The sequence below is a fragment of the Nocardia gamkensis NBRC 108242 genome, from assembly GCF_001612985.1.
Lineage (GTDB): Bacteria > Actinomycetota > Actinomycetes > Mycobacteriales > Mycobacteriaceae > Nocardia > Nocardia gamkensis.
In genome coordinates, this window is record NZ_BDBM01000004.1 from 1 (window position 1) to 222,331 (window position 222,331).

At 69.2% G+C, this 222,331-nt stretch carries 230 protein-coding genes, 1 pseudogene and 1 riboswitch (1 of these 232 cut by a window edge); of the genes and pseudogenes, 123 read left to right on the plus strand and 108 right to left on the minus strand.

The window, feature by feature from the left end; all coding sequences use genetic code 11:
- From NG1_RS37335 to NG1_RS03095, 6 genes are all read left to right on the plus strand, one after another.
- The coding region (locus tag NG1_RS37335) for a DUF5666 domain-containing protein (protein ID WP_245659777.1) at window positions 1-528 on the plus strand (528 nt) is incomplete at its 5' end.
- 131 nt (window positions 529-659) lie between these two features.
- Window positions 660-1,628, plus strand: coding sequence for a TtfA family protein (locus NG1_RS03075; RefSeq protein ID WP_373686098.1), 969 nt, complete (start codon window positions 660-662; stop codon window positions 1,626-1,628).
- Between the two features lie 16 nt (window positions 1,629-1,644).
- A complete protein-coding gene (locus NG1_RS03080) occupies window positions 1,645-2,454 on the plus strand; it encodes an SDR family NAD(P)-dependent oxidoreductase (protein ID WP_062967800.1) in 810 nt (269 codons plus the stop codon).
- Between the two features lies 1 nt (window position 2,455).
- The gene (gene pyrE, locus NG1_RS03085) at window positions 2,456-3,004 is read left to right on the plus strand and encodes an orotate phosphoribosyltransferase (RefSeq protein WP_040870748.1); all 549 of its coding nucleotides are present in this window, start codon (window positions 2,456-2,458) and stop codon (window positions 3,002-3,004) included.
- A gap of 50 nt (window positions 3,005-3,054) precedes the next feature.
- Window positions 3,055-4,113 carry a beta-ketoacyl-ACP synthase 3 gene (locus tag NG1_RS03090; RefSeq protein ID WP_062967802.1) on the plus strand — a complete coding sequence of 353 codons (1,059 nt, stop codon included), beginning with the start codon at window positions 3,055-3,057 and terminating at the stop codon, window positions 4,111-4,113.
- 2 nt (window positions 4,114-4,115) lie between these two features.
- A complete protein-coding gene (locus NG1_RS03095; protein ID WP_062967804.1) occupies window positions 4,116-4,823 on the plus strand; it encodes a lysoplasmalogenase family protein in 708 nt (235 codons plus the stop codon).
- Here the strand turns inward: NG1_RS03095 and NG1_RS03100 are convergent.
- From NG1_RS03100 to NG1_RS38065, 3 genes are all read right to left on the minus strand, one after another.
- A complete protein-coding gene (locus NG1_RS03100) occupies window positions 4,807-5,253 on the minus strand; it encodes a DUF3592 domain-containing protein (protein ID WP_040870742.1) in 447 nt (148 codons plus the stop codon). The genes NG1_RS03095 and NG1_RS03100 overlap by 17 nt on opposite strands.
- A gap of 61 nt (window positions 5,254-5,314) precedes the next feature.
- Window positions 5,315-5,893, minus strand: coding sequence for a Uma2 family endonuclease (locus NG1_RS03105; RefSeq protein WP_040870741.1), 579 nt, complete (start codon window positions 5,891-5,893; stop codon window positions 5,315-5,317).
- Between the two features lie 74 nt (window positions 5,894-5,967).
- Window positions 5,968-6,150 (minus strand): hypothetical protein, encoded by a 183-nt coding sequence (locus tag NG1_RS38065; protein ID WP_062967806.1) that lies wholly within the window; start codon window positions 6,148-6,150, stop codon window positions 5,968-5,970.
- A 19-nt stretch (window positions 6,151-6,169) separates the two neighbouring features.
- Here NG1_RS38065 and NG1_RS03115 point away from each other — a divergent pair, with 19 nt between their 5' ends.
- The 3 genes from NG1_RS03115 to NG1_RS03125 all read left to right on the plus strand — a co-directional run bounded on the left by NG1_RS03115 (window position 6,170) and on the right by NG1_RS03125 (window position 8,600).
- Window positions 6,170-6,502: a DUF4190 domain-containing protein gene (locus NG1_RS03115; RefSeq protein ID WP_040870739.1), complete on the plus strand. Its 333-nt coding sequence runs from the start codon at window positions 6,170-6,172 to the stop codon at window positions 6,500-6,502.
- Window positions 6,503-6,556: 54 nt separating this feature from the next.
- On the plus strand, window positions 6,557-7,243 hold the full coding sequence (locus NG1_RS03120) for a TrmH family RNA methyltransferase (protein ID WP_062967807.1): 687 nt from the start codon (window positions 6,557-6,559) through the stop codon (window positions 7,241-7,243).
- 271 nt (window positions 7,244-7,514) lie between these two features.
- Window positions 7,515-8,600 carry a glycoside hydrolase family 76 protein gene (locus NG1_RS03125; RefSeq protein ID WP_062968306.1) on the plus strand — a complete coding sequence of 362 codons (1,086 nt, stop codon included), beginning with the start codon at window positions 7,515-7,517 and terminating at the stop codon, window positions 8,598-8,600.
- Between the two features lie 7 nt (window positions 8,601-8,607).
- Here the strand turns inward: NG1_RS03125 and NG1_RS03130 are convergent, their stop codons facing one another.
- A complete protein-coding gene (locus tag NG1_RS03130) occupies window positions 8,608-9,306 on the minus strand; it encodes a DedA family protein (protein WP_062967809.1) in 699 nt (232 codons plus the stop codon).
- 5 nt (window positions 9,307-9,311) lie between these two features.
- Window positions 9,312-10,064, minus strand: a complete 753-nt coding sequence (locus NG1_RS03135; protein ID WP_083864094.1) for a DedA family protein — start codon at window positions 10,062-10,064, stop codon at window positions 9,312-9,314.
- 199 nt (window positions 10,065-10,263) lie between these two features.
- Between NG1_RS03135 and fbaA the strand changes: the two genes are divergently transcribed.
- Together fbaA and NG1_RS03145 are read left to right on the plus strand one after the other, a co-directional pair.
- Window positions 10,264-11,298 (plus strand): class II fructose-bisphosphate aldolase, encoded by a 1,035-nt coding sequence (fbaA, locus tag NG1_RS03140; protein WP_062967811.1) that lies wholly within the window; start codon window positions 10,264-10,266, stop codon window positions 11,296-11,298.
- A 31-nt stretch (window positions 11,299-11,329) separates the two neighbouring features.
- Complete coding sequence (locus NG1_RS03145; protein ID WP_062968308.1) at window positions 11,330-12,448, plus strand: BTAD domain-containing putative transcriptional regulator; 1,119 nt, start codon at window positions 11,330-11,332, stop codon at window positions 12,446-12,448.
- Here the strand turns inward: NG1_RS03145 and NG1_RS03150 are convergent.
- Both NG1_RS03150 and NG1_RS03155 read right to left on the minus strand, forming a co-directional pair.
- The gene (locus NG1_RS03150; RefSeq protein ID WP_245659778.1) at window positions 12,445-12,771 is read right to left on the minus strand and encodes an excalibur calcium-binding domain-containing protein; all 327 of its coding nucleotides are present in this window, start codon (window positions 12,769-12,771) and stop codon (window positions 12,445-12,447) included. The two genes, NG1_RS03145 and NG1_RS03150, sit on opposite strands and share 4 nt — an antisense overlap.
- A 43-nt stretch (window positions 12,772-12,814) precedes the next feature.
- Complete coding sequence (locus NG1_RS03155) at window positions 12,815-13,183, minus strand: excalibur calcium-binding domain-containing protein (RefSeq protein WP_062967815.1); 369 nt, start codon at window positions 13,181-13,183, stop codon at window positions 12,815-12,817.
- 284 nt (window positions 13,184-13,467) lie between these two features.
- Between NG1_RS03155 and NG1_RS03160 the strand changes: the two genes are divergently transcribed.
- Entirely contained in the window at window positions 13,468-14,934 is a 1,467-nt protein-coding gene (locus NG1_RS03160; protein ID WP_062967817.1) for a glycoside hydrolase family 183 protein, read from the plus strand.
- 6 nt (window positions 14,935-14,940) lie between these two features.
- On the opposite strand, the gene NG1_RS03165 is transcribed toward NG1_RS03160, so the two are convergent.
- Both NG1_RS03165 and NG1_RS03170 read right to left on the minus strand, forming a co-directional pair.
- Complete coding sequence (locus NG1_RS03165; protein ID WP_062968310.1) at window positions 14,941-15,999, minus strand: fused (3R)-hydroxyacyl-ACP dehydratase subunits HadA/HadB; 1,059 nt, start codon at window positions 15,997-15,999, stop codon at window positions 14,941-14,943.
- A 98-nt stretch (window positions 16,000-16,097) separates the two neighbouring features.
- Window positions 16,098-17,324 carry an Rv0361 family membrane protein gene (locus NG1_RS03170; protein ID WP_245659779.1) on the minus strand — a complete coding sequence of 409 codons (1,227 nt, stop codon included), beginning with the start codon at window positions 17,322-17,324 and terminating at the stop codon, window positions 16,098-16,100.
- A 220-nt stretch (window positions 17,325-17,544) separates the two neighbouring features.
- Between NG1_RS03170 and NG1_RS36345 the strand changes: the two genes are divergently transcribed.
- The 3 genes from NG1_RS36345 to NG1_RS03185 all read left to right on the plus strand — a co-directional run bounded on the left by NG1_RS36345 (window position 17,545) and on the right by NG1_RS03185 (window position 20,901).
- The gene (locus NG1_RS36345) at window positions 17,545-19,089 is read left to right on the plus strand and encodes a hypothetical protein (RefSeq protein ID WP_174315365.1); all 1,545 of its coding nucleotides are present in this window, start codon (window positions 17,545-17,547) and stop codon (window positions 19,087-19,089) included.
- Between the two features lie 159 nt (window positions 19,090-19,248).
- Window positions 19,249-19,692, plus strand: a complete 444-nt coding sequence (locus NG1_RS03180) for a DUF3151 domain-containing protein (RefSeq protein WP_062968314.1) — start codon at window positions 19,249-19,251, stop codon at window positions 19,690-19,692.
- A gap of 72 nt (window positions 19,693-19,764) precedes the next feature.
- On the plus strand, window positions 19,765-20,901 hold the full coding sequence (locus NG1_RS03185) for an FUSC family protein (protein ID WP_174315364.1): 1,137 nt from the start codon (window positions 19,765-19,767) through the stop codon (window positions 20,899-20,901).
- A gap of 321 nt (window positions 20,902-21,222) precedes the next feature.
- On the opposite strand, the gene NG1_RS03190 is transcribed toward NG1_RS03185, so the two are convergent.
- Window positions 21,223-22,005 carry a site-2 protease family protein gene (locus NG1_RS03190; RefSeq protein WP_062967822.1) on the minus strand — a complete coding sequence of 261 codons (783 nt, stop codon included), beginning with the start codon at window positions 22,003-22,005 and terminating at the stop codon, window positions 21,223-21,225.
- On the minus strand, window positions 22,002-22,661 hold the full coding sequence (locus NG1_RS03195; RefSeq protein WP_210750310.1) for a hypothetical protein: 660 nt from the start codon (window positions 22,659-22,661) through the stop codon (window positions 22,002-22,004). Before NG1_RS03195 ends, NG1_RS03190 begins: the two co-directional genes overlap by 4 nt.
- Window positions 22,662-22,941: 280 nt before the next feature.
- Here NG1_RS03195 and NG1_RS03200 point away from each other — a divergent pair, with 280 nt between their 5' ends.
- The 3 genes and pseudogenes from NG1_RS03200 (at window position 22,942) to NG1_RS03210 (ending at window position 27,233) form a co-directional block, all read left to right on the plus strand.
- A complete protein-coding gene (locus tag NG1_RS03200; protein ID WP_040870727.1) occupies window positions 22,942-24,231 on the plus strand; it encodes an adenylosuccinate synthase in 1,290 nt (429 codons plus the stop codon).
- Window positions 24,232-24,347: 116 nt separating this feature from the next.
- Window positions 24,348-26,952: pseudogene (locus tag NG1_RS03205) on the plus strand (helix-turn-helix transcriptional regulator).
- Window positions 26,949-27,233 (plus strand): hypothetical protein, encoded by a 285-nt coding sequence (locus tag NG1_RS03210; RefSeq protein ID WP_062967831.1) that lies wholly within the window; start codon window positions 26,949-26,951, stop codon window positions 27,231-27,233. The pseudogene NG1_RS03205 and the gene NG1_RS03210 overlap by 4 nt, the downstream one beginning before the upstream one ends.
- A gap of 229 nt (window positions 27,234-27,462) precedes the next feature.
- Here the strand turns inward: NG1_RS03210 and NG1_RS03215 are convergent, their stop codons facing one another.
- Together NG1_RS03215 and NG1_RS03220 are read right to left on the minus strand one after the other, a co-directional pair.
- Window positions 27,463-28,101, minus strand: coding sequence for a methylated-DNA--[protein]-cysteine S-methyltransferase (locus NG1_RS03215; protein ID WP_084498673.1), 639 nt, complete (start codon window positions 28,099-28,101; stop codon window positions 27,463-27,465).
- A gap of 173 nt (window positions 28,102-28,274) precedes the next feature.
- Complete coding sequence (locus NG1_RS03220) at window positions 28,275-28,535, minus strand: hypothetical protein (RefSeq protein ID WP_157113842.1); 261 nt, start codon at window positions 28,533-28,535, stop codon at window positions 28,275-28,277.
- Between the two features lie 30 nt (window positions 28,536-28,565).
- On the opposite strand from NG1_RS03220, the gene yczR reads away from it, so the two are divergent.
- Window positions 28,566-30,071, plus strand: a complete 1,506-nt coding sequence (gene yczR, locus NG1_RS03225; protein ID WP_062967835.1) for a MocR-like transcription factor YczR — start codon at window positions 28,566-28,568, stop codon at window positions 30,069-30,071.
- Window positions 30,072-30,412: 341 nt separating this feature from the next.
- On the opposite strand, the gene NG1_RS03230 is transcribed toward yczR, so the two are convergent.
- Window positions 30,413-31,510: a CaiB/BaiF CoA transferase family protein gene (locus tag NG1_RS03230; protein WP_062967837.1), complete on the minus strand. Its 1,098-nt coding sequence runs from the start codon at window positions 31,508-31,510 to the stop codon at window positions 30,413-30,415.
- 146 nt (window positions 31,511-31,656) lie between these two features.
- Here NG1_RS03230 and NG1_RS03235 point away from each other — a divergent pair, with 146 nt between their 5' ends.
- The gene (locus tag NG1_RS03235) at window positions 31,657-32,154 is read left to right on the plus strand and encodes a DUF456 domain-containing protein (protein WP_245659780.1); all 498 of its coding nucleotides are present in this window, start codon (window positions 31,657-31,659) and stop codon (window positions 32,152-32,154) included.
- 3 nt (window positions 32,155-32,157) lie between these two features.
- Here NG1_RS03235 and NG1_RS03240 read toward each other — a convergent pair whose 3' ends face one another.
- Together NG1_RS03240 and NG1_RS03245 are read right to left on the minus strand one after the other, a co-directional pair.
- Window positions 32,158-33,033 carry an amidohydrolase family protein gene (locus NG1_RS03240; RefSeq protein ID WP_062967839.1) on the minus strand — a complete coding sequence of 292 codons (876 nt, stop codon included), beginning with the start codon at window positions 33,031-33,033 and terminating at the stop codon, window positions 32,158-32,160.
- 87 nt (window positions 33,034-33,120) lie between these two features.
- A complete protein-coding gene (locus tag NG1_RS03245; RefSeq protein ID WP_210750309.1) occupies window positions 33,121-34,584 on the minus strand; it encodes an FAD-dependent oxidoreductase in 1,464 nt (487 codons plus the stop codon).
- A 375-nt stretch (window positions 34,585-34,959) separates the two neighbouring features.
- Here NG1_RS03245 and NG1_RS03250 point away from each other — a divergent pair, with 375 nt between their 5' ends.
- The 3 genes from NG1_RS03250 (at window position 34,960) to NG1_RS03260 (ending at window position 37,231) form a co-directional block, all read left to right on the plus strand.
- On the plus strand, window positions 34,960-35,409 hold the full coding sequence (locus NG1_RS03250) for an Rv0361 family membrane protein (RefSeq protein ID WP_062967841.1): 450 nt from the start codon (window positions 34,960-34,962) through the stop codon (window positions 35,407-35,409).
- Between the two features lie 63 nt (window positions 35,410-35,472).
- Window positions 35,473-35,589: riboswitch (SAM riboswitch) on the plus strand.
- 14 nt (window positions 35,590-35,603) lie between these two features.
- Entirely contained in the window at window positions 35,604-36,020 is a 417-nt protein-coding gene (locus NG1_RS03255; RefSeq protein WP_062968324.1) for a rhodanese-like domain-containing protein, read from the plus strand.
- Window positions 36,017-37,231, plus strand: a complete 1,215-nt coding sequence (locus NG1_RS03260; RefSeq protein ID WP_040870715.1) for an O-succinylhomoserine sulfhydrylase — start codon at window positions 36,017-36,019, stop codon at window positions 37,229-37,231. Before NG1_RS03255 ends, NG1_RS03260 begins: the two co-directional genes overlap by 4 nt.
- Before the next feature lie 97 nt (window positions 37,232-37,328).
- Here NG1_RS03260 and NG1_RS03265 read toward each other — a convergent pair whose 3' ends face one another.
- Window positions 37,329-37,781 carry an RpiB/LacA/LacB family sugar-phosphate isomerase gene (locus NG1_RS03265; protein WP_062967843.1) on the minus strand — a complete coding sequence of 151 codons (453 nt, stop codon included), beginning with the start codon at window positions 37,779-37,781 and terminating at the stop codon, window positions 37,329-37,331.
- 88 nt (window positions 37,782-37,869) lie between these two features.
- On the opposite strand from NG1_RS03265, the gene NG1_RS03270 reads away from it, so the two are divergent.
- Both NG1_RS03270 and NG1_RS03275 read left to right on the plus strand, forming a co-directional pair.
- Window positions 37,870-38,493 carry a type 1 glutamine amidotransferase family protein gene (locus NG1_RS03270; RefSeq protein WP_062967845.1) on the plus strand — a complete coding sequence of 208 codons (624 nt, stop codon included), beginning with the start codon at window positions 37,870-37,872 and terminating at the stop codon, window positions 38,491-38,493.
- A gap of 50 nt (window positions 38,494-38,543) precedes the next feature.
- Window positions 38,544-38,993 (plus strand): MarR family winged helix-turn-helix transcriptional regulator, encoded by a 450-nt coding sequence (locus NG1_RS03275; protein ID WP_062967846.1) that lies wholly within the window; start codon window positions 38,544-38,546, stop codon window positions 38,991-38,993.
- Window positions 38,994-39,115: 122 nt separating this feature from the next.
- Here NG1_RS03275 and NG1_RS03280 read toward each other — a convergent pair whose 3' ends face one another.
- Window positions 39,116-39,874, minus strand: a complete 759-nt coding sequence (locus NG1_RS03280; protein ID WP_245659788.1) for an HAD-IIA family hydrolase — start codon at window positions 39,872-39,874, stop codon at window positions 39,116-39,118.
- Window positions 39,875-40,071: 197 nt separating this feature from the next.
- On the opposite strand from NG1_RS03280, the gene fgd reads away from it, so the two are divergent.
- A complete protein-coding gene (fgd, locus tag NG1_RS03285) occupies window positions 40,072-41,082 on the plus strand; it encodes a glucose-6-phosphate dehydrogenase (coenzyme-F420) (protein ID WP_040870708.1) in 1,011 nt (336 codons plus the stop codon).
- Window positions 41,083-41,151: 69 nt separating this feature from the next.
- On the opposite strand, the gene NG1_RS03290 is transcribed toward fgd, so the two are convergent.
- Entirely contained in the window at window positions 41,152-41,658 is a 507-nt protein-coding gene (locus tag NG1_RS03290) for a nitroreductase/quinone reductase family protein (RefSeq protein ID WP_062967849.1), read from the minus strand.
- A 287-nt stretch (window positions 41,659-41,945) separates the two neighbouring features.
- Between NG1_RS03290 and pta the strand changes: the two genes are divergently transcribed.
- Window positions 41,946-44,018, plus strand: coding sequence for a phosphate acetyltransferase (pta, locus tag NG1_RS03295; protein WP_062967851.1), 2,073 nt, complete (start codon window positions 41,946-41,948; stop codon window positions 44,016-44,018).
- 28 nt (window positions 44,019-44,046) lie between these two features.
- Window positions 44,047-45,258, plus strand: a complete 1,212-nt coding sequence (locus NG1_RS03300) for an acetate kinase (protein WP_062967853.1) — start codon at window positions 44,047-44,049, stop codon at window positions 45,256-45,258.
- Here the strand turns inward: NG1_RS03300 and NG1_RS03305 are convergent.
- From NG1_RS03305 to NG1_RS03315, 3 genes are all read right to left on the minus strand, one after another.
- Window positions 45,255-47,546, minus strand: coding sequence for a serine/threonine-protein kinase (locus NG1_RS03305; protein ID WP_245659789.1), 2,292 nt, complete (start codon window positions 47,544-47,546; stop codon window positions 45,255-45,257). The genes NG1_RS03300 and NG1_RS03305 overlap by 4 nt on opposite strands.
- A 400-nt stretch (window positions 47,547-47,946) precedes the next feature.
- On the minus strand, window positions 47,947-48,930 hold the full coding sequence (locus NG1_RS03310; RefSeq protein ID WP_062967855.1) for a glutamate ABC transporter substrate-binding protein: 984 nt from the start codon (window positions 48,928-48,930) through the stop codon (window positions 47,947-47,949).
- Window positions 48,927-50,306: a GlnX family signal transduction membrane protein gene (locus tag NG1_RS03315; protein ID WP_062968326.1), complete on the minus strand. Its 1,380-nt coding sequence runs from the start codon at window positions 50,304-50,306 to the stop codon at window positions 48,927-48,929. The genes NG1_RS03310 and NG1_RS03315 overlap by 4 nt, the downstream gene beginning before the upstream one ends.
- 184 nt (window positions 50,307-50,490) lie before the next feature.
- Here NG1_RS03315 and NG1_RS03320 point away from each other — a divergent pair, with 184 nt between their 5' ends.
- Entirely contained in the window at window positions 50,491-51,183 is a 693-nt protein-coding gene (locus tag NG1_RS03320; protein ID WP_062967857.1) for an NUDIX hydrolase, read from the plus strand.
- A 9-nt stretch (window positions 51,184-51,192) separates the two neighbouring features.
- Here the strand turns inward: NG1_RS03320 and thiE are convergent, their stop codons facing one another.
- Window positions 51,193-51,891 carry a thiamine phosphate synthase gene (thiE, locus tag NG1_RS03325; RefSeq protein WP_062967859.1) on the minus strand — a complete coding sequence of 233 codons (699 nt, stop codon included), beginning with the start codon at window positions 51,889-51,891 and terminating at the stop codon, window positions 51,193-51,195.
- 58 nt (window positions 51,892-51,949) lie between these two features.
- Between thiE and thiO the strand changes: the two genes are divergently transcribed.
- From thiO to NG1_RS03340, 3 genes are read left to right on the plus strand one after another with little or no spacing between them, the layout of a single operon-like run.
- On the plus strand, window positions 51,950-53,023 hold the full coding sequence (thiO, locus tag NG1_RS03330; protein WP_062967861.1) for a glycine oxidase ThiO: 1,074 nt from the start codon (window positions 51,950-51,952) through the stop codon (window positions 53,021-53,023).
- Window positions 53,020-53,238, plus strand: a complete 219-nt coding sequence (thiS, locus tag NG1_RS03335) for a sulfur carrier protein ThiS (protein WP_062967863.1) — start codon at window positions 53,020-53,022, stop codon at window positions 53,236-53,238. Before thiO ends, thiS begins: the two co-directional genes overlap by 4 nt.
- Window positions 53,231-54,016 carry a thiazole synthase gene (locus NG1_RS03340; RefSeq protein WP_062967865.1) on the plus strand — a complete coding sequence of 262 codons (786 nt, stop codon included), beginning with the start codon at window positions 53,231-53,233 and terminating at the stop codon, window positions 54,014-54,016. The genes thiS and NG1_RS03340 overlap by 8 nt, the downstream gene beginning before the upstream one ends.
- Window positions 54,017-54,073: 57 nt before the next feature.
- On the opposite strand, the gene NG1_RS03345 is transcribed toward NG1_RS03340, so the two are convergent.
- Together NG1_RS03345 and NG1_RS03350 are read right to left on the minus strand one after the other, a co-directional pair.
- Complete coding sequence (locus NG1_RS03345) at window positions 54,074-55,060, minus strand: aldo/keto reductase (RefSeq protein WP_062967867.1); 987 nt, start codon at window positions 55,058-55,060, stop codon at window positions 54,074-54,076.
- 146 nt (window positions 55,061-55,206) lie between these two features.
- Complete coding sequence (locus tag NG1_RS03350) at window positions 55,207-55,665, minus strand: DUF6194 family protein (protein WP_062967869.1); 459 nt, start codon at window positions 55,663-55,665, stop codon at window positions 55,207-55,209.
- A 63-nt stretch (window positions 55,666-55,728) separates the two neighbouring features.
- Here NG1_RS03350 and NG1_RS03355 point away from each other — a divergent pair, with 63 nt between their 5' ends.
- Window positions 55,729-56,454 carry a MerR family transcriptional regulator gene (locus tag NG1_RS03355; protein ID WP_063910251.1) on the plus strand — a complete coding sequence of 242 codons (726 nt, stop codon included), beginning with the start codon at window positions 55,729-55,731 and terminating at the stop codon, window positions 56,452-56,454.
- A 168-nt stretch (window positions 56,455-56,622) separates the two neighbouring features.
- On the opposite strand, the gene NG1_RS36350 is transcribed toward NG1_RS03355, so the two are convergent.
- A complete protein-coding gene (locus tag NG1_RS36350; RefSeq protein ID WP_157113843.1) occupies window positions 56,623-56,787 on the minus strand; it encodes a hypothetical protein in 165 nt (54 codons plus the stop codon).
- 142 nt (window positions 56,788-56,929) lie between these two features.
- Between NG1_RS36350 and NG1_RS03360 the strand changes: the two genes are divergently transcribed.
- The 4 genes from NG1_RS03360 to NG1_RS03375 all read left to right on the plus strand — a co-directional run bounded on the left by NG1_RS03360 (window position 56,930) and on the right by NG1_RS03375 (window position 61,312).
- Window positions 56,930-58,117, plus strand: a complete 1,188-nt coding sequence (locus tag NG1_RS03360; protein ID WP_062967876.1) for a helix-turn-helix domain-containing protein — start codon at window positions 56,930-56,932, stop codon at window positions 58,115-58,117.
- Between the two features lie 156 nt (window positions 58,118-58,273).
- Window positions 58,274-59,269, plus strand: a complete 996-nt coding sequence (locus tag NG1_RS03365) for an ABC transporter ATP-binding protein (protein ID WP_062967878.1) — start codon at window positions 58,274-58,276, stop codon at window positions 59,267-59,269.
- A complete protein-coding gene (locus NG1_RS03370) occupies window positions 59,269-60,030 on the plus strand; it encodes an ABC transporter permease (RefSeq protein WP_062967880.1) in 762 nt (253 codons plus the stop codon). Before NG1_RS03365 ends, NG1_RS03370 begins: the two co-directional genes overlap by 1 nt.
- A 361-nt stretch (window positions 60,031-60,391) precedes the next feature.
- Window positions 60,392-61,312: an adenylate/guanylate cyclase domain-containing protein gene (locus NG1_RS03375; protein WP_157113844.1), complete on the plus strand. Its 921-nt coding sequence runs from the start codon at window positions 60,392-60,394 to the stop codon at window positions 61,310-61,312.
- Here NG1_RS03375 and NG1_RS37340 read toward each other — a convergent pair.
- Complete coding sequence (locus tag NG1_RS37340; protein ID WP_210750308.1) at window positions 61,309-61,476, minus strand: CG2302 family histidine operon protein; 168 nt, start codon at window positions 61,474-61,476, stop codon at window positions 61,309-61,311. The genes NG1_RS03375 and NG1_RS37340 overlap by 4 nt on opposite strands.
- 177 nt (window positions 61,477-61,653) lie before the next feature.
- On the opposite strand from NG1_RS37340, the gene NG1_RS03380 reads away from it, so the two are divergent.
- The 8 genes from NG1_RS03380 (at window position 61,654) to NG1_RS03415 (ending at window position 71,413) form a co-directional block, all read left to right on the plus strand.
- A complete protein-coding gene (locus tag NG1_RS03380) occupies window positions 61,654-63,369 on the plus strand; it encodes an acyclic terpene utilization AtuA family protein (RefSeq protein WP_062967882.1) in 1,716 nt (571 codons plus the stop codon).
- Entirely contained in the window at window positions 63,366-64,517 is a 1,152-nt protein-coding gene (locus NG1_RS03385; RefSeq protein WP_062967884.1) for an acyl-CoA dehydrogenase family protein, read from the plus strand. Before NG1_RS03380 ends, NG1_RS03385 begins: the two co-directional genes overlap by 4 nt.
- Window positions 64,514-66,112 carry an acyl-CoA carboxylase subunit beta gene (locus tag NG1_RS03390; protein WP_062967886.1) on the plus strand — a complete coding sequence of 533 codons (1,599 nt, stop codon included), beginning with the start codon at window positions 64,514-64,516 and terminating at the stop codon, window positions 66,110-66,112. Before NG1_RS03385 ends, NG1_RS03390 begins: the two co-directional genes overlap by 4 nt.
- 8 nt (window positions 66,113-66,120) lie before the next feature.
- Entirely contained in the window at window positions 66,121-68,151 is a 2,031-nt protein-coding gene (locus NG1_RS03395) for an ATP-binding protein (protein WP_062967887.1), read from the plus strand.
- Window positions 68,152-68,218: 67 nt separating this feature from the next.
- Window positions 68,219-69,379 carry an acyl-CoA dehydrogenase family protein gene (locus NG1_RS03400; RefSeq protein ID WP_062967889.1) on the plus strand — a complete coding sequence of 387 codons (1,161 nt, stop codon included), beginning with the start codon at window positions 68,219-68,221 and terminating at the stop codon, window positions 69,377-69,379.
- A gap of 11 nt (window positions 69,380-69,390) precedes the next feature.
- The gene (locus NG1_RS03405) at window positions 69,391-70,167 is read left to right on the plus strand and encodes an enoyl-CoA hydratase family protein (protein ID WP_062967891.1); all 777 of its coding nucleotides are present in this window, start codon (window positions 69,391-69,393) and stop codon (window positions 70,165-70,167) included.
- Between the two features lie 5 nt (window positions 70,168-70,172).
- Entirely contained in the window at window positions 70,173-70,787 is a 615-nt protein-coding gene (locus tag NG1_RS03410) for a TetR/AcrR family transcriptional regulator (protein ID WP_062968330.1), read from the plus strand.
- 68 nt (window positions 70,788-70,855) lie between these two features.
- Window positions 70,856-71,413 (plus strand): TetR/AcrR family transcriptional regulator, encoded by a 558-nt coding sequence (locus tag NG1_RS03415; protein ID WP_062967893.1) that lies wholly within the window; start codon window positions 70,856-70,858, stop codon window positions 71,411-71,413.
- 55 nt (window positions 71,414-71,468) lie between these two features.
- Here NG1_RS03415 and NG1_RS03420 read toward each other — a convergent pair whose 3' ends face one another.
- The 3 genes from NG1_RS03420 to NG1_RS03430 all read right to left on the minus strand — a co-directional run bounded on the left by NG1_RS03420 (window position 71,469) and on the right by NG1_RS03430 (window position 75,679).
- A complete protein-coding gene (locus NG1_RS03420) occupies window positions 71,469-71,834 on the minus strand; it encodes a hypothetical protein (RefSeq protein WP_040870678.1) in 366 nt (121 codons plus the stop codon).
- 345 nt (window positions 71,835-72,179) lie between these two features.
- Window positions 72,180-74,402: a glycosyltransferase family 39 protein gene (locus NG1_RS03425; RefSeq protein ID WP_062967896.1), complete on the minus strand. Its 2,223-nt coding sequence runs from the start codon at window positions 74,400-74,402 to the stop codon at window positions 72,180-72,182.
- Entirely contained in the window at window positions 74,402-75,679 is a 1,278-nt protein-coding gene (locus NG1_RS03430) for a bifunctional glycosyltransferase family 2/GtrA family protein (RefSeq protein WP_062967898.1), read from the minus strand. The genes NG1_RS03425 and NG1_RS03430 overlap by 1 nt, the downstream gene beginning before the upstream one ends.
- A gap of 156 nt (window positions 75,680-75,835) precedes the next feature.
- Between NG1_RS03430 and NG1_RS38745 the strand changes: the two genes are divergently transcribed.
- Both NG1_RS38745 and NG1_RS03435 read left to right on the plus strand, forming a co-directional pair.
- Complete coding sequence (locus tag NG1_RS38745) at window positions 75,836-75,958, plus strand: hypothetical protein (protein ID WP_281218060.1); 123 nt, start codon at window positions 75,836-75,838, stop codon at window positions 75,956-75,958.
- 70 nt (window positions 75,959-76,028) lie between these two features.
- Window positions 76,029-76,751 carry a TetR/AcrR family transcriptional regulator gene (locus NG1_RS03435; RefSeq protein WP_062967900.1) on the plus strand — a complete coding sequence of 241 codons (723 nt, stop codon included), beginning with the start codon at window positions 76,029-76,031 and terminating at the stop codon, window positions 76,749-76,751.
- A 160-nt stretch (window positions 76,752-76,911) separates the two neighbouring features.
- On the opposite strand, the gene thiD is transcribed toward NG1_RS03435, so the two are convergent.
- A complete protein-coding gene (gene thiD / locus NG1_RS03440) occupies window positions 76,912-77,757 on the minus strand; it encodes a bifunctional hydroxymethylpyrimidine kinase/phosphomethylpyrimidine kinase (protein ID WP_062967901.1) in 846 nt (281 codons plus the stop codon).
- Between the two features lie 83 nt (window positions 77,758-77,840).
- On the opposite strand from thiD, the gene NG1_RS03445 reads away from it, so the two are divergent.
- Window positions 77,841-78,977 (plus strand): GTP-binding protein, encoded by a 1,137-nt coding sequence (locus NG1_RS03445; protein WP_062967903.1) that lies wholly within the window; start codon window positions 77,841-77,843, stop codon window positions 78,975-78,977.
- A 63-nt stretch (window positions 78,978-79,040) separates the two neighbouring features.
- On the opposite strand, the gene NG1_RS03450 is transcribed toward NG1_RS03445, so the two are convergent.
- On the minus strand, window positions 79,041-79,664 hold the full coding sequence (locus NG1_RS03450; protein WP_062967905.1) for an NAD(P)-dependent oxidoreductase: 624 nt from the start codon (window positions 79,662-79,664) through the stop codon (window positions 79,041-79,043).
- A gap of 107 nt (window positions 79,665-79,771) precedes the next feature.
- Window positions 79,772-80,854 carry an epoxide hydrolase family protein gene (locus NG1_RS03455; RefSeq protein ID WP_062967907.1) on the minus strand — a complete coding sequence of 361 codons (1,083 nt, stop codon included), beginning with the start codon at window positions 80,852-80,854 and terminating at the stop codon, window positions 79,772-79,774.
- Between the two features lie 85 nt (window positions 80,855-80,939).
- Between NG1_RS03455 and NG1_RS03460 the strand changes: the two genes are divergently transcribed.
- On the plus strand, window positions 80,940-81,584 hold the full coding sequence (locus tag NG1_RS03460) for a TetR/AcrR family transcriptional regulator (RefSeq protein ID WP_062967909.1): 645 nt from the start codon (window positions 80,940-80,942) through the stop codon (window positions 81,582-81,584).
- A 64-nt stretch (window positions 81,585-81,648) separates the two neighbouring features.
- A complete protein-coding gene (locus NG1_RS03465; RefSeq protein ID WP_062967911.1) occupies window positions 81,649-82,056 on the plus strand; it encodes a glyoxalase superfamily protein in 408 nt (135 codons plus the stop codon).
- Between the two features lie 28 nt (window positions 82,057-82,084).
- On the opposite strand, the gene NG1_RS03470 is transcribed toward NG1_RS03465, so the two are convergent.
- The 3 genes from NG1_RS03470 to NG1_RS03480 all read right to left on the minus strand — a co-directional run bounded on the left by NG1_RS03470 (window position 82,085) and on the right by NG1_RS03480 (window position 85,180).
- Window positions 82,085-82,885 carry an inositol monophosphatase family protein gene (locus tag NG1_RS03470; protein WP_062967913.1) on the minus strand — a complete coding sequence of 267 codons (801 nt, stop codon included), beginning with the start codon at window positions 82,883-82,885 and terminating at the stop codon, window positions 82,085-82,087.
- Between the two features lie 74 nt (window positions 82,886-82,959).
- The gene (locus tag NG1_RS03475; RefSeq protein ID WP_062967915.1) at window positions 82,960-83,754 is read right to left on the minus strand and encodes a thioesterase family protein; all 795 of its coding nucleotides are present in this window, start codon (window positions 83,752-83,754) and stop codon (window positions 82,960-82,962) included.
- A 181-nt stretch (window positions 83,755-83,935) separates the two neighbouring features.
- Complete coding sequence (locus NG1_RS03480; RefSeq protein ID WP_062967918.1) at window positions 83,936-85,180, minus strand: KasA/KasB family beta-ketoacyl-ACP synthase; 1,245 nt, start codon at window positions 85,178-85,180, stop codon at window positions 83,936-83,938.
- Window positions 85,181-85,219: 39 nt separating this feature from the next.
- Here NG1_RS03480 and NG1_RS03485 point away from each other — a divergent pair, with 39 nt between their 5' ends.
- Window positions 85,220-85,777, plus strand: coding sequence for a TetR/AcrR family transcriptional regulator (locus NG1_RS03485; RefSeq protein ID WP_062967920.1), 558 nt, complete (start codon window positions 85,220-85,222; stop codon window positions 85,775-85,777).
- A 260-nt stretch (window positions 85,778-86,037) separates the two neighbouring features.
- Here the strand turns inward: NG1_RS03485 and NG1_RS03490 are convergent, their stop codons facing one another.
- The 3 genes from NG1_RS03490 to NG1_RS03500 form a co-directional block, all read right to left on the minus strand.
- The gene (locus NG1_RS03490) at window positions 86,038-86,493 is read right to left on the minus strand and encodes a hypothetical protein (protein WP_062967922.1); all 456 of its coding nucleotides are present in this window, start codon (window positions 86,491-86,493) and stop codon (window positions 86,038-86,040) included.
- 14 nt (window positions 86,494-86,507) lie between these two features.
- Entirely contained in the window at window positions 86,508-86,870 is a 363-nt protein-coding gene (locus NG1_RS03495) for a hypothetical protein (protein ID WP_062967924.1), read from the minus strand.
- Window positions 86,871-87,072: 202 nt separating this feature from the next.
- Window positions 87,073-87,438: a hypothetical protein gene (locus NG1_RS03500; RefSeq protein ID WP_062967926.1), complete on the minus strand. Its 366-nt coding sequence runs from the start codon at window positions 87,436-87,438 to the stop codon at window positions 87,073-87,075.
- 196 nt (window positions 87,439-87,634) lie between these two features.
- Here NG1_RS03500 and NG1_RS03505 point away from each other — a divergent pair, with 196 nt between their 5' ends.
- The 3 genes from NG1_RS03505 (at window position 87,635) to NG1_RS03515 (ending at window position 89,754) form a co-directional block, all read left to right on the plus strand.
- Window positions 87,635-88,864 (plus strand): helix-turn-helix domain-containing protein, encoded by a 1,230-nt coding sequence (locus NG1_RS03505; RefSeq protein ID WP_062967928.1) that lies wholly within the window; start codon window positions 87,635-87,637, stop codon window positions 88,862-88,864.
- Between the two features lie 192 nt (window positions 88,865-89,056).
- On the plus strand, window positions 89,057-89,536 hold the full coding sequence (locus NG1_RS03510; RefSeq protein WP_062967930.1) for a hypothetical protein: 480 nt from the start codon (window positions 89,057-89,059) through the stop codon (window positions 89,534-89,536).
- Entirely contained in the window at window positions 89,533-89,754 is a 222-nt protein-coding gene (locus NG1_RS03515; RefSeq protein WP_063049565.1) for a hypothetical protein, read from the plus strand. The genes NG1_RS03510 and NG1_RS03515 overlap by 4 nt, the downstream gene beginning before the upstream one ends.
- Before the next feature lie 224 nt (window positions 89,755-89,978).
- Here the strand turns inward: NG1_RS03515 and NG1_RS03520 are convergent, their stop codons facing one another.
- On the minus strand, window positions 89,979-90,368 hold the full coding sequence (locus NG1_RS03520) for a hypothetical protein (RefSeq protein WP_157113845.1): 390 nt from the start codon (window positions 90,366-90,368) through the stop codon (window positions 89,979-89,981).
- A 32-nt stretch (window positions 90,369-90,400) separates the two neighbouring features.
- On the opposite strand from NG1_RS03520, the gene NG1_RS03525 reads away from it, so the two are divergent.
- On the plus strand, window positions 90,401-90,619 hold the full coding sequence (locus tag NG1_RS03525) for a hypothetical protein (RefSeq protein ID WP_062967935.1): 219 nt from the start codon (window positions 90,401-90,403) through the stop codon (window positions 90,617-90,619).
- Here NG1_RS03525 and thiC read toward each other — a convergent pair.
- The 8 genes from thiC to NG1_RS03565 all read right to left on the minus strand — a co-directional run bounded on the left by thiC (window position 90,598) and on the right by NG1_RS03565 (window position 98,726).
- Window positions 90,598-92,250, minus strand: coding sequence for a phosphomethylpyrimidine synthase ThiC (gene thiC / locus NG1_RS03530; RefSeq protein ID WP_062967937.1), 1,653 nt, complete (start codon window positions 92,248-92,250; stop codon window positions 90,598-90,600). The two genes, NG1_RS03525 and thiC, sit on opposite strands and share 22 nt — an antisense overlap.
- A gap of 240 nt (window positions 92,251-92,490) precedes the next feature.
- Window positions 92,491-92,928, minus strand: coding sequence for a hypothetical protein (locus NG1_RS03535; protein WP_062967939.1), 438 nt, complete (start codon window positions 92,926-92,928; stop codon window positions 92,491-92,493).
- A 198-nt stretch (window positions 92,929-93,126) separates the two neighbouring features.
- A complete protein-coding gene (gene fahA / locus NG1_RS03540; RefSeq protein WP_062968332.1) occupies window positions 93,127-94,326 on the minus strand; it encodes a fumarylacetoacetase in 1,200 nt (399 codons plus the stop codon).
- Entirely contained in the window at window positions 94,323-95,519 is a 1,197-nt protein-coding gene (locus tag NG1_RS03545) for a homogentisate 1,2-dioxygenase (protein ID WP_062967941.1), read from the minus strand. Before NG1_RS03545 ends, fahA begins: the two co-directional genes overlap by 4 nt.
- Window positions 95,520-95,584: 65 nt before the next feature.
- Complete coding sequence (locus NG1_RS03550) at window positions 95,585-96,193, minus strand: TetR/AcrR family transcriptional regulator (RefSeq protein ID WP_174315369.1); 609 nt, start codon at window positions 96,191-96,193, stop codon at window positions 95,585-95,587.
- 86 nt (window positions 96,194-96,279) lie between these two features.
- Complete coding sequence (locus NG1_RS03555) at window positions 96,280-97,110, minus strand: exodeoxyribonuclease III (RefSeq protein WP_062967943.1); 831 nt, start codon at window positions 97,108-97,110, stop codon at window positions 96,280-96,282.
- Window positions 97,111-97,144: 34 nt separating this feature from the next.
- A complete protein-coding gene (locus NG1_RS03560) occupies window positions 97,145-98,146 on the minus strand; it encodes an N-acetylglutamate synthase, CG3035 family (protein ID WP_062967945.1) in 1,002 nt (333 codons plus the stop codon).
- Window positions 98,136-98,726 carry a peptide deformylase gene (locus NG1_RS03565; RefSeq protein ID WP_062967947.1) on the minus strand — a complete coding sequence of 197 codons (591 nt, stop codon included), beginning with the start codon at window positions 98,724-98,726 and terminating at the stop codon, window positions 98,136-98,138. The genes NG1_RS03560 and NG1_RS03565 overlap by 11 nt, the downstream gene beginning before the upstream one ends.
- Before the next feature lie 170 nt (window positions 98,727-98,896).
- On the opposite strand from NG1_RS03565, the gene napA reads away from it, so the two are divergent.
- From napA to NG1_RS03590, 5 genes are all read left to right on the plus strand, one after another.
- Window positions 98,897-99,250 carry a nucleoid-associated protein NapA gene (gene napA, locus NG1_RS03570; RefSeq protein WP_040870643.1) on the plus strand — a complete coding sequence of 118 codons (354 nt, stop codon included), beginning with the start codon at window positions 98,897-98,899 and terminating at the stop codon, window positions 99,248-99,250.
- Window positions 99,251-99,298: 48 nt separating this feature from the next.
- The gene (locus tag NG1_RS03575; protein WP_062967949.1) at window positions 99,299-99,868 is read left to right on the plus strand and encodes a LytR C-terminal domain-containing protein; all 570 of its coding nucleotides are present in this window, start codon (window positions 99,299-99,301) and stop codon (window positions 99,866-99,868) included.
- A gap of 161 nt (window positions 99,869-100,029) precedes the next feature.
- Window positions 100,030-100,713 (plus strand): superoxide dismutase[Cu-Zn], encoded by a 684-nt coding sequence (sodC, locus tag NG1_RS03580; protein WP_062967951.1) that lies wholly within the window; start codon window positions 100,030-100,032, stop codon window positions 100,711-100,713.
- An 11-nt stretch (window positions 100,714-100,724) separates the two neighbouring features.
- Window positions 100,725-101,870, plus strand: coding sequence for a glutamate--cysteine ligase (locus NG1_RS03585; RefSeq protein ID WP_062967953.1), 1,146 nt, complete (start codon window positions 100,725-100,727; stop codon window positions 101,868-101,870).
- A 76-nt stretch (window positions 101,871-101,946) separates the two neighbouring features.
- Window positions 101,947-103,305, plus strand: coding sequence for a phosphatase PAP2 family protein (locus tag NG1_RS03590; protein WP_062967955.1), 1,359 nt, complete (start codon window positions 101,947-101,949; stop codon window positions 103,303-103,305).
- Between the two features lie 176 nt (window positions 103,306-103,481).
- Here the strand turns inward: NG1_RS03590 and mnhG are convergent, their stop codons facing one another.
- The 13 genes from mnhG to NG1_RS36355 all read right to left on the minus strand — a co-directional run bounded on the left by mnhG (window position 103,482) and on the right by NG1_RS36355 (window position 117,668).
- On the minus strand, window positions 103,482-103,817 hold the full coding sequence (gene mnhG / locus NG1_RS03595) for a monovalent cation/H(+) antiporter subunit G (protein ID WP_062967957.1): 336 nt from the start codon (window positions 103,815-103,817) through the stop codon (window positions 103,482-103,484).
- On the minus strand, window positions 103,814-104,074 hold the full coding sequence (locus NG1_RS03600) for a monovalent cation/H+ antiporter complex subunit F (protein ID WP_040870872.1): 261 nt from the start codon (window positions 104,072-104,074) through the stop codon (window positions 103,814-103,816). The genes mnhG and NG1_RS03600 overlap by 4 nt, the downstream gene beginning before the upstream one ends.
- Window positions 104,071-104,646 carry a Na+/H+ antiporter subunit E gene (locus NG1_RS03605; RefSeq protein WP_062967959.1) on the minus strand — a complete coding sequence of 192 codons (576 nt, stop codon included), beginning with the start codon at window positions 104,644-104,646 and terminating at the stop codon, window positions 104,071-104,073. Before NG1_RS03605 ends, NG1_RS03600 begins: the two co-directional genes overlap by 4 nt.
- Window positions 104,643-106,256 carry a Na+/H+ antiporter subunit D gene (locus tag NG1_RS03610; RefSeq protein ID WP_062967961.1) on the minus strand — a complete coding sequence of 538 codons (1,614 nt, stop codon included), beginning with the start codon at window positions 106,254-106,256 and terminating at the stop codon, window positions 104,643-104,645. Before NG1_RS03610 ends, NG1_RS03605 begins: the two co-directional genes overlap by 4 nt.
- Window positions 106,253-106,630: a Na(+)/H(+) antiporter subunit C gene (locus tag NG1_RS03615; protein ID WP_040870636.1), complete on the minus strand. Its 378-nt coding sequence runs from the start codon at window positions 106,628-106,630 to the stop codon at window positions 106,253-106,255. The genes NG1_RS03610 and NG1_RS03615 overlap by 4 nt, the downstream gene beginning before the upstream one ends.
- Complete coding sequence (locus tag NG1_RS03620; RefSeq protein ID WP_062967963.1) at window positions 106,627-109,521, minus strand: Na+/H+ antiporter subunit A; 2,895 nt, start codon at window positions 109,519-109,521, stop codon at window positions 106,627-106,629. Before NG1_RS03620 ends, NG1_RS03615 begins: the two co-directional genes overlap by 4 nt.
- A 110-nt stretch (window positions 109,522-109,631) precedes the next feature.
- On the minus strand, window positions 109,632-110,933 hold the full coding sequence (locus NG1_RS03625) for a hypothetical protein (RefSeq protein WP_062967966.1): 1,302 nt from the start codon (window positions 110,931-110,933) through the stop codon (window positions 109,632-109,634).
- A gap of 135 nt (window positions 110,934-111,068) precedes the next feature.
- Complete coding sequence (locus tag NG1_RS03630) at window positions 111,069-113,315, minus strand: AAA family ATPase (protein WP_062967968.1); 2,247 nt, start codon at window positions 113,313-113,315, stop codon at window positions 111,069-111,071.
- 63 nt (window positions 113,316-113,378) lie between these two features.
- Window positions 113,379-113,819 (minus strand): hypothetical protein, encoded by a 441-nt coding sequence (locus NG1_RS03635; RefSeq protein ID WP_062967970.1) that lies wholly within the window; start codon window positions 113,817-113,819, stop codon window positions 113,379-113,381.
- A gap of 72 nt (window positions 113,820-113,891) precedes the next feature.
- Window positions 113,892-114,245, minus strand: coding sequence for a UBP-type zinc finger domain-containing protein (locus tag NG1_RS03640; RefSeq protein WP_062967972.1), 354 nt, complete (start codon window positions 114,243-114,245; stop codon window positions 113,892-113,894).
- Complete coding sequence (locus NG1_RS03645) at window positions 114,242-115,735, minus strand: ATP-binding protein (RefSeq protein ID WP_062967974.1); 1,494 nt, start codon at window positions 115,733-115,735, stop codon at window positions 114,242-114,244. The genes NG1_RS03640 and NG1_RS03645 overlap by 4 nt, the downstream gene beginning before the upstream one ends.
- A gap of 14 nt (window positions 115,736-115,749) precedes the next feature.
- Window positions 115,750-117,417, minus strand: coding sequence for an NAD(P)/FAD-dependent oxidoreductase (locus tag NG1_RS03650; RefSeq protein ID WP_062967976.1), 1,668 nt, complete (start codon window positions 117,415-117,417; stop codon window positions 115,750-115,752).
- 53 nt (window positions 117,418-117,470) lie between these two features.
- Complete coding sequence (locus NG1_RS36355; protein ID WP_157113846.1) at window positions 117,471-117,668, minus strand: hypothetical protein; 198 nt, start codon at window positions 117,666-117,668, stop codon at window positions 117,471-117,473.
- A 210-nt stretch (window positions 117,669-117,878) separates the two neighbouring features.
- Between NG1_RS36355 and NG1_RS03655 the strand changes: the two genes are divergently transcribed.
- Entirely contained in the window at window positions 117,879-118,334 is a 456-nt protein-coding gene (locus NG1_RS03655) for an SRPBCC family protein (RefSeq protein WP_157113861.1), read from the plus strand.
- Window positions 118,335-118,417: 83 nt separating this feature from the next.
- Here NG1_RS03655 and NG1_RS03660 read toward each other — a convergent pair whose 3' ends face one another.
- Window positions 118,418-119,446 (minus strand): beta-ketoacyl-ACP synthase III, encoded by a 1,029-nt coding sequence (locus NG1_RS03660; protein WP_040870624.1) that lies wholly within the window; start codon window positions 119,444-119,446, stop codon window positions 118,418-118,420.
- Between the two features lie 221 nt (window positions 119,447-119,667).
- Between NG1_RS03660 and NG1_RS03665 the strand changes: the two genes are divergently transcribed.
- The 7 genes from NG1_RS03665 to NG1_RS03695 all read left to right on the plus strand — a co-directional run bounded on the left by NG1_RS03665 (window position 119,668) and on the right by NG1_RS03695 (window position 124,942).
- Window positions 119,668-119,940, plus strand: coding sequence for a GlsB/YeaQ/YmgE family stress response membrane protein (locus tag NG1_RS03665; RefSeq protein WP_062967980.1), 273 nt, complete (start codon window positions 119,668-119,670; stop codon window positions 119,938-119,940).
- A gap of 102 nt (window positions 119,941-120,042) precedes the next feature.
- Window positions 120,043-120,771, plus strand: coding sequence for a phosphatidylserine decarboxylase (locus tag NG1_RS03670; RefSeq protein WP_062967982.1), 729 nt, complete (start codon window positions 120,043-120,045; stop codon window positions 120,769-120,771).
- Complete coding sequence (locus tag NG1_RS03675; protein ID WP_062967984.1) at window positions 120,771-121,697, plus strand: CDP-alcohol phosphatidyltransferase family protein; 927 nt, start codon at window positions 120,771-120,773, stop codon at window positions 121,695-121,697. The genes NG1_RS03670 and NG1_RS03675 overlap by 1 nt, the downstream gene beginning before the upstream one ends.
- A 143-nt stretch (window positions 121,698-121,840) precedes the next feature.
- Window positions 121,841-122,752, plus strand: coding sequence for an RNA polymerase sigma-70 factor (locus NG1_RS03680; protein WP_062967986.1), 912 nt, complete (start codon window positions 121,841-121,843; stop codon window positions 122,750-122,752).
- A gap of 81 nt (window positions 122,753-122,833) precedes the next feature.
- The gene (locus NG1_RS03685; protein ID WP_062967989.1) at window positions 122,834-123,922 is read left to right on the plus strand and encodes an NAD(P)/FAD-dependent oxidoreductase; all 1,089 of its coding nucleotides are present in this window, start codon (window positions 122,834-122,836) and stop codon (window positions 123,920-123,922) included.
- Window positions 123,923-123,977: 55 nt separating this feature from the next.
- Complete coding sequence (locus NG1_RS03690) at window positions 123,978-124,703, plus strand: Clp protease N-terminal domain-containing protein (protein ID WP_062967991.1); 726 nt, start codon at window positions 123,978-123,980, stop codon at window positions 124,701-124,703.
- A 5-nt stretch (window positions 124,704-124,708) separates the two neighbouring features.
- A complete protein-coding gene (locus NG1_RS03695) occupies window positions 124,709-124,942 on the plus strand; it encodes a hypothetical protein (RefSeq protein ID WP_062967993.1) in 234 nt (77 codons plus the stop codon).
- Here NG1_RS03695 and NG1_RS03700 read toward each other — a convergent pair whose 3' ends face one another.
- Both NG1_RS03700 and NG1_RS03705 read right to left on the minus strand, forming a co-directional pair.
- Complete coding sequence (locus tag NG1_RS03700) at window positions 124,943-125,617, minus strand: suppressor of fused domain protein (protein ID WP_084498677.1); 675 nt, start codon at window positions 125,615-125,617, stop codon at window positions 124,943-124,945.
- Between the two features lie 59 nt (window positions 125,618-125,676).
- On the minus strand, window positions 125,677-127,734 hold the full coding sequence (locus tag NG1_RS03705) for an NAD(+) synthase (RefSeq protein WP_084498678.1): 2,058 nt from the start codon (window positions 127,732-127,734) through the stop codon (window positions 125,677-125,679).
- Between the two features lie 189 nt (window positions 127,735-127,923).
- On the opposite strand from NG1_RS03705, the gene NG1_RS03710 reads away from it, so the two are divergent.
- The gene (locus NG1_RS03710) at window positions 127,924-128,217 is read left to right on the plus strand and encodes a hypothetical protein (protein ID WP_040870612.1); all 294 of its coding nucleotides are present in this window, start codon (window positions 127,924-127,926) and stop codon (window positions 128,215-128,217) included.
- 213 nt (window positions 128,218-128,430) lie between these two features.
- A complete protein-coding gene (gene groL / locus NG1_RS03715; protein ID WP_062968339.1) occupies window positions 128,431-130,056 on the plus strand; it encodes a chaperonin GroEL in 1,626 nt (541 codons plus the stop codon).
- Between the two features lie 150 nt (window positions 130,057-130,206).
- Here the strand turns inward: groL and NG1_RS03720 are convergent, their stop codons facing one another.
- Together NG1_RS03720 and NG1_RS03725 are read right to left on the minus strand one after the other, a co-directional pair.
- Complete coding sequence (locus NG1_RS03720; RefSeq protein WP_157113847.1) at window positions 130,207-130,560, minus strand: hypothetical protein; 354 nt, start codon at window positions 130,558-130,560, stop codon at window positions 130,207-130,209.
- Entirely contained in the window at window positions 130,547-130,975 is a 429-nt protein-coding gene (locus NG1_RS03725) for a hypothetical protein (protein ID WP_062968000.1), read from the minus strand. Before NG1_RS03725 ends, NG1_RS03720 begins: the two co-directional genes overlap by 14 nt.
- A 296-nt stretch (window positions 130,976-131,271) precedes the next feature.
- Between NG1_RS03725 and NG1_RS35180 the strand changes: the two genes are divergently transcribed.
- The gene (locus NG1_RS35180; RefSeq protein WP_084498696.1) at window positions 131,272-131,754 is read left to right on the plus strand and encodes a phosphotransferase family protein; all 483 of its coding nucleotides are present in this window, start codon (window positions 131,272-131,274) and stop codon (window positions 131,752-131,754) included.
- Here NG1_RS35180 and NG1_RS03740 read toward each other — a convergent pair.
- A complete protein-coding gene (locus tag NG1_RS03740; RefSeq protein WP_062968005.1) occupies window positions 131,735-132,730 on the minus strand; it encodes an SMP-30/gluconolactonase/LRE family protein in 996 nt (331 codons plus the stop codon). The two genes, NG1_RS35180 and NG1_RS03740, sit on opposite strands and share 20 nt — an antisense overlap.
- Before the next feature lie 123 nt (window positions 132,731-132,853).
- Between NG1_RS03740 and NG1_RS03745 the strand changes: the two genes are divergently transcribed.
- Window positions 132,854-133,306, plus strand: a complete 453-nt coding sequence (locus NG1_RS03745) for a MarR family winged helix-turn-helix transcriptional regulator (protein WP_174315363.1) — start codon at window positions 132,854-132,856, stop codon at window positions 133,304-133,306.
- 195 nt (window positions 133,307-133,501) lie between these two features.
- On the opposite strand, the gene NG1_RS03750 is transcribed toward NG1_RS03745, so the two are convergent.
- On the minus strand, window positions 133,502-134,674 hold the full coding sequence (locus tag NG1_RS03750; RefSeq protein WP_062968007.1) for an MFS transporter: 1,173 nt from the start codon (window positions 134,672-134,674) through the stop codon (window positions 133,502-133,504).
- Between the two features lie 46 nt (window positions 134,675-134,720).
- Between NG1_RS03750 and NG1_RS03755 the strand changes: the two genes are divergently transcribed.
- The 4 genes from NG1_RS03755 (at window position 134,721) to NG1_RS03770 (ending at window position 138,097) form a co-directional block, all read left to right on the plus strand.
- The gene (locus NG1_RS03755; RefSeq protein ID WP_201298008.1) at window positions 134,721-135,041 is read left to right on the plus strand and encodes an ArsR/SmtB family transcription factor; all 321 of its coding nucleotides are present in this window, start codon (window positions 134,721-134,723) and stop codon (window positions 135,039-135,041) included.
- A 385-nt stretch (window positions 135,042-135,426) separates the two neighbouring features.
- On the plus strand, window positions 135,427-136,251 hold the full coding sequence (locus NG1_RS03760) for an HAD-IIA family hydrolase (RefSeq protein ID WP_062968343.1): 825 nt from the start codon (window positions 135,427-135,429) through the stop codon (window positions 136,249-136,251).
- A gap of 307 nt (window positions 136,252-136,558) precedes the next feature.
- The gene (locus tag NG1_RS03765; protein WP_245659782.1) at window positions 136,559-137,191 is read left to right on the plus strand and encodes a TetR/AcrR family transcriptional regulator; all 633 of its coding nucleotides are present in this window, start codon (window positions 136,559-136,561) and stop codon (window positions 137,189-137,191) included.
- Between the two features lie 48 nt (window positions 137,192-137,239).
- Window positions 137,240-138,097 (plus strand): alpha/beta hydrolase family protein, encoded by an 858-nt coding sequence (locus NG1_RS03770; RefSeq protein WP_062968011.1) that lies wholly within the window; start codon window positions 137,240-137,242, stop codon window positions 138,095-138,097.
- Between the two features lie 34 nt (window positions 138,098-138,131).
- On the opposite strand, the gene NG1_RS03775 is transcribed toward NG1_RS03770, so the two are convergent.
- Both NG1_RS03775 and NG1_RS03780 read right to left on the minus strand, forming a co-directional pair.
- On the minus strand, window positions 138,132-140,186 hold the full coding sequence (locus NG1_RS03775) for a prolyl oligopeptidase family serine peptidase (protein ID WP_084498679.1): 2,055 nt from the start codon (window positions 140,184-140,186) through the stop codon (window positions 138,132-138,134).
- Between the two features lie 34 nt (window positions 140,187-140,220).
- Complete coding sequence (locus NG1_RS03780; RefSeq protein ID WP_245659783.1) at window positions 140,221-140,655, minus strand: AMIN-like domain-containing (lipo)protein; 435 nt, start codon at window positions 140,653-140,655, stop codon at window positions 140,221-140,223.
- Between the two features lie 331 nt (window positions 140,656-140,986).
- Here NG1_RS03780 and NG1_RS03785 point away from each other — a divergent pair, with 331 nt between their 5' ends.
- The 3 genes from NG1_RS03785 to NG1_RS03795 all read left to right on the plus strand — a co-directional run bounded on the left by NG1_RS03785 (window position 140,987) and on the right by NG1_RS03795 (window position 144,445).
- Window positions 140,987-141,961, plus strand: coding sequence for a dipeptidase (locus tag NG1_RS03785; RefSeq protein WP_062968015.1), 975 nt, complete (start codon window positions 140,987-140,989; stop codon window positions 141,959-141,961).
- Between the two features lie 245 nt (window positions 141,962-142,206).
- Window positions 142,207-143,610, plus strand: coding sequence for a dihydrolipoyl dehydrogenase (gene lpdA, locus NG1_RS03790; protein WP_062968017.1), 1,404 nt, complete (start codon window positions 142,207-142,209; stop codon window positions 143,608-143,610).
- 127 nt (window positions 143,611-143,737) lie between these two features.
- Window positions 143,738-144,445: a polysaccharide deacetylase family protein gene (locus NG1_RS03795; protein WP_062968019.1), complete on the plus strand. Its 708-nt coding sequence runs from the start codon at window positions 143,738-143,740 to the stop codon at window positions 144,443-144,445.
- 140 nt (window positions 144,446-144,585) lie between these two features.
- Here NG1_RS03795 and NG1_RS03800 read toward each other — a convergent pair whose 3' ends face one another.
- Entirely contained in the window at window positions 144,586-145,014 is a 429-nt protein-coding gene (locus NG1_RS03800) for a PPOX class F420-dependent oxidoreductase (protein ID WP_062968021.1), read from the minus strand.
- 38 nt (window positions 145,015-145,052) lie between these two features.
- On the minus strand, window positions 145,053-145,451 hold the full coding sequence (locus NG1_RS03805; protein WP_040870863.1) for a winged helix-turn-helix transcriptional regulator: 399 nt from the start codon (window positions 145,449-145,451) through the stop codon (window positions 145,053-145,055).
- Between the two features lie 98 nt (window positions 145,452-145,549).
- Here NG1_RS03805 and NG1_RS03810 point away from each other — a divergent pair, with 98 nt between their 5' ends.
- On the plus strand, window positions 145,550-146,398 hold the full coding sequence (locus tag NG1_RS03810; RefSeq protein ID WP_062968347.1) for an SDR family oxidoreductase: 849 nt from the start codon (window positions 145,550-145,552) through the stop codon (window positions 146,396-146,398).
- 76 nt (window positions 146,399-146,474) lie between these two features.
- Here the strand turns inward: NG1_RS03810 and NG1_RS03815 are convergent, their stop codons facing one another.
- Complete coding sequence (locus NG1_RS03815) at window positions 146,475-146,852, minus strand: VOC family protein (protein ID WP_062968023.1); 378 nt, start codon at window positions 146,850-146,852, stop codon at window positions 146,475-146,477.
- Between the two features lie 128 nt (window positions 146,853-146,980).
- On the opposite strand from NG1_RS03815, the gene NG1_RS03820 reads away from it, so the two are divergent.
- Window positions 146,981-147,763 carry a TetR/AcrR family transcriptional regulator C-terminal domain-containing protein gene (locus NG1_RS03820; RefSeq protein WP_084498697.1) on the plus strand — a complete coding sequence of 261 codons (783 nt, stop codon included), beginning with the start codon at window positions 146,981-146,983 and terminating at the stop codon, window positions 147,761-147,763.
- Here NG1_RS03820 and NG1_RS03825 read toward each other — a convergent pair.
- Complete coding sequence (locus NG1_RS03825) at window positions 147,760-148,293, minus strand: carboxymuconolactone decarboxylase family protein (protein ID WP_084498698.1); 534 nt, start codon at window positions 148,291-148,293, stop codon at window positions 147,760-147,762. The two genes, NG1_RS03820 and NG1_RS03825, sit on opposite strands and share 4 nt — an antisense overlap.
- Before the next feature lie 227 nt (window positions 148,294-148,520).
- Between NG1_RS03825 and NG1_RS03830 the strand changes: the two genes are divergently transcribed.
- Window positions 148,521-149,393, plus strand: a complete 873-nt coding sequence (locus tag NG1_RS03830) for a hypothetical protein (protein WP_062968029.1) — start codon at window positions 148,521-148,523, stop codon at window positions 149,391-149,393.
- A 4-nt stretch (window positions 149,394-149,397) separates the two neighbouring features.
- Here NG1_RS03830 and NG1_RS03835 read toward each other — a convergent pair whose 3' ends face one another.
- From NG1_RS03835 to urtA, 6 genes are all read right to left on the minus strand, one after another.
- Window positions 149,398-150,099, minus strand: a complete 702-nt coding sequence (locus tag NG1_RS03835; RefSeq protein ID WP_062968031.1) for a GntR family transcriptional regulator — start codon at window positions 150,097-150,099, stop codon at window positions 149,398-149,400.
- A gap of 8 nt (window positions 150,100-150,107) precedes the next feature.
- On the minus strand, window positions 150,108-150,800 hold the full coding sequence (gene urtE / locus NG1_RS03840) for an urea ABC transporter ATP-binding subunit UrtE (RefSeq protein ID WP_040870583.1): 693 nt from the start codon (window positions 150,798-150,800) through the stop codon (window positions 150,108-150,110).
- Entirely contained in the window at window positions 150,793-151,647 is an 855-nt protein-coding gene (urtD, locus tag NG1_RS03845) for an urea ABC transporter ATP-binding protein UrtD (RefSeq protein WP_062968033.1), read from the minus strand. Before urtD ends, urtE begins: the two co-directional genes overlap by 8 nt.
- Window positions 151,644-152,789 carry an urea ABC transporter permease subunit UrtC gene (gene urtC, locus NG1_RS03850; RefSeq protein WP_062968035.1) on the minus strand — a complete coding sequence of 382 codons (1,146 nt, stop codon included), beginning with the start codon at window positions 152,787-152,789 and terminating at the stop codon, window positions 151,644-151,646. The genes urtD and urtC overlap by 4 nt, the downstream gene beginning before the upstream one ends.
- Window positions 152,786-153,670, minus strand: coding sequence for an urea ABC transporter permease subunit UrtB (urtB, locus tag NG1_RS03855; protein WP_040870580.1), 885 nt, complete (start codon window positions 153,668-153,670; stop codon window positions 152,786-152,788). Before urtB ends, urtC begins: the two co-directional genes overlap by 4 nt.
- Window positions 153,671-154,120: 450 nt before the next feature.
- Window positions 154,121-155,395, minus strand: coding sequence for an urea ABC transporter substrate-binding protein (gene urtA, locus NG1_RS03860; protein WP_062968037.1), 1,275 nt, complete (start codon window positions 155,393-155,395; stop codon window positions 154,121-154,123).
- Window positions 155,396-155,769: 374 nt separating this feature from the next.
- Here urtA and NG1_RS03865 point away from each other — a divergent pair, with 374 nt between their 5' ends.
- The gene (locus NG1_RS03865; protein WP_062968039.1) at window positions 155,770-157,599 is read left to right on the plus strand and encodes an acyl-CoA dehydrogenase; all 1,830 of its coding nucleotides are present in this window, start codon (window positions 155,770-155,772) and stop codon (window positions 157,597-157,599) included.
- Between the two features lie 337 nt (window positions 157,600-157,936).
- Here NG1_RS03865 and NG1_RS03870 read toward each other — a convergent pair whose 3' ends face one another.
- Window positions 157,937-158,782, minus strand: a complete 846-nt coding sequence (locus tag NG1_RS03870) for a TetR/AcrR family transcriptional regulator (protein ID WP_210750305.1) — start codon at window positions 158,780-158,782, stop codon at window positions 157,937-157,939.
- 74 nt (window positions 158,783-158,856) lie between these two features.
- On the opposite strand from NG1_RS03870, the gene NG1_RS03875 reads away from it, so the two are divergent.
- Window positions 158,857-160,083 carry an MFS transporter gene (locus NG1_RS03875; protein ID WP_062968041.1) on the plus strand — a complete coding sequence of 409 codons (1,227 nt, stop codon included), beginning with the start codon at window positions 158,857-158,859 and terminating at the stop codon, window positions 160,081-160,083.
- 281 nt (window positions 160,084-160,364) lie between these two features.
- Here NG1_RS03875 and ramB read toward each other — a convergent pair whose 3' ends face one another.
- Entirely contained in the window at window positions 160,365-161,771 is a 1,407-nt protein-coding gene (ramB, locus tag NG1_RS03880; RefSeq protein ID WP_062968043.1) for an acetate metabolism transcriptional regulator RamB, read from the minus strand.
- A 93-nt stretch (window positions 161,772-161,864) separates the two neighbouring features.
- On the opposite strand from ramB, the gene NG1_RS03885 reads away from it, so the two are divergent.
- The 6 genes from NG1_RS03885 to NG1_RS03910 all read left to right on the plus strand — a co-directional run bounded on the left by NG1_RS03885 (window position 161,865) and on the right by NG1_RS03910 (window position 167,042).
- A complete protein-coding gene (locus tag NG1_RS03885) occupies window positions 161,865-163,376 on the plus strand; it encodes an ATP-dependent DNA ligase (RefSeq protein WP_062968351.1) in 1,512 nt (503 codons plus the stop codon).
- A 171-nt stretch (window positions 163,377-163,547) separates the two neighbouring features.
- The gene (locus NG1_RS03890; protein ID WP_062968045.1) at window positions 163,548-164,801 is read left to right on the plus strand and encodes a lipase family protein; all 1,254 of its coding nucleotides are present in this window, start codon (window positions 163,548-163,550) and stop codon (window positions 164,799-164,801) included.
- Between the two features lie 90 nt (window positions 164,802-164,891).
- Complete coding sequence (locus NG1_RS03895) at window positions 164,892-166,094, plus strand: inorganic phosphate transporter (RefSeq protein WP_062968353.1); 1,203 nt, start codon at window positions 164,892-164,894, stop codon at window positions 166,092-166,094.
- Between the two features lie 11 nt (window positions 166,095-166,105).
- Window positions 166,106-166,390, plus strand: coding sequence for a hypothetical protein (locus NG1_RS03900; protein ID WP_062968047.1), 285 nt, complete (start codon window positions 166,106-166,108; stop codon window positions 166,388-166,390).
- 11 nt (window positions 166,391-166,401) lie between these two features.
- A complete protein-coding gene (locus tag NG1_RS03905; protein ID WP_062968049.1) occupies window positions 166,402-166,737 on the plus strand; it encodes a DUF3349 domain-containing protein in 336 nt (111 codons plus the stop codon).
- 14 nt (window positions 166,738-166,751) lie between these two features.
- Window positions 166,752-167,042: a DUF3349 domain-containing protein gene (locus tag NG1_RS03910; RefSeq protein WP_062968051.1), complete on the plus strand. Its 291-nt coding sequence runs from the start codon at window positions 166,752-166,754 to the stop codon at window positions 167,040-167,042.
- Window position 167,043: 1 nt separating this feature from the next.
- On the opposite strand, the gene NG1_RS03915 is transcribed toward NG1_RS03910, so the two are convergent.
- A complete protein-coding gene (locus NG1_RS03915) occupies window positions 167,044-167,484 on the minus strand; it encodes a DUF4254 domain-containing protein (RefSeq protein ID WP_062968053.1) in 441 nt (146 codons plus the stop codon).
- Window positions 167,485-167,540: 56 nt separating this feature from the next.
- Complete coding sequence (locus tag NG1_RS03920; protein ID WP_040870859.1) at window positions 167,541-167,843, minus strand: hypothetical protein; 303 nt, start codon at window positions 167,841-167,843, stop codon at window positions 167,541-167,543.
- Between the two features lie 181 nt (window positions 167,844-168,024).
- Between NG1_RS03920 and NG1_RS03925 the strand changes: the two genes are divergently transcribed.
- Genes NG1_RS03925 through NG1_RS03935 form a run of 3 tightly spaced genes read left to right on the plus strand, consistent with a single transcriptional unit; the run spans window position 168,025 to window position 169,293 of the window.
- Window positions 168,025-168,885 (plus strand): helix-turn-helix domain-containing protein, encoded by an 861-nt coding sequence (locus NG1_RS03925; RefSeq protein WP_062968055.1) that lies wholly within the window; start codon window positions 168,025-168,027, stop codon window positions 168,883-168,885.
- 10 nt (window positions 168,886-168,895) lie between these two features.
- A complete protein-coding gene (locus tag NG1_RS03930; protein ID WP_062968057.1) occupies window positions 168,896-169,090 on the plus strand; it encodes a DUF397 domain-containing protein in 195 nt (64 codons plus the stop codon).
- 5 nt (window positions 169,091-169,095) lie between these two features.
- Window positions 169,096-169,293 carry a DUF397 domain-containing protein gene (locus NG1_RS03935; protein WP_062968059.1) on the plus strand — a complete coding sequence of 66 codons (198 nt, stop codon included), beginning with the start codon at window positions 169,096-169,098 and terminating at the stop codon, window positions 169,291-169,293.
- Window positions 169,294-169,634: 341 nt separating this feature from the next.
- Here the strand turns inward: NG1_RS03935 and NG1_RS03940 are convergent, their stop codons facing one another.
- From NG1_RS03940 to NG1_RS03960, 6 genes are all read right to left on the minus strand, one after another.
- Window positions 169,635-170,507, minus strand: a complete 873-nt coding sequence (locus tag NG1_RS03940; RefSeq protein ID WP_062968061.1) for a class II fructose-bisphosphate aldolase — start codon at window positions 170,505-170,507, stop codon at window positions 169,635-169,637.
- Between the two features lie 133 nt (window positions 170,508-170,640).
- Window positions 170,641-171,582 (minus strand): hexose kinase, encoded by a 942-nt coding sequence (locus tag NG1_RS03945; RefSeq protein ID WP_281218067.1) that lies wholly within the window; start codon window positions 171,580-171,582, stop codon window positions 170,641-170,643.
- An 8-nt stretch (window positions 171,583-171,590) separates the two neighbouring features.
- On the minus strand, window positions 171,591-172,742 hold the full coding sequence (locus NG1_RS03950) for an N-acetylglucosamine-6-phosphate deacetylase (RefSeq protein WP_062968065.1): 1,152 nt from the start codon (window positions 172,740-172,742) through the stop codon (window positions 171,591-171,593).
- 1 nt (window position 172,743) lies between these two features.
- A complete protein-coding gene (locus tag NG1_RS36360) occupies window positions 172,744-172,905 on the minus strand; it encodes a hypothetical protein (RefSeq protein ID WP_157113849.1) in 162 nt (53 codons plus the stop codon).
- A complete protein-coding gene (locus tag NG1_RS03955; RefSeq protein ID WP_084498680.1) occupies window positions 172,902-173,879 on the minus strand; it encodes an ROK family protein in 978 nt (325 codons plus the stop codon). The genes NG1_RS36360 and NG1_RS03955 overlap by 4 nt, the downstream gene beginning before the upstream one ends.
- 118 nt (window positions 173,880-173,997) lie before the next feature.
- Window positions 173,998-174,906 carry an SIS domain-containing protein gene (locus NG1_RS03960; RefSeq protein ID WP_245659784.1) on the minus strand — a complete coding sequence of 303 codons (909 nt, stop codon included), beginning with the start codon at window positions 174,904-174,906 and terminating at the stop codon, window positions 173,998-174,000.
- A 159-nt stretch (window positions 174,907-175,065) separates the two neighbouring features.
- Here NG1_RS03960 and NG1_RS03965 point away from each other — a divergent pair, with 159 nt between their 5' ends.
- The 5 genes from NG1_RS03965 (at window position 175,066) to NG1_RS03985 (ending at window position 179,802) form a co-directional block, all read left to right on the plus strand.
- Window positions 175,066-176,316, plus strand: a complete 1,251-nt coding sequence (locus tag NG1_RS03965; protein ID WP_245659785.1) for an extracellular solute-binding protein — start codon at window positions 175,066-175,068, stop codon at window positions 176,314-176,316.
- Window position 176,317: 1 nt separating this feature from the next.
- Complete coding sequence (locus tag NG1_RS03970; RefSeq protein ID WP_062968069.1) at window positions 176,318-177,199, plus strand: carbohydrate ABC transporter permease; 882 nt, start codon at window positions 176,318-176,320, stop codon at window positions 177,197-177,199.
- On the plus strand, window positions 177,196-178,071 hold the full coding sequence (locus NG1_RS03975; protein WP_062968071.1) for a carbohydrate ABC transporter permease: 876 nt from the start codon (window positions 177,196-177,198) through the stop codon (window positions 178,069-178,071). The genes NG1_RS03970 and NG1_RS03975 overlap by 4 nt, the downstream gene beginning before the upstream one ends.
- A 92-nt stretch (window positions 178,072-178,163) precedes the next feature.
- Entirely contained in the window at window positions 178,164-178,901 is a 738-nt protein-coding gene (locus NG1_RS03980) for a TetR/AcrR family transcriptional regulator (RefSeq protein WP_084498681.1), read from the plus strand.
- A gap of 109 nt (window positions 178,902-179,010) precedes the next feature.
- Window positions 179,011-179,802, plus strand: coding sequence for a DeoR/GlpR family DNA-binding transcription regulator (locus NG1_RS03985; protein ID WP_040870550.1), 792 nt, complete (start codon window positions 179,011-179,013; stop codon window positions 179,800-179,802).
- Window positions 179,803-179,808: 6 nt separating this feature from the next.
- On the opposite strand, the gene NG1_RS03990 is transcribed toward NG1_RS03985, so the two are convergent.
- On the minus strand, window positions 179,809-180,531 hold the full coding sequence (locus NG1_RS03990) for a nicotinamide mononucleotide transporter family protein (RefSeq protein WP_062968359.1): 723 nt from the start codon (window positions 180,529-180,531) through the stop codon (window positions 179,809-179,811).
- A 121-nt stretch (window positions 180,532-180,652) separates the two neighbouring features.
- Here NG1_RS03990 and NG1_RS03995 point away from each other — a divergent pair, with 121 nt between their 5' ends.
- From NG1_RS03995 to NG1_RS04010, 4 genes are all read left to right on the plus strand, one after another.
- Entirely contained in the window at window positions 180,653-181,456 is an 804-nt protein-coding gene (locus tag NG1_RS03995; protein ID WP_062968073.1) for an ABC transporter ATP-binding protein, read from the plus strand.
- 49 nt (window positions 181,457-181,505) lie between these two features.
- Window positions 181,506-182,252 carry an ABC transporter permease gene (locus tag NG1_RS04000; RefSeq protein WP_062968075.1) on the plus strand — a complete coding sequence of 249 codons (747 nt, stop codon included), beginning with the start codon at window positions 181,506-181,508 and terminating at the stop codon, window positions 182,250-182,252.
- Window positions 182,249-183,046, plus strand: coding sequence for an ABC transporter permease (locus NG1_RS04005; RefSeq protein ID WP_062968361.1), 798 nt, complete (start codon window positions 182,249-182,251; stop codon window positions 183,044-183,046). Before NG1_RS04000 ends, NG1_RS04005 begins: the two co-directional genes overlap by 4 nt.
- Window positions 183,047-183,137: 91 nt before the next feature.
- Window positions 183,138-184,226 carry an ABC transporter substrate-binding protein gene (locus NG1_RS04010; RefSeq protein ID WP_062968077.1) on the plus strand — a complete coding sequence of 363 codons (1,089 nt, stop codon included), beginning with the start codon at window positions 183,138-183,140 and terminating at the stop codon, window positions 184,224-184,226.
- On the opposite strand, the gene NG1_RS04015 is transcribed toward NG1_RS04010, so the two are convergent.
- Together NG1_RS04015 and NG1_RS04020 are read right to left on the minus strand one after the other, a co-directional pair.
- Window positions 184,227-185,258, minus strand: coding sequence for an XdhC family protein (locus NG1_RS04015; protein WP_062968079.1), 1,032 nt, complete (start codon window positions 185,256-185,258; stop codon window positions 184,227-184,229).
- 13 nt (window positions 185,259-185,271) lie between these two features.
- A complete protein-coding gene (locus NG1_RS04020; RefSeq protein ID WP_062968081.1) occupies window positions 185,272-185,868 on the minus strand; it encodes a nucleotidyltransferase family protein in 597 nt (198 codons plus the stop codon).
- Between the two features lie 137 nt (window positions 185,869-186,005).
- Here NG1_RS04020 and uraD point away from each other — a divergent pair, with 137 nt between their 5' ends.
- The 10 genes from uraD (at window position 186,006) to puuE (ending at window position 196,400) form a co-directional block, all read left to right on the plus strand.
- Complete coding sequence (gene uraD / locus NG1_RS04025) at window positions 186,006-186,509, plus strand: 2-oxo-4-hydroxy-4-carboxy-5-ureidoimidazoline decarboxylase (RefSeq protein ID WP_062968083.1); 504 nt, start codon at window positions 186,006-186,008, stop codon at window positions 186,507-186,509.
- Window positions 186,510-186,585: 76 nt separating this feature from the next.
- Window positions 186,586-186,903 (plus strand): hydroxyisourate hydrolase, encoded by a 318-nt coding sequence (uraH, locus tag NG1_RS04030; RefSeq protein WP_062968086.1) that lies wholly within the window; start codon window positions 186,586-186,588, stop codon window positions 186,901-186,903.
- Between the two features lie 7 nt (window positions 186,904-186,910).
- Complete coding sequence (gene pucL / locus NG1_RS04035; protein WP_062968088.1) at window positions 186,911-187,816, plus strand: factor-independent urate hydroxylase; 906 nt, start codon at window positions 186,911-186,913, stop codon at window positions 187,814-187,816.
- Window positions 187,804-189,162: an 8-oxoguanine deaminase gene (locus NG1_RS04040; protein WP_062968090.1), complete on the plus strand. Its 1,359-nt coding sequence runs from the start codon at window positions 187,804-187,806 to the stop codon at window positions 189,160-189,162. Before pucL ends, NG1_RS04040 begins: the two co-directional genes overlap by 13 nt.
- A 247-nt stretch (window positions 189,163-189,409) precedes the next feature.
- Window positions 189,410-190,252 (plus strand): FAD binding domain-containing protein, encoded by an 843-nt coding sequence (locus NG1_RS04045; RefSeq protein WP_062968092.1) that lies wholly within the window; start codon window positions 189,410-189,412, stop codon window positions 190,250-190,252.
- Window positions 190,252-193,059 carry a molybdopterin-dependent oxidoreductase gene (locus NG1_RS04050; protein ID WP_062968094.1) on the plus strand — a complete coding sequence of 936 codons (2,808 nt, stop codon included), beginning with the start codon at window positions 190,252-190,254 and terminating at the stop codon, window positions 193,057-193,059. Before NG1_RS04045 ends, NG1_RS04050 begins: the two co-directional genes overlap by 1 nt.
- Window positions 193,056-194,273 carry a DUF6986 family protein gene (locus NG1_RS04055; protein WP_245659786.1) on the plus strand — a complete coding sequence of 406 codons (1,218 nt, stop codon included), beginning with the start codon at window positions 193,056-193,058 and terminating at the stop codon, window positions 194,271-194,273. The genes NG1_RS04050 and NG1_RS04055 overlap by 4 nt, the downstream gene beginning before the upstream one ends.
- A 44-nt stretch (window positions 194,274-194,317) precedes the next feature.
- The gene (gene alc, locus NG1_RS04060) at window positions 194,318-195,289 is read left to right on the plus strand and encodes an allantoicase (protein WP_062968365.1); all 972 of its coding nucleotides are present in this window, start codon (window positions 194,318-194,320) and stop codon (window positions 195,287-195,289) included.
- Window positions 195,286-195,453: a hypothetical protein gene (locus tag NG1_RS36365; protein ID WP_157113850.1), complete on the plus strand. Its 168-nt coding sequence runs from the start codon at window positions 195,286-195,288 to the stop codon at window positions 195,451-195,453. Before alc ends, NG1_RS36365 begins: the two co-directional genes overlap by 4 nt.
- Complete coding sequence (gene puuE / locus NG1_RS04065; RefSeq protein ID WP_373686096.1) at window positions 195,450-196,400, plus strand: allantoinase PuuE; 951 nt, start codon at window positions 195,450-195,452, stop codon at window positions 196,398-196,400. The genes NG1_RS36365 and puuE overlap by 4 nt, the downstream gene beginning before the upstream one ends.
- A gap of 75 nt (window positions 196,401-196,475) precedes the next feature.
- On the opposite strand, the gene NG1_RS04070 is transcribed toward puuE, so the two are convergent.
- Window positions 196,476-196,916 (minus strand): MarR family winged helix-turn-helix transcriptional regulator, encoded by a 441-nt coding sequence (locus tag NG1_RS04070; RefSeq protein ID WP_157113851.1) that lies wholly within the window; start codon window positions 196,914-196,916, stop codon window positions 196,476-196,478.
- A gap of 70 nt (window positions 196,917-196,986) precedes the next feature.
- Here NG1_RS04070 and NG1_RS04075 point away from each other — a divergent pair, with 70 nt between their 5' ends.
- The 5 genes from NG1_RS04075 (at window position 196,987) to NG1_RS38070 (ending at window position 204,009) form a co-directional block, all read left to right on the plus strand.
- Complete coding sequence (locus tag NG1_RS04075) at window positions 196,987-197,823, plus strand: alpha/beta fold hydrolase (protein WP_062968101.1); 837 nt, start codon at window positions 196,987-196,989, stop codon at window positions 197,821-197,823.
- 434 nt (window positions 197,824-198,257) lie between these two features.
- Window positions 198,258-199,547: an isocitrate lyase gene (gene aceA, locus NG1_RS04080; protein WP_062968103.1), complete on the plus strand. Its 1,290-nt coding sequence runs from the start codon at window positions 198,258-198,260 to the stop codon at window positions 199,545-199,547.
- A 384-nt stretch (window positions 199,548-199,931) separates the two neighbouring features.
- Window positions 199,932-200,801, plus strand: a complete 870-nt coding sequence (locus NG1_RS04085; RefSeq protein ID WP_040870526.1) for a 3-hydroxybutyryl-CoA dehydrogenase — start codon at window positions 199,932-199,934, stop codon at window positions 200,799-200,801.
- Window positions 200,802-201,207: 406 nt separating this feature from the next.
- On the plus strand, window positions 201,208-203,514 hold the full coding sequence (gene metE, locus NG1_RS04090) for a 5-methyltetrahydropteroyltriglutamate--homocysteine S-methyltransferase (protein WP_062968106.1): 2,307 nt from the start codon (window positions 201,208-201,210) through the stop codon (window positions 203,512-203,514).
- 264 nt (window positions 203,515-203,778) lie between these two features.
- On the plus strand, window positions 203,779-204,009 hold the full coding sequence (locus NG1_RS38070) for a TetR-like C-terminal domain-containing protein (protein WP_062968109.1): 231 nt from the start codon (window positions 203,779-203,781) through the stop codon (window positions 204,007-204,009).
- Here the strand turns inward: NG1_RS38070 and NG1_RS04100 are convergent.
- The 3 genes from NG1_RS04100 to NG1_RS04110 all read right to left on the minus strand — a co-directional run bounded on the left by NG1_RS04100 (window position 203,990) and on the right by NG1_RS04110 (window position 207,752).
- A complete protein-coding gene (locus NG1_RS04100; protein ID WP_062968111.1) occupies window positions 203,990-205,324 on the minus strand; it encodes a tetratricopeptide repeat protein in 1,335 nt (444 codons plus the stop codon). The genes NG1_RS38070 and NG1_RS04100 overlap by 20 nt on opposite strands.
- 111 nt (window positions 205,325-205,435) lie before the next feature.
- Entirely contained in the window at window positions 205,436-206,626 is a 1,191-nt protein-coding gene (locus tag NG1_RS04105) for an AI-2E family transporter (protein WP_062968113.1), read from the minus strand.
- Between the two features lie 73 nt (window positions 206,627-206,699).
- Window positions 206,700-207,752: an NAD(P)-dependent alcohol dehydrogenase gene (locus NG1_RS04110; RefSeq protein WP_062968115.1), complete on the minus strand. Its 1,053-nt coding sequence runs from the start codon at window positions 207,750-207,752 to the stop codon at window positions 206,700-206,702.
- A 151-nt stretch (window positions 207,753-207,903) separates the two neighbouring features.
- Between NG1_RS04110 and NG1_RS04115 the strand changes: the two genes are divergently transcribed.
- The gene (locus NG1_RS04115) at window positions 207,904-209,028 is read left to right on the plus strand and encodes a S1C family serine protease (protein WP_062968117.1); all 1,125 of its coding nucleotides are present in this window, start codon (window positions 207,904-207,906) and stop codon (window positions 209,026-209,028) included.
- A gap of 6 nt (window positions 209,029-209,034) precedes the next feature.
- Here NG1_RS04115 and NG1_RS04120 read toward each other — a convergent pair whose 3' ends face one another.
- From NG1_RS04120 to NG1_RS04130, 3 genes are all read right to left on the minus strand, one after another.
- Window positions 209,035-209,601 carry a vitamin K epoxide reductase family protein gene (locus NG1_RS04120; RefSeq protein ID WP_062968119.1) on the minus strand — a complete coding sequence of 189 codons (567 nt, stop codon included), beginning with the start codon at window positions 209,599-209,601 and terminating at the stop codon, window positions 209,035-209,037.
- On the minus strand, window positions 209,598-210,377 hold the full coding sequence (locus tag NG1_RS04125; RefSeq protein ID WP_062968120.1) for a DsbA family protein: 780 nt from the start codon (window positions 210,375-210,377) through the stop codon (window positions 209,598-209,600). The genes NG1_RS04120 and NG1_RS04125 overlap by 4 nt, the downstream gene beginning before the upstream one ends.
- 154 nt (window positions 210,378-210,531) lie before the next feature.
- Entirely contained in the window at window positions 210,532-211,107 is a 576-nt protein-coding gene (locus NG1_RS04130) for a TetR-like C-terminal domain-containing protein (RefSeq protein WP_062968122.1), read from the minus strand.
- A gap of 93 nt (window positions 211,108-211,200) precedes the next feature.
- Between NG1_RS04130 and NG1_RS04135 the strand changes: the two genes are divergently transcribed.
- Window positions 211,201-212,538 (plus strand): carboxylesterase family protein, encoded by a 1,338-nt coding sequence (locus tag NG1_RS04135; RefSeq protein ID WP_062968124.1) that lies wholly within the window; start codon window positions 211,201-211,203, stop codon window positions 212,536-212,538.
- A gap of 47 nt (window positions 212,539-212,585) precedes the next feature.
- On the plus strand, window positions 212,586-213,449 hold the full coding sequence (locus tag NG1_RS04140) for an LLM class flavin-dependent oxidoreductase (protein WP_062968126.1): 864 nt from the start codon (window positions 212,586-212,588) through the stop codon (window positions 213,447-213,449).
- Between the two features lie 20 nt (window positions 213,450-213,469).
- Here the strand turns inward: NG1_RS04140 and NG1_RS04145 are convergent, their stop codons facing one another.
- From NG1_RS04145 to NG1_RS04160, 4 genes are read right to left on the minus strand one after another with little or no spacing between them, the layout of a single operon-like run.
- On the minus strand, window positions 213,470-214,315 hold the full coding sequence (locus NG1_RS04145; RefSeq protein WP_062968128.1) for a polyphosphate kinase 2 family protein: 846 nt from the start codon (window positions 214,313-214,315) through the stop codon (window positions 213,470-213,472).
- Between the two features lie 34 nt (window positions 214,316-214,349).
- The gene (locus NG1_RS04150) at window positions 214,350-215,075 is read right to left on the minus strand and encodes an ESX secretion-associated protein EspG (protein WP_062968130.1); all 726 of its coding nucleotides are present in this window, start codon (window positions 215,073-215,075) and stop codon (window positions 214,350-214,352) included.
- Window positions 215,072-215,734, minus strand: a complete 663-nt coding sequence (locus NG1_RS04155; protein ID WP_062968132.1) for a hypothetical protein — start codon at window positions 215,732-215,734, stop codon at window positions 215,072-215,074. The genes NG1_RS04150 and NG1_RS04155 overlap by 4 nt, the downstream gene beginning before the upstream one ends.
- Before the next feature lie 41 nt (window positions 215,735-215,775).
- Window positions 215,776-216,168 (minus strand): hypothetical protein, encoded by a 393-nt coding sequence (locus NG1_RS04160; RefSeq protein WP_040870502.1) that lies wholly within the window; start codon window positions 216,166-216,168, stop codon window positions 215,776-215,778.
- Window positions 216,169-216,349: 181 nt separating this feature from the next.
- Here NG1_RS04160 and NG1_RS04165 point away from each other — a divergent pair, with 181 nt between their 5' ends.
- The 3 genes from NG1_RS04165 to NG1_RS04175 all read left to right on the plus strand — a co-directional run bounded on the left by NG1_RS04165 (window position 216,350) and on the right by NG1_RS04175 (window position 218,366).
- Complete coding sequence (locus NG1_RS04165; RefSeq protein WP_062968134.1) at window positions 216,350-217,096, plus strand: GntR family transcriptional regulator; 747 nt, start codon at window positions 216,350-216,352, stop codon at window positions 217,094-217,096.
- Window positions 217,097-217,157: 61 nt separating this feature from the next.
- Window positions 217,158-217,349, plus strand: a complete 192-nt coding sequence (locus tag NG1_RS04170) for a hypothetical protein (protein ID WP_062968136.1) — start codon at window positions 217,158-217,160, stop codon at window positions 217,347-217,349.
- A gap of 126 nt (window positions 217,350-217,475) precedes the next feature.
- A complete protein-coding gene (locus NG1_RS04175) occupies window positions 217,476-218,366 on the plus strand; it encodes an SDR family oxidoreductase (protein WP_062968138.1) in 891 nt (296 codons plus the stop codon).
- Window positions 218,367-218,407: 41 nt separating this feature from the next.
- On the opposite strand, the gene NG1_RS04180 is transcribed toward NG1_RS04175, so the two are convergent.
- From NG1_RS04180 to NG1_RS04195, 4 genes are all read right to left on the minus strand, one after another.
- The gene (locus tag NG1_RS04180) at window positions 218,408-219,019 is read right to left on the minus strand and encodes a class I SAM-dependent methyltransferase (RefSeq protein WP_210750303.1); all 612 of its coding nucleotides are present in this window, start codon (window positions 219,017-219,019) and stop codon (window positions 218,408-218,410) included.
- Window positions 219,020-219,053: 34 nt separating this feature from the next.
- On the minus strand, window positions 219,054-220,304 hold the full coding sequence (locus tag NG1_RS04185) for a saccharopine dehydrogenase family protein (protein WP_062968142.1): 1,251 nt from the start codon (window positions 220,302-220,304) through the stop codon (window positions 219,054-219,056).
- A 37-nt stretch (window positions 220,305-220,341) separates the two neighbouring features.
- Window positions 220,342-221,754 carry an ABC1 kinase family protein gene (locus tag NG1_RS04190; RefSeq protein WP_062968367.1) on the minus strand — a complete coding sequence of 471 codons (1,413 nt, stop codon included), beginning with the start codon at window positions 221,752-221,754 and terminating at the stop codon, window positions 220,342-220,344.
- 221 nt (window positions 221,755-221,975) lie between these two features.
- Window positions 221,976-222,331 carry the 3' portion of a TetR/AcrR family transcriptional regulator gene (locus NG1_RS04195; RefSeq protein ID WP_157106771.1) on the minus strand. It continues 328 nt past the right edge of the window, so the window shows 356 of its 684 coding nt (coding positions 329-684); its start codon lies off the right edge, out of view; the stop codon is at window positions 221,976-221,978.

The window sequence follows — 222,331 nt, forward strand, 5'->3', positions numbered from 1 at the left end:
GGTGGCGCGATGCCGCCCGGTGGCGGACCGCCGCCGGGGCCGCCGCAGCCGCCGCGGCGCAACACCGGCCTGTGGATCGCCCTCGGCCTCGGCGTGGTGTTGCTGATCGGAGCCATCGGGGTCGTCGCGGGTGTGCTGCTGGGCAGCAGCGATTCCGGTTCGGCCGACACGGCGGCGGCCACGACGGCGCGCGTCACGACGAAGCCGGCACCGGGGACCAGGAACGCGCAGCCGACCCCGCCGAGCGGGCTGCCCAGCGTGCCCGGTCTCGGCGATGTCGACGGCCTCGGCGCGACGGTGGGCACCATCACCGCCAACGACGGGGGCACCCTGACGGTCAGTTCGGTGATGGGAAACACCATCACGGTGCGCACGGACGCGAGTACCCAGGTGATCGCGTTGTCGGGCACCGCGGTATCCGATCTGGCCCCCGGTGAGCTCGTCATGATCCAGGGCGACAAGGGCCCGGACGGATCGATCCAGGCCAAGATCATCATCGGTACCTCGCTGCCCGGCGGCGGACGATGAACCGCCCCGGCCGCCTCCGGTGCGCGGCGCCGCGCGTCAACCCGCGGATCGGCTCCCGCTCCGCTTTCGCTCGGCCCGGCGCGGGGGTAATGACGGACCATGTCCGGCCGGGACTATTAGGCTAGGCGTCGATGACGGCAATGTGGTTCGGGTTGGCGGCGATCGCGCTCGTGGGCGCGATCGTGCTGCTGTATTTCGATCGGCTCCAGCGGCAGCGGACCGGTCACGCGCGACAGGTCTGGGCGAAGTCGCAGGGCTATACCTACGTGTCCGTGGAACCCGCGCTGCCGTCCACGTGGCGCCGCGGCGCGCTGGCCAAATTGGGCTATCTCTCCGCGGTCGACGTGGTCTCCGGCATCCGTAAGGGCGAGAAGTTCGTGCTGTTCGATCTGGAGGATTCCGCGACGCTGGTCGCGGTGCGCCGCCAGATCGGCTCGGACATCGACGTGGACATGCGGTTGAAGACGGCCGCACCGCCCAAGGACCACGATCTGGAGCTGCTCGGCGCGATCGGCGACCGCGTGGTCTTCGCCACCAATCCCGAAATCGCCAGGCACGCTGTCGATCAGCGCATGGTCGCCTTCATCGAGAATCTGCCGGACACCGTGCAGATGCTCTGGAGCGAGGGCAACTGGACGCTGGGCATGCTGCTGGTGGGCACCACTCCGAAGGACTGGGAAGGCGCGATCGACGCGGTGCTGCGCCTGTCCGGCCTGCTGCACGTACTGCCGCCGGTCAGCGAGCCGCGCTTCGACGGCGGCGGACACGATCCGGGCCGCCCGCGCCCCCGTGAACGCCGGCGCGAGGACGACGCCGACGACCGGCCGCGCGCCGAGGCCGAGGACGACGAGCTGTCCGACGACGACTCCTACGCCGACGAGCCCGCGGACGAGCCGGGGCAGGAACCGGCGCGCCGCCCCTCGCTCGCCGTGGTGCCGAATACCCGCGCCCGCGGGCGCGAGGACGAGAAGGCGCGGCCACGCGAGGAGCGCGACGCCGAGGGCCGGGCCGATCCCGAGTCGCGGCAGCGGCCCGCCGACCCGCCCGGCGGACCGTTCCATCCCGGATTCCGGCCCTACCAGGGACCCGTGCCGAAGTGACCGGCCACGCGCCCACATGACCGAGCATCCACACCCCAGGCTGCCCGGCGCCACCCGCCCGGTGGCCTTGATCACCGGACCGACCTCGGGTATCGGCCGCGGCTACGCGACCCGCCTGGCCTCGCTCGGTTACGACCTGGTGCTGGCCGCCCGGGACGAGCGGCGTCTCACGGCCCTCGCGACCGAGGTGGAGCACCGCTTCGGCACCCGCTCGCAGATCCTCGTCGCCGATCTGGCCAGGGCCGAGGACCGCGAACAGGTCGCGGCGCGACTGACCGAGGGCGTCGAATTCCTGGTCAACAACGCAGGTTTCGCGCACTCCGGCGAGTTCTGGACGCTGCCGCCCGAGCAGTTGCAAGCGCAACTGGACGTCAACGTCACCGCCGTGGTGCTGCTCACCAGGGCCGCGCTGCCGTCGATGATCGCGGCGGCGAACGGTTGCGTCGTCAACGTGGCCAGCGTGGCGGGCCTGATCCCCGGACGAGGGTCGACGTATTCGGCGTCCAAGGCCTACGTCGTATCCTTCACGGAAGGGTTGGCAGGGGGACTGGCCGGGACCGGAGTCCGGGTCCAAGCCCTGTGCCCGGGATTCGTGCGCACGGAATTCCATCGGCGAGCAGGCATCGAGATGTCCTCGCTGCCCGAAGCGTTGTGGCTGAGCGTCGAGCAGGTAGTCGCCGGCTCACTGCGTGATCTGGAGAAGGGCCGGGTGCTCAGCGTGCCCGGAATGCAGTACAAAGCGCTCACCACCCTCGCCGGAGCTATCCCGCGAACCCTGGGGGCCCGGCTCAATCGCGGGCTGTTCAACGCACGCGGAAGGACTTGAGATGATCGACGTGATTACCAACGACAGGGACAGGTTGGCCGCGCTGGTACGCGAACTCGCCGTGGTGCACGGCCGGGTGACCTTGTCCTCCGGCAAGGAGGCCGACTACTACGTCGACCTGCGCCGCGCGACCCTGCACCACGGCGCGGGCCCGCTGATCGGCAAGCTGCTACGCGAACTCGTCGCGGACTGGGATTTCGACGCCGTCGGCGGCCTCACCATGGGTGCGGACCCGGTGGCGCTGGCCGTGATGCACGCGCCCGGTCGCCCGATCGATGCGTTCGTGGTGCGTAAGGCGGCGAAGTCGCACGGCATGCAGCGGCAGATCGAAGGCCCGGACATCGTGGGCAAGCGGGTGCTGGTCGTCGAGGACACCACCACGACCGGCAACTCGCCGCTGACCGCGGTGCGGGCGCTGCGCGCGGCGGGCGCTACCGTGGTCGGAGTCGCCACCGTCGTCGACCGGGAAACCGGCGCTGACCAGGTGATCGCCGCGGAAGGACTGGAGTACCGGTCGATCCTCGGCCTCAAGGATCTCGCCCTGGGATAGCCTGGACGACGGTCTAAGTCTTCGAAGGTGAAGGGTCGTGTGAGTCCCCAGTGGTGAGCATTGCAGTCAACAAAAGTCGCGAAAACGTTGCGATGCTCGGAATCGGCGCTTACCGACCCAAGCGCCTGGTCAGCAACGCCGAGGTCTGCGAGGTCCTGGACTCCACCGACGAGTGGATCTACGAGCGCACCGGTGTCCGCAACCGGCGCTGGATCAGCGGCGAGGAGACGCTCCGGTCGATCGCCGCGGCGGCGGGCGAGCGCGCGATCGTCAACAGCGGCGTCGATCGGTCGAAGATCGGCGCCGTGATCCTGGCCACCTCCAGCTGGCTGACCCTGACTCCGCACGGCGCGCCGCAGGTGGCCTACGACATGGGGATGAACGGAGTCGCCGCCTTCGACCTGACCTCCGGCTGCGGCGGCTTCGGCTACGGACTCGGTGTGGCCGCCGACATGATCCGGTCCGGCTCCGCCGAGTACGTGCTGCTCATCGGCGCCGAGACGATGACCGTCGGGCTCGATCCCACCGACCGCGGCACCGCGATGATCTTCGGGGACGGCGCGGGCGCGGTAGTGGTCGGCCCGAGCGACGAGAACGGCATCTCGCCCACGGTCTGGGGCAGCGACGGCGAGAACGCGGCCGCGATCATGCAGGACATCGACTTCCTGGAGTACATGCACCGCGCCCAGTCCATGCAGGGTATGGACCCGGCCGTCGATCCGGTCGGCCGGATGTCGCTGCGGATGGAGGGACCGCGGGTCTTCCGCTGGGCGGCGGTCACCCTGCCGCGTGCGCTGTCCACCGCGCTCGAGATCTCCGGCGTGGCCAAGGAGGACATCGAGGTCTTCGTGCCGCACCAGGCCAACGCCCGGATCAACGAGCTGATGAAGAAGAACCTCGGACTGGCCGACGAGATCCCGATGGCCAACGACATCGAGAACACCGGCAACACCTCGGCCGCGTCCATTCCGCTCGCGATCGAGGAGATGCTGGTCACCGGCAAGGCGAAGGGCGGACAGACGGCGTTGCTGCTCGGTTTCGGCGCCGGTCTGAGCTACGCGGGCCAGGTCGTCACGTTGCCGCCCGCCCCGGCCGAACCGAGCTTCTAGTCGTGCGCCCGTTCCGAGCCGGGTATCTCGTCGCGGCGGCGGTCACCGTCTACGGCGCCGTCACCGGGCGCGAGAAGGCGCAGTGGATCGCGAAGCCGCTGTTGATGCCGCTGCTCGCGGCCGATGTGGTGACCGACGGCAGAGAGCTGCCGTCCACCGAGCGCACCATGCTGATCGGGTCGCTGGGGGCGGCGACCATCGGCGACATCCTGCTCATCGATCCGGATGACGACCGCAGGCTGATCGCAGGCGCGTCGTCGTTCGCGGTGATGCAGGCCGGATACGCCACCCTGTGGTGGCGGATGGGCGGCAGGCCCGCCGCCGGGGTGGCCGTGCCGCGAGTGGCCGCGTGGCTGGGCGCCGCCGGATTGCTGCGGAAGAAGGCGCCCTCGGTGGCCACACCACTGACGGCCTACGGCGTCACCCTGGGCGCCGCGGCCGTGCTGGCATCCGACCCGGCGCTCGCGCCCGCCGCGAAAAACGTTGCGGGCGTGAATGTTCCCGGCGCCGATCCGCGCAGTCGCCTCGGCCTCGGGGCACTGCTGTTCACCGTCTCCGATGGGCTCATCGTGCTGCGGCGATTGTTCGCACGCGGTCAGCGAGCCCGCCGGGCGACCGAAGGCGTGATTCTGGCGACCTACACGGCCGCGCAGTATCTGCTCGCCGATCCGAAAGCACACGTCGAACCGGTGATCACAGCAGCAGAATGATGCGATCGCGGTTCGCCGGGTCGACGCGGATGGACAGGATCTCGCCGACCGCGAGCCGCGGTTTGTCCGCCGGGGTGGCGTCGAAAACGACAGTGCCCCGGTAACTTTCCGAGCCCGGCACGGTCAGTTCGAGATCCAGCTCGGTGAGTTCGGTGTGATGATCGGTGCGTTCCAAGGGATGCACGCCCTCCACGGTCGCCCAGCCCTCCAAGCCGTGCCGCCACAACTGGCGATCCGCCTTGGACGGCCGCGCGGCCAGCATCATCCCGATCCCGACACACGAGCCGAACAGCCCGACCAGCGCCACGATCTGATAGGGCACGGTCCCCGGCGGCGTCCGATGCACCACCCATCCCAGCCACAGCGCCAGCAGGATCAGATACCCGGCGGTCACCCCGAGCACCGTGCGCAATATCCGCTCGTGATCCATGCCAGCCTCCACCCCGAGTGCCAGACCTCCAGGATAGGCCGGGCGCATGCGGGGTGCGGCGCTATCCGCCCGAGTAATCGCTGGACAGGGCGGCAAGGTCGATCGTGACCGGAGTTCCGGCCAGGTCGACTGTCACCGAGCCCGACCGCTCGGTGACGAGCTCGTAGTCACTGTCGATCAGTCGGTAGGCGCTGAGGCTGATCGGTTCATCGAGATCGACGAGCCAGTAGTGTTCGATTCCGACTTCGGCGTACTCGAAGAACTTGGTGACACGATCGGTCCGCCGGGAACCGGCCGACAGAATCTCGACGGCCAACTTCACATCCTCGGGATGCACACGCGCGAGATCATCCGTGAGCGCTTTGCGTCGGATGACCAAGGTGTCGGGTACGCGCACTGTGGGGGGTTGTGCCGAATCGACCACCAACTCGGCCTCCGCCACCGCGGCAAGCTCTTTCGGTAATTGAGGGTGAATTTGAGCCGCCAGTTGCCAGACCGCGAATTGATGACGCAAGACCGGCCTCGGTGACACGACCAGAACCCCCTCGACGAGCTCGTAATTCCGGCTGCTGTCCTCCGGCAGCGCGATCCAGTCCTCCAGGGTCAGCAGATGATCAGGCCAGTTCACGTCGACGGTCATCGCTTCCTCCCCTCCCCGCACGGATACCGCGTTGGGGCCAGTCTGGCACAGCAGGCCGACAATCCACAGCGTCGTCAGCCCTGGAGTCGCAAAACCGCCGGCACACGGCGATGGGTGTCGGAGGGCGGTAGGTCGAGCTCGATGAAGACGTCGCCGATGTGCTTTTCTTCCACCGCGCGGTCATGGAATCCATGGTTGTCGCGGTGCTTTCGGGGTTCGATGGAGCGGTCCGCCGAAGATGTGGTGTAGCCCGCCACACCTACTACGATCCTGCTGATGAGCTATCCGCCGCAGCAGCCGTACGGCTACCCAGCCTATGGGGCCTACGGACCCCCGGACCATCCGAGAGCCACCACGATCCTGATCCTGGGCATTCTGAGCCTCGTGCTGTGCCAGTTCATCGGACCCGTCGCCTGGGTGATGGGCAAGCGGGCGCTCAACGAGATCGACGCCTCCGGCGGCACCATCGGTGGACGAGGGAACGTCAACGCGGGATACATCTGCGGCATCATCGCCACCGCACTGATGTGCCTGACCTTGTTGTTCCTGCTGTTGCTGCTGGTGCTCGGCCTGGTCGGCGCGTTCGCGGGCAGCTCGTCCGGCTACTGAGCCGGTACCCGGCCACCCGTCGCGGGCGCGGTGACCGGAATTAGCATCGTCTGGGTGAGTCACCCGGTGCCGGATGCGGCGGAGCAGGATCTACCAGGGCCGACGGAGTGGGGCGAGCACCCCAACGGCGTCGGCCCGTGGGCGAGCGAGCACGCCGAGCCGCCGCCGGACGACCCGCGCCTGGACCCTGAGCTGCTGGCCGCGGGCGACCGCCGCAACGTGGTCGACGCCTACCGATACTGGAGGCGGGAGGCCATCGTCGCCGACATCGACCGGCGCAGGCATCCGTTCCACGTCGCGATCGAGAACTTCGGGCACGACGCGAACATCGGCACGGTGGTCCGCACGGCCAACGCCTTCGCCGCGGCGGCCGTGCACATCGTCGGCAGGCGGCGCTGGAATCGGCGCGGCGCCATGGTGACCGACCGCTACCAGCACATCCGGCACCACACCGACATCGGCGAGCTGCTCGCGTTCAGCGAGCGCGCCGGGTTGACGGTGGTCGCCGTCGACAACGTGCCGGGATCGGTCCCGCTGGAGACGGTCACCCTGCCGCGCGCGTGCCTGCTGCTGTTCGGCCAGGAGGGGCCCGGTGTCACCGACCACGCCAAGCAGGCCGCCGTGATGACGGTGTCGATCGCGCAGTTCGGTTCCACCCGCAGTATCAACGCCGGCGTGGCCGCGGGGATCGCCATGCACGCGTGGGTGCGGCAACACGCCGATCTGACGACCGCCTGGTGAGTGCGTTCCGCGTGTTCGGCCGTGTGAGCAGGAGATCTTCCGGTCTCGGGGCGCACCGGCACGATTGCACATCGCTTTCGTAACAAATCGGGCGCATAAATCCGTTCGGGCCTGGCACCATTGATCCATGACCTCGCGGAGCGACGACATCGAGGTGCCGCGCGTGGAGCACGCCGAAAAGGGCTCCGCGGTACCGCGTCCGCCAGCTGTCCGGGCACGGACGGGCCGGGAGGCCGTCGCGCCCGCGACGCTGTGGTCCGAACGGGCCGACATGGCCGAATCGGCGATCATCTCGCGGCACCTGCGCGCGCTGTGGGCGCTGCCCGGCACCGAACTCGGCGTGGTCGGCTGGCCCGCCACCAAGCGCGAGCGGGTCTTCGGCGGGTGGCACTACTGGTGGCAGGCGCATCTGATCGAATGCGCGATCGACGCCGCGAACCGGGCGCCGACTCCGCTGCGCCGCAGGCGGATCGCCGCTCTGGCGCGCTCGCATCGCATCCGCAACATCACCGGCTGGACGAACCGGTACTACGACGACATGGCGTGGCTGGCCATCGCGCTGGAACGCGCCGAGCGCACCCAGGGCACCGACGTGCGCAGCGCGCTGGCCGCGCTGGAGAAGCAACTGCACGACAGCTGGCAGCCGCAGATCGGCGGCGGCCTGCCCTGGCGCACCGGTTCCGACTATTTCAACGCGCCCGCGAACGGCCCCGCCGCGATCGCGCTGTTACGGCTCGGGCGCATCCAGCGCGCTCAGGAGATGGCCGACTGGCTGGACGCGACGCTGCGCGATCCGGAGACCGGTTTGATCCTCGACGGAATCCATCTGCCCTCCGGCGAGATCGAGCGCCCCGTGTTCACCTACTGCCAGGGCGTGGCGCTCGGCTTGGAGACCGAACTGGCCGTGCAGACGGGCGATCCGAAACACACCGAACGCGTGCACCGGCTGCTCGCGGCCGTCGAGGAACACATGACCACCGACGGTGTCGTCAACGGCGGCGGCGGGGGCGACGGCGGACTGTTCAACGGCATCCTGGCCCGATACCTGGCGCTGGTCGCGGTGATGTTGCCCGGGGAGGATTCCGAACAGGTCGCCGACCGCCGCGCGGCCGCCGCGATCGTCACCGCCTCCGCCGAGGCGGCGTGGGCGAACCGGCTGCAAGTGGAGGGCGAGCCACTGTTCGGGCACGACTGGAGCAAGCCCGCGCAACTGCCCGGCGGCAGCGCGGGAGCCGGTTACTTCACCGCAGGCGGCTCGGTGACCTCGTCGAAGGTGCCGGGACGCGACATGTCGGTGCAGTTGTCCGGCTGGCTGCTCATGGAGGCGGCCTACCAGGTCAGCGCCGCGGGGCTGTGAGCGCGGATCAGCTCTCGGATTCCAGTACCGCGCCCGGGGCCGTCTCCAGCGCGAAGTCCTCTGCGGGCTGGGACATCTCCTGCCGGTAGTGCCGCACGCCGAGTACCGTCCCGATGATCAAGCCCACCACCAGCGTGCCGATCACGATCGGCATCAGCCACGGCACCCGCCCCAGGAAGTTGCCCGCGTAGTAGCCGATGAGCAACAGCACCGGCGCCCAGACGATCGCCCCGACGGTACTGGCCACGGTGAATTTGCGGTGGTCCATTCGCGCCGCGCCCGCGACCGAGGGGCACAGGGTGCGCACCCAGGGGATCCACCGGGCGATCAGCACCGCGACGAATCCGTGCCGGTGCAGCAGTTCGGCGACGCGCTGCAGATTGCGGACGTTGATGTATCTGCCGTTCTTGCGGGCGACCAGATGCCGTCCGGTCCGATGCCCGATGACGTAACCGACCTGGTTGCCCGCGATGGCCGCCACCATCGCGCCCAGCGACAGCGCCCATACGTGCGCCTCGCCAGAAGCGTGCGATGCCATCACGATGCCCGCGGTGATGAGCATCGAGTCACCGGGCAGGAACAGCCCGAGGATCACCGCGCACTCGAGGAAGACGAAGGTCAACACCACTGCCCAGACGAGCGCGGGGCCCGCGGAGAGTAGCGGATCGAAACTGCCCACGGCTAGGGGCGACGAGTCCGTCGTCACCGGCTTCAGCGGGTGCGCTCGCTGGTCGAAGCGGTCAGCTCGCTCTCGACCGCCTCGGACACGGGTGTACCGCGGCGAATCTTCTTCACCACGGCGGTGATGCCGGGCAGGATCGACACGAAGACGATGAGCAGGAAGATCGCCTCGACGTGGTCACGGATGAACGCGACGTTGCCCAGGAAGTAGCCGAGCACCGTGACGCCGCCGCCCCACAGCACCGCGCCGACGATGTCGAACGCGACGTACTTGCGATAGTCCATTTTGGAGACTCCGGCCAGGACCGGCATAAAGGTGCGCACGATCGGCACGAACCGGGCCAGAACGATCGTCTTCGGGCCGTGCTTCTCGAAGAATTCGTGGGTCTCCGTGACGTAATGCTTCTTGAAGAACCGGGTGTCCTCTTTCTGGAACAGCGCCGGTCCGATCGCTCGTCCGATCCAGTAGGCACACTGGTCGCCCGCGAACGCGACCAGGACGACGGCGGGCACCAGAACCCAGATCGACACCGGCGGATTCGGCTGCGCGGACAGCAGGCCGCCGGTGAACAGCAGCGAATCGCCGGGCAGGATCGGGAACAGCAAGCCGGTCTCGATGAAGACGATGACCAGGATGGCGGGCAGCACCGCGTTCTTCAGCCACGTCTCCGTGAGCAGGTGCATCGGGTCGAGCAACTCGGTAAGCGCGAGGTTGCTCGTCACCGATTCTGTCGCTGCCTGCAGAATCACGTGGCCTCCTGTCCCGATACGGCTGGCGTGCATCGCTTGCCACCGCGTCGGAAGCTGCCAGCGCAAATTACCGGCCCCACAGTACCGGCTCCGCCTGAGAATGCTCGCGCGGTGCGCGAAATTACCGGTGGGTCACCTGTCCACTCCCTCCCTGCATACCAGGCGAAACACAGCTGCCTTAGGGTAAGGGCTGACAAAATAGGTCTTTGCCGCACAACACGGAGGTCTTACTGTGCCCATCGCGACTCCGGAGGTCTACGCCGAGATGCTCGGTCGGGCCAAAGCCAATTCCTTCGCCTTCCCGGCCATCAACTGCACGTCGTCGGAGACGGTCAACGCGGCCATCAAGGGTTTCGCGGACGCGGGCAGCGACGGCATCATCCAGTTCTCCACCGGCGGCGCCGAATTCGGCTCCGGCCAGGGTGTGAAGGACATGGTCACCGGCGCGGTGGCGCTGGCCGAGTTCGCGCACGTGGTCGCGGCCAGGTACGACGTGACCATCGCGCTGCACACCGACCACTGCCCCAAGGACAAGCTGGACACCTTCGTCCGGCCGCTGCTGGCGATCTCCCAGGAGCGGGTCAACGCGGGCAAGAACCCGCTGTTCCAGTCGCACATGTGGGACGGCTCCGCGATTCCGATCGACGAGAACCTCGAGATCGCCAAGGAACTGCTGAAGGCCACGCACGCCGCGAACATCATTCTCGAGGTCGAGATCGGTGTCGTCGGCGGTGAAGAGGACGGCGTCGAGGCGGAGATCAACGAGAAGCTCTACACCTCGCCGGAGGACTTCGAGAAGACCATCGACGCCCTCGGCTCGGGCGAGAACGGCAAATACCTGCTCGCGGCCACCTTCGGCAACGTGCACGGCGTGTACAAGCCGGGCAACGTCGTGCTCAAGCCCGAGGTGCTCGCCGAGGGCCAGCGCGTCGCGGCGGCCAAGCTCGGCCTCGGCGCCGACGCGCAGCCGTTCGACTTCGTCTTCCACGGCGGTTCCGGCTCGCTGAAGTCCGAGATCGAGGACTCGCTGCGCTTCGGCGTGGTGAAGATGAACGTCGACACCGACACCCAGTACGCGTTCACGCGGCCGGTGGCCGGGCACATGTTCGCCAATTACGACGGCGTGCTGAAGATCGACGGCGAAGTGGGCAACAAGAAGTCCTACGACCCGCGCAGCTACCTGAAGAAGGCCGAGGCGTCGATGGCGGCCCGCGTCGTCGAGGCGTGCAACGACCTGCATTCCGCCGGACGCTCGATCAGCGCCTGACCCTGATTCACCCGTCAGGGGCTTGGTGCACATGAGTCTGGATGTGCGCGTGCTCGGGCCCGTGCGACTGCTCGTCGGTGGTGAACCGGTGGCCGTCGGCGGGCCCAAACCGCGAGCTCTGCTCGCCGCGCTCACGGTGAATCGGCGGCGCGCGGTGTCCTCGGCCGCGCTCGCCGATCTGGTGTGGAACGAGGAACCACCCGACTCCTATGCCGCGAGCCTGCAGGTCTTCGTCTCGAACATCCGCAAGGCGCTGCGGAACTCCGGTGTCGACCCGGCGACGGTGCTGCGCACCGAGTCGTCGGGCTATCGGCTGGAGATCGACGAGACCGCCTGCGATCTCGGGCGTTTCGAGGCGGCGCGGGAGGCCGGCTCGCGCGCCGCGGAACTGGGCGATCACGCCGGGGCGGCGCAATTGTTCGGCTCCGCCCTGCGCGAGTGGAGCGGCCGGGCGCTGGCCGATCTGGCCGGTTTGCAGTTCGCCGACGGCTTCGCCACCGCCATGGACGAGGAGCGGCTGCTGGCCGCCTCGGCCCGGATCGACGCCGAGATCGCCTGCGGGCGCGCGTCCTCGGTGATCGGCGAGCTGGTCGCGATGACCAACGAGCACCCGCTGCGCGAACCGCTGTGGGGTCAGTTGATCACCGCGCTGTATCTGTCCGGGCGTCAGGCGGACGCGCTGGAGGCGTGCCGGAAGGTGCGCGGCGTGCTCGCCGACGAGCTCGGCATCGACCCGGGACCGGCGCTGGTCGATCTGGAGCAGCGCGTCCTGCGGCAGGAGCCGCTCAGCACGGTCGAACTCCGGCAGGTCGAGCGCCTTGCCGCGGCCATGACCGAGACGGTCACCGAGGCGCCGGGCGCGGTGCGCAGCGGCCGGCTGCGGATGCCGGACGGCCGGATGGTGGCGATCGCCCAGGGCGGTCTGCGCATCGGCCGGATGACCGACAACGACTTGGTGCTGGAGGACCCGCGGGCCAGCCGCTACCACGCGCACATCATGCCGAGCCGCTCCGGTCTGCTCATCAAGGACCTGCATTCGGCCAACGGCGTCTTCGTCAACGAGGATCCGATCGACAGCGGAGTGCTGCTCGCCGACGGTGACCAGATCCGAATCGGCGGGACGATCATCACCTTCCAAGCGCTGGGCTAGTCGCAGGCGATTCCGTTGCCGTCCCGGTCCAGATGCGCGTTGAAACCGGGCTGCCCGCGCAAGAGCGGTCCGGCGCCCTCCGCGCGCACCTGGTCGCAATCGGTGTAGATCTTCGGCGACCGCCCATCGGATTCCTCGGGGCGCTCGCTGTCGCCCTTCGGCCCGGACCGATTGTGCGGTATCGGATGGTCATCGTGCGGTCCGGCGATCGCTACGGCCGGAGGCGGGACGGCGGACGCCGCCGACGGCACGAGCACACTCGCTCCGGCCGTCAGCAGCGCCGCCCCGATCGCGGGCGCGATGCGGAGAACTGACTCGGTCACGCCTTCCATACTGCGCCCGCGGCGGCCGGTGCGCCGGTGCGATTCACTCGCAGGCGATTCCGTCGTTGTCGCGGTCCAGGTGCGGGGCGTAACCCGGCTGTCCGCGCAACAGCGGAGCCTTACCCGCGTTGCGAACCTCGGTGCAGTTCTTGTAGGAGGGGCCGCCCGGGGGCGCTTGTTGGGGTGGGTTCGAGTGCGGCGGGTTGTTCGGCTGCGGCGGGTTGTTCGGTGGGGGCGGGGTAGCTTGCGGCGGCGCCGCGGGCGGTGCGCAGAATTGTGCGGATCCTGAGCTGCACAGCAGGTCGGTGAGTGGGTCGGCCGCCGCGACGGGCGAGCCGATGACGAGCGCGGCGGTGGTGAGCAGACAGGCGGAGCCGATGCCGAGCATGGTGCGCAAGAGCGTGTTCTTCATGTGATCCGTTCTCGGTCAGCGCCGGGCGCGGCGGAACACGCTCGGCGGCAACAGGTTCGAACAATGACCCGGAGCGGTGCTCCGGACGGCCGCTCTCCCCGACAGGAGCCGTCGCGGAGTGGACGCTAGCAAAGTTCCGGCGTTACGCCTTGTAAATGAAGTAATTTCATCCTTTTAAATGGGCGTGTCGGACGGCCGGTTTTCGAAAGTCGAACGGGGTAGGGTCGTTCCGCTGGTTCGTCTTCGCAAGGTTCGTGTCCGCAATGGATTTCGAGGGGTTTGCTATGGCGATGCGAATGCTGGCCGCCGTCGGTGCGATCGTGGTCGGTGCGGGGTTGCTCGTCTACGCCGACGGGTCTGCCGCCGCGGCGCCGGAAGCGGCAGAAGGCCCGGCGGGGGTGGGGCCGTGCGCGACCGATCCGGTGGCGACCCATGAGCCGCTGGTGCCGAAAACGGTGGAGGTGCCGATTCCCTATCCGGTGGTCACCGTGCTCCCGCCGCAGGCGCCGGACCCCGCGCCGAAACGAACGCGGATGGAGCTTCCGCCCGATCCGTGCGCCAATCCTTGCCCCGACCTCACCGATCTGCCCGGCGCGCCACCGAGCCTCGCCGGACAGCTGGGAATTCCGGAGATCCTGCTGAATCCCAAGCCGTTCCACTTCGCGATTCCCGGGCCCGGTCCCGACCCCGGTCAGGTGCCGCCGCGGCCCGCGCCGGTGCGGCCGCCGGTCGAACCCGCGGCGCAGTCACCCGCCCGGCCCGCCCCGCGCATCGGCCCCGCCCGCGAAGTGGCGAAGCTGACCGGCGCGAACTCGGTGAACCGCACCGACAAGCGGTGGCAGGTGGACGGTACCGACCTCGGCATCATGTGGGAGAGCGCACCGGGCGAGATCGCGACCGCGTTCGGCGACACCGTCGGACGCGGCTTCCATCCGCCGGGCGGCATGGGGCTGGATTGGCGCAGCAACGTGCTCGCCTTCAGCACCGATCGCGATCTCGCCGACGGGGTGACCTTCGACCGGATGGTCACCGACGACCGCTGCCACGCGGCCGAGGTGCTCTCCAGCCGCAAACTCGACAACGTCGAGGTCACCACCATTCCCACCTCGGGTTTCGCGCTTGGCGGGCGACAGTACCTGAGCTACATGTCGATTCGGACCTGGAACAGCCTGCCCGGCACGTTCTTCACCAACTACGGCGGCATCGCCTACTCCGACGATCACGGTGAGACCTGGACGAAGGATCCGCACGCCCGCTGGGACAACATCTTCGGCCTGGCGAATTTCCAGGTGAGCGCGATGGTTCCGCACGGCGGTTACGTCTACATTTTCGGCACGCCCAACACCCGCCTCGGCGCGGTCGGCCTGGCCCGGGTACCGGAGGACCAACTGCTCAACACCACCGCCTACCAGTATTGGCAGGACGGCGTCTGGACGCCCGTCGGCGGCTTCGCCTCGGCCACGCCGATCGTGGACGGCACCGTCGGCGAGCTGTCCGTCCGCTACGACGCCGCCCGCGACGTCTGGCAGATGAGCTATCTGGACACGACCAAGGCCGCCATCGTCGTCCGGGAGGCGGACACGCCGCAGGGCGTGTGGTCGGAGAGCACGCCGACGGTCTCGGCGCTGACCTATCCGGAGCTGTACGGCGGGTTCATCCACCCGTGGTCCTCCGGATCGGACCTCTACTTCACCATCTCGACCTGGAGTGACTACAACGTGTATCTGATGCACTCGGTCGTGAACGAGTGATCCGGGCTAGCGCAGCCGCACCTCGGCCACCGCGCGACCGAACAGCTTGCGCCCTTCGGAGGAGCCGCCGAGCAGGATGGTCGCGGTGCGCGCGGCCGGGTCGAGCGACTTGATCCGGCCGGTGAAATCGACCGTGCTCGCCGCGTCGGCGGCGACCGGAACGAAGCCGGAGAACCGCACGCTGAACTTCTGGATGGCGGTCGGATCGCCCAGCCACGCGGTGAGATAGCCACCGGCCAAGCCCATGGTCAGCATGCCGTGCGCGACCACGGTCGGCAGCCCGGCCAGTTGCGCGGCGTGGTCGCTGAAGTGGATCGGGTTGGCGTCGCCGGACACGCCCGCGTAGTTCGCCAGGTCACCGCGGGTGAGCCGGAAGGCGCCTTCGGGAAGCTGATCGCCCGGGGCGAGTTCGTCGAACGAGGGCATCGTGTGCACGGTCGTGCGCTCGTGTTCGGCCGGCTCGACCAGCGGGCCGACACCCAGCGGCACCAGCATGTCGTCGGGGGCGAGATCGGCTCCGGAGTCGACCGGGCGCCCGTGCATCATGATGTTCTCGACCACGTCGTCCAGGGCGGCGTCGACCTCGGCGCCGCGGCGGGCGACGATCGTGGTCGAGCCGACGATGGCGACCTCACCGTGCTGATTGCTCAGCGAGAAGCGCACCACGATGAAGTCGTTGTCCCCGAACCGGCGGATCGACTCGATGACGATCTCGCTGCGAACCCGGTCACCGGCCAGGATCGGCCGGTAGATCTCGAAGACCTGGTCGGTCTGCAGGAACTGGGAGAGGTCGTACTGGGTGAGCACGGAGTCGAGCAGCGCCCTGGTCGCGGACATGCCGATCACCGACGCGAAGGTCGGCGGCGCGATGATCCCGGGATACCCGAGCGCGCGTGCGTCGGCTTCGCGCTGATGCGCCGCGTGGTGGTTCTGGACCCCGCGGGCGAACTCCCGGACCTTCTCGCGGCCGACCTCGTAATGGTCCCGCACCCGGAATCGCTGTCCGGTCGGCGTCGCCGGAACGACATCGACATCCGGCCGCGCCATCGTCTGTTCCCTGCTCATGATCCGGGCCATGCTACTGCCGAACCGGACCATTGACCAGGTGTGTGTGACGCGCGCGACCGGCATCGATGCGTGTCGGCTATCACGCCGCCGAGCGGTTACTGCGTGCTGCCGGGCGGGTCGCAGACCTTCCATCCGTCGTCGGTGCGTTGCAGGTCGAAGGTGCGCGCGGACCGCTTCGCCGGGTCGGCTTCGGTGTACACCGTCGCCTGCGCGATGGCGGTGGCGTCGGTGATGCGGATGGCGTCGATGCTGTCCACCACCGGAATGTTCTTCCGCTCCATCGATAGCTTGTGCACACCGGCGAACTGGTCGCTCGGGATGCTCTGATAGAAGTCGTGCAGTGGACCGCACGTCGTGGAGCGAAGCGCCTCCAGGTCGCCGGTCTTCAGCGCCTCGGTGTAGCTGGTGATCGCGCTGCGCACCTGAGCCTCGGGGGAGTCGTCGCCGGACATCGTGACCAGCGACACGATCACCGCCACTAGCGCGACCACCAGCACGACCGCCCCGCCCGCGATGAGCAGCAAGCGGTTGTTCCGGGCGGGCTTGGTGGCGGACGCCCCGGCGCCTTGCGCGGCCGGGGGGATCCGCTGCGGCGGCGCGACGGGCCGGGTGTGCGGCGCGCGCGGGCCCGTCATCGACTGAGCGGGCACGGTCTGCTGGACGTCCGCGGGTGACGGGGCGGTCGCCACCTGTCGCGGCCTGCCCTGTGGGCGCTGCGGCGACGGGCGCGTCTCCTCCACTCCCGGGCCGTGCTGCGGCGGCGCGGACGGGCCGTGCGGGCCGGGCTGCTTCGGACCGGACGCCGGGCGCGGCGTGCTCGGGGGCTTCGTGATCGGGACCGGCCCCGCCGGTGACGCGACCACACGATCGGTCCCCGGCCTGCCGCCGTCAGCCGGGCGCTGGATGGGGAGCGCGACGGTTTTCGCGTCGTCTACGCCGATCACCGGCATCGCCATCGTGACGTCATCCGAACCGGGCGGGTTCTTCTGATCATCACCCGATGTGGACTCGTCGGCCGTCTGCGCGGCGGGAGTCGCCGGGCCGGCCGGAGGCTGCGGCCTGCGCATCACAACGGTCGCGCCTTCAGTGCCCTGCGGGATCGAGCCGGTCTTCGCCTCGGGGCCGGTGGAGTCACTCGCCGCGGTCTCGGGCGAGGCCCCTCGGGCGGGTTTCTCCGTGGCGGCCTGTCCGGATTCGGGCGCCGCTGTGCCCTGCTGCGATTGCGCCGCAGCGTCTTTGGAAGCCGACTCCCCGGCGGGGGCCGTGCCCGGCGCGGAACCGCGCGTCGGACCGGACGGCGTCTGGTCCCGTTTGATCACCACGGTGCGCGCTTCGGCCGACTGGTTCGGTGCGGAACCGGACTTCGACGCGCCACCGGGCTCCGATTGCCTCGGGGCGGCCGTCCGATCGATCGCGGTCGTCTCCGCATCGGCTCCTTGCGTCGGAGCCGAGGCAGACGCGCCCGTGCCGGAGCGCGCTGGTTCGCCCCCGTCCTTCACCGGGACGTTCGCCCGGCCGGGACCCGCCGGTCCGGAAGGTGATGTGCCCTTGGTGCCGGGTGCGCTCGAAATAGCCGACCCGGCGGAGGCCGGGGCGTTGTGGCCGCTGGACTGGGAAGTAGGCGGTTGCGCGGGGCGCTGGCCCGCTGGGGTGTTCGCCCGGCCGGGACCTGCTGGGCCGGAAGGTGTCGTGCCCTTGGTGCCGGGTGCGCTCGAAGTGGCCGACCCGGCGGCGGACGGCGCGTTTTGGCCGCTGGATTGGGCGGTAGGCGGTTGCGCGGGGCGCTGGCCCGCTGGGGTGTTCGCCCGGCCGGGTCCCGATGGGCCGGATGGTGCTGGGCCGGGGGCGTTGGATGCGGGCGGTGTGTTCTGGTTGCCCTGGATGGGCGGTTGCGAAGGTCGTTGCGCCGCCGGGGTGTTCGCCCGGCCGGGACCTGCTGGGCCGGAAGGTGCTGTGCCCGGGGTGCTGGGCGCGCTCGAAGTGGCCGACCCGGCGGCGGGCGGGGCGTTGTGGCCGCTGGACTGGGAAGTAGGCGGTTGCGCGGGGCGTTGGCCCGCTGGGGTGTTCGCCCGGCCGGGACCCGATGGGCTGGATGGTGCTGTGCCGGGGGTGCCGGATGCGGGCGGTGTGTTCTGGTTGCCCTGGACAGGAGGTCGCGTGGGGCGCTGGCCCGCGCCGGGACCTGCCGGTCCGGAAGGTGCGGTGCTCTTGATTCCGGGCGCGGATGCGGGCGGGGTGTTCTGGCCGCTGGACTGTGCGGCAGATGGTTGCGCTGATCGTTGGCCCGCCGCGGAAGTTTGGGAAGCGGGTGCGTTCGGTTTACCGGTGCCGCTCGGTGCCGCGCCGGGTGTACCGCCCGCGGGCCTCGGCGCTGAACCCGGGGACGGAGCGTTCGACTCGGCGGCGGGGCCGGAGGCAGGGCCGCCCTTGGCGCTCGTGCCACCGGGCGCGGGTGCGTTTGATCCGGCTGCCGAGGAGTTCGAGGGAGCAGGTCGGGAGGCAGAACCAGTTCGGTTGTCCGGTGTCGGGGGCTTCGCGCCGCCGGATGGACCGGGCTGCTGCGTGGAGCCCGCGCCCCGCGCGGGGCCGCCCGCCGCCGCGGAGGTGCTCGAAGTCGTGGCGGACGACGGTGCGTCAGCACCAGCCGCGGGACCATTCGCCGGTTTCCCACCTGGCGTGTTCGAAGCGGGGGCCGGTGAGTTCGGAGTGCTTGCGGGGCTGTTCGCCGGTTTCGCGCCCGCCGTGTTCGACGTCGCGTCGGTGTTCCTCGACGAGGCCGGACCGCTGCCCGGGTTGGCGGGTGCTTGTCCGGGGTCTCCGGCTCGCGGCGCGCTGGGGGCCGGACCGCGGTTGCCCGTGTCCGCGCCGGAAGGGGATCGGTCCGTACCCGACGGCGAGGCATTCGGCCGCTGTCCCTTGGCGATGCGCTCGGTGGGCGCAGCCGACGCGTCCGGGTTACGTTCCGCAGCGGCACCGGGGCGTGCGTCGGCTCCGGCGGCGTCGGCCGGTTCGGCGCTGTCCCGCGCCGGATTCTTCTCGTCGTTCGGGTCGGACACGCACACCCCTCGTCAAAGCGGAACTGTTTGAACTCGACGGCCAGCCTAATGGTCGCGGCCCGACGAGGTCCGGCATCAGCCCACGTCCAGCCGAACGAACGCCGAGCCGCCCGAGGTTCGTCCTCGGACCTGCGCCCGGCGGGCGAAGCCGCCTGTCGAGCAAACCGTCGTGCCGTGCACAATGAACCGCATGACCTCGTTCGGTGACCTGCTCGGACCGCAACCGGTACTGCTACCCGAAATCCCCGACGCCGAGGACGCGCTGCTCGACAACGCCGACCCGGTGCGGGTCGCGGCCGAGCACCCGGCCGCCTCGATCGCCTGGGCGTACCTCGCCGAGGCGGCGCTGAGCCGTGGCGAAGCCCAGGACGAGGCGATCAATCACGACATCGTCGCCGCGTACGCGTTCGCCCGCACCGGCTACCACCGCGGCCTGGACCTGCTGCGCCGCAACGGCTGGAAGGGCTTCGGTCCCGTGCCGTGGAGCCACGAGCCCAATCGGGGCTTCCTGCGCAGCGTCGGCGCGCTGGCCCGGGCCGCCAAGCTGATCGGCGAGACCGACGAGTACGCCCGCTGCCTCGATCTGCTGGAAGACTGCGACCCTCGGGCGGCCGCGGAGCTCGGCCTCGACTGAGTCGTAGTGATCGGAGTACCGCGTAGCGATTCGAGCAGGGGTGGCGGCCGGGCGAGGGGCGCGTTCGACCCGATGTCCCGGGTCGGCGTGGCCCGCGCGAACAGCATGGCGAGGCTGCGCACCTCCTGGTCGCGGCTGCGCCGGTCGGTGCTGCCGATCATCCAGTGTTCGGTCGGCGCCGCGCTGGCCTGGTTCCTCGCCCATCACGTGATCGGTCACGCGCTGCCGTTCTTCGCGCCGACCGCCGCCGTGGTGTCTATGGGCATCTCCTTCGGCGCGCGGCTGCGTCGCTCGGTGGAACTGGTGGTCGGCGTCGCGGTCGGCATCGGCATCGGCGATCTGTTCATCTCCCGCGTCGGCACCGGCGTGTGGCAGATCGCGCTGGTGGTCGCGGTCGCCATGGCCGCGGCGGTGTTCCTGGACGGCGGTTCGGTCATCACCGTGCAGGCGGCCGGTTCCGCGGTGCTCGTCGCGACGTTGCTCCCGCCCTCGGCGGGCGGGGGCCTCTCCCGCATGATCGACGCCTTGGTGGGTGGTCTGGTCGGCGTGGTGGTGGTCGCCGCGATCCCGCTGCACCCGGTGCGCAGAGCGCGGACGCTCGCCGCGGACATCCTCGCCGTGATGGGCAGATCGCTCAGCAGCTGCGCCGACGGACTGCTCGAACAGGATCCGGAGAAGCTGCACCACGCGCTGTCTGCGATGCGCGCCACGCAGCCGCAGATCGACTCCTTGCGCGCCACCTTGGAAGGCGGCAGGGAGATCAGCCGGATCTCGCCGCTGTACTGGAACTCCCGTGACCGTCTCGAACGCATCAGGGCCACCGCGGACCCGCTGGACAACGCGATCCGCAACACCCGAGTCCTGTTGCGGCGCTCGCTGACCCTGGTGCGCGACGACGAAATCCTCGATCCCGGCTTGATCGACGAGGTGGAGCGCCTCGGCCAAGCCGTCGACGTAGTGCGCCGCATGATGCTGGCCGACCCCGGCGAGCAGCCCGACCGCGCCGAGGCGGCCCGGGTACTGCGCTCGGTCGCGAAAGGCGCGCGCCCGGAACTGGTAGCGGGCGCGGGGCTTTCGGCGCACGTCGTCTTCGCGCAGGTGCGTTCCACGCTGGTAGACCTGATGGAGGTGTGCGGCGTGCAACGTATCTCGGCGATTGCTCTGCTGCCGCCGACGGTCGAAAATCCCTACGTGCGGCCCGAGGTCTGAACCCGTACTACTCAGCGGTATTCGGACATTAGTGCCGGGCACCGTGCTCCGCGTCCGGCGCGGCGCGGCGAGAGTTCGATCTTCGAGTAGTCCGCTACTCGCGTTCTGTGCGTTGTCCCGCCGTAGCTTTGCGATGTGACCGCGAGTCGAGGGGTATCGCGGTCGACCGCTTCGCACGTGGACGAAAGGACCTCTCGGCCAAGGGGTGTGATGGCCGAGAGGCGGGGCGGATCGAAAGCGGGCGAAGAAGCGGGGCCGTCCGGCCGACCTGACCGGGCGGCCCTGCGCCGCACCGGCGTCGCCGAGCGGGCGCGCCGGCGATCAGGTCCAGAATCGCGTCAGGTAGCCGCCGTAGCGCGACCAATTCGACGGGACGCCGGACAGTTCGAACAGCGCGTACACCGCGTCGAAGAACACCTGGTTGATGGCGGGGGTGAACAGCAGCGCGAACAGGATCAGCATGCCGAACGGCTTGAACTGATCGAGCGAGCGTCTGGTCTGGTAGCTCAGCGACGGCTCGACGATGCCGTAGCCGTCCAGTCCGGGCAGCGGTATCAGGTTCAGCAGCGCCGCCGTGATCTGCAAGAAGGCAAGGAAACTCACGCCGAACCAGAACGCGGGATGGCTGCTGGAGCTGCCCCAGATCCGCACGGTCACCAGGAGCAGCACCGCGCACAGCGCGTTCACGGCGGGCCCGGCGCCGCTGATGATCCGCTGCGTGCGCGGCGCGACATTGTGCGTGTGCACGTACACCGCGCCGCCCGGCAAGCCGATCCCGCCGAGCGCGATGAACACGATCGGCAGCACGATCGACAGCAGGGGATGGCTGTACTTCAGCGGATTGAGCGTCAGATAGCCGCGCAACTCGACCTCGCGGTCACCCGCGCGCCAAGCGGTGTAGGCGTGCGCGAACTCGTGCAGGCACAGCGATACCACCCAGCCGGACACCACGAAGACGAAGACACCGGCCTTGGCTCTGGTCGAGTCGAGTGCGGCATCCCAGGCCAGCGCGCCGCCCACCGCGGTCATGGCGATCACGAGCAGGAACACCGGGCTCGGCCGGACCGCGCGCGACCTGCGGCCGATCGGGAACGGGGCGTTCATCGCACCAGCAGCCAGGATTCGTGGTGGCGGTAGAAAGTCGAGCGCGGCACCGGGCGATCGGCGCGGACGCCGTCCCTGGTCACGATCGCGCCGGGCGTGCCGAGCTGTGCGGCTCGCCCCTCCACCCACCGCCGCTTGCGGAAGCGTTTGCGCACGGTGGCCCGCACACCGGGTGGTTCGAGGCACGGCGAGACGAGCATGGCGGTCACCCGTCCGGAGAACAGCAGCGTGTCGTCGACATAGGCTTCGCCCTCCAGTTTCTCGCCGCCGATGCCCGCGATCACCGCTCGGCCCACGAGCACCTTGCCGGTGTCGTCGCGAACCAGCGGCGTCTCGACCGCGCGGCCGTCGATGGCGCGTTTGGCGGCGGCGTTGCCGGTGCCGGTCTGGTAGGCACGGGAACCGTAGGTCTTCTCGACCGGCACGTATCCGATCTCCACGTGCAAGCGCTCGGTGCGCATCAGATGGGTGAGCACCGCGGCCAGCGCGGGGTCCTCACCGAGCACGATCAGCCGCGGGAGGCTGTCGGCGGCCAGCACGGGAAGCAGCTCATCGATCACCGCGGTATCGGGGACGGCGGCCGTCTGGGTGGTCGGCAGCGCCGCGAGCGCGATGGGTACGGGGGCGCCGTCGCAGCGGAGAACATGGGTACTCAAGCTGCCGTACACCCTCCTCGGTTCGAGCCGACACCGTCGGGCCCCTCGCATTGCGGCCGAACCAAGCTGCGGCTCGCCCGTGCACGCCGCGCTTCCGCTCGGCGTGCCGTGCAACCATAGCCCTGCCCGGCCGTGACCACACGGGTGTCGAGCCTACGACGAGATCCGCTTCGATGCCGCCGCGGACGGGTCGGCTAGACTGTCCTTCCGGCCACCGCCTCAGTACGGCAGGTAGCTGCAACACACCAGTGTTGCCTGTCGAACCGTAGGAGACACGACCATGCCGGCAATCGTCCTGATCGGCGCCCAGTGGGGCGACGAGGGGAAGGGCAAAGCAACCGATCTTCTCGGTGGTCGGGTGGACTGGGTGGTCCGGTACCAAGGTGGCAACAACGCCGGTCACACCGTGGTGTTGCCCAACGGTGACAACTTCGCGCTGCACCTCATCCCCTCCGGCATCCTGACCCCCGGCGTGACAAATGTCATCGGCAACGGCGTCGTCGTGGATCCGGGCGTGCTGCTGGACGAGCTGGCAGGGCTGGAAGAGCGCGGCGTGGACACCTCCGGCCTGCTGCTCTCGGCCGACGCGCACCTGATCATGCCGTATCACGTGGCCATCGATAAGGTCACCGAGCGTTTCCTCGGCAACAAGAAGATCGGCACCACCGGCCGCGGTATCGGCCCGTGCTACCAGGACAAGGTCGCCCGCGTCGGCGTGCGCGTCGCCGACGTGCTGGACGAGAAGATCCTCACCCAGAAGGTCGAGGCGGCGCTGGAGTTCAAGAACCAGGTGCTGGTCAAGATCTACAACCGCCGCGCGCTGGACCCGCAGCAGGTGGTCGACGAGGTGCTCACGCAGGCCGAGAGCTTCTCCCACCGGATCGCCGACACGCGCCTGAAGCTGAACCTGGCGCTCGAGCGCGGTGAGACGGTGCTGCTGGAGGGCTCGCAGGGCACCCTGCTGGACGTCGACCACGGCACCTACCCGTACGTCACGTCGTCGAACCCCACCTCGGGCGGCGCGGCGGTCGGCGCGGGCATCGGCCCCAACAAGATCAACACGGTGCTCGGCATCCTGAAGTGCTACACCACCCGGGTCGGTTCCGGCCCGTTCCCGACCGAGCTGTTCGACGAGTTCGGCGCCTACCTGGCCAAGACCGGCGGCGAGGTCGGTGTCACCACCGGACGTGCCCGCCGCTGCGGTTGGTTCGACGCCGTGATCGCGCGCTACGCCACCCGGGTCAACGGGATCACCGACTACTTCCTCACCAAACTGGACGTTCTATCCAGTCTGGAGACGGTGCCGATCTGTGTCGCCTACGAGGTCGACGGCGAGCGGGTCGAGCAGATGCCGACCACGCAGACCGAATTCCATCACGCGAAGCCCATTTTCGAGCAAATGCCCGGTTGGTGGGAGGATATCTCCGACGCGCGCACCTTCGAGGAGTTGCCCGCCAACGCCCAGGCGTACGTGTTGCGTTTGGAGGAGCTGTCCGGCGCCAGGATTTCCTGCATCGGCGTGGGTCCCGGGCGTGATCAAACCATCGTCCGGCACGACGTGCTCGGCTAGAACCTGTTCGAATTCCGCGTGGTCCAGCGGAAATTCGGCGAGATCACCAGAAATTCACCCCATCTATCGTGGTCGCTCGGCTTCGATCATGATCGGTGAAGAACTACAGTTAGAGCATGGCTCGGAATTGGCCGATGATCGAGCGCGAAAGCGAATTCGAGGCGATCCGCGCGGCGCTGACCGGTTCGGAGCACGTCGGTGTGGTGCTGACCGGCGACGCGGGGGTGGGCAAGACCACCCTGGCCAGGCATGCCACATCCGCGATCGGCGGCAATGTTCGCTGGGTGGCGGGCACCGAATCGGCGCGCAGCATCCCCCTGGGGGTCTTCGCGCACATGGTGGGCGTCTATACGGCGCACGATCCGGTCACCTTCATGTCGGCGGCGCGCGAGGCGTTGCTCGCCGACGGGGACACCGTGATCGGCGTGGACGACGCGCATCTGCTCGATCAACTCTCCGCCACCCTGCTGCTCCAGCTGGCCATCGACAAAGCCGCGCACATCGTGGTGACCGTGCGCAGCGGCGTTCCGGTGCCGGACGCGGTCACCTCGCTGTGGAAAGACGGTCACCTGACGCGCATCGACCTGCGTCCGTTCACCCAGCGCCAGAGCGTCGAGCTGGTGGAGTCGATGCTCGGCGGGCAGCTCGAGGGGTTCACCGCCAATCTGATGTGGGAGTCCTCCGCCGGAAACGCGCTGTTCCTGCGGCATCTGGTCGAGGGCGCGCTGGAGGCGGGCACGCTGCGCCAGGTCAACGGGGTGTGGCAGTTACGCGGTCGAGCCGCGGTGACCTCGGAGCTGGCCGCGCTGCTGGAGGATCGGGTCGAGCAACTGCCCGAGCCGGTGCTGCGGGTGCTGGAACTGCTGACCTTCTGTGAGCCGATCGATCTCGACGTCCTCGCCGAATTGGCGGGCGAGGACGCGGTGGAAGCCGCCGAAACGCGCGGGGTGATCCGGGTCGTGGAGAATTCCCGGGATCTGATGGTCCGCTACAACCACCCGCTGTTCGGCGAGGTGATCCGGCGCAGGCTGGGCATCGCCTCGGCGCGACGGCTGCGCGGCAGGTTGTATTCGTCGCTGAAGGAGCGCCGGATCAATTCCGCCGCCGACCGCATCCGGCTGGCCGAATTGGCGCTGGACAGTGACAAATCCGCGGATCTGGAATTGTTCGAGGCGGCCGCGGCCGACGCGATCGGGTTGGCGAATCTGCCGCTGGGCGAGCGCTTCGCCCGCGCCGCGGTGGAGCGGCGCGGCGGTGTGGAGGCCGCCGACCTGCTGGCGCGCGCCCTGCTCTGGCAGGGACATCGGATCGAGGCCGAGCGAACCCTGGCCAGCTTCGACCCCGACCAGCTCGACGAGGTGCAGCTGGCACGCTGGGGCAGCACCCGGGTGGCGAACCTGTTGTGGGCCATGGGCGATGCCGATCGCGCCGACGAGGTGCTGAAGCTGGTGCGCGGGAAGGTGCGGCACCCGAAGATCGCGGCCATCTTCACCGGGCTGGCCTCCGCGAGCCTGGTCAACGAGAACCGGGTCGACGACGCGATCGCCGAGGCGGAAACGGTGATTTCCGCCGACGGCGCGCCGCCGTGGGCGGTGTGGTGGGCGGCGTTCGGCGGCGGCCTGGCGCTGGCGTTGATGGGCAGGGGGGAAGAGGCCAGGCAGTACGCGGCCCGTGGGCACGAGGTGGAAGAGCACATCGACGGGCTCAACCGCTTCATGTCCACGCACGCCGAGGTGCTCGCCCTGACCTTCACCGGCGATCTGGACGCCGCGCGACGCCGCGCCGGGTCGTTCGTCGGCTACTCCTCGCCGGGACAGTATCTGGCCTGGGGTATGTCGAAGATCCTGCAGGGCACCGTCGATGTGGCGCAGGGGCGGTTCCTGGACGGCATCGACAATCTGGAACAGGCGCTGGCCGCACTGGCCGCGGAGGGCGCCGCCGCGTGGATGTTCCCCGCGCGAATTCGTCTGGCGGAGGCGTACTCGGCGCTCGGGCGCGCCGCCGAGGCCGCCGAGTCGATCGCGCACGCGACCGCCCGGGGCGGAAGGCACAGCGCGGTGTACGAACCGCAGCTGGAACTGGCCCGCGCTTGGCTGGCCGCCGCCGAAGGAACCGTGACCCCGGCCATCCGGATCGCGGTGGGCGCCGCCGACGCGGCCGCACACTCGCATCAGCACGCGATCGAGGCCATGGCACTGCACGCCGCGGCCCGCTTCGGCGACCATTCGGTGTCCGGACGACTGGCGGAGCTGGCCGTCCGGGTGGAAGGGCGGCTGGTGCAGACGCAGGCGCGGCACGCGGTGGCGCTCGCCGCCCACGACGGACCCGGGCTGGACGCGGCGGCAGCCGAATTCGAGCGTCTCGGCGTGCTGCTGTCGGCCGCCGACGCCGCGGCGCAGGCCGCGTCGGCCCATGAGCGTTCCGGGGATCGGCGCAGGTTGCTGGAGTCCGCCGCCATGGCCAACGCTGGCCGCCGCCTGCGGCGGAGCGAGCACCCCGGCGCTGCGGCAGGCGGCGCAGCCCTTGCCCTTGACCGCGCGGGAACGCGAGATCGCGAACCTCGTCGCCGCGGGTCTGTCCAACCGGCAGATCGCCGACCGGCTCACGGTATCGGTGCGCACCGTGGAGGGCCACCTCTACCGTGCCTGCATCAAGATGGACGTCACCGATCGCGAGTCCCTCGGGGCGTTGATGCGCGGCGAGTCAGGGAGCGGAGGATGACCTGGGGACCGGCCGCGGCGAGCTGCGCGCTGGCCGCCGGAATCGTCCTGGCCGCCGGGTGCTCGGACGGGCAACCGCAACCGGTCACCAGTTCGGCGCGCTCCTCGGCGACGGTGGCGCCGAAGACCGAGACGCCTCAGGAGCGCAACGCCCGGATCCGGCAGAAGCTGATCGAACTCGGTTGCACGACGAACGCCTGTATCCAAACCTATTTCGGCTGCGAGGACGGCTACATCACCGGCGACGCCTGCGAATTCTTTCGCGCGCACCCGGTGCTGTAGTTTCGCAGCGCCCGCGGCGCGAACGTCGGATGCTCGGACTCGCTCCGATCGAAAGACGTGATCGAGCCGGTGTGGTCGCGTGCGCCGGTGGGGACGCCCGATTCCATCGAGCCTCGGCTTCGGCCGTAGCCGAATCAGGCATGCCGAAGCGGATTACCGCGCGGACAGAGCGGCATGCCGAGCACGTCGGCCGGAAGGGCCGTGAAGGAAGGAGACGGGCGGGACCGGCTCAAAACAGTGTGGGTTCGCCGAATCCCGGTGTGCGCTCGATGCTCAGCAGGCGCTGCTTGGTGTCGATGCCGCCGGGGGCGGAGAAGCCGTGCAGGGCGTGGTCGGCGGCGAGCACGCGGTGGCACGGGATGATCAGCGGGATCGGGTTGCGGCCCAACGCCTGTCCGACCGCCTGGGCGCCGCCGGGCGCGCCGACGCGGTCGGCGACCCGGCCGTAGCTGAGGGTGCGGCCGGGGTCGATGGCGCGCGTGACAGCGTAGACGGCGCGATGGAACTGCGGAATCCCACTGATGTCCACGGCGATCCAACGCAGGTCGTCGAGTTCGCCCGAGAGGTGGGCGCGGATACCCGCGATGGCCTCGGCGATCGCGCCGGTGGGCGGCTCCTCGTGGAGCTTCTCGCCCGCGCGAGCGCGGGTGATGCGCGCCCGGGTGGCCGCCGGGCTCGCCTCCGGGAGCTGGAATCGGATCACACCCGCAGCGCTCCACGCGATCGCGCAGCAGCCGATCGCGGTGTCGAACAGCGCCGCCGCGGCCCGGCCGGCCGGCGCGGGACTGCCCGAGATCAGGGGCTCCGTTGCCGAACCGATGGCCTCGGCCGCCGGACGATCGGCGGCGAGGCTCGTGGCGTCACTCATGGGCCAAGTGTGCACCGTGGGACCGACAAATACGCAACTAGCAGTCCAGTTGTTCAGAACTGGCCTTTGCTGTGCCACGGCCGAGCCGGGTGCGCGCGATGAAAAGACCGCGGGCGGCCGCCGCACTGGCCTGGTGCGGGCGCCATGGCTTTTCGTAGCGCTGTTCGCGAGTATTACGCGCCGCTGGACAAGCCCGGATCCGGCACGTCCAACCTGCCGTATATCGCGGCGAGATCAGAGTATCGACGCTGGTAATCGTACTGCGAAGGGATGTGGTCGGACATCGGCGTGCCCGGGTGGAAGCGCTCGAGACGGAAGGCGCGCTCGTCGCGTTTCGGCGCGAAGCGGTGGATCAGATAGCCGGACAGGGCGACCAGGAACAGGGTGGCGAGGGCGGTCATGTCCGCCAGCGTGCGCGCTACTGGCCTTGCCAAGGAATATCCAATCGGCCGATACTGGACCGCATGGCTACGAGAGTGATCGGCGCGGGCAGCCTGGCCCGCGATCTGGGCCGCTGGCGGCACGCGCACGACGGTGATCCGGATCCGGCCGGGCGGCGCTCCACCCGTCCGGCCTACCTGGCCCTCGCCGAAGGCATCCGGCTGCTGATCCACGACGGTCGCGCACCGCTGGGTGTCGCCTTGCCCAGCGAACGCGATCTCGCCGCCACGCTCGGGGTCAGCCGCACCACCATCACCTCCACCTACGCGCTGCTGCGCGAACACGGCTACCTGATCAGCCGCCAGGGCTCGCGCAGCACGGTGGCCCTGCCCCGGGACGTGCAGCACGACGGCGTCAAACCGGCCAGGAGCATCCTGGCGATGATGGCCTCGCCCGAACTGCCGACCATCGACATGACCTATGCCGCGATGGCCGCCCCGCTGGAGATGCAGGACGCGTATTCCGCTGCCCTGGAAGGAATTCCGGCCTACCTCGGCACGCACGGCATGGATCCGGTCGGCGTGCTGGCGCTGCGGGAGGCGATCGCCCGCCGCTACACCGCGCGTGGGCTACCGACCGAACCCGACCAGATCCTGGTCACCCTCGGCGCCCAGCACGGCCTGCGCCTGCTGCTGAACGTGCTGACCGCGCCCGCCGCCCGTGTGCTCATCGATCACCCGACCTATCCGAACGCCATCGAGGCGATCCGCGATGTCGGCGCCCGGCCGGTGCCGGTGCCGCTGCGGCCGGAGGATCCGGCGGGTGGCTGGGATCTCGACGGAATTCGCAGTGCCGCCCGGCAGACCGCGGCGAGCCTGGCCTACCTGGTGCCGGACTACAACAACCCGACCGGCTTGCTGCTGGACGCCGACGGCCGCGCCGAACTGGCCACCATCGCCAGGGATACCAGGATGACCGTCGTGATCGACGAATCCATGGCCGATCTCGGCCTCGGCGCGGACATCGCACCGCCGCCGGTCGCCGCCTTCGCCAAAGGCTCCGAGATCATCACCATCGGCTCGGCCTCGAAATCGTTCTGGGGCGGTCTGCGGGTCGGCTGGATACGGACCAATCAGACGCTGATCACCAAGCTCCTCGGCATCCGCTCCACCGTCGACCTCGGTACCCCCGTCATGGACCAGCTGGCCACCGTGCACCTGCTCGAGCACGCGGACGTGATTCTCGACCGCCGCCGCGACCAGTTGCGTTCGCAGCGTGCCGCTCTGCTCGACACGCTCGCCGAGGAACTACCGGACTGGCGCGTCACCGTCGGCGCGGGCGGCATGTCGGTATGGGCGCAGCTGCCGACCTCGGTCTCCACCGCGCTCGCCGCCACGGCGCCCAACCACGGCGTATTGCTCGCGGCCGGGCCTCGATTCGGCGTACAGGGCGCGTTCGAGCGGTTCCTGCGGCTGCCGTTCACCCACCGGGAGCCCGAATTGCGCTTGGCGGTCAAGGCCATCGCGTCCGCCTATGCCGCGCTGACGCCCCGCGCCGCGGACCCACTGACGCCGTTGACCTGCTACTGAGGGGATTTCGCTGTTCTGGCCCGGGGAGGAGGCCTCCGCCGGCGGCACTCCCCTCCGAGCGCCGCCGGGCACGAGTGGCCGGTCACCCCTCGGGACTGGCCCTGGTCGTGCTCGGGCGGCGTGCGGAAGCTCGCACGGTGCCTCGGCCTCCAACTCGAGCGGTGGTCAAGGAGCGGACCGGACGATGCCCGGGGAAGTTCGCTGTCCTCGAAAGCCACCTGCTCGCGGACAGTATGGCAGGCCCGGTGCCGAACTGTCGAACCGGTTGGTATGTTGAAATTTTCAATTACCCGCCGCAGGACGGAGTGCCGGGCGACGCGCCACGGCACCCCGTCGGGTGTTCAGTCTGCCCAGACCGACTCGATCGGCGTCGCGGTGGTGGGCGGCGGGGTCGGAATCCCGTTGGGAGTGCGGGAGAATCGCGGGGCGGGGGCGTGCTGGGTGATGGCGTCCAGCTCCAGCAACGAGCCGCGGGCCGCGATGTGCTCGTTGCGCGTCGCCTCCTCGAAGGTGAGCACGGGCGAGACGCACGCGTCGGTGCCGGTGAAGATCTCGGACCACTCGTCCCGGGTCTTGGTCCGGAAACGTTCGGTGAACAGCTTTTTCAGCGTGTCCTGCCCGGCGGGGTCGAGCTGGAAGGGCAGGCCGTCCGCGTCGATCTCCAGGCCGGCGAGCAACTGGGCGTAGAACTGCGGTTCGATCGCGCCGACCGCCATGTACTTGCCGTCGGAGGTCTCGTAGGTGTCGTAGAACGACATTCCGGTGTCGAGCAGGTTGACGCCGCGCTCGTCGGACCAGGCGCCCGCGCCGCGCATGCCCCAGATCATGTGCGAAAGGGCAAGGGCGCCATCGACCATGGCCGCGTCGATCACCTGGCCCTTACCGGACCGCTGCCGCTCGACCAGTGCGGCGAGGATGCCGAACACCAGGAACATCGAGCCGCCGCCGAAATCGCCCACCATGTTCAGCGGCGGGACCGGGCGTTCGCCCTTGCGGCCGATGGCGTGCAGCACGCCGGTGATGGAGATGTAGTTGATGTCGTGTCCCGCGCGGTCGGCCAGCGGGCCCTCCTGGCCCCAGCCGGTCATCCGTCCGTAGACCAGGCGCGGGTTGCGGGCCAGCGCGTCGTCCGGACCCAGGCCCATCCGCTCGGTGACGCCGGGGCGGAAGCCCTCGATCAGCACATCCGCCTTCTCGACGAGGCCGAGTACCTTCTCGATGTCGGCGGGATCCTTGAGGTTGGCCTCGACGATGGTCCGGCCGCGCAGCTGCGGACGGTCGAATCCGCCCGGCAGCTGACCCGCGCGCTGCACTCGCACCACGTCGGCGCCCAGATCGGCGAGCAGCAGCGCGGCGTGCGGACCGGGGCCGATGCCGGCCAGCTCGATGACCTTGATGCCCGCGAGCGGGCCCTGCTTGGCGGTGGATGGAGTGCTCACGCCCTACCTCGGTTCGTCGTTGATCCAGCACACCGGTGACCGGTGCGTCCTCCCGGACGCGACCGGGAGGGGTGTATTGACAGTATGACAATAACGCCGCGCTGCTACGGCTCGCCCGCGGCTGTGCGCCGCTCTAGGCTGCACGTGTGGAAGCGCTGTCTGATCAGGGGTGGTACAACCTTCTCGCCGGCTTCGCGATTCTGGTCGGCCTCGTCGGGGTCGTCGTGCCGATCCTGCCGGGCGTCATCCTGATCTTCGCGGCCATCGCCGTCTGGGCCTTCCTCACCGGTGGGGCGACGGCGTGGACGGTTTTCGCGATCAGCGCGTTGTTGCTCGTGCTTTCCGGCGTCGTCAAATACACCTGGCCCGGACGCAAAATGAAGGACGCGGGCGTGGCGGGCCGGGCGGTCTTCCTCGGCGCGGTCCTCGGCATCGTCGGTTTCTTCGTGATCCCGGTGATCGGCTTGTTCGTGGGTTTCGTTCTCGGCGTGTATCTTTCGGAACTCCAGCGGCTGCGGGTCAACCGGGAGGCGTGGCAGGCGACGGTGCACGCGTTGAAGGGCGTCGGCCTGTCCATCCTGATCGAACTCTTCGGCGCATTGCTGGCCACCGGGGTCTGGCTCGTCGGCGTCTTCGCCGTCTGAGCGCTACCGATCGATGGCGGGGAACGGAATCGTGTCGCCCGCCCGGTTTTCCGGGAGTTCGTCGCGGCGCAGCCGGAGGGTCGGCGGTTCCGGGCGGTACAGCGGCAGTGTGGGGGCCGGATCGTCGCGGACCACGCGCTCGCGGGCCGGGAGGCGGTAGAACGCGCGCGCGTTGTCCTCCAGCACCGCGTACATGTCGGTGCCCACCACGTCGCACAGCAGATCCACGTCCGAATCACGGAACGGGCGTCCGGCCCTGGTGCCGGGCAGGTCGGTGCCGAACATGAGGGCTTCGGGATTCACCGCGTGGACGCGGCGCAGCGTGTCGGCCACGTTCATCGCGACCCGGCCGAAACCGGTCGCCTTGACCTTGGCTCCCCGGTCGACGAGATCCAGCAGGAAGGGCAGCCCCTCCGCGGACATGCCCAGATGGTCGACCGACAGCGCGGGCAGCTTGGAGATGACCGGTTGCAGCGATGCCAGCATCGTGCCGTCGATGTAGACCTCGACGTGCCAGCCGGCCAGTTCGTGCGCGCGCAACGCCTGCAACGTCATTCCGGTGATGTCGGCCGCCGCCCGCTTGAGGTTGAACCGCAGCGCGCGCACGCCGATGCGGTCCAGTTCGAGGATTTCCTCGTCGGTGGCGTCCAAGTCGAGCCGGGTGACGCCGACCCAGCCCTCGCCGAGTTCGGCGAGGGCGGCCTTCAGATAGGTCTGGTCCGTGCCCTGGAACGACCCGCTGACCACCGCGCCGCCCGCGACGTCGAAGCGCGACATGCGCTTGCGGTAATCGGCGATGGTGAACGGGTCGGGCAGGTAGCCCTCGTTCTCGGCCAGCGGAAATCGCGGGTCGAAGATGTGCAGGTGGGCATCGAACACTTGTACAGAATGCCTCAGGGTCGAATTTTCCGCTGCCACAGCTGGGGGGTGTCGTCGTGGCAGCGGAGTCGGTCGCAGCCGGGGTGATCAGACCTTGTGCGGTTCGCTGGCGCGCAGCATGTCCTCGCGCTCGACGACCTTGACGCGCTCGCGGCCCTCCGGCTCGCCGAGGGAGCGTTCGTGCGCGTCGAGGCGGTACCAGCCGGCCCAGGTGGTGAACGGGATGCCCTTGCTCTCCAAGAACTCGGTGACGGCCTCGGGTTCGGGGCGCTGCGCGGGGGTGAAGCCGGGAGCATCGTCCAGCAGGCAGGCGATGGTCTCGTTGGCGTCGCCCTTGGTGTGGCCGATCAGGCCGACCGGGCCGCGCTTGATCCAGCCGGTGACGTAGGTCGCGGGCATGTAGCGCGCGGCGCCGTCGGCGTTCTCGTCGGCGATCACGCGACCCGCTTCGTTCGGCACGGTGCCCGCCTGGTCGTCGAACGGCAGCTGGGTCAGGTTCTGCGACAGGTAGCCGACGGCGCGATAGATCGCCTGCACGTCCCAGTCCTTGAACACGCCGGTGCCCTTGACGTTGCCGGTGCCGTCGAGCTGGGTGCGTTCGGTGCGCAGGCCGACGACCTTGCCGTTCTCGCCGAGCACTTCGGCGGGGGATTCGAAGAAGTGCAGGAACAACTTGTGCGGCCGGTCACCGGCGTCGCGGATGGCCCACTGCTCGAGTGTGTTGGCGACCATGTCGACCTGCTTGGAATGCCTGCGCGCGGCTTCGGAGCCTTCGTCGTAGTCGATGTCCTCGGGGTCGACGATGACCTCGATGGTGGGGGAGTGGTCGAGTTCGCGCAGTTCCAGCGGGGTGAACTTGGCCTGGGCGGGCCCGCGCCGGCCGAAGACGTGCACCTCGACGGCCTTGTTGGCCTTGAGGCCCTTGTAGACGTTCGGCGGGATCTCGGTGGGCAGCAGCTCGTCGCCGGTCTTGGCGAGCACGCGAGCCACGTCGAGAGCGACGTTGCCGACGCCGAGGACGGCGACCTTCTCCGCGTCCAGCGGCCAGGTGCGGGGGACGTCGGGGTGGCCGTCGTACCAGGAGACGAAGTCGGCGGCGCCGAAGGATCCGTCGAGATCGATGCCGGGGATGGGCAGGGCGCGGTCGGCGTTGGCGCCGGTGGAGAAGATCACCGCGTCGTAGAAGGCCCGCAGGTCGTCCAGCGTGATGTCGGTGCCGTAGTCGATATTGCCCAGCAGGCGCACCTGCGGCTTGTCCAGCACCTTGTGCAGGGCGGTGATGATGCCCTTGATCCGCGGGTGGTCCGGCGCGACGCCGTAGCGGATCAACCCGAACGGCGCGGGCATGCGCTCGAACAGGTCGATGCTCACATCGGCATCGGACTTCATCAATGCGTCGGCGGCGTAGATCCCGGCCGGTCCGGCGCCCACGATCGCGATGCGGAGCGGGCGGGTCCTCGCGGTGTGCGCGTCAGGCCCGGTGGAGGAAGCCTGCGTCACCACGGAGGGCTCGCGAACACCGCCATCCTCTACTGCACTCTGTTCGGTCATCTCTTTACGCGCACCTTACGGTCGAAACAATTAATGACGTCTGGCTTAGCTTAGGCTAAGTTGACGCACCGGCTCGGTCGCGCCCTCGGGGCGCACGCCTGCGTTGCCGGTTCGTGGCTGCACGGTGCTCCGTTCGCCGCGGCGTGGAGCTGCCGATTCGCTATGACAGCAGGCCGCCGTCCCGCGATTCTATCGGGATGGCCGATGCCACCCCGCGTCGGTGCGTGAACTCGGCGGATGCCGTCGAAAGCCACAATCGTCGCTTACCCGCTCGCGCGCGGCCTATCGCGGACGCCCGGACCCGGCCTGCGCCGCTCCGGTCCGCAGCCGGGGGCCGAGCGCTCGATACCGGCGCCGACCAGGGATCATCGAGCCATGACCGAACAGCAGCCGACCCCGGGCGAGGACGAGATCATCCGGGTGGATCAGACCGACAAGCGCTCGGCGGCCCCGTTCATCGCGGCCGCGGTGGTCGCGGCGATCGTGCTGATCGCGATCGTGCTCGGCGGCGTGCTGTCGCCCGCTGAGAAAAATGTCACAGAAGCCGACCGCATCGCGGCGGCCGTCCGCAACTTCGTCGACGGCTCCAACCGCAGCGACGCCGTGCCGCCGCCCGGCACCGCGTGCCAGGGGTTCGACGCGACCCGCTCGCCGCTGGCGGGCCAGGACGGGGCCGGAAAGCCGGTCGAGATCACGAAAATCGACAGTCCGATCATGGACGGCGACCGGGGGAAGGCGACCGTGACCACGAAGGTGGACGGGCAGGAGCGGACCTCGACCTGGAATCTCACCCGATCCGGCGGTAAGTGGCTGGTCTGCACCTGAGCGTTCACGCAGTGTGCGCGACCGTTTGACAGGGTGACCCGGGTCGGTGCAATCTCAGTCGAAGGTCATGAGAACCAGTGTCAAGCCCCGGCATTACTGGTCGGCAACCCTCCTCCGCGGTGGGGTGCTCCGGGTGACGACCTGGCGGCGCCCTGGTCCCGGGCGCGGCAAGTGCGGATTCGCAGGAGGTGCACATGAGTTATGCCGGTGACATCACCCCACAGCAGGCTTGGGAGTTGCTGCGGGACGATCCGGAGGCCGTCCTCGTGGACGTGCGGACGGAAGCGGAATGGAAGTTCGTCGGCGTCCCCGACACCAGTTCGATCGAACGGCCGACCGTGCTGATCGAGTGGGTCGATTCCACGGGCGCGCGCAACGAGACGTTCGTCGAGCAGTTGAAGCAGGCGCTCGACGGCCACGATCCCGAGGCTCCCGTCGTCTTCCTCTGTCGCTCCGGTCAGCGTTCGATCGGTGCGGCGATCGCCGCGACCTCGGCGGGCTACCGCACCTCTTACAACGTGCTCGAGGGCTTCGAAGGGCCGCTCGACGAATTCGGGCATCGCGGCGGCGCGGGCTGGCGTGCCCTCGGATTGCCCTGGCGGCAGTCGTGATCACCGGCGGCGCGTTCGACAAGCCGCTGCCCGACGGCGTCGGTCCCGCGACGCTGGGCGTGCGCGGCGGGCTGCGGCGCTCCGGTTTCGAGGAGACTGCCGAGGCGCTCTATCTGACCTCCGGCTTCGTCTACGAGAGCGCCGAGGCCGCCGAGGCCGCGTTCACCGGCGAAGCCGAGCACTTCGTGTACTCCCGCTACGGCAACCCCACGGTGGCCATGTTCGAGGAGCGGATGCGCCTGATCGACGGCGCCGAGGCGTGCTTCGCCACCGCCAGCGGCATGTCCGCGGTGTTCACCGCGCTGGGCGCGCTGCTGAAGGCGGGCGACCGGCTCGTCGCCGCGCGCAGCCTGTTCGGCTCGTGCTTCGTGGTGTGCAACGAGATCCTGCCGCGCTGGGGCGTGGAGACCGTCTTCGTCGACGGCGAGGATCTCGACCAGTGGGAGCAGGCGCTGTCGGTGCCCACCCAGGCGGTGTTCTTCGAGACGCCCGCCAATCCGATGCAGACCTTGGTCGACGTGCGCCGGGTGACCGAGCTGGCACACGCGGCGGGCGCGAAAGTGGTGCTGGACAACGTGTTCGCCACTCCGCTGCTGCAACGTGGCTTCGAGCTCGGCGCCGACGTGGTGGTCTACTCGGGCACCAAGCACATCGATGGGCAGGGCCGCGTGCTCGGCGGCGCGATCCTCGGCGCCAGGGACTACATCGACGGCCCGGTGAAAACGCTGATGCGCCATACCGGCCCGGCGCTGAGCCCGTTCAACGCGTGGACCCTGCTCAAGGGCCTGGAGACGATGCCGCTGCGGGTGCGCCACTCGGCGGAATCCGCCCTGCGCATCGCCCGCTTCCTGGAGGGCAACCCGGCCGTCAGCTGGGTGCGGTACCCGTTCCTGGAATCTCATCCGCAGTACGCGCTGGCCACCGGTCAGATGAGCGCGGGCGGCACCGTGATCACCTTCGAGCTGAGCGCACCCGAGAACGAGGCGAAGAAGCGCGCTTTCGAAGTCCTCAACCGGTTGCGCATCGTCGACATCTCCAACAACCTCGGTGACGCGAAGACCCTGATCACGCACCCGGCTACCACGACCCACCGCGCCATGGGGCCCGAAGGCCGTGCCACCATCGGCCTGACCGACGGTGTCGTGCGTATCTCGGTGGGTCTGGAAGACGTCGAAGACCTCCTCGACGACCTCGACCGCGCTCTGTCCTGACCCCGGAACCATGGTGCGATCGGTCAGCCGATCGGCACGGTGATGCCGGGTGACGACGGTGCCCGTGCGGGACCATCCGGCGTGTCCGGAGGCTTCGTCAGGCGTCGGCGGCGCGTTCGATGTCGGCGAGATGGGCGATGTTCGCCTGGTCGTCCAGGGAAGAGCTCGGTTCGGTGGTGAACCAGGCGTCGAGGATTTCCCGGAGCTCGGCGCTGGAGGTCGAACGCAGGCTCAGGGCGAGGACGTTGGCGTCGTTCCAGGTGCGGGCGCCCGCCGCGGTCGAAGCGTCGGCGCAGAGCGCGGCGCGCACGCCGGGGACCTTGTTGGCCGCGATCGAGGCGCCGGTGCCGGTCCAGCAGCAGACGATCGCCTGGTCCGCCTCGCCGGAGGCGACGTCACGGGCTGCCGCCTCGCTGGCCCATGCCCAGTCGTCGCGTTCGGTGTCGCACAGCGCGCCGTGCGGCACGATCTCGTGGCCGCGCTTGCCCAGCTCGTCGATCAGTTCCCGGGCCACTCCGACCCGCTCGTCCGCCGCCACCGAGATTCGCATGCTCCCAGCGTAGTTGCCGGTTCATCGAGAGAGTCGCCCTTCGCTATTGACAGTATGCTGTCAAAAATGACAGCATACTGTCATGCCTATGAAGACAGTGCACGTGGCCGTTTACGACACGCTCGCCGATTGGGAGGTGGGCGCGGCCACCGCGCACATCAACAAGCCGAGCTGGCACCGGGAGCCGGGAACATGGCAGGTGCAGACGGTCGGCCCGAGCGCGGAGCCGATCACCACCATGGGCGGCATGCGCATCGTGCCGGACGTCGTGCTCGCCGATCTCACGCCCGCCGACAGCGCGATGCTGATCCTGCCGGGGGCGGAGACCTGGGAAGGGCCGGAGCTGGACCCGTTCACGCATAAGGCGCGCGAATTCGTCGGCGCGGGCGTGCCGGTCGCCGCGATCTGCGGCGCGACGTTCGGCCTGGCCAAGGCCGGCCTGCTCGACGACCGCAGGCACACCAGCAATGTCGCGGAATTCCTGCGCTACAGCGGCTATTCGGGCGCGGACCACTATGTCGAGGCCCCGGCCGTCACCGACGGTGACGTGATCACCGCCGGTGCGAGCGCGCCGTTCGAATTCGCGCGCGAGGTGCTCGGCAGGCTCGGCGTGTACGAGCCGCACGTGCTGGACGGCTGGTACCGGTTGTTCGCACACGCCGATCCGGCTGGCTGGGCGGTGCTCGCGGAGTACGACGCGCAGCACGCGTAAGCGAGAATTGCCGGTGATCCGGCCGGATCACCGACATCGGGAGGTGCCGCATGACCCCTGAACAGGAGTTGTTCGCCACGGCGGCGATCACGTCGTTCCGCCTGAACGGTCAATTCCTCTCGGTGGCCGAGGAACTGGCCCGACCGGCGGGTCTGACCGCCGCTTGGTGGCAGGTGCTCGGTGCGGTGACGCGCGCGCCGCTGCCTGTCGCGGGCATCGCCCGCGAGATGGGCATCACCCGGCAGAGCGTCCAGCGCATCGCGGATCTGTTGGTGGACAAGGGACTCGCCGAATACCGACCCAATCCCGCGCACCGGCGCGCGAAACTCGTCGCCATCACCGACGCGGGCCTGGCCGCGGTACGCCGTATCAACCCACAACACAAGGTGTTGGCCGAACGGCTCGTGACCGAACTCGGCCGGGAGAAGCTCGCGCGCGCGGTCGAGGCGCTCACCTCGTTGTCCGCCGCGGTAGAGGCGCTCACCACGGACGGCGACTGACCGCGGCAGTCATCGGCGATTGCGTTCGGCCGCGCTCGCGGCGATGTCCGGGGGTCTGCCTGCCGACGCCCGGCGCGCCCTCCAGCGGGGTCGCGTCGCCTGCCCCGGCCGGACGCACCCTCTCATTCGGTGAACGGGGACCCGGTCTTCCCGATCAGGTCGGCGACGGAATCCACCACCATCGTGGGGCGGTAGGGGAAGGCCTCGAAGGACGCGCGGGTGGAGATGCCGGAAGTGACCAGGATGGTGCGCATGCCCGCCTCCAGGCCGGAGATGACGTCGGTGTCCATCCGGTCGCCGATCATCACCGTCGACTGGGAATGGGCGCCGATGCGACGCAGCGCGGAGCGCATCATCAGCGGGTTCGGCTTGCCGACGTAGTACGGGTCGCGGCCGGTGGCGCGGGTGATCAGCGCGGCCACCGAGCCGGTCGCGGGCAGCGAGCCGTCCCGGGACGGACCGGTCGGGTCCGGATTGGTCGCGATGAAGCGGGCGCCTCGCTCGACCAGCCGGATCGCGGTGGTGATCGCCTCGAAGGAGTACGTGCGGGTCTCGCCGAGCACGACGTAATCGGGATCGCTGTCGGTCAGCACGTAGCCGATCTCGTGCAAGGCGGTGGTGAGCCCGGATTCGCCCACCACGTACGCGGTGCCGTTCGGTCGCTGTTCGTCCAGGAAGGTGGCGGTGGCCAGCGCGGAGGTCCAGATCGCTTCTTCCGGGATGTCGAGCCCGGTGTGCCGCAGCCGCGCTTGGAGATCGCGCGGCGTGCGGATCGAGTTGTTGGTCAGCACCAGGAACGGTGTGTCGTTGGCGCGCAGTTCGGCGAGGAACTTGTCGGCGCCCGGGATGAGATGGTCCTCGTGCACCAGCACGCCGTCCATATCGGTCAAGTAGGACAGGATCGGCTCGTCTGCGGTCACGCGGGCCATTATCCGCTATCGCCCCGCGACCGGAACGGCCACGAGCGGGAGGCTGTGAAGATCATCCGTGCCAGGCCGTCGGCGCGGAGGCGGCAGCGTTGACTACTGTCGAGAACGGATCGCGATGGCGGCGAAACGAAACGCGAGGAGCGTGGCAGATGAGCGGACTCAAGCTCGGATACAAGGCATCGGCGGAGCAGTTCGGCCCCCGTGAACTCGTCGAGATCGCGGTGCTGGCCGAGCAACACGGCTTGGACAGCGCCACGGTGAGCGACCATTTCCAGCCCTGGCGGCACAAAGGCGGGCACGCGCCCTTCTCGCTGGCCTGGTTGGCCGCGGTCGGCGAGCGCACCCAGCGCATCCAGCTCGGCACCTCGGTGCTCACCCCTACCTTCCGCTACAATCCCGCGGTGATCGCGCAGTCCTTCGCCACCTTGGGCTGCCTGTACCCGGATCGCGTCATGCTGGGGGTCGGCACCGGTGAGGCGCTCAACGAGATCGCCACCGGATACACCGGCGAATGGCCCGAGTTCAAGGAGCGTTTCGCGCGGCTGCGCGAGGCGGTCGACCTGATGCGCGCACTGTGGACCGGCGACCGCGTCGATTACGACGGCGAGTACTACAAGACCGTCGGCGCCTCCATCTACGACGTGCCCAAAGGCGGCATCCCGATCTACATCGCCGCGGGCGGCCCGTTGGTCGCGCGGTACGCCGGACGCGCGGGCGACGGCTTCATCTGCACATCGGGCAAGGGCATGGACCTCTACACCGAGAAGTTGATGCCCGCCGTCGCCGAGGGCGCCGCGAAGGCCGGGCGCAGCGTGGAGGTCATCGATCGGATGATCGAGATCAAGCTGTCCTACGACACCGATCCCGAACTGGCCAGGGAGAACACCCGGTTCTGGGCCCCGCTCTCGCTCACCGCGGAGCAGAAGCACAGCATCACCGACCCGATCGAGATGGAGGCCGCCGCCGACGCGCTGCCCATCGAACAGATCGCCAAGCGCTGGATCGTCGCGAGCGATCCCGACGAGGCGGTCGCCCAGATCAAGCCCTACCTCGACGCCGGCCTCAACCACCTGGTCTTCCACGCCCCCGGCCACGACCAGCGCCGCTTCCTCGACCTCTTCCAGCGCGACCTGGCCCCCCGCCTGCGCGCACTGGCCTGACGTTCACGGGTGGCACACCACGCCAGAGGCCCTTTCGGCCGATGCCGCGGTGGTGTGCCACTCGCGGCGTCATGCCCGGCGGAGCGCGAAGATGCGGAGGTCGCGGGTGGTGCGGGAACGGTAGGCGGCGTAGGCGCCGGTGATGTCGACGAAGCGTTGGAAGATGGGGGTTTTGTCGGGGTCTTCGACGGGGGTGGCGGTTACGGGGATGCGTTCGCCGGCTATCGCTACCGTGGCGGTGGGGTTCGCCAGGAGGTTGGCGGTCCAGGCGGGGTGGTGTGCCTGGCCGAAGTTGCTGCCGATCACGTAGAGCGTGTCGCCGTCGTGCACGTAGAGCAACGGCTGGGTGCGCGGCTGCCCGGATTTGCGTCCGATGGTGGTGAGCAGGATGACCGGCGCGCCGATCGGGCCGAGCACGGTGTACTTGGCGCCGGTGCGCTCCAGGACCGCCCGGTCCAGCGGGGTGAGGGCGCGGACCAGCCGGGAGCCCGGCTTGGTGGCCGCGAATCTGCTTGCCGCGCGGGCGAACAGGTTAGTGCGCGAACCCCACTGCCGATCCGGAAATTGCTCAGCCATGCCCGGACTATAGCGGGGCGGAAGCCGGCCATGGCGGCCCTTGACACCGCGAGGTGCTGACACCGAGGCGCCGCTGATACCGCGAGGCATGCTGACACCGCCAGGCATGGTGACACCGCTCGGCATGCGAGGCGCCGCCGGATACCGCTGAGCCCTTCGGTACCGCTCGGCCTCGCGGCCCGGAGCGTTCCGGGACGGCCCTGCGGCGGCTCGCGCTCGCTTGCCCGGCGAGTGATCACCGTCGCGCGGCGCGGCCCGGTTGCCCTCGGTTCACTAAGCTCTGCGGCATGGCCGACAACGCTCTATCCGCCGTGTACATCGCCTCTCCCGAGGGCGACACCGGCAAGTCGACGGTGGCCCTCGGGGTGCTGCAGATGCTGTGCGCGACGACCGCGCGGGTCGGCGTGTTCCGGCCGATCACGCGCTCGACCACCGAGCCCGACTACATCCTCGAACTGCTGCTCGAGCACAGCACGGCGGACATCGACTACGCGCAGGCGATCGGCACCACCTACGAGCAGGTGCACGCCGACCCGGACGCGGCGATCAGCGAGATCGTGCTGCGCTTCCACGAGGTCGCCAAGATGTGCGACGCGGTGGTCGTGGTCGGCAGCGACTACACCGACGTGGCGAGCCCGAGCGAGTTGCGCTTCAACGCCAGGATCGCGGTCAATCTGGGCGCACCGGTGCTGCTGGTGGTGCGCGGCGCCGGACGCACCCCGGACGAGGTGAAGCAGCTGGCCGACCTGTGCGCGGCCGAGCTGGCCCACGAGCACGCGCAGCTGGTCGCCGTCATCGCCAATCGCTGCGACCCGCAGCGGCTGGACGAGGTGGCCGCGGCGCTGCACGGCTTCGGCGTCCCCTCCTGGACGCTGCCCGAGGTCCCGCTGTTGATCGCGCCGACGATGGCCGAGCTGTGCACCGCCATCGGCGGCGAGATGTACAGCGGCGATCCGGAGTTGCTGCACCGCGAGGCGCTGAAGATCATGGTCGGCGGCATGACGGCGGAACACATCCTGGAACGGCTGGTCGAGGGCGTGGTGGTGATCGCGCCGGGCGATCGGTCGGACGTGCTGCTCAGCGTCGTGAACGCGCACGAGGCGGAGGGTTTTCCGTCGCTGTCGGGCATCATCATGAACGGTGGCCTGCTGCCGCATCCCGCGGTGGCGCGGCTGATGACCGGGCTCAAGCCCAAACTGCCGATCCTCACCACCGAACTCGGCACCTACGACACGGCAGGGGCCGCCTACCGCACCCGGGGCCGGATGTCCGCGGGCAACCCGCGCAAGGTGGACACCGCCCTGGCGCTGATGGAAGAACGCGTGGACGCCGTGGAACTGTTGCGGCGCATCGATGTTCCGCCGAGTCCGGTGGTCACGCCGCAGATGTTCGAATACCAGCTCATCGAGCGCGCACGAGCCGATCGCAAGCGCATCGTGCTGCCCGAAGGCGACGACGACCGTATCCTGCGCGCCGCGGGCCGGGTGTTGCAGCGCAAGATCGCCGACCTGGTCATCCTGGGCGACGAGACGACGGTGCGCGCGCGTGCCGCCGAACTCGGGGTGGACATCTCCGCCGCGCAGGTGCTCGACCCGCGCACCTCCGGTCGCCTGGACGAGTTCGCCGCCGAGTACACCGAACTGCGCAGACACAAGGGCATGACGGTGGAGCGGGCCCGCGAAACCGTCGCCGACATCTCGTATTTCGGCACCATGATGGTGTACAAGGGGATCGCCGACGGCATGGTCTCCGGCGCGGCGCACACCACGGCGCACACCATCCGGCCCTCGCTGGAGATCATCAAGACGGTGGAAGGGGTCTCCACCGTCTCCAGCGTGTTCCTCATGTGCCTGGCCGACCGGGTGCTCGCCTACGGTGACTGCGCGGTCGTGCCGGACCCGACGGCACAACAGCTGGCCGATATCGCGATCTCCTCAGCGGCGACCGCCGAACGCTTCGGCATCGAACCCCGGGTCGCGATGCTGTCGTATTCGACGGGCGAATCGGGCAGCGGGGCCGACGTGGACAAGGTGCGCGTGGCGACCGAGCTGGCGCGTGAACGCGCGCCGGAGCTGCCGGTGGAGGGCCCGATCCAATACGACGCGGCGATCGAACCGACCGTCGCCGACGCCAAGCTGCCCGATTCCGAAGTGGCAGGCCGCGCGACGGTGTTCGTGTTTCCCGACCTCAATACCGGCAACAACACCTACAAGGCGGTGCAGCGCAGCGCCGGAGCGATCGCCATCGGACCGGTGCTGCAAGGTCTGCGCAAGCCGGTCAACGACCTGTCGCGCGGCGCACTGGTGGCCGACATCGTCAACACCGTGGCGATCACCGCCATTCAGGCGCAGGAGAGTTGATGCGGGCGCGCGGGATGCGGGAGGTTCGATGAGCGAGACGGCCGAGAACATGGTGCTGGTGATCAACTCCGGCTCCTCGTCCATCAAATATCAACTGCTGGACCCCGATTCGGGTGTGGTCGCGGCCTCCGGCATGGTCGAGCGGATCGGTGAGGACGAGGGCGGGCTCGAGCATCGCGTCGACGGCGAGACCACCGAGCGCCGCGAGCCGATCGCCGACCATGCCGCCGGGTTGCGGCTGGTCTTCGACACCTTCGCCGCGACGGGCCATGATCTGGTTCGCGAGGGCGTGCGGGCGGTCGGGCACCGGGTGGTGCACGGCGGCGAGGTGTTCTACCGGCCCACCCTGATCGACGACGATGTGGTGGCCTCGATCTCCGAACTCGCCGCGCTGGCGCCGCTGCACAATCCGGCCAACGTCGCCGGGATCGAGAGCGCGCGGGCGCTGTTGCCGGGAGTACCGCAGGTCGCCGTGTTCGACACGGCGTTCTTCCACGGCTTGCCCGCCGCCGCCAAGACCTACGCCATCGACGCCAAGGTGGCCGCCGCGCACGGCATCCGGAAGTACGGCTTCCACGGCACCTCGCACGAGTACGTGTCCGGCCGCGCGGCCGAGCTGCTCGGCCGCGACCCCGCCGAGCTGAACCAGATCGTCTTCCATCTCGGCAACGGCGCGTCGGCGTCGGCCATCCGGGGCGGTCGGCCGGTCGACACCAGCATGGGCCTCACCCCGCTGGAAGGGCTGGTGATGGGCACCAGATCCGGCGACCTCGATCCCGGCATCGTCGCGCATCTGGCGCGTTCGGCACACCTGGACATCGACCGGATCGACGCCCTGCTCAACCGGGATTCCGGCATCAAGGGCCTGTCCGGCGTGAACGATTTCCGCGAACTGCGGCGCCTCATCGCGAGCGGGGACGAGGCCGCGCGGCTGGCCTACGACGTGTACATCCATCGGCTGCGGCGTTACCTCGGGGCGTATCTGATCGAACTCGGCGGGGTCGACGCGATCACCTTCACCGCCGGAGTCGGGGAGAACAGTCCGCAGGTGCGCGCCGACGCCCTGGCCGGGCTCAGCCGGTTCGGCATCGAAGTCGATCCGGTGGCCAACACCGCGGAAAGCCGTGCCGCGCGATTCATCTCCCCGTCCGGCGCGCCGGTCGCGGTGCTCGTGGTGCCGACCAACGAGGAGCTGGCCATCGCCCGCGCCGCACGGCAACTGGTCGAGCGGCGCGGCTAGATCCAGGTCTTCGCGCGAATAGCGTTCGCCAGGTCGACGAGCGCGTAGCGATGCTTGCGATCGGGCGCTCCGCGGGCCAGCGAGCGCAGCCCGGCCTCGGTGCCGATCCGCAGTTCGCGTTCGGTGAACGGCGCGCCGAACAGCGTGGCATCGGGACGTTTCGGCGTGTTGCCCGCTTGCAGCCAGGCCAAGGCCGCACCGAGCACCAGCACCCGCATCTGCACCGCCCGACTCTCGCCCGTGGGCAGGCTCAGCACCCGGGACGCCGAGATGTGCAGGGTTGCCTCGTCGAGATCGGCCACCGGCGCGGCGGTGAGCAGGAACAGCACGGCGGTCATCCGCGCGGTGGTGAAATGGCGCGACGCGGCGGGCACGGCGTCCAGCGCCCGCACGGCCTCGTCCACCCTGCCGTCCGCGGCCAGCTGCCTGGCCAGCCCGAATGCAGCGCTCACCACGGTGCGGTCGGTGCGCCACACGGTCTCGTACGCCTTCTCGGCGTACGCGCGCCATTGCTCGGGATCCGGCGAATCCCAATGCTGGAGAATGAGTTCGGCCGTGGCGGCGAGGGCTAGCTGAGGAGCCAGCTCGCCGGGTAGTACACGGAGGACCTCGTCGAAATTCGAGAAGGCGCGCTCGTACTCCCGATCGAGCAACTCGGCCATACCGCGATACCAGCTCACCCGCCACTCCCGCTCGGGCAACCGCGCGAGCAGGTCCAGGACGGTGGCCGACTCCCGCATATCGAGCCGCACGCGCGCCTCGGCGAGGGAAAGTTCCAGATCGAGTGTCTCCGGGGCGTTGCCGGGGTCGGCCTCGGCTCGTTCGCGGACGGTGCGCAGCGCCTCCAGCGCCTGGTCCGGCTCGGGATGCACCGCCGCCGAGAGCAGGGATGCGGACGGATCGGCCGGATCGAGCAGCGGGATCGGCAACCCGCCCACCACGTCGCGGGCGTCGAGCATGCTGCTGCGCGGACGGCCGTCGGTGTAGGCGTCGGTCTGGCTGATCAGCTCCTCGGTGCCGAAACTGGCCCGCGGCGGCGCGAAGACGGTGGACAACTGCGGGTGTTCGGTGTCGGTCTCCAACGCGAGGATCTCCCGCAGCACGCCGGACAGCTGCGCGGACATCGCGCGGGCGGAGGGGAAGCGCCGCCGCGGGTCCGGGTCGGTGGCACACAGCAGCAGTCGATGGAAGAACTCGTAGCGCGCCAGCACCGGCTCGTCGGCGGGATCGGGGAGCCCGTCGAGGTAGCGTCCGTGCTCCGAAGGCATGCGCAGGGTCAGCACGGCCAGCGTGCGCCCCACGGTGTAGATGTCGGAGGTGACGGTCGGGCCGGTTCGCGCGACCTCCGGCGCCTGGAAACCCCTGGTGCCATAGAGGTTTCCGTATGCCTCGATGGTGGCGACGGCGCCGAGGTCGATCAGTTTGACCTGGTCCTCGGTGACCATGACGTTGTCGGGCTTGAGATCGTTGTAGGTCAGGCCGGTCGAGTGCAGGTACTCCAGCGCGGGCAGGATCTCCAGCAGATAGGCGATCGCCTCGGCGACCGGCATGCGCTTCGGGCGTTCGTAGGAGTCGAGGATGTCGCGCAGCGACCGGCCGCCCACGTACTCCATGACGATGTAGCCGACCGGTGTGCCGTCGGCGCCGGTGTGCTCGACGAAGTTGTAGATCTTGACGATGCTCGGGTGCGCCACCTCGGCCAGGAATTGGCGTTCGGCCATGGCCACCGCCTGCGCTTCGCCGTCACCGCTGTGCAGCAGGCCCTTCAGCACGACCCAGCGATCGCTGACATTGCGGTCGATCGCCAGGTAGATCCAGCCGAGTCCGCCGTGGGCGATGCAGCCCTGCACCTCGTACTGCCCCGCCACCATGTCGCCCGCGTGCAGCGTGGGGCGGAAGTCGAAGGGCGCCTCGCAGGTCGCGCACGTGCCCGCTGTGGTCGCGGGCCGGGTCGCCGTTGCCCGGCCGACCGGTTTACCGCAGCGCCAGCAGAATCGCCTGCCCTCGGAGACCACCGCGTCGGTGAGGACGGCGTCGCGGGGATCGGCGGGCGTCACCGTCGGGATCGGCACCAGTCCCGCGCCGAGCCGCCGCACCGCCGGACGGGTGCGCGCGCTGCGCACGCTGCGTCCGGAGGTGCGCAGCGGCGACGACGTGGGTTCGGACGCGGTGCGGCGCGTTTCGTCGGGTCCCGCCGCCGCGGTCAACGGCTGGTCGCCCGCCTTTTCCGTGCCGGGGATTTCGTCCGGCGTGAACGTCGGGGGCGTCTCCGATCCGGAGTCGCGCATCCACGCGACAGTGCCCGACGGCGTGTCCGGATGGTCGACCGGTATCCGGGTCGAGTCAGAGTCTTGGTCGGCGGCTGTTTGTTCCGTCGTGACCGATGGCGTGTCCGGACGGTTGACCTGCATGCGGGTTGCGTCGATCGGCGTGTGGACCGTGTGCTGAAGCTCCTCGGCCACAGGCGATTCCGGATCGACCGAGCCCACCCGCCTGCCGGTTGCCGCCGGGTGAGCATCCAGGTGTCGTGTGCCCGGGTGATCTCCACGCGGCGGTTTCGCCGACGCGCCCGGATGACGCCCGGCCGCTCCGGTGCACCCGTCCTCGAACACCTCGGCCGGGCCGGGCCGCCCCGGGGCGGTTTCGTCCGGGTCGGGCTCGGGGTCGGGCCGTGTGCTCATCGGCCGGTCAGTCCTGATAGGTAGGGGCGGGCGGGGCGGGAACGGGACCGAGGACGGTGAGATATTTCTGGTACAACCCGACCCACGTGCCGTCGTTACGGACGCGTTCCAGCGTGCCGTTGACGAATCGCACGAGATCGTCGTTGCCTTTGGTGATGCCGATGCCGTACGGCTCTTCGCTGATGCTGCCGCCGACCAGCTCGGTGTACGGGTCCTGCGCGGCCAGGCCCGCGAGGACGGCGTCGTCGGTGCTCACCGCGTCCACCTGGCGCTGTTGCAGGACGACCAGGCAATCGGCCCAGCTCGGTACGGTGAGGATGGTCGCGGCGGGTTGGTCGCGGCGCATGTGCTCCAGCGACGTGGTGCCGGAGACGATGCACACCCGTCGGCCCGCCAGATCGGCCAGACTCCGGATGCCGGAGTTCTTCACCGCGAGCACCCGTTGGTTGGCGTGCAGGTAGACGGTGGAGAACGCGACCTTCTCGCGCCGCTCACAGGTGATCGTCATGGTTTTGGCGACCAGGTCCACGGTGCGGTTCTGCAACGCGGTCTCGCGCTCGGCGGAGCCGAGACTGCGGAATTCGATCAGATCCGGGCTGCCGAGCAGGTCGCGGGCCACCTCCCTGGCGATGTCGGCGTCGAAACCGACGATGGCGCCGGAGATCGGGTCACGGTAGCTGAAAAGATTGCTGCCGGTGTCCAGGCCGACGAGCAGCCTGCCGCGCGCCCGGATCGCATCGATCGTCGGTCCGCGCGCGCCCGCCCCCGCGCCGCTCGGGCGCAGACTGGCGGTCGGGTCTCCGCATCGCGGTGTGCCCGGCGGCGGCGGGACCGGCGAATCGGTCAGCACCGGAACGGCTCTGGCGGGAAACGGGGAATCGGTGTACTTCGGCGTCTTGGTCGACACCGGCGCGCTGGAATCGCTCGCACAGCCGCCCGTCAGCGCGACCACGAGGACGGCGGCCACCAGAATGCCGCGGGCGGATCTCATCGGTACTCCCGAAGCCGGGGCCATATGCCCAGTCCGACATAGCCTGCCGCCAGGACGCCGAGCACCATCGCACCCGCCCCCAGGAAGTCCAGGACGCGTGCGGCCTGGGAGATCTCGTCGCGCAGCGTGTTCCTGGTCGCGGCGATACCTTGCTCGAGTGAACGGTCCAGTGCCTCCACCTGCACGGTGGCGTCGGCGGAGCCGGGACCGGTAGCCACCACGGCCGCGCTGTTGAAATCGCCCTTGGCCAGCGCGTCGTTCATCCGCTGATGCGCCACCCGCCAGCGCGCCAGCGCCGGAACGGCGTTGCGCACCTCGCCCGCCGCGGGCGCGGAGCCGGGATAGTTGCCGATCAGATCGGCCAGCCGTTCGATGTCCGCGTCGTAGGTGCGGTCGTAGTCGCCGGTCGCGTCCCGGCGCACCAGCTTCAACGTCTCCGCGGCGCGCGCCTGCTGCGCCAGGATCCGGCTCTCGGTCAGACGCGAGGAAGGTACCGCGCCGTCGTCGCGGGCGCTGATCATCGACGCCGCCGACACCGAGCCCGCGATCACCGTCCACGCCAGCAGGATCAGCATGGCCGCCGACGCGAGCAGCAGGCCCGGATTGAACACCCGCTGCCAGCGTCGCGCCAGATCTCGCTGCACCCAGACCAGCACGCCGAGGGCGAGGATCAGCAGTCCGATCGCGGTCCACGGCGGGCGCACGTGGTTGCGCTGCGCGTCGGTCACCGCCGCCGAGCGATGGTTGTGCAGCTCCTCGGCCATCGGTAGCAGCGTCGTCTGCATCTGGTTGGACGCCTCGCTCAAATACGCGGCGCCGACCGGATATCCGCTGCGATTGTTCGTCCGTGCGGTTTCCACCAGACCTGAGTACACCGGCAGGCCGGTGACTATGCCGGTGCGCAGCCGGGCATCCGGATCGATCGCCGCGCCCGGCCCCGCCCGGTCGGATTGGGTCACCAATTCCGCGGCCGCTTCGCCCAGTGCCTGCGTGTAGCGATCCCGCACCGCCTGCGGCTCCAGCCCGCCCGCGATGAAGGCGGTGCTCGCCGCGGCGTCGGCGATCGACAGCGAGGTGTAGAGCCGATGCGCGGAATCGGCGTCCGGTTCGGTGTCGTAGAGCAGTACGTCCAGGCTCTGCTGCCGGTCACCTACCGTCGCGGCGGTCATCGAACCCGCGGCCAGGCACAATCCGATCAGCAGCAGCCCGAGCGCGATCAGCCGTCCGGGTGAGGAATTGGCGAACGAGCGCAGGTTGGCCAGGTCGAGACGTTCGCGCACCACCGCGACGCTCAGCCCGCCCGGATCGTCCCGACCGGCGGCCTCGGGCACGGACGATGGCCGGAGTTCGGCCGTCGTCGGCTCGGAGCTAGCCATGTCCACCTCCCCAGTTTGGGCCGCGTACGCGGATTTCTCGACGGTTGGACCGAAGATCCGATCGACCCGTGCGTGTTGGTGCGGAGTTTATTGTGGTCGTACGGGAGCCGTTGCGTGTGAAACACCCTCGGTTGGGAGGAAACGATGGTGGGCGCTGCCGCGGCTGGACGAGGATGGGTACGAGATGCGTGGTGACGGTGACGGTTGGTCGCTGGGCCCGGACGGGCTGCGGCACTGGGGTCGCTTCGGCGCCGCCGGACTCCTCCTGCGCGCTCCGCTGGCCGAGGGCGGTTCGGCGGTGCTGCTGCAACACCGCGCTCCGTGGAGTCATCAAGGCGGCACCTGGGCATTGCCCGGCGGGGCGCGCGACAGCCACGAGACGCCCGTGCACGCGGCGGTCCGCGAGGCTTGGGAGGAGACGGGCATCGACCCCGCCGACGTCCGGGTGCGCGGCGAGCGGGTGACGGCGTCGGCCCTGAGCGGCTGGACCTACACGACGGTCGTCGCCGACGCGGTGATGACGCTCCCGACCACCGGTAATCGCGAGAGCACCGAGTTGGCCTGGGTCCCCGAGGACGAGGTCGATGCCCGCCCGCTGCATCCGGGCTTCGCGGCGTCCTGGCCCACCCTGCGCGCCGCGCCCGCGCGGGTGCTGCTCGCCGAGATCGCGGGCGACCGAGCGGTCGCCGCCGCGCTTCCGCGCACGCTCGACCTCGCCGACCTCGGTTTCGTCTGGCTGCATTCGGATCCGGCCGGGCCTGGCGATTACGCCAGGATCGTCGACGAGCCGGGCGCGCAGGTCACGGAGCCTGCCTCGGCCGGAAGCACGGCGGTGGAGACCGCGCTTTCGTTCACCCGCGGACAGGTGCTTTCCTGACCGCGCCGCTCACGCGTTCGCCAGCAGCGCCGTTTTCAGCTCGCGCGCGGCGGCTTCCGGATCGCGCGCTTCGGTGATCGCGCGCACCACCACGACCCGCGTCGCCCCGGCTTCCAGCACTTGCGCGAGGTTCTCGGCGTTGATCCCGCCGATCGCGAACCAGGGACGGGTGGGATGGGCTTCCGCGGTGGAGCGGATCAGTTCCGGGCCCGCCGCCTGCCTGCCCGGTTTGGTCGGGGTGGCCCAGATCGGTCCGGTGCAGAAGTAATCGATGTGCTCGTCGATCGCGGCGAGACCGGCCTGCGCGCGATTGTGCGTGGATCGTCCGATCACCACCTCGGGCCCGAGAATCCGGCGCGCGTACCAGGGCGGCAGGTCGCCCTGCCCGAGGTGCAGCACGTCGGCGCTGGAGGCGAGGGCGATGTCGGCGCGATCGTTCACCGCGACCAGGCCGCCGTGCCTGCGCGCGGCGGATTTCAGTTCGGCCAGCGCGCCGATCTCGGCCCTGGCCTCGAGCGGACCGAACTTCGCTTCGCCCGGTGATCCTTTGTCTCTGATCTGGATGATGTCGACTCCGCCTGCGAAAGCGGCCTCGGCGAACTTCGCCAGATCGCCCTTCTCCCGGCGTGCGTCGGTGCAGAGATACAGCCGCGCGTTCGCCAGACGCTCCCGCGGCGAGGCGGGTCGATTCGGGTGGGAGGGTTGCACGCCTTCGACCGTAGCCGCGCTACCGTGGGGATGCGAAACAGGAGGCAGGTGGATCGGGATGCGGACTCTGGCCGTCGTCGGTGGCGGCGCCATCGGGCTCGCCGTGGCCTGGCGGGCCGCCGAGGCCGGTTGGTCGGTCACGCTGCTCGATCCGGCGGTCGCGACCGGGGCCTCCTGGGTGGCCGGAGGAATGCTCGCACCGCTGTCGGAAGGCTGGCCCGGCGAGGACCGGGTGCTCGAATTCGGCGCGGCGTCGCTGGCCCGCTGGCCCGGCTTCGCCGCCCGGCTCGAAGCCGCGACCGGCGTGTCGGTCTTCGTGGCGGACGAGACCATGACCGTCGCGCTGGACGCGGCCGACGCGGCCGACCTGCGCACCGTGGCCGACTGGGTCGGCAGCCGCGGGCACGAGCTGCGGATGCTGGACCGCGCCGGAGTTCGCGAGCGGGAGCCCGGCCTGGCCCGAACGGTGCGCGCCGCGCTACTCGCGCCCGCCGAACCCGCGATCGACAACCGCAAGCTGCTCGCCGCACTGCGGCAGGCGGCCGAGACGGCGGGCGTCGTGGTGCGCGCCGAGTCCGTAGACTCGCTGACGGAACTTCCACACGACCAAGTCGTGCTCGCTGCGGGAGCCGCGTCGGCGGCGTTGTGGCCGGAATTGCCGGTCCGCCCGGTCAAGGGCGAGATCCTGCGCCTGCGGCAACGGCCGGGCGTCGCCCCCGCGCCGCGCCGGGTGATCCGGGCCCGGGTGCACGGGCGGGCGGTATACCTGGTGCCGCGCGCCGAGGGCATCGTCGTCGGCGCCACGCAGTACGAAGCGGGTTTCGACACCGCCGTCACCGTAGCGGGCGTTCGCGATCTGATCGCCGACGCGGAAGCGGTGTTCCCCGGCATCGGCGAATACGAACTCGCCGAGGCAGGCGCCGGTTCCCGGCCGGGCAGCCCGGACAACCTGCCGCTGATCGGCCGGCTCACCGACCGGATCGTGGTGGCCACCGGGCACGGCCGCAACGGCATGCTGACCGTGCCGCTCACCGTGGACGCGGTGACCGGCCTGCTCGGCGGGGCGGTGCTGCCCGAAGCGGAAGTTGCCGACCCGCAACGCTTTTCGACGACTGTAGGAGGAAACAGATGACGCTGTCATCCGTCCCCATCGGTGTGACGGTGAACGGCGACGAGCACGAGTTCGCCGAGCCGCTGACCATACGCGAGCTGCTGGAGCGCCTCGACCTGCCGTGCCGGGGCGTCGCGCTGGCGGTGGACGGCGCGGTGTTCCCCAAGTCGCGCTGGGACGAACCGGTCGGGCGCGGCTGGCAGATCGAGGTGCTGACGGCGGTCCAAGGTGGCTGAGGCGGCGGCGGAATCCGGGAAGGCCGACGCCCCGCTGCGGATCGCGGACCGCGAGTTCGGTTCCCGCCTGATCATGGGCACCGGCGGCGCGGAGAACCTCGCCGTCCTCGAGGAGGCGCTGATCGCCTCCGGCACCGAGTTGACCACCGTGGCCATGCGGCGCATCGACGCCGCGGGCGGCACCGGCGTGCTCGACCTGCTGAAACGACTCGACATCGCGCCGCTGCCGAACACGGCGGGCTGTCGCACCGCCGCCGAAGCGGTGCTCACCGCGCAGCTGGCGCGCGAGGCGCTGGACACCGACTGGGTGAAGCTCGAGGTGGTCGCCGACGAGCGCACCCTGCTGCCCGACCCGATCGAACTGCTCACCGCCGCCGAACAACTCGTCGATGACGGGTTCGTGGTGCTGCCCTACACCAACGACGACCCGGTGCTGGCCCGCCGCTTGCAGGACGCGGGCTGCGCGGCCGTGATGCCGCTCGGCGCGCCCATCGGCACCGGCCTCGGCATCGGCAACCCGCACAACATCGAGATGATCGTCGCGGACGCCGAGGTCCCGGTCATCCTGGACGCGGGCATCGGCACCGCAAGCGACGCCGCCCTCGCCATGGAACTCGGGTGCTCGGCGGTACTTCTCGCCACGGCCGTGACCAGGGCGAAGCGCCCCGAACTGATGGCCGCGGCGATGGCGGACGCCGTCCGCGCCGGGCATGCGGCCCGGCTGGCCGGGCGCATCCCGAAGCGGTTCTGGGCTCAGGCCTCGTCCCCCGCACTCTGACGGGAACGCTCGCTTCCGGCTCTTTCCGGTCAGTTCCCCGAGGCCGTTGTCGCGACCTCAGCCGTTGACGAAGGTGAGGTTCGTCGCGTCGTAGCGCGTACCCGCGATCTGCTCGGGTGGCGCGGCGGCCTCGATGGCGGCGAGGTCCTCGGGGGACAGCTCGATGGCCAGGGCCGCGAGGTTCTCCTCCAGATAGCGCTGGCGCCGGGTGCCGGGGATCGGCACGACGTCCTCGCCGCGGTGCTGCACCCAGGCCAGCGCGAGCTGGCCCGCCGTGACCCCCTTCGCCGCGGCGAGTTCGTTCAGCTTCGCGACGATCGCGAGGTTCCGTTCGAGGTTGCCCTCGGCGAAACGCGGCTGGCTGCGCCGCACGTCGGTCTCCGCCAAACCCTCGACCGAGTTGTAGCGGCCGGTCAGGAAACCGCGCCCGAGCGGGGAGAACGGGACGAGGCCGATGCCGAGTTCCCGGCAGACCGGCGCGATTTCCGCTTCCAGGTCCCGGGTCCACAGCGACCACTCGCTCTGCAACGCGGCGATCGGATGCACGGCGTGCGCGCGCCGGATGGTCTGCGCGCCCGCCTCCGACAGCCCCAGGTGGCGCACCTTCCCCGCCTGTACCAGCTCGGCCATCGCTCCGACCGTCTCCTCGATCGGCACCTTCGGGTCCACCCGGTGCAGGTAGTAGAGGTCGATGTGGTCCACCCCGAGCCTGCGCAAAGACGCCTCGCACGCCTGCCGCACGTAGGCGGCGTCGCCGCGGATGTGGGTGGGCTCGCCCAAGCGGTTGGCGAAGCCGAATTTCGTGGCCAGCACCACCTCGTCGCGGCGCTCCGCGATGGCCCGCCCGATCAATTCCTCGTTGTGCCCCGCGCCGTAGAAATCGGCGGTGTCCAACAGGGTCACACCGAGGTCGAGGGCGTGGTGCAGCGTCGCGATCGATTGCGCGTCGTCCGCGGCGCCGTAAGCATGACTCATGCCCATGCACCCCAAACCCTGCGCGGAGACCGTGAGTTCACCGAGCTGCCGAGTGGAAACGTCGATCATGCTGCTACCTCCTGCGTTCGAATCCGTCGTCTCGACGCTAGGTCCTGGAGCGCGCTCCATGTCAACAGCGCGGCAGTAACGCGCGAGTGGCGCATGGTGGGGGGCCTTCTCGCGTTTCGCCGCGGCCATGTGCCTCGTGGCGTGCGTCAGTGGGTGCGTCGTTTGTGGCGGGAGCGGGCGAGTTCGTATGCGGTTCGGAGAAGTTCGCGGGTTGGTTCGGTGGTCTGCGGGCCGGGGTTCACCACCGCGAGCCAACCGGCGGAGCCGTAGACGGGGTGGGGGATCACCGTGTCCGTCGCGCTCGGATCGTGCGGGGAGGGTTCACGGGGGGTGTGGCCGGTCCGGTGGATGAAGGCTTCTTTTCCGGCTGCGATGTTGACGCGGAAGGTATTCGGGCGGTCCAGGCGGGACTCCTCGTCACCGGGGTAGTTCTTCGTGACGATTGTCGCGAAAGGCTGGGTCGCCTTCGGCACGACGCCGTCGGGTGAGTAGTAGAAGAACGTGTCGCCCCAGCTGATCTCCGGTGAGCCGTCGCCGGGGCCGGGGCGAAGGATCAGCACTCCCTCGAGGGCGGAGACGAAGTCGATGATCTCGTCGATGGTCATGTGCTCCAGCGTTTCATTAAGGTGCTTGTGGAGACTTCGGCCGGGATATCGAGGATCGATAGCGTGGAAACTCTCAACTCGTGGATGCGCACGGTCGATGTGGCGCGGCGCGCCGGTTACTCGGTGCAGCAGATTCGCAATCTCGAGCGGGACGGGGTGCTGCCACCGGTGCTGCGCACGGCAGCGGGCTATCGCCGGTATGGGGAGGAGCACGTGCGCTCCGCGCTGGCGTACCGGGCGCTGGCGGCGGGTGTCGGGCCGGTCGAGGCCAAGCGGATCGTTCGCACCGTGCACGAGCGGCCGATCTCCGAAGCGCTCGCGCTTCTCGACGCGGCCCACGCGCGGCTCCACCGGGAGCGGACGGACCTCGCGCTGGCGAAGCGGGCGGCCGCGGCGATCTCGGCCGAGCCGATCGATGACGTTCGCGCATCGGATTCGATGAGCGTCTCCGAACTCGCCGCCGCTCTGGGCGTGCGCCCCTCGACACTGCGGCATTGGGACGCCGAGGGACTCGTGGTTCCGGACCGCGCCACCACACACGGGACGCGGCGGTACTCACCTGCTCAGGTACGCGATGCCCGGATCGTCCACCAGCTCCGCAGCGCCGGATACCGCGTCGACACGCTTCGGGCCTTGATGCCCGACCTGCCGCGCGGACACCGATCCGAGGATGTCGATGCCGCCCTCGCGGCTAGGGACGCGAGCATCACGGCTCGCTCCCACGCCCTCCTCGACGCGGCGGCCGCGCTCACCGCCGTCATCGCCCACGCGGCGGACGCGGCCTCCTGATCGCTCCATCGCCTGTGCCGCGCTCACGGAGCCAGCGCTCAGCGGACAACTTGCGCGGGCACGGTGGGGTACATGTGGCATGGAGCTTCAGCAAGCCTTGCGCGTGCTTCTCATCGACGGGCCAGTTGCTGTCCTCGCAATAGTCCTGGATCCAGCTGCGCCGCGGCGTCATCGCTGTTCCTCGCGCTCGATGCGGTCCATCACCTCGCGGAACGGAACCCGCTCGTCCTGATCGCCATTCAACTCGAGTAGCCACGGCAGCACCCAGAACAGCAGGATCAGCAAGCCGCCTACAGCGGCCATGACGATCAAGGCGACAGCGAGTTCGGTCACTCCGGAACCCCCTTGCATTGTGGTGTGGTTGGTGGGCACCCGGCGCCGAGGAGTTCGGGGCTCGACCCGGCGCTGGGTGCTACAGAAAGTGTGTTCTGCGGGGACCGCTGCGAATCGCCACAACATGTGGCAGCGTTGAAGCATGGATGAGATGGGGGTCGGAGGACGGACCGCCAGGGCGCGCAAGCTGGCGCGGCTCACACAAACTCAGCTTGCGCACAAGGCAAACGTGTCGCTGTCCCTGCTACGCAAGGTCGAACAGGGTGACCGCCCGGCCTCGCCCGCGTTCATTGCTGCCGTCGCTCGCGTACTGGGGCTGAATGTCGCCGATCTGACCGGACAGCCCTACATCCAGGACCGCACCGACACCGCGGCGCACGCCGCGATTCCCGAACTTCGGCGCGCCATCGTCGCGTTCAACGACGAACCCCTCGCCGGGCCAACCACATTCGAGGAACTGACCGACGCTGTCGACCGCGTACGGGAGGGGATGCGCCGGGCTCACTACTCGGAGCTGACCGCCGACCTTCCCGACGCCATCCGGGGCCTGCACATGCTCGCCGACGACGAGCACTCCAGCCGCCATCGGGAAGCAATCCACTCCACCCTCGCCTACGCCTACAGCAAGGCCATGCTGTTCGCCTATCAATATGGCTACCTCGACCTGGCAGGGCTGGCCGCGGAACGCTGCGGGTGGGCGGCCGAACGCAGCGGCGACCCGATTTGGCCGATCGCTGCCGAGTACAACCGGGCCCTGGTCTTGCTGTCCTCCGGTGCCTATGTCGGAGGATTGCGGACGATTGAACGCGCCCACACCGCCAGCGAGCAATTGGCTACGACGCCTGATCTGCTCGCGGTGCGCGGCGCACTGCACCTGCGCGGGGCCATCCTCTCGGCTCGAGCACTCGATAGCGACGCCGCGGACTCGCACATACAGGAGGCTCGCGGTATCGCCGCGGCGATCGGTGCGGACAAGTACCGCAACTATGGAACCGGGTTCCGACCATCGAACGTCGACATCCACTCCGTTGCCGTACCCGTTGAACTATCCGATGGAACCACGGCCGTGGCTCGCGCCGAGCAGATCCGCCTGCCCGCGTCGGTGGCGCCGTCGCGCGCCGGGCATCACTGGATCGACGTGTCCCGCGCCTGGCTGCTGCATGGGGACAAGGACCGCGCGCTCGCCGGTCTGGACCAGGCGCGACGGATCGCGCCCGAGCTGACGCGCAACCACCCCCAGGTGCACGAGACAGTGCGGGTGCTCGCCAACGCACGGCGCGGCACCGACCAACTCGCCCGGTTCGCCAAGTGGGCCGACATCAAGATCTGACTTGATCGACGCCTACGACCGACCACCGGACGTGGACCGATCAACACCACGTACGGGCTTGCACCCACCCGGACGTCTCTCCCTCATCCTCGAGGATGATCCAACTCGGCACTATTTACCGACGCGCGCGGCCGCGATTTGCGGAATGCTGGGCGCATGATCGAACTGAGAGGCCTGACCAAGCACTACGGGCAGACCGTAGCGGTGCAGGATCTGTCCTTCACCGTTCGACCCGGCCAAGTGACGGGATTCCTGGGGCCCAACGGTGCGGGTAAGTCGACCACCATGCGGATGATCCTCGGGTTGGACAAGCCCACCGCGGGCACCGCGCTGATCAAGGGCAAGCCGTACCACGAACTGGACCATCCGCTGCGCACCGTCGGCGCGCTGCTGGACGCCAAGTGGGTGCACCCGAACCGCTCGGCGCGCGCCCATCTGGAGTGGATGGCCGCGTCCAACGACATCGCCAAGTCCCGGGTGGAGGAGGTGCTGCGGCTGGTCGGCCTGTCGGAAGTGGCGGGCAAGACCGCGGGCGGTTTCTCGCTGGGCATGTCGCAGCGCCTCGGCCTGGCCGGCGCGCTGCTGGGCGACCCGGAGGTGCTGCTGTTCGACGAGCCGGTCAACGGCCTCGACCCGGAGGGCATCCTGTGGATCCGCCGGTTCATGCAGCGGCTGGCCGCCGAAGGACGCACGGTACTGGTCTCCAGCCACCTGCTGTCGGAGATGGCCCAGACCGCAGAGCACCTGGTGGTCATCGGGCGCGGCAAGCTCATCTCGGACTCGACCACCCAGGAGTTCATCGAACGCGCCTCCGAGCAGTCGGTGCGGGTGCGCAGCCCGCAGCTCGATCAGCTGCGCAGCGTGCTCACCTCGAACGGGATGACCGTCCGCGAGGACGGCGCGGGAGCCGACGGCCCCGCGCTGATGGTGGCGGGCGTGGCCAGTGACGCGGTCGGCAAGCTGGCCGGCGAGCACAACATCACGCTGTTCGAGCTGGCCCCGCAGCGCGCGTCGCTGGAAGAGGCGTTCATGCGGATGACCGGTGGCGCCGTGCAGTACCACGGCGAAGGCTTCGACCCGACGGGCCCGGAGGCGGCAGCTCGCCCAACCGCGGACGGCGGCTCCTACACAGCGATGGGAGGTGCGCTCTGATGGGCGTGCTGGCAGCGGAACGAATCAAGCTCACCTCCACCAGGTCGCCCTGGTGGTGTTCGGCGATCGTCGTCGCCCTCGCGCTCGGGATGGCCGCGCTGCTCGCCTCGGTGGCGCGCGCGTCCTACGGCAAGGAGGGCGCGATCGACCTGACCGTCTCCACCGCGGTGGCCGGGATCAGCGGCTTCGGCGTGATGGTCCTGATGATCATGGCGACCTTGACCGTGACCAGCGAATATCGCTTCGGCCTCATCCGGACGACGTTCCAGGCGACGCCGCATCGGGCCAAGGTCGTCGCGACAAAGGCCGGGTTGGTCGGCGGGTACGGCGCGGTGCTGACCCTCGTCCTGGTGTTCCTCGCCTACCTGGTGGCCAAGGCGCTGAGCGGACCGGACGCGGGCGCGGCCCTCACGCTGTCCAGCCCGGAGGACTGGCGCGAGGTCTACGGCATCCCGATCTACGCGTTCCTGTGCGTCCTGCTCGCGATCGGCGTCGGCGTGCTGGTGCGGCAGTCCGCCGCCGCGATCTCGCTGATCGTGCTGTGGCCGCTGCTCATCGAGGGCCTGCTCGGAGCGTTCGGCAGCTTCGGCCGCAATGTCACCCCGTTCCTGCCGTTCGCGAACGCGAACCGCTTCTTCAGCGCCTCCGCGTCCACGGCGAACTGGCACTGGGGGCCGTGGGGCAGCCTGCTGTACTTCACCGTCTTCGTCGCGATCGTCTTCGGCGCGGCCTTGGTCGTGGTGAACCAGCGCGACGCGTGACGCACGCGGGCGAGGCCGCTCGACCACCCGAGTCGCCATCCCTCGCCACTCGGGTCGGCGGGGCGCCGACCTTGTCGGGAGGTCCGGCGCTCCGTCCACCGCCCGCCACTGCCCGGCGGACGGTGCGTCGATCGGCCCGGCGCGAATGCTCGCGCCGGGCCGATCGTGCGTGTGAACATCGCGGAAACAATGCCGCATGCCGCTTCCGAGACCCCTTCTCGGCCGAGTAGCCTCGGTTCAGCAACCAGCTCGTTATCCAACGCGGAGCCCGCCGACGTGCTCGCTGTGTTCGTCGCGGAGGTGAGAGATGGCGATGATCGGTAATCTGCCGACGTCAGATCGGCTGAGATACTCTCGGGGCGTGAATGAAACACCTTCCGGCGGCCCCGAGTCGGGGCCGGGGCCGGAGGCCGATGGAGGCGTGCCGCCCGAGGTGGTCATTCCGTTGGAGCCGTCCGATGGGATCGATCCTTCCCGCCGTTCCGGTAGATTCCGTCGCGGGCAGTTATCCGCCCTGGTGAACTCCGCGAATCAGCGGGCTGATCTGATCGGCGCGCTGCGCAAGGCGCGCCAGCAGCTGCCGGGGGACCCGGCTTTCGGCGATCCGCTGTCGGTTTCCGGGCCCGGTGGCGCGCGGGCGGTCGCGCGCGCGGCGGACAAGCTGGTCGGCGACGCCCCCAGCGCGGCGCGCGAAATCGGTTTCGGGGCCTTGCAGGTCTGGCAGGCCGCGCTGGAGCGAATGGGACGTGGTCGAGGTAGCCAAGAAATAACTGTCATGTTCACCGACCTGGTGGCCTTCTCCCGCTGGTCGCTGTCGGCCGGTGACGAGGCCACCCTCGAACTGCTGCGCAAGGTGGCCAAGGCCATCGAGCCGCCGATCGCCGAACGCGGCGGTCAGGTGGTCAAGCGCATGGGCGACGGCGTGATGGCGGTGTTCCCCTCGGCGGACCGGGCGATACGCGCCGCGGTGACCGCCAAGCGCAACCTGGCCGACGTGCAGGTGCGCGGCTACACCCCGAACATGCGGATCGGTTTGCACACCGGTTCCCCGCGCGAGATAGGGGGTGACTGGCTCGGGGTGGACGTCACGATCGCGGCCCGGGTGATGGAGGCGGGTGGCAACGGCAACACCATGCTGTCGGAGGCCACGCTGCTGGGGTTGCGGCCGGAGACGCTGGCGGAGCTGGGTTTGACGGTCAAGCAGTATCGCCGCGGCCTGTTCGCGGCTCCCCTCAGCGGCGTCCCCGACGACCTGCGGATCTTCCGGCTGTCCAAGGGCTAACCGAGCCACCAGGCCAGCGCGCCGCCCGCCGCGAGAACGGCGCAGACGGCCAGCGCGATCGACAGCGGCCGGGCCGTCTTCCAGGTGGTGTAGGCGCCGCCGAGCAGGAACCCGGCCAGGGCGAACAGAACGATCACGGTGACGTCGCTGGACACCGTGCCCATCTTGCTCCGGCCCGCTCGACCACCGCCGTGCGGGTGGGATCGTTCAGGGTGCAATTAACAAGCACGCATGCTTGCTTTTTTCTGGCCCGGGTGTGATGCTGGTCGCGGAACGCGGACTTCACGGGTGCGGCATGCGGCCCATCCTGACGGTTCGCCGTACAGGAGGCATTCCCGCTGATGAGTATGCTGGCCGCCGACCCGGACGTGCTCCGGATCGGCAACTGTTCCGGCTTCTACGGTGATCGGCTCGGCGCCATGCGCGAGATGCTGGACGGCGGCCCGATCGACGTGCTCACCGGCGACTATCTCGCCGAGCTGACCATGCTGATCCTCGGCCGGGACCGCGTGAAGGACCCGGACCTCGGCTACGCCAAGACCTTCGTCAAGCAGATCGAGGACTGCCTCGGGCTCGCGCTGGAACGCCACGTGCGCATCGTGACCAACGCGGGCGGCCTGAACCCGGCCGGCTTGGCGGCGAAACTGCGCAAGGTGGCCGCCGACCTCGGACTGGACGCGAAGATCGCGCACGTGGAGGGCGACGATCTCCTCGCCCGCGCCGGTGACCTCGGTTTCGGCGCGCCGCTGACCGCCAACGCCTACCTCGGCGCCTGGGGCATCGTCGAATGCCTGAACGCGGGCGCGGACATCGTGGTCACCGGCCGGGTCACCGACGCGTCGGTGATCGTCGGCCCGGCCGCCGCGCACTTCGGCTGGGGCCGAACCGATTACGACCGGCTGGCCGGCGCGGTGGTGGCCGGGCACGTGATCGAGTGCGGCACCCAGGCCACCGGCGGCAACTACGCCTTCTTCACCGAACTCGCCGATCTGGGCAGGCCGGGCTTCCCGATCGCGGAGATCCGCGCCGACGGCAGCAGCGTCATCACCAAGCACGCGGGCACCGGTGGGGCGGTCACGGTCGACACCGTCGAGGCCCAGTTGATGTACGAGATCCAGGGGCCCCGCTACGCCGGACCCGACGTGACCTCCCGACTGGACACCATCCGGCTCGACCAGGACGGCCCGGACCGGGTGCTGATCAGCGGCGTCACCGGCGAGGTCCCGCCGCCCCGGCTCAAGGTCTCGCTCAACACGCTCGGCGGCTTCCGCAACGAGATGGAGTTCGTGCTCACCGGGCTGGACATCGAGGCGAAAGCCGAACTGGCGCGACGACAGCTGGAATCCTGGCTGCCCACCCGGCCCGCCGAGCTGACCTGGACGCTGGCCCGCCTGGACCGGCCGGACGCGCGGACCGAGGAGCAGGCCAGCGCGCTGCTGCGCTGCGTGGTCCGCGACCCGGACCCGAACAAGGTCGGGCGCGCCTTCTCCAACGTCGCGGTGGAGCTGGCGCTGGCCAGCTATCCCGGATGCAGCTTCACGACCCTGCCCGGCAACGGATCGCCCTACGGCGTGTTCACGCCCGGGTTCGTCGACGCCGCGGAGGTTCCGCACACGGCGGTGCTGCCCGATGGCACCCGCGTCGGCGTGCCGCCGTCCGCCGAAACGGCCGAACTCACCGCGGTCGCCGAGCCGCCCGCCCCGGAAGCGCTGCCCGCCGGGGAGACCCGCCGCGCGCCGCTGGGGACGATCGCGCTGGCCCGCAGCGGCGACAAAGGCGGTGACGCGAATATCGGCGTGTGGGTCCGCACCGACGAACAATGGCGCTGGCTGGTGCACACCCTCACCGTGGCGCGCGTGAAAGAACTTCTGCCGGAGACGGCTTCGCTGACCGTCACCCGGCATGTGCTGCCCAATCTGCGGGCGCTGAACTTCATCATCGAAGGCCTGCTCGGTCAGGGTGTGGCCTATCAGGCCCGCTTCGACCCGCAGGCCAAGGGACTCGGCGAATGGCTGCGGTCTCGTCACCTCGACATTCCAGTGGAGCTGCTGTCATGACGAAACTCTGGGAAACGCCGGAACGACGCGAATTGCGAGCCACGGTCCGTGGCTTCGTGGAACGCGACATCCTGCCCTACCTGGACGGCTGGGAGCGCGCCGGGGAGATCCCGCGCGAGCTGCACAAGAAGGCGGGCGCGCTCGGCCTGCTCGGCGTGCAGTTCCCGGAAACCGCGGGCGGTTCCGGCGGCGACGGCGTGGACGCGATGATCGTCTGCGAGGAGATGCATCAGGCCGGTGCGTCCGGCGGACTGTTCGCCTCGCTGTTCACCTGCGGCATCTCCGTTCCGCACATCATCGCCTCCGGCAACGCCGAGCAGATCGAGCGCTGGGTGCGGCCGACGCTGGCGGGCGAGAAGATCGGTTCGCTCGCGATCACCGAACCCGGCGGCGGATCGGATGTCGGGCACCTCACCACCACCGCGCGCCGCGACGGCGATCACTACATCGTCAACGGCGCCAAGACCTACATCACCTCCGGCGTCCGCGCCGACTTCGTGGTCACCGCGGTGCGCACCGGCGGGCCGGGCTCTGGCGGCATCTCGTTGCTCATCGTCGACAAGAACACGCCGGGCTTCACGGTCAGCCGCAAGCTGGACAAGATGGGCTGGCTGGCCTCCGACACCGCCGAGTTGTCCTACGTCGATGTCCGGGTGCCGGTGGAGAACCTGGTCGGCCCGGAGAACTCCGGCTTCTTCCAGATCGCGGGCGCGTTCGTCAGCGAGCGCGTCGGCCTCGCGGTGCAGGCGTACTCCAGCGCGCAGCGATGCCTGGACCTGACCCTGGAGTGGGTGCGCAACCGGGAGACCTTCGGGCGTCCGCTGATCAGCAGGCAGGCGGTGCAGAACACGGTCACCGAGATGGCGCGGCGCATCGACGTCGCCCGCGTCTACACCCGTGATGTGGTGCAGCGCAGCGCCGAAGGCGAGACCGACCTGATCGCCGAGGTGTGCTTCGCGAAGAACACCGCCGTCGAGGCGGGCGAGTGGGTGGCCAACCAGGCCGTCCAGCTGTTCGGCGGTCTCGGCTACATGCGCGAATCGGAGATCGAACGCCAGTACCGGGATATGCGCATCCTCGGCATCGGCGGCGGCACGACCGAAATCCTCACCGGACTGGCGGCGAAGCGATTGGGGTACCAGAAATGACCATTCTGCGCAGCGCCCTGGACACCGCGGCGCCCGAGTACGAAGCCGCCGCCGACGCGATGACGGCCAAGCTCGCGGAGGTGGAGGCCGAGTTCGCCAAGGCCATCGCGGGCGGCGGACCGGACAAGCTGGCCCGGCACCGCAAGCGCGGCAAGCTCACCGCGCGTGAGCGCATCGAACTGCTCGTCGACGAGGACTCGCCGTTCCTGGAACTGTGCCCGCTGGCGGGCTGGGGCAGTGAATTCCACGTCGGCGCCAGCACCATCGCCGGGATCGGCATCGTGGAGGGCGTCGAGTGCATGATCGTCGCGCCCGACCCGACCGTGCGCGGCGGCACCTCCAACCCGTGGACGCTTCGCAAGACGTTGCGCATCAACGACATCGTTCGGGAGAACCGGCTGCCGGTGATCTCGCTGGTGGAATCCGGCGGCGCCGACCTGCCCACGCAGAAGGAGGTGTTCGTCCCCGGCGGCCGGATGTTCCGCGACCTCACCCAGGCGTCGGCGGCGGGCATCCCGACCATCGCGCTGGTTTTCGGCAACTCCACCGCGGGCGGCGCCTACATTCCCGGCATGTCCGACCACGTGGTGATGATCAAGGAGCGCTCCAAGGTGTTCCTCGGCGGTCCGCCGCTGGTCAAGATGGCCACCGGCGAGGAGTCCGACGACGAATCCCTCGGCGGCGCCGACATGCACGCGCGGGTCTCCGGCCTCGCGGATTACTACGCGCTGGACGAGCAGGACGCGATCCGCATCGGCCGCTCCATCGTCAGGCGGCTGAACTGGCGCAAGCAGGGCCCGGCTCCGCGCGCCGAGGTGATCGAGCCGCTGCACGACCCGGAGGATCTGCTCGGCATCGTGCCGTCGGACCTGAAGATCCCGTTCGACCCGCGCGAGGTGATCGCCCGCATCGTGGACGGATCGGACTTCGACGAGTTCAAGCCACTCTACGGCAGCAGCCTGGTCACCGGATGGGCCGAACTGCACGGCTATCCGGTGGGCATCCTGGCCAACGCGCGCGGCGTGCTGTTCTCCGAGGAATCGCAGAAGGCCACCCAGTTCATCCAGCTCGCCAACAAGACGAACACGCCACTGCTGTTCCTGCACAACACCACCGGTTACATGGTGGGCAAGGAGTACGAGCAGAAGGGCATCATCAAGCACGGCGCGATGATGATCAACGCGGTCTCCAATTCGAAGGTGCCGCACATCTCGGTGCTGATGGGTTCGTCCTACGGCGCGGGCCACTACGGCATGTGCGGCCGGGCCTACGACCCGCGTTTCGTCTTCGCCTGGCCCAGCGCGAAATCCGCCGTGATGGGCGGCGCGCAGCTGGCGGGCGTCATCTCGATCGTCGGCAGGGCCGCCGCCGAGGCCAAAGGCCTGCCGTTCGACGAGGAGGCCGACGCCGGGATGCGCGCCATGGTGGAGGCGCAGATCGAGGCCGAATCGCTGGCGATGTTCATGTCCGGGCGGCTCTACGACGACGGCGTCATCGACCCGCGCGACACCCGCACCGTGTTGGGAATGTCCCTGTCGGCCATTCACAATGCCCCGATCAAAGGCGCCGACGGCTTCGGCGTCTTCCGAATGTGAGGCCGGATATGACCGCATCGCAGGGCGATTCGAAGACAAGTGGGCAGATCACGAACGTTCTCGTCGCCAACCGCGGCGAGATCGCCCGCCGGGTCTTCGCCACCTGCCGCAGGATGGGTCTGGGCAGCGTCGCGGTGTACTCCGACGCGGATGCCGCCGCGCCGCACGTCACCGAGGCGGACGCCGCGGTGCGGCTGCCCGGCAACACGCCGGCCGAAACCTATCTGCGCGGTGAACTGATCATCGAGGCCGCGCTGGCCGCGGGCGCCGACGCCATCCACCCCGGCTACGGGTTCCTGTCCGAGAACGCCGATTTCGCCAAGGCCGTGCTCGACGCCGGGCTGGTCTGGATCGGCCCGCCGGTCGAGGCGATCGAGCAGATGGGCTCGAAGGTCGCCTCGAAGAAGATGATGGACGCCGCCGGAGTGCCGGTGCTGGCCGAGCTGGACCCGGCCGAGGTCACCGAGTCCCACCTCCCGGTGCTGATCAAGGCGTCCGCGGGCGGCGGCGGGCGCGGCATGCGGGTGGTGCGCGAGCTGGCCGACCTGACCCCGCAGATCGAGGCCGCACGACGCGAGGCGGAATCCGCCTTCGGCGATCCGACGGTCTTCTGCGAGCGCTACCTGGAGACCGGCAGGCACATCGAGGTCCAGGTGATGGCCGACACGCACGGCGTCATCTGGGCGGTGGGCGAGCGCGAATGCTCCATCCAGCGCCGCCACCAGAAGGTGATAGAGGAGGCGCCGTCGCCGCTGGTGGTACGCACCGAAGGCATGCGGGAGCGGCTGTTCGAGGCGGCGCGCCTCGCGGCGGGCGCGATCGGCTACACCGGCGCGGGCACCGTGGAGTTCCTCGCCGACGAGCAGGGCGAGTTCTTCTTCCTGGAGATGAACACCCGCTTGCAAGTGGAGCATCCGGTCACCGAGTGCACCACCGGCCTGGACCTGGTCCGGCTGCAACTGGACGTCGCCGCGGGCGGCGCGCTGCCCGCCGAACCGCCCGCGATGCGCGGACACTCCATCGAGGTGCGGCTCTACGCCGAGGACCCGGCGCAGGACTGGCAGCCGCAGAGCGGAACCGTGCACAAGATCGACATACCCTCGGTGCGCACCGAATTCGATCTGTTGGACCGGCCGGGCGTGCGCCTGGACACGGGCGTCGTAGACGGTTCGGTGGTCGGCGTGCATTACGACCCGATGCTGGCCAAGGTCATCTCCTACGCCGAGACGCGCGGCGAGGCGGCCCGCTTGCTGGCCGCGGCCCTGCACCGCGCCAAGATCCACGGCCTGGTCACCAACCGCGACCTGCTGGTGCGCGTGCTGCGTCATCCGGCGTTCCTGGCCGGTGACACCGACACCGCGTTCTTCGCCACGCACGGGCTGGACGTCCTCGCCGCGCCGCTGGTGTCGGCGTCCGACGAGGCGTTGTCCGTCGTGGCGGCGGCACTCGCCGAGGCCGCCGCCAACCGTGGCCGCGCGCGGGTGGGCGGCGGGCTGCCCAGCGGGTGGCGGAACCTGCCGTCGCAATCGCAGCGCAAGTCGTACGAGAGCCGCGCGACCGGGACGCACGAGGTGGGTTACCGCTTCGGCCGGACCGGCGTCACCGTGGAGGGTCACGACGGCCTGGAACTCGTCGAGTCGGCTCCCGATCGTGTCGTGCTGTCGGTTCCGGGCGAACGCGGCCCGGTGCGCAGGCGATTCGAGGTCGCCCGCTACGGCGACCAGGTCTACGTCGACTCGCCGCTCGGCCCGGTGGCGCTGCGCCGGGTGCCGCGCTTCAGCGACCCCGCCGACCAGGTGGCCACCGGCTCGCTGCTGGCGCCCATGCCGGGCAGCGTGATCCGGCTCGGCGCCGAGGTCGGCAGCCGGGTCGAACAAGGTCAGCCGATTCTGTGGCTGGAGGCGATGAAGATGGAGCACACCATCGCCGCGCCCGCCGCGGGCGTGCTCAGCGCCGTGAACGTCACCGTCGGCCAGCAGGTCGACGTCGGCGCCGTGCTCGCGGTCGTCGAACCCGTAGAAACGCAGGAGGACCGATGAGCCACAATCGCGCAGCGCTCATCGAGCCGACGGGGTGCGGGAGCCCCCGCAAGATACAGGAGAACTGATGTCGTTCATCGAAACCGACGAGCAGAAGGCGCTGCGGGCCGCCGTCGCCGCGCTGGCCGCGAAATACAACTACCGCGACTACGTGCTGCCGAAGGCGCGCAAGAACGAGCCGCTGGACGAATTGTGGCAGGAGGCAGGCAAACTCGGCTTCCTCGGAGTGAACCTGCCCGAGGAGTACGGTGGCGGCGGCGCGGGCATGTACGAGCTGTCGCTGGTGATGGAGGAGCTGTCCGCGCAGGGAGCGGGCCTGCTGCTCATGGTGGTGTCCCCGGCCATCTGCGGCACCATCATCACCAAGTACGGCACCGACGAGCAGAAGCAGGAGTGGCTGCCCAAGCTCGCCGACGGCTCCGGCAAGATGGTCTTCGGCATCACCGAGCCGGACGCCGGCTCCAACTCCCACCAGATCACCACCACCGCGCGCCGCGACGGCGACGACTGGATCCTCAACGGCCGCAAGATCTTCATCTCCGGCGTCGACCAGGCCGAGGCCGTGCTGATCGTGTCCCGCACCGAAGACCACAAGACCGGCAAGCTCAAGCCCGCCCTGTTCATCGTGCCGACCGACGCCGAAGGCTTCACCAAGACGGCGCAGGAGATGGACATCATCGAGCCCGACCACCAGTACAGCCTGTTCCTCGACGATGTCCGGCTGCCCTCCTCCGCGCTGGTCGGCAAGGAGGACGCGGCGTTGATGCAGCTGTTCGCGGGCCTCAACCCGGAGCGCATCATGGGCGCGGCCATGGCGATCGGCCTGGCCCGCTACGCCATCGATCGCGCCGTGGAATACGCCAAGGAGCGCACAGTGTGGAAGACGCCGATCGGTGCGCACCAGGGCATCTCGCATCCGCTCGCCCAGGTGAAGGTCGAACTGGAGCTGGCGAAGCTGATGATGCAGAAGGCCGCCACCCTGTACGACACGGGCGACGAGATGGGCGCCGCCGAGGCCGCCAACATGGCGAAATACGCGGCGGCGGAGGCCAGCATCAAGGCGCTCGATCAGGCCATCCAGACCCACGGCGGCTCCGGCCTGACCAGGGACGTGGGGCTGGCCGCGATGCTCGCCGCCGCGCGCATCGGCCGCATCGCGCCGGTCAGCCGGGAAATGATCCTCAACTTCGTCGCCCAGTACTCGCTGGGCCTGCCGAAGTCGTACTGAGAGGACGCCGCATGACCGAGACGGCTCCGTTCGTCCGCTACGAGGTGAGCGACGGCGTCGCGACGCTCACCTTCGATTCGCCGCACAACCGCAACGCGCTGTCGTCCAAGCTGGTCGCCGAGCTGCTGCGCGGGCTCGACGACGCGGCCGCCGACGACGCGGTGCGCGTCGTCGTGCTCGCGCACACCGGCAACACCTTCTGCGCGGGCGCGGATCTGAGCGAGGCCAGTGACGCCGATCCGGCCGTGGCCGCCGACGAACGCACCCGGGTCATGATCGGCGTGCTGCGCAGGCTGGTGGAGATTCCGAAGCCGGTGATCGCGCGGATCGACGGCAACGTGCGGGCAGGCGGCATGGGCATCGTGGCGGGCTGCGACCTCGTCGTGGCCGGACCGGCCAGCAGTTTCGCGCTCACCGAGGTGCGCATCGGGCTGGCGCCGTTCATGATCTCGCTGACCCTGCTGCCCAGGCTCAGCCCGCGTGCGGCCGGCCGGTACTACCTGACCGGCGAGAAGTTCGACGCCGCCGAGGCCGAGCAGATCGGCCTGGTCACCGTCACCGCCGACGATCCGGCGGCCGAGGTGGCGCGGCTGTGCGCGGAGGTGCGCAAAGGCTCCCCGCAGGGGCTGGCGGAGGCCAAGCGACTGGTCAACGCGGGCATCCTCGCCGAGTTCGACACCTCCGCCGAAGAACTCGCGCGGCGCTCGGCGAGCTTCTTCGGCACCCCCGAGGTACACGAGGGCATGCTGGCCTTTTTGCAGCGCCGCCCGCCGAGCTGGGCAGAATGACGACCATGGCGACACCCCACGAACCCAAGCAGGACCGCAGCCGCGCCACCCGGCAGCGCCTGCTCGAGGCGACCATCGACTGCCTGGCCGAGATGGGCTGGGCGGCCGCGACGGTCGCCGTGGTCGCCGAACGGGCCGGGGTGTCGCGTGGCGCGGCGCAGCATCACTTTCCCACCAGGGAGGATCTGATCACCGCCGCGCTGGAGTACATGTTCGACACGCGCAGCGGGCAGGCGGTGCAGGAGGCCGCGACGCTGACGGAGCTGGGTGACGGGCCGGCCCGCACCGAGGCGGTGGTTGCGGGGCTGGTCGAGTCCTACACCAGCCCGTTGTTCAAGGCGGCCCTGCAAGTCTGGACGCACGCCGCCGCCGACCCGGTGTTGCGGGAGCGAATCGTCCCGCTGGAGGCCCGCTTCGGGCGCGCCTCGCACCGCCGCGCGGTCGAAGCCCTGGGGGTGGACGACTCGGACCCGGTCACCCACCATTTGGTGCAGGCGACCCTGGACATGGCCCGCGGTCTCGGCCTCGCCGACGTTCTCACCGACGATTCGGCCCGCCGTAAGCGGATAGTCGAGCAGTGGGCGGCCACGCTGCACGCCGCCTTGCACGCCTCCCGCTGAACCGGAGCCCGCGGCCGGGCCGGGCGCGGAACTGTAACCTGTATCACTACCAACGTAGTATTCGAAGGGTGTCCACCAAACGCGACCTCGTCTTGGACGCGGCGATCGATCTGCTGGGATCCCGCGGCACCCGTGCGCTCACGCACCGCGCGGTCGACGAGGCCGCAGGCATGCCCGCGGGATCGGCGTCCAATTACTTCCGTACCCGGGAAGCGCTGCTGATCGGTATCACCGAGCGCCTCGAGGCGCGCGACTACGCGGATTGGGAGGTGCTCACCCGGCAGCCCGCGCCCGGCACGATGGACGAACTCGTCGAGGGCATGGCCGCTTTCGTCGTGCACGCGGTGCGCGCCGACCGGGTGCGCACCCTGGCCCGCTACGCCCTGCTCCTGGAGGCGCAGTGCGTTCCCGCGCTACGCGAGACCATCCGCCGAGGACATCTGCGGCTGACCGAATGGACCGCGTCGCTGCTGGCGGGTATCGGCGTGGATCAGGCGGTGGCGCGGATCCTGGTCGACCAACTGGACGGGATCATCCTGCATCAGCTGGTGAACCCGGCAGCGGACTTCGATCCACGCCCCACGTTGGACCGGCTGGCGCGCGCGCTGGCCGCCGGGAGCGATTGACCTGCGGCGCTCGCCGAGCGGCCTGCGCATCGCGGCGCGCCGAACGCCGCGCTGCTCAGCACAGACCTTGCTGCTCGAGCCTTCCCGAATCAATGGCGTAGGAGGAGGCTCCGATCGCGGCGCCGATCAGGCCGACGATGATCGCGCCGGGAATCGCGCCGACGAAGAAGACGGGCAGGCCGACGAGCGCGCCGATCGCGGCGCCGATCGCCGCGCCGATTCCCGTGCGCAGTTCGATGGTGTCGCCGGGCGGCAGGCATGCCTTGATGTAGGTCACCTGCGGGGGTTCGCCGGTCGCCGCGGCTATCGATTCGGCTCGGTCGGCGGGGGCCGCCGACGCGGTGGCGGCGAATCCGACGGTGAGCGCGGTTGCGACGAGTGCGCTGACCACCGTCACGGCCAGCTTCATGAAAGCGTTCAACTGTTTCCCTGAAAGTTCGCGGTGGACACGTCAGCTGATGGTCCGGCTACCGGCCCGGAGCCGTCACGCGTCCGATCATCATCGCTGGAGTTTTGCGGGATGCCAAGAGCGGGCGCTCGAATCATCGGCGCCGGTCGCATGTTCGACGTTCCACCGCCGTGCGCCCGCGAGCATTCGCGGGATTGTGACCAGGGAAGGTGACTGCCGCACAGCGCGATCCGCACCGGCGCCGAGGTATGGCGCCGGTGCGGATGCGGTGTTCAGCGGGCGCAGGGGGTCGCGCTGAACACCGGGAGGCGATGCGGCCCTGGGGAATGCAGGGCGGCAGGACCGCATCGCGCGGTTTCAGTGGGCGGCGGTCAGGTCGTACAAAGTGACCCCGTCCACCTGGGTGGCGGTGAAGTTCTCCTGGACCCACTGCGTGATCTGGGCGCTGGGGGAGGAGTCGGACGAACCCGGCCCGCCGCGTCCGCCGCCGACGAAGTAATGGATCTTCCCCTCGGCGACATATTGCTTGAACTGCTCCAGCGTCGGCGAGGGGTCGCTGCCGTTGAAGCCGCCGATGGGCATCACGGGCAGTTCGGTGGCCAACTGCAAGCCCGCGGCGCTGTTCGAGCCGATGGCCGCCGCCACCCAGGTGTAGTCGCCGCCGTTCTGCTCGAGCAGGGACACGACCTGGGTGCTGGGTTCGCTCGCCCCGAGCAGACCGCCGATTCCGCCGCCGTTGGGTCCGGGACCGCCGTCTCCGGGCGCGCCCTGCGTCGCGGCGGTGCCTTGCGGGGCCTGCCCATCGGGCAGCGTTCCTGGTGGGAACATCGTGCCGTCGCCGGGGGGGTTGCCCTGCGGTGCGGTACCGGGCGGCGTGCCCGCGCCGTCCGGGAGCTGCCCGTCGCCCGGCATCCGGCCGCCGGGTGCGTTGCCCGCTCGAGGAATGCCGCCGTCCGGTGTCGTGCCCTGCGGGCTTGCTCCCGGCGAACGCCCATCCGGCGGCGTACCGCCCGGAACCTGTCCGGCTCCGTCACGGCCGGTGGTCCCGGTTCCGTCCGGCATGCGGCGATTCATCCCCGGCATTCCCTCACCCCACGGTGGCCGACCACGCATCGCGACGTTCGGCCCGGCCGAAGGAATCGAACCCGCGTGCGGCGTCGCGATCGTGTCGACGGCGTAGGCGACCGGTCCGGCGAGGAAGGTGAACGCGACGGCCAGCGCCGACGCCACGGCGAGCTTGCGCGGCGCGGGCAAGAGCACGGCCAGCGTCGCGATCACGCCGACGACCAGCACCGTCCAGCGCAGCCACGACTGCCATTCCGGACTGCGGGACAACAGCATCCAGGCGGTCGCCGTGGTGAGACCCACCGCGAGCGCCGACGCGAGCCGCACCCACAGCCGGTGCCGTCCCCGCCACGACAGCACCGCACCCGCGCCGACGAGCGCGGCGATGGCGGGAGCCAGGGCCACGGTGTAGTACTGGTGGAAGATGCCGGCCATGAAGCTGAAGACCAGCCCGGTCCCCAGCAGCCATCCGCCCCAGAGGACGAGCGAGGCGCGCTGCGGATCGGTGCGAGCCGCTTTGCCGCGTAGCAGGATTCCCACGACGAGCGCGACCAGCGCGGCGGGGATCAGCCACGCGATCTGACCGCCTTGCGCCGGTTCGAACATCCGCGTGATGCCGGTGCTTCCCCACATGCCGTTGCCGCCCGACGGAAGGTCGCCGCCCGGTCCGACGCTGCCGCGCTCGTTGCCGTTGAGCCTGCCGAGCCCGTTGTAGCCGAGGGTGAGTTCCAGGATCGAGTTGTCGTGCGAGCCGCCGATCCACGGACGTGACGAGGCGGGCCACAGTTCGACCGCCAGCAACCACCAGCCCGCGGCCACCACCATCGCGGCTGCGGCGGCGAAGAGTTGCAGGATGCGCTTGCCGAGTTTCGGCGGGCCCGCGATCGAGTAGGTCAGCGCGAGCGCCGGAACCACCAGCAGCACCTGCAATTGCTTGGTGAGGAAACCGAAGCCGATCAACGCGCCGGTCAGGATCAGCCAGCGCCAGCGGCCGTCCTCCACCGCCCGCGTCATCGCCCAGGCGGCCGCGACCATCAGGAACACCAGCAGCGCCTCGGGATTGTTGAACCGGAACATGAGCGCCGCGACGGGCGTCACCGCCAGCGCCAACCCGGCGAGCAATCCGGCCGCGGGCCCGAACGGCCTGCGCACCGTCGCCCACAGCAGTGCCACACCGGCCACCCCGAGCAGTACCTCCGGCACCAGGATGCTCCAGCTGTTCAGCCCGAAGGCCCGCACCGACAGCTCCATCAGCCACAGTGAGGCGGGTGGTTTGTCCACGGTGATCGAGTTCGCCGCGTCGGAGGACCCGAAGAAGAACGCCTTCCACGAGACCGAACCCGCCTGTACCGCAGCCGAGTAGAACGAATTCGCCCAGCCGTTGGCGCTCAGGTTGCACAGATACGCCACCGCCGTGCCGATCAGTAGCGCCGCCAGCGCCGGATACTCCCAGTTCCGGCGCGGCCTCGGCCGCGGTTCGGTCGCGGCCGGTTGCGCGGTGAGCGTCGCGGTCATCAACGGTCTCCCTCGGCGGCGCTTCCGGCGGCGGCGAGAGCCGGTGCGCTCGGCGCGCCGTCGCCTCCGCTGTCGCGGAACACCCAGCGCAGCCCGACGAACCGCAACAGCGTCGCCACCAGATTGGCCACCACCAGGACGAACAGCTCCAGGTGCACCGAGGCGTCCGGCGCCCACCGATGCAGCGCGAACAACGATCCGCTGGTGAGCGCCAACCCCATGCCGAAGATCACCAGCCCTTGGAACTGATGCGACACGGCTCCGTTCGAGCCGCGCACGCCGAAGGTGAAGGCCCGGTTGGCGGCGGTATTGCCCACCGCCGTGATCAGCAGCGCGGCGAAGTTCGCCACCTGCGCGCCGGCGAGCGGCTGCAACAGCACGTAGAGCAGCAGATAGGCCAGCGTGCTCAGCACACCGACGATCGCGAATCGCACGAGTTGCCCGACCATGCCCAGCGGCACCCCGGGCACCAGCGGTTCCCGGCCCACCGACCGGCGCAGTTCCTCGAGCGGCAGCGTGCCGGTGGCCAGCGCGCGCCCGAGCCGCCAGATGCCGAGCAGGTCCTTGCGCGCGGTGTCGATGATGTCGACGCGGCTGTCCGGATCATCGATCCAGTCCACCGGAACCTCGTGGATGCGCAGCCCCGCCCGCTCGGCAAGCACCAGCAATTCGGTGTCGAAGAACCACTCGCCGTCGTGCACCAGCGGCAGCAGGCGGCGCGCCACGTCGGTGCGCATGGCCTTGAAGCCGCACTGGGCGTCGGAGAAGTGCGCGCGCAGCGAGGCTTTCAGCAGCAGGTTGTAGCAGCGCGAGATGATCTCGCGCTTTGGCCCGCGCACCACCCTGGACGCGGCGTCGAGCCGGGTGCCGATGGCCAGGTCGGAATGCCCGGTGATCAGTGGTGCGACCAGGGGCAGCAGCGCGTTCAAGTCGGTGGACAGGTCGACGTCCATATAGGCGACCACCTGCGCGTCGGAGCGTTCCCACACCGCTCGCAGCGCCCGCCCGCGTCCCTTGGCGGACAGGTGCACCACCCGTACGTCGTCCAGTTCTTCGGCGAGCAACTGGGCGACCTGTAGCGTGTCGTCGGTGCTCGCGTTGTCGGCGACCGTGATGCGCGCCGGGAAGGGGAACCCGTCGCGCAGGTAGGCGTGCAGTCTGCGGACGCACACGCCGAGGTCGGCCTCTTCGTTGTAAACGGGTATCACCACGTCCAGCACGGGCGCACCCGTGGTCTCGGTCCGTTCCGCCGCCGCGACGGTCAAGGTCTCGGTCATGCGAACTACATTCGACGGCTACGCTGCCACGCTGCTGGGCCTCAGCTGTGAGGTTCCTGGGGGTGCCGCCCGAGCCGGATCACGCCGCGGGCAGGCCACATAGCGTACGGTCGATCACAGCGGGACCATTCAGGTTCTCCGAGCAAAGGACCACGTTTGTCCGACAAATCTCCGCGCAGTTCGATGTCCAAGAAATCCGCGAAGTCCCTGAAGGAAAAGCGAGCGGAGAAGAAGGCCAAGACCGCGGGTGACAGCGGCGCTGGTTCCAGCAAACACTGACCGGTGGGATGGGACCCGGCCGACGGCCGGGTCTCCGTACCCGGGTCGACAGGTAGCATCCGGATTCGTGATGCTCAGCGGCCGGATGGAAGAGGACCCGCCGCGCAAACGTGTGGACGCGCGCACCGAGCGTTGGCGCGAGCATCGCAGGAAGGTGCGCGAAGAATTCGTCGACGCGGCTTTCCGCGCGCTCGACAAATTCGGCCCCGCGGTCAGCATGGGCGATATCGCCAAGGAGGCGGGCGCGGCCAAACCGAAGCTGTATCGCCATTTCGAAGACAAGACCGACCTCTACAACGCGATCGTCGACCGGGTGCGCGACATGCTCTGGGAACAGATCATGACCAGTTTCGACCTGACCGGCGACTCGGCGGCCGACCTGGTGCGCCGCGCCGCGTCCGAATACGCGCAGGTGGTGTCGCGGCAGCCGAACGTCTTCCGGTTCATGCTGCACAGCCACTTCACGCAACGTTCCGACGACGCCGATCGCGCGCTGCAATCGGCCCGGCAGTCCGCCCACCGCGCCGCCGAACTGTTCGCCGGTGCCGTGGACGAGGAGTCGGTGCAGGTCGCGAGCGCGGAACTGGTGATCTATTCGATCTTCGGCGCGGTGGCCTCGGCCACCGATTGGTGGCTGGGGGTGAACCGGGTGGAGCCGCCCGCCATGCCGGTCGAGCAGTTCGCCGCCTATCTGAGCGAGATCATCTTCGCGCTCGTGGCGGCCAGCGCTCGGCTGCACGGCATCGCGATCGCAGCCGATCTTCCGCTGCACCGCGCCTTTTCCGCTCTGTGACCGCCAGCGCCCCCCGGGCCGGGCGCCGAGGTCTTCGCCGCATCCACGCCGAACGTCGTTGTTCCGATCGCCTCGCCGTTGAAGCCATCCGTGTCGGCGACGTCCTCAGTATCGCAGCGCCCACCGACAAGAAATGGGGTGCGCCGAGCGGTTGCCCCGCTCAGTTTCCATGCAATCGCCACAGCGGGGACACAGGCCCGTGGCCCGCGCCCAGCTCGTAGGACGCGGCCAGGCAGCGGTAGGTCCACTCCTTGGCGAACTCGATCGCTTCGGGCACCGAATAGCCGTGGGCCAGCGCGCAGGCGGTCGCGGCGGCCAGCGTGTCGCCGCCGCCGTGGTCGTTGCCGGTCGCGATGCGCGGGGCGGTGAACTCGAGGAACCGCTCGCCGTCGAACAGCAGGTCGGTGCTGTACTCGGAGGAACGCAGGTGCCCACCCTTCACGATCGCCCACCGCGGCCCGAGCTTGTGCAGCGCCTCGGCCGCGCGCCGCGCCGAATCCTCGTCGTCGACGTCGATACCCGTGAGCAGGCGGACCTCGTCCAGGTTCGGTGTCACCACGGTGGCGAGCGGGATCAGGGTGCTGCGCAGCGCGTCGAGCGCCTCGGCGTGCAGCAGCGGATCGCCGTGCATCGAGGCCGCGACCGGATCGACGACCAGCGGAATCTCGCCGTCGCGCCCGATGCCGACCTCCTGGCACACCGCCGCCACCGCCTCGATGATCGCGGTGGAGGCGAGCATGCCGGTCTTCGCGGCGCCGACGCCGATGTCCGTGGTCACCGAGCGCACCTGATCGGCGACGACCTGCGGCGGGATCTCGTGAAAGCCGCTGACGCCCACCGTGTTCTGCACGGTCACCGCCGCGACGGCCACCAGTGCGTGCACACCGCACAGCGCCATGGTGCGGGTATCGGCTTGGATTCCGGCGCCTCCGCCGGAATCGGTACCGGCGATGGTGAGCGCCCGGACGGGGGTCTGCCCCTCGGCGGGCAATGGCAGCAGTTTCACGACACAAACCCTACGGCGACCCGGTCCGGTGTCCACCGGCAACCGGAACCCGCTGGCAAATGAAAATCGTTATCATTAATGTCATGGACTCCGACCTGCTTCCCGTCACCGTGCTGTCCGGCTTCCTCGGTGCGGGCAAGACGACGCTGCTCAACCACATCCTGGCCAATCGGGAGGGCCGCCGGGTGGCGGTCATCGTCAACGACATGAGCGAGGTCAACATCGACGCCGCGCTGGTCGCCGGCCAGGGCCACCTGGACCGCACCGAGGAGAAGCTGGTCGAACTGACCAACGGCTGCATCTGCTGCACCCTGCGCGAGGACCTGATCGAAGCCGTGGCCCGGCTCGCTCGCGAAGGCCGCTTCGATCAATTGGTGATCGAATCGACCGGCATCTCCGAGCCGATGCCGGTGGCCGCGACGTTCGACTGGGAATTCGAGGACGGTTTCCGGCTCGGTGACGTCGCCCGGCTGGACACCATGGTGACCGTGGTCGACGCTTCGACCTTCCTCGCGGAGGTGGCGCGCGGGCAGGCGCTGTCCGAGCGGAACCTGCAAGCGGGCGACGGCGACGCGCGCACCATCGCCGACCTGCTGGTGGATCAGGTCGAGTTCGCCGACGTCCTGCTGGTCAACAAGACCGACCTGGTCGGCGCGGCCGCGGTGGGGGCGGTGGAGGCGACGGTGCGCCGCATGAACCCGCGCGCCCACGTGTTGCGCACCAGCAACGGCGTGGTCGATCTGGCCGAGGTCCTGGACACCGGCCGCTACGACCCGGTGGTCGCCGCGGAGGCTGAAGGCTGGGCGGAGGAACTCGCCGGCGGGCACACCCCGGAAACCGAGGAGTACGGCATTCGCAGTCTCACCTACACCGCCGATCGGCCGTTCCATCCGCTGCGCCTCTCGGACGCGCTGGAACAGTTGCGAGGTCTGCTGCGCAGCAAAGGATTCTGCTGGATCGCGAGCCGGTCGACGCTGGCCGCGGTGTGGTCGCAAGCGGGGCCGAACCTGGTCTTCGAACCCGCCGCCTGGTGGTCTTCACTGGAAGTGCCGCCGGGGCAGGAGATCGTCTTCATCGGGATAAAGCTGGATTGCGACAAGGTGCGCTCGCTACTGGATGGCGCCCTGCTCACCGACGCGGAGTTCGCCGAGGGGCCGGGCGCGTGGGCCGAGTATCCCGATCCCTTCCCGGCGTGGGGCGAACTGCACGAGCACGCCTGAAGATCGCGGCCCATGCTCTCGGCTCCGGGGCATGGGCCGCTGCCGTGCCACCGCATGGCGCGCTCAGTTCGAGATGCCGGGCGCTTGGCGGAGGTAAGTCGTGTCGGTCAGTTGCTCGATCATGAAGTCGGCGATGTCGGCACGGGCGATCTTCAGGCTCAGGCCGCGCTCGCCCGCCGGGAATCCGCGCCGGTAGCTGCCGGTGGCCGGTCCGTCGGTGAACGCGCTCGGCCGCACTATCGTCCAGTCCAGGTCGCTGGCCAGGACGTATTCCTCCTGCCGGACGTGATCGGCATAGGCGGGGCGCAGCAGCAGCCCGAACATCACGTACTTCCACAGGAAGTTCAGGTTGCCCCGGCTGTCGCCGACGCCGAGCGTCGTCTGGCAGATCAGGCGCTTGACGCCCGTGCGATTCATCGCGTCGATGATCGCCGCGGTGCCGCCCGCCCGGACCACGCCCTTGCGCCCGTTGCCGAGCGAGATCAGCACCGCGTCCTGCCCCTGCACCGCTCGCTGCACCGAATTCGTGTCCAGCACATCGCCTTCCACCACGCGCAGCCGGTCGTGCCGCTGCGTGACGCTCGCGGCGCTGCGGGTGAAGGCCGTCACCTCGTGGCCCTCCCGCAGCGCCTGCTCGACGACGAGACGGCCGACGGTTCCGGTGGCTCCGAAGACTGCGATTTTCATGGTTTTCTCTCCTGTTTCGAAAGCTGCTGTGCCGTTGATGAATCCAGTACATCAGCGGGAAGCGAGACGAACCATGGCCACAAGTCTCGATGCCATAAGAGACAGTCTCAGCGCAGCCTCGCGAAGAACTCCGTGATCTCCTCCGCCATCAACGCGGGCGCCACGTGGTGCAGGTAGTGGGTGAACACGTCGTGCGTGCGCCAGGACACGATGTTGTGGTCGCGCTCGGCGAAGCGGCGGATGCCGTGGAAGTCCCCGGTGGAGCCGCACAGCGCGAGCGGAACCGTGGTCGGCGCCGCGGGGTGCTCGGCCTTGTCCTTCTCGAAGTAGTGCCGGATCGCCGAACCCGCGGTGCCGGTGAGCCAGTGGATCGCGATGTTGGTCAGCACGAAGTCGTCGTCGAGGTCCGGACCGAGCAACTGGCCGTTCCAGCCGACCAGCCCGGCGGGCGAGTCCGTGATCGCGTGCGCCAGCGTCTGCGGTTGCTGCGATTGCAGCACGTTGAAGCCCATCTTGTTCTTCACGAACCAGTCCAGGGTGGCCAGCGACCGCTGCTCGTCCTCATCGAGATCGGCCAGCTCCGCCGGATCGCCGGACGGGAACGAGTACACCTGCGTCACGTGCACGCCGGCCACCTGGTCCGGCGCCACTCGCCCGAGTTCCGGCGAGATCTGCGAACCGCCGTCGTTGCCCACCGCGCCGTAGCGGGTGTAGCCGAGCCGCCGCATCAGCTCCGCCCAGGCGTGTGCGATCCGGCTGTCGTTCCAGCCCGCTTCGGTGGTGGGGCCGGAGAAGCCGTAACCGGGCACGGAGGGGATCACCAGGTCGAACCCGGCGGCGGTGAGCGGCTCGATGACGCCGACGAACTCGACGAAGGTACCGGGCCAGCCGTGCGTGAGGATCAGCGGAAACGCGTCCTCCCGGGTGGACTTCACGTGCAGGAAATGGATGTTCTGGCCGTCGATCTCGGTGGTGAACTGCGGGTAGGCGTTCAACGAGTTCTCCACCCCGCGCCAGTCGAACCCGTCGCGCCAGTAACCGACCAGGTGGCGCACCCGCTCGACGCTCACCCCGTAGGTATCGCCCGAGCCGGGGATCTGCTCGGCCCAGCGGGTGCGGGCGAGGCGATCGCGCAGGTCGTCCAGGTCGGCCTGGTCGACGTCGATGCGGAAGGGGGTGATCGCGGACATGTCCTGCTCCTTTTGAAACGGAATGCTCTGTTCTGATTGAACGGTAGCAGAACGGATCATTCCGTTCAAGTGCTATCCTGTTGTCATGCCGAAGACATCCGACGCCCCGGCTCAGAAGGGTCTACCCGGCCGCAAGGCGCAGGCCGCCCGCAACGACGGCTTGATTCTGGAGGCCGCCCGGGCCGTGTTCCTCGCCGACGCCACAGCTCCGATCTCCGCCGTCGCGGAACGCGCGGGCGTCGGGATCAGTGCGCTGTATCGCCGTTATCCGAGCAAGGAGGTGCTGCTGCGCACGCTCTGCCACGAGGGTCTGCGCCGGTACAACGCGGAAGCCGATGCGGCGCTGGAAGATCCGGACGGCTGGCACGGCTTGGTCGGTTTTCTCGAGCGAGTGGTGGACGCCGACGTGCACTCACTGGCCGTGCATCTCGCGGGCACTTTCACCCCCGACGATTCGATGCTGCCCGATGTGCAGCACTCCGCGAAGGTCACGGAGGATCTGGTGCGCCGTGCCCACGACACCGGCGAACTGCGTTCGGACGTCACCCCGCAGGATCTCGGCCTGATCCTGGAGTCCTGCGCGGCCGTCGGGGTGCCCGATCCGCAGCGCACGATCCAATTGCGCCGCCGCGTACTCGCGATGCTCCTGGCCGGGCTGAGCGCGGACGGCGAACTTCCCGGCCCCCCGCCCGCGCCGGACGAGTTCAACTGGCGCTGGGCTCGGCGATGATTTCTCCCGCGCCGAGCGGTCCGCACTGGTAGGAATACCGCTGTCCGCCCCGAAAGGATGCGCCGTGAACTGGACACTCGAGGTCGTCATCGTGCCCGTGTCGGATATCGACCGAGCCAAGAAGTTCTACGCGGAGCAACTCGGCTTCGCCGTCGACCACGACACCAGGATCGACGACAACGTCCGCCTCGTGCAACTGACCCCACCCGGCTCGGGTTGTTCGATCGTCATCGGCAAGGGCGCGGTGCCCGACATGACACCCGGTTCCCAGCAGGGCCTGCAACTCGTGGTCAACGACCTGCGCAAGGCCCATGATGAGCTCACCGCCCGAGGCGTCGAGGTCACCGAAATCCAAGTCCTCGGCGAGAACCCCACCCCCATGCCCGACCCACTCGACAACGTCGGATTCTTCTTCTTCACCGACCCGGACGGGAACGGCTGGGGCGTCCAGCAGATCTCCACCCGTCCGTGAGCGAAGCCGGTGCGCGCATCGGCTTCGGTCAGCAGATCGATGCCTCGACCAAAGCCATGAGTTGGTCGGCGATGGCGGGTGACGCCGCGATCGTGTCGGGGGAGTCGAGGCTGTGCCGCCGAGAGGTCGAGTCGAGAACGAGAGCGCCCGCCTCACGGGCTATGAGTACACCCGCGATGGTGTCCCATGGCTTGTTGGACAGCATGACGCAGGCGTCGGTTCGGCCTTCGGCGACCCACACGAGATCGAGGGCGGCGGATCCGAACATTCGTACGCGCTCGACGGTTGCCGCCAGTGCCGCAGTGAGGGCTATGCGACGCTTGTTCTTCGATTCCGCCTCTAGGCCGACCGCGTAGTCACCGATGGAAACAATTGCCCGGCCTAGTGCTTCGATGTTGCTCGCTTTGATCGGCTTGTCGTTGCCGATCGCACCCTGGTCGGCGACCGCGTAGTATTCCAGACCCAGAAATGGTGCGTTGACAACTCCGATTACCGGTTCGCCGTCCTGTACCAGAGCCAGCGAGACCGCGCAGAGCGGCAGTCCGTGGATGAAGTTGGACGTCCCGTCGATCGGATCGAGAACCCACATGGACCGGGCAGTGCTATCGAGCGACATATCGTCGGATTCCTCCCCCAGGAAGCCGAACTCGGGTGTCGTTTCGGCCAGGTACCGCCTGATGTGGCCTTGAATCCGATGGTCCAAATCGGTTGCGTAGTCACGGTCGCTCTTGGTGTGGATGCTTCCTCGATCGGCCCTGCGGAGCAGTCCGGCTCCAGCATCAACAGCCGAACGGGCGACTCCGAGCAACTCGTCTCGACTCACTGTCATACCGACGAAACCTCCTGAGCGCTGGACCCGTCCGTCAGTGTCTCGGCGACGAACGCCGAGTGGGTCTGCCTCGGCTATCGGTTGCCGAGGAAGAGGGTTTGCGTGCTGCGGCCCAAGGGACCCTTTTCGTCGTAGAGCGCCGATTCGGCCATACCTATGCCATGGGGTTGGGGGTAGGTGACGGCGTCGAGGCAGACCCATTCACCTGCGGGCCGGCGGTGCAGGGTGACCGTCAGGTCGGTGTTGATGAACAGGTACTTCGACCAGTCCATGACCGCGCTGACGCCGTTTCCGGAATCCGCCGCCGCGAGGGTGCGTTCCAGCGGGCTCGGGTCGGTGCCCGCGACGATCGGGTATTTGATCCGGATCCAGCACACGGCAGGTCCGGGCTCGGTGAAGGAGCCACTGACGAAGCGGTATTCGATGGCGGTGTGGAAGCCCACCGGCTGGGTGGAGGGGAACGGCGCGGGCACGTCCGCATGTTCGGGACCGGGGCGCGTGCCGGTGGGCAAGAAACGTTCCGGCAGCGACAGTTCCGGTTCGGACAGCTTGAACCGCCAGGCATTCGCGCGCATCACCGGCCCGCGCTCGGTGGACAGCGTCGCCTCGATGAGTTCGACGCTGCGGCCGGGGCGGACGACCCGCGCTTCCGCCGTCAGCGGTTCCAGCGGCACCGGGCCGAGAATCTCGACCGCGACCCGGCCGACCTGGAACCCCGGGCGTGGTTCGCACCGCTCGATCACGTGCCCGAGCAGCGCCGAGGGCGGACCGGCGTGTTGGGCATCCGGCGACCAGGGGCCGCGGGTCAGCTCGGTCGAGAGGAAACGACCTGGTTGATCAGGGTCGGGCAGGTAGAACGCGTCACTCATGACCGCGCCCGCCTCGATGACCTCGCGCGCGGCCGCACGCTGTGTTCTCGGTTCTCTCGCTCACGTCGATGTCCGTCCCTCGGGCCAAGTGGTCGGTTGTCTCACGACGTTAGCCCGCGAGGTGATGCCCTCCGCCGTCACACCCCCGGCCGGGCGCCGGTGCGACGTGGTGACCGCGGAATCAGACCCGGCCGAACGCCAGCGCGACGTTGTGCCCCCCGAAGCCGAACGAATTGTTCAGCGCGAAATTGATGCGCTGGATGCGCGGCGCGCCTGCGACGATGTCCAGGTCGATCGCCGGGTCGAGATTATCGAGGTTCAAGGTGGGCGGGACGACCTGATCCCGCAGGGTGAGCATGGTGACCAGCGACTCCAACGCGCCGACCGCCCCGATCGAATGCCCGAGCGCGGATTTCGGCGCGTAGACCGAGGCATCGGGCACGACGGAGGCGATCGCGTTGGCCTCGGAGGCGTCGCCGATGGACGTCGACGTGGCGTGCGCGTTCACATGCTGGATATCCGAAGCCCGCAGCCCTGCGGTCTCGATGGCCTTGCGCATCGCGCGGGCCGCGCCGATGCCCTCCGGCTCGGACGCGACGATGTGATAGGCGTCAGAGGTGATGCCCGCGCCGAGAACCCGCCCGTGCACGGCGGCCCCGCGCGCGCGAGCGTGCCGCTCGGACTCGAGCACCAGCAGCGCACCCGCCTCGCCGAAGACGAATCCGTCGCGATCCCGGTCGAACGGGCGCGACGCGCGTTCTGGGTCGTCGTTGCGGGTGCTCATGGCACGCATCATGGCGAAGCTCGCGATGGGCACGGCGTCGATATGCCCTTCGACGCCACCCGCCACCACCACGTCCGCCTCGCCGGTGGTGATCAGCCGCCACGCGTGCGCGATCGCCTCCGAACCCGAGGAGCAGGCCGACACCGGAGCGAAAACACCGGCCCTCGCTCCGATCTCGAGCCCGACGGTGGCGGCGGGACCGTTCGGCATCACCATCGGCACCGACATCGGCGACACCTTGCGATAGCCGCCCGCGCGCATCGCGTCGACCGCCGAAATCAGCGCGTCGCCGCCCCCGAGCCCGGTGCCGATGGCCACCGCCAATCGGTCACCGTCCACCTCGGGCGCGCCGGCGGAACGCCACACCCGGCGGCCGAGCACCAGCGCCATCTGCTCGACGTAGGAATGCCTGCGCTGTTCGATCCGGGTGAGATCGGCGCCGGGCTGTGACTTCAGCTTGCCGCCGATGCGGACCGGCAGGTCGTACTCGGCCACGAAAGCGTCCTCGAGCGCACCGATTCCGCTGTGGCCCGCCAGCAATTCGGACCAGGTCGTGTCCATGTCGTCGGCCAGCGACGTGGTTGCCGCGTACCCGGTGACCACCACCGAATCCCGAGTTTCTGAAGCGATTGTTACAGTCACGATGTCATGAATACCTGTACCAATCGCTACAGTCAACCCATGGCCCGCCCCCTAGACCACGCCAAACGCGCCGAACTGCTCGCCGCCGTGGTGCGCTACATCGCCGACCACGGCCTCGCGGACCTGTCGCTGCGCCCACTGGCCGCCGAACTCGGCACCAGCTCGCGCATGCTGATCTACTACTTCACGACCAAAGAGGAGTTGCTGGTCCAAGCGCTGGCGACGCAGCGCCCCGACATCGCGGCCGTCTTCGCCGATATCGCCGACGCGTCCCAACTGCGCGACCGGCTGTGGGACTTCTGGACCGCCAATACCTCGGGTGAAGGCCGCACGAGCGTCCGAGTGATGCTGCAAGTCGTCGGCGCAGCATGTGCTCCACAGAGTCCGTACGCCGACTACGCCATCTCGGCGATCTCCGCGTTCGTGTCGGCCCTGGCCGACGGGCTGCGCAACCTCCCGTCCATCGACGACCCCGAAGTCGTTGCGACCCTGCTTGTGTCGGGCTTGCGAGGGATTTTGCAGGACCGGATGATCACCGGCGATGTCGAGCGCACCGATCGCGCGGCCCGCCGACTGATCGAGCAGACGGTGCTCTGATCTCGCTTATCGGCATCGGGAAGAGATCCTCATATGCCAGACGGATCGCGCGCACCGGTCGGTGTCGTGACGCACCATCGGCTACATGAATACGCACGATCGTATCGGCGCGGCCAATGCCCGAGCCGGCCCGTGCTGCTGGATGGTGGTGCTGACCACAGGTTCGCCCCGCGCTGTGACAAGACGGGGCGAACCGGTCAGGAGTCCTGTGTTGCCTGGACGATCCGCCGACTGGTAATTCTGCCTTCAGTGCGACGGAGTCAATCCGTGGTGGATTGATCCTGATACTGGTCGACGAGGTGCTGGTAGAAGCGGTTCTCTGGCGATTCCAGCGAGATGGCCCGCAGGCCGAGGGTGACCTTCCGGCCAATTGCCGTCGAGTATCCGTTTTCGTCGATGCCGAGATCCTCTGCGACCGCTGGTACCAGTTCATCTAGCTCGTCATCGGTCACGTAGACGGCGAGACGGCATTCGACCGGGATGCGCGCGGGGTCGTAGGCGTCCCCCCACGCGCGCTGCGCGAACTCATCGACCGCGGTGACCGGTCCGAAGCTGGTAAAGCACGGGATACGGTTCACCCCGCGGATCCGATGAACGCTCTCTTCGAGCGCCAGCGCGACGGGGTGGATTCCCTCGCCGCCGTGGGCGCCGGGGCCGGTCGCGTCGGGCAGCCCGAGTCCTACCGCGAACTCCCACACTTGGTGTTCGTCGTCCACGTACAACCTTTCTGTTATTTCTTCGATGAGCTCTCGACGCGGCAGTGCTTGACCTTCCGCCCCTTGGGTGCAGCCGCTTGTGCCTTGTTCCAGGCGTCCTTCTCGGCCGCGTCCTTCGTCTTTCCCGTCCCGGTGTACTTCTCCGGGCCGGTGGCGTCTGTCCGGTCCAGATTCTCGAAGTAGCAGGACAACGTCACGGTCCACTTGGCGGTGAACTCGAACTGCCAGTGCGGGTGTGCCGGGTTGACGGGTTCGGCCGCAATGGTCGGTGTCTCCGCCTGTGCGATGGCGACCCCAGCTGTTGATGCGCCTGCGATGCACGCGGCAGTCAGCGCGATTGTAGTGACAAGTCGCCGCCCGACCGAAATGGTTCGCATGTCGTCCCCTCCGTCTGTTGAAGGTATCTCCTTCACTGGTCTTAGACGACACTGCGGCACAACAGGTTCCATCTACCGTGGTGACCGGTGTCACTGGGACACCGTAGGCCGGTGAGGAAGCGGATACGATGCCGCGCTTGCGGAGTCCCGCGACTACGAGATGAGGATGGGCGACAACACGGGCATGAACCGGACTGGTTGCTCAGCTAGGGAGGGTGGTCCCGGCGTAGCTTCCCCAAGGGACCTCGATGATGTCGTCGGGGTTGTCGTTGTAGGTTGAATTGATCGAATCGATGACCGCGTCCTCTACCTCCCGCAGTATGGGCTCCGGGATATCGGTCGCGGAAGTGACCTCCAGCAGGAAGTACGCGCGATCGGCGGCGTCTTGGCCTGCGTGCTGGGCAGCCCAGTCCAGATGCATCTCGTAGTCGGCCTCTGTCTTCCGCTCGAGTTCAATTCGGGCGTTGGTGAATTCAGCGAACTCGGCGACCTTCGTTGTCAGCGCCGATCGGATAGCGTCTGCCTCCGCCGGGGTGCAATACAGTTGGATCACCACGTAGCTGCTCACTTCGTCGTGCCTTTCTCGGATTCCGCGCCCTCGGCCATGAGTGCGCGTCACTCTGGTTTGCGGCCGTGTGTAAACAATCCCCGACTATCTCGGGAGCCATGCCAGCGGCCTTGAAATCCTTCAGCCTGCCTGCCACGCGCACGCTGGGAGCAGCAGGTACCGTCGCAAGTTGTAGCCATCGGCGGAGGAGTACGCCATGAACGACATTCCACCGAACGAAGTCGGGCGCAGGCTGCGCGAGATCCGCGCGTGGCGCGGGCAGAGCCTCGAGGTGGTCGCGGGACTGGCCGGTATCAGCTATGGATACCTGGGTCGGCTCGAGCGCGGGGAACAACCGCTGTCCAACCGCGCCACCCTCGAGGCGATCGCACGTGCGCTGAAGGTGTCGCCCTCGGAGTTCAATGGCCAGCCGTGGGAGACCACCGATGGACCAGCGGCTGAGGCGTATGCCGGTCTGATTGCCGTCGAGAATGCGCTGGAGATCTGTGAACTCGGCACGGATCCCGGGACAGATATACGCGAATGGGCGGAAATCGCGGCGGATCTGGCTGCGCTGGAGGTTGTTCGGGAGTCCACCGACTACGCGGCTGCCTGCGTGCTAGCTCCCGGATTGCTGACCGAGTTGCATTCGGCGTATGTCCGACGCCCCGAGTGGAGGCGTGAAGTCTTGGTAGGCATCATCCGTTGCTACTACGCATTGGCGCAGACGACCAAGCGGCTCGGAGTTCGGGGTTTGCCGATCATGATCGTCAAGGCCGCGCACGCCTGTGCGGAAGAACTCGAGTCGCCCGCGTGGATCGGGTTCGCGGTGTGGTTGCGCGGCAGCATCGCGGGCTCGCTATCGCGTTCGAAGCAGTACGACCGTGCTGTGCGCACAGCCGACAGGCTCAGGCCGCATCTCGATGACCGTTCTGTTTTGCAGGCGTACGGCATGCTCCACTTGTCCGCAGCGCTGGCGGGAGCGGTGCAATCCGACAGGGACACCGCCAACACACACCTCGCAGAGGCCGGAGCGGTCGCGGCACGGATGAATGAGGAGGTCGGTAGCTTCGCACGACTGTGGTTCGGCCGTACCAACGTTGGGATGTGGCGGTCGTCTATCGGAATGGAACTCGGCGACGGGCCCAGTGCTGTGGAGGTGGCGCGTGATTTGCCGGTCGAATCCATTCCGTCGCCGTCCCGTCGGGCCAACTACTACGCCGAAGCCGGGCGGACGCTCCTTGCCGAGCCGAAGTTCCGAGACATGGGCCTTGCCCTGCTCATGAAAGCGGAAGACATCGCACCACAACAAGTTCGCACTGACTTCTTCGTTCGCGAAGCGATCGCGGATCAGCTACGTACTGCTCGACGGGATGCCGGCGGCCGGAATCTGCGCGGCCTCGCCTGGCGTCTGGGGATCGCACCTGACCTTGCACCCAGAAACTGACCTCGATCACCGCCTGTCCTTTCGGGACAAATCCGTTGTGCCCCTGCTCATAACGTCAGCTGCGGCCCCGACGCCGGGGTGAGCGGGCCGATTCCTCATCTCGGCCGCGCCAGCGCAGCTATGGCCGCTGGCTGGTGTTGATGCCGTCGGCGTCGGGTGCCTTCCAATCGGATCGCAGGGAGGCGCAGGGGTATGGATGCGAGCAGCGAGCAGGGGTTGTATTCGGCGGGTGTGGCCGAGCTGGAACGGATGGCGGCGTATCTGAGAGACAAGTCCACGCCGCTGCGGGGATTGCCGACGGTTGCGTCCGGTGTCTCGGCGATCGGGTTGCGGTGCCTATCGGTCGCGGATGCGGAGGCGGCTAGCGATCAGGCCACCATTGAGGCGCTGGCGCGTCGGCACGGATATACGTTGCTGCACACGTACGTGGTTGCCCCGCAGACCGTCTCGTTGGTCGTTGTGACGGCTGTGCTGGAAATGGTGCACGTAGCACGCGCGGGTGCGGTGATCGTTCCGGGAATGGCGCATCTGGGCGGTTCGGTTCCGGCCGAGTTCGCGCGGGTGTGCAGTGTGGTCATGCCGGGGCATGTGATGCTGGGCCGCGCGATGTATCCCACGTCCGCGCCCACACAGCCCGGTGACCACACCGGTGCGGGAGTGCGGGGGTGGTGACCGGCCCGGCTGGGTCTCCGCACCCGGAGGAGCCCGACGTTCACCTGTCGGTGTACCTGCACGACCAGCGCATGGACTTCGCCGCCTGCCTGACCGCCGCCCTGGTGTTCGTGCAGGAATGGAACGCCCATCATCGCCCCGACGCGGTGACTGTGCTGCCCGGCGACCCGACCGGGCTCCCACGCTTACCCTGCGAACGGCTCTACCTCGAACCCTGACCAGGCGACGAACCCGGCGTCCCGCTGGGACACGACGAGCAAGTAGATGGCGTGGCCTCTGCGGGTCTGCGTCGACGGCCAGATGGCTCCGCCCAAAGCCACTGACTACCTCATGGCGGTCCACCGCCGACCGCCAAGGCCGACGGTTCACCACGACTCGGTGGGCTTCCGCGCGGCACGCCAGCTTCGCAGAGCTTGCGGTACCTTCCGTGTCGGCAAAAGATCTATTCGGGTGCGTAGAGTTCGGGCTCGAACAGTGCTTTGGCGCCGGCGCGGGTGTGGAGCTTCCGTTGCAGGGAGCGCAGGATCTGGATCGCTTCGGTATCGCGAATCGCGTTGACGAGTTGGAACTCGACGCCCGCGCCGAAGAGGTCACTGCCGAAGGCCAACTCGCTCAGAAACAGCACCCTCGCGGTCTCGACCTCGGTCAGCATGGCTCCGTCGCGGACCGCGCGACGGAGCCGGGCGGCTTCGTCATCGAAGCGGTCACGGTCGGCAAACCCCAATGCACGCACTGGGATCGGTGCGTTCGTCGATACCCCGACCCAGCTGGCCAGAGCTCCGTCCACGAAATCGCGTTCCGCGGGCGTCAGCTTCGACATATCGAATTCCAACAGTCTCTCTCCTGAAGTCGTACTCCTCGACAATGGTGAGCACCTCCTTCAAGGCCGCTCTGGTCATGGCGCCGGGCGCGTCCCTCCCGATGCCGAGCATGCGGATGGGACTCGTGCTCGAGGTGTTCCACCGGCTGCACGAGCCATTGCTGCGGGTGACAGCGCTGCTGCGAAACGCAGGAATAGAACCCCCGCCGCCCGCCGGATCGCGGCGGGCGGCGGGTGGTCGTTACGAGACGACGGGCAGGTAGACGGCGTTGCCTTTGCCCGCGAACTCGGCGGACTTCTCCGCCATGCCCGCTTCCAGCGCCTCGACCTCGTTCAGGCCGTGGCGTTCGGCGTATTCGCGCACGTCCGCCGAGATCCGCATCGAGCAGAACTTCGGGCCGCACATCGAGCAGAAGTGCGCGGTCTTGGCGGGTTCGGCGGGCAGCGTTTCGTCGTGGTACTCGCGCGCCGTGTCCGGGTCGAGGGACAGGGCGAACTGGTCACGCCAGCGGAATTCGAAGCGGGCCTTGGACAGTTCGTCGTCCCGCTGCTGGGCGTGCGGGTGTCCCTTGGCCAGGTCGGCGGCGTGTGCGGCGATCTTGTAGGTGATCACGCCGACTTTCACGTCGTCGCGGTTGGGCAGGCCCAGGTGTTCCTTCGGTGTCACGTAGCAGAGCATGGCGGTGCCCGCCTGCGCGATGATGGCCGCGCCGATGGCCGAGGTGATGTGGTCGTAGGCCGGAGCGATGTCGGTGGCGAGCGGGCCGAGCGTGTAGAACGGAGCCTCCTCGCACCACTCCTCCTCGAGCCGGACGTTCTCCACGATCTTGTGCATCGGCACGTGACCGGGACCCTCGATCATCACCTGCACGCCATGGGATTTCGCGATCTTGGTCAGTTCGCCCAGGGTGCGCAGCTCGGCGAATTGCGCCTCGTCGTTGGCGTCGGCGATGGAGCCGGGCCGCAGGCCGTCACCGAGGGAGAAGGTGACGTCGTAGCGCGCCAAGATCTCGCAGAGTTCCTCGAAGTGCGTGTACAGGAACGATTCCTGGTGATGCGCCAGGCACCAGGCCGCCATGATCGACCCGCCGCGCGAGACGATGCCGGTCACCCGCTTCGCGGTCAGCGGGATGTAGCGCAGCAGCACGCCCGCGTGCACGGTCATGTAGTCCACGCCCTGCTCGCACTGCTCGATCACGGTGTCGCGGTAGATCTCCCAGGTGAGCGCGGTCGGGTCGCCGTTCACCTTCTCCAGCGCCTGGTAGATCGGCACGGTGCCGACCGGGACGGGGGAGTTGCGCAGGATCCACTCGCGCGTCTCGTGGATGTTCTTGCCGGTGGACAGGTCCATGATGGTGTCCGCGCCCCAGCGGGTCGCCCACACCATCTTCTCCACCTCCTCGGCGATCGAGGACGAGACGGCCGAGTTCCCGATGTTCGCGTTGATCTTGACCAGGAATTTCTTGCCGATGATGGTCGGCTCGAGTTCCGGATGCTTATGGTTGGCCGGGATCACCGCGCGGCCCGCGGCGACCTCTTCGCGCACCAGCTCCGCCGCGACGCCTTCGCGCGCGGCGATGAAGCGCATCTCGGGCGTGAGGATGCCCTCGCGGGCCCAGGCGAGCTGGGTGCGCGGGCCCGCCCCCTCGGATCTGGTCCAGGTGTCGCGCAGCTTCGGTAGACCGCCTTCGAGATCGATCGTCGCCGTCTCGTCGGTATACGGCCCCGACGTGTCGTAGACGTCGAAGTGTTCGCCATTGGTCAGATTGATCCGGCGAACCGGTATGCGCAGGTCTTCGACTTCGAGATAGTGCTTGACGCTGCCCTCGATGGGGCCGGTGGTGACGCTGTCGACTGGTGCGGTTGCGCCGTCGGACGCAGCGGCGGGTGCCATTTGTTTCCTCCCTACGCCGGCATTACCCGGTCAGGTTCATACGGTCGACGGCCCTGACGCCTCTCGGCTAGCCGTCCTCTCAGCCCGCTGGTGCGAGCCCCCGTTGGTTGTGAAATTTTCCTGCCCGACCATACCCGGACCGCCCGGCCGCGTGCCCGGCGATTCGCCGCGATCGAGCGAACTCCCAGGCAGCGGCATCGGCGGCGACGTGCCGAGGCGCGGTCGAAAGTCGCGTCGAGATCACGAGTCTTCCGGTGTGGCCGAATGGCCGGGGGCGCCGCGGGTGCGGCGGGCTTCTTTCATCTCGGCTTCGTAGAGGTGGCGGCGACCGTCGAGCAATTCGTCTCGGGCGGCCCGTTCGATGTCGCGGAACAGGGCGTAGTAGCCGTCGTCGTATTCCTCGATGATCTGGAACGTCCAGCGTCCGGCCAGCACGTTGCGACCGATCAACTCGGTGCATATCCGGTCGGCGATGCGGGCATGGCCCGCCGCGCGGAAGAGCTCCACGGCCTCGTCGAGCGCCAGGTCGGCGCCGCCGGTCAGCTGGTGGAAGGCGTACAGGTGACCGCGGGCGCGTTCGACGACCTCCAGGGCCTCCGAGAGGAGGCCGGTGGCGGCGACGGTGGTGTCGTCGACGCCGTCGGGCCTGCGGTGCGCTTCGTCCGGGCGATCGGTCATGACCTCGCTCCTCGTCTGGCGGATGCAACCGTAGCCGCGGCGTACCCGGGTGGGGGCGAGCTCAAGCGCTGGAAGATTGCTGCGGTGTTCCGGCGGAGCGGGGGACTTTCGCCGCCGGCGGCGCGCTCCACCCGGATCTGTGGCGAGCCTTCGGCGACGGCCGAACCGATGCCGAAGGGCCGACGACAGACCGCAGCACTACCGCTCGGTAGCGGGGGCCCAGCGCGTATGCGCGGGACGGATGCGGCCGGTGACCTCGCCCAATCCGATGCGGGACATGCGGGGACCGGGAGCCGATGCCGTGATCGTCACTTCGTCGCCGTCTTCGAGAAAGGTGCGTTGCCCGTCGTTCACCGGAATCGGTTGACTCCCACCCCAGGACAACTCGATGAACGACCCGCGCTGGTCCGGTTCGGGGCCGGAGATGGTGCCCGACGCGTACAGGTCACCGGGACGAGTAGAAGCTCCGTTCGCGGTGAGATGAGCGAGCATCTGCGCCGGTGACCAGTACATCCGGGCATAGGGCGGGTGCGCGACCGGTTGCCCGTTCCACGCCACGGTGAGATCGATGTCCAGGCCCCACGCCTCGTTACCCCGCAGGTAGGGCAGTGGCGCGGGCGACTGCTGGGGCAGCGGTATGCGCGCGGACTCCAGGGCGGCCAGCGGGGTGATCCACGGTGAGAGCGAGGTCGCGAACGACTTGCCGAGGAAAGGTCCGAGCGGTTGATATTCCCAGGCCTGGATATCGCGTGCGGACCAATCGTTGACCAGCGCGACCCCGAAGACCCGGTCGGCGAACTCGTCGATGCCGACCGGCACGCCGAGCCGCGAGCCGACACCGATCACGAAGCCGAGTTCGGCCTCGATGTCCAGCCGCCGCGAGGGGCCGAACTCCGGCGCGCCGGATTCGGATCGGCGCTGCCCGCACGGCCGCGCCACCTCGGTGCCCGACACCACCACGGTTCCCGCCCGCCCGTGATAACCCACCGGCAGGTGGCGCCAGTTCGGCAGCAGCGGGTCACCGTCCGGCCGGAACAGGCGGCCGAGATTCGTCGCGTGATCGATGCTGGCGTAGAAGTCCACGTAGTCGCCGATCCGTACGGGCAGCCGCAGTTCCACATCGGACAGGGGATGGACGGCGGCGCTGTCCAGCTCGCCTTCGACCGCCTCGCGAATCCGGTCGCGGACCGCGCGCCAGCGCACGGGCCCCTGCGCCAGGAAGGCGTTCAGGCTCGGTTCGGCGAACACCGGATCATCCAGGAGCGCGAGCACATCGATGACGTGTTCGCCGAGCCGTACACCCACCCGGTGGCCTCTTCCGCGCGGCGCGAACACCCCGTACGGCAGATTGTCCGGACCGAACAAAGACTCCGGGGATACCTCGACCCTGGTCCTCACGCGGGGCCCCGCCCGGACCAGGTCCACGCGTAGGTCGGGTCCTCGCAGGCCAGGGCGCCTTCACCGAGTTCGAGCGGGCGGAAGGTGTCCACCATGACGGCCAGCTCGTCGAAGTACTCGATGCCGATGCTGTTCTCGTAGGCGCCGGGTTGCGGACCGTGGGCGTAACCGCCGGGGTGCACCGACACCGAGCCCTGGGTGATCCCGGAACCCTTGCGCGCCTCGTAGTTGCCGCCGCAATAGAACATGACCTCGTCGGAATCGACGTTGGAGTGGTAGTACGGCACGGGGATCGACAGCGGGTGATAGTCCACCTTGCGCGGCACGAAATTGCAGATGACGAAGTTGCCGCCCTCGAATGCCTGATGGACCGGCGGCGGCTGATGGATGCGCCCGGTGATCGGCTCGAAGTCGGCGATATTGAACGTGAACGGATACAGGCAGCCGTCCCAGCCGACCACATCGAACGGGTGGGTGGCGTAGACCATCCGGGTGCCGGCGACCTGCCCGCCGGCCCGGTGCTTGACCAGCACTTCCACCTCGGTGCCGGTCGCGGTGATCGTCTCGGCCGGTCCGTGCAGGTCGCGCTCGCAGTACGGGGCGTGCTCGAGCAGCTGACCGAACTTCGACAGATAGCGCTTCGGCGGAGTGATGTGGCCGGCGGCCTCGATCACATACGCCCGCAGCGGTTCCGGGCCGGTGGGCCGCCAGCGATGCGTGGTGGCTCGCGGAATGAGCACTTGATCGCCCTGCCGCGCGGGCAGCGCGCCGAACACGGTCTCGACCACCGCCGCGCCGGACTCCACGTACACCAGTTCGTCGCCGATCGCGTTGCGGTACAACGGCGATCCGCCCTTGGCGACGACGTAGGAGATGCGCACGTCGGCGTTGCCGAGCAGCAACCGCCGCCCGGTGACCGGATCGGTCTCCGACGGGGTGTCGCCGGGGAACAGGTTGTGCAGCCGCAGATGACGATGGCGCAGTGGATGATTCGGCGTGCTCCGCTGATCGGGCAACTCCCAGACCGTCGAATCGACCAGCGCAGGCGGCAGGCCGCGGTGATAGAGCAGCGAGGAGTCGCCGGAGAAGCCCTCCTCGCCCATCAGCTCCTCGTAGTAGAGCCGGCCCTGCTCATCCCGATGCTGGGTGTGCCGCTTCGGCGGTACCGCACCCACTTGCCGATAGAACGCCATGACCGTTCCTCCGCCAGCCGGTGGTCGGATAGTTGATCACCATCGTAGTGCGGCCGCGTCGCCTATCAGGCGTTTCGCAGGGCGCGGTAGACCGCGGCCCCGACGAACGCGCCGAGATCCGCCGGTGTCCAGCCGTCCTGGTCCGCGAGCAGCGCGCGCACCGCCCCCTCGCCCGCGGAGACCCACTGCTCCACCAGCACGGGCAGCTTGCGCTCGGCGTCGGCGGTGCCCCAGGCGCGCAGCGTCGGTCGCAGAAGCTTGGCGCAGCGCTCGATGACCAGCTTGCGGCCGCGACCGAACGAGTTCGCCACGGCGGGGTCGGGGTTGCCGTAGACCAGCCGCCAGGCGTCGGGGCGGCCGGCGGCCTTCGTCAGCAGCGCGCGGAACCCCTCGACGAACACGGTCTCGTCCGCGTCCACGTCGCGCGGCTTCACCACCTCCAGCACGCCGCTGACCAGGTAGCCCTCCTCGCGTTGGATCAGCGCCTCGATCAGCTCGACCCGATCGGCGAAGCAGGCGTAGACCACCGGCCGGGTGACGTTCATCCGCTCCGCGATCGCGGCCATGGTGACCGCGGCGATGCCGTTGTCCACGGCGATGGCGAGCGCGGTGTCGAGTACCTGCGGGCGGCGGCGCTCCGGGCCGAGGTGCTGCGCCCGCTGCCGTTGCCCCATGGCCGAGTCGCTGTTCACCCCGCCCAGCCGGGCGCCGGTTGCCCGGTTCCCGCTGCGGCGGGGGAAGGGCGGCTGCGCGGGGCGGGTCACGAGGGCTCGGGTCCGTCGGCGAATTCGGCGATCACCGGTGCGTGGTCGCTGGCGCCCTTGCCCTTTCGTGCCTCGCGATCGACCATCCCGTCCGTCACGGTGGCGGCGAGCGCGGGGGAGGCGAGGATGAAATCGATGCGCATCCCCTCTTTGCGCGGGAAGCGCAGCTGGGTGTAATCCCAGTAGGTGTAGACGCCCGGCCCGGGCGCGAACGGACGCATGACGTCCGCGTACCCGGCGTCCACGACGGCCTGGAAGGCATCGCGTTCCGGTTTCGACGTGTGCGTCTTGTCGGCGAAGTACTCCACGGACCAGACATCGTCGTCGGTCGGCGCGATGTTCCAGTCGCCCACCAGCGCGATCTTGGCCTGCGGGTCCTCGGCCAGCCAGCGCGCGCCGTTGTCGCGCAGCGCGGCAAGCCATTCCAGCTTGTAGGCGTAGTGCGGGTCGGTCAAGGTGCGGCCGTTGGGTACGTACAGGCTCCACACCCGCACGCCACCGCAGGTGGCCCCGATCGCGCGGGACTCGACGACCGGCGTGCTGATCAGCGACTCGCCCGCGTCCTTGTCGAAACCAGGTTGGTCGGGGAAGGCGAATTCCACGTCGGCGAGGCCGACCCGGGAGGCGATCGCCACTCCGTTCCACTGGTTGATGCCCAGGTGGGCCACTTCGTAGCCCAGTTCGTCGAAGCGCTCGAAGGGGAACTGGTCGTCCCGGCACTTGGTCTCCTGAAGGGCAAGCACGTCGATGTCCTGGCGGTCGAGCCAGTCCGCGACACGGTCGAGCCGGGAGCGGATCGAGTTGACATTCCAGGTGGCGAGACGCACGGCGGCCTTCCTTCGCGCGGGTGACAGGTCTGTTCTACCGCAGGCCGCCGGGCCCGGCGAGTGGCTCCGGCGCGGCGTAGCGGTAGGCGTGGTGTTCGACGAAGCCCAGTTCGCGATACATCGCTCGGGCCGCCTCGTTGGTGGCCTCCACCTGGAGGTAGGCGTGGGTCGCGCCGCGGTCGTGGCCCCAGCGCACCAGCTCGGCGCAGACCAGCGAGCCGAGCCCGTGCCTGCGGTGCGCGGCGGCGACGGCCACGCAGGTGAGGCCGACCCAGCGGCGTCCGTCCGGGGCGGTGGTGAGCGCGCCGCGGCCGATCGCGATGGGGCGCGGCAGGCCGAGCGAGGCGAAGCCGAGTTCGCCGTCGAGGACCGCGGTCAGCACCTCGGGATCCGGTGCGGGAATCGCCTGCCCGGTGTGAACTTCGCCGCCGTAACGGTGCATCTCCAGCCAGTCGGCGTCGGGGGCCGCGGCGATCCGCACCATCGAAGGACCCTGGGGCAGAACGAAATTGTCGATGTCGATGGCGAGCATGAGCGTTTCCCGCCAGCTGTGCCAGCCGGGCGGCACGGGGGCCAGCCGATCGGGCAGCGCGAGCTGCAAGGGCAGGCCGTGCGCGGTGTACCACTCGCCGATCCGGTGCAGCGTCTCCGCGGACACGGTGGCGGGTGCCTCGGAACTGCCCAGCGGCACAGCGGAGTTCGCGCGCCCGGTGTACCCGCGGCCCGCACGCGCCAGCCAGCCGTCGATCCACGCGTGTTCCACGCCCGGCCAGGCGTAGGCGGCCGCTGCCTCCAGCGCGCGGATCTCCTTGGTGCGAATCGGCCTGGGGCCGAGCGCTTTCAGCGCCACCACGCGCTCCGGCGCCACCGAGACGACCGTGCCGTCGGCGCCGCGCACGGTCGGCGGATCCAGCGCGACGAGTTCGCCGATCACGTCGGTCAACGGTTGGGGATAACCCGCGGGCAACCGATAGCGCAGCACCACGCGGCGGCCGAGCGGAATATCGGGCAGCCTGGCGGCGGGGTCAGTCGTCATGCCCGAACGGGTCCGGATCGGTGCCGGGCAGCCAGCTCAAACCCGGTGTGCCCCAGCCGTTGCGTTTGATCGCCTTCTTGGCGGCCCGTGCGTTGCGGCCGATCAGCACGTCCACGTAGAGGAACCCGTCCAGGTGCCCGACCTCGTGCTGGAGCATGCGGGCGAAGAAACCCTTGCCCTCCACCTCGACCGGCTCGCCGCGCTCGTCGGTGCCGGTCACCTTCGCCCAGTCGGCGCGGCCGGTGGGGAACTGCTCGCCGGGCACCGACAGACAGCCCTCCTCGTCGTCGTCCGGGTCGGGCATGGACTCCGGGATCTGCGAGGTCTCCAGTACGGGGTTGACCACCACGCCGCGGCGCCGGGTCGCGGCGCCGTCCGCGCCCAGGTCGGGGCAGTCGTAGACGAACAGGCGCAGCGGAACGCCGACCTGGTTGGCCGCGAGGCCGACGCCGTGCGCCGCGTCGAGCGTCTCGTACATGTCCGCGATGAGCGGAGCCAATTCCTCCGGCGATCGGGTGACCCGTTCGGTCGGGTTGTGCAGAACCGGGTCGCCGACGATCACGATCGGGAGGATTGCCATGGGCCAATTATTGCCGTGGGTGCCACGTCACAGCGCTCCGGGTACCGCGGCTACCGGCAGGTAGGTAACACGCCGCGTCGTGGCCCGGGCGATTCCCGGGCTGCGTGGTTGAATGTTCCGCGACGTACAAGCACCATTTTCGTCTGGTGGTCACTCGGCGAGGGAGCGAGATGGACGGCGCAGCGGCACGGAATCTTTCCGAGAGCCAGGACGGCCCTTCCGCGAGCGAAGATGTCACGACAGGGCAGGCTCCGGCCGACCAGGCGGACGGCTCCGGGTTGAGCCGTCGCGAACTCGACATCCTGGCTTTCGAGCGGCAGTGGTGGAAGTACGCGGGGGCCAAGGAGGAGGCGATCCGCGAGCTGTTCGCCATGTCGCCGACCCGCTACTACCAAGTGCTCAACGCGGTGGTGGACCGGCCGGAGTCGCTGGCCGCCGACCCGATGCTGGTGAAGCGGCTGCGCAGGCTGCGCGCGAGCAGGCAGAAGGCGCGCGCGGCGCGGCGGCTGGGATTCCAGGTCTGACCCGGCGATGCGGACCCGGACCCGCCTCGTGCGACTAGGCTCGCGAGGGTGAGCTACCCGAATCCCACCTCCGGTGGGCCACCGTTGCGCGCCCTTGCGATGGTGCTGATCGCGTTGGCCATCGTCTTCGCCGGTCTGGGCGCGATGTCGTTGTCGAGTTCCGACGCCGACAGCGACGCCTCGGGGACCGGCGAATCGCCCACCTCGAGCGCGACGGCCGCGCCCCAGATCCCGGCGAGCACGACCACGCCCAAGGCGGCGACCTCGGTCGCGTCCTCGTCCACCGCGGTGGCGACGGTCACGCCGACCACGACCGCCGCGCCGACCACCTCCGCGGCGGCCCGTTCGGTCCCGGTGCGCGTGCTGAACAACAGCATGGTCCCCGGACTCGCCGCCAAGACGGCGGGCCAGCTCTCGGCGAGCGGGTGGACGATCGCGGAAACGGGCAACTACCCCGGCGCGAGTATCTCGAAAACCACTGTGTACTACGGCACTTCGCCCGGCGACAAGGAGGCGGCGCAGGCCGTCGCGGACGAGCTCGGCGCGTCGGTGGCGCCGAAGTCGGACGGAATCGGGGACACCGGACCGGGTGTAACGGTGATCGTCACGGGTAACTGACCCGTGTGGCCGCTGTTCGCACGCTCGGACCGGCGAACGTGAGGTGAGGGCGCGCCGCCCTGTCGGGGACACGGCATGGCGGCGTGGCATCATCTTGTCCGGTAACGAACGTGTCCACCCAGCTTTACTCGTAAACTCGGTACTCGTAAAGGAGTTCCCCGATGGCCCCGTCCACAACTCGCCGCCCGTCCTGGCGGACTGTGACCCCGGTGCTCGCGGTCGCGGTGTTCGGCCTCGCCGCCTGCTCGAACAGCCAGGAGTCGAGTGACGTCCAGGGAACCACCCCGCCGGTGTGGACCGGGTCCGCCGCCCCGGCCGGGCAGTCGAGCACCGAGCACGGCACGCCGAGCACGGAGCAGGGGGTGAACGTGCAGTTGAAAGACCCCTCCGGCGCCTCGGTCGGCACCGCGAACTTCGCCAAGGACGGCAACCACCTGCAGGTCACCGTCGAGGCCCACGGGCTGCGCCCCGGCTTCCACGGCCTGCATGTGCACCAGGCGGGCAAGTGCGAGCCGAACTCCGTCGCACCTACCGGCGGCCCGGCGGGCGACTTCCTGTCCGCCGGTGGTCATCTGCAGGTCGGTAGCGCCAACGCGCATCCGGCCAGCGGTGATCTGACCTCGCTGGAGGTGCGTGGCGACGGCGTCGCCAAGCTGGTCACCACCACCGACGCGGTGACGCTGGACGACGTGAAGGGCAAGGCCCTGATCATCCACGCCGACGCCGACAACTTCGGCAACATCCCGAATCGTTACAGCCGCGCCGATGGCGTCGCAGGCCCCGACGAGTCGACCCTAGCGACAGGTGACGCGGGCGGCCGTGTCGCCTGTGGCGTGATCCAGTAGCGCGGTGGTATATGGCCGGGGCAGGAATCGAGCACGTTCCCTTCGAAGGTTCGCCCCGGCCCACGATCGGGGTCGAATGGGAGATCGCCTTGGTGGACAAGGTGACCCGCGACCTGTCGAACACCGCCGCCGCGGTGTTCGATTCACTCGGTGAGCTGCGGGCCCACGACGGCACACCGCAGGTGACCAAGGAGTTGCTGCGCAACACCGTCGAGCTCGTCACCGGCGTGCACGACACCGTGGGGGCGGCGGTGGAGGACCTGACCGGCACCATGAACACGGTGCGGCGCGCGGCCGACCCGCTCGGCGTCGACCTGTTCTGCGCGGGCACCCATCCGTTCGCCCAGTGGTCGGCCCAGCAGCTCACCCGGTCGGAGCACTACGACGAGCTGATCGAGCGCACGCAGTGGTGGGGTCGCCAGATGATGATCTGGGGCGTGCACGTGCACGTCGGAGTGTCCCACCGCGACAAGGTGTTTCCGATCCTGAACTCGTTGCTGCTGTCGTATCCGCATCTGCTCGCGCTGTCGGCGGGCTCGCCGATGTGGTCCGGATCGGACACCGGCTACGCCAGCAACCGGACGCTGATGTTCCAGCAGTTGCCGACCGCGGGCCTGCCGTTCCAGTTCGAGAACTGGACCCAGTTCGAGCATTTCGTGCACGACGAGGTCAAGACCGGTGTGTTCACCCAGCTGGGCGGCATGCACTGGGACATCCGCCCGGCGCCCAAGTGGGGCACCATCGAGGTGCGGGTCTGCGACGGCATCTCCACGCGCGCCGAACTCGCCGCGCTGGCCGCGCTCATCCATTGCCTGATCGTCGACCTGGACCAGCGGGTCGAGAACGGCGAAACCCTGCCCACCCTGCCGCCGTGGCATGTGCAGGAGAACAAGTGGCGGGCCGCCCGGTACGGACTGGACGCGATCATCATCACCGATGCCGACAGCAACGAGCGCCTGGTCACCGACGACCTGGACGATCTGCTGAACCGGCTGGAGCCGACGGCGGCGCGACTGGGCTGCGCGGACGAGCTCGCGATGGTCGCCGAGATCCCCAAGCGGGGCGCGTCCTATCAACGGCAGCGCCGCGTCGCCGCGGCGTCGCAGGGCGACCTGATCGCGGTGGTGGACGCGCTGGTCGACGAGCTGAGACAGTAACGTCCGGGGGCGGCTAGGTCGGCTGTCGTTCAGCTGGCCAGGGGGATGGCGTTCATCCCCCGTTTACTATGGTCGGATGCTAGTCGAAGACCCGGGTGCCAAAGCAGGAAGCGCGGTATCGCGCCGTCCCGTACCGCGGACCCGGGTCCGGGTGACCGCGGCGGTGGCCGCGGTGCCGGTCCTGCTGATCGTGTTGCAGGTCGTCGCTGTCTGGCAGGGGTTCGACGGCCCGCTGGAGAGCGTGGCGCGGGACTACATCGGCACCCCCAAGTCCATGTCGGTGCCCTGGGCGGGGCTGGTCCTCGCGCTGGTGGGCATCTCGGCCCGCCGCAGACTGGTCGCGGTGGGCGCCGCGGTCGCCGTCGACGTGGTGTGGGCGGGCGCCCGCTTGCTGGCCGGAGAGCCGTTCGTGATCGGGAACGGACCGGTGATCGTGCTGACCGGCCTGGCGCTGGTGGCCTGGCTGCGCTGGTCCGGCGCCGAACGGCGGAACGCCCTGCACGCGGCCGCGCTCGGCGCGCTGCTCATCCTGGCCACCAAGGTCGGCGACGTCTGGCTGCACGTCACCGTGATCGGCAGGCCGACGGTGCTCGACGAATACGTGATCCTGGCCGACCACGCGCTGGGCGATCCGTCGTGGGTGCTCGGCCGGGCGGTCGACGCGCTCGGGCCGGTGGTCTACGCGGTGCTGCACTGGGTCTACATCGAGCTGCCCGTGGCGGCCATCGTCGTGGCGGTGTGGCAGCTGCGCGGGGTGGTGTCGTCGGGGCGATGGCCGTCGCACTATCTGGTGCGTACTTTCCTGGTGCTCGGATTGATCGGTCCCCTGGTGTACGTGCTGTTCCCGGTGGTCGGGCCGATGTTCGCGTTCGGACCGGACGGAAACGGGCTGCAATTGGGCAACTACTGGCCGGGTGTGGTGCCGCCGATCGACCGGAATCCGCAGCCGCTGCCGTTCGACGCGGCGATCCCGCGCAACTGCATGCCCTCGATGCACACGGCCTGGGCGCTGTCGGTGTTCCTGCACACCCGCCGCGACAGCGACGGCGAGCCGGCCCCGGCCTGGCTGCGCTGGGGCGGCGCGTTCTGGCTGCTGGCCACCCTCACCGCCACTCTCGGTTTCGGCTACCACTACGGCATCGACCTGGTCGCGGGCGCGGTGCTGTGCCTCACCGTCGAATCGGCGCTGCGCGAGCCGGAGCGCGGCTGGGGATGGTTCCGGTTCCGGCTGGTCGGCTCCGGTGTGGTCGTCCTGGCCGCGCTACTGCTGGCCTACCGCTACCTCGCGGTGCCGATGGCCGAGTACCCGGTGCTCGCGGGCACGGTGGTGCTCGGACTGCTGGCCGGACTGGCGGCGGCGTTCCACGCGACGTGGTTCGTGACCGTGCGGCAACCGCTGCGGGCCGAACGAGAGGTCGAACCCGCCACGCCCTGAGCGGGTCCGGCCGAGCCGGTCGGCGTGAGGAGGGCGAAGAGCCCGGCCAGCACCAGCGTCCAGACGTTGGCGTGCCGGCGCAGCTGGATCGTGGCGCCCGCCAGGCGGCCAACAGGCGAGCATGGAAGCTGCTGAACGAGCCACAGCGTGGCGTCTGCTGAGCCGAGCGCGTCGGGCTAATCGACGTCGTCGTCACGCAACGCGTTGACACGCAACAGACCGTCGCGGTAGCGCTGCTCGCGGTAGGCGGTGCGGCCGATGAGGTGGGCGATCACCGGGGCCGTGAGCAGGGTGAACAGCCCGACCAGCACCAGCGTCCAGACGTTGGCGTGCCCGCGCAGCTGGATCGCGGCGCCCGCCAGCACCAGGATCAGCCCGATGACCTGCGGTTTTGTGGCGGCGTGCATCCGGGTGAGGGTGTCGGGGAAGCGCACGATCCCGATCGCCGCGGTCAGCGCCAGCGTCGAGCCGAACAGGATCAGGGCGCCCGCGAGCGCGTGCCAGAGGTTCATTTGTCGTCCCGCACCCGGAATCGGGACACCGCGGCCGAGCCGAGGAATCCGACCAGCGCCAGCGCGACGATCGCGGGCACCACGGTGGTGTCGGCGCTGTAGGCCGCCCACACGGCCAGGCCGGAGGCGGCGATGGCCATCAGCGAGTCGACGCCGACGACCCGGTCCAGCGTGCTCGGCCCCATGACGACTCGGTAGGTGGTGAGCAGCCCGGCCGCGGTCAGGATGACGGCGGCGATCACGGCGACGACGGTCACGATGGCACCTCCGGGAGCGCGGCGGTCCGGGAGCGCGGCCAGCCGGTCGGACGTTCGAACGCATCGATCATCAGGCGTTCCAGCCGCCGGGTGATCCGGTAGAACTTGTCCACGGCGGCGTCGCTGCCGACGTCGAGGACGTGGACGTAGACGACCCAGCGCCTGCGATCGATCTCCAGCACCATCGTGCCGGGGATCAGGTTGAGCACATCGGTCCACAGCACCAGCACCAGATCCGATCTCGTGCGGGCGTATACCCGCAGCACCCCGGACACCGGCATCGGAGCAGGGCGGATCGCGAACCAGGCGACCTGGAGGCTCGACTCCAGCGCGTAGTACGCGCTGGCCACGATCAACGCGACCAGCGGCAGCGGGTTCAAACGGCCGGACACCGGCACGCGCGGCAGCGGCAGCGCCAGCATGATCAGCGCGGCGACCACGAGCCCGCCCAGCAGGTTCGCGGCGCTGAGATCGCCCCATAGGGCGAGCCAGACCATGGTGAGCCACGCGAGTACGCCGATTCGGACGACCGTCTCGCGCCGCCGGCCGCGTCCGCTCTGCTCGACGCTCATCGCGGGCCTCCCGCATCGCCGCGCGAATCACCCAGTACCGCACCGATGTACACGCCGGGGTCGCGCAGGTCGGCCGCGGCCCGGTCGGCGATCGTGAGAATCGGGCCGGCCAGCACGGTCAGGCACAACCCGACCGTCACGAGCGCCGCGGTGGACAACACCATCAGCGGCGGCATCCGGCCGGGGTCGGTGCGCTCGTCGTAATGCACATCGGTCGCGTCCTCGATGAGCGTCGGGGGCTTCGCCGCGGTGAGATGGCCCTCCGGCGCGTCCGCGCGGGGCCGCCAGAACGCTTTGCTCCACACCCTGGCCACGGTATAGAGCGTGAGCAGGCTGGTGAGCACGGCGCCGCCGACCAGCACCCAGGCCAGCGCGCTGCCGCGCTCGGCGCCCGCCTGCAAGAGCGCCACCTTGCCGATGAATCCGGAGAACGGCGGTATGCCGCCGAGATTCAGCGCGGGGATCAGGAACAGCACCGCGAGCAGCGGGCTGGCCGCGGCGAGCCCGCCCAGTCTGCGCAGCGAGGTCGATCCGGCTTGCCGCTCGATCAGGCCGGCCACCAGGAACAGCGCCGTCTGCACCAGGATGTGGTGCGCCACGTAGAACACCGCGCCCGCCAGCCCGGACGCGGTGGCCAGACCGACCCCGAACACCATGTATCCGATGTGGCTGACCAGTGTGAACGACAGCAGACGGCGGATGTCGCTCTGCGCGATGGCGCCGAGGATGCCGACGAGCATGGTGAGCAGGCCGCACACCAGCAGCACCGAGTCGAAGCCGCCGTCGGGGAACAGCAGCGAGTGGGTCCGGATGATCGCGTACACACCCACTTTGGTGAGCAGGCCGGCGAACACGGCGGTGACCGGAGCCGGGGCGGTCGGGTAGGAGTCGGGCAGCCAGTTCGACAGCGGGAAGACGGCCGCCTTGATGCCGAACGCCACCAGCAGCACCGCGAAGATCGCCGTGCGGGTGCCGTCCGGCACGGCGCCGAACCGGACGGCGAGCTGGGCGAGATTCAGCGTTCCGGTGGCCGCGTAGGTCAGCCCGATGCCGGTGAGGAAGATCAGCGACGAGACCATCGACACCATCACGTAGGCCACGCCCGCCCGGATGCGCTCGGTGGTCGCGCCCACCGTCAGCAGCACGAACGAGGCCGCGAGCAGGATCTCGAAGCCCACGAAGAGGTTGAACAGGTCACCGGCCAGGAAGGCGGCCGAGACACCGGCGGTCAGCACCAGATACGTGGGGCGGTAGATGGAGGTGGGCTGCCGTTCGTCGCCGTCGCGGATGTTCTGGCCCGCGCCGTAGAGGGCGACCGAGAGCAGCACGATGGACGAGACGAGCAGCATCGCCGCGGAGAGCCGGTCCACCACCAGCGTGATGCCGATCGGGGCCGCCCAGTTGCCGACCTGCAACGCGGTGGTGCCGTCCCGGTCGGCCAGATACAGCAGCAACCCGCAGATCACCACGACGGCGGTGAGCGCGCCGACGATGACCACGCTCTGGATGCGGGGCCTGCGGCCGAACACGAGGGTGGCGGCGGCGCCGAGCAGCGGAACGAGTACCGGCAGCGGCGCGAGGATCGGCAGCAGGCCGGGCGAGAGGTTCACGTCTCCGGATCCTCTCCGGCGCGCCGCCGGGCGACATCCTCGTCTTCCTGGTCGTTGGCGACGTCGTCGCTGGTGGTGAGCATGTAGGCGCGGTAGGCGAGGGCGAGCACGAATGCCGCGATGCCCATGGTGATCACGATGGCGGTGAGCACCATCGCCTGGGCGAGCGGGTCGGCCATCTCCTCGGTCTCGGCCGCGCCGCGGATGGGCGGCTTGCCGTTGGCGCCGCCAGCGGTGAGGATCAGCAGGTTCACCGCGTTGCCGAACAGGATCAGCCCGAGCAGCATCTTCGACACCGCGCGTTCCAGGAGCAGATACACCCCGCACGCGACCAGGATGCCGATCACGATCAGCAGGGTCAGATTCGCCGTCATGCGCCGGAACCGCCCTTCGTGGCCGGGGTGTCGGCGTCGGCCAGCTCGCTGTCCAGCCGCGCGCCGAGGCTGCGCAGCACGTCCAGCACCAGGCCGACCACGATGAGATAGACGCCGAGATCGAACAGCAGCGCGGTGACCACCTTGATGTGGCCGACCACCGGCAGCGAGACCTCGATGATCGCCGAGGACAGCGGCGGCGCGCCGAGCAGCAGCGACGACACCGCGGTGCCCGCGGCCAAGGTGAGGCCCGCGCCGAGAACATGGCCCGCGTCGACGGGGAGCGCCTCGCCCAGTTCGTAGCGGCCGCCCGCGAGATACCGCAGGGTCAGCGCGAGCCCCGCGGTGAGTCCGCCCGCGAACCCGCCGCCCGGCGCGTTGTGACCGGAGAAGAAGAAGTAGACCGACAGCACCATGATGGTCGGGAACACCAGCCGCGTGGTGATTTGCAGGACCATCGACCGATCGGCCCGGTCGACCAACCGGCCCGCGGGCAGCCAGCTCACCAGTTCCGGGTCGTAATCGGGGGAGTCCGCCGCGCGCGGGGCGCTGCCGAAACGCCTGCTGCGGAACACCAGGGAGGCGACGCCCGTGGCGGCGACGACGAGTACCGAGATCTCGCCGAGGGTGTCCCACGCCCGCAGGTCTACGAGCAATACGTTCAGGGCGTTCTTTCCACCACCGAATGTGTAGGCGGCCTCGGGGATCCGGGGCCAGACGGGTTCGGCGGTGCGCGCCGCGACGGCGAAACCGGCCAGGACCGCGACCACCGTTCCGGTCCCCGCGGCCAGAATCGCCCTGCGGATCTTGAACGCGGTCCTGCGGCGGGCCTCGATCCGCGCGGGGAAGGCGCGCAGGACGAGGACGAAGATCACCAGTGTCAGCGTCTCCACCAGGAATTGGGTCAGCGCGAGGTCGGGCGCGCCGTGCAGCGCGAAGATCACGCCGCTGCCGTATCCGGTCACGCCCACCACCAGCACGCTCGCCAATCGGTTGCGCAGCACCGTCGCGGCGATCGCGGTCACCGCCATGATCACGCCGACGGCCGCTTGCAGCGGCGAATCCCACAGGCGCAGCGTGACGCCGGTGCGGGTGCCGAGGGCGAGCAGGACGGTCGGCAGGATGATCAGGGTGACCAGGATCGCCGCCTGGCTCAGCGGCAGCGACCCGCGTTGCACGGTGCCGGTCATTCGCAGCGAGAGGGTGTCCATCGCGCGCAACGTGGCGTCGTAGGCGCGGTCGGCGTTGCCGAGGCGCGGGTGCGCCGATTCGGTGAAGCGGGCGCGCAGCCGGTACAGCCCGACACCGACCGCGACGATCAGCAGCGTCCACGCCGGCACGGGGGTGAAGCCGTGCCACAGCGCCAGATGGGAAAGCGGGGGTCCGGCAAACGTTTCGGCATAGGGGCGCAACCGTGCGTCCAGCCAGGACGGCGCGAGACCGGCCGCGAGGCTCGCGGCGGCGAGGATCACCGGTGCCGCCAGGAAAAGCGCGCCCGGCGGGTGCCAGCGGAGCCGATCCTCGGATTCCCGCCCGGCGAAGGGCACTTCGCTCGGATGGTGGGCCGGGGGCACGGCGCCGGGAGCGGGGTCCGGCTCGACACCCTTGTCCGCGAAGGCGCCCCAGACGAACCTGATGCTGTAGCCGACGGTCAGCATCGAGCCCAGCACCACCCCGGCGAACACCCCGCCGCGGGCGGGCGCGGCGAGGATGTCCGCGTCCAGCACGGCGCTCAGTGCGCTCTCCTTACCGACGAAGCCGAGCAGCGGCGGAATGCCCGCCATGCTGAGCGCGGCGAGGATCGCGGTGGCGCACAGCACCGGCGCCCGGCGGCCGAGACCGGACAACCGGCGTAGGTCGCGGGTTCCCGCACCGTGATCGATGATCCCGACCACCAGGAACAGGCTCGCCTTGAACAGCGCGTGCGCGACGATCATCGTCACTCCGGCCAGCGCTGCGGCGGGCGTGCCGAGGCCGACCAGCACGATCAGGAAGCCCAGCTGGCTCACCGTGCCGAAGGCCAGCACCAATTTCAGATCCACGACCTGTAGTGCGCGCAGCCCGGCCAACAGCATCGACGCCAGGCCGAGGGTGAGCACCATCGGGTGCCACACCGGGTTCTGCGCGAACGCGGGTGCGAGCCGGGCGATCAAGTACACACCGGCCTTCACCATGGCCGCGGCGTGCAGGTACGCGCTCACCGGCGTCGGCGCGGCCATCGCGCCGGGCAGCCAGAAATGCAAGGGCACCACGGCGGATTTGGTGAGCGCGCCCACCAGCAGCAGCGCCACCGCCACGTCGACGGCCGTCCCGCTCGGAGCGCCGGACAGCAGATCCGACAGCAGATAGCTGCCGTTCGCGGTGCCGAGCACGACGATGCCGGCCAGCATCGCCAATCCGCCCGCCCCGGTAACCAGCAGCGCCTGGATCGCGGCCCGTCTGCTGGCCGCCTGCTCGGCGTTGTGGCCGATCAGCAGGAACGACAGCACCGTTGTCGCTTCCCAGAACACGTAGAGCAGCACCATGTTGTCGCTGGTGACCAGCCCGAACATGGCCCCGGCGAACGCGACGAGCTCGGCGGCGAACACCCCCAGCCGCGGCTCGTCGTTCTCGAAGTACCTGGCGCAGTACACCAGCACCAGCGCTCCGATGCCCAGCACGAGCAGGCACAGGATGGCAGCGAGCGTGTCGAAACGCAGATCGATGTTCAGGCCGATGCTCGGCGCCCAGGTCAGCCGGACGCGCTGCGGCTCGGACCAATTCGCGATCACCCAGGCCGAACTGCCGAGCGGGACCGCGGCCAGCAGGTAGAAAGCGTTGCGCCCCAGTGCCCGCACCCCCAGCGGAGCCACCAGGGCGGCTGCGGCGTGCACGAGCAGGATTGCGAGCAAACTTCACTCCGTCGAGTCGGGGCGGCGGGGTGTTCGGGACAAGCCTACGGAAAGCCTGCGTCTTTCGCGGCAGGGGTGAGTATGGCGTCCGCCATCCCCGCGAATCGGGGCTATATATCCGCTAACGATTCGCTTTCCGGTTGCCCTTTCGGCTGCGACTTACAGCGCGGCCGCAATCTCCGCAGCATGATCAGCCCGATCGCGCTGCCGATGACGATGGCCAGCGCGGTGCGCCCCGGCGTCGCGTCGTGTACCGCCACGTCCTCGCGCCAGTCCTTGACCCGGTCCGGCATCACCGACACCGCCGAAGGAAGGTAGAGCGCGGTGAGCGCGAGCACACCGCCGGGCGGGTAATGCGGCCGCACCGTCCCGCAGCAGTAACCCGCGGTCAACGCGATGATCCCGCTGATCACGGCGAAGGCGACGGTACCCGACGACGTCGAGGTGACCTGGGCGAAGACCGTGATGCCGATGAGGAACATGATGGCGAGAGCGGTCGAGGGCATCCGGGAGCCGATGAACAGTCCGGCGGCGGTCAACGCGATGAGCACCGCCGAGGTCCAGCCGGGCCGGACGGCGTAGCCGACTGCGTCGACCGCCGCGGTGAGGCTCACGGCCAGGTACACGCCGGCGCCGTCGCGGCCGGGCAGCAGCATGGCCGCCGCGGTCGCGCTCACGATGGTCGCGGCGACGACGATCGCGATCTCGATCGCGTGACTCTCGGCGGGCAGTTTGCTGTACTGGCGGCCCAGCCATTCCGTGCCGGCCAGTATCACCAGCGCGAGCACCATGGCGGCGAGGATCGGCGTCACCGGCAGGGCGATCGCCATCCCCGGCGTCTTGGGCTCCTCGGTGCGCTTCCAGTTGTGCAAGGTGCTGATCACCAGCAGGGCCAGGGCGACGCCAATCATCCAGCGCGTCGGAGTCTCCAGCACCGCGTACGGATCCGGGTTGATGTCGAGCAGGTTCGCGAGATCGCCGAAGCCGAAGAATCCGACGCCGCCCACCGCGAACGCGGCGCCCGGCAACGGTCTGCGCAGCACCACGGCGCCCAGCCCGCCGAGCAGCACGGCGGCGCAGATCGAGTCGATGTAGTTCTGCGTGGTCAGCATCTCGGCCGTCGCCACGTGGCGTCCGACGAAGTGATTGATCAGCTGGGCCAGCGCGGCGGCCGTCGCCGTGGCCCACCCGGTCAACGGCCGCTTGGTCGTGGCGACCAGCACGGCGACCGCCACGGCGACGATCACTCCCAACGCCGCGCTGCGCGGCACGCTGTTGAGCAGACCGGCGATCCGGTACGACGTGGACTGGCCTCGGGTGCTGACGGTGACCGGCAGGAACAGCGTGACACCCGCGACCGCGGCTCCCGTGAAGGCCGTCGTCGCGTCGACAATCTCGCCGACCCTGCGCACGGTTGTCGAACTTACCCGTGGTCCGCGCGCGATCTAGGGATTGCCGAATATTCGCTAGAAAATGTCTCTCATGGGAAAAATGCGGCTCACACCGTTTTGCCAGAGATTGTCTGAAGGGCGATGACTGCTCGCCGCCTACCCGCGGCTGTCGGCAGAGCGGCGCAACGTATCGATCTGCGACGGGTCCAGCGAGGGCCGCACCACCGTCTGGGCGGCCAGCACGTCGGCGGCGGTGACATCGGCGGCGTGCAGGTCCCGGCGCATCGCCGTGAGCGCGGATTCGCGCAGCAGCGCGGCGCAGTCGGCGGCGGAGTAACCCTCCAGTTCCTCCGCGAGGGCGCCGAGATCGACGTCGGCGGCCAGCGGCACCGCACGCCCGGCGGTGCGCAGGATCTCCCGTCGGGCGGCGGCGTCCGGCGGCGGTACGAAGACCAGCCGTTCGAGCCTGCCGGGGCGAAGCAGCGCCGGATCGATCAGCTCCGGCCGGTTGGTCGCGCCCAGCACCACTACGTCGCGCAGCGGTTCCACGCCGTCGAGTTCGGTGAGCAGTGCCGCGACCACCCGGTCGCCCACACCCGCGTCGGCACTTTGCCCCCGGCGTGGGGCCAGCGCGTCCACCTCGTCGAGGAAGATCAGCGACGGCGCGGAATCGCGTGCGCGCTGGAACAGTTCCCGCACCGCGCGCTCCGACGAGCCGACCCACCGGTCCAGCAGCTCGGCGCCCTTGACCGCGTGCACGCTGAGCTGACCGGTACCGGCCAGCGCGCGCACCAGGAAGGTCTTGCCGCAGCCGGGCGGGCCGTAGAGCAGCACCCCGCGCGGTGGCTCGATGCCCAGGCGGGCGAAGGAGTCGGGGTGCCGCAGCGGCCACAGCACCGCCTCGGTGAGCGCCTGCTTGGTTTCCGCCATGTCGCCGACATCGTCGAGGTGCAGGCTGCCGATGGCGAGTTCCTCCATGCCCGAGCGCGACAGCGGCCGGATGACCTCCAGCGCGCCGACCAGGTCGGGTTGGGTGAGCTGTGGATTGCCGTGCTCCCTGGCCCGCGACGCCGCGCGCAGCGCCGCCTCCCGGCACAGCGCCGCCAGATCGGACACCACGAATCCGGGTGTACGCGCCGCGATCTCCTCGAGTCTCAGATCCGCGGTCGGCACCCGGCGCAGCAGGTGCTCCAGCAGCGCCTTGCGCACGGCGGCGGTGGGCAGCGGCAGCGCGAGTTCGCGGTCGCACAGATCCGGCGCCCGCAACCGCGGATCGATGCCGGCGGGATGCGCGGTGGTGGCGATGAACGCGACGCAGGGTTCGGCGATCGCGGCGCGCAACTGGTCCAGGATGAGCGTGGCGACCGGCTCGGCGTCGGCGGGCAGCAGCGCGTCGATGTCGGTGATCAGCAGGACGCCGCCCTTGCCGCAGCCGATGTCGGCCACCGCCTCGGCGACCTCGCGCAGCCGCGCACCGCTCTCGGCCGCGCCGATGGTGGGGCCGTCCAGTTCCACTATGCGCCGCGGCGCCGCGACCGCGCGGGCCAGCGTGGCCTTGCCTACGCCTGCCGGGCCGGTGATCAGCACGCCGAGATGCGGACGCGCGCCGAGGGTGCGCAACAGTTCGGGCTCGTCCAAGGCGAGGCTGAGCCACTCCTGGAGCTTCGCGGCCTGAGTGCGCGCGCCCGCCAGGTCTTCGACCGAGATGCCCGGTGTGACATCGCCTGCCACCGCGACGCCGTCGGGGCCCGTGACCGCACCGGGGGCGAGGGCTCCCCCGACGCCGCGGGATCCCTCGTCCACCGTGAGCGGTGCTCCGGCCGACGCCGGGATGTCCCACGCGGCGACCGCGCCCGCACCCCAGGTCACCGCGGTATTCGGCTGAACGCTCACGGGGCCGCGCGGATCGGTGGCGGTGACGGTGAGCAGCTCCGTGGTCCAGGCGATGCCGAAGGTGCGCGACAGCGCCTGGGTGGCCGCCGCGGAGCTGATGTCGGGGCCGAGGTCGCGCGGCAACAGGGAGACCGCGTCGCCGACCGTGACGACCTTCCCGAGCATCGCCTGCCGCAGCGTGGCGGCCGGAATCGTGCGGGTGGCGTGCACCGAGCCGCTCACCGTGATCTGTTTCGCGCCGTAGACGGTCGCGGGGGAGACCACCACGGTCGCGTCCTCGCGCAGCCCGGCGTTGGACAGCGTCACGTCGTCGAGCAGGGCGACTCCGGCGGGCGTTCCCTGCCGGGCGACGCCGACCACCGCGGCCGTGCGGCGGGAGCCGACCAGCATGATTCCGTCCCACTCGCGCAACCCGAGCGCGGTCAGCGCCTCCGGATGCAGCCGGACCACCCCGCGGCGGGCATCGGCGGCCGAGGGATTCAGGCGGGCGGTGAGTGCCAGTTCTGCCACTGTGCCATTCTGCCGCGCGGCCCGCGATCGGTCACGGTTCGTCGTCCCCGAATACGCGGACGGCTACTTCTTCACGATTCCGGCCGCGACCGCGACCGAGGTGTCGGCAACGCTCGGCGCCAGGCAGACCAGCTTGGCGGTGCCCAGCGCGACGTTCGGGCTGCCGTCGAACGGGCCGCCGGGGTTCTCCGCCAGGATCTGCTCGATCAGCGCTTTCTCCTGGTCGGTGTCGAGCTTGCGGAACTCACCGCAGGTGGTGCTCGACGCGGGACCGAGGGAGGAGTCGCGCTGCTCGGTCGTGACCGGGGCGTCGGTGTCCGACGGGGAACTCGGCGTCGCGGTGCCGGGAGCGGTCGTGGTGTGCGCGACCGAGGTGGACGTGGTCGTGCTCGCGGCGCCCTTGCGCAATCCGTTCGCGTCGGCGGACTCGTCCCCTCCGCCGCAGCCTGCCAGCAGGAAACCCACCGTCCCGGCGATCAGGACGATGGCGGAAGTTCGTTTCATACCGTGCTTTCCCGGGTGGATCGTGGTGCCGGAGGCCCCGGCGTTCGCAGCAGCGTACCGGTTGCGGCGGGGTCAGTGGATGTGTGCCTGCCAATCCGCCGGAACCCGTTCGCGCGGGCCCGGCACGCCCTGATCCGCGGGATGACTGCGCGGTGGCGCCAATTCCGGTCCGCCGCTGTACATCTCTTCGGTCTCGAAGTTGTAGAACCACTCCTCGCCCGGTTCGAAACTCTGGATGAACGGATGGCCGGTGCTCTCGGCGTGCGCTGAGGCGTGCTGCGCGGGCGAGGTATCGCAGCACCCGATGTGCCCGCACTGCGCGCAGCGGCGCAGATGCACCCACCAGCCGGAGGTCTGCTCGCACTCCAGGCAACCAGGGCCGCTGGGTGGTACCGCGGGGTCGATGCCTGCGAATTGCTCGGTCATGACTGCCCTTCCGTATCGGTTGCGGTGACAGGCTCTTGTTCGGGGCGGCGCAGCGGCAGCCAGACGGTGAACCTGGTGTCGCCCGGCTCGGAGTCCACCCGGATGTCGCCGTTGTGCTTGTTGACCACGATGCGGAACGAGATGTCCAGCCCGAGGCCGGTGCCCTCACCCATCGGCTTGGTGGTGAAGAACGGTTCGAAGATCCGGTTGCGGGCCTCCGGCGCGATGCCGGGCCCGGTGTCGCCGATCTCCACGACCGCGCAGTCGTTCTCGTGCCTGGTGCGGATGGTCAGCGTACCGGCGCCGTTCATCGCGTACACCGCGTTGTCGATCAGGTTGGTCCACACCTGGTTGAGCTCGGCCGCGTAGCACGGCACCCGCGGCAGGGTCCGGTCGTATTCCTTGACCACGCGCACGCCGTCGCCGATCTTGCGGCTGAGCATCACCAGCGTGCTGTCCAGCAGGTCGTGGATGTCGACCACCTGGAACGGCGCACGGTCCATCTGCGAGTACTGCTTCGCGGCGCCGACCAGCGAGGAGATCCGCGTCGTCGAGTCGGCGATCTCGTTCATCAGCAGCTCGGTCTCGATGGTGTAGTTCAGCCAGCGGATCGCGCCTTGGAACACCTGCTCCGGAGCGCCATCCAGGGTGGCGGCCACCCGCTCGAGCCAGTCGGTGTCGAATCCGGCCTGCACGAAGTTCGGCGCGAGGTTCCAGCCGTCGATGATCCCGTGCTCCTCGAGCCATTCGCCGAGCATGTCCTCGCGGTCGGCGGCCTCCATCGGCGTCAGCTCCGGCGCCTTCGCGACTTGGGCCGCCGCCTCCTCCTGCAGGCGCACCAGGGCGCCCAGGGACGCCGGGTCGAACTTGCCGTCCGCCATCATCGCCAGCTTGTGCCGCATGCCCGCGACCCGCTCACGCAGGCCCGAGGTGGCGCGCACCGCGGCGGCGGCCGGGTTGTTCAGCTCGTGGGTGAGGCCCGCCGACAGCGAACCGAGCGCAAGCAGCCGTTCCCGCTCACCGATGCGGGCGTTGGTGTTGCGATTGCCGAAGAACACGCCCTCCAGCAGGTGCACGGCCATCGGGAACCACTCGCGCATCATCCGGGAGAAGACCTCGGCGTCGAGCACATAGAACCGCGACGGCCGCGTCACCTGCATCGTCCCGCTGTAGGTCTGCTCGACCTTGTCGCCGATGTAGGACATCCAGGCGCCCGCGTAGGCGCCACGGTGCTCGGTGCGGACCAGCTCGATCTCCGCGCCGCTGGACTGTTTGGTGAGCACCAGCTCGCCGTCCATCAGCACGTACAAGCAGGTGGCCGGATCGCCCTCGCGGAAGACGAGACCCGGTTCGATGGTCTCGATCCGCCCATCGGCGCACAGCCATGCCAGCTGCTCGTCGGTGAGCTTCTCGAACAGGAACAAACCGCGCAGCTCGGCGGGGTCGCACACCGACCGGCTGCTGCGGTCCGCGGTCTGGTTCGAAGTCATCTGCGGCCTCCTGGTTACGCGAGATAGCGGTGCACGAGCATGACAGCCATGGCGCCCTCGCCGACGGCGGAGGCGACGCGCTTGGCCGATTCGGCGTGCACGTCGCCCGCCACGAACACGCCGGGCACGCTCGTCTCGAGATGATGCGGTGACCGGGGCAGTTCCCAGCCCGCGGGGCGCGCGCCGTCCACCATCAGGTCCGGCCCGGCGAGCACGTACCCGGCGCTGTCGCGGATGACCACTCCGTCGAGCCAATCGGTCTGCGGCGCGGCGCCGATGAACAGGAACAGCCGCTCCGCGTCGGCCTTCTCCTCCGCGCCGGTCTTGTTGTCGCGCAGCACGATCTGTTGCAGGTGATCGTCCCCGTCGGCGGCGATCACCTCGGTGTTGGTGTGCACCTCGATGTTCGCGATCTGCGCGATCTGCTGGATGAGGTAGTGCGACATGGACTGTTCCAGCGAACCCGCCCGAACCACCAGGTGCACGGTGCGCGCGTTGCGGGACAGGAACACAGCCGCCTGGCCCGCGGAGTTCGCGCCGCCCACGATGTAGACCTCGTGATCGGCGCACTCGGACGCCTCGGTCATCGCCGAACCGTAGTAGACGCCGCGCCCGGTGAAGTCGTCGACGCCCGGCGCGGGATGGCGGCGGTAGTCGACACCGGTCGCGATGATCACGGTGTGCGCGCACAGGCTGCCGCCGTCGGCGAACCGCACGGTGCGCGCGGACCCGTTGACCTCCAGCCCGACCACCTCGCGCGTCGTGATCACCTCGGCGCCGAACTTCGCCGCCTGCCGCCGGGCCCGATCGGCCAGCTGGGCGCCGGACAGGCCGTCGGGGAATCCGAGGTAGTTCTCGATGCGCGAACTCTGCCCCGCCTGCCCGCCGGTGGCGGTCCGCTCGACGAGCACGGTGCGCAGACCCTCGGACGCGCCGTAGACCGCCGCGCCGAGACCGGCGGGGCCGCCGCCGACCACGATCAGGTCGTAGAACTCGCCCGCCGGATCGACGGTCAGGCCGACGTTCTGGGCCAGTTCGCTGTCGGAGGGCTGCACGAGCGCCTCGCCCGCCGAAGTGATCACCACCGGACAGCGCTCGGGGTCGGCCCCCGCCGCTTCCAGCAGTCGCGCACCCTCGGGCTCGTCGGCCAGGTACCACCGGTAGGGCAGCTGGTTGCGGGCGAGGAACTCGCGCACCTGCGACGATCGCGGCGACCAGCGATTGCCGATCACCTTGGTCTCGGTGACCGGCCGGTGCTCGCTGCTGCGCCAGGCGTCCAGCAGGCCGTCCAGCACCGGGTAGAGCTTCTCCTCCGGCGGGTCCCACGGCTTGAGCAGGTAATGGTCCAGGTCGACGACGTTGATCGCGTTGATCGCGGCGTTGGTGTCGGCATAGGCGGTCAGCAGGACGCGGCGCGCGTACGGGTGCAGGTCCATCGCCTGCTCCAAGAATTCGATGCCGTCCATGCCGGGCATCCGGTAGTCGGCGATCAGCACCGCGACGGGCTGGCCGCGCAGCTTCATCTCGCGCAGCGCGTCGAGCGCCTGGGCTCCCGATTCCGCGCGCAGAATCCGGTAATCGGCGCCGTAACGGCGGCGCAGGTCGCGGACGACCGCCCGGGAAACCCCCGGGTCGTCATCGACGCTCAGGATGGCCGGTTTCGTAGCAGCGGGTGAAGTCACCTGACGAGTATGGAGCCTCTCGGCCCGGTCTGTCGTGGGCGTTCGCGCAGGGCTCAGAGCCGATGACGCAAGACGAGATCCAGCTCACTCGGCGTTAGCAGACGCTCCAGGCGTTCTTCCCGCGCCGCAGCGCACACGCCGCGGGGGAATGCCGACGCGCCGCGCGCTGTCCACCCGTCCTCGGGCTCGACAGCGGGAAGCAGCGGAACCCGGTCCGCCGGTTGCCGATGCAGCAGGGAGCGCAGTTTCACGGCCGATCACCTCACGTTGGTACGCCGAAATGTTGGAGGCAGTGTCTGTGCTTCGTGTATCTGTGATCATGCGCCGTTCATTACAGCGGCCGGGGCGCGAGTAGCGGAAATGTGACGCAACTGTCCGTCCGTTTTAAAATGTGCGCGACCAGTCCCACCGCGGTCGGACGGATGGCCGTCGGTCCGTCGCTCGAATCCCCGGAGGCAGCGTTGCCGAAAAACCTCGAAGTCAGCATCGACATCTCCGCACCCCCGGAGCGGGTGTGGGCGGTGGTCTCCGATCTGAAGCGGATGCCGGAGTTCAGCCCGCAGTGCGTGCGCATGATGACGCTCGGCTCGCCCAAGGCGGGCGCCTGGACGCTCAACTTCAATCGTGACGGCAAGAAGTACTGGCCGACCACCTCCCGGATCGTGCGATTCGAGCCGAACCGGGCGTTCGCCTTCCGGGTCAACGAGAACCGGACGGTGTGGAGTTACACCCTGGAACCGACCGAGTCCGGCACGCGGCTGATCGAGCGGCGGGACGTGCCCAACGGCACCACCTGGTTCTCCCGCAAGGCGATCGAGGCCGCGCTCGGCGGCGAGGCCCCGTTCGAGGAAGCGCTGGTGCGCGGCATGAACGAGACGCTGGGCAAGATCAAGACGGCGGTCGAAGCCGGCGCCTGAGCACGGGTCGCGCCAGACGACCCGAATGCGCGTCACGCGGCGCTCGCCGCGGTGGTGTCACCGCGGCGAGCGCCGCGAGCGGCTTACTTCCAATTGGGCAGGTTCACGACCTGAGCCGCGTAGGAGAGGCCGGCGCCGAAAGCGATGAGCAGCGCGGTGTCACCCGGCTTGGACTCGCCCTTGCGCAGCAGCGCCTCCATGGCCAGCGGGATCGAGGCGGCCGAGGTGTTGCCCGCCTCCTCGATGTCGTTGGCCAGCGCGCAGTGCTCCGGCAGCTTCAGCACCCGGGCCATGATCTCGATGATCCGGCCGTTGGCCTGGTGCGGGATCATCGCGTCCAGGTCCTCGGGGGACAGGCCCGCGCGGTCGATGGCGTCGCGGCAGACCTTCTCCAGCGAGTGGGCGGCCCACCGGAACACCGCGGTGCCCTCCATGGCCAGATAGGGCCGCACCGCGTCCAGGCCCTTCTCGTCGATCTCGTGGAAGTACTCCATCCAGTCCTTGTCCTGCCGGATGGCGTGGTGCTGGGTGCCGTCCGAGCCCCAGACGGTGGGGCCGATGCCCGGCTCGTCGGAGGGGCCGACGATCACCGCGCCCGCGCCGTCGGCGAAGAGGAAGGCGGTGGAGCGATCGGTCGGATTGACCGTGTTCGTCAGTTTCTCCACGCCGATCACCAGCACATGGGCGGCGGTGCCTGCCCGGACCAGGTCCGACGCCAGCGCGATCGAATGGCAGAAGCCCGCGCAGCCTGCCGAGACGTCGAAGGCGGCGGCGCCGTTCATGCCGAGCTCGGTGGCGATGCGCGGGGCGGCGGCCGGCGTCAACAGCAGATGGGTCGACGTAGCAACGATCACGCAATCGACTTGGTCCACCGCGATGCCCGAAGACTCCAGCGCGCCGCGCGCGGCCGCGACGCTCATGCTCTGAATGGTCTCCGATTCGTCGGCGAACCGCCGGGTCTTGATGCCCGACCTGGTCCGGATCCACTCGTCGCTCGAGTTGATCGGACCCGCCACCTCGTCGTTGGTGACCACTCGAGCAGGGCGGTAAACGCCGAGCCCGAGGATCGCCGTGTGCTCTGCCCCGGTGGTCTGGGCGATTCGAGCAGCCATCTGCGTCTCCTATGTACCTGCGGCGGCGCCGCCGGGGATTCCCCGAAGCATCGAAATCGGTCCCTCATCAGCCACTGCCCATCAGCGGGATAGACATGAGGCTTCCTCATATTAGCTTGAAAGTCGCTCATGTGCCGCGCGTATTCCGACAATCGGTGGGTATCTCGTCCTCGCACGCCACCGCTGTACGAGGCGTGGCCCAACTAGGATGCGAGGACACCATGCTCGGTCTCGGGATTATCGGATGGATCATCATCGGCGGTCTTGCCGGATGGATCGCCAGCAAGATCATGAAGACGGACGCCCAGCAGGGCATTCTGCTCAATATCGTCGTCGGCGTGGTCGGCGGCCTGCTCGGTGGGTTCCTTCTGAAGTTGTTCGGAGTCGACGTCGAGGGCGGCGGGCTCTGGTTCAGCTTCTTCACCTGCCTGGCTGGGGCGGTCATCCTGCTGTTCCTGGTGCGACTGGTCACGGGGTCCCGGGTCAGGTCGTGACCGAGCGTGCCACAGGCTCCTTCCCGTAAGGTGTGAACGCTTGCGCCCGGCCTATCGTTGGGTGAGCGCAACCCGTTTGCATCGAGCACGAAAGAGGAGCCTGTGGCCCGCCGTCCCACCCCGCCCGGCACGCCTGAAACGACCGGAGTCGGCCATGTCGTCGATCTGGTTCGCAACGCGATCCCTCCGTTGCATCCCGCCGGGCTCCCGTTCGTCGCCGCACCCCTCGCGGTCGCCGTCGTCGGCGGCAAGCGCAAATGGGTGCGGCGCACGGGTCTATTCGCCGCGGCGGCTTGCGCGACCTTCTTCCGTCACCCGCATCGCGTGCCGCCGAACCGGCCGGGCGTCGTGGTCGCCCCCGCCGACGGCGAGATCGCGCTGGTCGACGTCGCCGCTCCCCCCGCCGAGCTGGGTCTCGGTGACGCGCCGCTGCCGCGGGTGAGCATCTTCTTGTCCGTGCTGGACGTCCACGTGCAGCGCATTCCGGTCTCCGGCGTCGTGCGCACGGTGCTGCACCAGCCCGGCCGATTCCGTTCCGCGGATCTGCCCGAGGCGAGTTCGGTCAACGAGCGCAACAGCATGGTGCTGGAGACGCCGGAGGGCAGTCAGGTCGTGGTGGTGCAGATCGCCGGACTGCTCGCGCGCCGGATCGTCTGCGACGCCCAGGTCGGCGACGTGCTGACCATCGCGGACACCTACGGCCTGATCCGCTTCGGCTCGCGGGTCGACACCTACTTCCCGGCGGGCACCGAACTACTCGTGCAGCCAGGCCAGCGCACTATCGGCGGCGAGACCGTGCTCGCCGTGCTCGGCTCACCCGCCGGCGCGTGATGGAAGCGGCGGTACCCACCCAGCGGCGCAGGCGGCGGAGCATCCGGCTGCTGCCCAGCATCGTCACCATCCTGGCGCTGTGCTCCGGGCTGTCCGCGGTGAAGTTCGGCCTGGACGGCAAACTCGGTATCGCGCTGGCCATGATCGGCGCGGCGGCCGTGCTGGACACCCTCGACGGCAGGCTGGCCAGGATGCTCGACGCCACCACCAAGATGGGCGCCGAGCTGGACTCGCTGTCGGACGCCATCTCCTTCGGCGTCGCTCCCGCGCTCGTCCTGTATGTGACGCTGCTCAGCAGCAACAGCGTGGGATGGATCGTCGCGCTGCTGTTCGCGGTCAGCATCGTGCTGCGCCTGGCGCGGTTCAACACCCTGATGGACGAGGACAACCGGCCGGACTGGGCGCGGGAGTACTTCGTCGGTGTGCCCGCCCCGGCGGGCGCGCTCATCGCGATGGTTCCGGTGGCGCTGTTCGTGCAGTTCGGCGACGGCTGGTGGGTCGGCTTCTACGAGGTCGCCGCGTGGACGGTCTTCGCCGCCGCGCTGGCGGTCAGCACCATCCCCACGCTGGCCATGAAATCGGTGTCGGTGGCGCCGCAGGCCGCGGCCGGGCTGCTGGTGCTGGTCGCGCTCGCCGCGGCGGCACTGGTCACCTATCCGATCGTGCTGTTGCTGGTGCTGGTCGTCCTGTACCTGGGACATATCCCGTTCGCCTGGCATTCCCAGCGCTGGGTGGCCGCGCGTCCGGAGACGTGGACGCACAAACCCGCCGAGCGGCGCGCGCAACGACGGGCGAGCCGGCGGCTGCCCGCGATCCGGCGTCCGGCCATCCCGCGTCCGGCGATCCGCGGCTCGGCGCGCCTGCGCCTGCGCCGACCCGGGGCGAAGCAACGTGAGAACGGTCATCCGCCGCGGGACGCCGATTAGCCGGACGGACAATCGATCTCGTGAGCACATGGGTAACTCGCCGGGTACGCCCGAAGACCGAGCGGCGCCGAACGCAGGACCTGCACGCGGATCTCGCGGCACCGACTGGTATGGCCTGAATGCGCGGGGGAGGCGGGACAGCGATGGAGTCCGACGGGTTGCGGGAATTCGAACTGCATCGGCCGCGCCTGTTCGCGCTCGCCTACCGGATGCTCGGCTCGGCGAGTGAGGCCGAGGACGCGGTGCAGGAGACCTACCTGCGCTGGGACGGCGTCGACCGAGCCGGTATCCGCTCCCCCGAGGCGTGGTTGACCACCGCGCTGGTGAATCTCTGCCGCACCTGGCTCGTTTCGGCGCGGGCGCGGCGGGAGAGCTATGTCGGGCCGTGGCTGCCCGAGCCGGTGCCGACGGCGCGCGGCGAACTCGGCCCGCTGGAGACCGTCGAGGAGCGCGAACAGGTCTCGCTCGCGCTGCTGACGGCACTGGAGCGGCTGACCCCGGTCGAGCGCGCCGTCTTCGTGCTGCGCGAGGCATTCGGATACGCGCATCGCGAGATCGCCGACATGCTCGACGTCACCGAGTCGAACTCGCAGCAGATCTTCCGCCGGGCGGTCCAGCGCGTGCGAGAAGGCCGGGCCCGCTTCGGCATTCCGCCGGAGCATGCCCGCGAGCTGATCGAGCGATTCCTGAAGGCGGCGCGCGAAGGTGACATCGCGTCGCTGGAACGGATGCTCGCCGCCGACGTGATCGCGACGGCCGACGGCGGTGGCAAGATCACCGCGGCGCGGCGGCCGGTACACGGCGCGAATCAGGTGGCGCGGTACCTGGCGGGTCTGTTGCGCTGGGAGGTGCCGGGGACGCGGTTGCTCGTGGAAGAGGTCAACGGCGCCCCTGCCGTCGTCGCGCGGGTAAACGGTGCGCCGCTGGTCGTGCTGGGGATCGATGCGGCCGACGGCTTGGTCACGGCGCTGCGGTTGATCATCAACCCGGACAAGCTGGCTTATTTCGCCGGCTCGGGTGGGTCGGTGGGCACGCTGCCGCGCCGACCGCTGTGACGCGCTTCACGGCGCGGGATTGTCAGCAATCGGGGGGCTGTCCGGTCTGAAGGGTGATGGCCGATCGAAAGGAGCCACATCATGACCGGACTGCATCGGATCGTCGTCCTCGGCGCCGGGTACGCGGGGCTGGCGGCGGCACGCAGGCTCGCTCGCACGGCGGGGGATGCCCGGATCACCGTGGTGGACGCCCACGCGTCGTTCGTGGAGCGAGTGCGACTGCACCAGCGGGCGGCCGGGCAGCGGATCGCCGCGTTGGATCTGCGGGAATCGCTGGAAAGCAAAGATATTCGCTTCGTGCGCGCCCTGGCGACGGAGATCGACACGGTCGCGAAGCGCGTGGTGCTCGACGCGGGACCCGCGGTCGAGTACGACGCGTTGATCTACGCCCTCGGCAGTATCGCCGATGTCCAGAGCGTCCCCGGCGTCGCCGAACACGCGTATTCCATTGCGACGCAAGAAGACGTGCGCGACCTGTCCGTCGTCGACGGGCCGGTGGCGATCGTCGGTGCCGGGGCGACCGGCATCGAACTGGCGGCGGAACTCGCCGAATCCCGGCCGGGAACCCGGGTGCTGCTGCTCGGGTCGGAGGAGCCCGGCGCCTGGCTTTCGGCGCGCGCGCAGGCGCACATCAGGCGGACGTTGGAGCGGCTCGGCGTCGAGATCGTGTCCGGCGCCAAGGTGATCGAAGTGACGTCCCAGGGGCCGCGCTCGGCCGACGGTTCGCTGGTCGAGGCCTCGGCGACGGTGTGGACCACGGGTTTCCGGGTGCCCGACCTGGCCGCCCGCTCCGGTCTGGCGGTCGATTCCGACGGCCGGGTGCGCACCGACGCCACCCTGCGTTCGGTGTCGCACCCGGACATCTTCGCCGCGGGTGACGCCGCCGTCATCGCGGGGCCCGACGGCCGAGATCTGCGCATGGCATGCGCCACGGCGCTGCCCACCGGCAAACACGCGGCCGATGCCGTCGTCGCGCGGATGCGTGGTCGCGAGCCGAAGGAGTTCCGGTTCCGCTATGTGCTCCATTGCCTCAGCCTGGGCCGCGGAGACGGAGTCGTGCAGGCCGTGCACGCCGACGACGCACCGGCTCGGACGGTGCTGACCGGGCGGACGGCGGCGTGGGTCAAGGAGCGCATCGTGCGCTTCGCGGCCGGGGCGGCGCGCCCCTGATTCCTATCGTCAACTAACGGTTGACGATAGGTCATCGTCAACTTATGGTTGACGTATGACCTCACAATTCCGCCTCGACGACCTGATCGACGGCATCAAGAAAGCCCGTCCCGACAACGTGCTCGAGCAACTGTCCGATGCCGTCGTCGTGGCGAATCACCTCGACGAAGTGGCCGACCACCTGATCGGCCACTTCGTGGACCAGGCCCGGCGCTCCGGCGCCTCGTGGACCGACATCGGCGCCAGCATGGGCGTCACCAAGCAGGCCGCCCAGAAGCGGTTCGTGCCCAAGGTGCCCGAGCCGGCCGCGGCGGCGGCCATGGACCCGAACGCGGGCTTCGCGCGCTTCACCCAGCGGGCACGGGCGGTCGTGATGGCGGCGCAGGAGGCGGCGCGCGCGGCGGGCAACCGCGAGATCTCGGTCGGGCACGTGGTGCTGGGGCTGCTCACCGAACCGCAGGGCCTCGCGGTGCACGAACTCGTCCACCAAGGCGTCGCCGTCGACGTGATCTCCGCCGCCGCCTCCGCGTCCCTGCCGCCGAGTGAGGGGGACGTCCCCGCGCTCGTGCCGTTCGGCGCGGAGGCCAAGAAGGTCCTCGAACTCACCTTCCGGGAGGCACTGCGGCTGGGGCACAACTACATCGGCACCGAGCACATCCTGCTCGCGCTGCTCGAGCAGGAGAACGGCGCCGGTCTGCTCAGCGATCTCGGCGTCGACAAGGCGAAGGCCGAAACGCATCTGGGCGAACTGCTCGCGTCCATCAGCTCCGAGAAATCCTGATCCGCGTGGGCGGTGGGAAGTTCCGTGCGCGGATCGCACTCGCCCTCGCGGTGTCCTCGCTGGTGATCGGTGTGGCCCGGCGATCGGCCCGGTACGGCATCCGCAACCTCGTCAACGGAGTGCGTGGCGCGCGTGCCGCGCGGGCGCGTCATCGCCGGGCGCTGCGCACCCGGAGAGCCGGTATCCGCGGGCCGCGCCGGGCCGCTGCGGTCGAACACCACACGACCCGAGCGGCCTGATCACCCGCGCCCGGCCAGGCCGCCACCCCACCGTGGCCAGCGGGCCTGCGGTTTCGGCTCGGCGACCAGCGGCGCACGGTAGATGTCGGTGACGTAGAGGGGTAGTCGCGGTTCCAGCTCGGCGAGCAGTGGCAGTGCGCGTCCCCCTTGTGCCGCACGGTATTCCGGCATGGTCAGCCCGACGATCTGCAAGAATCGCACGCGGCCGTTCGGGCTGTCGACGGGGCCCAGTTCGGGGTCGGTCGTGAAGCAGACGGCGTGACAGGTGCAGTCGGGGTGGTCGGCCGCGATCGGCCCGTTCGTTTTGATGGTGTGTCCCGGTTCGAACCACTTGCCGGACTGGAAAACGTAATGGGCCAGGTTCTGCATGAAATTCGCCGGCCACGCGGGCGGCTCGGTGTCCTCGGGCCCGCGCGCCAGCCGGAAGGTGAATTCGAAGCCCCAGCCGGACTCCGCCGGGTCGTCCCACTCCTTCTCGTGCAGCTCGGTCATCCCATAGCTGATGTAATGCCAGTGCGGCACCGGGTCGGCGCGGGAGTACGCGCTGATCCCGTCGAGCGGGTCGGACCCGCCGAGGGACCACGGGTGGTCGGATGCCCAGTGGAAGGGCTCGATATCGCCGTACAGCGGCCGCAACGCATCATCGATCGCATCCCAGCCGGGTCGTTCACTCACGCAGCCACCATAGGCAGGGCGCATCCGGCCGCAGTCGGGGTGTCGAGCGCTGCGACGCCTCAGGCATCCGGCACGTTGCGGGCGAGCTCCTCGAGCCAGGCCGCCGCGGACGCGTCGCTGGGCGCGCGCCAGTCGCCGCGCGGCGAGAGCGAACCGCCGGAGCCGACCTTCGGCGCGTTCGGCAGCGTCGAGCGCTTGAACTGGCTGGTCTGCACGAAGCGCAGCAGGAACTCGCCCAGCCAGTGCTTGATCGTGGCGAGGTCGTAGGCGTTGCGCTGATCGGCGGGGACGAGGTCGGGCCAGCGGCCGGTGGCGGCATCGGACCAGGCGTGCCTGGCCAGATAGGCCACGCGGCTGGGGCGGTAGCCGAATCGCAACAGGTAGTAGAGGTGGAAGTCCTGCAATTCGTACGGGCCGACGGTGGCCTCCGAACTCTGACCCGGTGCGGAGGAGTCGGCGTTCGGGATCAGCTCGGGGGAGATCTCGGTGCGCAGGATCGACGAAAGCACCTCGCCCGCTTCCGCGCCGAGCTGCTCGGTGTCCACCGCCCAGGCGATCAGGTATTTGATCAGCGTCTTGGGCACCGACGCGTTGACGCTGTAGTGCGCCATATGGTCCCCGACGCCGAATGTGCACCAGCCCAGCGCCAGTTCGCTGAGGTCGCCGGTGCCCACCACCAGCGCGCCGTGCATATTGGCCAGCCGGAACAGGTGCGAGGTCCGCTCACCGGCCTGCACGTTCTCGTAGGTGATGTCGTACTGCGGCGCGCCGTCGGCGGCCGGGTGGCCGAGGTCGCGCAGCATCTGCGTGGCCGAGGGGCGGATGTCGATCTCGCGCGCCGTGACGCCGAGGGCGGCCATCAGCCGGTGCGCGTCGGTCCTGGTCCTGGTGCTGGTCGCGAAGCCGGGCATGGTGTAGGCCAGCACGTTCGCCCGCGGCAGGCCGAGCCGGTCCATCGTCTTGGCCGCGACGATCAGCGCCTGGGTGGAGTCCAAGCCGCCGGACACCCCGATCACCACGCGTTGCGTGCCGGTCGCGCGCAGCCGCGTGCTCAGGCCCTCGACCTGGATGTGGTGCACCTCGGCGCAGCGCTCGTTGCGCAGCGCCGGGTCGGCGGGAACGTAGGGGAAGCGCTCGATCTCACGCTCCAGCGCGACCGGGTCCTCGGGGATCGGCAGCCGCACGTCGATGCGTCGCAGCGCGGCCAGCCGGTCGCGGTGGTCGTGCACGTTGTCGGCGAAGCTGGTGGTGCGCAGACGATCCGCGGCGAGGCGGCGCAGGTCCAGGTCGGCGGTGACCAGCTGGGGATGATCGCAGAACCGCTCGCCCTCCGCGAGCAGGTCGCCGTTCTCGCAGATCAGCGCCTGCCCGTCCCAGGCGAGATCGGTCGTCGACTCCCCGGTTCCTGCGGCGGAGTACAGATACGCCGCAAGATAGCGCGCCGAATGCGAGGTGCACAGCGATCGCCGGTAGTCCGCCTTGCCGATCACGATGTTGCTCGCGGACAGGTTGATCAGCACGGTCGCCCCGGCCAGCGCGGCGAAGCCGCTCGGCGGCAACGGAACCCACCCGTCCTCGCAGATCTCCAGGTGGAAGACGAAGTCGTCCAGATTGTTCGCCCGGAACAGCAGATCGGAGCCGAACGGCGCACGGTGCCCGGCGACGGTGACATGATCCTCCAGCACTTCCCGCGCCGCCGCGAACTGGCGTTTCTCGTAGAACTCCCGATAGTTCGGCAGGTAGCTCTTCGGCGCGACGCCCAGCACGATGCCACGGCAGATCGCGATCGCGCAGTTGAACAACCGGTGGTGCGCGCGCACCGGGGCGCCCACCACGAGCACCGTGTCGATATCCGTACTCGCCGCGACGAGCCGGGCCAGCGCCGCCTCGACCGCGGCGTCCAGCGCGTCCTGGTGGAACAGGTCGTCGGCGGTGTACGAGGAGAGTCCCAGCTCGGGGAACACCGTCAGCACGGCACCGGCCGCCGCGGCCCGCGCGGCCAGCTCCACGGTCTGCTCGACGTTGTAGGCGGGGTCGGCCACCCGTACCCGGGGGACCGCGACCGCCACCCGCGCGAAGCCGTGCCGGTACAGCGAATCGAACGGCAGGTCGGTCACCCGCGTCCCCTTCCGGGATGAGGTCGATCATGATCCCCTCGGAATCTACGCCGCCGGTGGCGAGCGGGCGCGGCGGCGACTCTGCGGATGACCCGGCAGCGGCCTCGTGACCTGCACTTCTGCCGACGGGGGCGGAAGGCGCGAATCGTCCGGCCGGAGATGTGAACCGTCGGCGGCTAAGCTATAGCAATGGCGGATGAAACGGATTCCGACCTAATAGCGGGGGAACGGCGCGCAGATCTGCTGCGCGCGCTTTCGTATGTGTCCACCGAGTCCCAACCGGACGGCAGCTATGTGCTGAACGGCGACCTTCCGCCGGACGTCGCCCCGCCGTTCATTCGCGCCATCATGCGGGTGGAGGCGGAGTTGCTGCTGCACGATGCCGAGCTCGTCACGGTCGAGGGCGGAGAGCCCCGCACGCCGGAGGAACGGCGCACCGACGCGTTCGTCGCGCTGGTCTTCCGCGTGGACGACCGGCGCTAGCCCGGCGCGGACCTTGCACTCGCCACCCTAGAGTGCTAAAAATGCTTTTGGCACTCCCTATCGGTGAGTGCCAGGTCGGGACGGTGAGACCGGGTTCCGTAGACACCCTCGGTCGTCCGTCGCGGGCACCGAACCTGGCCAGCGTAACTGGGGCGACCCGACCAGCGGTCGTCCTGTGTGTCAGCCATCCACATGGAGGATCTCAACAACGCCATGGCCAAGACAATTGCGTATGACGAAGAGGCCCGCCGCGGCCTCGAGCGGGGCCTCAACAGCCTCGCCGACGCGGTCAAGGTGACGCTGGGCCCCAAGGGTCGCAACGTTGTCCTGGAGAAGAAGTGGGGCGCTCCCACGATCACCAACGATGGTGTGTCCATCGCCAAGGAGATCGAGCTGGAGGACCCGTACGAGAAGATCGGCGCCGAGCTGGTCAAGGAAGTCGCCAAGAAGACCGACGACGTCGCGGGCGACGGCACCACCACCGCGACCGTGCTCGCCCAGGCACTGGTGCGCGAGGGTCTGCGCAACGTCGCGGCCGGCGCGAACCCGCTGGGCCTGAAGCGCGGCATCGAGAAGGCCGTCGAGGCCGTCACCGCCAAGCTGCTCGACACCGCCAAGGAGATCGACACCAAGGAGCAGATCGCTGCTACCGCGGGCATCTCGGCGGGCGACTCGTCCATCGGTGAGCTGATCGCCGAGGCCATGGACAAGGTCGGCAAGGAAGGTGTCATCACCGTCGAGGAGAGCAACACCTTCGGCCTCCAGCTGGAGCTCACCGAGGGTATGCGCTTCGACAAGGGCTACATCTCCGGCTACTTCGTCACCGACCCGGAGCGTCAGGAAGCGGTCCTCGAGGACCCGTACATCCTGCTGGTCGGCTCGAAGATCTCGACCGTCAAGGACCTGCTGCCGCTGCTGGAGAAGGTCATCCAGGCGGGCAAGCCGCTGCTGATCATCGCCGAGGACGTCGAGGGCGAGGCCCTGTCGACCCTGGTCGTGAACAAGATCCGCGGCACCTTCAAGTCCGTCGCCGTCAAGGCGCCCGGCTTCGGTGACCGCCGTAAGGCGCAGCTGGCCGACATCGCCATCCTGACCGGCGGCGAGGTCATCAGCGAAGAGGTCGGCCTCTCGCTGGAGAGCGCGGGCGTGGAGCTGCTCGGCCAGGCGCGCAAGGTCGTCGTCACCAAGGACGAGACCACCATCGTCGAGGGCGCGGGCGACCCGGAGGCCATCAAGGGCCGGGTTCAGCAGATCCGCACCGAGATCGAGAACTCCGACTCGGACTACGACCGCGAGAAGCTGCAGGAGCGCTTGGCCAAGCTGGCCGGCGGTGTCGCGGTGATCAAGGCGGGCGCGGCCACCGAGGTGGAGCTCAAGGAGCGCAAGCACCGCATCGAGGACGCCGTTCGCAACGCGAAGGCGGCCGTCGAGGAGGGCATCGTCGCCGGTGGTGGCGTGGCCCTGCTGCAGTCGGCTCCGGCGCTGGACGAGCTGAAGCTCACCGGTGACGAGGCGACCGGCGCGAACATCGTGCGGGTCGCGCTGTCGGCTCCGCTGAAGCAGATCGCGTTCAACGCGGGCCTCGAGCCCGGTGTGGTCGCCGAGAAGGTGTCGAACCTGCCCGCGGGTCACGGCCTGAACGCCGACTCGGGCGAGTACGAGGACCTGCTGGCCGCCGGCGTTGCCGACCCGGTCAAGGTCACCCGTTCCGCGCTGCAGAACGCGGCTTCGATCGCGGCCCTGTTCCTGACCACGGAGGCCGTTGTCGCCGACAAGCCGGAGAAGTCCGCCGCTCCCGCCGGCGACCCGACCGGTGGCATGGGCGGCATGGACTTCTGAGTCCCGCCACCCGGCAATACAGTTCGAACCGGAAGCCGGTCCACCGCGAGGTGGGCCGGCTTCCGGCGTTTCGGCGTCAGATGCCGTCGATTATGACGACCGTCGGCCGGAGATGCCGCCAGCGCCCTCGTGCAGCGGTGACTCGCCGACTCACCTTGGCACAGGCCAGAAACCAGTCTCGCCGATCGTGATCACGCAGGGCTGATTCAGCACCCCGGCCTTGTAGACGGCTTCATCGAGGTGGGTCGCCATCAAGAGCATCCATGTCTTCCACGGAGTACCCGCGCCCACCGGTTTTCCGGTATTCGCCGCGAGCCGTAGGTAGTAGTCATGGAGTTCCTGGTCGGTTACCGCGAAGGTCAGCGGGGGTTCCACAGGCGATTCATCGATTGCCGTGATCTGCAACCGACCAGTGTCATCGCGGCTGATCTGGTATCCGGACTCGGTCCCGGCACGAATAACCGACTCGGTGAGTTCTTCCACACTGGGCTCATGCTTTTCCACGACATCCTCCTCCAGGGAAGGCAGTGATCACTATCCCGCCCTCACTCACGATCACGGTGGGCTGGACGGTCTTGGCTATCGCTCCGGTAACGCGGTTGACCAGGTAGATCTGCCCCGTGTAACAATACCGGCCGCCGCTCTGCGGGCCGTGCCAGTCGGGTGCGTCGTGAGCCTTGGCGATTGCCGTATCGGCAATGTCGCGCCAGTTGCGGCCCTCGATTGCGGCGAGCCCTTCCCATTCGCTCATGTGACCGGCCTGGATATGCCGATACCCGTAGTCTTTATTCCCGCACAGCAGCTTCCATTCGCCGAAGGTTGTGACTACCTTGTCTTCGGGCGAGCTGATTCCACAAGCTCCCCACGGGAACGAGGCGTGAGCCACCGGACTCGGCATCAGGCCCATGACCGGCGCCACTGCTGCCGCTGTAGCTATTACAAGTGCCGATATCTTCAACTCGACCCCCATATCGCGCACCAATTGGTGCTTCTACCTATAACTTTGCTGCATCCGCCAATGAGGGCTTCATCGTCAGCCAGGCGCACCCCCGAGCCCTCGAGCGAGATGGAGGAGCGCAACCCACGACAACCGACCTCATTGCCTTACACCTGAATTCGACGCGTGCGGTGCGCTCCCGGTTCCATACCAACGGAGATCTTCTCCTTGTTGCATCCATCTGGAAGCCGGTCCGCCGAGAGGTGGGCCCGGCTTCCATGCCCGAAGACCAAGCTTTGCTGCATGCGCGCCTTGACGAACTTGCGGCCCGAGAACGTGGCATTCAGTACACGCTCATGCGAGGTGTTATCCATGGCGACGCGCAACATCGAAACGCGCTGTGGGACAACGTTGCTCGACGCGCTGTTCTGTGCGACTGGGAGAACGCGGCAATCGGCCCGCCAGAATGGGACCTGGTAACCATCGAGATACACTGCCGTCGATTCGGGCACCCGGCGCACGAATACGAGGCATTCAGCCGCGTATACGGGTTCGATGTGCGCGATTGGGCTGGTTATGAGTGGCTTCGCGACCTGCGCGAGTTGCGGATGATCACCACGAACGCTCGTAAGTGTGGGCCGGGATCGGCGACCGCCGCCGAGGTTTTGCGGCGGGTGGAGGACGCCGTTCGCAACGCGAAGGCGGCCGTCGAGGAGGCCATCGTTTCCGGCGTTTCGCGCGTCAGATTCCGTCGAGGGTGACGACGGCGAACGGCGTCCTCGGGCTGCCGGGCCCCATCGGGCCGCCCTTGTCGAATTGGGAGGAGACGATCAGGGTTCGGTCACCGGCGCGGGCCAGGGTCGTCGGGATGGACAGCGCCTCGTCGGTGCGCTGCTGTGCCAGCGTCACGGTGGCGCCGTCGTCGGAGACGGTCCAGCGGCTGATCGTGTTGGTCGTGTTGTGGACGGCCCACAGGGTGCCCTCGCGCAGTTCCAGTCCGTCGCCCTGCCGGAGATCGCCTCCGCGCAGGGCGACCTTGCTGATCGGATTCGCCTCCGGCGTCAACGCGATGCGGTACAGGTCGCCGCGCGGCATATCGACCGTGAGCAGGTAACGGCCCGCCGGATCGGCGACGATGCCGTTGAGGCTGAAGCCGCCCGGCTCGATCGGCGGCAGTACGGAGCGCAGGTCGAACTGCGGAGTCAGTTCCCCGCGCCCGCCCTGTGCTCTGGCGGCGGCCAGTTGATCGGGAGTGACTCGATAGACCACCGCCCGCGTGCTGTCGGTCAGATACGCCGTGCCGTCCGGGGTGATGGCGAGATCGTTCACGAAGCGGGGATCGCTTCCGGGCATGGTGAAGTCGGCGAGCAGCGCGCGGGTCGCGACGTCGTACACCGCGACGCCAGTGGTCGAGTCGGTCACCCACAGCCGCCCGGCCGAGTCGACTTTCAAGCCGTTGGCGGTCTTGTGGTTGTTGGCGCCTTCGGGCAGGAAGACCTCGGCGCGATGGGCATCCGGTGTCGCGCGGTAGACGGCGCCGGTGGTGTACGACCCGACGTAACTGTCTCCGGTGCGTGCGTCGACCGCGATTCCCTCCGGGTAGACGTGGTCGCCCGGCAGTTCGTAGGCGGTGTGGACGGGGCTGCTCGGCGTATCGGCGGTGCCGCAGGCCATGAGCGTGACGCAGGCGCTTCCTGCGGCCAGGCTCGACAGCAGGCGGGACAGGGCTTGGGACATCGGTCTACCTCTTAGGGTTCGCTCTAACGAATTTGTTCACACTTGAGAATGAGAACAAATCTAAGTTAGAACTCTAATGATCGTCAAGGCTTGAACGATAAGTTGTGCGGATAACATGCGTTCATGACGTCCTTGCCCGCCGCCGAACGGATCGGTTCGTATCTCAAACGTGCCGAGCAGTCCCTCAATACGGCGAAGAACGCCGCGTTGAAGCCGGCGGGCGTCACCGTGCCGCAGTACGCCGCACTGCTGTTCCTCGCGGAGAATCCCGGCATCTCGGCCGCCGCCCTGGCCCGGCTCTGCGGCGTCACCCCGCCCTCGATGAACACCGTGCTGAGCAACCTCCAAGACCGCGGGCTGATCGAGCGCACGCAGCACCCGTGGCACAAGAACGTCCTGGAGACCACACTGACCGAGAAGGGCGCGGCGGTGATGCGCGACGCGGACGCCCGCGCGGTCCGCGTCGAACGAGCCCTGGCCGAGGAATTCACCGACGCCGAACGAGCTGCCTTGCAGGACTTGCTGATTCGATGCGCCGATCGGCTCGACTCGATCCGGCCCGATCCGGCCGCTTAGCCATCCGCGGGCAGAAATCGGACGCACCCGCGACCGGATCGGCCGCTCACGGCCACGGAGTCACCGAACGACGATGTCCGGCGCCCTCCGCTCGGTGGTGCGATGGGGCGACCGGCCGCTGTGGTGGAACCGTGGGAGTAAAGCGGATCGACTCACCGGCGGCGCGAGTCGTGGTCGCATCGCTGCTGGACAGGGCTAGGCGGGAACCGGGGTTCGGACGGCGGGCCGAGCCTTCCGGAGCGCGAGTGCGAGCGCCAGGCATGCGATGAGCGCGGATGTCCACGGCAGCCACTGGCTACCGGAGGAATCCAGCACGGTCGCACCGACGACGGACCCGATGCCCGCGCCGAGGTAGATGGCCGATCCGTTCAGGCCGAGGGCGACGGTGGGCGCGTCGTGGGCGATGCCGAACAGGCGATGCTGCTGCGGTACCAGGATCGCCGCACCGAACAACCCGGTGACGGCGAGCACGACGAACACCGCCCACGCGGCATGGACGGCCACGCCGAGCAGGGCCAGACCCGCCAGTGCGCCGAGCAGTCCCACCGTCAGCGTGCGCTGCGGGCCGTACCGGTCGACGGCGCGCCCGGCCTGCGCGTTGCCGATCACCTGGCCGACGCCCATGGCCAGCAGCAACCACGCGAGCATGCTCTGCGGCACCGAGGTCGCGACCACCACCGGCAGGTAGACGATGGTGGTGTAGACGGCGGTGATCTGCGTGGTCGTCACGATCAGCACGCGCAGCACCGCCGGACGGGTCAGCACGCCGATCCGGTCGCGCAGGCCGGTGCTCGGCAGCGTCACCCGGGGCAGCAGGAGGACCAGCGCCGCCGCGACGGCTCCACCGACCGCGATTCCCCACAGCACACCGCGCCAGCCGATCCAGCGCTCGGCGAAGATGCCGATCGGCACGCCCGCGACGCTGGACAGCGTGATGCCCGCGGTGACGATCGACAGCGCCCGTCCCCGGTGCGCGTCATCGGCGACGACGCCCGCGACGGCGAACGCGTTGGCCTGGAAGGCCGCCGCTCCGATGGCCGCCACCACACGCGCCGCCGCCATGACACCGAAGCTCTCCGCGGCGGCCTGCCCGATCATGCCGAGCACGAAAAGCGCGGCGCCGCCGCCGAGTAGCCGTCGGCGATCCCAGGAGCCGGTCGCGGCGGCGATAAGGGGAGAGGCGATGGCGTAGGTCCAGGCGAACATCGTGGTCAGCTGGCCCGCGGTGGACACGGAGATGTGCAGGTCGGCGGCGATCAGCGGGAGCAGTCCGCTGAGCACGAAGCCGTCGGTGCCGAGCACGAAAGTGCCCACGGCGAGCGGTAGGAGCGATCGATACAGATTGTTAGATGATTGTCGAAGCATCATAGGATGAGAGTGGGATATGATTCGATTGTTGTCAAATGATCGGAGAATGGAGATGCGCCCGCTGCCGCAGCCGAGTACCGCCGACATCGACCTGGTCCGGGTGCTCAGCGCCCTCGCCGACCCGGTCCGGCTCGAACTGGTGCGCGCGCTCGCCGGCGAGCGCGAACCGCTGAGCTGCAATGTCCGGGAGTTCGACGTGGAGATCACGGCGGCGACCGCCTCGCACCACTGGAAGGTGCTGCGGGACGCGGGCATTACGACAACCTTCGTCTCCGGCCGCAACCGGCTGGTCGAACTGCGGCGCGACGATCTGGAGCAGCGCTTCCCCGGCCTGCTGGACGCGGTCATCACCGGCGCCCAGCGCTGAACCGGCCGCCGGGCGCGTGCTCCCCCCGGCACTGAGGCCGCGAGAAAGCCTGCCGCCATGGCATTCCGAGCGCCTCCGCGGCGAGCCGTCCGTCATCGCGATCGTCGCGCTGCTGGTGAACGCCTGCACCGCGCGGAGTTCGAGAACATCGCCCCGGCCATCGTGTCGGCGCCCTCGGCGGCGGCCACAGCGAACAGCCCCCGGTCGAGATCGAGTAACCGTGCGACGGTCTGTCGGCGCGAGCGGCGGGGTGGGGCAACCGTGCGCGCGGGCGGCGCCCAGGATCAGCGGTGACGGCCCTCCTCGAGTGCGTAGCGGCGCTTTCGGCATGGGATCACCCTGAGTCCGCGTGCCGAACGGGCGGGCCGGCCGTACGCTGAACCACATGCCTGACCGCGGTCGGATCCGAGGGGTGCTCTACGACATCGACGGCGTCCTGGTGACCTCCTGGCAGGAGATCGAGGGCGCCGCCGCCGCGGTGCGCCGGATCGGCGAGAGCGGGCTGCGCCGCGCTTTCCTGACCAACACCACCTCGCGCACTTGCGCCGAGATCGCGCAGCGCCTGTGCGACGCCGGTATCGAGGTCGAGCAGGGCGAGATCGTCACCGCCGCAAGGCTCACCGCCGAGTTCGTGCGCGGACGCTACCCCGATGCCGCCGTCTGGGTGCTCAACCACGGCGATATCACCGCGGATCTCACCGGTCTGACGCTCGACGACGATCATCCGGACGTGGTCGTGATCGGCGGAGCGGGACCGGAATTCGATCACGCAGCGCTGAGCCGGGTGGTGGAACTGATGTTGGACGGTGTGCCCGTCGTCGCCATGCACAGCGGATTGACCTGGGCGACAGCGGAAGGGCTCCGCGTCGACGCGGGCGCCTACCTGCCGGGCCTGGAGGCGGCGGGCAATGCGCGCATCGAGGTGGTCGGCAAGCCCGCCGCGGCCGGTTTCCGGACCGCCGCCGCGCTGATGCGGCTGGACCCTTCGGAAGTCTTGATGATCGGTGACGATCTGAATTCGGATGTGCTCGCGGCGCAGGACGCCGGGTTGACCGGGGTTCTGGTACGCACCGGTAAATTCCGTCCCGGCGTACTGGCGTCGGCCGACCGCGCACCCGATCACGTCATCGATTCCGTGGCCGCGCTGCCGGAATTGCTGGCCGGGTCGGCGGAGTCGGGCGAACTTGCCGTAACCGACGAATCGGAATGAAACAAAAAATTCTACAGTTTCCCTCTAAAATTGCCCGCAAACGCGACGCTGCTAGGTATCGTCTGTTCCGGCAAATGGCCAGTGACAAGGAATGTCTCACGGACAGATCGGAGTTGCCGGATGCTCGATTCGCTGATGAGCGTGCTTGTGCGCAAACTACTATGGTCGCCGGGCTTCGGCTCGGCGACCGATCAGTGAGGTAGCAACTGTTCAGCCAACTTTCGGCTAACGCGATGTAGGCCGCGGGTTGTAACGAAGGGCCCGATCGATGACGATGAGTTCGGGCCCTTCTGTATTGTCTGCCCCAATGTCACAGGATGCGAATACGGGTCGAATGTATGCCGGGCAACCCGTGGAGGACCGGCAGCGTCAGCGGCGTGCGCGTTTTCTGGAGTCAGGCCTGACGGTCTTCGCGCGGGACGGCTACGCCAATAGTTCGGTCGGCGCCATCTGTAAGGACGCCGGACTCTCCTCGCGACAGTTCTACGAGGAGTTCACCGGTCGCGAGTCCCTGCTCCTAGAGCTGTACGAGCAGATCGACCGGGAGTCGCGCGATGCCGTGAAGAAGGCGTTGGACGCGAAGTCCGGCGCCAAGTCGCTGGACGTCATCGATGCCGCGGTTCGCGCGTACGTCGAATCCATCGGATCCGATCCGCGCAAGGCGCGCGTCGCCTTGGTCGAAGTGGTCGGCGCGGGCCCGAAGGTGGAGAAGTTCCGTCTCGCGGTGCGCCGGGAGTGGGGTTCGCTGCTGGCAGGCGCCGCCGAAGACGCCGCGCTGCACGGCGAGATACCCGCGGGCGACTACGAGATGCGGATGCTCGCCATCATCGGCGCCGTCAACTACGTGGTGGACTCGTGGAGCGGTGCGGAGCCGCGTCCGCCGCTCGACGACGTGATCCGGGTGCTGAGCAGAGTGATCATCGGCGCGGTCCGCGCATAGCGTCCCGGCCTGCGGGATCGGCGGCGACGAGCGCGGTAGCGTGCGGGGATGCAGACAGTTCCGATCCAGATGCCGGACGGCACCACGGTTCCGGTGCGGTTGATCCCCGCCGGGGGCGTGCACCGGCACCCGGTCACACCGGACGCGCCGCGTCCGGTGCTGGTGATCGTGCCCGGACTCGGTGTTCCGGGGGGTTACTACGAACTGTTCGCCTCGAGCCTGGCGGCGCGCGGGTTCGACGTGGCCATCGGTGAGCTGCGCGGCAACGGCGACAGCAGGCCGAAGCCCAGCTCCGCCAGCACCTTCGGCTACCACGAACTGGTCTCGGTGGACTTCCCGGCGATCTTCGAGGTGGTCCGCGAGCAGTTCCCGGACAGCACGCCGTACCTGCTCGGCCACAGCATGGGCGGCCAACTCGGCGTCATGTACGCCGCACGCGTCCGCGGCAGGCTCGGCGGACTCGTCCTGGTCGCCTCGGGAACGCCGTATTACCGCGGCTATCGCGGACTTTCGGGCCCGGGCATGCTGGTCGGCACCGCGGCGATCTCGCTGACGGCCAACTTGGCGGGCTTCTGGCCCGGCGACCGGGTGTCGATGGGCTTCGGCCGCCAGTCCAAAGTGCTGATCTCCGACTGGGCCCGGCTCGCGCGCACCGGCCGGTTCGTCCCGGTCGGCGCGGACATCGACTACGAGGAGCGCATCGCGCGGCTGCGGCTTCCGGTGCTGTCCATCACGATGACCGGCGACGACCTCACCCCGCCCAGCTCCGCCGAGCACCTGCTGGAGAAGCTGCCCAACGCCGAGGTGACGCGCTGGCGACAGCCGGAACCGCTGGGCCACAACGGCTGGATCCGGCAGTGCGCGGGCACCGTCGACCAGATCGAGAAGTGGCTGCGGGACCGCTGAACCGAGCACGGACCGCGCCCGGCCCGGCCATTCGTCAGGCGCGCCGCTCGATCAGCATCTGGGTGAAGAACTCGTAGATCAGCGCCGCCTGGAAAGCCGACTGCTTGTTGTCGGCGGCGCCGCCGTGGCCGCCCTCGATGTTCTCGTGGTACCAGAACTCGTGGCCCTGCTCCTCCAGCAGCGCGGCCATCTTGCGGGCGTGGCCGGGATGCACCCGGTCGTCCCTGGTCGAGGTGGTGAGCAGGATCGGCGGGTAGGAGCGGTCGGCGCGCACGTTCTGGTAAGGCGAGTACTTGCCGATGTACTCCCATTCCTCCGGCTTGTCGGGGTCGCCGTACTCGGCCATCCACGAGGCGCCCGCCAGCAGCAGGTGGTAGCGCTTCATGTCCAGCAGCGGCACCTGGCAGACGATCGCGCCGAACAATTCGGGGTAGCGGGTCAGCATCACGCCCATGAGCAGTCCGCCGTTGCTGCCGCCGACCGCGCCGAGCTGATCCGCGGTGGTGATACCGCGCCCGACGAGGTTTTTCGCGATCGAGGAGAAGTCCTCGTACACCTTGTGCCGGTTGGCTTTCTGCACCGAGGTGTGCCATTGCGGCCCGTACTCACCGCCGCCGCGGATGTTCGTCATCACCCAGGTACCGCCGCGCTCCAGCCAGCCCATCCCCGAGGCGCCGCTGTAACCCGGAGTGCGCGACACTTCGAAACCGCCGTAACCGGACATCACCGTCGGCCCGGGCTGGTCCTTGCGGTCGCGATGACGGATCACGAAGTACGGCACCGGCGTGCCGTCATCGGACGTGGCGAAGAACTGCTCGGTCTCCACGCCGTCGGCGTCGAAGAATCCGGGCTCCTGCTTGAGCCGCTCGGTGCGCCCGCCGACCGCACTGGCCAGCAGCGTGGCCGGAGTGGTGAACCCGCTGGTGCTGAGCATGAACTCGTCGCCGCCCTCCAGCGGGTCGAGATTCAGCACGCTGGTGGTGGCCATCGGCGGAGTGTCGGTCAGCGGCCTGCGACGCCAGCCGTCCGTCGCCGGGGTGAGCACGTGCAGCTTGGTCTGCACGTCCTCGAGCGTGACCAGCAGCAGGTGATTCTCGGTCCAGCCGTAGCCGTGCAGCGCGGTGTGCGCGTCCGGGGTGAAGAGGACCTCGAAATCCCGTGCGCCGGCCAGGAACTTCTCGAAGTCGGCGGCCAGCAGCGCACCCGCGGGATAGCTCGCGCCGCCCACCTCCCACGGCGACTTCAACCGCACCAGCAGCCAGTCCTTGTACCAGGATTCGCTGGCGTCGCTGGGGATCTCGAGATGCCGCAGCGTGCCGTCGTCGGCCAGCAGGTACACCTCTTCGTTGAAGAAGTCGGTGGCGCGGCCGACGTAGTGCCGTTCGTAACCCGGTGTGCGGTCGTAGCCCGCCGAGACCGCGACATCCCCGGTCTCTCCCTCGAAAACGGTGATCGCCTCGTCCAGAGCGGTGCCGCGCCGCCAGCGTTTCGCGATCCGCGGATATCCCGAATCGGTCAGCGAGCCGGGGCCGAAGTCGGTGCCCACGTACACCGAGTCGATATCGATCCAGCGGATCTCCGACTTGGCCTCGGGCAGGAAGAACCCGCCATCGGCCGGATCGAGGAACACCCTGCGCTCCATGTCGAACTCGCGGACCACCTTCGCGTCCGCGCCGCCGCGCGACAGGCTGATCAGCGCGCGGGACTGTTCCGGGCGCAGTACCGCGGCTCCGCCCCACACCCAGTTCTCGTCCTCGGCGGCGGCCAGTGCGTCGAGATCGATCAGCACGTCCCAGTCCGGCGAGTCCTCGGCGTACTCGGCGAACGTGGTGCGCCGCCAGAGGCCGCGCGGGTGCTCGGCGTCTCGCCAGAAGTTGTAGAGCCAGGGGCCGCGGCGAGACGGGTAGGCGATCTTCGTATCGGTGTCGAGCATGTCGAGGATGCGCCGCTCCAGCTCCCGGAAGCGATCGGAGTCGGCGAACCGGGAGTGCGCGACGGCGTTGTGCGCGCGGGCCCAGTCCAGGGGCCGCTCACCGGTCACTTCTTCCAGCCAGAGGTAGGGGTCGGTCACATTCTCCACACCGCTCATCCCCACATTGTGGACGAGCCGCCCGGGCGCGGGCTTACCAGGAGTGCGCTACGTCGACCACGATGCGCGATCCGCTGCCCGGTCCGTCGAGGGTGTAGGTCTGGAACGGCAGTCGAGCGCGCGTGCCGAGACCGACCGTGGTCTGGCCTTCGAAAGAGCCGGCCCAGGCCACCTGACGGAAAGTCCGGTAGTCCCGCACCTCGGTGAGCTCGGCCCGGTTCGCGGGGTTGTAGGTGGGGGTGAACGAGTCGTCGTAGGCAGGGGCGTTGACGGTGATGCTCAGGTACGCCTCGCCGCGCAGCGGGACGGGTGCGCCGGAGCCGTCCATGGTCACCCGCTCGACGTAGCCGACGTGGTACCCCGTCACGGGCCCGGCGACGTCGAACACCAAGCGGTCGAAGCAGTCGTGCCGCCCGGCGCGGACCCCGGTCAGCGGCGTGGGCGTGCGGGCCTGGCTCGTCTTGGGCATCGAACCCCAACCGGACGCACACGCCGGGGCGGCGGAGGCCGGGACGGGTGCGATCCAGAGACCGGCGACTGTCAGGACGGAGAAGAAAAGGGGAAGCAAGCGACGCATGGTCGCACCGCCTTCGGGGGCACGGGAGGATTGATGTACTTCATGCATCGGTCGAGGTGAGCGCGCTGTTACCGACGATTGCGGCGAAAAGTGTTGGCGAACGGGACAACTCGTCCACCGCAGCCGAGTAGCGGCGGCTCGCCGTTCGCTGGGGCCGGTGCCCGCTCGGCGCGGACAAGTAGGATCGCTGCCGGCGAGGCCGATCCGAACAGGAGGTTCGAGGTTGCCACCGTTTCTCTGGGAGCAGCACTGCTGCCTGCCGCTCTCGCCCGCCGCGCGTATCGGCGACCTCGCGCGCTACCCGGCCGGCTCGTACTTGTCGGTGAACGTGGGCTACTCCCGGCAGTCGACTGCGGACTCTCTGGCGTTGCTGGACCGATTCCGCCGCGAGGCGTCGGCGGACGGCCGGTTTCGCCTGGTGCGCGGCATCGATGACATCGGGGCGCCCGGCGCCATCGCGCTCGCGTTCGATCTGGAGGACTCCGGCCCGCTGGGCGGCGACCTGGACAACGTCGCGCGGTTCTACGACCTCGGCGTGCGGTCGTTGCTGCCCACCTACAACCACGCCAACGCCGCGGGCTGCGGATGCCTGGACACCGAAGACACCGGACTCACCGGGTACGGCCGCGACCTCGTCCATGCGCTCAACGATGTCGGCATGTTCGCCGACGGCTCGCATTGTTCCCGGCGCACGGGGCTGGAACTGGCCGAGTCGAGCGTCGTCCCGATGATCTACAGCCACTCGAACTTCGCCGCCCTGTGGGACCACCCGCGCAACATCACCGACGAGCAGGCGCGCGCCTGCGCCGCGACCGGCGGTGTGATCGGAATCAACGGCGTCGGAATCTTCTTGGGCCGCAACGCCGCCGACGAACGCGCCGAGCGGATCGCGGCGATGGCGCGGCACATCGAATACGGCGCCGAACTGGTCGGCATCGAACACATCGGAATCGGCTCGGACTACTCTTTCGACGCCGAGGACTTCAACGCCGAACTGGCGAACAATCCGGACGCTTTCTCCGAGGCATACACCGCATGGGGCGCGCTGCAATGGGTGCCGCCCGAGGATCTGACCGGGGCCGCCGACGTACCCGGCCTCGACGAGGTGCTGGCCGGTCGTGGTTTCACCGCGGCGGACCGGGCAGCGGTCTTCGGCGAGAACTTCCGCCGCGTCGCCCGCCAGGTCTGGCGAACCTGACCCAGCGGCTCGCCACCGCGTGCGACCCCCGCGAGGGGCGCACCAAGAAGAGGTCTATTCGTGTTTCACCGCGGCCGGACGCCATTCACGGATGTTCTCGATACGGCTGCTCAGGCGGCATGCTAACCCGGCGCCACCACCGCGTTCTTCCCGAGCACGGAAAGTTTGCGGGTGGGTGTGGCCCACGCCTCACCAGGGTGGGGGATGGGTGGGTGAACATACCGCTGCGGAGTTAGGCTCGGTTCGTGACTTCCCACTACGATGTCGTCGTTCTCGGTGCTGGTCCCGGCGGATACGTCGCCGCGATCCGCGCCGCTCAACTCGGCCTGCGAACAGCGATCGTCGAGCAGAAATACTGGGGCGGTGTGTGCCTGAACGTCGGCTGCATCCCGTCCAAGGCGCTCCTGCGAAACGCCGAACTCGCCCACATCTTCACCAAGGAGGCGAAGACCTTCGGCATCTCCGGCGAGGTGAACTTCGACTTCGGGGTCGCCTTCGACCGCAGCCGCAAGGTCGCCGACGGCCGGGTCAAGGGCGTCCACTTCCTGATGAAGAAGAACAAGATCGACGAGTTCGACGGTAAGGGCACCTTCACCGGCCCGAACTCGCTCTCGGTCGAGCTCTCCAAGGGCGGCACCGAGGCGATCACGTTCGACAACGCGATCATCGCGGCGGGCACCGTCACCAAGCTGCTGCCCGGCACCCAGCTCAGCGCGAACGTGGTCACCTACGAGGAGCAGATCCTCACCCGTGACCTGCCCGGCTCGATCCTCATCGTCGGTGCGGGCGCGATCGGCATGGAGTTCGGCTACGTCCTGAAGAACTACGGCGTCGACGTGCGCATCGTCGAGTTCCTCGACCGCGCGCTGCCGAACGAGGACGCGGACGTCTCCAAGGAGATCACCAAGCAGTACAAGAAGCTCGGCATCACCATCACCACCGGTGCGGCCGTGCAGTCCATCGAGGACGACGGCGCCAAGGTCACCGTCGCGATCAAGGACAACAAGTCCGGCTCGGTCGAGACCGTCACCGTCGACAAGGTGCTGCAGGCCGTCGGCTTCGCACCGCGCGTCGACGGCTACGGCTTGGAGACCACCGGCGTGGTGGTCACCGACCGCGGCGCGATCGGGATCGACGACTACATGCGCACCAACGTGCCGCACATCTACGCGATCGGCGACGTCACCGGCAAGCTGCAACTCGCGCACGTCGCGGAGGCCCAAGGCGTGGTCGCGGCCGAGACCATCGCGGGCGCGGAGACCGTCACCCTCGGCGACTACCGGATGATGCCGCGCGCCACCTTCTGCCAGCCGCAGGTCGCCAGCTTCGGCCTGACCGAGCAGCAGGCCCGGGACGAGGGCTACGACGTGAAGGTCGCGACCTTCCCGTTCACCGCCAACGGCAAGGCGCACGGCCTCGGCGACCCGACCGGTTTCGTCAAGCTCATCGCCGACGCCAAGTACGGCGAGCTGATCGGCGGGCACCTCATCGGCCCGGACGTCTCCGAGCTGCTGCCCGAGCTCACCCTGGCGCAGAAGTGGGACCTGACGGTCAACGAGCTGACCCGGAACGTGCACACCCACCCGACGCTCAGCGAGGCCCTCCAGGAAGCCTTCCACGGCCTGGCCGGCCACATGATCAACTTCTGATCCGGTCGCGGAGAGAGGGCGTGCGGTCGTAGATCGCACGCCCTTTTCATTTGTCGGCCAATGGTTTCCGCCTCGGTAGGGTCGCTGGAGGTCGGCGCGGGCGTGGGCGGTCTGCTATACAGCGTGCATGCTTCGCAGGTGGTTGATCGGAAGTGTGCCGGTGCTCGTCGTGGTGGTGCTGCTGGGGACGGGCACCTTCTACCTGATGAACGCGCGCACCTTCCAGTTGGCCGGTCACGTGGTCAGCAGGGTGGACACCGACGCGAGGGTCGTCGCGCTGACGTTGGACGACGGGCCGTCCGATCGTGCTCCCGAAGTGCTGAAAGTCCTTGCTGACGCGCGAGTTCCCGCCACGTTCTACTTGAACGGGCGTGATCTCGCCGCGCATCCGGAGCACGGCAGGGCGATCGCAGCCGCGGGCCACGAGATCGGCAACCACACCTATTCGCATCGGCGGATGGTGTTCGTCACACCCGGCACCGTCCGGGACGAGGTGGAGGGCACGGACGCCGAGATCACGAAGACCGGTTACGCGGGCCCGATCACCTTCCGGCCGCCCTACGGCAAGAAATTGTGGATGCTGCCGCACTATCTCGCCGAGCACGACCGGGTCACCGTGACGTGGGACGTCGAGCCCGATTCGGGCCGGGCGGACGTCACCGCCGACGACATCGTCGCCGAGACGCTCGGCAAGGTCCGTCCCGGCTCGATCATCCTCTTGCACGTCATGTACGGGAACGCTGAGGCGTCGCTCGCCGCCATCCCCCGCATCGTCACCGAATTGCGCGCCGCGGGCTATCAATTCGTCACCGTGTCGGACCTGATGTCCCGCTGATCCGAGCGGTGCGCCGAGCCGGTCGACCGGTGGAGCGGAGTCGCGTCGCATCGACGAAGACGCTGTGGGAGCGCTCAGTGGTTTCAGCAGTGCCGGGTGTTGGCGCGGAACTCGGTTCGCCGCGGACGTCGGCCGGTCTGCTAACCGGCGGCCGGGAGCATGCCGTAGGCGTGGGTGGGGGTGAACAGGACCAAGGCGCGGCGGTCGGTGACCATCGCGGCGCGGTACTCGTCCCAGTCGGGGTGCTCGCCGTTGGCGGTGCGGTAGTAGTCGACGAGCGCGTCGACGGTGGGGTCGCCGGGCGCGGCGGCGACCGGAGTGAGTTCCACCGTGCCTTCGAGCACGGCGTACGCGAAGAAATCCTCGCGGGTCACGTGCAGTGCCGCCCATGGATCGCGCACGAGGTTGTGATACTTCGCGCGGTCGGCGGTGATGGAGATGCGTATCCGGCCGTCGGCGCCGATGACGTGTAGCACGTTGGACAGCTGTGGGCGCCCGTTGCGGCGGATCGTGGTGAGCACGGACCTGCGATGTTCGCGTGCGAAATCGACGGCGGCGGCTAGTTCCATGTCCGTGTAACCCGCGGCGCGGGGAGTCTCTTCCCCGGTCAATCGCGGTGGTAGGCCGCCTGTGCCTCGCGTACGCGGGGCATGTTGGTCTCCAGCACCTGGATCAGCGATTCCAGATGTGCGGCCACCTCCGCGCCCAATTCGGTGAGGGTGTATTCGACGCGCGGCGGAATCGTCTCCTGCACCTCGCGGTGCACCATGCCGTCGCGCTCCAGCGCTTGCAGAGTCTGCGACAACATGCGTTCGCTCACGCCGTCGACCCGTCGCCGCAGGGCGCTGAACCGGTACGGGCCTTCGCGCAGCGCGACCAGCGCCAGGGTGCCCCAGCGGCTGGCCACGGTTTGCAGGACCGGCCGTGAGGTGCAGTTGCGCGCGAAGACGTCGGCTTCCAGCGTCGGGTCGTCGGCCTCCGCCGAGCCGGTGTGCTGGGTCGTCATGACCGCCATCGTACCCAACTTGACCGCAGTGGGTATGGAATGCATAGTACTTACGAATAGTTAGTGCATGTAAATCAGTGCAGAACCTGGAGGTAGTCATGACCATCGCCGTAACCGGAGCGAGCGGGCAGCTGGGCCGACTCGTGGTGGAGGAGTTGTCGCGCGCGGGATCGACGCCCGTCGCGATCGTGCGTGATCCGGGGAAGGTCGCCGATTTGGCCGAACGCGGCGTGGACGTCCGCGGGGCCGCCTACGACGACCCGGCCGCGCTGGAGCGCGCCCTCCACGGCGTCGACCGGGTGCTGCTCATCTCGGGCAACGAGTTCGGCGCGCGAGTAGCGCAGCACACCAATGTCATTCGCGCGGCCGAGCGCGCCGACGTGGAACTGCTCGCCTACACGAGCATTCCGGGCGCCACCGACAACCCGCTGATCCTCGCGCAAGAACACAAGGGCACCGAGGCGGTGCTCGCCGAATCGGCCGTGCCGCACGTCCTGCTGCGCAACGGCTGGTATTGGGAGAACTACGTGGGCGGTCTCGCGCACGCGGTGGAGTCGGGCGTACTGCACGGCGCCGCGGGCGAGGGGCGCGTGGCGGGCGCGGCGCGCGCCGACTACGCCGAAGCGGCCGCCCGGGTGCTCACCACCGATGGTCACGCGGGCCGGGTGTACGAACTCGGCGGTGGCGAAAGCCTCACCTATGCCGAACTGGCGCAGGCGATTTCGGAAGCCGCAGGTAAGCCGGTGCGCTACGAGAACCTGCCGGAGGCGGACTACGCCGCCGCGCTGATCCAGGCCGGGTTGCCGGGGGCCTACGCCGAGGCGCTCGCCGACGCCGACGCGGGCATCGCCCGCGGCATCCTCGACGTGCGCTCCGGGGACCTGGAGAAATTGCTCGGCCGACCGGCTACCCGGGCTGTCGAAGTCTTCCGTGCGGCGCTGGGCTGACACTGATCGTGATGTGGCGGCCTGTTTCCAAGCCGCCACATCCGGCCCGGCTACCGGTTCGAGCGAAGCTCGAGTGCTACACCCACTGCACCAGCTGGATGATGATCCCGTTCGGATCGCTCATCTGGAAGTACCGCTCGCCCCACTCCTCGGTTTCGATGGGCGTCACGATCGGCACCCCCTCGTCCTGCAACCGGGCGTATTCGGCATCGATGTCGTCGACCACGAAGGCGACGAGCAGCCCGTCGCCCGCACTGCCTGCCTTGCTCTTCGGTTTGAAACTCGCCAGCCCGGTGCGCAAGTAGATGACGTTCAGCCCGGCGTCGTCGCGGGCGAGGGAGACGAACCCGTCGGCCGACATCTTCTCCTCGAAGCCGAGGTGGTCGATGAGGAATTTCGCCGAGGCGGCCGGGTCGGGGACGTTGAGTGAGACGGCGGAAGCGGTGATGTTCATGAACTCTCCTCGGCGTCGGAAATCTGTACTAAGTACACTGTACTTTGTACAGTATTTTTCGGCGGCCCGCATTATGACCTGGGTCACGCCGATACCATCAGTGGTTCGAGGTGGTCGAGGAGGCAGCGGTGGGACAGCCGAAGGAACGCAGCGGCGCGGGCGACCCGGTTCGCACGCTGGAGCTGCTATGGCGGATTCCGCCGGAGTCGGGCGCGGGCCGGGGCCCGAAGCAGCGCAGCAGCGTCGAGGCGGTGATCGCGGCCGCGATCGAGATCGCCGATGCGGAGGGGATCGGAGCGCTCACGATGCGCGCGGTCGCCAACCGGCTCGGCCTGACCCCCATGGCCACCTACACATATGTGCCGGGCAAAGCCGAACTGATCGACTTGATGCTGGACACGGTGTACGCACGGATGGAGCGCGCGGACCTCACCGGTCTGCCCTGGCGCGAGCGGGTCGTCCGGATCGCGGCCGAGAACCGCGCCATGCTGGCCCGCCATCCCTGGGTGGCGTATCTGCCGACCACCCGGCCGCCGCTCGGGCCCGGCCTCGCCGCCAAGTACGACCACGAGCTGGGGGCCTTCGCGGACCTCGGACTCGACGACGTCGCGATGGACGCCGCGCTCACGTTCGTGCTCGGGTTCGTCACCTCCGTCGCCCGTATCGCCATCGACAGCGCGCGGGCGGCGGCGGACAGCGCGCTGTCCGACGGGCAGTGGTGGGAACGGGCCGCGCCCGTGCTGGCGCAGGTGTTCGACGCGGAGCGCTACCCGCTCGCCGCCCGTGTCGGCACGGCCGCGGGCCAGGCGTACGACGCCGCCTACAGCGCCGACCATGCCTACGAGTTCGGGCTGACGCTGGTGCTCGACGGCTTGGCGCGCCGCATCGAGGGGCCGTCCGCTGGGGTCTAGACGCCGTCGCGCTGGATGCGCAGGGCGGTGATCGTCGCGGCCAATCCGTCGTATTGGTTGATCAACAGCACGATTTCGATGAGGCTGCGCTCGTCGTAGTGCTTCGCCAGCTCGGCCCAGGTGTCGTCGTCGAGGTCGCGCGTCTCGACCAGCTGGTCCACCGCGGCCAGCAACGCGCGGTGCTTGTCCGACCAACCTGCCGCTTCGGGACCCTCGCGCAGCCGCTCGAGGATTTCGGTCGTCACCCCCGCGCGGCGACCGAGCCGGATGTGATGGTCCATTTCGTAGTCGCAGCCGCGCAGATGCGCGACCCGGATGATCACCAGCTCCGACTCGTGGCGCGGTAGCCGCCCGCCCGGCATGAGTTTGCCCGAGTAGTGCAGCCAGCCGCGGAACAGTCCGCGGGTGCGGCCGAGGGTGCTGAACAAGTGGGCGTCGCCGGTGCCCGCGGCGCGGGAAAGCACCTGCCAGACAACCCAGTTGAGCGGGCCGAGTTCCCGCAGCCGTCCGGGCGAGATGCGTGGTTGCAGCGCTGAAACCATCGTGGTTGCCACCTCCGCGTGGTCTGTGCGGTCGGCGTCGGTGCCGGCCGAGAGAGAGCCTACTCGGCAGTATCCCGCGCGGCGCCCGCCATTCTTTTGCTTTCGGAGTGGTTTTCGGCCGGGTGCCCCGTCATCATCAGTACCGGTGCGGGTCACCGCGGCCGCGATGAGTTGGCGCGGCGTCAGGTGTGGACAACAGGTCGGCAGGGGAACAGATGCTGGTGAGGATCAGGCCCGGAGCGGAGCTTTCCGGCGCCGAGCGGGAATTCGTCGCGTGCCTGCGGTCGTATCCGACCACCGGTTTCGCCGTGATCGATCTCGAGGCGGACAACCGGCGCGTCGACGCGGTGGTGTGCACCCCGCGGGGCCTGACCGTGCTGGAGGTGCACGGATTCCAGCGCAGGCAGAGCGGCATTCTGAGCACACCGGCCGAAGGGCCGTGGAAGATCAGCGACGCGCCGGTGGAATTGGACGACCCGGAATCCGGGAGCCCCGCCGAGCGAGTGGAACACGGCATCTACGCGGTCAAGCACATGCTCCAGCGGGCGTTGCAGGACCCGGGGCACATCAGCGGCGCCGTAGTGCTCGTCCCGTTCCGCGGTGCAGTGGTGCGTCCGGCGCGCACGAACCTGCGCCCGGGGTTGGACGTGGTGGTCGGCAATGTCACCGACGCGACCGAGTTGCGCATCTACCTGGAGGGATTCTCCGCGGGACCGCGTGACTGGACCGCGGACCGGGTGATCGGCGCGTGCGGTGCGCTCGGGCTGGCGGAGATCGCCCCGACCCGCGCGGAACTCCTCGAGGCGGGCTTCGAGGAGAACGCGCCGGAGCCGGTCACGACCATTCCGCGCACACCGAAGCCGCGGGTCGAGCCGAAGCCCGGCGCCGCGACGAAGAGCCAGGCCTACGCGGGCTGGTCGGTCGTCGTGATCGCCGTGGTCGGGGTCCTGTTCGTGCTCGGCGTGATCGCCACCGCGCTGGCGCACGACTCGGCGCAACCGATTCCGGCGCCCGGTACGACGACGACCACCCCGTCGCCGCCGTCGCACCGGCCCAGCGAATGCTTCCCCTTCCAGCAGAACTGCTGATCGCTCAATCCCGCACGGCGCGGCCCAGTTTGGTCAGGCGCAGTGCGTGCTGCGCACGGGCCAGCACGTGTGTCCGGGAGGTGTCGATATGGGCGGTGAGGGTCTGCGCCGCCGCGTCCACCGCACCCGACACCAGGAGTTCGGCGATCGCGATGTGCTCGGCGGTCATGGTGGCGATCCGCTCCGGAGTCGGCATGTCCAGCGTGCGCACCGGGCGCACCCGGATGTGCACGGCGGTGAGCGCCTCGGCGAGTGCGGCGTTGCCCGCGGCGGCGAGCAAGGTGGTGTGGAACCGTTCGTCGGCGGCCACCAGCGCCGGTCCCGGTTCGGGCGGGTCGTCGCGCAGCGCGCGCCAGGCGTCGAGTTCCGCGCGCACGAGAGCCAGATCGTGCGCGGGCGCCTCACCGGGCGCCCGTACGCGTTGCATCCCCCTGGCTTCCAGCACCAGCCGCAGCTCGTAGAGGTGATCGAGTTCGTCGAGCCGGGGCCGGTACGGGTAGAGGCCGTCGGCCAGCCGCTCCACCAGGCCGTCGGCCTGCAACCGGGCCAGCGCCTCGCGCACCGGGGTGCGCGACACCCCGTAGGCCTCGGCGAGGCGTTCCTCGCCGAGCCGTTCGGTCGGCACGATCGCTCCGGTGGCCAGATCCCGCCGCAACGAGTCGTACACCTGCTCGCGCAATGGAATCCGACCCCTGTCGCGGGTCATGGCGGCGCTCAGATCGCCATCGCCGAGCGGACTTCGCTCTCGGCGCCCGCGCCACCCGCGCCCGTGGAGGTCACCCGGCCGGACCGCAGCACGTAGTAGCGCTGCGCCGCCTGCAACGCGAAGCCGATGTGCTGTTCGACCAGCAGCACGCTCAGTCCGCCGCGGCGGGTGAGATCGATGATGGTGCGCTCGATCTCGGCCACCACCGACGGCTGGATGCCCTCGGTCGGCTCGTCCAGGATGAGCAGCTTCGGCTCGGTGATCAGCGCCCGCGCGATGGCCAGTTGCTGGCGCTGGCCGCCGGACAGCAGGCCCGCCTTCCGCGCGAGCAGTTCGCGCAGCGCGGGGAACAGATCGAGCGATTCGTCGATCAGCGCCTTGCCGCGTTTACGGCCGTCCGCGACCACCTGCAGATTCTCCGCGGTGGTCAGTTGCGGGAAACTCTGCTGTCCCTGCGGCACGTACGCGATCCCGCGACGCACCCGCCGCGACGGCGACAGTTTGGTGATGGCCTCCCCGTCGAATTCGATCCGGCCCGACTTCGTGCCGATCAGGCCGACGGCCGTGCGCAGCAGCGTGGTCTTCCCCGCGCCGTTGTGCCCCATGACGGCGACCACACTGTCGTCCGGGACGGTCACCGAGACGCCGTGGATGACTTCGGTGCGGCCGTAGCCGGAGTGGATATCGGTGAGTTCAAGCATCGCTGTCCCCTTTCCGGGGTGACTCCGGGCTCGGCGCGGTCGAGGCGTCCTCCAGTTCGGTGCCGACGGCCGCGGCGGTGCCGAGGTAGACCTCCTGCACCTTCGGGTCCGCCTGCACCTGCTCGACGGTCCCCTCGCTGAGCACCTTGCCGCCCGCGAGAACGGTGACCGAGGTGGCGAAGGCGCGCATGAAATCCATGTCGTGCTCGACCACCACGACCACCCGGTCACCGCCGATGCGGCGCAACAGGTTTCCGGTCTCCTCGCGTTCCTCGGCGCTCATGCCGGCCACCGGCTCGTCCAGCAGCAGCACCGACGCGTTCTGCACCAGGAGCATGCCGATCTCGAGCCATTGCTTCTGCCCGTGCGCGAGTACACCGGCGGGCCTGTCGCGCAGGCCGGTCAGACCGGTGGTCTCCAGCGCCTCCTCGATCACGGGGAGCACCGATTTGCGGCGGCGCAGCATGGTGAGCGCCGAACGGCCCGCGCCCGCGGCGATGTCGAGATTTTGCAGCACGCTGAGCTGCTCGAACACGCTCGCGGTCTGGAACGTCCTTCCGACGCCGAGCCGGGCGATCCGGTGCACCTTCTTGCCGAGCAGTTCCACGCCGGTCTTCTGCGCCGACCCGGTGGCCGGGACCAGACCGGTGATCGCGTCGATCAGCGTCGTCTTGCCCGCGCCGTTGGGACCGATGAGGAAGCGCAGATCGCCCTGCAACACCGTCAGATCGACATCGGTGACGGCCTTGAAACCGTCGAAACTCACCGACAGGCCACGGATCTCCAGGTACTCGCTGGACATTCCCGCGTTGCCGCCGAGCTTCGGTTCGTGCGTCGTCTCGGTCATCGCGATTCCACCTTCTCCGTCGCGGGTTCCGGCAGCGCCTCGACCACCGCGGCGGCAGGCGGGTTCGCGGGCCGCTGGAACCGGTTGCCCAGCACACCTTTCAGCATGGGCCACAATCCGGCGAGGCCCGCGGGCACGAAACCGACCACCACGATGAACAGCACGCCTTGCAGATACGTCCACCCCGAGGGGAACTCCTCGGACAGCGCCGTCTGCGCCCATGCCACGCCGATCGCGCCGAGCACCGGCCCGAGCAGGGTGGTCCGGCCGCCGATCGCGACGCCGATGAGAAACGCGATGGACGGAACGACGCCGATGTCGGCGGGGGAGATGATGCCGACGATCGGAGTGAACAGCGCACCGGCGATGCCGGCGAAGAACGCCGCGACCACATAGGCGACGATCTTCACGTTCGCCGGATCGTATCCCAGGAAGCGCACCCGCTCCTCTTGGTCGCGCACCGCGACGAGCAACTCGCCGTACCTGCTGTGCATCAGTTGCCGCACCAGCGCGACCACCACCAGCAGCGTGCCCGCCGCGATGAAGAACAGCATCTGCCGGTTGACCGGGTCGGACAGCTTGAACCCGAAGAACGCGCGGAAATCAGACAGACCGGTGAATCCGCCGATGGCCTGCTGGCCGGTCAGCAGGATGGCCAGCGCGGCGGCTAGCGCCTGACTGAGGATGGCGAAGTAGGCGCCCTTCACGCGGCGCTTGAACACGCCGTAACCGAGCGCCGCCGCGATCAGCGCGGGCAGCACGAGAATGCCGAGCAACGCCACCGGACCCGACGCGAACGGCGTCCAGAACGACGGCAATTCGCGGATACCCGCGATCTCCATGAACTCCGGCACGTCGTTGCCGAGCCGGGCGGCGTCGGCCATCTGCAGATGCATGGCCATGATGTAGGCGCCGATGCCGAAGAACACGCCCTGCCCGAGGGTGAGCATTCCGCCGCGCCCCCAGGCCAGCCCGATGCCCACCGCGACGATCGCGAAGCACAAGAACTTCGCCAGCAGATTGAGCCGGAAATCGCTGAGCACCGCGGGCGCGACCGCGAACAACAGGACGGCGGCGACGGCGAACCCGGCCAACGCGGTGAGCGAGGAATGCGCGCGCCACCGTTGCACGAGTGTGGTCATGCCAAACTCCTTGTCCGGACGGTGAACAGGCCCTGCGGACGGACCTGCAGGAAGATCACGATGACGACGAAGACGACGACTTTCGCGATGGACGCGGTGGTCGAGTATTCGATGTAGGAATTGAGCAGGCCGAGCGCGAACGCCGCGATCACGGTGCCCTTGATCTGGCCAAGCCCGCCGATGACCACCACGAGGAACGCATCGATCAAGTAGCTCTGGCCGATGGTCGGGCTGGTCGAGCCGATCAGGGTGAGCGCGACACCGGCCACGCCCGCCAGGCCGGAGCCGATGAAGAACGTGCTGATATCGGTGAAACGGCTGGACACACCGGAGGTTTCGGCCAATCCGCGGTTCTGCACCACCGCGCGGATCCGGCGGCCGAGCGGAGTCGCCTTGAGCACCGCGGCCAGCGCGGTCACCGCGACCACCGCCAGGACGAGGATGAAGATGCGCGTCTTCGGCACCACCGCACCCAGGATCGTGACGCCGCCGCTGAGCCACTCCGGCGCGATCACGTTCTTGGCCGGCGCGCCGAAGATGTCGCGGGCCAGCTGTTGCAGCACCAGCCCGACGCCGAAGGTGACCAGCAACGTGTCCAGCGGCCGGTCGTACATCCAGCGGATCAGGCCCATCTCCAGCGCGGCGCCGAGCAGGCCGCCGACCAGGAAACCGATCAGCAGCGAGACGACGAGCGAGACGCCCGCCGACGAGATGACCTTCTGCACAACGTAGGTCGTGTAACAACCGGCCATGATGAACTCGCCGTGCGCCATGTTGATCACGCCCATCTGCCCGAAGGTCAGCGAGAGGCCGAGCGCGGCGAGCAAGAGAATCGATCCCAGACTCAGCCCGGTGAAGAGCTGTCCGATCACAACGTCCATGCGAGCTCCTGTGTTTGATTTGCAGCGACTTCGTCGCGGCGTGTTCGCGGCCCCTTCTCGGCTGTGTTGGTTTTTCCAGCGCCTGCGGCGCTGGGTGTTCGCGGCCCTCTTGTGGCTCGCGTCCGAGCGACCACCGCTTGCTCCTCCGTCGCCTACGCGGCGGCCACTCGGACGCGAGCCGGGCCGCGAACGGCGGATGCTCGGTCTCGCTTCGCTCGAAACCGGGAGTTGAGGTGCGCTGGGCGCGTGCGGTGGGGCGTGGATGTTCTGCCGGTGCTTCTCGTGTTCAGCCTGGCTGTGGCTGATCCACGCCGTGTGGGGTGTTCGTGGGGCCGTTCGTGTTATGTCCGATGCTGTCCGCGGCCCCCCTCATTACGCGCTCCCGCGTGATCGCCGCGGCGACTGGGTCGCCGGGCGGGCACCGGTAGCTGGGCCGCGGACAGCAGCGGACTACTTCAGGCCCTTGGCCCAGTCGTAGGACTTCAGGTAGGGATCCGGCGTCACGGCCTTGCCGGAGTCCCACACGGTGTAGATGAGTCCGTCGGGACGGATCTCGCCGATGCGGGCGGTCTTGGTGATGTGGTGGTTGGAGCCGTCGATGGTGACCAGGCCCTCGGGTGCCTCGAAGCTGACGCCGTCGGCGGCGGCCTGGACGTCCTCCACCTTGAACGACCGCGCCTTCTCGACGGTGTTCTTCCACAGGTAGACCGACGCGTAGGCGGCTTCCATCGGGTCCGAGGTCGGCTTGTCGGCGCCGAAGGCGGCCTTGTAGTCGGCGACGAACTTCTTGTTCACCGGGGTGTCCACGGTCTGGTAGTAGTTCCACGCGGTGAGCTGGCCCGCGATGTGCTGCGCGCCGATGCCCGCCACCTCTTCCTCGGCGATGGACACCGAGATCACCGGCATCTCCGCGGCTTTGAGGCCCGCGTTGCTGTACTCGCGGAAGAACGCGACGTTGGAGTCGCCGTTGAGGGTGTTGAACACCGCGCCCGCCTTGGCGGAGCGGACCTTGTTCACGATGGTGGAGAAGTCGGTGGAGCCGAGCGGGGTGTAGTCCTCGCCCTTGATCTCGATGCCGTTGGCGGCGGCGTACGCCTTGATCTCACGATTGGCGGTCTGCGGGAAGACGTAGTCGCTGCCGACCAGGTACAGGGACGTGATGCCCTTCTGCTTGAGGTAGTCCAGCGCCGGAACGATCTGCTGATTGGTGGTCGCGCCGGTGTAGAAGATGTTCTTGCTGTCCTCCAGGCCCTCGTACTGGACCGGGTAGTAGAGCAGCGAGTTCAGGCTCTCGAATTTCGGCTTCATGGCCTTGCGGCTCGACGAGGTCCAGCCGCCGAACACCGCGGCGACGCAGTCGGAGCTGATCAGCTTCTCCGCCTTCTCCGCGAAGGTCTTCGGGTCCGAGGCGCCGTCCTCCAGCACCAGATCGATCTTCTTGCCGAGCACGCCGCCCGCGGCGTTGATCTGGTCGACGGCCAGCTTGGTCGAGTTGGCGACGGTGACCTCGGAGATGGCCATCGTGCCGGACAGCGAGTGCAGCGAACCGACCTTGATCGTGTCCTTCGAGGTGTCGACGCAGGAGGCGGCGCCGGAGCCGGTGGTCGAGGCGTCGTCCTTGGCGCCGCAGGCGGTCAGCAACAGGCCGGCTAGCGCGACCGCGGTGGGCACCGCCACCGCTCGGACCAAACGCCTGGAGCGATGGGTGGCACGGGAATCTTGCATGGGGCGAACCCTCTCCTCATCAGGTATTGCGGCGGCGTCGGCAGGGCGCCGCATCGAATACCGCCGTCTTCGCCCCGCTCACGGCTGTAGACGGGGCTGTATACAACGGCTGTATTCGTGATGCGAACGGTAGACAGAACTTGTTGCGCCGGAATATCTCTCGATGACAAGTCCGTTTCGTCTGTTTCGCTCGTGTGAACCTTTCCCGTAAACGGACGGTGAACGGTTGTGAGATCCGGGCAAACCCGCTGGCCGGGGCGGATGTGGCTACGGTTGCGTAGCGTCGCCGCGATGCGGCACGCTTCGATTCGTACGACATCTGAACCGTCCCAAGCCGCGGCGGCGGGCCGCGGACTCGAGTCGAGGAGGACCAGATGGGCCACTACAAGGCGAACTTGCGGGATATCGAGTTCAACCTGTTCGAAGTGCTCGAGCTGGACAAACTCCTCGATACCGGCGCCTACGGCGACCTCGATTCCGACACCGCCCGGGAGATCCTCTCGGAGGTTCGGCGACTGGCCGAGGGGCCGGTGGCGGACTCCTTCGCGGCGGCCGACCGTGATCCGGTGGCCTATGACGCGCCCACCTTCTCGGTCTCTGTTCCGGAGCCGCTCCGTAGGACCGTCGCCGCCGTGCGCGACGCGGGCTGGAGCAGGCTGGGCATGCCGGAGGGCATGGGCGGCACCCCGGCGCCCGCGGCGCTGGTCTGGGCCGTCGCCGAGATGATCACCTGCGCCAATCCCTCGGCGTCGTTCTTCAACATGGGGCCGGTCATGGCGTCCGTGCTGTACAACGTCGGCACCGAGCGGCAGCGGCACTGGGCCACGCTCGGCTTAGAGAAGGGCTGGCAGGGCACTATGGTGCTGACCGAGCCCGACGCCGGATCCGACGTCGGCGCGGGACGCACCAAGGCGATCCCGCAAGAAGACGGCACCTGGCACATCGAGGGCGTCAAGCGGTTCATCTCCGGCGCGGAGGTCGGCGACACCGCCGATAACGTCTTCCACCTGGTGCTGGCCCGGCCGGAGGGCGCCGGACCGGGCACCAAGGGCCTGTCGCTGTTCTACGTGCCGAAGTTCCTCTTCGACCCCGAGACCTTGGAACTCGGCGAGCGCAACGGCGTGTACGTCACCGGGGTCGAGCACAAGATGGGTCTGAAATCCTCACCCACCTGCGAGCTGACCTTCGGCGGCCACGGCGTACCGGCCAAGGGTTGGCTGGTCGGCGACGTGCACAACGGCATCGCGCAGATGTTCCAGGTGATCGAGAACGCGCGCATGATGGTCGGCGTCAAATCCTCCGGCACCTTGTCGACCGGTTATCTCAACGCGCTCGACTACGCCAGAGAACGTGTCCAGGGCGCGGATCTGACCCAGATGACCGACAAGGCCGCGCCCCGCGTGGCCATCACCCGGCATCCGGATGTGCGTCGTTCACTGGCGATGCAGAAGGCGTACGCCGAGGGCCTGCGCGCGGTGTACCTGTACACCGCCGCCCACCAGAACGCCGATGTGGCCCAGCTCGTTTCGGGCGCCGACCCCGATCTGGCGCACCGGGTGGACGATCTGCTGCTGCCGATCGTCAAGGGCGTCGGTTCCGAGCGCGCCTACCAGTTCCTCACCGAGTCGTTGCAGACCTTGGGCGGTTCCGGTTATCTCCAGGACTACCCGATCGAGCAATACATCCGCGACGCGAAGATCGACTCGCTCTACGAAGGCACCACCGCCATCCAGGCGCAGGACTTCTTCTTCCGCAAGATCATTCGCGACAAAGGTGCGGCGCTCGGGCACGTCAGCGCGCGGATCGCGGCATTCCTCGACGCGAAGACCGGACGGTTCGACACCGAGCGCGACCTGCTGCGCACGGCCGCGGAGGACGTGCAGGCGATGGCCGCCTCGCTCACCGGCTTCCTGATGGCCGCCCAGCAGAAGCCCACCGAGTTGTACAAGGTCGGCCTCGGTTCGGTGCGCTTCCTGCTCGCTGTCGGCGACCTGCTCATCGGCTGGCGCCTGCTGGTGCAGGCGGAGATCGCGGCCACCGCGCTGGCCACCGACGCGCCGGAGAAGGATCGCGCTTTCTACGCCGGAAAGGTCGCCGTCGCGAGCTTCTTCGCGAAGAACGTGCTGCCGAACCTGGCCGCGGTGCGCGGGATAATCGCCGCACTCGACGACGACATCATGAACCTGGACGAAGCCGCGTTCTGAGTTCGATTGCTGTGTTGGTTTTTCCAGCGCCTGCGGCGCTGGGTGTTCGCGGCCCCTTTGTGGCTCGCGTGGCCGCGAACGGCGCATGCTCGGTCTCGCTTCGCTCGAAACCGGGAGTTGAGGTGCGCCGGGCGCGTCGGCATTCGGGGTCCGGATGAAGTGCGCGTGCCCTGGCGGATGAAGGTCGACTCTATCGGTATCGAGCGCGGGCGTGCTGCGTGTGCCGTCGGCTCTCGACCGCGTGCAACGCTGACTATTCGGGTTGATGTTGCGGTAACAGGATGGTCGGCGGCCGATTCGAGTGACGTTGCCGCGCCAGGTGCGGGTAGGCGTTGTCTCAGCTCTGGGGTTGGGAGAGCAGTTTGAGCACGACCGGGCGGGACAGTGTGCCCGATACCTGTCTGGCGAGCTGGTTGGCGCTGGTGCCTGCGGCGTGGGCGGCCTTCAGGGCGGTGGCCAGTTCGGTGCGGGCGGCTTCGGCGGCGGCTTGGGCGTCGCGGAGTCGCTGGGCTGCGCGGTCCACGTCGGGCTGCTCGTCGCTGGTGGTCAATTCATTGACCAGTTCGACCTCCGGGAGGCGGGCTTCCCGCTCACCCGGGGCCGCGTCCCGGCGCATCGCCGCCCTGGCGAATTCCATCAGGAACGCGCGGGTGGCGTCCTTGTCCTCCGCGGCAGCCTCGCCGAGCAGCAGTCTGGTGGTCTGCGGGACGGCGTGTGACCAGTTGGCCAGGCCGCACAGGGCCAGCAGCAGGCGGCCCGCGTTCGCGGAGTCGACGTCGAACTGTTCCTGGGCGCGATCGAATTTCCGCACGTAGTGCGCGGCGCGCCAGCCGTCGATGTCGTGCGCGTCGGCGCCGCGATGCAACGCCTCCCACAGCAGCAACCGCAACAGCTGGGGATTGTCCCGGTGATAGTCGAACAGCTTGCCGACGTAGGCCCCGGGCTCGGTGTCGGCCAACGGCTTGACCACGTCGATGAACTCGCGCAGCGTGTCGATCAGGATGACGTCGAACAGCTTGTCCTTGCTGCCGAACAGTCCGTAGATGCGCTCCTTGTTGACGCCCGCCGCCTCGGCGATCCGGTCGACCCGCGCGCCGGCCAGCCCGTACTGCGCGAATTCCTCGCGGGCGGCGCGCAACAGGGCCTGCCTGGTCGCGTCACTGCGTTTGATCGTGGCCGTCATGACCGACACTTTACCATCTCATTAAACCAACTATTTGGTTGACAGACGGCCTTCCGCGGGCCTACCTTCGAGCCATGGCAATGTCCACCTTCCAGTCCGCGGCTCCGGCCCGGACGCGCGGCCGAGACACCTCGGCGCGAGCCCACACCGGGCGCACCCTGCCTTTCTTCGTCCTTGCCGCACTGCTGGCCACCGGCCAGATGTACGTTCCCATTCCGCTTTTCACCGCCATGCGGGCCGACTGGGGTGTCGGCTCGGCGGCGATGACCTGGATCATCAGCGCGTTCGCCTTCGGCTACGCGGGCGGTTTCGTCCTGTTCGGGCCGCTGTCGGATCGCTACGGTCACCGCCGGGTGCTGGTCACCGGCATGCTGGCGGCCTCGGTGGTCACCCTGTTGACCGGCTTGGCCTTCAGTGCCCCGCCGGCCGTCGCCCTGCGGGTGGCGCAGGGCTTGGTCGTCGGCTCGATTCCGCCCGCGATCATGGCTTATGTGGCGACTCGCATCACGCCCGCGCACCGTGCCGTGGCCACCATGTCCGTGGCAACATCGTTCCTCGCGGCGACGGTGGTCGCGCAGATCGTGTCGCAATGGATGGTCGGCGCGTTCCCGTGGCGCACGGTGTTCGTCGCCTCCGCGATCGGGTTCGCCGTCCTCGCGCTGGCGTTGCGGTCGGCGTTGCTGGCCGACGCGCCCACCGGCCGGGACAAGCCGCTGCGGCACAGCTACGCCGCGATTCCCGCGGTGCTGCGCATCCGGGCGCTGGTGCCGATGCTGATCGCGGGCGCGATGAGCATGGCGGTGATGGTCGGGGTGTACACCGGCCTGGAATTGACCGGGGTGGTCCGCGGCTCGGGCGAACTGCTCGCGCTGCGGGCGGGCGCGCTGCCGGTGATGATCGCGCTGCCCCTGCTCGCGGTGCCGCTTGCCCGGCTGTCCAAGCACGGCCAGATCGTGCTCGGCGTGCTCATCGCCGCGACGGCGATGGTGGTCGCGACCTTCGAGGGAACCCATCCGCTCGTGCTTGCCGTCCTGCTGGCCGTGCTGGTCGGCGGACTCGGCATCATCGCTCCGGCCGTGCTCCAGAGCGCGGGCGAACTGGGCGGCGAATCCCGCGCCGCCGCCATGTCGGTCGCGATGTTCAGCTTCTACGTGGGCGCGACCATCGGCCCGCTGGTCGCCGCCGCGGCGGCGCCGCACGGCTTCGCCACCCTCGCCTGGACGCTGGCGCTGTTGCTCGTCGCCGCACTGGGGATGACGGTGATCGGTCTGCGGATGCAGCGAAGGGCGCAGATCGCTTGATCGAACAAGACATCCCGGCCGATATCGCGCAATGCGATACCGGCCGGATGTTCGTTCACTCGTAGGTTCGCCGCACCGCACCGGAACGACGCGGCCGGTCCGGGTTCTTCCGGTCGGTGGACCGTCCCAGGCGACCTCGATTTCGATGTCGTGGAATTCCCGGGCGCCATCTCGCAGCATCGTCACCGCGGCGGCCCGCGCCTGCTCGGGCGGGTAGCGCGAATCTCCCTTCGCGCCATGACGGCAATCCAGCTGTCGACCGGGACGCAGATGGCGGGCGACTACTTCAGCACATACGGCGAAACCGAGCTGCGGTGCTCACTGATGTCGAGCACCTTGCCCAACGGCGGGAACGCGCGCTGCGGGCAGTTGGCCCGCTCGCAGACTCGGCAGCCCGCACCGATCGGCGTCGGCTGCACCTCGTCGAGGTCGATGCCGTCGGCGTAGATCACCCGGGCCGCGTGCCGCAGTTCGCAGCCGAGCCCGATGGCGAAGGTCTTGCTCGGCTGGCCGAAACGGGTGGCGCGGCGTTCGACCGTGCGAGCCACCCAGAGATATTTGCGGCCGTCGGGCATCTGGGCGATCTGCGTCATGATCTTGCCGGGATAGGCGAAGGTCTCGTAAACGTTCCACAGCGGGCAGGTCCCGCCGCTGGCGGAGAAGTGGAAACCGGTGGCCGACTGGCGCTTGGACATATTGCCCGCGCGGTCGACCCGCACGAACGAGAACGGCACGCCGCGCAGCGATGGTCGTTGCAATGTGGACAGCCGGTGGCAGATGGTCTCGTAGCTCTGCGTGAAGAACGCCGACAGCCGCTCGATGTCGTAGCGGAAGTCCTCGGCCACCTCGTGGAAATGCGTATACGGCAGCACCGTCGCCGCGGCGAAATAATTGGCCAGCCCGAGCATGGCCAGCTTGCGGGCGTCCTCGGACGCGAAATTGCCCTCCTCGACCAGCTTCTCCAGCAACTCTCCGCATTCGAAGTAGGCCAGCTCGGCGGCCAGTTTGAAGGTGCGCTGCCCACCGGAGAGATGCGGCGCGATCTCCAGGTTGCGGGTCTGCGGGTCGTAGCGGTGCAGCACGCCCTCGCCGAGATCGATGCGCTCGGTGATCCGCACGTCGTGCGCGCGCAGGATCCTGGCGATCTCGCTGTTCACGTCGCCGCCGTGGAAACGGATGCGCGCGGTGAGCTCCTCGGCGGCGGTGTCCAGCTCGTGAATGTAGTTCTGGCGCTGGTAGAAGTAGTCGCGCACTTCCTCGTGCGGCTTGCTGATCGCGCCGCTGCCCGCGCTGTCGGCGAACCGGTCCTCGGTGGCCGCCGCCAGCTGGGCGGAGGTGTTGCGGTAGCGATTGTGCATGTTGACCAGCGCGCGGGCCATGCTCGGATGCGCCGAGACCATGTCCGCGATCTCCTGGGCGTCGGCCTCGATGCCCAGCTCCTGGTCCATCACGACCTCTTGGAGCTCCGCGATGAGCCGGGTGTCGTCCTGCGCGGAGAAGAAGGTCGCGTCGACGCCGAACACGTCGCTGATCTTCAGCAGCACCGGGACGGTGAGGGGGCGCACGTCGTGCTCGATCTGATTGAGGTAACTCGCCGAGATCTCCAGCTGCTGGGCCAGCGCGATCTGGCTCAGCCCGCGTTCGGTCCGCAGCTGACGCAGCCGAGCGCCGACGTAAGTCTTGGCCATGCGTCCAGCTTATGGCCGGGTTCGCATCCGTGCCAATTACGGATTAACACTCCTCGCAGACATGTGTCGTACCCGGCGGCTACCGTCGGCAGGGTGTTGTTCTCGGATGTCGTCCTGGCCTCGGAGACCGTGCGCGCGACCAGGTCACGCAAGACGAAGATCGCCACGCTGGCCGGGCTGCTGACCTCGGCCGCCGCCGACGAGCTCGCGCCCGTCGTCGCCTGGGCGTCCGGCGAGCTACCGCAGGGGCGGATCGGCACGGGCTGGCGCACGCTCACCACGCTCGACAGCCCGCCGGCGCCGGTCGCGACGTTGACCGTCGCGGCGGTGCACGTCGCGCTGAGCGAGCTGGCCGGTACCTCCGGCGCCGGGTCCGCCGCCCGGCGCAAGGAGCTGCTCGGGGCGCTGTGGTCCGCGGCGACGGCGGATGAGCAGAGTTTCCTGCTGCGCCTGCTCACCGGGGAACTGCGCCAAGGAGCGCTCACCGCCGTGGTCGCCGAAGCGGTGGCCGTCGCCGCGGGCGTGCCGCCTGATCTGGTGCGCCGGGCGTACATGCTGTCGGGCCGATTGCCGGTCACCGCCGTCGCGGCGCTGACCGGCGGCGTTGCCGCACTCGCGGAGTTCCGGCTCGAAGTCGGCCGCCCGATCCAGCCCATGCTCGCCTCGCCCGGCGCGACGCTGGACGAGGCGCTGATCGAGTTCGAGGGCGAGGTGAGCGTCGAGCACAAGCTGGACGGCGCCCGCATCCAGGTGCACCGGGACGGCGACCGGGTCCGCATCTTCACCAGGACGCTGCGCGATATCACCGCGGGCGTGCCCGAACTGGTCGAGCTGGTCGCCGGCCTGGACTGCACGAGCGTCGTCCTGGACGGGGAGACGCTGGCGCTCACCGACGCGGGACGGCCACGTCCGTTCCAGGAGACCATGAGCCGCTTCGCCGAGGCGAGCTCCACCCGGGAGTTGCTGCTGCATCCATACTTCTTCGACTGTCTGCACTTGGACGGCCGGGACCTGCTCGACGCTCCGCTGTCGGAGCGGCGCGCCGCGCTGACGAAGGTGGCGGGCACGCACACCATTCCCGCGTTGCTGCGGCCGGATGCCGAAGCGGCCGCCGAATATTTCGACGGCGCGCTGGCGGCGGGCCACGAGGGCGTCATGATCAAGTCGCTGACCGCGCCGTACGCCGCGGGCAGGCGGGGCAGGGCCTGGCAGAAGATCAAGCCGACGCACACCCTCGACCTCGTAGTGCTCGGCGCGGAATGGGGCTACGGCCGTCGCACGGGCTACCTGTCGAACCTGCATCTCGGCGCGCGCGACCCGGACAGCGGCGAGCCGGTCATGGTGGGCAAAACCTTCAAGGGACTCACCGACGCGCTGTTGCAATGGCAGACCACCGAATTCCCCCGCCACGAGCGCTCGCGTGATCAGCACACCGTGTATCTGTGGCCGCGACTGGTTGTGGAGATCGCTTTGGACGGCGTGCAGGTCAGTCCGCGCTATCCCGGCGGGGTCGCGTTGCGTTTCGCTCGGGTGGTGCGCTATCGCCCCGACAAAGAACCCGCCGACGCGGACACCATCGACACCGTCCGCGCGCTACTGCCGTGACCGTCGCCGCGATGTGAAGCGCGCTTGCTCCCGCGCCGGGTGCGTGTCGGGCGTGCGTGGCGAATCGAGCCACTGTAAGTATGGGCAGCGCAAGGTTCCGGATGGCCGCCACACTGCAATGGTCCGGCCGGTTCGTACCTCCGGACAAGGAATCGGCGGGCGGGTGGGACGATGCGAATTGTGCTGTGCGGACGCTATGTCCGGCTGGTGGCGGCGTTGCTGGGCGTCTTGGCGGTGAGTGCGGTCGGCACGCCCGTGCAGGCGAATCCGATCGAGCAGTTCCTCACGCCTTCGCGTGAATACTCCGGGATCCTGCCCACGCCGCTGGGCGACCCGTTCTACACCCCGCCGCCGGAATTCGAGAACACACCGCCGGGAACGGTTCTGGCGTCCCGTCCGGGCGGCACGGGCCTGACCGCGTTCCCGTTGCACTCGACCGAACTGCTGATCCGGTCCACCGATTCCAAGGATCGCCCGGTCCCCGTGGTCGCGACGTTGCTCGTGCCGCGGACGCCGTGGACCGGGCCGGGGCCGCGACCGGTGCTGTCGCTCAATCACGCGATCGACTCGCTCGGGCATCGGTGCGCACCGTCCTACGAGCTGAAGAACCCGTTGTGGGCCGAGATGTGGGCCGCCCAGATTCCGTTGTCCAAGGGATACGCCGTGCTCGTGCCCGACCATCAGGGCCCGCGGCAGGCGTACGGGGCGGGACTGATGGCCGGGCACGCGGTGCTCGACTCGATCCGGGCCGCGGTGCGAACGCCGGAACTCGGGTTGCGACCGGACGCTCCGACGCTGGTCACCGGATACTCCGGCGGCGCCATCGCCAGCGGATGGGCCGCCCAGTTGGCCCCGGCGTATGCGCCCGAGCTCAATCTGGTGGGTGCGGCGTTCGGCGGTGTTCCCGCCGACTTCGGCATGCTGCTGTCCACCATGAACGGCCGCAACGCCGCGTCCGGAGTCTTCTTGGCCGCGACGCTCGGATTGGCGCGGGAGTATCCCGAGCTGCTGGACCTGATGAACGACGACGGCTGGCGACTGGCCCAGATCGGCAAGGACATGTGCATGACCGGGGAGGAGTTCGGCGGTGCCGTGGCGCCGATTCCGGTGCAGGCGCTCACCCATGCCGCCGCGCCCACCGAGCTGCCGATGGTCAGGGAGATCCTGGCCGCCAATCGGCTGGGCGCGAGCGCGCCTACCGTGCCGGTGTTCCTCTATCACGCGACGCACGACCCATGGGTGCCGTTGGCCGGGGCGGAGAAGCTGTACGCGGACTGGTGCGGAGCCGGGACACCGGTGGACTTCCAGGTCTATCTCGGCGAACACTTCCTGGTCGGCCTCAGCGGCATCCCCGGCGCGAACTCGTGGATCGATGATCGGTTCGCAGGCCGTCCGGTCGCCGCGCGGTGCACTCGATCCGGCTGAGCAGGGCGAACCAGACTAGTCCATCTCGGTGGGCGGAACTTTCGGTGACCGACCTGGCTCCGCCATCCGGGGGTGCAGCACACTGGAGGCGTGACCGTCGAATTACTGGTTCTCCTGATCGTCATCGTCACGGCGCTCGCATTCGATTTCACCAACGGCTTCCACGACACCGCCAACGCGATGGCGACCTCGATCGCCACCGGTGCGCTGCGGCCGCGGGTGGCGGTCGCGCTCTCCGCGGTGCTGAACCTGGTCGGCGCGTTCCTGTCGGTGGCCGTCGCCGCCACCGTGGCGAAGGGCATCGTGCGACTCGATGCCGTCGGCGGCCAGGACCTGATCGTCATCGTGTTCGCCGGTTTGGTCGGCGGGATCCTGTGGAACCTGCTCACCTGGCTTTTCGGCCTGCCATCGAGTTCGTCGCACGCGCTGTTCGGCGGTCTGATCGGGGCGACGCTGGCCGCGCTGGGCTGGAGCGGGGTGATCTGGGCATCCGGATCGGACGGCGTGATCACCAAGATCATTCTTCCCGCCGTGCTCGCGCCCGTCGTCGCCGCGCTGGTCTCGGCGATCGGCACCTGGCTGGTGTACCGGATCACCCGCGGCGCCGACGAAGGGAAGGTCACCGAGGGCTTCCGGTGGGGGCAGATCGGCTCCGCCTCGCTGGTCTCGCTGGCGCACGGCACGAACGACGCGCAGAAGACGATGGGCGTGATCTTCCTGGCACTCGTCGCGCACGGGACGCTCACCAAGGATGACGACCTGCCGCTCTGGGTGATGGCCGCGTGCGCCGTGGCCATCGCGGCCGGCACCTACCTCGGCGGCTGGCGGATCATCCGGACGCTGGGCAAGGGCCTGGTCGAGATCGACTCGCCACAGGGCCTCGCGGCGGAATCCGCCTCGGCCGCGATCATCCTGACCTCGGCCCATTTCGGGTTGCCGCTGTCCACCACGCAGACGGCCACCGGCGCGATCCTCGGCACCGGTCTCGGCAAGGGCGCCGAGGTGCGCTGGGCCGTGATGGGGCGGATGGTGGTCGCATGGTTGCTCACGCTGCCGCTGGCCGCGGTCGCGGGAGCGATCTGCTGGGCCATCGCCCACGTCATCGGCGGGCTGGCCGGTGTGCTCGTGGTCTTCGGCATCCTGATCGGCCTGTCGACGCTGATGTACCTGCGGTCGCGGCGTGATCCGGTACACACCGGCAACGTCAACGACTGGCCGGGCGACGGGACCGATCCGCCCACCGCCGCGCCGCCCGCCACGTCGGCGGACAAGAACCGTTCGGCCCAGGTGTAGGAGGACCAGGCGTGCACACTCTCGTCACGAATCTGAACGCGCTGTGGAAAGTCGTCGCGGCAGGCCTGGTGCTCGGCGCGGGCCTGCCGATGATCTTCGCGATCGGGGTGCGGTTCTGGTCGACGACCGTGACGACCGACGCGGGAGCGGGGGCGGTGCGGCGCAATTACCCCGCCCTCGCGGTCGCGCTGGCGTGCTTCGCGCTGGTTGTCGTGGCGATCGTCAGTGGCATCCTGTATACGGCGAAAGCGTTCATCGCCGCCAGATTCGGCATCCATTTGTTCGGGCAGGCGTGAGGAGTGCCGGCGTGACCGATCCAGTGAAACCAGCTCCGCTCCGGCCGAAGCTGCTCGGCAAAGTCGTGGGCTGGCTGCGCGCGGGGTATCCGCAGGGTGTCCCGCAGGCGGATTATGTGGCCCTGTTCGCCGTGCTGCACCGGCACCTCACCGACTACGAGGTGGTCGCGATCGCCGAGGAGCTGGTCGCTTCGAATCCGGACAGCACGATCACCCACGCCGAGATCGAGCAGGCCATCGCCCGGTTCGCGATGGAGCAACCGGCCGAAGGCGACGTCTCTCGCGTCGCCTCCCATCTGGCCGCGGGCGGCTGGCCGCTGGCCGATCCGCCCGCCGATTCCGACTGACCGAGCCGCCGCCGATGCCACCCTTCCTGCACGCGATCATCGGCTGGCTGCGGGTCGGATACCCGGACGGCGTGCCGGAGTCCGACTACATCCCGCTGCTCGCGCTGCTGCGCCGTCGCCTGTCCGACGAAGAGGTGGCCCGGATCGCCGCCGAGCTGACCGGCTTCGGCGGGGCGGACATCGACCAGACCGATATCCAGGTGATGATCACCAAGATCACCAACGACATGCCCTCCGAAGCCGACGTGGCCCGGGTGCGCGCCAGGGTCGAGGCCAATGCCTGGCCGGATCCGGACGCCGAGTGAGTCACGGCTGATCGCGCGGGCCGCTGAGGTAGGGCAGGCGGCGCACGCCCGCCGCGACCTCGTAGGCGAGATCCTCGTAGCCGAGCGCGAGTTCGGCGAGGCGCTCCCAGGCATCGTGCACGGCCCATTCCGGGGCGCCGGAGAGGATCTCGTAGGCGCAGGCGGAGAACTGGGCGAGCCGGTCGACCACCATGCCCACGGTTTCGGTGTGCATGTGCGCGCCGCCGTGTGGCAGCGGCGCCTCGGTGGCGACCCAGCGGTCGATCGCGAGGACGAGGCGGGCGCGGTGCCCGTCGATGTCGTTCGTCCCGCCCAGGCCACGGCGCAGGCGGCGTTGATGCAATCCCGCGAGTAAGTGGGCCGATTCCAGAATCGGGTGTGCGCGGCGGGGCGCGGTGCGGCAGGCCTGCAGGATGAGCTCTTTGGTCGGCAGTGGTTCCACTGCGATAACCCCCTGGATCGAATGGTCGCGGCGGGCGTCACGCGAGACGCGAAGGATCATCGACGATGCCGCCCGCCCGGACGCGGCAATCGGTACCGCTTGCGCAACGGCCCGGTGTCCCACGGCGATTCGAGGACCACGAGACCGACGGCCTCCAGCGGCGTGAGCCCGATGCGGCGCACCAGCTCCTCCGTCAGCGCAACCATCTCCGCCGCTTGGATAGCCGCGGTCGCCTGCTCGGTGGACACCATCCGGCCACGCAGATAGGACACCACCCACGCGTCGTCACTGACCCGCCGCGCCTGATGCGGCGTCTGATCACTCACGATCCACATCCGGTCGACGACATGCACCGACATCGGAACCCCCTTCATCCCCGCCGAGCGGGCTGTTCCACCAGCCCCGCTGTGATGCGCAACACAAGCAGAGTAGGTGCGGGACCGCTGACAAGTCAACTTGACTAGTCAATTTGACAAACTTGCCCCGCTGTGGATGCGGGTACGGTCATCTGCACGAACAGCCGGAAGGACTCATCGGACGATGGCACCACTTTCGCCCACGGTCGCGCGCTGGGAACTCATGCTCCGAATCAAACGCCGCCGCACCGAGTTCGACGTGTCCGCGTCCGTCATCGCCAAGGAACTGGGCTTCACGCTGTCGTACTGGTCGAAGGTGGAGAAAGAACGCGTCCTGGCCGAGGACAAACTGCGGAATCTGATGAGCCTGCTCGAATTCGACCCGGCCGAACGCGAGGAGATGTTGCGGCTGCGCGACATCGCGAAGCAGCGCGGGTGGTGGTCGGAGTACGCGGGGTTGCTGTCGGACGAGGTGATACGCCTCTATGGATTGGAGCACGGGGCGCGGAGCGTCCGTAGTTACGCGAGCATCTTGATTCCCGGTCTTTTGCAGACCGAGGACTACGCGCGTGCGGTGATCGCCAACGACCGGGCGCGGGTTCGTCAAGTGGAAATCGAGCGCTGGGTCGAAGTTCGCATGCGGCGTCAGCAGCGGCTCACCGGATCGGAGCCGCTTCGGGTCACCGCGATCGTCAACGAGGCCGCGCTGACCCAGCGCACCGGGGGTGTGGCGGTCCTGAAAAATCAGCTTTCACACCTGCTGTCGATTACCGAGACGCACGCCGACACAGTCGACGTTCGGGTCGTGCCCTTCGACGCGCCAGGTGGTGTGCTGCTGACCGGTGCGTCGTTCCACCTGCTCGGGTTCGACAGCGCACTCCTTCCCGACGTGGCGTGGACCGAGACGCTGGTCCATCTCGGAGTGATCGAGGAGAACGAACCGGTGCGTCATCTCGCGACCATGTTCGCCACCACTCTCGCCGAGCACGCGCTTGCACGGAACGAGTCGATAGCGTTGATCGAACGCAGACTCGCCGCGCTGTAGCCTGATCGGCATGGGGAGCGCGGCCGGCTGGTTCAAGTCATCACATTCGAACGACAGCACCGCCTGCGTAGAGGTGTGTTTCGACGGTGCTCGGGTCCTGGTTCGAGACAGCAAGTTTCAAGGGTCGCCGGACGCATCGCCCATCCTGGCGTTCACGCCGACCCAGTGGGCGGCGTTCACCACGGCGATCCGCGCAGGAGCCTGACCGCTATGGGCGGCGCGGGCGGCTGGTTCAAGTCGTCCTATTCCAGCGATAGTCAGGCCTGCGTAGAGGTGTGCTTCGACGGCGGTCGAGTCCTGGTCAGAGACAGCAAGTTCCGGGGACCATCGGATGCATCGCCCACGTTGGCGTTCACAGTGACCCAGTGGGCGGCGTTCACCACGGCGATCCGCACCGAACTCACCTGACACATCTCCCAGCCGACTCTCAGCTTCACGACACCGAGCACTCAGCTCCACCGGCAAGAGTGTCCCCGTCGATGCGAAGCGATCCATCGACAGCTCCACCGGTGGGCAACTGCCCTGCCCGCCACCCGAACCGGCCGACGGCGCGCAAACCCTCGCACGCGCCGCCGGCCGTTTCCTTGCCGCGAGCGGCACATGGCTGCGGCAAACTGCGAGAGGGCCTCACCATGGTGTGCCACTCGTGGAAGTCATCGGTGGGCCCGCTACCGGCCATCCGGTGACGACGCTCCAGAATGTGCGAGGGCGAGGGGCTCGGAACAGTCGATCGTCACATTGCCGGAGAATCAGCTCTCCACCTCATCACCCGGCGGCGCGTTGTCGTCGGGGCGGGCATCGGCGAGGAGATGGAGGAAGTGTTCGACTTCCGATTGGACGGCTGCGCGGGCGGGGGTGAGGTACTTGCGTGGGTCGGAGAGGTCGGGGGTGTTCGCGAGGTGATCGCGGATGGCGGACGTCATTCGGATGTTGAGGCGGGTGGCGATGTTGATCTTCGTCATGCCGTGTTCTACGGCGGCGCGCAGGCCGTGATCGGGGACGCCGGAGGAGCCGTGCAGCACCAAGGGGACGGGGACCTTCGCGGCCAGGTGGGCGATCAGGTCGTTGTCGAGTTCGGCGGTGCGAGTGTGCATCGCATGTGCGGAGCCGACGGCGACCGCGAGTGCGTCGACGCCGGTGGCGCGCACGAACTCCACCGCCTCGTCTGGATCGGTGCGCGCGCCCGGCGCGTGGGCGCCGTCCTTGCCGCCGACCGCACCGAGTTCGGCTTCGATGTGCACGTCGCGCTGGTGGCACCACGCGGTGATCGCGGTGGTGGCGGCGACGTTGTCGGCGTAGTCGAGGGCGGAGCCGTCGTACATGACCGAGCGGATGCCGAGATCGACCGCGGTATGGATCAATTCGGCGGTGGTGGCATGGTCGAGATGGACCGCGATCGCGGCGTCGCTGTCGGCGGCGATGCGCAGGCAGGCGAGGGCGAGCGGGGCGATGCCACGGTGATAGAGCGCGGTGTTCTCCGACAGTTGCAGGACCACCGGCCGTTTCGCCGATTCCGCGGCGGCCGCGATCGCCTCGGCGTGCTCGAGGGTGATCACGTTGAACGCGCCGAGTCCGCCGGGACGGACCGCGGCGATCAGGTCGGGGATCGAAGTCAGCGGCATAGCGCCGGCTTTCGGGTCTCGGGACAACGGATCGGACGACCCGGCACACTGGGCGCCGCCGTGGTCGCCGTGTGACGAGGACTATGCCTCGGCTCGCAGGGCCGGTGGCCGGCCGGATCGGTGGGCTGGGCGGTCACGAGGCAGCCTCCTGCGGTGCTGGTAGATCCAGTTCTCGAATCCGGACGGTCGGGGTGAGGCGGGTGCGCAGACCGCGGTCGATCTCACCGGCCACCGGGACGACCACGGCGGCCGCCGAGGTCGCGACCGCGTCGGAGAGCAGGGCGGGCCAGTCGGTGCGCGATGCGGACGAGAGGGCGGCGATCACGGCCGCCACCGCGGCATCGCCCGCGCCGGTGGGATTTCCGGCGAGCGGTTCGGCCAGCACCGCCGACCACGCGCCGTCGGCGGTCACGGCGGTGATCCCCTCGGGGCCGCGGGTCGCGATCACGGCGCGCACGCCGTGCGCGATCAGCGGCTGCACGGCGCCGACGATGTCGTCGGCGGTCGTCGGCTCCGCGCCGGTGAGGCGCTGGAGTTCGCTCTCGTTCGGGGTGAGCACGATGCCGGGCACCTGCGCGGCCAAGCGCAGCGCCTCGCCATCGACGTCGCAGATGGTGGGCACGTCCGCCGCGATGGCGGTGCGGGCGATCTCGGCGGGCAACGAGGGGTCGATGCCGCCCGGCAGCGACCCGGAGATGACCAACCCGGCGATATCGGGCAGCAGGCCCGCCACCCGGACCGCCAACTGCTCCGCGGCGTGCGGATTGGAGACCCGGGCGCCCGGCTCCCAGAGCGCGGTGGCGGTGCCGTCCTCGGACTCGCTGATCACCACCGTGCGGCGCACCCAGGGCAGCGCGTGCACGAAGTCGACCGGCAACTCCAGTTCGGCGGCCGCCGCGAAGGCGTGATCGGAGAACCCGGTGGCCCTGGCGTATTTGCCGAGCTGATTCAGCACGCGGGTCACGTTGATGCCCTTGCCGCCGATGCGTTGTTCCACCGACCGGACCCGGTGGGCCTGCCCGCGTTCGAAACGTTCGACGCGATAGGTCATGTCGTACGCGGGATTCATTGTCACGGTGAGGATCACCTCAACCACTGTCCACGTCTGAGCACCCCGCGCAAGTGGAGATTGTCACTGACTGTCAATATGTCGGCGAATTGGCCGGGCCGCAGGTCACCGACGTCGGCGAGCCCGAGCGCGGCGGCCGGAACCGAGGTGGCCGCGAGTACCGCGTCCCGCAGCGGAACACCCGATTCGCGCACGGCGCGCGCCAGGCATTCCAGCAGGGTGCTGACGCCGCCCGCGATGGATCCGCCCGCGACGCGCGCCACCCCGTCTCGCACCGTCACCGGCTGCGGGCCGAGCTGGTATTCGCCGTCACCGAGGCCCGCGGCCTGCATGGCATCGGTGACCAGCGCGACGCGTCCCGGCGCGGTCGCGAACACCAGCGCGGCGAAGCCCGGGTCCACGTGCACGCCGTCGCCGATCAATTCCACGATGGCGTCCCCGGCCGCCGCGGCCACCAGTGCCGCGGCGACCGGGCCCGGGTGACGGTGGTGCAGCGGCGGCATGCCGTTCGCCAGATGGGTCACCACGCTCGCCGATCCTTTCGGCCGCAGAGCATTCCGGAAGGACGCGTAGTCGGTGTCGCTGTGACCGAGTGCGATCACCACGCCGCTGTCGGCCAGGCGCCGTGCGACGGCCGCGTAGCCGGGGCGCTCCGGCGCGAGGGTCATCGCGCGCAGATGCCCGCCGCCCGCCGTCAGCAGCCGGTCGGTCAGTCCTGGATCGGGGTCGCACAGGAATCGCGGGTCCTGGGCTCCGCAGCGCGCCTCGGACAGGAACGGCCCCTCGACGTGGACACCGCCGAGCACGCCTTCCTCGGCGAGCTCGCGCAAGGCGGCGGTCTGCGCCACCATCTCCTCGGCAGGACCGGTGACCACGCTCGCCACCACCGTGGTCGAGCCGCGCGCATGGTGCGATTGCGCCGCCGTCCGCGCCTGCGCGCCGTCCACGGTGTCGAACCGATACCCGAATCCACCGTGGTTGTGAATATCCACAAGCCCCGGCAGCACGGTGCCGGAAAATGGCGGCTCAGGTAAATCGCGATGCGCCGCGCGCCACTGTGCGAACGACCGCACCGCCTCGATCCGGTCCCCGGAGATCATCACCACGCCGTCGTCCAGCGCGACGCTCGCCGAGACGATGCGGCCCCGGATCATCAGCTCTGTCATGTCAGTCCTCCTCGGCCGTACTCGCCATCTCGTGGACCGTCGTGAGCACGGACTGGACGTGGACGGAGATCACGCTCGGCATCGGCCCGGCCGCCTCGGCGCCGCGATCGACCAGGAAGGGGGTTGTGGGATTCGCCGGTGGCGGGCTTGCGGTGGGCGTCATGTCAATGCTCCGCGTCGCGCGAAGAGGGCGGCGCCCGCGAGGCCCGCGCGAGCGCCGAACTCGCCGAGCACCACGCGGGGTGCGGGGACCAAGCGGAGCCGGTCGGACAGCGCCCGGTGCAGGGGTTCGGTGAGCGCCGCGCCGGCTCCGGCGACCCCGCCGCCGAGGACGATCAGTTCGGGGCAAGCCGCGTGCACGATGCCGACCAGCCCGTCGGCGAGCGCGTCGACCGCGTCCTCGACCACGGCGGCCGCGTCGGGATCGGTGGACATCAGCGCGAAGACTTGCGCGGCGCCACCGATCTCGCGCCCGGTGCGCCGGGTGTAGGCCCGCGCGATGGCCGCGCCCGAGGCGACGGTCTCGACGCAGCCGGTGTTGCCGCACGGGCAGGGCAATCCGCCCACGCGCCGCACCGGCACGTGCCCGTACTCGCCGACCTGCCCGTAGCCGCTGCGCACCAGCCGCCCGCCGACCGACAGCGTCCCGGAGATGCCGGTGCCGAGAATGACGACGCACACGTTCTCGTAACCCTGCCCGGCGCCGTACCGCCATTCCGCCCAACCGGCCACGGCCACATCGTGTTCGATGAGTGTCGGCACGCCCCAGCGCTCGGCGAAGCGGTCGCCCACGTGCACGTCCCGCCAGCCGACATTGCTGCTGAACACCGCGACCGATCGGGCGGTGTCCACGAGGCCGGGCAGCACGACAGCCGCCCGGCGCACCCGGCGGCGGTCGGCTTCCGGTAGTTCGGACAGCAACCGCTCGCCCAGCTCGCCCATCGCGTCGAAGGCAGCCGGACCGTGCGGCGTGGCGACCGTGCCCACGGCCAGTGCCGTGCCCCCGGCATCGGTGACCTCGCCTTTGATGGTTGTGCCGCCGACGTCCAATCCGAGGACGAGCGCGTCGTCGGGCAGGTCGGCCGCTGCGCCCACGATGGACTCGCCCGCCGACGTCCGCGGCTGATCGGTACCCATTCTCGGCACAGTAGTTCGTGCCGGCTCCCGCGCCGGTGCGCACGCGGCCTGCGACGACGTCGTGTCATACACCCGCGCGACGAAGGGGACCCGGCCGACGTTCACCGCTCGCCCTCGATCATGACTTCAGGACCACCGAGCGATTCAGGCCGCGTGGGTGGTCGGGGTCGAGTCCGAGGTCGGCGGAGCGCAGGAGGCAGAGCCGGTGTACTCGGACCAGGTCCGCCATCGGGTCGATGTCGCGGTGTTCCAGATGGGCGCCGGTGGCGGTGACGTCGGCGGCGAAACCGGGCTCCAGCGCTCCGAAGGCCCAGACCGCGCGACCGGGAGCGGAGATGGCGATCGGGCCGTGGCGGTACTCGGTCGCCGGATACGCCTCCGTCCAGGACTGGCAGGATTCGCGCAGCTTGAGCGCCGCCTCGTCGGCGATGGCCGCCGCGAAGCCCATGCCGACGAAGCTGATCTGCTCGGCGCCGCGCACCCCGGCCAGCGATTCGGCGGGATCCTCGGCGAGCACCGCCCGAGCTCGGGCGATCACCGGCGCCAGATCCTCCCCCAGGTGGCTGCGCAGGATGGCGAGAGCGGTCGTCGCGAAACGCGTCTGCACCACCGACCGTTCATCGACCTGGTCGATCAGGATCGGGTCACCCAGTTCGAGGACGGGTGTGCCGGGGCTGGAGCAGATCACCGCCCGGGGGATGTGCGCCGGGATCTCTCGCATGGCGCGCACCACCTCGGTGGTCGTGCCGGAACGGCAGATCACCAGGTAGCGGTCGTAGTCGCGAGCGCGGACCGCGCTGGCGGGCCAGGCGTCGGTGACGCCGGCGCCCGCCCCCTCGCGTAGTTCCGCGAACGCACGTGACATGAAATACGAAGTGCCGCAACCGATCACCGCGACGCGCTCGCCCGGCCTCGGCAGTGCGGCGTGATGATCGGCGGCGATGGTCGCGGCGTGCGTCCAGTCGTCGGGCTGGGTTGCCACCTCGGTGGCCAGATGCGGCTGCGGCGTGCGGGCAGGCGTAGGCACCAGAACAGCCTCATCCTTGTGATTGTTTATGTCAAATTTACGATCGAATCGGTCACATATGATCACAATCCGGGCTAGATTGTCGTGCACGGACCGTGCGTCCTCCCATCATCGGCGCCTGGGCTGGCACCGGGTGGGTAAATCTGAAAGGTTCTGCTCGTGAAAAGACCATTTCGTCGCGTGCTTGCCGGAGTCGTGATGGTCACCGGCGTCGCGCTGACCCTCTCGTCCTGCGGGTTCGGTTCCAAAGACGCCACGGACTCCGCCACCACGATCAATTTCCTCGCCCCCTCCTACAGCGACGGCGCCACCGGCACCAAGGCGCTGTGGGACGGCATCATCGCCGAATTCCAGAAGCAGAACCCGGGCGTCACCGTCAACTTGCAGATGGAGTCGTGGAACTCGATCAACGACGTGGTGCGCACCAAGCTCCAGTCGCCGTCGACCACTCCGGACCTGCTCAACATCGACGCCTACGCCAGCTTCGCGGGCGACGGCCTGCTCTACCCGGCCACCGACATCGTCTCCGCGCCGGTGCTGGCCGACATCCAACCGGCTTTCGCCCAGAACGCGGCACTCGACGGCACGCAGTACGCGCTGCCGCTGTTCGCCTCCACCCGCACCCTGTTCTACAACGCCGAATTGTTCGAGAAGGCGGCCATCGCCCGGCCGCCGAAGACCTGGGCCGAGCTGACCGACGCGGCGAAGAAGATCCAGGCACTCGGCGGCGGCGTCTCCGGGTACGGGCTTCCGCTGGGCAGCGAGGAGGCGCAGGGCGAGACGTCCATCTGGACCTTCGGCGCGGGCGGCTCCTGGGCCGACGGCGACCGGATCACCGTGGACACCCCCGAGAACCTGGAGGGCGTGCGGGCCATGCGCGACCTCATCGATGCCGGTGCGACCCAGCCCAATCCGGGCGCGACCGACCGCAAGGACGTGATCAACGCCTTCATCCAGGGCAAGATCGGCATGATCGAGGCGCTGCCGCCCACCATCGGCCAGATCCTCGCGAAGAACCCCGGCCTGCGCTACGCGACCGCGCCCTCGCCGACCAAGACCGGCACGCCGGTGACGCTCGGGGTGGCAGATCACCTGATGGCGTTCAAGAAGGACGGCGCCAAGGCCGAGTCGATCAAGAAGTTCCTCGACTTCTTCTACTCGGCGGCGGTGTACGCGGACTTCGTCAAGCACGAGGGCTTCATCCCGATCACCCACAGCGCCGCGACCGCGCTCGCCGAAGACCCGGTGACCAAGGCGTTCGCCGCCACGCTTCCGGTGGCCCGGTTCTATCCCAGCAACAATCCGAAATGGGCCGCGGCCCAAGGCGCCATCCGTCAGCAGATGGGCACCATCGGGCAGGGCGCGGACCCGGCTCAGGTCCTGCGCCGGATCCAGGAAGCCGCGAACTGACGTGCGGCGCAGAGGAATAGCGGCGGCGCTGCCGTGGATCGGGCCTTCGCTGGTCCTGATCGCGGCCGTCGTCGCCTTCCCCGCCTGCTACATGGTGTGGACCAGCACCAGGGACCTCAGCGCCTACGGCCAGGACCGCGGTAACGCCGGGCTGACCAACTACCGGACGCTGTTCGGGATCTCCGAACTCGGCTCGGTGCTGGCTCACACGGTGGTCTGGGTGGTCGGCGTCGTGCTGATCACCCTGGTGCTGTCCGCGGCGCTGGCCCAGTTCCTGAACAAGGATTTCCCCGGACGCACCGCGGTGCGGATGGCGATCCTGGTGCCGTGGGCGGCGTCGGTGGTGATGACGACGACGATCTTCTACTACATGCTCGACCCGGACGTCGGCATCGCGAACCGGTTCCTGGTCGACATCGGGCTGCTCGACCGCGGTTACGGTTTCACCAAGCAGCCGACGCAGGCGTTCCTGGTGGCGATGGGCGTGGCGGTGTTCGTCTCGGTGCCGTTCACGACCTACACGATTCTGGCCGGGCTCCAGTCGATCCCGGCGGAGATCGACGAGGCGGGGCGGGTCGACGGCGCGGGGGCGTGGCAGCGCTACCGCTACCTCACCCTGCCGCAGCTGCGTCCGGCGATCGCGGTGGCGACCATCATCAACATCATCAACGTGTTCAACTCGCTGCCGATCCTGCAAGTGATCACCGGCAGCATCGCCGGGTTCTCGGCGGACACCACCACGACGCTCACCTTCAAGCTGATCCGGCAGAACCAGCAGATCGACACCGCCGCGGCGATGAGCGTGCTGAACTTCGCGCTGATCATCGCCGTCATCGCGATCTACGTCCGGCTGGTCCGCCCGACCCGGGAGATCGACCGATGACGGCGCGGGCCGAGGGCATCGAGCAGGCGGGCCCGGCGGACACCCGCGCCGGACGACGCCGCTGGGAGCTCACCGCGGTCGGGGTGATACTCGCCGTGGTGTTCCTGCTGCCATTCGTCGTGATGGTGCTCGGTTCACTGAAGAGCAGAGCCGAGATCCTGCGCATCCCGCCGACGTATCTGCCGCAGTCCTGGCATCCGGACAACTACGCGACGATGTGGGACACCCCCGAGACGCCGTTGCCGTTCAACCTGGTCAGCACGATCATCATCGCGGTCTGCGCCACCGCGCTGGTGCTGGCCGTGGCGATACCGGCGGGGTACTACACAGCGCGGCACCGCTTTCCGGGGCGCGCGGTGTTTCTCGGCGTGGTGCTGGTGACCCAGATGTTGCAGCCGACGGTGCTGGTCACCGGGTTGATCCGGCAGTTCTTCGCGCTCGGCATCAACGACACCTGGCTGGCGATGATCCTGGTGAACGCGGCGTTCAACCTGTCGTTCGCGGTGTGGATCCTGCACAGTTTCTTCGCCGCGATCCCGGTGGAGATCGAGGAGGCCGCGATGCTCGACGGACTCGGCCGCGCGCAGACGCTGCTGCGGGTGAGCCTGCCGCTGGTCTGGCCCGGCGTCGTCACGGCGACGATCTTCGTGGTGGTGGCGTGCTGGAACGAATTCGCCGCCAGCCTGGTCGTGCTGACCACGCCGGAGAACCAGCCGCTGTCGGTGGCGCTGACCAAGTTCGTCGGCCAGTACGACACCGCCTGGCAGTACGTGTTCGCGATCTCCACCGTCGGCATCATTCCGGTGGTGCTGCTGTTCGCGCTCATCGAGAAGCGTCTGGTGGCGGGCCTGACCGCGGGCGGCGTGAAATAGCGTGCGAGCGCAGGACCGCCCGGACGACGGAATCGCCACGGCACCAGCGCTCGACGCGCTGGGGGAAGGTAACCGCGCGGTAGCATCTAACGGTGACACGGCGGGATCACGGACCCAGGGACGGTCGCAGCTACGGCGGGCTGTCCAAGGAACAGCGGGTTGCCCAACGGCAGACCCGCCTGATCGACGCCGCCCTCGAACTATTCGGCACCCAGGGTTACGCGGGCACCTCGATCGAACGGCTCTGCGCCCTGGCGAACGTCTCCACGCGCAGTTTCTACGAGGACATGGGCAGCAGGGAGGCTCTGCTCATCGCCTTGGCGAATCGCATCACCTCCCGTGCGCTGGAATACGCGCTCGCCGCCCTTGCGGCGACCGAGAACGAGCCCTTGCCCGTCCGCGTGGTGGCGAGTTTCCGGGCGTACCTGGGCGTCACGTGTGCCGATGCCCGGTGCGCGCGAGTGTGTTATGTCGAGGTGGTCGGCGTGAGCGCCGCGGTGGAGGAGTGGCGCAGGCAGCAGCGTCGCTTGCTGTCGGCGTTGCTGATCAGCGAGGCCGAGCGCGCCGTCGGGCGCGGCGAGACCGGCCCGCGGCGTTTCGATCTCTTCGCGCTGGCCGTGATCGGCGCGGTCACCTCGCTCGCCCAGGAATTGGTGCAGAGTACGGAGCCGGAGGCGACGGTGAACCTGGACGAGATCTGCGCGGAGATCGCCTACTTCGTGAATTCCGGTCTCTCCGGCACGCGGGTCGATCCGCCGACGGAAGACGGAGCAGGACGGATTCCCCTCGCGCGGCAGGAGCGGCCCACAGTCGAGGCCGATGTGTCCTGAGCCGGTCCGCCTCGGTCGTGGGGGGATCGCTCCGGGCACGCGCGTGTGGTCATATTGTTCGCGTGCTCGCCGAAACAGCAGGTTTCCCGCGCGACGGGGGCGGTATGAGATGACCGGGCCGACGGATCGTCCGCAACGGTGGAATCGGTTGCTGGAGTTGCTCGCCGAATCCGGGCGACTCTCGGTGGAGGAGGCCGCCGATCGGCTCGGCGTATCCGCCGCGACGGTGCGCCGGGACTTCACCGCGCTCGCCGAACAACAGCTGGCCACCAGGACGCACGGCGGCGTGGTGGCGACCACGGTGGCCTACGACCTGCCCGCGCGGTACCGGCAGAGTGCGGGCGAGGCCAAGCAGCGCATCGCCGAACACGCGGCGTCCCTTGTCGATCCGCACGCGGTGGTGGGGATGAACGGCGGCACCACAACCACGGCGGTGGCCAGGGCGCTGGCCGGGCGCACGGATCTCGGGTCGGCCGGGGACGAGCGGCTGACCCTCGTGACCAACGCGCTGAACATCGCGGGGGAGATGGTGCTGCGCCCGCACATGCGCACGATCGTCCTCGGCGGGGTGGCCCGGCGGGAGTCCTACGAATTGCACGGGCCGCTGGCCGAACGGGCGCTGGCCGAACTGCGGCTCGACGAACTCGTGCTCGGCGTGAACGCGATCTCCGTCGCGGGCGGCGCCCAGTGCAGGCATATCGACGAGGCCGGGGTGACCACCGAGATGGTGCGGCGTTCCGGCCGGGTGATGGTGGTGGCCACCGGCGAAAAGCTCGAGCGCACCGCGCTTGCCCGCATCTGCGGCATCGAGCAGGTGCAGGTGCTGGTCACCGACACCGACGCGAATCCGGCGGCGGTGGAGACGATCCGCGCGGCGGGCGTGCGGGTCGACGTGGTGTAGGCGGATCTAGTTCGCGGTGGCCTGCGCCCGCGGCCGCGAAACCTCGGCGGCGGGGCGGATGCCGCGCCGCCAGACCAGGAACCCCCAGGCCACGAAGCCCGCGTAGACCAGATACAGGGCGGCCGACGGGTAGTAGCCCGCCCGTACCAGCAGCGGAATGCCGACCAGGTCTACCGCGATCCAGATCAACCAGAATTCGGCCAGCCCCCGGGCCATGCCGTAGGTGGCGAGCACCGAGCCGGTGAAGATCCACGCCTCGGCCCACGGGCCGTACGAATCCAGCCACGCGAAGAGCTGCGCGAACACCGCCGTGCCCGCGAGCATCGCCGCCACCAGGGCGACCCGCTCGCGCCCGCCCGCCCAGCGCGGGTCGACGCCGCGGTGCTCCAGCCCGGTCTCGCGTGCCGCGTGCCGGTGCCAGCTCCACCAGCCGTAGACGCTGACCGCGACGAACATCAACTGACGTCCGGCCTGCCCGGCCATATTCAGGTGCTGCGGGGTGTGGAAAACCCCGCCCACGAACACGGTGAACAGCAGTGCGTTCCCGGCGATGCCGACCGGCCAGGCCCACACGCGCCGCCGCATGCCGCCGATCGCGGAGGCCAAGCCGAAGCCGTTGCCGATCACTTCGCGCCAGAGGATCTCCGAGCCCGCGATGTGCAGCTTGGCGTCGAGCAGCGTGGGGATCGGGTTCACCTGTCGTGTAACCCGCGGCGGGGCGTATCTCATCCGATCGGCTCGGCCCGATTCGAAATCCACCCCGCGCGGCCGGTGCGGACCGTAACGATTGCGCAATCCGGCGACGCGATTCGCAATGTCTGTGCAATGAGGTGCTCTTATCGTGGCCGTCATGAGCACGGAGAGCGGTACCGCCGGGGGGACCGGAATTCATCTCAGCGGATTGACCAAGACCTTCCGGGTCGGGCGGAAAACCGTGCAGGCGTTGGCGAGCGTCGATCTGCACACCGAGCAGGGCACGTTCCTGTCGCTGCTCGGCCCGTCCGGCTGCGGCAAGTCGACGGTGCTGCGGATTCTCGCGGGCCTGGAGACGCCGACCGCGGGCACGGCGCTGATCGATGGCATGACGCCCGCGCAACTGCGCGGCAGGCACGGGCTCGGCATCGCGTTCCAGGATTCGGCGCTGCTGCCGTGGCGGTCGGTGGCCTCGAATATCGCGCTGCCGTTGCAGGTCGCGGGGATCAAGCCGGAGCAGGGACAGATCGATGACCTGATCCGGTTGGTCGGACTGGACGGCTTCGAGAAGGCCAAGCCCGCGCAGCTCTCGGGCGGTATGCGCCAGCGCGTCTCGATCGCGCGGGCGCTGGTGGTGAAGCCGACCGTGCTGCTGCTGGACGAACCGTTCGGGGCGCTCGACGACATGACCAGGCAGCGGCTCAATCTGGAGTTGCTGCGGATCTGGACCGAGAAGCCCGCGACGACGCTGATGGTCACCCACGGCATCGCGGAAGCGGTGTTCCTGTCCGATGTGGTGGCCGTGCTGAGCCCGCGGCCGGGGCGGGTGCTCGAGCTGGTCGAGATCGATCTGCCGCGCCCCCGGCTGCCGGAGATGATGCGAACACCGGAGTTCCACAAGCTGCACGACTATCTGTCGGAGCTGCTGTTCGGGAAGTCGGGAAAGGGAGGAGTCGCGTGAACGCACCGCAACCGCTCGCGCGCCGCATCCGTCGAACGGGTAGTGCGGCATGAAGCGCTTCGCAGGCGTGCTCGGCGTACTCGGACTGGTCGCGGTGTGGTGGGCTCTCGCCGCGTTCGAGGTCGCGGGCGGCACCATACCCAGCCCCTGGCAGGTGCTGCACACCATGTACACCGACGGTTGGGACCTGTACGGCCCCAATTTCCGGATCACCGCGCTCGGCGCGCTGCAAGGATTCGTCTGGGGCAACGGCCTGGCCATCGCGCTGGCCGTCCTGATCGTGCTGGTCCCGCCGATCGAGTCGCTGGCCACCCAGCTGGCGATCCTGAGCTACTGCACGCCGCTGCTCGCGCTGGGCCCGATCATCCTGGTGGTCTTCGGCGGACGCACCCCGACGGTGTTCCTCGCCGCGATGTACTGCTTCTTCACCACGATGGTCGGCACCGTCTCCGGGTTGCGCTCGGCCGACCGGACCAGCCTGGACCTGGTGCGCGCCTACGGTGGCGGGCGCTGGCAGCAGCTGTACCGGGTGCGGGCGATCTCGGCGCTGCCGAGCACGTTCGCGGCGTTGAAGATCGCCGCGCCGTCGGCCGTGCTCGGCGCGATCATCGGCGAGTACCTCGGCGGCGTGGACAGCGGAATCGGGGTGGCGCTGACTGCGGCGCAGACCTCCTACAACGTGCCACGCACCTGGGGCATGGCGCTGGCCGCCGCGGCGCTGGCCGGACTCGGCTACGCGCTGGTGGCGCTGGCCGCCCGGCTGGCCGCGCCGTGGACCGGGCGGGAGGCGCGATGAACCTCCTGCGACGGATCGGGATCTTCCTGTTCCCGCTGGGCACCTCGCTGCTGCTGATGCTGGCGATCTGGTACGTCTTCCTCAGGGCGTTCCCGCAGGTCGGTCCGCGGGTAGGCAAGACACCCGGCGATATCTGGACCTACTTGGTGACGGCGCCCAACGCCGCCACCGCGCGGCAGGCGATCCTGGACGACTTGCAGATCACGTTGCGCGACGCGGCCATCGGGTTCGGTGCGGGGATGCTCGCCGCGCTGGTGGTCGCGGCGCTGTTCGTGTCGTTCGCCGCGGTGGAGCAGACCTTCCTCCCGGTGGCCATGTTGCTGCGCTCCGTGCCGCTGGTGGCGCTCACGCCGATCATCGTGCTGGTGTTCGGCCGTGGCCTCGCCGGGGTCGCGGTGCTCGCCGCGATCGTGGTGTTCTTCCCCGCCTTGGTCATGATCACGGCGGGGTTGCGCGCCGCGCCGCGACAGGCGCTGGAGCTGGTGGCCGCGTACGGCGGTTCCCGCTGGACCGGGTTGCGCATGGTGGCCGTGCCCGCGGCGCTGCCTTCGGTGTTCGCCGCGGCGCGGATCTCGGTGCCGGGCGCGCTGATCGGCGCGTTGCTGGGGGAGTGGCTCGGCAGCGGCACCGGTCTGGGCGCCGGCCTGATCCGGGCGATCCCGACGTTCCAGTACAGCAAGCTGTGGGCCTCGATCGTCATCGTCACGCTGGTCTCGGTGGTGCTCTACGCGATCGTCGGCGTCATCGAGAACCTCGTGCTCGCGAGGTTCGGACCGGAAGCGGGACGACTCTGACCGAACGACCCGCCCCCGCGAAGTACAGGCGAATTCTCGCTCGGAACGCCAAAGTAAAGAAAATGAAACGCGCTACACCTAGATTCGGCCCATGACACCCGCGCAACGCTCCACGTTCGGGCACCTGAACCGACGCTCGTTTCTCCGATACTCCGCGTTCGCCGGCGCCGCGCTCGGCGGTGCGGGGGCGCTGGCCGCCTGCGGCGGGAATTCCGGCGGCTCGTCGGGCGGCACCACCGAGGACGGCTCGAAATACGGCAGCGTCGCGGTGCAGCTGTCCTGGCTGAAGAACATCGAATTCGCGGGCGAATACTTCGCCGACTCGAAAGGCTATTTCAAGGAAGCCGGTTTCGGCTCGGTCGACCTCGTCGCGGGCGGCGCGGCCAGCACGTCGGTGGAGGCCGGATTGGACACCGGGAAGGTGTGGCTGGGACTGTCCGCGCCGCAGACCACCGCACCGGCGATCCTGGAGGGGCTGCCCGCCAAGATCGTCGCCACCACCTATCAGAAGAATCCGTTCGCGATCGTGTCCGCCGCCGCGAAACCGATCAAGTCGCCTCAGGACATGAAGGGCCGCAAGATCGGTGTGCAGGACACCAACCAGCTGATCTTCAACGCGCTGCTCACCGCCAACGGGCTGAAGCCCGGCGATGTCACCGTCGTACCCGCGCAATACGATCCGACCCCGCTGGCCAACGGTGAGGTCGACGGATGGGTCAGCTATGTGACCAATGAGCCGATCACGCTGGCGGCGAAGGGCTTCCAGAACACGCACTTCTTGTTCGCGGACTTCGATCTACCGCTGGTCGCGGAGACGCTCACGGTCGCGCAGTCCACCATCGACAAGGAGCGCGACAAGCTGAAGGCGTTCCTGGCCGCCGAGATCAAGGGCTGGAAGGACGCGGTGGCCGACCCGGCCGAATCGGCCCGGCTCGCGGTCGAGGTGTACGGCAAGGATCAGAAGCTCGATCTCGCCGAGCAGACGAAGGAGGCGAGCGCTCAGAACGAGCTGGTGGTCTCGGCGGACACGGCCGCCAATGGTCTGCTCTCCATGACCGACGCGCTGATCGAGCAGAATATCGCCGCGCTGCGCGCCGCGAAGATAGATATCAAGGCCGCCCAGCTGTTCGACCTGTCCGTACTGCGCGAGGTGTATGCCGAGAACCCCGGCTTGAAATGATCAGATTCCCACAGCGGTCCTCGACGGGATAGGGAACTCGCCGCTGTACGGGTCGGCCGCTCGCACCGGTTGGGCGGCGCGGGCGGCCAGCAGTTCGGCGGCGATCGCCACGGCCATCTCGGGGGCGGTGCGCGCGCCGATGTCCAATCCGGCGGGCGAGTGCAGCCGTGCGAGCGTCTCCGCGCCGAAACCGCCCGCCTGCAGATCCTCGATCCGCCGGATGTGCACCTGGCGGGAGCCCATCGCGCCGAGATACCCGAGCTCGGGTAGTCGTAGCGCTACGGTGAGCAGCGGGATGTCGAACGTGGGATCGTGCGATAGCACGACTATGGCTGTGCTGCTGTCGATCTCGCCGGCCGCGGACAACACGTTGAGATAGCGGTGCGGCCAGTCGACCACCACTTCGGCGCCGGGAAACGATTCCGGCGTAGCGAAATTGGGGCGCGAGTCGCAGATCGTCACCCGGTAACCGAGCAACCCGGCCTGTACGGTGAGGGCGGCGGCGAAGGAATTGGCGCCGAAGATGAGCAGGCGCGGCGGCGGGGCGAACGAGGAGACGAAGACGTCCGAATCCGGTAGCGCGACCAATTCGGTGGCGTGTTTCTTGTCGGTGATCAGGTGCTGGCCGATCAGGTCGGAATCGGAGTTCCAGACCACCGTGAAGACGGTGACCCTGCGGTGCGCCGCGATCTCGGCGGCGACATCCGGAAACTCCGGGAAGTGTCTTCGCGAGAACGGCTCGGTGAAGACGTCCATCATCGCCTCGCCGTTCCCGCCCGCCTCCATGCCGCCGGCCACGCCGAAGCGGTGCATCGCGCGACGGCCGGTGCGCGCCGCCTGGAGCACCGCCTCGTACGCGATCTCCTCCAGCCCGCCCGCGGCCACCGACCCGTAGACGCCCCCGTCGGGACCGACCAGCATCGCCGAGCCCACGGGTAACGGGGCGGCGCCCACGGTGCGCACGATGGTGCCGAGTCCGCCGGTCCGGCCCGAGTGCCACACCCGCAACAGGTCGTCGACGATGTCCCGCATCAGCTAGCTCCGATCACCGTGCGGTCGTGGCCGGGAAGTCACGATCGACGCCCGTCGCCAAATCGTCGCACGTGACGCACACCATATCGTTTCTGCCGGTCAAATAGGTGCGGGCACCGGAATCTCCTGCTGCCGACCCGCAAATCGCATTCCAATGTTTGTGGGTTATAACAACGGGGTGTCCCGGTGTGTCGTGGAACACAGCGCGAGCCAGACCGCTGGGAGACGCCAGCGCGGCGGCGAGCACCCGGGCGACCACGTCGGCGCCCACATCGGGGGTGTCCACCGGCATGATCGCGGCGTAGCGGGCGGGGGTGCCCGCCGCGGCGATCAGGCCCGCCCGCAGCGATGCGCTCATACCGGTGGCCCAGTCCGCGGCCCACACGTGCCGCACGCCCGGCGGCAGATCGACGATTCGCGGCGTCGGGCCGGTCGCGCCGAGCACCACGATGACCGGGTCGCAGCCACCGTCGCGCAGCGCGGTGACGGTCGCCCGCAGCCAGGCGCCGTCCTCGGCGAGCACCTTGGGTTTTCCGTAGCGGGTGCCTGCGCCCGCGGCGAGCACGACGCCGGCGCAGGGCGCGACGGCGGGACGATCAGGGTCGGCCATGGCTAAACGGTAATACCGCGCGGTCTGCGCCGCATGAGGTGAAGCCGGTGCCGGGACGCGCATCCGCGAGCGACACGCCGAAGGTGATCCATCCCTTTCCGGTGGCGGCTCACCGGGACTTATCCGATGCTGGTCCGATGACGGATCGGCGGCCCGGGATCGCGGCATTCGACGCGCTGTCCGGCGACGCGGCCTACCGGGCGGTGCTCGGCTGCTGCTCGTCGCCGGGCTTCGCGCGGTCGCTGGTCGCGGGCCGTCCGTACCGCAGCGTCGAGGCGCTGCTCGACGCGGCGGACGAGGTGCTGGCCGGGCTGCCGGAGTCCGAACTCGACCTGGCCTTGGCGGGGCATCCGAGGATCGGGGAGCGGCCGCATTCCGAGGCTTCGGCGCGGGAGCAGGCCGGGGTGGCGGGAGCCGCCGACGCGGTGCGCGCGGCGCTCGCCGAGGGCAACCGCGCTTACGAGGAACGCTTCGGGCACATCTATCTGGTGTGCGCGAGCGGAAGGTCGGGCGAGGAGCTGCTCGCGCTGCTCACCGCCCGGCTGCGCAATGATCCCGAGACCGAAAGGCGAGTCGTGCGAACAGAATTGGGCAAGATCAACCGGATCCGGCTGCGCACGCTGCTGGCGGAGCGGTCGTGAGTGGGCGTAGCGAGCGAAGGGTCGGCACAGCCACGGTCGTGGTCATGGCGCAGCCGTGTGCCCGCGAGACGCGGTCATGAGCACGCTGAGCACGCACGTGCTGGACGCGGTGCGCGGCGCACCCGCCGCGGGCGTCACCGTGACGTTGCATCAAGGGGATCGGCAGCTCGATTCGGGCGAAACGGATGTCGATGGACGGATCGGGGCACTGGGCGAAGCGCTCGAACCCGGAACCTATCGGCTGGTGTTCGATACCGGCGCCTACTTCGCGCGGCAGGAGGTCGAAGCCTTCTATCCCGAGGTGAGCATCGCGTTCGCCGTGACCGAGGAGCGGCACTACCACGTCCCATTGTTGCTGTCGCCCTTCGCGTTTTCCACCTATCGAGGGAGCTGAGCCGAGCATGGAACTGACCGGGCCGATCGTGCTGACCGACCACCGATACGGCAAGGCGGAGAACCGGATCGTCCGGATCCACCGGCAGACCGCACGCCATGAGATCCGCGACGTGAACGTGTCCACGGTGCTGCGCGGCGACTTCGCCGACGCGTACGTCGCGGGCGACCAGGCGAAGGTACTGCCCACCGACTCACAGAAGCAGACCGCCTACGCCTTCGCGAAACAGCCGGGACTGCGGGCCATCGAGGACTACGCGCTCGCGCTGGCCGATCATTTCGTCGCCGAGATCGAACCGGTGCGCAGCGCGCGCGTCGAGGTCGACGAATACGCCTGGCAGCGCGTCTCGGTCGGCGGCGTGGAGCACGACCACACCTGGGTGCGGCAAGGCCCCGAAGTGCGCACCGCGGCGGTCACCGTGGCCGGAAGCGGCGCCGAGCGGCGGGCCTGGGTGGTGGGCGGGGTGAAGGACCTGACCATCCTGAAGTCGACCGGGTCGGAGTTCGCGGACTTCCTGACCGACGACTTCACCGTGCTCGCGCCGACCCACGATCGGATGCTGGCCACCGCACTGGTCGCCGAGTGGCGGTTCGCCGACAGCGCGGGCGTCGACTGGGACGAGGTCTACACCGGCGTGCGGGCGCGGTTGGTGGAGACCTTCGCGACGCTGCACTCGAAGGCCATGCAACAGACGCTGTTCGAGATGGGCAAGGCCGCGCTGACCGCGTGCCCGGTGCTGGCCGAGATCCGGCTCGCGGCGCCGAACAAGCATCACTTCGACTACGACCTGGGCCGCTTCGGCATCGAGAACCGCGGCGAGGTGTACCACGCCGACGACCGGCCCTACGGGCTGATCCACGCCACCGTGGCGCGCGCCGACGCCCCGGAAGCGGGGCCCGCGTGGACCAGGTGACCGTCATCGCGGACTGCGCCGTCGCGACGGTCGACGCGCTCGGCACCGAGCACGCCCGCGGCCACGTCGTCGTGCGCGGCAACCGGATCGACGCGGTCGGCGCAGGGGACCCGCCGGAAATCCCCGATGCTCGGCGCGTCGACGGGCGCGGCTGCCTGCTGACCCCCGGGCTGGTGAACACCCACCACCACCTCTATCAATGGATCACCCGCGGCCTGGCCACCGACCACACGCTGTTCGAATGGCTGACCACGCTCTACCCCGTCTGGGCGGGTATCGACGAGGACGCGGTGCGTGTGGCGGCCACGGGTGCGCTCGCGGCCCTCGCGCGCACCGGATGCACCACCACCACCGATCACCACTACGTGTTCCCGCGCGACGGCGGTGACCCGCTCGCGGCCGAGATCACCGCGGCGGCGCAGGTGGGCCTGCGGTTCCATCCCTGTCGCGGCTCGATGGACCTAGGGGCGAGCGCGGGCGGGTTGCCGCCCGACCACTTGGTGGAGAGTCTCGACGACATCCTCACCGCGAGCGCGGCGGCCATCACCCGCTGGCACGACCCGTCGTCCGATGCCATGCTGCGGATCGCGCTGGCGCCGTGCTCGCCGTTCTCGGTCACGGCGGACCTGCTGCGCGAATCGGCGGCGCTGGCCCGCGCCACCGGCGTCCGGCTGCACACTCACCTCGCCGAGACCCTCGACGAACAGGACTACTGCGCCGAGACTTTCGGCTGCACGCCCGCGCAGTACATGGAGCAGCTCGGCTGGTTCGGTTCGGATGTCTGGTACGCGCACGGCGTCCACCTCGACGACGACGCGGTCGGCGCCATGGCGGCAACCGGCACCGGCGTGGCGCATTGCCCCACGTCGAACGCGCGGCTCGGCGCGGGCGTCGCCCGCACCGCCGACCTGGTGCGCGCGGGCGTCCCGGTGGGCCTCGGCGTCGACGGGGCGGCGAGCAACGAGGCCGGTTCGATGATCGAGGAGCCGCGCCACGCGTTGCTGTGGGCGCGCAACCGCGGCGGCCCGCGTGCGATGACCGTGCGCACCGCACTGGAACTGGCCACCATGGGCGGCGCGCGAGTGCTGGGCCGGGCCGCCGAGATCGGCTCGATCGAGGTGGGCAAGCTGGCGGACCTGGCGTTGTGGCGCCTGGACACGGCCGCGCACGCCGGAATCGAGGATCCGGTGACCGCGCTGGTGCTCGGCTCGGCCCCGCCGCTGGTCGCGCTGCTGGTGAACGGACGCGAGGTGGTGCGCGACGGCGAGGTGCGCACGGTGGACACGGATGTGGTCGCGGGCGAGGTGGCGCGGGCGCAGGCGGCGTTGGTCGCGAAAGCGGGGTGATCGCTGCGCGGATGTGGGCGAGGTGTCGTGCCTGGTCAGGCGGGACGAGCAATACTGAACCAGTGTCGGCTCCGGCGGCCGTCGAGGCGGGTGGAGCCGTGGTGTCGTGGACGGCACGTCCGCTCGGCAGGCCGCGGGTGGCCGTCGTGCGGCGAGGTAACGGCCGCGCAATCTGGCGGGCGTCGCAGGCAATACGGCGGCAACCGACTGGCTCTACGGTGACGGAGAGGCAGGAACGAGGTGAGACGTGGACCTGGACACGATCCGCGAGGTGGTGATCGCCCGCGAGCGGGAAGACCTGGCCGTGCTCGGCGCTTCGACCGCGGTGCTCGCCGGAGGGACGTTCCTGTTCTCCGAGCCGCAGGATCAGCTGGTGCGCCTGGTCGACATCACCGGCCTGGGCTGGCCGGCGTTCGAGATCGGGGACGACGGGCTGGAGATCGCCGCGACCTGCACCCTGGCCGAGTTCGCCGGGGCCGCGCCGGGACGGGAGCTGGGGATGCCGGTGTTGCACGACCCGTGGCCGGGAACCGCGCTGTTCGCCCTGTCCTGCCGGGCGCTGCTGGCCTCGCACAAGATCTGGCGCACCGCCACCGTCGGGGGCAACGTCTGCCTCGCGCTGCCCGCGGGCGCGGTGCTCGGCGCGCTGGTCGCGCTGGACGGGACGGCGGTGGTGTGGACGACGGACGGCGCCGATCGGTGTATCCCGTTGCGCGAGTTCGTCCTCGGTCCGGGACGCACGGTGCTGCGGTCCGGTGAGGTGCTGCGCTCGATCCGCCTGCCGCGGTCGAGTCTGCTGGCCCGCACCAGCTTCCGGAAGATCGCGCTCGCTCCGCTCGGCCGGTCCGGCGCCGTGGTGATGGGGCGGCGGGAGCGGGACGGCCGCAGCGCGGTCACCATCACCGCCGCCACCACCAGGCCCGTCGTCCTGGATTTCGCCGCACCGCCCACCGACGGTGCGATACGCGACGCGCTGGGCACGATAGATCCCGCGCTGTGGTTCGACGATCCGCACGGTTCGCCGGAGTGGCGCGGGCACGTCGCGAGGGTGCTCGTCCGCGAGGTCGCCGCGGAATTGCGGGAATACTGATGCGGTTCGAGGTGGACGGCAGGACCGTCGACATCGCGGCGCGGCCGGGCCAGTGCCTGCGGACGGTGCTGCGCGACAGCGGCACCCGCGCGGTGAAAAAGGGGTGTGACACCGGCGATTGCGGGGCCTGCTCGGTGCTCGTCGACGGAATGACGGTGCACTCCTGCGTCTTTCCCGCCTATCGCGCCGCCGGACGGTCCGTCACCACCGCCGCCGGGCTCGGAACGCCGGAGCACCCGCACCCCGTGCAGCGCCGGTTCGTCGACAACGCCGCGTTCCAATGTGGTTTCTGCACCGCGGGCATGGTGGTCACGGCCGCGGGGCTGGGGTGCGGGGACGACGAGCGGGTGGCCGTGCCGGGCGACGAACTCGCCGAATTGATGAAGGGAAATCTCTGCCGCTGCACGGGCTACCGCGCCATCCGCGCCGCGCTGGGCGAGCCGCTCGATCCCGGCGACCCACCTTCCTTCGCCTCCGATCGAACCGCGACGACCACCGCAGGCGCTGGAGCCGGAGTCGGCGCGTTGGCCGGGCCGCGCATCGTCTGCGGGAGTGAGCCGTTCACGCTGGATCTGCCGCCGTTCGGCTCCCCCGCGGAGGACCGGCCGCGAACGAGCGATGCCGCCACCGCGCCGCCGACCGCCCCGCTGCACATCGCCGTCTCGACCAGCCCGTATCCCCACGCGCGCATCCGCTCGATCGAAACCGCCGCCGCCGAGGCACTGCCGGGTGTGCACGCCGTCTTGACGTATGCCGACGCACCGGATGTGCCGTTCTCCACCGCGCGGCACGAACTGCGCACCGACGATCCCGACGACACCTACGTGCTCGACCGGACCGTCCGGTTCGTGGGGCAGCGGGTGGCCGCGGTGGTGGCCGACAGCGTCGCGATCGCCCGGGAGGCCTGCCGTCTGCTGGAGGTCGACTACGAGGTCCTGCCCGCGGTGTTCGATCCGCGCGACGCGCTGCGCGCCGAGGCGCCGAAACTCCACGGCGACAAACCGGCTTCGGCCCGGATCGCCGATCCCGGCCGCAACCTCGTCGCCGAACTGCACGGCGAGGTGGGCGACGTCGCGGCGGGACTGGCCGGCGCGGCGCACGTCGTGCGCGGCGTCTGGCATTCGCCGCGTGGGCAGCACGTGCACCTCGAGACACACGGTGGGGTCGGCTGGCTGGATGACGCCGGGCGGCTCGTCATCCGGTGCAGTACTCAGGTCCCGTTCCTGGTCCGGGATGAACTGTGCCGGTTGTTCGGGCTGTCGTCCGCGCGGGTGCGGGTGTTCGCGGCCAGGGTGGGCGGCGGATTCGGCGCGAAACAGGAAATGCTGGCCGAGGACCTGATCGCGCTGGCCGTGCTGCGGACCGGCAGGCCGGTGCAGTACGAGTTCACCCGCGCCGACGAGTTCACCTCGGCGACCTGCCGCCACCCGATGCGAGTCGAGGTGACGGCAGGCGCCGACGCCAACGGCGTGCTCACCGCCTTGGCCGTCGACGTGCTCGCCGACACCGGCGCCTACGGCAATCACAGCGGCGGGGTGATGTATCACGGCGTCGGCGAGTCGGTGGAGCTGTACCGCTGCGCCAACAAACGGGTCGACGCGCGAGCGGTGTACACCAACAATGTCCCTTCCGGCGCGTTCCGCGGCTACGGTCTCGGCCAGGTGATCTTCGCGGTGGAGTCGGCGTTGGACGAGCTCGCGCACGCGCTCGGCATGGACCCGTTCGAACTGCGCCGCCGCAACGTGGTGGTCCCCGGCGACCCGTTCGTCGGCGCCGCGGTGAACGAGAGCGACCTCATGTTCGGCAGCTACGGTCTGGACCAGTGCCTCGACCTGGCCGAACGGGCGCTGCTGCGCGGCAACGACGTGCAAGCGCCCGGCCCGCAGTGGCGGGTGGGCACCGGCATGGCCGCCGCGATGATCGCGACCGTCCCGCCCCGGGGCCACCGGTCGACGGCGACGGCCTCGCTGCTGCCCGACGGCCGCTACGAGATCCGGGTCGGCACGGCGGAATTCGGCAACGGCACCACGACGGTGCACGCGCAGCTCGCGGCCACCGAGCTGGACACCGAGGTCACCCGCATCGTGATCCGGCAGGCCGACACCGATCTGGTGGAGTACGACACCGGCGCGTTCGGCTCCACCGGCATCGTGGTCGCGGGCAAGGCGGTGTACGAGGCGGCGTGCGCGTTGCGCGGGCTCATGCTGGCCAGGGCGGCCGAACTGACGGGAGTTCCGGAGCGGGACTGCGTGCTCGGCACCGGCGGCGTGCACTGCGCGGACCGGGTGCTCACCGCGGCCGAACTGCTGACCGGCGGCGATCTCACCGCGCACGCCGAGCACGGGGGCAGCCCACGGTCGGTGAGCTTCAACGTGCACGCCTTCCGCGTCGCCGTGCACCCCGGCACCGGAGCGGTGCGCATCCTCCAGTCGATCCAGACCGCCGACGCGGGCACCGTGCTCAATCCGGTGCAGTGCCGTGGGCAGGTCGAGGGCGGTGCGGCGCAGGCCGTCGGCACGGCGCTGTACGAGGACATGCGCAGTGCGGACGGAGTGGTTGGCGCCCAGACCCTGCGGCATTACCACGTGCCGCAATTCGCCGACGTGCCGCGCACGGAGGTCTACTTCGCCCGGACTTCCGACGCGCTCGGCCCGCTGGGCGCCAAGTCGATGAGTGAGTCGCCGTACAACCCGGTCGCCCCCGCGCTGGCCAACGCGATCCGCGATGCGGTCGGCGTGCGGCTGTACCGGCTGCCGATGACCGCGGACCGGGTATGGGCCGCGCTGCGGGAGAAGGGATCACGATGACGAAGGTGCCGGAGAACGTACGCGGGCGGATCGAGTCGATGCTCGACGCGGTCGATACCGAGCTGCGCCGCAGGTATCCCGGATCGAACGGCCGCTCGCAACCGATCCACACCGTGTACGTCCCGGCCGACCGGGTCACCGAGGAGACTCCCGCGGAGTGGGGCGCGGCCGCGGTCGGACTGCTCGACCGTCACCACGATCTGCTGGCCACGCTCGACGCGACCGGCTCGCTGCCCGACGTGCGCAAACGACTGGAAGCGGACCCGGTCCAGGATCTGCGCATCGACTTCGAGGACGGCTACGGCCTGCGCGCCGACGCCGAGGAGGACCGCGCGGCCACGGCGGCGGGTGCGGTGCTCGCGGCCTGGGCGCGGCGCTCCGGAGGCCCGGCGAACAGCGGCATCCGGATGAAGGGCTTGGGCGGCGGTGAGCGTCGTCGTGCGCTGCGCACGCTGGATCTCGTGTTGGAGGGCGTGGGGGGTGTGCCCGCGGGCTTCGTCTTCACGGTGCCGAAAATTCGTGCGGTGCAGCAGGTTTCGGCATTGGTGCAGCTGTGTGTCGGGCTGGAGCGCGCGTACGGCATCGCCGAGGGCAGCCTGCGTTTCGAACTACAGATCGAGAGCCCGCAGGCGATCCTGGCGGCAGATGGCACCGCCCCCGTGGCCGCCATGCTCACACTCTCCGAAGGTCGTTGCACCGCGTTGCACTTCGGTACCTACGACTACACCGCGGCACTCGGCGTCGCCGCGCCGGACCAAGCGCTCGACCACCCGGCCGCCGATTACGCCAAGGCGGTCATGCAGGTCGCGGCCGCGCAGACCGGGGCGTGGGTGTGCGACGGTTCCACCCAGGTCGTGCCCGACGCCGACCCGGAGGCCGCGCTGCGCAACCATCACCGCCTGGTCGCCCGGTCGTTGCGGCGGGGGTACTACCAGGGCTGGGACATGCATCCGGGCCACCTGATCACACGCTGGCTGGCCACCTACGACTTCTTCCGCCAGGCGATCGATGTCGCGGTGCCGCGCCTGCGCGACTATCTGGCCCGGCGCGGCGGCGACATCGTCGACGAGCCCGCCACCGCGGAAGCGCTGGCCGCCACCGTGCTGCGCGGCATCGAGTGCGGCGCTCGCCCGGACGCGGGGGCCGCGGAACTCACCGAGACGGTCCTGCGCGCGCTGGCGGCTCGCGCGCCGATCCCGACGGAGGCGACGTGATCGGCCATCCGAACGGTGCGGTCCCGAAAGACACAGGAGACGCGATGCGGGGCGACGACGAAGAGATCACGCTGTTGCCGGACCTGGCGGTCCGTCCGCTCGGCGGCTCGGTGATCTGGGCGAACGACGAGTTCTTCGCCGAGAAGGAAAATCTGATCAGCCCCGGTCCCGCGCAGTACCGGCCGTCCAGCTTCGGCCACAAAGGCCAGATCTACGACGGCTGGGAGACCCGCAGGCACCGCGGTCGGCCCGGCGACGACTCCGCGATCGTGCGGCTCGGCGTGCCGGGCGTGATCCGCGGGATCGTCGTGGACACGGCGTGGTTCAAGGGCAACTATCCACCCGCCGTCTCGGTGTCGGCGCTGGAGATCGAGGACTACCCGCCCGCGGAGACCATTGCCGCGCGGGATGATTGGGTGCTGCTGGTCGATCGCTCTCCGGTGACGGGCGACAGCCGCAACCTGTTCGCGGTCGACAACGAGAAGCGCTGGACGCACGTGAGACTCACCATGCATCCCGACGGCGGCGTGGCCAGGCTGCGGGTGCACGGCGAGGGGCGGCCCGATCCGCGCCTGCTCGGACTCGGCCCGCTGGATCTGGCCGCGCTGGAGAACGGCGCGCTGGTACTGGACTGCTCCAACCGCTTCTACAGCTCGCCCAACCAGCTGCTGTACCCCGGCCGGGCCCGGTCCATGGGCGAGGGCTGGGAGACCGCCCGCCGCCGGGACGACGGCAACGACTGGGTGCGCATCCGCCTGGCCGGACCGGGACTGATCCGGCTCGCCGAACTAGACACCTCCTACTTCCTCGGCAACAGCCCGGGCGCTGCCCGGCTCACCGGCCGCACCAACGACGGCACCGAACTGGAGTTGTTGCCACGCACCGCATTGCAACCCGACACCAGGCACCGGTTCCCGATCGCGCCGATGGCCGCGTCCGTGGAAGAGGTGCGCCTGGACATCTACCCGGACGGCGGGCTGGCACGGCTGCGCCTGTACGGCGAGCTCGGCGCATGAGCGTGCGGAAGTCGATACCGAGGGTCACGCCCGCCGTAGCGGAGCGTCGTCCGGGCGCGGGCGCGAGGCAGGGCCGAGGTTCGGTGGCGGAGCGTCGCAAGGGCGCGGTGCTGCGCGGCCCGGTGCGAAGGCGCGAGCCGAGCGCCGACGAGGCGCAGTCGTGAGCAAGCAGGACCGAGGGCGGCGGCGGAGCGTGACAGGCGCGGGCGCGAGGGATTTCGTCGGTTACGGCCCGAATCCGCCGGACCCGCGATGGCCGGGCGCGGCGCGGATCGCGGTCCAATTCGTGCTCAACTACGAAGAGGGCGGGGAGAACAACGTCCTCGACGGTGACGAACACTCCGAGACGTTCCTATCGGAGATGACGCCCGCCGAAGCGTTCCCGAACCGCCATATGAGCATGGAGTCGCTCTACGAATACGGCTCCCGCGCCGGGCTGTGGCGGGTGCTGCGCGTCTTCGAACGGCGCGGGCTGCCGCTGACGATCTTCGCGGTCGCCCGCGCCGCGCAGCGCAATCCGGAAGCGGTGGCGGCCTTCCGGGAACTGGGCCACGAGATCGCCTGCCATGGTCTGCGCTGGAAGTCCTATCAGCTCACCGATCGCGACACCGAACGGACGCAGATGGCCGAGGCGGTGCGCGTCCTGACCGACCTGACCGGCGCGGCGCCGCTGGGCTGGTACACCGGCCGCGATTCGCCGCACACCAGGGAATTGGTCGTCGAGCACGGCGGTTTCCGCTACGACGCGGACTCCTACGCCGACGACCTGCCCTATTGGGTGCGCGTACACGGCCGCGACCACTTGGTGGTGCCCTACACGCTGGACACCAACGACATGCGCTTCGCCTCACCCGCGGGCTTCCCCACCGGCGAGCAGTTCTTCGCCCACGTACGCGACGCCTTCGACGTCCTCTACCGCGAAGGCGCCGAGGGCAGCCCGAAAATGCTCTCCATCGGCCTGCACTGCCGCCTCATCGGCCGCCCCGCCCGCACCGCCGCCCTCGAACGCCTACTCGACCACATCCAGTCCAACGACCAGGTCTGGATCACCCGCCGCATCGACATCGCCGACCACTGGCACGCGACCCACCCCCCACCCGCCTCGCCCTGACCCGATCTTCTACCGCGACGAGTGGCACATGGCTGTGGCGAGACGCGAGTGGGGCTCTCGCCGACGTGTCACTCGTCAGGCGAGGGGGCGGGGTTCGCGGGGGCGTAGGTGGCGGGTGAGTGTGGCGAGTGCGTCGAGCACCTCGCGCACGGCGGCCGGGTCGTCGTCGGCCAGCGCTGCCGCCACCGCGTCGTCCACGGGTGTCGCTCGCACTTCGGCGACTCGTGGTGAAGCCTCCTGGGCCGCGCGGACCAGGGTGCGTCGGCGGTCGCGTGGGTCGACGGTGGAGGTGATCGAGCCGGCCTCTTTGAGGCGGGCCACCGCGGTGGACACCGCGCTCTGGGGAAGACCGGTGCGGTTGGCGATCTCGCCGACGGTGCTGTCGGGGTGTTCGAGGATGTCGCTCGACACGACGAGCACGGGTCGGTGGCCACCGCCGAGTCCCGCTGTCGGCAAGGCGTCCTCGCCGAGCTTCATCAGCGTCCGGCCCAAGAGGAACAGTTCGACTCCGTCCACAGGGGAACAATACATCAATAAAGATGCATCAGTCTTGATGTATCTGTTTTGATTGATTACCGTAGGTGGCATGAGCACGATTTCCACCGGCACCCTCGAGGTCTCCGGAGCCGACCTGTACTACGAAGTTCGCGGCAGCGGTCCGATATTGCTGATCGCGCAGAGCGGGGAGGGGGACGCGCGGCGCAGCGAGGATCTGGTCGCCCACCTCGAGCGGCGCTTCACCGTCGTCACCTACGACCGGCGCGGACTGTCGCGCAGTGTGCTGCGTGAGCCCCTCGGGCCCGCCTCGGTGGCGACGCACGCCGAGGACGTGTTCCGCCTGCTCTCGGCGTTGACCGGCGAGCCGGTGCGCATGCTCGGTTGCAGCATGGGAGCGGCCATCGGCCTGCACCTCGCGGTTCGGCATCCGGATCGGCTGCACACCCTCATCGCACACGAGCCCGTCACGCCGTGGCTGCTCGCCGCCGCCGACCGCGCCGTTCAGCTCGCTGAACTCGAAGACTGTCAGCGAGTCTTCGCCGAGCACGGCTGGCAAGCGGCGCTCGCGCCGATGGTGCGGACGCTGGGGATAGATCCGCGGAACCAGGATCGGGAATCCGGCGTCACCGCGCCTCCGCTCGGACCGGAGCGCGCCGCGAACTTCGAGTACTTCCTCGAGCACGACTTCACCGCGATCCGCGCCGACCATCTCGATGTCGCGCCGCTGCGGCAGTCGCCGGTGCGCATCGTTCCTGCCTGCGGGCGCACCACACCCCGGCAGGTCTTCGACTACAAGGCCGCACAGGAACTCGCGACCCTGTGCGGCGAGCCGGCGGTGGAATTCCCCGGCGGGCACAACGGGAACCTGACCCACCCGGCCGCGTACGCCGCCAAGGTGTGTGAGGTCCTCGGTGTGCCGGAGTAGGCGGTTCGGCGCCCCTCGCGGGCGGCCCTCCGCCCGTTCGGCCCACTCGCCGACGGGTGGCGTGGCCCACACGAAAGGCGCCTGCCGGGACTTGTGAAGGTGCTCACAGTGCGGAATGCCGACCCCTGGGGAGGGAGGGCCGCCCGCCGATCGCTAACAGTACAAGCGTTACGCTAAAACCGCACGTCAGCGCTACCGGCCAGTAGATTGCACCTTTGCAATTCAGTGGCAAATTTTGCAGAGTTAGCAAAGGTGTCGGAAAACCTAGCTGAGATTCACACTAACAACAGGTAGACGCCCATTTCTTCGTGTGCCATCGTGTGGAAGTACACCCCAAAGGCCTAGCAAGCCTGCAAATTGCCGCTCCAGCAGTACGAGCTGCCTCGTAGCTCGGGACCGGGCGGCATGGACCGAACGAAGAAGTGGAGTCACAGATGTCGACCACCGGCACCCCGAGGACCGCCGCGGAAATCCAGCAGGATTGGGACACCAACCCCCGCTGGAAGGGCGTCACCCGTAACTACACCGCGGAGCAGGTGTCGAAGCTCCAGGGCACCGTCGTCGAGGAGGCCACCCTCGCCCGCCGCGGTTCGGAGATCCTCTGGGATCTCGTCAATAACGAGGACTACATCAACTCCCTCGGCGCTCTCACCGGCAACCAGGCGGTCCAGCAGGTCCGCGCCGGCCTGAAGGCCATCTACCTGTCGGGTTGGCAGGTCGCCGGTGACGCGAACCTGTCCGGCCACACCTACCCCGACCAGTCGCTGTACCCGGCCAACTCGGTTCCGTCCGTGGTCCGCCGTATCAACAACGCGCTGCTGCGCGCCGACGAGATCGCCAAGGTCGAGGGCGACACCTCCGTCTCCAACTGGCTGGCGCCGATCGTCGCCGACGCCGAGGCCGGCTTCGGTGGCGCGCTGAACGCCTACGAGCTGCAGAAGGCCATGATCGCCGCCGGCGCCGCCGGTGTGCACTGGGAAGACCAGCTGGCCTCCGAGAAGAAGTGCGGCCACCTGGGCGGCAAGGTGCTGATCCCGACCCAGCAGCACATCCGCACCCTGACCTCCGCGCGTCTGGCCGCCGACGTCGCCGACGTGCCGTCGGTGATCATCGCCCGCACCGACGCCGAGGCCGCCACCCTGATCACCTCCGACGTGGACGAGCGCGACCGTGAGTTCCTGGACGGCACCCGCACCCCCGAGGGCTTCTTCGGTGTGAAGAACGGCATCGAGCCCTGCATCGCGCGTGCCAAGGCCTACGCCCCCTACGCCGACCTCATCTGGATGGAGACCGGCGTGCCGGACCTCGAGGTCGCGCGCAAGTTCGCCGAGGCCGTCCGTGGCGAGTTCCCGGACCAGCTGCTGGCCTACAACTGCTCGCCGTCCTTCAACTGGAAGGCCCACCTGGACGACGCGACCATCGCGAAGTTCCAGCGTGAGCTCGGCGCGATGGGCTTCAAGTTCCAGTTCATCACCCTGGCCGGCTTCCACTCGCTCAACTACGGCATGTTCGACCTGGCCTACGGCTACGCCCGCGAGGGCATGACCGCCTTCGTCGACCTGCAGGAGCGCGAGTTCAAGGCCGCCGCCGAGCGTGGCTTCACCGCGATCAAGCACCAGCGTGAGGTCGGCGCGGGCTACTTCGACACCATCGCCACCACCGTGGACCCGAACACCTCTACCGCGGCGCTCAAGGGCTCCACCGAAGAGGGGCAGTTTCATTAAGCCGCGCCTCCGCGCGGCGTGTTCGCGGCCCCTGTGAGTCTCGTGTCCGAGCGCGCGCTGCTCGCGCCTGCGGCGCATGCGCACCGGACACTCGGACACGAGACGGGCCGCGAACGGCGCTCGATGGCCTCGCGCGTGAGCGGTTGCGTAAGCAGCCGAACTCACGAACGGATGCCTACCACTGGTGCTCGCTAGGGAAGTGAGGTTCCCGACGTGAAAACCGCCGATCCTCTACTCCGGTAGGGGTGTACTGCCCTCCCCGCTGAACAGCCCCGGCGGGGAGGGCATCCCTATACCTTGGACCATCGAAGGACGCGCTCACACCGGAGCGGCACCTTCGCAGACCAGCCACCCCAGAGCCAGACAACCCAGCAGGAGCGGGACGTGAGCAGCGAAAAGATCCAACGCGTCGGCATTATCGGCGCGGGCCAGATGGGCGCAGGAATCGCGGAGGTGTGTGCCAGGGCGCACGTCGACGTGCTGGTGTTCGAGCAGACCCGGGAACTGGCCGCGGCCGGTCGCGCGCGCATCCTCCGGTCCCTCGATCGCGGCGTGAGCAGCGGCAAGATCACCGAGCGCGAGCGCGAACAGGCCGCCTGGCGTCTGCGGTTCACCTCCGACCTCGGCGACTTCGCCGATCGCCAGCTGGTGGTCGAGGCGGTGCTGGAGGACGAGAAGGTCAAGACCAGCATCTTCGCCGAACTCGACAAGGTCGTCACCGACCCCTCGGCCGTACTGGCCTCCAACACCTCGTCCATCCCGATCATGAAGATCGCGGTCGCCACGGCGAACCCCGAGCGTGTGGTCGGTATGCACTTCTTCAACCCGGTGCCGGTGCTGCCGCTCGTCGAGCTGGTCACCACGCTGAAGACCAGCGAGTCGGTCTCCGTACGGGCCGAGGCCTTCGCGGGCGAGGTGCTCGGCAAGCAGGTCGTGCGCTCGGCCGACCGCTCCGGCTTCGTGGTCAACGCGCTGCTGGTGCCGTACCTGCTGTCGGCGATCCGCATGGTCGAGTCCGGCTTCGCCACCAAGGAGGACGTCGACAAGGCGATGGTGCTCGGCTGCGCCCACCCGATGGGCCCGCTGGCGCTGACCGACCTGGTCGGCCTGGACACGGTCAAGTCCATCGCCGACTCCATGTACGGCGAGTTCAAGGAGCCGCTGTACTCGGCCCCGCCGCTGCTCATGCGCATGGTCGAGGCGGGACTGCTCGGCAAGAAGACCGGCGCGGGCTTCTACCAGTACAGGGCCTGATTTGCTGTGTTGATTTGCAGCGCCTACGGCGCTGCGTGTTCGCGGCCCCTGGAAGTCTCGCGTCCGAGCGTCCGCTGCTCGCGCCTTCGGCGCATGCGCAACGGACACTCGGACGCGAGACGGGCCGCGAACGGCGCTCGTAAGACTCGCGCCCGACGGGGTCAGGCCAGCGAGTTCCGAACGATCGACCGACGCAACGGCACGGGACTGGTGAGAAACGACACCGGCACACCTCGATGCGGAGTCGACCAGAAGTTGGTGTTGCCGAGCCGGTGACGGCAATCGGCATAAGCTGCACAACAGCCGGGCCATGTCGACGGCTCGGCTGGGTATCCAGAGCGCAGCGCTGGATCGTCCCGTCGATCTCGGCGGGCCGCGCAGGTGATCGAAAGGGGTTGTCCCGCTCATGGTGAACGTGACCGACGGCTACGGGTCGAGCATTCTCGGCTATCCCAGGATCGGGCCGCACCGCGAGCTCAAGCGGGCGCTGGAGGCCTACTGGCACGGTTCGCTCGACCGCGAAGAACTGCTGGCGGTGGGTCGCGAGATCCAGGAGACCCAGTTCAACGAGCTGGCCGCCACCGGACTGACCCAGGTGCCGGGCAACACCTTCTCCTTCTACGACCACGTGCTGGACAACGCGCTGCTGTTCGGTGCGGTGCCCCGGCGGTTCGAGCCCTACCGCGACGGACTGCATCCGCTGGACTTCTACTTCCTGATGGCGCGCGGCCGCCCGGATCTGCCGCCGCTCGAGCTGGTCCGGTTCTTCGGCACGAACTACCACTACCGCCAGCCGGAAGTGGACGCGGGCACCGAGTTCTCGCTGCACCCCGAGGCGCTGCTCGACGAATTCGACCGCGCGAAGGCGGTCGGCATCGAACTGCGGCCGGTGGTCATCGGCCCGGTGTCGCTGCTGCTGCTGTCCAAGGCCGGGCACATCCCCGGTGAGTCCGGCGGATTCGACACCCTCGGCCTGCTGGACAAGCTGCTGCCGGTCTACGAGGAACTGTTCGAGATCCTCGCCAAGCGTGGCGCCACCTGCGTGCAGCTGGACGAGCCCGCGTTCACCAGCGAGCGCGCGCCCGCCGAGCTGGCCGCGTTCGAGGCCGCCTATCACCGCTTGGGCAAGGCCCCGCTGCGCCCGCGCATCCTGGTCACCGGACAGTACGGCGATTTCGGCGAGGCGCTGACCATCCTGGCGGGCACCAATATCGAGGCGATCGGTCTCGACCTGGCCAGCTACCGGATGCGCCCGGAGGATCTCGCCGCGGTGCCAGGCATCCGCCGCAAGCGCCTGTACGCGGGTGTGATCAGCGGTCGCAACGTGTGGCGCGCGGACCGCTACGTCACGCTGGAATACCTCAACGAACTGGCCCAGGTGTGCCCGGACCTGGTCGTCTCGACCGGGACCACGCTGCTGCACGTGCCCTACGACCTGCTGATCGAATACGACATCGAGGGGCACGTCGCCGACCGGCTCGCGTTCGCGAAACAGAAGGTGGGCGAGGTGGTCTCGCTCGCGAAGGCGCTCACCGAAGGCCCGTCGGACAAGTGGCGCAAGCGCCCCACCGAGGTGCACTTCAAGCAGAAGCACGCGGTGCGGCAGCGGGTCTACGCGGTCACCCCGGACATGCGCTCGCGGGAGCCCTACGAGGTGCGCCGCGAAGCTCAGCAGCGCAAGCTGAACCTGCCGCCGGTGCCCGCGACCACGCTCGGTTCCTTCCCGCAGACCGCCCGCATCCGCCAGGCGCGCTACGAACTCGGTGAGGGCCGGTTGTCCTACGAGGAGTACCGCAAGCGGATCGAGGCCGAGATCGAGGCGACGATCCGGTTGCAGGAGGACATCGGCCTCGATGTGCTGGTGCACGGCGAGCACGAGCGCAACGACATGATCCAGTACTTCGCCGAGTTGCTCGACGGCTTCGCGACCACCCGCTTCGGCTGGGTGCAGGTGTACGGATCCCGTTGTGTGCGGCCGCCGATCATCTACGGCGATGTGTCGCGCCCGGCGCCGATGTCGGTGGAGTGGATCAGCTACGCGCAGTCGCTGACCGACAAGCCGGTCAAGGGCATGGTCACCGGGCCGGTCACCATGATCGCCCGATCCTTCGTCCGGCAGGACCAGCCGCTGCACGAGACCGCCGACCAGGTGGCGCTGGCCATTCGCGACGAGGTGATGGACCTGGAGAAGGCGGGCATCGCGATCATCCAGGTCGACGAACCGGCGATCCGGGAGATGCTGCCGCTGCGCCCGGAGGGCCGCGCCGAATACCTGCGCTGGGCGATCGGCGCGTTCCGGTTGGCCACCTCCGGGGTGCGGGCCGAGACGCAGATCCACACGCACATCGGATATTCCGGCCGTGCCGAGGTGGTGGAGGCGATCGAGGAACTCGACGCCGACGTCACCGCCATCGTGGCGACCCGCTCGATCGAGTGGGTGCTGCGGGCGCTGAAGGAGGACTGCGCCTCCGGGCACGGGCTCAGTCACGGCGTCGGCCCCGGCGTGTACGAGAGCCGGTCCGCGCGCATCCCGGACATCGATGAGCTGGACGAACTGCTCACCGCGGCAGCCGAAGCGGTGACGCCGCAGCGGCTGTGGGCCAATCCGGACGGCGGTCTGAAGACCCGGCACTATTGGCAGCTCGAGCCGTCGTTGCGCAATCTGGTCGCCGCGGCGCGCCGCATACGCAGGCGGGTGGAGTCCACCGACTGAGGCCCTCGGTCTTTCTCACCCGTCCATCGGTCAGGTCGCGGGCAGGCCTGCACCGGCCCGCGATCTACCGCAGGTGGCCGTCGAAGCGGCACTTGGTGGTCGACGTGGTGGCCGGGCTGCTCGGCCTGCAACCGACTCCGGACACCGGCGACCTCCGCGCCGACCTGACCCGCGCCATACGCGATCTCGTCATCGCACTGCGCGACACCTCGCTGCACCGGGTGCTGCCCGCGCTGGTCGCGGACCTGGCGGGCGACGAGCGGGTTGCGCGCCCACTTCCTGGCCACCGTCTTCGAACCGCGCCGACAAACCACGGCGACGGCCCTGCGCTCGGCCATCGCGCGCGGCGAAGTGGATCCGGGCATAGATGTGGATTTCGTGCTGGACTCGGTTGCCGCGCCGATCTACTTCCGCGCGTTGTTCGGACACCTGCCGCTGACGGACGAACTCGCCGAACAGTCGGTCGCCGCGGTGCTCAGCGCGATCGCCCGCTGACGGCGGGCAGCGCGCTCAACGTGGCGAGCAGGTCGGTGGCGGCGTCGGCCACCGCGTCGGCCTCGGCGACGGCCAGCGCGGCCGCCGTGGCGGCCCGCACGCGTGGCAGCAGTGCCAAGCAGTCCGCGGCCGCGGCGCGGTCGGCCGGAGTGAGATCGGCGTCGTCCTCGGCGGCGGATTGCCATGCCGCGGTGGCGATCACCTCGTGCAGCCAGTTGAGCAGTTCCACCCGCAGCGGTTGCGGCTCGCGCAGCCAGGCGCGGGCGTAGGTCACCTCGGTGCGCTCGTGCAGCAGGGCGCCGAGCACGACTTCGGCGGCGGGCGCGGTGACGGAGTAGATCGACCCTTGATGCAGGACGGCGGAGAACAGGAAGACGACCCCGCGCACCTGGTCGTCGACATCCGTGCCGATCAGATCGGCGAGCATGGCCGCAGCGTCGCCCGCGGACCCGTGGGCGTGCGCCAGCGCCGCCCAGTCCGTCTCGCGCAGCACGGTCGCGGCGCGCTCGTGGTAGGTCGGAGCGAGCGCGCCCGCCGCCCGGGTGCGGGCTTCGGCATCCGCCGAATCCAGCGCACGCTGGAACGCCGCCAGCGCCACGTCCGGTTCGCCGAGCCGCTCGCTGAACACCCCGACCTCGAAGCTGGCCCGCGCGGCGACCGCGGGATCGTCCGATTCGGCCATGGACCGGCTGATTTCCCTGGCTCCCGCCCAATCGCCCGCCTCGTCGAGATGCTGCACCAGATCGCCCGCGACGATGAGCGCCTGATCCCCGGGCCAGCCGTCGATCACGGAGCGGTAGGCGGCTTTCACGCCGGCGAGGTCGTCCTCGGTGCGCAGGAGGTAGGCCAGGTTGGACAGCGCCAGCCGGGCGATATCGCCGGGTCCGGCGTCGATGGCGTGCTGGTAGGCCGTGCGCGCCGCGTCAGAGTCGCCGCGCTTGGCCCGCGAGTAGCCGAGATTGATCCAGGCCCGTGGTGCGGCGTCGGCATGGCCGGACGCGGCGGCGCGCTCGTACATCGCTTCGGCCGCCGCGATATCGCCGCGTTCGGCCAGCAGCAGGCCGAGATTGTAGGCCGCGCGCGGCGCCGCGTCTTCGTGGCCGGAGTCGACCGCCACGTGGTAGGCGCCTTCCGCGGCCGGCTTGTCACCCGACGCGCTGAGCAGCCCGCCCAGCTCCGCGGCGGCCAGCGGCGCCCAGTTCGGATGACCGGAGGCGATCGCGATCTGGAACGCCTCGCGCGCGGCCGCCAGGTCGTTGCGCCTGCGGTGCATCTTGCCGAGGTCGAAGGCGAGGTCCGGCGGCCTCTTCAGCATTGTTCCCATCCAGCCTCGGCACCGAGTGGTGCGAATCGTTTCCGAGAAGTTCTACATCGGCGCGCGATCCCTGGCTACCCATGGCGTGGGATACGCCGGTCAGGCGTGGACTCATTCCGCGGGCGGGTTGTGACGGCCCGCCAGGCGGAGGGTCAACTGTCTTGCGAACTTTCGGCGCCGCTTGGGCGGACTCGTGCGCTCGATGTCGGCCTCCACGTCCGTGGGGACGTCGTAGCGGCGGATATAGGCGCCGGCGAACGCCTGCACCGTCGCGGTGACCGGGATGGCCAGCAGTGCGCCGGTCGCGCCGCGCAGCGCCGCGCCCGCCAGCACCGCCCCGAACGCGACGGCCGGGTGCATGTCCAAGGTGGAGGCGGTGACGCGCGGTTGCAGCACGTAGTTCTCGAATTGCTGGTAGAGCACGATGAACCCGAGAATCCACAGCGCGGTGCTCGGGCCGTGCACGAGGCCGACGATCACCGGCAGCGCGCCGGCGAGATAGGTGCCGACCGTGGGGATGAACTGGGAGACCACGCCAACCCACAGCGCGAGGGCGAACGCGGACGGCACGTCGAGTACCCGCAGCATCACGTAGTGCGCCAGCGTCGAGACGAGGGCGAGCAGCCCGCGCGAGAAGATGTAACCGCCGGTCTTCGCCACCGCGATGTCCCACGCGCGCAATATGTGTCGCTGGCGCCGCGGCGGCAGCAGCGAACAGACGGCCGTGCGGATCCTGGGCCCGTCGGCGGCGAAGTAGTAGGTGAACAGCAGAATGCCGAGACCCTGGAAGAGCGCGCCGAGCGCGGCGGTGCCGATGCCCCACACGTTGCCCGCCAACCCGGTGAGGTAGCCCTCCAGGGTCGAGCTCCAGTCGGTGGCGTATTTCTGGATGTCGGTACTGGACAGATCCTGATGGAAGGTGTGGTTGATCCACTCCACGCCCCGGTCGGCGTATTCGGGGGCGTTCTTCACCAAGGTGGTGACCTGCTCGACCAGCAGGGCGCCCAGCGTCCAGAGGAAGCCGAAGACGAGGGCCGCCAGAACGATGAACACCAACCCGGTCGCGGGACCGCGCCGCATGCCGCGCCGTGCCAGCCAGTTCACCGCGGGCTCGATCGCGAAGGCGAGGAACAGCGAGACCAGCAGGACCGTCAGCAGGCCCTGTAGCCGCTCGAGCACCCAGAAGGCCGCCAGCAACCCGGTGATCGTCGCCGCGGCGAGCAGGAACGCGCGCGGCAGCCAAGGCGGCATACCGCGGGCGCCGTCGGCGGGTGGCGTCTCGTCGTCGTCCTGCACAGACACACCGCTAAGGTACCCACGCCGCGACCGGTTCGCGGCCGGACTTCGGGTGGCCGCGCCGGTACGGCGAGCAGGCTCACATGGTCGAAACGTCGATGACGAAGCGGTAGCGCACGTCGCTGGCCACGACCCGGTCGTAGGCGCCGTCGATCTCGTCGGCGGCGATCAGCTCGATCTCGGCGCCGATACCGTGCTCGGCGCAGAAGTTCAGCATCTCCTGGGTCTGCGCGATGCCGCCGATCATCGAGCCCGCCAGCGAGCGGCGGTACCCGGCGAGGCTGAACGGCTTGACGCTCATCGGGTTGTCGGGGAGACCGAGGATCACCAGGGTGCCGTCCAGGTTCAGCAGCCGCAGGTAGTCATCGATCGGCAGGTCCGCCGACACGGTGTTGAGAATCAGGTCGAATCGGCCGCGCAGCTCGCGGAAGGTCTGCTTGTCGCTGGTCGCGTAGTAGGCGCTCGCGCCGAAGAGCTTGCCGTCGTCCTGTTTGCTCAGCGAATGGCTCAGCACGGTCACCTCGGCGCCCATGGCGGCCGCCAGCTTCACCCCGACGTGGCCGAGCCCGCCCATGCCGATGACCGCGACCTTCTTGCCCGGTCCGGCGTTCCAGTGCCGCAGCGGCGAGTACAGCGTGACGCCAGCGCACAGCAGCGGCGCGGCCACATCCAGGCCGATCCCTTCGGGGATGGCGACGACGAAGTTCTCGGTCACCACGATCTGCGTGGCGTAACCGCCGAGGGTGTGCCCGCCGGGCTGCACCGCCGGGTCGACCGTGCTGTTGTAGGTCATGGTCGCGCCCGCGGTGCAGTACTGCTCCTCGTCGGCCAGGCAGGGCGCGCAGACCCCGCAGGAATCGACCATGCAGCCGACGCCGACGCGGTCGCCGACCTTGTGCCTGGTCACCGCGGCCCCGACCGCGGCGACCACACCCGCGATCTCGTGGCCCGGCACGCAGGGGTAGCGGGTTCTGCCCCACTCGTCACGGGCGGTGTGGATGTCGGAGTGGCAGATGCCCGCGAATTCGATGTCGATCAGCACGTCGCGCGGGCCCAGGTCCCTGCGTTGGATCGTGACCTTCTCGAACGAGCCATCAGGGGTGGACAGGGCGTAGGCGGCGGCTGTGCTCATGAGGACATGCCTACCGTCGCATGGGTGCGATTGCCAACTGTGACACGGAAAAGACCCGCTCACGGCATATTTTCCGCCGGATCGATGATCTTCGGCGGCGTTCTCCGGCGACAATGGATTCGGTGAGCGGTTCGGCCGAGGCGGGAGTGCCATGGACGAAGAACGGCAACAGTGGACCGGAGCGCGGCGCACGCCGCGTGGTGGCCGGGTGTTCGTGCTCGTCGTCACCCTCGTGCTCGCGGTCGCCGCGTTCCTCGGATATCGCGGTGAACCGCCCGGTAGCGACCGGCCCGGCCCCGCCGGGACCGCGGCCCCGGTCGCGTTCGCTCCGCCCGAGCCGCTCGACCTCGGGCTCGTCACCGCGGCGGTGCGCCCGGCGCTGGTCAACATCAATGCCTCGACCGAGCGGTCCGGGCCCGGCGCGGCGGGATCAGGCATCGTCCTCACCGCCGACGGCGAGGTGCTCACCAGTCATCACGTGGTCAAGGGCGCCGACACCGTGACCGTCACCGACGTGGGCAACGGCAAGGTCTACGACGCGGAGGTGCTCGGCTACGACGCCGAGGCCGACATCGCGCTGCTCGACCTGGCCGCGGCAACCGAACTGCCCACCGCGACCATCGGCACGTCGGCCGGACTGCGCGTGCGCGAGGAGGTCTTGGCGATCGGCAACGCGGGCGGGACCGGCGGCACGCCGACCGCGGTGCACGGTCCCCTCACCGACCTGGACACCGCGATCGTGGCGGTCAACGCCGCCGATCTGTCGCGCAAAGCGCTCAACGGGATGCTGGAGGTCGCGGCGGCGGTGACGCAGGGACAGTCCGGGGGAGCGCTGGTCGATCGGAAGGCCTCCGTGGTCGGCGTCATCGCGGCGGCGTCGGGCGAGGGAGCGCGGGCGGCCGACCACCCGGCGAACGGCTACGCGGTGCCGATCGACGCCGCGATGCGGGTGGTCGATCAGATCCGCTCCGGCACCCCGACCGACACCGTGCACATCGGACCCACGGCCACTCTCGGCGTGCTGGTCTCCAACGCACTGCCGGTCGGTACCGGAGCCCGGGTGGACGCGGCGCTGTACGGGTTGCCGGCCCATGCCGCCGGTCTGGCCGCCGGTGACGTGATCACCTCGATCGACGACCGCGCCGTCACCAACGCGCAGTCCCTGCGCAGTGCGCTGAACACACACAAGCCCAACGACACCATCCGCTTGGGCATCACCGGCGCGAGTGGCCGGCGCACGGTACCGGTGGCGCTGGTCGCAGGCCCGCCCAACTGATCGGGGTCAGACCAGCGACAGCCAGTAATCCTGGAAGCGCAGGAACACCAGCAGCAGCACGACCGCGAAGAACAGCGCGACGAGCGTCCAGCGCCATTCGGCGAGCACGCCGAGCGGACCACGGGAACGCCCCCACAGCTGATCGGTGCTCACCGCGAGCAGCGGCGTGATGATCGCCCAGACCACCATGCAGTACGGGCACAGCGCGTTGATCCGGTACAGGCTCTCGAAGATCAGCCAGCAGACGAAGGCGAGCCCGAGCAGGTTGCCCAGCCACAGCCCACCCCAGACCCAGCGCGGGAAGCCGACCCCGGCCACCGACAGCGCGGCCAGCGTGACGACGACCGTGAACCCGACGATGCCCATCAAGGGGTTGGGGAACCCGAAGACGGCGGCCTGGTCGGTCACCATCACCGACCCGCAGGACAGGATCGGGTTGATGCTGCACGACGGCGTGTAACCGGGATCGGTGAACAGCTTGAACCGTTCCACGGTCAGCGCCACCGCGGCCAGCCAGCCGGCCAGCCCGCCGATCAACAGGACCCAGGCCGCCCGGGGCCCCGCGGTGATCATCGGCCCGCGGCGGCGCTGATCACGGGTGCGAGAGCGCCGTTACCGAAGATCTCCTGGCTGGACTCGACCTTCTTACCGTCGACGAACACCGAGGGCGTCGACTGGATGCCGCTGTCCAGCACTTCCTTGGTGCGGGCCTGGATGTACTTGTCGTACTTGTGGTCGGTGATGCACTGGGCGACGGCGTCGTCGGTGTAGCCCGCGCTCTTGGCGATCTGGACCAACTGGTCGTCGGACAGACCCGCGCCGCCCTCCGGTGGCTGCTGCGCGAACATCGTCCTCAGCCAAGCCTGGTACTTCGACGGGTCGGCTTCGGCGACGCAGTAGGAGGCGCTGCCCGCGCGCGAGGAGTACCGCGTGGTGGAGGCCTTGTCCAGGAAGGCGATGATGTTGTATTCGACGGCCGCGGTGCCGTTGGCCACCGCGTCCTCGAGCACCTGTCCGTTGGCCGCCTCGAATGCCTTGCAGGCGGGGCACTGGAGGTCGGCGACGACGCGCACGGTGACCTTCGCGTCCGGCTTGCCGATCCGGATGGCGCCGTTGTCGGTGATCGAGGCGGGCACGGGGCCCGCGTTCGTGGTGCCGGTCGCCGCGATGGACGGGGTGGGGCCGGGATCGTCGTTGCGGGCCTTCTTCACCGCGATGCCGATGCCGATCGCCGCGATCAGCGCGACGAGCACGGCGGCGACGGCCACCTGGATCAAGATCTTGCGGTTGCGGTCGGCGCGTTCCGCCGCCAGCAGCGGGTTCGACTTCCCACCCTGGTTTTTGCTCACCGTGCGCTCACCACGCCTTTCGCTCGCCGGACGGTTCCTGCCGCCACGATCGTAGATCCGCAGGCCACCTACCCGCGTGATCGGCCCACAGTGGTCATCATGGTCGGCTTTCCTGAGAGATTCCGAAACGTGCCGCCTACTCCCGGGAATCGCGCTAGCGCGGCGTGATGCCGGCGAGGACGAGATCGACGGCGTCGCGCGCCAGGCCGGCGGGCAGTTCTCCGCCGAGTTGCGTGACGTGCAGATGGATCAGGCCGCCCAGCGTCAGCACGGTCAGCCGGGGGTCCGCCGTCGGTACCGCGTCCCCGCGGGCGATGCCGCGCCGGACGATCTCTTCCGAGGCCGACAGCCGCCGCACCCAGAATTCGCGGCGGATCACATCGACCTCGGGGTCGGCCTCGGTGATCACGCTGCCGCGTATCAGGGCCCGTCCGGATGGCGTCTGCGCGAAACGGATCAGATCGGTCACGAATCGCTCCAGATCGCCGCGCAACGACCCGGTATCCGGAAGCGGGATCTCTTCGGCCACCAGGGACAGCAGGGCGTCCAGGAGCAATCGGGGCAGCGTTTTCCACCGTCGATAGATCGATGTCTCGTGCACGCCCGCGTCCGCGGCGACATCGGCGATCCGCACCGCGCCGATCCCAGCCGCCTCGATGCGGGCCAGTGTCGCGTCGAGCACGGCTTTTCGTAGCCGCGCACCGCGGAGCTGTCCGGGGAAGTCACCCATGCGGCGATTATCGCAAGTCCTCTTGCGTTGCGTCGGTCCGGGCCTTAGCGTGGTGCTATCGCAAGTCTACTTGCGATAGAGAGCGAGAGGGTTATGGAGACTGTCATGGCGCCGTCCGGGCGCTGGCGCGGTGCGGCCCGCGCCGGGGTCGCGGTGTTCCGTGGGATCCCGTACGCCCGGGCCGAGCGATTCCGCGCGCCGGAGCCAGTCGCGGTGTTCGAGGGGGTGTACGACGCCACGCGCCGGTACGCCATCGCGCCGCAGCTGCCCGGACGGCTCGAGTGCGTGATCGGGCGGGCCGGTTCCCTGGCGCAGTCCGAGGACTGTCTGGCGCTCACCGTCACGATGCCCGCGGGCGCCGAACCGGGCAGCTGCCCGGTGCTGGTGTGGCTGCACGGTGGCGCGTATCTCGCGGGCAGCGGGCAATGGAATCTGTACGACGCGGACCGGCTCGTGTGCGAGACCGGCGTGGTGGTGGTGTCGGTGAGTTATCGGCTCGGAGTGCTGGGATATCTCCGCGCGCCGGGCATCTCGGCGGGAAACCTCGGCCTGTGCGACCAGATCGCGGCGCTGCGGTGGGTGCGGGAGCACATCGCCGAATTCGGCGGCGATCCACAGCGCGTCACCGTGGCGGGACAATCGGCGGGCGCGCACTCGGTCGTCGCGCTGCTGGGGATCGAGCCGGCGCGGCGGCTGTTCGCCCAGGCGATCGTGCAGAGCGCGCCCTTCGGCATCGGATTCCAGAGCCACCGGCAGGCCGAGCGAGTCGGCAAAATGTTCCTCGCCGAGCTCGGCGCCGACCCGCTCACCGCGCCGGTGGCCGAACTACTCGCCGCGCAGGGGCGTACGGCTCGCCGGATGGCCGGGCCCGCGGCGTTGAACTCGGCGCCGCCTTTCTTGCCGGTGGCGGATGCGGGCCCGCTGCCCGGCGAGCACACCTGGCGGCAAGCGGTGCGGGATACCGCCGCCGATCTGCCGGTGGTGCTCGGTTGCACGGCGGAGGAGGCGCGAGCGTTCTACGACAACACGCACCCGGTCTTCGGCAGAGTACGGCGGTTGCCGCTGGCGGGCGTCCGCCTTACCTCGGCCGCGCAGCGTCTGATCACTCGAAAGGCGTTCGAGGACGGAATGTTTCGATTCGCCGACGAATTGGCCGATGCCGGGGCCGCCGTCTACTGCTACCGGGTGGGACAGCTCCACCCGGCGAACCCGTACGGCGCCTGTCACTGCATCGACTTACCACTGCTGTTCGCCGATGGCGACACCTGGCACGCCGCACCCATGCTCCTGCCCCTGACGGCGGCGGACGTCGACGCGCTCGGTGTCCGAACCCGGCGGTACTGGGGCGAATTCGCGCGCACCGGGCAGATCGCCGACACCGACTGGACACCGCATCGACCGGGCTCCCGATTCGTCCGGCAACTGCCCTGAGCGGTTCGAGGCCGCCGAGGCCGCGCGCGACAGGTAGGAATAGTGGGATGACTGTTCTCGGTGCTGTGTTCCGCCCGCAAAACCCGCCCGAACTGCTGCGCGAGGCGGCCCGCGTGGCCGAGGCGACGGGCCTGGAGGAATTGTGGTTGTGGGAGGACTGCTTCCTGGAGAGTGGGATCGCCGCCGCCGCGGCCGCGCTCGCCTGGACCGAACGGCTGCGAGTCGGCATCGGGCTGCTACCCGTGCCACTGCGCAACGTCGCGCTCACCGCGATGGAAGCGGCGACGCTGCACCGGCTGTTTCCCGACCGGCTGATACTCGGTGTCGGGCACGGCGTGCAGAGCTGGATGGCGCAGGTCGGCGCGCACGTCGAATCGCCGGTGACCTTGCTGAGCGAACATTTGGCCGCGTTGCGCGCGCTACTGTCCGGTGAGCAGGTCACGGTCTCGGGTCGCTACGTGCGTCTCGACGCCGTCGCACTGGACTGGCCGCCCGAGACGCCGCCGAAGGTCTACGCGGGTGCGCGCGGGCCGCGCTCGATCCGGTTGTCCGGGGAGCACGCCGACGGCACGCTGCTGGATTCGATCGCCGACGCCGACGCCGTCCGCGCCGCACGCACGCTGATCGAGGAGGGGCGCGCGGCGTCCGGGCGCACCGACCGCCACCACGTGGTGGCGAACCTGCTGGCGGTCACCGGCTCGGATGCCGAAGCTCGCTTGGCCGCCGAACGCACCCCCGAGCATGCGCCGGGGGCGGGAGTGGCGGGTGACGCGCACGCGATCGCCGCGGCCGTGACCATGCTGGCCGAAGCGGGCGCGGACACCGTCGTACTCCAGACCACCGCCGACGATCCGGATCCCGCCGCTTACCTCCGGTTCGTCGCCGAGGAAGTCCGGCCCTTGGTCTCCTGAGCACCACGTGCGCGAATGACCTAGGCCTGCGCCAGGCGCCGCTTCTGCTGCTCGACGTCGAACGTCGGCAAGGGCCAGTCCAGTTCGAGCCGTTCCAGGGCCGCGATCAGCAGTTCGGTGACCGCGAGCCGGGAGAACCACTTGCGGTCGGCGGGCACCACGTGCCAGGGCGCGTACTCGGTGGACGTGCGGTCCAGCATCGCCTGGTAGGCCTCCTGATAGGCGGGCCAGTACGCGCGCTCGTCGATGTCGGCCGGGTTGAACTTCCAGAACTTGTCCGCGCGTTCCAGCCGCTCGGCCAGCCGCCTCTTCTGTTCGTCCAGCGAGACGAACATGGCCACCTTCACCAGCGTGATGCCCTCGTCCACCAGTTCCCGCTCGAACGCGTTGATCTCGTCGTAGCGCGGCTCCCACACCGTCGGCGGCACCAGGTTGTGCACCCGCACCACGAGCACGTCCTCGTAGTGCGAGCGATCGAACACGCCGAGCTGACCCGCGCGCGGCAGCGCCTCGCGGATGCGCCACAGATAGTGATGGCGCTGCTCCTCTTGCGTCGGCACGCCGAACGCGGCGTGATCGACGCCCTGTGGGTCGACCGAACCGATGACGTGCCGGACGATGCCACCCTTGCCCGCGGTGTCCATGCCCTGCAAGACGAGCAGCACGCTGCGCCGGTCGCCGGAACGGCCGTTGGCGTACAGCTTCTCCTGGAGATCCGACAGCACCTTGCTGCGTTCGGCGAGCAGTGCGACGCCCGCCTTCTTGCCGCCGGTGAACCCCGGCGTCCCGGAGGTGTCCAGCTCGGCTACTCGCAAGCCGTCGGCCTTCATGGCCTCGGCCGGACACACCGTCCACTGTTCAGGCATAGCCCCACCCTAACCACGCGGTGGTTCGCCCCGGTCACACTTGCGCGAGCCGCAGCAGCTGGGTGGCGAACTCCTCGTCCGACACGGGAGCGAGGGTGAGATCATGCGCGGTGGTGAGCAGATAGCGACCGTCGCCGGTGAAGTCCAGCCAGGTGCGATGGCGGGTGGGCGGGGACATCGGGTTCTCGGGCTCCACCGTGACGGTGATGAAACCGCGTCCGTCCACCGGCTTGCGCAGTGTCTGACGGAATTTCGCCGCGCCGCGATGGCCGTTGGTGACGAACGGCTCGGTGCGGTCGGGGCTGAGCACGGCGTCCTGCGGCTCGCGCATCGGGGCGAGCTTGCCCGGCCGCGCCGAACCGATGATCTGCACCAGGCGTTCGCCTATGGCACGGGCATGGCACATCTGTACGGTCACCCGGTCCGGGGTGGCGACCAGGATGCCCGCGTGATTGTGCACCACCGCGGCGAACGCGAGAATCCGTTCGGTCTCGCTTTCGGTCCCATTGCGCGCGAGGGCGGAGCGTTCGCCGGAGACGGTGATGGTGGTCGCGTCGTTGCGCGCGCAGAGCACCAGCGCGGCGGCCAGGTCGGGCTCGGCCTGCCGGGCGAAGCGCTGCGGCAAACGCAGGGCGTGGTACTCCGATTCGGTCCGCGCCGTGGCCGAGGGGACCATGTTGACCGGGTACGGCCTACGGTCCAAGCTCGTTTCGTTCGTCCAGACATGCGTGAATTCGTCCGGGGTCAGCACCCATTTCACCGTGCGCCGCCTCCGCGGACGGAATTCGGATCGCCGGATGCGTTGTCGGACGCCGAACCTTCGTGCGGCCGGGGGAATCGGGGAACACAGTCGCCGGTGGCCGGCATCGTCGGGGTATAGACGTAGGTCATCGTGTCCCGGACATCTGCCTCGATGTCTGCCGCCGCACTGTCGTGTTCCATCCTACGTTTTCCACCGTAAACCGCTTCGGCGGCCGGGTCCGCCAGCGGCCGATACCGCTGCGGCGGCGCGATCGCGCCCCGGACCGTCTGCGCGGCATCGCTATTCAACTCCATCAGCCGGGCGACCGCCCGGCACACGTCCTGCGCGTCCCCGCCCGCGCGGACGAACTGCCTGGTCGCGCCCACGGCGGCGTCGGCTGCGCGGCCGGACCAGCGCGCGAATTCCCGGTTGGTGGCATCGGAGAAGGCTTGGAACGCGTCGGCCACCGCGGCCGCGTTGGCCTGCCATGCCTCGGCGATCCGGCCGAGCGCCGCCGGGTCGAGCGCTTCGTGCACCAGCTCCCAGATCTGCTGATGGGTGTAGGCGCCGAACAGTTCCCGATCCGGCGCGTAGGCGGGATCGGTCGCCCCGTCGGCGAATCCGGCCAGCTCCTGCCGGATGTCGTCGGCGGCGGCGCGTGCCGCGGAGTCTGCCATCCGTCGTCCCCCTCAGTCGGTCCCGGCGCGCGGGTGCGTGCTCAACTGGGCTCCAGGTATTCGGCGATCAGCCGCAGGGCGGCCTGATTCGCCGCCTCGGCGTCGGCCAGCCGGTTGGCCGCGGCGAGATACGCCGCCTTGAACAGCAGCGCCGTCTCCTGGAACGCCGCCAGCGTGTCGAGGTACTGCCGTCCTTTCGCGGCGAAACCGCGGGACAGGCCGTGCCCGGTGGGCAGGTCGGGAAAGCCGGTCACCTCGGTGACGAGGTGTTCCCCGGCCATCGCACGACGTAGATCGTCGACCAGCTTGTCGCACGCGGCGGCCAGATTCTCCGCGACCGCCGTATCCAGCTCGAACTTCTCGCCCCCGCCCGCGCCCATGGCCGCCGCGTACAGCTCTCGCGCCGTCCCCTGTCCGGTATCGGGTACCGCCACGTGGAAGCCCCCTTCCGCTCGGTCCTGTTCGTACCGCGCTGTACTGGACCCGCACTTTACCGCTCGGTTCAGCGCGGCGGACCGGCTCGGTATGTGCTTGTGCCGAGCACCCGGTACTCGGTTCCGCCGTTGTTACACTGACCAGCGGTCCGAGGGCGGTGTCCGCAGGGGAAGGCGACCGGTGGCCGAAAACGACGACGTAGTCCCGAAATACCTACAGATCTCGGGTCATATCCGTGCGCTGATCGAACGCGGTGAGCTGGCGCCCGGCGCCGAGGTGCCCTCGGAGCGGGAGCTCGCCGCACGCTGGAAGGTGGCCCGGCCCACCGCCGCCAAGGCGCTGAATACGTTGCGCCAGCAGGGGATCGTGCGGTCCCGCCGCGGATCGGGCACCTATGTGGCCGAGCAGCCTGTGCTGCTGCGGGAGAGTGCGCCCCGGTACGGACCGTCTTCGTCCGAGAGCCGGTCGGTGACCGTGCTACGAGCCGGAGTGGTGGAAGGGCCGCGGGCGGCCACCGACCAGCTCCGGCTGCCCGCTCCCAGTTCGGTGATCGTGCGAAAGATGTTGCATGAGGACATGTCCGGATACGCCCGCCTGGTCACCTGCTGGTATCCGGAAGGTTTCGCCGAAACCGCAGCCCTGTTACTCGAATCCGAGCCCGTGCCCGGTGGAGTCACACGGTATCTGGAAGACGCGACCGGACGCGCTCTCACCGTCGTGCGCGAGAGCATCGGCGCCCGGCTGGCCACCGACGACGAACGCCGCCACCTCACGCTTCGGCACCCGGCGGCGGTGCTGGTCGTGCGCCGTCTCGGTCTGGACGCTCATGGCGTTCCGCTCGAGTACCGCGAGACCGTCCACCCGCCCGGCCGGTGGATCATGCCGCACGAGAATTTCACCAGCTCAACGGCCGATTCCCGCCGTTGACACCCCGCTGCCGCAGCTGGCATAGTCCACTTGTCGGAGGTGTCGAAGGGTGGGAGGGGCGATGTCCGATCGGTTGACCGTCGGCGGCTGGGTGATCGTGGGGGAGCAATGCTCGGTCCGCCTGGCCCCGGTACCGCGCGACGACTACCTCGCGTTCGTCTTCGAAAGCAGCGGAACCGAATTCGAATTGGCCCTGGCTCCCGCGATCCTGCACCGCATGGTCGATCTCGGCTCCGGGCCGCCGGTGCCGTGACACGCTGCGGGAGTGGTGAGTTCGTCGCGTACTTCGCGCTCTTGACAACGATTGCGCACGAGCCCGGCGAATGCCAGCTAGCCTCACTCCACAAGATCGTGCATTCTCGGCAGAGGACCATCCGCCATGAACAACCTCCTACCCACGCCCGCGTCCGTTCGTGCGGATTCGACCGGGGATCTGCTCAGGGGCAGGACCGCTCTCGTCACGGGAGCCAGTCGAGGCATCGGCCGGGCGATCGCGATCAGGTTCGCGGCGGAGGGTGCGAACGTCGCGATGATCGCCCGTACCCAAGAGCCACATCCGAAGCTGCCCGGCACGATACACACCGCTGCCGCCGACGTGGCGGCAGCGGGCGGTGACGTACTGCCGCTCGTGGCCGATGTGCGCGATGACAAGGCGCTGGAGGAGGCGGTCGATCGCATCGTCGATCGCTTCGGCGGCATCGACATCCTGGTCAACAACGCCGGATCGGTCGATCTCACCGGCGCCGAGCAGATCGGCATGCAGCGCTACGACCACATGCAATCCGTCAACGTGCGCGCCCCCTTCCTGCTGTCCAAGCTGGCGCTGCCGCACCTGCGTCTCTCGGCACGAGCCGGGCGCAACCCGCACATCCTCACACTTTCCCCACCTCTCAACCTGAGCCCCGCGCACGTCGGCAACGGCGTCGCCTACACCGTCTCGAAATACGGTGTCAGCATCGCCACCATCGGCTTGGCGCACGAATTCCGGTCCCATGGCATCGCCGTGAACTCTCTGTGGCCCCGGACCAAAATCGATACCGCCGCGGTACGCAATCTGCTCGGCGGCGAGGACGCCGTTGCCGCGTCCCGCACTCCCTTGATCTGCGCCGATGCCGCTCTGTTGATCGTGACCAGTCCCGCGTCGACCTACACCGGTCACCTTCTCTTGGACGAGGATGTGCTCGCGTCGCATGGGAGCACCGACCTGGACCGGTATCGGGTCGTACCGGGCGGCGGTGCGCTCGCCGCCGACCTGTTCGTCGACGGGTAGGCACAGCTGAAAAGGCCGAACGCGAACGCTGTCGCGGGCGGCTAAGCGGGTTTCGTCGCGCTGACGTACTGGAGCAGGCGATGGACCCGCTGGTCGATCTCCACCAAGCCCTCTTCGGCGAAGAGGGTCGGGAAAGTCCGCGTGCCGAATACCCGCAGACCGCTCAGACCGCCGACCACGCGGCTCACCTCGCCGATGGGGTTGGGGGCCCGGTGGCTGGTGGTGATCGCGATGCGGCCGCCGGGGGCGAGGACGCGAATCATCTCGCGGGCGGCGACGAGCGGGTCGGGAATGAGGTAGAGCGCGCCGAAACAGCAGACGGCGTCGAAGGTGCCGTCCGCGAACGGGAGTGTGCGCGCGTCGCCGCGCAGATATCCGACGCGCGGTCCGGCGTTGTCGGCGACGGCGCGCGCCAGCATCGGCTCGGAGTAGTCCAAGCCGATCGCGTAACCGTCGCCGGACAGCGCCTCGCTCAGATATCGGGTGAAATTGCCCGGCCCGCAGGCGATGTCGAGCACCTTCTGCGCGCCGCCGAGCCGCAGGGTGGCGACCGCGTCACGCCGGTCCGCCGCGGTCGTCCGCCCGCTGGCGAGATAGAACAGCGTCGGCCGCCAGGCTCGCTCGTACACCGCCGCGAGCGCCGGGGCATTCATCGTTTTTCGTGCGAGGTTCACCGGTGTGCGTCTCTCAGGCGCGGTCCACGGTGATGGTCATGCCCGCCGCGCGCAGCCGCTCGGTGAGCGCGTCGCCCATCGCGGCGGCGGGTGTGAGGATGCCCGCGAGCTCGGGTTGGTTGTCGGTGTCGAACGCCAGGCACAGGCCGCTCTGGCCGAGCAGCACCGCGGTGGCCTGGTAGCCGGGATCGCCGGTGCCGGAGAAGGTGGCCACGTACTTCGCGCCCGAGGTGGTGTGCGCGAACGTCTTCATGGTGAACCAGCCGCTCTTGCGCGCCTTCTCGTCCGGCCCGGTGCCCGGCTTGGGCAGCACGCGGTCCAGCAGCTTGCGGCCCGCGGCGGCCCTCGACAGCAGCGCGCCCGCGGTCAGGCCCGCCACGATGCCGCCCGCCATGCCCGCCGCGACCAGCGGCGCCATCCGCGACCTTCCCGCGCTCATCACTTCGCGGTAGCGGAAGTTCTTGCCGTACACCCAGCCGAGCAGGCCGTTGGTGCGCCGCACGACCTTGGTGTTGTGCGCGGCCATGACGAACGTGCTCACCCACCCGTCCAGGCTCGGGTCGACGGCACTCGCCCGGGACAGCGCCTGATCGGACTGGCGGCCGACGTCGGGATCCATCGACTTGTCCGGGCTCAGCGAGTACGGGTGCGAGAGAACCTTGCCCTTGGCCGGATCGGCGGCGACCGCCTCCATCATGGCCCGGCCGGAATCGATGGTGCCGCCGCTGACGCCGCCCTTGAGCGAAGCCACCAGCGTGGTGTCGACGAGTTCGCCGGCGTTGTCCTCGACCGTGCGGCGGTAGAGCTGGTAGACGCTCAGATCGGACGGAATCGAATCGTAGCCGCACGAATTGACGATTTTCGCGCCCGTGGCGACGGCCTGTTCGTGATAGGCGTCGATGGCTTCGCGGATGAACAGCGGCTCACCGGTGAGGTCGGCGTAATGGGTGCCTGCCTTGGCGCACGCCGCCACCAGCGGCAACCCGTAGCGCAGGTACGGACCGACCGTCGTGACCACGACCTTGGTGCGCGCCGCCAGCTCGTCCAGTGCGGCCTGGTCTTTCGAGTCGGCCACCACCAGGCCCCAGCTCGCGGCCTTCGGGCCGAGGTCGTCGCGCACGGCGGTCAGCTTGTCCAGCGACCGTCCCGCCAGCGCGATCCGCGCGGACTCCGGGGCGGCCCCGGTGAGGTACTCCGCGGTCAGCTTGCCGACGAAACCGGTGGCGCCGAAGAGGACCAGGTCGTATTCCCGAGTGTCTGCCATGGGTCTTCCGTTCTGCGGTCGTGTCGCCGTTCGGCGGCTACTTCGTGGTCTTCTTGCGCGGCCGTTGCGGCGCTGCCTGCGGGCGGCCGTCGAGCCAGGCGTGATGGACGCGGCCGAGTTCGGTGGCCGGTGGTTCGTCGTAGAGCCATTCCCGGGCGATGCGATGCCAGTTCGCGGTGCAGCCGAGCTGGCCGAGCATGCCGAAGGTCAGGAAGTCGGCGCGGCGGGAGAAGAGATGTTCCGGCGGCAGGTTCTGCTGCTTCATCCCGGTGAACTCGCTGGCCCTCGGGTCCACCGCGAGCAGGAAGGCGCCGCTGGCCAGCTCCGGGGTGATGGTCAGTTCCTCGTCGACCAGACACCATTCCGAGGCGGCGAGCACGTATTCCAGGCACTCCTCGGCGCCGATCTCCTCCGGTGAATCGATGACGCCGCGCCGGATCATCAACTCGCGCAGATCTTCCGCGCGGTCTTCGGCGGCGGCGCGCAGACAGACCAGCTCGAACTGCACGTGCTCGGGATCCATCCGGTTGAACAGCCCGAAATCCAGGAACCCGACCCGGCCGTCGGCGGCCAGCAGCACGTTGCCCGGATGTGGGTCGCCGCAGAATTCGTTGAAGGTGAACAGCGACCCCATGTAGAACCGGTAGATGATCTCGCCGATCCGGTCGCGCTCCGCCTGGGGCAGCTGCCGGATCTCGTCGAAACCCTTGCCCTGCACGTACTCGGTGACCAGAACCCGCGTGGTGGAGAACTCCGGCAGCGAGCGCGGCACGATGACGAACGGGTGCTCGGCGTAGAGCTCGGCGATCTGCAACTGGGTGGCCGCCTCGGCCCGGTAGTCGAGTTCGGCCTCCATGTTCAGCCGCAGCTCGTCCAGTACCGCGGGCGTCACCCACGGCATCGCGGACTGTAGTACGCGCCGGAACATCGCGAGATTCTTCAGGTCCGCGCGGACCGCGGCGTCGATGCCCGGGTACTGCACCTTCACCGCGACCTGCCGGCCGTCGTGTAGTCGCGCCCGGTACACCTGACCGATCGAGGCGGCGGCGACGGGCTCGGCGTCGAACTCGGCGAAGACGGCGTCCAGCGGCTTGCCGAAATCGTCCTCGATCACTTGGCGCATGGCCGCGAAGGACACCGTCGGGGCCGCGTTGCGCAGCACGGCCAGGCGTTTCTGGAACCGCTCGCGGTGGTCTTCGGGAACCAGGTCCAGATCGAGCACCGACATCATCTGGCCGAGCTTCATCGCGACGCCCTTCATGGTGCCGAGCACCATGACCACCTGCTCGGTGGTGCGGATCATGGATTCCTCGGCCATCTTCGCCCGGACGGCCTCGGATCTGCCCCGCATGGTCAACCGCGTGCGCTGGGTGCGAAGCACCGAACTGGCTGCCACCGCACCCAGCTTGGTGCCACGAGCAAGCCGAGAGGTCGGTACTTGCTTCGCCATCGAGGTACCTCCGTTGGTGCCGCGGTCGGAGCGACGGACCCGCAGGCGGCAGCGTGCGGGCCGTCGTGTCCCGCGCGGACCGCCGTCGAGTACGGCGCCGGCGGTGACGCAGCGCACTCGGCGCACCGCTCGGGTTCAGACTAGCCAAGGTTCCGGCAAAGTCGACAGTGCCGGTGAACTTCAGCAAGCGGTCCAGCTAGCACCTGGGCCGACGGCCCGAGTTAGTCCTGCGCGGGCGCCTCGGGGGTGGGCAGCACATGCTGCTGCGCGTTGAACGTCGCGGGTGAGCCGCCCGCGCGGGCCATGCCCTCGATGGCGCTCCAGGCCAGCATGGTGAGGTAGTCGATCACGTCCTCACGGGACAGCGACTTGTTGGTGGTCCACCAGTGCGTCGCCAGCTGAATGCCGCCGACCAGCACGTACGACGCCAGTGCGGCGCCCTCGGTCGCCACGCCCCGCTCCCCGGCGCGCTCGGTGATGACAGCACACACCACCTCGGCGAACAGCTTCTCGAACTCGGCGAGCGAGGACTGGTCGGCCGAGCCGTTGCCCATGATGAACCGGTAGACCTCCGGGT

What these genes read in the sequence shown, in the direction of transcription:
- NG1_RS03445 (WP_062967903.1), top strand. Translation starts at nt 77,841, where the DNA reads ATGGACTCCGACCTGCTTCCCGTCACCGTGCTGTCCGGCTTCCTCGGT.
- NG1_RS04135 (WP_062968124.1), top strand. Translation starts at nt 211,201, where the DNA reads ATGGAGACTGTCATGGCGCCGTCCGGGCGCTGGCGCGGTGCGGCCCGC.
- NG1_RS03545 (WP_062967941.1), bottom strand. Translation starts at nt 95,519, where the DNA reads ATGGCGTTCTATCGGCAAGTGGGTGCGGTACCGCCGAAGCGGCACACC.
- groL (WP_062968339.1), top strand. Translation starts at nt 128,431, where the DNA reads ATGGCCAAGACAATTGCGTATGACGAAGAGGCCCGCCGCGGCCTCGAG.
- NG1_RS03665 (WP_062967980.1), top strand. Translation starts at nt 119,668, where the DNA reads ATGCTCGGTCTCGGGATTATCGGATGGATCATCATCGGCGGTCTTGCC.
- NG1_RS03105 (WP_040870741.1), bottom strand. Translation starts at nt 5,893, where the DNA reads ATGACCGTCGACGTGAACTGGCCTGATCATCTGCTGACCCTGGAGGAC.
- NG1_RS03460 (WP_062967909.1), top strand. Translation starts at nt 80,940, where the DNA reads ATGCCGAAGACATCCGACGCCCCGGCTCAGAAGGGTCTACCCGGCCGC.
- NG1_RS35180 (WP_084498696.1), top strand. Translation starts at nt 131,272, where the DNA reads ATGCCCGAAGACCAAGCTTTGCTGCATGCGCGCCTTGACGAACTTGCG.
- NG1_RS04110 (WP_062968115.1), bottom strand. Translation starts at nt 207,752, where the DNA reads ATGAGCACAGCCGCCGCCTACGCCCTGTCCACCCCTGATGGCTCGTTC.
- urtC (WP_062968035.1), bottom strand. Translation starts at nt 152,789, where the DNA reads ATGACCACACTCGTGCAACGGTGGCGCGCGCATTCCTCGCTCACCGCG.
- NG1_RS03075 (WP_373686098.1), top strand. Translation starts at nt 660, where the DNA reads ATGACGGCAATGTGGTTCGGGTTGGCGGCGATCGCGCTCGTGGGCGCG.
- NG1_RS03615 (WP_040870636.1), bottom strand. Translation starts at nt 106,630, where the DNA reads ATGACGGCGAATCTGACCCTGCTGATCGTGATCGGCATCCTGGTCGCG.
- NG1_RS03930 (WP_062968057.1), top strand. Translation starts at nt 168,896, where the DNA reads ATGGGGAGCGCGGCCGGCTGGTTCAAGTCATCACATTCGAACGACAGC.
- yczR (WP_062967835.1), top strand. Translation starts at nt 28,566, where the DNA reads ATGGCTACGAGAGTGATCGGCGCGGGCAGCCTGGCCCGCGATCTGGGC.
- NG1_RS03290 (WP_062967849.1), bottom strand. Translation starts at nt 41,658, where the DNA reads ATGGCTGAGCAATTTCCGGATCGGCAGTGGGGTTCGCGCACTAACCTG.
- pta (WP_062967851.1), top strand. Translation starts at nt 41,946, where the DNA reads ATGGCCGACAACGCTCTATCCGCCGTGTACATCGCCTCTCCCGAGGGC.
- mnhG (WP_062967957.1), bottom strand. Translation starts at nt 103,817, where the DNA reads ATGAACCTCTGGCACGCGCTCGCGGGCGCCCTGATCCTGTTCGGCTCG.
- NG1_RS03995 (WP_062968073.1), top strand. Translation starts at nt 180,653, where the DNA reads ATGAGCACGGAGAGCGGTACCGCCGGGGGGACCGGAATTCATCTCAGC.
- NG1_RS04175 (WP_062968138.1), top strand. Translation starts at nt 217,476, where the DNA reads ATGAACAACCTCCTACCCACGCCCGCGTCCGTTCGTGCGGATTCGACC.
- alc (WP_062968365.1), top strand. Translation starts at nt 194,318, where the DNA reads ATGCGGGGCGACGACGAAGAGATCACGCTGTTGCCGGACCTGGCGGTC.
- NG1_RS04140 (WP_062968126.1), top strand. Translation starts at nt 212,586, where the DNA reads ATGACTGTTCTCGGTGCTGTGTTCCGCCCGCAAAACCCGCCCGAACTG.
- NG1_RS03310 (WP_062967855.1), bottom strand. Translation starts at nt 48,930, where the DNA reads ATGAGATCCGCCCGCGGCATTCTGGTGGCCGCCGTCCTCGTGGTCGCG.
- NG1_RS03155 (WP_062967815.1), bottom strand. Translation starts at nt 13,183, where the DNA reads ATGAAGAACACGCTCTTGCGCACCATGCTCGGCATCGGCTCCGCCTGT.
- NG1_RS04050 (WP_062968094.1), top strand. Translation starts at nt 190,252, where the DNA reads ATGCGGTTCGAGGTGGACGGCAGGACCGTCGACATCGCGGCGCGGCCG.
- NG1_RS03430 (WP_062967898.1), bottom strand. Translation starts at nt 75,679, where the DNA reads ATGACCGAGACCTTGACCGTCGCGGCGGCGGAACGGACCGAGACCACG.
- NG1_RS04180 (WP_210750303.1), bottom strand. Translation starts at nt 219,019, where the DNA reads ATGAATGCCCCGGCGCTCGCGGCGGTGTACGAGCGAGCCTGGCGGCCG.
- NG1_RS03315 (WP_062968326.1), bottom strand. Translation starts at nt 50,306, where the DNA reads ATGGCTAGCTCCGAGCCGACGACGGCCGAACTCCGGCCATCGTCCGTG.
- NG1_RS03190 (WP_062967822.1), bottom strand. Translation starts at nt 22,005, where the DNA reads ATGAACGCCCCGTTCCCGATCGGCCGCAGGTCGCGCGCGGTCCGGCCG.
- urtB (WP_040870580.1), bottom strand. Translation starts at nt 153,670, where the DNA reads ATGGACGTTGTGATCGGACAGCTCTTCACCGGGCTGAGTCTGGGATCG.
- NG1_RS03185 (WP_174315364.1), top strand. Translation starts at nt 19,765, where the DNA reads ATGTCCCGGGTCGGCGTGGCCCGCGCGAACAGCATGGCGAGGCTGCGC.
- NG1_RS04000 (WP_062968075.1), top strand. Translation starts at nt 181,506, where the DNA reads ATGAAGCGCTTCGCAGGCGTGCTCGGCGTACTCGGACTGGTCGCGGTG.
- NG1_RS03775 (WP_084498679.1), bottom strand. Translation starts at nt 140,186, where the DNA reads ATGAGCGGTGTGGAGAATGTGACCGACCCCTACCTCTGGCTGGAAGAA.
- NG1_RS03680 (WP_062967986.1), top strand. Translation starts at nt 121,841, where the DNA reads ATGGAGTCCGACGGGTTGCGGGAATTCGAACTGCATCGGCCGCGCCTG.
- NG1_RS04190 (WP_062968367.1), bottom strand. Translation starts at nt 221,754, where the DNA reads ATGGCGAAGCAAGTACCGACCTCTCGGCTTGCTCGTGGCACCAAGCTG.
- NG1_RS03100 (WP_040870742.1), bottom strand. Translation starts at nt 5,253, where the DNA reads ATGGATCACGAGCGGATATTGCGCACGGTGCTCGGGGTGACCGCCGGG.
- NG1_RS03475 (WP_062967915.1), bottom strand. Translation starts at nt 83,754, where the DNA reads ATGAGTGACGCGTTCTACCTGCCCGACCCTGATCAACCAGGTCGTTTC.
- NG1_RS03265 (WP_062967843.1), bottom strand. Translation starts at nt 37,781, where the DNA reads ATGCGAATCTCGGTGGCGGCGGACGAGCGGGTCGGAGTGGCCCGGGAA.
- NG1_RS03455 (WP_062967907.1), bottom strand. Translation starts at nt 80,854, where the DNA reads ATGTCCGCGATCACCCCCTTCCGCATCGACGTCGACCAGGCCGACCTG.
- thiS (WP_062967863.1), top strand. Translation starts at nt 53,020, where the DNA reads ATGACGCTGTCATCCGTCCCCATCGGTGTGACGGTGAACGGCGACGAG.
- NG1_RS37340 (WP_210750308.1), bottom strand. Translation starts at nt 61,476, where the DNA reads ATGGGCACGGTGTCCAGCGACGTCACCGTGATCGTTCTGTTCGCCCTG.
- NG1_RS03990 (WP_062968359.1), bottom strand. Translation starts at nt 180,531, where the DNA reads ATGAGATACGCCCCGCCGCGGGTTACACGACAGGTGAACCCGATCCCC.
- NG1_RS04055 (WP_245659786.1), top strand. Translation starts at nt 193,056, where the DNA reads ATGACGAAGGTGCCGGAGAACGTACGCGGGCGGATCGAGTCGATGCTC.
- NG1_RS03495 (WP_062967924.1), bottom strand. Translation starts at nt 86,870, where the DNA reads ATGCGAACCATTTCGGTCGGGCGGCGACTTGTCACTACAATCGCGCTG.
- urtE (WP_040870583.1), bottom strand. Translation starts at nt 150,800, where the DNA reads ATGCTTGAACTCACCGATATCCACTCCGGCTACGGCCGCACCGAAGTC.
- NG1_RS04115 (WP_062968117.1), top strand. Translation starts at nt 207,904, where the DNA reads ATGGACGAAGAACGGCAACAGTGGACCGGAGCGCGGCGCACGCCGCGT.
- NG1_RS04015 (WP_062968079.1), bottom strand. Translation starts at nt 185,258, where the DNA reads ATGCGGGACATCGTCGACGACCTGTTGCGGGTGTGGCACTCGGGCCGG.
- NG1_RS03215 (WP_084498673.1), bottom strand. Translation starts at nt 28,101, where the DNA reads ATGAGTGACGCCACGAGCCTCGCCGCCGATCGTCCGGCGGCCGAGGCC.
- NG1_RS03830 (WP_062968029.1), top strand. Translation starts at nt 148,521, where the DNA reads ATGCTGGTGAGGATCAGGCCCGGAGCGGAGCTTTCCGGCGCCGAGCGG.
- NG1_RS03470 (WP_062967913.1), bottom strand. Translation starts at nt 82,885, where the DNA reads ATGACAGTGAGTCGAGACGAGTTGCTCGGAGTCGCCCGTTCGGCTGTT.
- NG1_RS03485 (WP_062967920.1), top strand. Translation starts at nt 85,220, where the DNA reads ATGGCCCGCCCCCTAGACCACGCCAAACGCGCCGAACTGCTCGCCGCC.
- NG1_RS03645 (WP_062967974.1), bottom strand. Translation starts at nt 115,735, where the DNA reads ATGACTTCGAACCAGACCGCGGACCGCAGCAGCCGGTCGGTGTGCGAC.
- NG1_RS03565 (WP_062967947.1), bottom strand. Translation starts at nt 98,726, where the DNA reads ATGGCAATCCTCCCGATCGTGATCGTCGGCGACCCGGTTCTGCACAAC.
- napA (WP_040870643.1), top strand. Translation starts at nt 98,897, where the DNA reads ATGGACGGCGCAGCGGCACGGAATCTTTCCGAGAGCCAGGACGGCCCT.
- NG1_RS03800 (WP_062968021.1), bottom strand. Translation starts at nt 145,014, where the DNA reads ATGGAACTAGCCGCCGCCGTCGATTTCGCACGCGAACATCGCAGGTCC.
- NG1_RS03605 (WP_062967959.1), bottom strand. Translation starts at nt 104,646, where the DNA reads ATGAGCGTCGAGCAGAGCGGACGCGGCCGGCGGCGCGAGACGGTCGTC.
- thiC (WP_062967937.1), bottom strand. Translation starts at nt 92,250, where the DNA reads ATGGCACCCGCCGCTGCGTCCGACGGCGCAACCGCACCAGTCGACAGC.
- NG1_RS03550 (WP_174315369.1), bottom strand. Translation starts at nt 96,193, where the DNA reads ATGGGGCAACGGCAGCGGGCGCAGCACCTCGGCCCGGAGCGCCGCCGC.
- NG1_RS03305 (WP_245659789.1), bottom strand. Translation starts at nt 47,546, where the DNA reads ATGCGCGACTCCGGATCGGAGACGCCCCCGACGTTCACGCCGGACGAA.
- ramB (WP_062968043.1), bottom strand. Translation starts at nt 161,771, where the DNA reads ATGGCCAAGACTTACGTCGGCGCTCGGCTGCGTCAGCTGCGGACCGAA.
- NG1_RS03770 (WP_062968011.1), top strand. Translation starts at nt 137,240, where the DNA reads ATGCAGACAGTTCCGATCCAGATGCCGGACGGCACCACGGTTCCGGTG.
- fgd (WP_040870708.1), top strand. Translation starts at nt 40,072, where the DNA reads ATGAGCGGACTCAAGCTCGGATACAAGGCATCGGCGGAGCAGTTCGGC.
- NG1_RS03925 (WP_062968055.1), top strand. Translation starts at nt 168,025, where the DNA reads ATGGCACCACTTTCGCCCACGGTCGCGCGCTGGGAACTCATGCTCCGA.
- NG1_RS04130 (WP_062968122.1), bottom strand. Translation starts at nt 211,107, where the DNA reads ATGGGTGACTTCCCCGGACAGCTCCGCGGTGCGCGGCTACGAAAAGCC.
- uraH (WP_062968086.1), top strand. Translation starts at nt 186,586, where the DNA reads ATGAGCACGCTGAGCACGCACGTGCTGGACGCGGTGCGCGGCGCACCC.
- NG1_RS03590 (WP_062967955.1), top strand. Translation starts at nt 101,947, where the DNA reads ATGCTAGTCGAAGACCCGGGTGCCAAAGCAGGAAGCGCGGTATCGCGC.
- NG1_RS03245 (WP_210750309.1), bottom strand. Translation starts at nt 34,584, where the DNA reads ATGACCGAACAGAGTGCAGTAGAGGATGGCGGTGTTCGCGAGCCCTCC.
- NG1_RS03780 (WP_245659783.1), bottom strand. Translation starts at nt 140,655, where the DNA reads ATGCCCAAGACGAGCCAGGCCCGCACGCCCACGCCGCTGACCGGGGTC.
- NG1_RS03765 (WP_245659782.1), top strand. Translation starts at nt 136,559, where the DNA reads ATGTCACAGGATGCGAATACGGGTCGAATGTATGCCGGGCAACCCGTG.
- NG1_RS03950 (WP_062968065.1), bottom strand. Translation starts at nt 172,742, where the DNA reads ATGACAGAGCTGATGATCCGGGGCCGCATCGTCTCGGCGAGCGTCGCG.
- NG1_RS03300 (WP_062967853.1), top strand. Translation starts at nt 44,047, where the DNA reads ATGAGCGAGACGGCCGAGAACATGGTGCTGGTGATCAACTCCGGCTCC.
- NG1_RS03805 (WP_040870863.1), bottom strand. Translation starts at nt 145,451, where the DNA reads ATGACGACCCAGCACACCGGCTCGGCGGAGGCCGACGACCCGACGCTG.
- NG1_RS03635 (WP_062967970.1), bottom strand. Translation starts at nt 113,819, where the DNA reads ATGAAACGAACTTCCGCCATCGTCCTGATCGCCGGGACGGTGGGTTTC.
- thiO (WP_062967861.1), top strand. Translation starts at nt 51,950, where the DNA reads ATGCGGACTCTGGCCGTCGTCGGTGGCGGCGCCATCGGGCTCGCCGTG.
- NG1_RS03255 (WP_062968324.1), top strand. Translation starts at nt 35,604, where the DNA reads ATGAGTTATGCCGGTGACATCACCCCACAGCAGGCTTGGGAGTTGCTG.
- pyrE (WP_040870748.1), top strand. Translation starts at nt 2,456, where the DNA reads ATGATCGACGTGATTACCAACGACAGGGACAGGTTGGCCGCGCTGGTA.
- NG1_RS04075 (WP_062968101.1), top strand. Translation starts at nt 196,987, where the DNA reads ATGAGCACGATTTCCACCGGCACCCTCGAGGTCTCCGGAGCCGACCTG.
- NG1_RS03955 (WP_084498680.1), bottom strand. Translation starts at nt 173,879, where the DNA reads ATGGGTACCGATCAGCCGCGGACGTCGGCGGGCGAGTCCATCGTGGGC.
- NG1_RS04155 (WP_062968132.1), bottom strand. Translation starts at nt 215,734, where the DNA reads ATGGCAGACTCCGCGGCACGCGCCGCCGCCGACGACATCCGGCAGGAG.
- NG1_RS03400 (WP_062967889.1), top strand. Translation starts at nt 68,219, where the DNA reads ATGTCGTTCATCGAAACCGACGAGCAGAAGGCGCTGCGGGCCGCCGTC.
- NG1_RS03080 (WP_062967800.1), top strand. Translation starts at nt 1,645, where the DNA reads ATGACCGAGCATCCACACCCCAGGCTGCCCGGCGCCACCCGCCCGGTG.
- NG1_RS04100 (WP_062968111.1), bottom strand. Translation starts at nt 205,324, where the DNA reads ATGCTGAAGAGGCCGCCGGACCTCGCCTTCGACCTCGGCAAGATGCAC.
- NG1_RS03510 (WP_062967930.1), top strand. Translation starts at nt 89,057, where the DNA reads ATGGATGCGAGCAGCGAGCAGGGGTTGTATTCGGCGGGTGTGGCCGAG.
- NG1_RS03685 (WP_062967989.1), top strand. Translation starts at nt 122,834, where the DNA reads ATGACCGGACTGCATCGGATCGTCGTCCTCGGCGCCGGGTACGCGGGG.
- NG1_RS03200 (WP_040870727.1), top strand. Translation starts at nt 22,942, where the DNA reads ATGCCGGCAATCGTCCTGATCGGCGCCCAGTGGGGCGACGAGGGGAAG.
- NG1_RS03710 (WP_040870612.1), top strand. Translation starts at nt 127,924, where the DNA reads ATGGCGGATGAAACGGATTCCGACCTAATAGCGGGGGAACGGCGCGCA.
- NG1_RS03405 (WP_062967891.1), top strand. Translation starts at nt 69,391, where the DNA reads ATGACCGAGACGGCTCCGTTCGTCCGCTACGAGGTGAGCGACGGCGTC.
- NG1_RS03380 (WP_062967882.1), top strand. Translation starts at nt 61,654, where the DNA reads ATGAGTATGCTGGCCGCCGACCCGGACGTGCTCCGGATCGGCAACTGT.
- NG1_RS03365 (WP_062967878.1), top strand. Translation starts at nt 58,274, where the DNA reads ATGATCGAACTGAGAGGCCTGACCAAGCACTACGGGCAGACCGTAGCG.
- NG1_RS03360 (WP_062967876.1), top strand. Translation starts at nt 56,930, where the DNA reads ATGGATGAGATGGGGGTCGGAGGACGGACCGCCAGGGCGCGCAAGCTG.
- NG1_RS04185 (WP_062968142.1), bottom strand. Translation starts at nt 220,304, where the DNA reads ATGGCAGACACTCGGGAATACGACCTGGTCCTCTTCGGCGCCACCGGT.
- NG1_RS03275 (WP_062967846.1), top strand. Translation starts at nt 38,544, where the DNA reads ATGACCCCTGAACAGGAGTTGTTCGCCACGGCGGCGATCACGTCGTTC.
- urtA (WP_062968037.1), bottom strand. Translation starts at nt 155,395, where the DNA reads ATGCAAGATTCCCGTGCCACCCATCGCTCCAGGCGTTTGGTCCGAGCG.
- NG1_RS03890 (WP_062968045.1), top strand. Translation starts at nt 163,548, where the DNA reads ATGCGAATTGTGCTGTGCGGACGCTATGTCCGGCTGGTGGCGGCGTTG.
- NG1_RS03345 (WP_062967867.1), bottom strand. Translation starts at nt 55,060, where the DNA reads ATGATCGACGTTTCCACTCGGCAGCTCGGTGAACTCACGGTCTCCGCG.
- NG1_RS03875 (WP_062968041.1), top strand. Translation starts at nt 158,857, where the DNA reads ATGGCAATGTCCACCTTCCAGTCCGCGGCTCCGGCCCGGACGCGCGGC.
- NG1_RS03920 (WP_040870859.1), bottom strand. Translation starts at nt 167,843, where the DNA reads ATGTCGGTGCATGTCGTCGACCGGATGTGGATCGTGAGTGATCAGACG.
- pucL (WP_062968088.1), top strand. Translation starts at nt 186,911, where the DNA reads ATGGAACTGACCGGGCCGATCGTGCTGACCGACCACCGATACGGCAAG.
- NG1_RS03585 (WP_062967953.1), top strand. Translation starts at nt 100,725, where the DNA reads ATGGCCGGGGCAGGAATCGAGCACGTTCCCTTCGAAGGTTCGCCCCGG.
- NG1_RS03280 (WP_245659788.1), bottom strand. Translation starts at nt 39,874, where the DNA reads ATGGACGGCGTGCTGGTGCACGAGGACCATCTCATCCCGGGCGCCGAC.
- NG1_RS03125 (WP_062968306.1), top strand. Translation starts at nt 7,515, where the DNA reads ATGGCCGAATCGGCGATCATCTCGCGGCACCTGCGCGCGCTGTGGGCG.
- NG1_RS03560 (WP_062967945.1), bottom strand. Translation starts at nt 98,146, where the DNA reads ATGACGACTGACCCCGCCGCCAGGCTGCCCGATATTCCGCTCGGCCGC.
- NG1_RS03810 (WP_062968347.1), top strand. Translation starts at nt 145,550, where the DNA reads ATGACCATCGCCGTAACCGGAGCGAGCGGGCAGCTGGGCCGACTCGTG.
- NG1_RS03425 (WP_062967896.1), bottom strand. Translation starts at nt 74,402, where the DNA reads ATGACCGCGACGCTCACCGCGCAACCGGCCGCGACCGAACCGCGGCCG.
- NG1_RS04010 (WP_062968077.1), top strand. Translation starts at nt 183,138, where the DNA reads ATGACACCCGCGCAACGCTCCACGTTCGGGCACCTGAACCGACGCTCG.
- NG1_RS03940 (WP_062968061.1), bottom strand. Translation starts at nt 170,507, where the DNA reads ATGCCGCTGACTTCGATCCCCGACCTGATCGCCGCGGTCCGTCCCGGC.
- NG1_RS03755 (WP_201298008.1), top strand. Translation starts at nt 134,721, where the DNA reads ATGGAGATGCGCCCGCTGCCGCAGCCGAGTACCGCCGACATCGACCTG.
- metE (WP_062968106.1), top strand. Translation starts at nt 201,208, where the DNA reads ATGGTGAACGTGACCGACGGCTACGGGTCGAGCATTCTCGGCTATCCC.
- NG1_RS04020 (WP_062968081.1), bottom strand. Translation starts at nt 185,868, where the DNA reads ATGGCCGACCCTGATCGTCCCGCCGTCGCGCCCTGCGCCGGCGTCGTG.
- NG1_RS03525 (WP_062967935.1), top strand. Translation starts at nt 90,401, where the DNA reads ATGGTGAGCACCTCCTTCAAGGCCGCTCTGGTCATGGCGCCGGGCGCG.
- NG1_RS03640 (WP_062967972.1), bottom strand. Translation starts at nt 114,245, where the DNA reads ATGACCGAGCAATTCGCAGGCATCGACCCCGCGGTACCACCCAGCGGC.
- NG1_RS03395 (WP_062967887.1), top strand. Translation starts at nt 66,121, where the DNA reads ATGACCGCATCGCAGGGCGATTCGAAGACAAGTGGGCAGATCACGAAC.
- NG1_RS03675 (WP_062967984.1), top strand. Translation starts at nt 120,771, where the DNA reads ATGGAAGCGGCGGTACCCACCCAGCGGCGCAGGCGGCGGAGCATCCGG.
- NG1_RS03180 (WP_062968314.1), top strand. Translation starts at nt 19,249, where the DNA reads ATGACCTCGTTCGGTGACCTGCTCGGACCGCAACCGGTACTGCTACCC.
- NG1_RS03740 (WP_062968005.1), bottom strand. Translation starts at nt 132,730, where the DNA reads ATGTCCCAAGCCCTGTCCCGCCTGCTGTCGAGCCTGGCCGCAGGAAGC.
- NG1_RS03385 (WP_062967884.1), top strand. Translation starts at nt 63,366, where the DNA reads ATGACGAAACTCTGGGAAACGCCGGAACGACGCGAATTGCGAGCCACG.
- NG1_RS03450 (WP_062967905.1), bottom strand. Translation starts at nt 79,664, where the DNA reads ATGAAAATCGCAGTCTTCGGAGCCACCGGAACCGTCGGCCGTCTCGTC.
- NG1_RS03390 (WP_062967886.1), top strand. Translation starts at nt 64,514, where the DNA reads ATGACCATTCTGCGCAGCGCCCTGGACACCGCGGCGCCCGAGTACGAA.
- NG1_RS03115 (WP_040870739.1), top strand. Translation starts at nt 6,170, where the DNA reads ATGAGCTATCCGCCGCAGCAGCCGTACGGCTACCCAGCCTATGGGGCC.
- NG1_RS03745 (WP_174315363.1), top strand. Translation starts at nt 132,854, where the DNA reads ATGACGTCCTTGCCCGCCGCCGAACGGATCGGTTCGTATCTCAAACGT.
- NG1_RS36365 (WP_157113850.1), top strand. Translation starts at nt 195,286, where the DNA reads ATGAGCGTGCGGAAGTCGATACCGAGGGTCACGCCCGCCGTAGCGGAG.
- NG1_RS03350 (WP_062967869.1), bottom strand. Translation starts at nt 55,665, where the DNA reads ATGACCATCGACGAGATCATCGACTTCGTCTCCGCCCTCGAGGGAGTG.
- sodC (WP_062967951.1), top strand. Translation starts at nt 100,030, where the DNA reads ATGGCCCCGTCCACAACTCGCCGCCCGTCCTGGCGGACTGTGACCCCG.
- NG1_RS03760 (WP_062968343.1), top strand. Translation starts at nt 135,427, where the DNA reads ATGCCTGACCGCGGTCGGATCCGAGGGGTGCTCTACGACATCGACGGC.
- NG1_RS03535 (WP_062967939.1), bottom strand. Translation starts at nt 92,928, where the DNA reads ATGACCGATCGCCCGGACGAAGCGCACCGCAGGCCCGACGGCGTCGAC.
- NG1_RS03370 (WP_062967880.1), top strand. Translation starts at nt 59,269, where the DNA reads ATGGGCGTGCTGGCAGCGGAACGAATCAAGCTCACCTCCACCAGGTCG.
- NG1_RS04170 (WP_062968136.1), top strand. Translation starts at nt 217,158, where the DNA reads ATGTCCGATCGGTTGACCGTCGGCGGCTGGGTGATCGTGGGGGAGCAA.
- NG1_RS03505 (WP_062967928.1), top strand. Translation starts at nt 87,635, where the DNA reads ATGAACGACATTCCACCGAACGAAGTCGGGCGCAGGCTGCGCGAGATC.
- NG1_RS03910 (WP_062968051.1), top strand. Translation starts at nt 166,752, where the DNA reads ATGCCACCCTTCCTGCACGCGATCATCGGCTGGCTGCGGGTCGGATAC.
- NG1_RS03250 (WP_062967841.1), top strand. Translation starts at nt 34,960, where the DNA reads ATGACCGAACAGCAGCCGACCCCGGGCGAGGACGAGATCATCCGGGTG.
- NG1_RS03815 (WP_062968023.1), bottom strand. Translation starts at nt 146,852, where the DNA reads ATGAACATCACCGCTTCCGCCGTCTCACTCAACGTCCCCGACCCGGCC.
- NG1_RS03160 (WP_062967817.1), top strand. Translation starts at nt 13,468, where the DNA reads ATGGCGATGCGAATGCTGGCCGCCGTCGGTGCGATCGTGGTCGGTGCG.
- NG1_RS03410 (WP_062968330.1), top strand. Translation starts at nt 70,173, where the DNA reads ATGGCGACACCCCACGAACCCAAGCAGGACCGCAGCCGCGCCACCCGG.
- NG1_RS36360 (WP_157113849.1), bottom strand. Translation starts at nt 172,905, where the DNA reads ATGACGCCCACCGCAAGCCCGCCACCGGCGAATCCCACAACCCCCTTC.
- NG1_RS03935 (WP_062968059.1), top strand. Translation starts at nt 169,096, where the DNA reads ATGGGCGGCGCGGGCGGCTGGTTCAAGTCGTCCTATTCCAGCGATAGT.
- NG1_RS03660 (WP_040870624.1), bottom strand. Translation starts at nt 119,446, where the DNA reads ATGGCTGCTCGAATCGCCCAGACCACCGGGGCAGAGCACACGGCGATC.
- NG1_RS03865 (WP_062968039.1), top strand. Translation starts at nt 155,770, where the DNA reads ATGGGCCACTACAAGGCGAACTTGCGGGATATCGAGTTCAACCTGTTC.
- NG1_RS03835 (WP_062968031.1), bottom strand. Translation starts at nt 150,099, where the DNA reads ATGACCCGCGACAGGGGTCGGATTCCATTGCGCGAGCAGGTGTACGAC.
- NG1_RS03320 (WP_062967857.1), top strand. Translation starts at nt 50,491, where the DNA reads ATGCGTGGTGACGGTGACGGTTGGTCGCTGGGCCCGGACGGGCTGCGG.
- NG1_RS04120 (WP_062968119.1), bottom strand. Translation starts at nt 209,601, where the DNA reads ATGATCACCGCGGGGCCCCGGGCGGCCTGGGTCCTGTTGATCGGCGGG.
- NG1_RS03165 (WP_062968310.1), bottom strand. Translation starts at nt 15,999, where the DNA reads ATGAGCAGGGAACAGACGATGGCGCGGCCGGATGTCGATGTCGTTCCG.
- aceA (WP_062968103.1), top strand. Translation starts at nt 198,258, where the DNA reads ATGTCGACCACCGGCACCCCGAGGACCGCCGCGGAAATCCAGCAGGAT.
- NG1_RS03435 (WP_062967900.1), top strand. Translation starts at nt 76,029, where the DNA reads ATGCTCAGCGGCCGGATGGAAGAGGACCCGCCGCGCAAACGTGTGGAC.
- NG1_RS03135 (WP_083864094.1), bottom strand. Translation starts at nt 10,064, where the DNA reads ATGCACGCCAGCCGTATCGGGACAGGAGGCCACGTGATTCTGCAGGCA.
- NG1_RS03210 (WP_062967831.1), top strand. Translation starts at nt 26,949, where the DNA reads ATGACCTGGGGACCGGCCGCGGCGAGCTGCGCGCTGGCCGCCGGAATC.
- urtD (WP_062968033.1), bottom strand. Translation starts at nt 151,647, where the DNA reads ATGACCGAGACGACGCACGAACCGAAGCTCGGCGGCAACGCGGGAATG.
- NG1_RS03750 (WP_062968007.1), bottom strand. Translation starts at nt 134,674, where the DNA reads ATGATGCTTCGACAATCATCTAACAATCTGTATCGATCGCTCCTACCG.
- NG1_RS03975 (WP_062968071.1), top strand. Translation starts at nt 177,196, where the DNA reads ATGACGGCGCGGGCCGAGGGCATCGAGCAGGCGGGCCCGGCGGACACC.
- NG1_RS04145 (WP_062968128.1), bottom strand. Translation starts at nt 214,315, where the DNA reads ATGCCTGAACAGTGGACGGTGTGTCCGGCCGAGGCCATGAAGGCCGAC.
- NG1_RS03795 (WP_062968019.1), top strand. Translation starts at nt 143,738, where the DNA reads ATGCTTCGCAGGTGGTTGATCGGAAGTGTGCCGGTGCTCGTCGTGGTG.
- uraD (WP_062968083.1), top strand. Translation starts at nt 186,006, where the DNA reads ATGACGGATCGGCGGCCCGGGATCGCGGCATTCGACGCGCTGTCCGGC.
- NG1_RS03690 (WP_062967991.1), top strand. Translation starts at nt 123,978, where the DNA reads ATGACCTCACAATTCCGCCTCGACGACCTGATCGACGGCATCAAGAAA.
- NG1_RS03270 (WP_062967845.1), top strand. Translation starts at nt 37,870, where the DNA reads ATGAAGACAGTGCACGTGGCCGTTTACGACACGCTCGCCGATTGGGAG.
- NG1_RS03145 (WP_062968308.1), top strand. Translation starts at nt 11,330, where the DNA reads ATGAGTCTGGATGTGCGCGTGCTCGGGCCCGTGCGACTGCTCGTCGGT.
- NG1_RS04005 (WP_062968361.1), top strand. Translation starts at nt 182,249, where the DNA reads ATGAACCTCCTGCGACGGATCGGGATCTTCCTGTTCCCGCTGGGCACC.
- NG1_RS03870 (WP_210750305.1), bottom strand. Translation starts at nt 158,782, where the DNA reads ATGACGGCCACGATCAAACGCAGTGACGCGACCAGGCAGGCCCTGTTG.
- NG1_RS03985 (WP_040870550.1), top strand. Translation starts at nt 179,011, where the DNA reads ATGACCGGGCCGACGGATCGTCCGCAACGGTGGAATCGGTTGCTGGAG.